The sequence below is a fragment of the Sorangium aterium genome (assembly GCF_028368935.1).
GTDB lineage: Bacteria > Myxococcota_A > Polyangia > Polyangiales > Polyangiaceae > Sorangium > Sorangium atrum.
The window spans coordinates 519044-749729 of the sequence record NZ_JAQNDK010000002.1 but is presented as its reverse complement, the minus strand read 5'-3'; the positions used below and the strand labels follow the sequence as shown (position 1 = coordinate 749729).

Here is a 230686-nt window from a genome sequence, read left to right as displayed (position 1 = left end):
AGCGCCGACGCCCCGAGCAAGTGCCCGGCCGCCTGCGGCACGAGCCGCGCCTGGAATGGGCAGTGGAGCACGACCGTCTCGGGCCAGATGTCTGTCTGCGGCTGCGCTTGCACGCCCTGACGTCACGACGACCCGCTCGTGAGCGCGCCACCGCGCTCACCTCCGGGACACGCGGGCCTCCAGGTCGCGCACCCGCGCCTCGAGCTCGCGGACCCGCGCCTCGGCGGCGGCGCGGGCGCGCTGCTCGGCGACGCGGGCGCGCTGCTCCAGGGCGCGCGCCTCGCCCTCGGCCCGGAGGGCCTCCTCCTCGGCTGGCACGAGATCCGTCGCGCGGGAGCTCCGCGCGACGCGCAACGTCGGGTGCGGGCCGTCTTTCAACACGACGAGGTGCGCGTCGAGCGCCTCGATCCAGACGGGATCGCCGCTTCCGTGGACCCGCAGGTAGGTGCCATCCGCGTCTCGCCGGTACAGCTGGAGAGGCACCCGCTCCTCCGCGAGCGGCGCGCGGGCGGCAGCCGCCTCGGGATCGAAGAGCAGGAGCTCGGGACAGCCGAGCTGCCAGTACTTCGCCGGCGCATCCTCGTAGATACGGCGCCAGTCGCCCGAGACCACCTCCAGCGCGAACCGCGGCGGACGATGGCCGGGCAGCCAGGTCTGCCACTGCCGCGGGACGGGCGGCAACGGGCGGTGATCGAGGACGTAGAGGTCCGGCAGGACGCGCACCAGCGGCTCGCCCCGCACCCACGCGAAGAGTTGCCCGGTGCCAGCATACAAGTCGGCCCAGCCACGCTCGCGCGCAAGCTGGGCGACCACCGACAGCAACAGGCGGACGATCTCGGACCGCTCGACCTTGTCAGGACGCTCCGCGTCATCGGGCAGATACCAGCCGGACCAGTCGATCGCGGCGCCGGCCTCTTCCGGCGACAGATCGCGGAGCACGAGCGCGCGGGGAGAACGCCGAGGGGTAAGGGGGAACCCGATGCGATTCGGCGATGCCACGCGAGGAAATTAGCACCCCGACAGGCCCCGCGGGGCGCCGAATTTCAACGAGCACTGCCCGGCCTTCGCGCCCGACGACAGGCGGATCGCATTCAACAGGACGCCTGGTCCGGGGGAGATGTACCATCATCCCGACTCCGGGTTTCACGTCATCCCCGCGGCCGGCGGCGCGCCGACGCGGCTCGCGGCCAACGACCCGCCCGCTTGCCTCGGGTCACGAGCCCTGGAATCCACGACAGCTGCCCTCGAGGGTCGCCCGAGGCCACCACCGTCGACGGCAAGACCTGTTGCTGGGTCATCTTCTCGTCGTCGCGCGACGGCTACGCTCCGATCTCGCGCTGACGGAAACCAACCGTCATACCATCCGTTTGGCACACGTGTGCCAGGCGGCCTGCGGCCAGTGCTTGCATGTCGTGCTCTCCGCAGCGCGGCAGGAGCGGCGCGCGGGCGAAGCGCGGTGAACGAAGCGAGCGGGCGGCTGGCGCGGGCCTTGCGAACGCAGCAGGCACCATGCGAACCCACCGCACCCATTCCTCCCTTTGGCTACTCCTGACAACAGGCCTCCTCGCCGCCGGATGCGAGACGGCGTCCGCGCCTGTCGACCAGGTCGGCTCTCAGCGCGCGGCGCTCCACCGGGCTCAGTCCTGCAACGACCTCGAAGCGCTGCTGAAGCAGGACGCGCTCGCCAAGATGAACGCCCAGATCGACGCCACGATCGAGAGCTACTCGGCGTACGGCTACCCCCGCGGCGGCGTCGTCGGCGGCGTCGACAACGGCAGCGTCGGCGTCCCCGGAGGGGCCCAGGATCCCACGGACACGCCCGCCCCGGTGCCGCCCACAGCAGACGACGGGGAAACCGGCCAGGAGACCTCGGCAGATGGCAGCGGCAGCGGCGCCGACCCTGCCCACTCCGAGACGAACACCCAGGTCGCCGGCGTCGATGAGGCGGATATCATCAAGACCGACGGCAACAACATCTACGTGCTCCACGGCCAGAGCTTCTACACCCTGACGGCGCGGCCGGCGTCGTCGCTCGCCGTGGGCAGCTCGCTCGCGATCGAGGGGTCACCCCACGAGATGTTCGTGGCAGACGACAAGGTCGTCGTCTATTCGTCGGTCAACGGGGCCGCGATCTACGAGCAGGCGGGCGTCACGCCGCGGCCGGGGTATTACGACTACCTGCTCGTCGACACCATGGTCGGCGGCGGTGGCGTCATGCCGACGCCTGGAGCCCCCAGCGCGCCGAGCAGCAACCCGGGGACCCCCGCCGACGGCGGAGACGCGAAGCCGCTGCCGCCGGACGATGCCGAGCCACCGCCCGACGGCGGCACGCCTTCGTCCGACGGCGGCACGCCTTCGTCCGACGACGCCCCCCCCGACGCCGAGGCGCCGTCCGGCGGCGACGCGCCGGCGCCCCCGCCGCCGGACGGCGGGGCCGCTGAGCCGCCGCCCGACGTCAGCGACCCCGGCTCGGGCGGCGTCTGGGCCCCCCTCACGAAGGTGACCGTCCTGAGCCTCGCCGGCGGCGCCCCCAGCGTGGTCAAGGAGCTCTACTTCGAGGGCGGCTACACCTCGGCGCGGCGCACCGGCCCGAACGTGCGCACGGTGCTGACCGGCGGCGCCCACGGCCCCGCGCTCCCCTACTGGCCCTCAGGCCTGACCGAGTATCCCGAGACCGCCGAGGCGTGGACCGCGGCGTTCGAGCAGCTCCGCGCCGAGAACGCGGCGATCATCGAGGACGCCCCGCTCTCGACGTGGCTGCCGTACCGCTTCGAGAAGCAGGGAGAGGCCGTGGAGCTGCTCGACGCGAGCTGCTCGGACTTCTACGTTCCGGAGGCCGGCACGACGTCGTACGGCCTGACGCAGATCGAGTCGATCGACCTCGCCGACCTCGCCGCAACGCCGGAGTCGACGTCGATCGTCGGCGCGACCGACACCGTGTACGCGAGCCACGACGCCCTCTACGTCGCCGCGCGGTCCTGGGATCATCAGGCGGCGCCCGGCGAGGTGTTCGTCGGCACGAACGTCACCCATCTGCACAAGTTCGATCTGATCGCCGACCCGAGCCAGCCCGGGTACGTCGCGTCAGGCTCGGTGTCCGGCCACATCATCAACCAGTTCTCGCTCGATGAGCACGACGGCAAGCTCCGCGTCTCGACGACCTCGCAGGTGTCGGCGGAGCCCAGGTGGACGACCAGCAACAACGTGTTCGTCCTCGAGGCGCAAGGGACCGATCTCGCGCAGATCGGCGCCGTCACCGACCTGGCCCCCGGCGAGACCATCCAGTCCACCCGGTTCGTCGGCGATCGCGGCTATGTCGTGACGTTCCGCCGGGTCGATCCGCTGTTCGTGATCGATCTCGCGAACCCGGCGTCCCCCTCCGTCGCGGGTGAGCTCAAGATCCCCGGCTTCAGCGAGTACATGCACCCGCTCGACGACGGACACCTCCTGACGATCGGCAGGGATGGCGAGGAGGACGGCACGGTGACCGGCCTCGCTCTCCAGATCTTCGACGTCACGAACGCGTCGGCGCCCGCGCTGCTGCACAAGGAGGCGCTCGACGGGGCGAAGTACATGCACTCCGAGGCCGAGTACAACCACAAGGCGTTCACGTACTATGGCGAGCTCGGCGTGCTCGCCTTCCCGCTCGTGAGCTTCGACGGGGAGACCGGCGCGATGTCGAGCACGCTCGAGCTGTTCAACGTCGATATCGAGGACGGGTTCAGCCGGCTCGGCGCGGTCGACCACAGCGGCTTCTTCAGCAGCGTGCCGTCGGGGTGCTACTACGGCGGGGCCGCCGTGCAGCGCGGCCTGTTCATCGAGGACTACGTGTACTCGTACTCCCAGGGCGGCGTGCTCGTGAACGCGCTCGACGACCTCGAGACGCCGGTGGCGTCGCTGCCCCTGCCCACCCCGGACTCGGTCGGATACGCGTGCGTCGGTGGCGGCGTCACGGAGCCCGCGCCGGCGCCCGAGCCGGCTCCCACCCCCGAGGAGTAGCGCCGAACAGGCAGCGCTCGGCCGCAGCGCCGCCGCCCCGTCCGGGCCGGCGGCGCTGCGCCGCTCAGGCGCCCGGCCGCGGCGCCTCCCACGGGTGATCCGGGTAGAACTCCTTCATGAGCCGCGCGGTGTACGCGGTGAGGTTCGCGAAGCCCTCGGCCCTCCGCCGCAGCGGCGAGTCGAAGAACGGCGTGAGGAGGCCCGCCAGCGCCGCGAAGGCCGTCGCGTCGACGCCCGCCGGGCGCGCTCCGAAGAGGTACGGCTTGTCCCCGAGCAGCGCGGAGAGCGCCGCCAGCGAGCGCGCGCCGAGCTCGACGACCTCGTCGTTCGCGTGGCGCGCGACGCCGACCGCGCGGAGCGTCTCGCGGACGCGCGCGACGAGCTCCTCGCGCAGCTTCGGGCGCGCCTCCTCCGGCGCGCCGTTGACGAAATTCGCCGGGCCCTTCGCGAAGTTCTCCGGGATGAGCCAGCGGGAGTACACCATGGTCGGCGTGAGGCTGTTCTCGATCATGCGCTCGATGGCCCACGCCTCGGCGCGCTGCCGGGCGTCGAGGCCGGCGTCGAGATCCTTGCCGTACTTCTTCTGCAGATGCTCGCGGATGAAGTGCGAGTCGGCGATACGCGCGCCATCCTCGTCGATGAAGGGGAGCTGCCCCTTCGGCGACTGATCGGGCCGCGCGCGCTCCTTCGTGTAGGGGAGGCCCAGCAGCTTGAGCTGGACCTCGGTCTTGGTCACGTAGGGGCTGGCTTCCGGCAAGCCGAACATGGGGCCGAAGCTGTGGAGGGTGATCATGTGCAATCTCCGAGCTGTTGTGGGTCCGCCGTGGACTGCGCTTGATGTAGCCCTGCCCTGCTGACAACCTGGTGTCAGCATCCCCGTGCGACGCGCCGATCGCCTGTTCCAGATCCTGCAGATCCTGCGCCGGCAGCGGGCGCCGATCACGGCGGCAGCGCTCGCCGAGGAGCTCGAGACGTCGAAGCGCACCGTCTACCGCGACATCGCGGACCTCCTGGCCCAGCGCGTCCCGATCCGCGGGGAGGCCGGCACGGGGTACGTGCTCGATCGCGGCTTCGACATGCCGCCGCTGATGCTGACGCCCGACGAGATCGAGGTCGCGGTCCTCGGCGCGCAGTGGGTCGCCCAGCGCGGGGACGTCGCCCTGCAGCGGGCGGCGCAGGACCTCATCGCGAAGATCGCCGCGGCGGTCCCCGAGCGGCTGCGGCCCTTCGTGTTCGAGCCGGCGACGGGCGCGCCGGTCGGGGGGGTCCAGGCGCCCGACGCGCTCGACCTGGCCCAGGTTCGCGCGTCGATCCGCGCCGGCACGAAGATCGCGCTTCGCTACCGCGACGAGACGGGGCACGAGAGCGAGCGCGTCGTGTGGCCCGTGATCGTGGGTTATCTCGAGTCGACGCGGCTCCTCGCGGCGTGGTGCGAGCTCCGCCAGGACTTCCGCCACTTCCGCTCGGACCGCGTGACAAGCGCCAGGTTCCTCGACGAGCGCTACGCCGAGAAGCCGAGCGCCCTCCGCGCGCGGTGGCGCGCGCACATGCGCGCGCGTAGGGAGCTGCGAGAGCGCGCCGGCGCGACGTCGACCAGGGATCGCTAGCTACGCGTGTCAGACGAGGCCGCCGGGCGGCCTCGCCGGCGGTCACCGCCGCTGGCGCCGGGCGCCCGACGCGGCCGCGCGCGGCTGCGACACCGAATCGTTCGCCGGCGATGCCGGCTCGTCCCCGCCTCCGGGCCGCGACGCGGCAGGGAGGGGATCCCCGATGTCGTCGAGCTCGCGGTCGAGCGCTCCCTTCTCGGTGCGGAACGCGTCGCGCTGATCGGCGGGGAGCTCCTGCAGGCGCATCGCGAGCAGCGTCTCCGCGTCGAAGTAGACGCCGTTGCGGCTCGCGCTGAAGTGCAGGTGCGGCCCCGTCGAGCGCCCGGTCGACCCCACGTAGCCGACGAGCTGATGGGTCGCCACGTGGTCCCCGCGCTTCAGGCCCGCCGCGAACCTCGAGAGGTGCGCGTAGCCTGTCTCGACGCCGTTGTCGTGCTGGATCGCGACCCAGTTGCCGTGACCACCATGCGGCCCCACCCAGGAGACGCTGCCCTCGAGCGCGGCATAGACCGGGGTTCCCGACGGCGCGCCGTAGTCCGTGCCCTCGTGCGGCCTCACGCGGTGCAAGATGGGGTGCATCCGCTTGGGGTTGAACGGCGACGTCCGACGCAGCGTGGCGAGCGGTGCCTGCCACGGGTTCGGCACGAGCTCGCGTCCGTCTTCGTCGACCAGCCGCCCCGTGGCGTTGTCGTCGAACCGGTAGAAGCGGGCTTCCGGCTGCCCGGCCGCCCGCACGTCGAGCGCCAGAACACGAGGCTCCTTCGGCGCCCTGGCGGCCTCGGCCACGGCGCGGATCACCGCCCCGCGACGGAGCCCGTGAGGGAGGCGCCGCGCGAGCAGCTCCTCGGCTGCCTGCCGCACGCTCGCCAGCGGCTCCGCCGGCTGGTCCGGGGCTCCCACGGTCCAGGCCAGCGCGAGGTGCGGTTCAGCGCCCGCGTCGGGAGCCGGCGCGGGCGGCGGCGGCGCGTCCGGAGGCCCGGCGCTCGCGAGCTGCCGGCTCGCGGCGTCGAGCGATCTGTCGATCTCGATGGCGCGCACCGCGAACCACGCGACCCCGACGCCGAGCAGCCCGAGCCCGAGCCACACCGAGGCCTCGGTGCGGGGCGACCAGCCGTCGGAAGGGGGCTCGGGTCGCTTGAGGCTTCCACCGGGCATCAGAGGTCACCCTGCGCCATGGCACCGGCGAGCCTGGGCGGCAGTGACAGGGGCACGAGACACGCGGACGCTATGCGCGAGCGTCGTTCCCGTCAACCCCGGCCGCCCGGCGGGCCCCCTTCGAGGACGCATCGCTGGCGCGACAGGTCTCCTCGGGCACGCAAGCATCGAGCGCGCTCAGCTCTCCTACCGCGCAGCTGGATCAGCGCGCCCCTCATCATCCGCTGTCAGCCCCGCACAGCGCCGCGAGGCGGCGCTCGTCCTCGGGTCCGCCCGCCGCGCGCGCCGTGTAGTAGACGAGCTGCTGGCGGCTCGACGTCGTCGAGGCGAGCGTGTGCCACTCGAGCACGAGCGGCCCGGCGCCGTCGGCGTCGCGGCCCCCCGCGCCCTGGGCCTCGACGCGGAAGGCCTTCGCGCCGCTCACCTTGGCGCGGACCTCGTGGCGCGCCCAGATCGCCCGGAACGCCTCGCTCGTCTCGAGCAGCTCGGCAACGAGCGCGTCGAACTCCGGATCTCCCACGTACGAGCTCGCGCTGAAGCGGAAGGCGGCCACGACCTCTCGCTCGATCACGCCGATCTCCGCGTAGCGCGCGCGGTAGGCCGCATGGTGGAAGGTCATCCAGAGCAGGTTGCGCCTTCGCGGGGCGACGTCGCCGAGGTCCACGAGCAGGCGGCGCGCCGCGCCGTTCCACGCGAGCACGTCGAAACGGGGGCTGAAGACGAGCGCCGGGACGCGCATCGCCTCGAGCGCGCGCGCCATCGCCGGCTCGGCCCTCTCCTGGCGCGCCGCGGCCCGCGCGGGCTCGGGCCGCGCCAGGTAGAACAGGTGACCTCGCTCGTCGTCGTCGAGCTTCAGCACGCGCGCGATCGCCTCGAGCGTCTCGCGCGACGGGTTCACGTCACGCCCTTGCTCGAGCCGCGTGTACCAGTCGACGCTGAGCCCGGCGAGCTGCGCGATCTCCTCGCGCCTGAGGCCCGGCGTGCGCCGCCGCTTCCCCGCGAACGCGCCGCCCGCGATCGGCGCCGCGCGCATCCGCCTCCCTCGGAGGAAATCCGCCAGCTCGCTCCGCCTGTCGCTCACGATCACGCGCGCCCCGGGCACGCACCGAAAGATGCCCTGTTCGCGCTCCTCTATCCAGGGATTGCGAATCCTAGGTTCGCGGCACGTCTGCCTAGCCTCGACGCGGAGCTCCAGATTGCGGGCACCCCCGACCGGGGACCCAACCAGGAGCTCGCACCATGTCTCAGTCTCAGCATCTTCCTCTCGCAGGTCGCATCGCCGTCGTCACCGGGGCCTCCAGCGGCATCGGTGAGGCCACCGCGCGCAAGCTCGCAGCGCAGGGCGCCGCCGTCGCGCTCCTCGCGCGTCGCAAAGACCGCCTCGATTCGCTGGCCGAGGGCATCCGCGCCGCGGGCGGGCGCGCGCTCGCGCTCGCCTTCGACGCCAAGGACAGGGCCGCCGTCGCCGACGCCGCGCGGTCGATCGCGGCCGAGCTCGGACCCGTCGACCTCGTGATCAACAACGCCGGCGTCATGTTGCCCTCCGGCGTCGAGGAGCATCGGATCGCCGATTTCGAGCAGATGATCGAGGTCAACCTCACCGGCGCGATGCGGGTCGTCGACGCGTTCGTCGATCCGCTGGTCGCGGCAGCGAAGCGGGGCGGCCCGTCGGACCTCATCAACATCTCGTCGATCGGCGCGCACGGCGTCTTTCCGACGTTCGCCGTGTATTGCGCCACCAAGGCCGCTGTCACCCACCTCTCGCGCAACCTGCGCGCCGAGCTCGGACCGAAGCACGTCCGCGTCTCGGTCATCGAGCCTGGGTTCGTCAACACGGAGCTCCAGAGCCACATGACCGACGAGGCCGCAAAAGCGTGGATCGCCGAGGCGAGGCAGCAGATCACGTGGCTCACGGCGGACGACCTGGCGAGCACCATCGCCTTCACGGCCGGCCTCCCGCGGCACGTCAACCTGGCGCACGTCACCATCATGCCGACCCAGCAGGTGTGACCGGCGCCTCCTCGCGACCGGAACCGCTCGCGGCGCCGTGACGCGCGCTGCGCGCTACCCGTGCTCCAGCTGCTCCAGCTCGCGCACGCGCGCCTCCAGCTCGCGCACGCGCGCCTCGGCCGCCTCCCGCGCGCGGGCCTCGATCGCCGCGGCTTCCTCCTGGGTGGGCACGAGCTCGCCCTTGCCGCCGGGGCGCGTGAGGCGGAGCCGGGCCTCGGCCCCGGCGCCGATCACGCAGAGCCAGCTGTCGAGCGCGGGGCTCCACACGCGCCCGGCGCCGGCATACACGCGGACATATGCGCCGTCGGGGTCGCGCCGGTAGGCCTGGAGCGCCACGCGCCCCGCCGGCGGCCGGTGCGTGGCGGCCAGCGGATCGAAGATCGCGAGCTCTGGGCAGCCGAGCTGGCAGTACTTGAGCGGGACGTCCTCGTAGGCCTTCTGCCAGTCGCTCGCCACGATCTCCAGGGCGAAGCGCGGCGGCCGGTGGCCGGGCAGCCAGGTCTGCCACTGCTTGGGCAGCGGCGGCGCGGGCCGGTGATCGAGGAGGTAGACGTCCGGCGAGACGCGCACGAGCGGCTCCTCGCGCACCCAGGCGAAGAACCGATCGGCGCCGGCGTGGTGGTCGGTCCAGCCGCGCTCGCGCGCGAGCTGCGCGATCGAGGAGAGGAGCAGGCGGGAGATCTCGTCGTGCTCGCCCCACGCGCCGATGCCGTCCGCGTCGTCCAGGTACCAGTCCGACCAGTCGATGGTCGCGCGGAGCTCCTCGGGATCCGGGTCGCGGACGACGAGCGCTCGCGGCAGGCGCGTCGCAGGGGGAGCGGCTCCGGAACGGGCAGGCAGCACGAGCCCGCACGGTAGCACCCCGAGCGGAGCGGCGGGAGCCACAGGCGGGCGCGATCGCCCGCGGCGGGCGGCCGTGGCGCGCCGCCGGACGGAGCCGGAGGAGGCGCGATACGGCGCCGCGCGCGGCTGTCGCCGGCGCGCTCCAGCGCGCTGTGCGCGGCGTCGTCGAGGCGCCGCGGGGCTCCCGATCCGGCGCGCCGGCGCCATGTCAGCGGCATGCGTCCTCTCGGGGGAGTCCTCTTCGACGTCGATGGGGTGGTTGTCGACTCGCCGCATGAGCGCGCCTGGCAGGAGGCGCTGGAGGCGCTGATGGCGACCGAGTGGCGCGCCATCGCGCCCGAGACGCGCTACGCGCCGGAGCGGTTCACGACGGCCGTCTACCAGAGCGAGGTCGCCGGCAAGGCGCGCGAGAGCGGCGCGCGCGCGGCGCTCGACTACTTCGGCGTGCCCGACGCGGCGGAGCGCGCCGGGGTCTACGCCGAGCGCAAGCAGGAGGTGCTGCTCCGGAAGATCGCGGCGGGTAAGTTCGTCGTGTTCTCTGACGCGACGCGGCTGATCCTGGAGCTCAAGGCGCGCGGCGTGCTCCTCGCGGCTGCGTCGTCGTCCAGGAATGCCAGCGAGCTCCTCCGCAGGATCCGCGTCGACGCCTTCGTCGAGCACCAGAACCCCCGCCGCGCGCCGGTCGCGCTGGGCGCGACGCTGCTCGACCTGTTCGACGCCGACCTCTGCGGCGCCGCGGTGGCGCGCGGAAAGCCGGCGCCGGACCTGTTCCTGGCCGCCGCGCGCGCGCTCGGCGTCCCGCCGCCGCGCTGCCTCGTCATCGAGGACGCCCCCTCCGGGGTGCAGGCCGCGAAGGCGGCCGGGATGACCTCGATCGGCGTGGCGCGGCTCGCCGACGAGGCGCTGCTGGCCGCGGCGGGGGCGGATCGCGTCGTGACGACGCTCGACCAGCTCGATCCGGACGCGCTGGTAGAGGGGCAGATCGCGGCGCGCGCGGCGTGAGCCGCGGCGCCCCCTCAGCCGCCCTGCTTGCGGACGATCGCCAGGCTCCAGATCTCCCCGGCGCTCGTCCCGACCCACAGGGTCGGCGACCCCTTGCCGGCGACCGCCAGCACGGCCGGCTCGCCGCGGGCGCCGAGCGTGACGATCGCCGTCGGCGCGATGGGCGCGCCGACGGCGGCCTCGATGGCGGCGCCGTCGAACAGCGCGACGCGGCCGTCCGCGAAGGCCACGAAGAGGCTCGACTCGAGGACGGCGACGTCGGCGACGGGATCGGCGAACGCGAGCATCTTGGCCGCGAGCTTGCCCGACGACCTCACGACCGCGCAGGCCGCGCTCGCGCCGCGCTTGTACACAGCCGTCAGCTTCGGGCCGCCGCGGACGCGATCGAGGTTCTGGGCCGCGCGCGGCAGCGAGGCGCGGAGCGTCGGACCCGGCTCGGGCGTCGCGCCGGGGTGGACGCGGAGCTCGCCTCCCTCCCCCGCGCCGTCCATCACCACATGCGCCTCGGTCTCGGTCAGATCGAACGCCCGCGCGGAGCCGCGCACCGCGAACGTGCGGCCGTTCACCTCGGTCTTGTCGAGCTTGAGCTCCGTCGCGCTGCCGTCCCAGCCGAGCGCGAGCGCCGTCTCGCCCGACGGCCGCGTGGCGAGCTGCCGCGCGTCCCGGCCGACCTGATCGAGCTTCGGGCCGTGCGTGATGCCGAGCAGCGCCCACACCGCGTCGTCGCCGCTCCGCACCACGGCGACGTCCTTCGACAGGAGCGCCACGTCGTGCGCCGAGGGCAACGACAGGTTCGTCGTCTTCGCGCCGGAGCCGCCGATCGGGCAGACGCCGAGGCGCACCGGATCGGTCGAGATCATCGCGACGAGCCCGGGGCTCGCGAGGACCGCGGCGCCCCGGATCTCCGCGTCCAGGCCGTGCACCTTGCGGGGGGAGCTCAGATTGCTGAAGGGCATGGCCCGCTAGGATACCGGTTCTCGCGCGGCGCGGTCAGCCCTTGATGAGCGAGCGGACGTCGATGTCGAGGTTCTCGGACTCCGCGACCGCATCCATCGCCTTGCGGAGCTGGGTAACGGTCACCCCGGCGGGGACGTCGACGCGGGCCTCCATCCGGAAGAGCTGCGAGCCGGTGACGGGCGCCTCGTAAGCCGAGGTCTCGAGCGAGACGATGTTGACGCCGACGCCGTGGAGCGCGCGCGACACCGCGCGCACGATGCCCTCGTGATCGAGCGCGTCGACGGAGATGACGCAAGGGATGGTCGCCGCGCGCCGGTGCGACTCGGGGCTCTTGGTCCTGCGGCTCTGCACCGTGAGCCCCGTCGCCCGGGTGAGCGACTCCGTGTCGCGCTCGACCGCCTCGATCGCGCCGGGGGGCCCGGACGCGAGCAGGAGGATGCCGAACTCGCCGCCGAGCACCGCCATCCGGCTGTCCTCCACGTTGGCGCCGCGCTCCGTCAGGTAGTGGGTCACCTCCGCGACGATGCCCGTCCGGTCAGGGCCGAGGCAGGAGAGGACCAGGAAGACTTCAGGCTCGGGCGTCGTCGTCATGCGGCGCATCTTAGTCCGATCCGCGCAGCCAGCGCACCTCGCCGCGGGCTGCGCGGATCGGACTAAGATGCGCCCGGGCAACGCCGTCCGTGCCCTCCGGCCGAGCTCCCGCCGAGGGCGGCCGGATCGAGCGCTGCGCGCGCCTCCTGCCGGCAACGAGGCGCTTGTCTCCGGCGAGCCAGTGGGCGAGAGACGGCCATCCCCATGCTGTACGAACGCGACAACATCCATCGCCTCACGCCCTACACGCCCGGCGAGCAGCCGCAGCGGGCCGACGTGGTCAAGCTCAACACGAACGAGAACCCGTACCCGCCGCCGGCCGCCGTGCTCGAGGCGATCCGGGACGTCTCGGCCGATCAGCTCCGCCGGTACCCGCCGCCCCGGGCGCAGCAGTTCCGCGAGACCGCGGCGCGGCTCCACGGCCTGTCGCCCGAGCAGGTGATCGCCACGAACGGCGGCGACGAGCTGCTCCGCATGGCCGTGACGGTGTTCTGCGAGCCCGGCGGCCGCGGCATCGGGGAGACGTACCCGACCTACTCGCTCTACGACGTGCTCGCGGAGATCCACGGCACGACGATCACCCAGGTCCCCCTCGCGGAGGACTGGTCGGTCCCGGAGGACTTCGCGCAGCGCCTGAACGAGCAGGGCTGCCGGCTCGCGCTCCTCGTCAACCCGCACGCGCCGTCGGGGCGGCAGGAGCCGCTCGACAAGCTCGAGCGCGTCGCGCGGGCGTTCCGCGGCGTGCTCCTCATCGACGAGGCGTACGTCGACTTCGCGGAGTTCGACGCGACGCCGCTGCTCGACCCGGCGCGGGGGCTCGACAACGTGCTTCTGCTGCGGACCCTGAGCAAGGGCTACTCCCTCGCGGGGCTCAGGTTCGGGTACGGGCTCGGTCACCCGCGGCTCATCGAGACGCTCGACAAGGCCCGCGACAGCTACAACACGGATATCCTCTCGCAGGCCGCGGCCACCGCGGCGCTGTCCGCGCGGGACGAGGCGAGGAAGAGCTGGGAGAAGGTGATCGCCGAGCGCGCCCGGCTCACGGGGGCGCTCCGGCAGAAGGGGTTCACTGTGGCGCCGAGCCAGAGCAACTTCGTCCTGGCGGCGCCGCCGGCAGGAGGGCTGTCGGCGCAGGCGATGTACCGGGCGCTCTACGACCGCGCGATCTTCGTGCGCTACTGGGACGCGCCGCGCATCCAGGACAAGCTGCGGATCACGGTAGGCACGCCGGAGCAGAGCGACGCGCTCCTCGGGGCGATCGACGAGCTGTCGCGCGCCGCCGGGGCCGCGGGCGCATCATGAGCTGAGCCGCTCGATTCAAAGACGAAAAAGAAGAGCTCTTTTGCGTCACCAGAGCAGCCCGCGCGACGGTCTGTCGTCACCCGCTCCCTCGGGATTGCCATGGGATCCGCGGGCTGCTAGCTTCGGGTGCACCTCGCCAGCCCAGACCCGGCTGGCGTTTCTGTTTCCAGAGCGGTGATCGACCGCGCCTGCATAAGAAAACCGCCAAGACACCAGGGACGCCAGGAGAAACCTGAATTTCTCTCCTTGGCGCATTGGCGGTCGTACTCTCGTCGTCGTCGTTGTTGGGGGCTCCAGATCGCTCGGCGGCGTGTACCTCATCGGCCGCCCGCGCGGGCCGTGCGCTTGCGTCCCAGGGTCCCTGCGCGGTGCGCTGTCATCGAGCGGCGCTGGTCGACACCACAGCAGAGGAGAAGCACAGATGAGCCAAGAATCCGAGCGAGCCCAGATGATGAAGAAGACGGCGGTCCTCGAGATCCCCGGAATGGATGCCGTCATCCTCCGCAGGGATATCGAGTACCAGGCGACCGATGCAGGCGCCTTGACCTTCGACCTCTACGCTCCACCAACATCGGCAGCCGTGGCACGGGCGCCTGCCGTCGTCTTCGTGTCCGGATATCCGGATCCGGGGTTCGAGTCGGTGTTCGGCTGCAAACGCAAGGAGATAGGGCAGTCCACGTCGTGGGGACGGCTGGTGGCCGCTTCCGGGCTCGTGGGCATCAATTACACGAACCGGGAGCCGTCCGATCTCCATGCGCTGCTCGAGCACCTGCGGCAAAACGCCGCCTCGCTCGGGATCGACGAGCGCCGGATCGGCCTGTGGGCCTGCTCCGGCAACGTCCCCATGGCCCTGTCGGCGCTGATGCGGGGAGCGAGCGGCTCGCTCCGGTGCGCCGCCCTCTGCTACGGCTTCATGCTCGATCTCGGCGCGTCCACCCGCGTCGCGGAGGCGGCGGCGCAGTTCCGGTTCGTCAACCCGTGCGCCGGGAAGTCGATCGACGACCTCCCTCCGGAACTGCCCCTGTTCATCGCCAGGGCAGGGCAGGACAGGATGCCTCACCTGAACGAGACGATCGATGACTTCGTCGCCGGAGCGCTGGCCCGCAACCTGCCAGTGACGCTCGTGAACCACGCCGCCGCGCCGCACGCGTTCGATCTGCTCGACGACAGCGAGGCTTCGCGAGAGACGATCAGGAGCATCCTGGGGTTCCTGCGGCTCCATCTCCTGGGGTAGGGCGATCGGGCCTGCGCGCTGGGAGGTCGTCGTGGCGAGCTACCCGACAGGCAAAGCGAAATCCCACATGATGAGCTTCGGTTGGGTCATCCGGCCGCCCGCGCGTTTGGAGAACGCGCCCGGTGTGAGCCCGACGAGCTGACGGAAATCGGCGATGAGGTGGGCCTGGTCATAATAGCCCGCGTCTGCGGCGATACGCGCCCAGTCGCACGAGGTCGCTGCCATTCGCACCGCGCGTTGCAGGCGGACGGTCCGCGCGAACTCCTTCGGGCCGATGCCGACGTTCTCGATGAAAGCGCGGCGGAGATGCCGCGCCGTGACGCCGAGCCGATCGGCGACACGCTCCACCCGGACCTCGCCCCCTTCGAGCAAGCGAACCGCACGACGGGCGAGCTGCCCCGATGCCGTTTCGAAGGGTCGGCCGGCGCGGAGGGCGAGCGCCCGGGCGACGCGGTCCATCAGGTCCGCGCGGCTCCTCGCGGCGAGCAGCTCACCGCAGAGCTCGCACGCCGCGCGGCCCCACACGTCCTCCAGCGGAACGATCTGGTCCGTGAGCTCGCTCGCTGCCACGCCGAGCAGCGGAACCGACCAGCCAGGCTTGAACCGAAGGGTGACCGTCCGCGCGATGCCGGTCTTGCTCTTGAATACCGCGCGCGTCCGGGGGCCCGCGACCCACACGTCCCCCTCGCGCCCCCCCTCGAGCGCTCGAAAAAAGAGGCCCGTTCTGCCGTCGGGAAGCCACTCGACGTCGAACACCTGACCGGGGGGTGCCGCGACCTCACGGACGTCCTCGACGAAGCGCGGGAGCGTGAGGGTGGGGAGATCCATCGCTGCGGCCACGTTCATCACTCTTACGCCTCTCGTGCGGCCGTTCAAGCCGACGCGGGTGGCCGCATCGATCGGCTACCGCTCGCTGTCGAGAACCTTCATGTGCTGGGCGGGGTAGCGCGTGCCGCCGATCGCGCCCGCTGGCACGATGCTCTCGAGCGCCGCGACGTCGCCCGCCGACAGCGGCTTGTCGAGGGCCACGAGGGCGTCGTCGAGCTGGGCTCGCGTGCGGGCCCCGACGATCGGCACCAGCGTGGGCTGCTTCGCCAGCACCCACGCGAGCGCGACCTGAGCCGGCGTCATCCCTCGCTCGCCGGCGAAGGCGTGGAGCTTCTCGACGACGCTCGCGTTCTTTGCGCCCTGTTCGCCTGCGAAGCGTGGCATGTGCTGCCGGAAGTCCCCCTTTCCCGAGGGCTTGCTGCCGGTGAGCAGCCCCCGCGAAAAGACCCCGTAGAGCGTCGCGCTCATCCCGAGCTCCGCGAGGACAGGAAAGATGGACGCCTCGGGCCCGCGCGTCGCGATCGCGTACTCGATCTGCAGGTCCACGATCGGGTGCACCTCGCTCGCGCGCCGGATCGTCTCGACCCCCACCTCGGACAGCCCGATATGCCGGACGAAGCCGGCCTTGATGAGGTCGGCGATGGCCCCGACGGTGTCCTCGATGGGCACCTGCGGGTCGAGACGCGCGGGGCGGTACACATCGATGACCTCCACGCCCAGCCGATGCAGGCTGTACGACGCGAAGTTCTTCACGGCCGCCGGGCGGGTGTCGATGCCCAGCGCGGCGCCGTCCGGGCCGCGCATCGCGCCGAACTTCACCGACAGCTGGACCTTGTCGCGCACCCCCTCGATCGCGCGCCGGATGAGGAGCTCGTTGTGCCCGTTGCCGTAGAAGTCTCCGGTGTCGATCAGGGTGATCCCTCGCTCGATGGCGTGGCGGATCGTCGCCACGCTCTCGGCGTCCTCGGCCGGGCCGTAGGCGCCGGACATCGCCATGCAGCCGAGGCCGACGGGAAAGACGCTGGGCCCGGTCTTGCCCAGCGGAGTCGATCGGAGCGGGGAGCGGCTCATCGTGGCGTCGAGGTGGGTCATGGGGTGTTCATGCCACGCGCCCGCGGCCTCCGATTGGAAGAACCGGACATTTCGACGATCCGGCAGACGACAACCATGTCGTGCACCGGCTCGTGCACGGCGAGTTGCTCCTACGGCGCGGGACGACCGTTCAAAATGTCCGCTCCTTCCAATCGGAGGGCAGCGGCAAGCGGTACGAAGGCGGTGGACGTACGCTGTATCCAGCCAACCATCGTCAGGAGCGAGAAGATGCAAGACAAGCGCGTCGCCTTGATCACGGGGGCCAATCAGGGGATCGGCCTGCAGATCGCAAAGGAGCTCGCCGCGAAGAACTTCACCGTCCTTGTCGGCTCGCGCGACCTCGCGCGCGGAGTGGAGTCGGCCAAGACGATCGACGGAGACGCCCGCGCGCTCCAGCTCGACGTGACGGATCGGGCCTCGATCGCCGCTGCGGCGAAGCGCATCCGCGAGGAGCTTGGCCGCCTCGACGTGCTCGTCAACAACGCGGCCATCTCGCACTCGGGACGGCGGCCGGGCACGACCGTCGAGGAGTACGCCAGGTCGACCCTCGCGAGCAACGTGTCCCTCGATGAGCTGCGCGCGGTGTTCGAGACCAACGTGTTCGGCGTCGTCGCTGTCTTCCAGGCCATGCTGCCGCTCCTGCGCGAAGCGCCGGCAGCCCGCATCGTCAACGTGTCGAGCGGAGCTGGCTCGCTGACGATGAACGCGGACCCGAGCTTCCCCTGGCGCTCGATCTTCGGTCCCCTCTACCCCGCGTCCAAGACGGCTCTCAACGCGATGACGCTCGCCATGGCGATCGAGCTGGAGTCGACCGGGATCAAGGTCAACGCCGCCTCTCCGGGCTTCACCAAGACGAACCTCAACAACTATACGGGCACGGAGACCGTCGAGGAGGGCGCCCGCGAGGCGGTCCGCCTTGCGCTGCTCGGCCCGGACGGCCCGACGGGTACGTTCTCGCACGCAACCCTCGGACGGCTCCCGTGGTGACGGAGTCTCTCGGGCGCGCGCATCCAGGTTAGGGGTCGTCCGTGGCTGACAGCCCTCTCGGTCATGGAGTGGCCCCGAGCAACGGCGTCATGTCCGGATCCGCCTTCTGCATCGCGCGCCGATACGCGGGGCGCGCGCCGATCCGCTGCAGATAAGCCAGGATGTTCGGCCACGGCGAGAGATCGTACGGCTTGAACAGCCGCATGGTGGTCAGCGAGAACACCGTCATGATGTCCGCTGCCGTCAGCTCCGGACCGGCGAGATAAGGCGCCTCACCCAGGCGCTTCTCCACCGTGGAGAAGATCAGGTTGAACCGATCCTTCGCCGCCTGCAGCGCCGGATTCTTCTCGGACGCATCGACGCGCTCCAGGTACCACACCCGCAAGACGGCCGGCTGCAAGGTCCCGTTGGCGAAGTGGAACCAGTAGAGATAGTCGGCGAATCCAGGCTGGCCGCGCTGCACGGCGAGCCGTCCCTCCCCATGGGTCGCGATCAGATAGTCGGCGATCGCCCCGGATTCGCCGAGCACCAGTTGCCCGTCGGTGATGATCGGCGCCGTCCCCATCGGGTGCAGCGCCTTGTATTCAGGCGGGGCCAGCCTGTTGTCCTTCCGGCGCTCGTACCGTTTCAGCTCATAGTCGAGCCCGAGCTCCTCGCAAAGCCAGACAATCCGCTCCGACTGGGAGCGCCCGAGGTGATGCACGGTCAGCATGTTGTTCGCCATGAGCCCAATGTACGACCGCACGTCGCGAGACGCTTGCCGGTAGCTCTCTGCTTCTTGCTCGATCCTCTCGCCGGAGACACAAACGCGTGACGGTGCTACGCTCGCCGCATGAACCTCGCGGCTCTCGCCGAGCTCGCCGCGCGCCAGCTCCCTCGCCCGAACGGCCGCGCTAGCCAGTACGTGCGACCGCTGAAGAACCTCGGTATCCTCCGGCACCACCAGCCGACCTCGTTCGAAGCCGCGGTCTACGAGCCGGTCATGGGCCTTGTCCTCCAGGGGCGAAAAGAAACGGTGCTGGGAGCCGATTCGTTTCCGATGGGCGTCGGCGAGTGTCTGCTCATCAGCCACGACCTTCCGGTGATCGCGCGCGTCACGAAGGCCCCGTACCTCGTGCTGCTCTTCGATGTCGAGCTGGATACGCTGCGCGACCTGTACGAGGCAATGGCCGACTCGCTCCCCTCCGCCGCACAGCCTCGCTCGCTCGCGGTCCACACCTGCGATGCCAAGCTCGTCGACGCGCTCCATCGCTATCTCGCGCTCGCGGGCGCGCGGACGGATGCAGCGGTGCTTGGTCCGCTCGTCTCGCGCGAGATCCACTACCGGCTCGCGACGGCGTCGTTTGGCGGCATGTTGCGCGACCTCATCCGCCATGACAGCCACGCCAGCGCGATCGCGCGCGCGATCGCACAGCTGCGGCGTGACTTTCGCTCGCCCGTCGAGATCCCCAGGCTCGCGCGCAGCGTCGGGATGAGCGCGTCTTCGTTTCACAAGCACTTCAAGGCGATCACGGCGTTGTCACCGCTCCAGTATCGAAAGGGCCTCCAGCTCCTCGAGGCCCGCCGTCTGTTGCGCGCAGGCACGATCTCGGTCTCCGCGGCGGCGTTCGACGTCGGCTACGAGAGCGCTGCACAGTTCAGCCGCGATTACGCGCGCAAGTTCGGCGTATCGCCGAAGCACGACCTCCCGGCAGGATTGCTGCCCCGGGGTGCTAGCCGGTGAGAGACGCGCCCTCGGGCGCCACCTCCGGCGCGGCGACGTGCTCGAGCTCGGTCGCTGTGTCGCTGGGCGACGCGCGAGCACGATGCCACCCTCGCCAGGCGACGGCGGAGCTCCGGTGCTGCGCGCGCTCGTGTCCGTGGGGATCTTTCAGCGTCTGCCGGACGGTCGCTTCGCGAACAACCGCCTCTCGCGCGCCCTGAAGGGAGGGCGGCTCGATCGGATGCGCGAGTGGGTCACCTACGCTGGTGGAGATACTCGCCCCCCGTCACGACAATGACAACGTGGCTGCGTTCGTCGACGTGCACATGATGATGGTCCGTTCGAACGGTCGAGAGCGCTCCGTCGAGGAGCTGCATGCTCTGTTGCGCGCTACCGGGTTCGCACCAGCGCGACTGTTCCCCCACCCCACCACCAACGTGATCGAAGGCGTGGCGGTCGAGTAGCCGAGGCCAAGACGCCTGGAAACCTTCGTTTGCATGCGTGCGTTCTTTGACGAATCGCGTTCCGCGGTTCGAGGGGTTCGTGTCGTGCAAACCCAGGCTCCGGCTGGACGCGAGCGGCTGCCGACGCACAGCGACTGGGCCGCGGCGCACCGCGAAGCAGGGACGGGGTGAAAGGATCAAGCGTGACCCGCTAGCGGCGGCCCCGCGCGGTAGCCGTGCGCCCTGCCCCGCTCCGGGGGTGCGCTCTGGCGCACGCCCGCATAGGATGATCCGATCATGGCCACGACGACCGTGACGTCGCCCGCCGCCCGGCTCCACGATCGCTCGCCCGAGCCGCGGGGCCCGGCGCTCTTCGTCGGGCGCGCCCGCGAGCTCGAGACGATCCATCGGTCCTTCGAGGAAGGAGCGCGGCTCATCAGCGTGCTCGGGCCCGGTGGGATGGGAAAGACCTGCCTTGCCCGGCAGTTCGCCAGGTCGACCTGCGTCCTTCCCTCCGGGCTCCTCGACCTGTCGAGCGCTGCCTCGCTCGACGAGCTCCTGGCCTGCGTCGCGGATGGGCTCGGGATCGAGCTCCCGCGGAACGCCGGCGAGGGCGAGGTGTGCCGACGCCTCGCGGCGGCGCTGCGTGCGCTCGGCCCCTGCCTCGTGATCCTCGACAACTTCGAGCGGCTCGTGCGGTTCGCCGCGGACACGGTCGAGCGCTGGCTCGCCGAGGCGCCGGAGGTGAGCTTCCTGGTCACGTCGCGCGAGCCGCTCGGGCTCGGCGAGGAGGTCCGCCTCCTCCTCGGTCCGTGGAGCGTGGAGGAGGGCGTCGCGTTCTTCGCCGCGCGCGCGCGTGCGCTGCTCGCGGGAGGAGAGCTCGCCGACAGCGACCGCGCGATCGTCGCGCAGCTCGTCGAGCGGGTCGACGGCATTCCCCTGGCCCTGGAGCTCGCCGCGGCCCGCCTCCCGGTCCTGAGCCCGGCGGAGATCCTGGACCGCGTACGCCGCCGCTTCGAGCTCCTGCGCTGCGGGCGGCGGGACGTGCCCCGGCGGCACGCGACGCTCCACGCGGCGCTCGACTGGTCGTGGGACCTGCTCGACGAGGGCCAGCGGCTCGCCTTCCTCCAGTGCTCGGTCTTCTCCTCGCGCTTCTCGCTCGAGGCAGCGGAGGCCGTCCTCGACCTCGGCGACGGGCAGGCCCCGCTCGACGTCCTCCAGTCGCTGGTCGAGAAGTCGCTCGTGGTGCGGGCGAGCGCTCCGGGCGAGCCAGCCCGCTTCACCCTGTTCGAGACCATGCGCGAGTACGCGGCCGCGAAGCTCGCCGACTCGCCGGCGCGCGCGCGCGCCCTGGCCCGCCACGCCGGCTACTTCGCGGGGTTCGCCGACGCCTGCGCCGCGGATGCGTGGGGCGAGCGGGCCCGCGCGAGCGTCGAGGCGCTCGCCGGCGAGCTCCCGAACCTGCTCGACGTGGTCCGCCGCGCCGAAGGCCACCCGGACGAGGCCGCGCGCATCGCCGTTGCGCTCGAGCCGCTGCTCTACACGCGAGGCCCCTTCGGGCGATCGTTGGGGCTCCTGGACACCGTCGTCCACGCGCTCGACCGCGTGAAGGACCCCGCCCTCGCGGCGCAAACGCTCGTGGTGAGGGCCGCCATCCGCCGGGTGTCGGGCCGCGTCGCCGACGCCGAGGAGGACCTCGGGCGCGCCGCGGCCCTGCTCGGCGCGCGCGGCACGCCCGCGCTGGAAGCGCGCATCTTCCACCTGCGCGGGAACCTCGCGCGCGACCAGCTGAGGGTCGGAGACGCGCTCGAGCTGTTCACCGCCGCGATCGCCCGGGCGCGCGAGGCGCGCGACGCCCGCACCCTCGCGCACGCGCTCACCGACCGGGCCACCGTCCGGTACGACACCCTCGTCGAGGACCCGGGCGCGGCCGAGGCGCTGGCCATCGCCGTCGCCGCAAAGGACCTCCGCATGACCGCGACGGTCTCGGTCAATCGCGCGCTCATGCCTTGGGTATTCGGCGCCGTCGCCGAGGCGTGCGCCCACGTCGAGCGCGCGCTGCCGACGCTGCGGGAGGTCGCCGACCGCGAGCTCGAGGGCGTGGCGCGGATCGTCCTCGGCAGCGGCCTCGCGTGCGCCGGCGACCTTCCGCGCGCCGAGGCCGAGCTCAGGGAGGCCGGGCGCATCGCGCACACGCTCGGGCGCCACTTCTTCCTCCCGATGGCGCTCTCGTTCCTGGGGCTCATCCTGCTCTGGGGCCCGGGGCGGCGGGGCGAGGCGCGCGCCGCCCTCGCGGAGGCGCTGTCGCTCGGCCCCGCGGGCGGGCCGGCGATCATCGCGCGGGTGGGGCTCGGCACCCTCGCCGCGGACGACGACGATCTCGCGCAGGCCGAGGCCGAGCTCGAGCTCGGGCGCCGCGAGCTCGGGACGTACCCGGAGCCGAATGTGGCCTTCTGCGTCGAGGTCCTGGAAGGGCTCATCGCGCTCGCGCGGGCGCGGCAGCGCGCGTCGGCCGGTGATGTGACGTCCGCGGGCGAGCTCCGTCGCGTGGTGTCCCGCCGGGTCGAAGCCTGGCTGGAGCCCTGGGCGGGCCCCGGCCGCCCCGCGAGGCTCCGTGGCGATCCGCGCCTCGGCGCCCTCGGCGCGCTCCTCACCGGGCCGATCGTGCTCCGCGCGCTCGCCGAGGCCGACGCGGGGCACCCGCGGGCGCGCGGGGACGTGGATCCTCCGGCGCCGCCGGCCGGGCCCGCGCCGCCGGAGACGCCGCTGCCCGCCGCGGACCTGACGGTCGGACCGGGAGGGCGGTGGTTCCGGGCGGGGGCGGCGGAGGAAGTCGACCTGTCCACGCGGCAGGTGTTCCGCCGCCTGCTGGGCGCGCTGCTCGAGCACCATCGCGCGGGGCACGAGGACGCGCTGACCGTCGAGACGCTCATCGCGGCCGCCTGGCCGGGGGAGCGGATCTCCGGGAGCGCGGCGAGGAACCGGCTGCACAACGCCGTCGCCACGCTCCGGAGCCTCGGACTCAGGGCCCTCGTGGTCACCGATCAAGGTGGGTATCGGCTGCGGCGCGGGGCGAACGTCGTCTGCGCGCCCGACCCGGATCCACACGACGGCGCGCGCCAGGATCGCTCCCCGGTCGCGGCGAGCGGCGGCGCCGGGGCGCCGCGTGCTCCCGTCACCAGGCGCCGGTGACGGGTGTGTACCCGGCGCCCCCGTACCAGACCGTCCGCTCGACGCCGCCGCTGCCGTTGACGTCGAGGTACCAGGCCCCGGCGCGGAACACGCCGACGTGGGTGCGCCCGGTGCCCGTCCAGTCGCCCACGACCGGGATGTCGCCGCGCGCCCCGAGCGGGAACATGCGGTCGGCCGCGTCGAGGCCGTTGCCGTTCATGTCCAGGTACCAGAACAGCATGTCGTTCGACTCCACGCGCGCGACGCCGAGGTACGACCGCCCGCTCCCGTCCCAGCTCCCGACGACCGGCATGTCCCCGGGCGCGCCCCACCACGTCACCTTGTCCGAGGCGTCGTACCCGTTGCCGTTGGTGTCGAGGACCCACATGCCGCGGCGGAACACGCCCACGCGCGACTGCCCGCTGCCGGTCCAGTCGCCCACGACCGGGATGTCCCCGCGCAGCCCGAACTGGAGTGTGCGGTCGGCCCCGTCGGGCCCGTTGCCGTTCACGTCGAGGTGCCAGTACATCATGCCGTTCGACTCGACGCGCGCGACGCCGAGGTGCGCTTGCCCCGATCCCTCCCAGCTCCCGACGACGGGGATGTCCCCCGGCGCGCCCCACCAGACCTGCCGGTCCGAGGTCTCGTATCCCTCACCGTTCACGTCGAGCAACCAGACGCCGTCGCGGAACACCCCCACCCGCGCCGGAGCCGGCGGGCGCGACGAGCACACGGCGGCCTGCGCGTAATAGCCGTCGATCCAGTCCTGGTCCGACGTGCAGCCGCCGCTCGGGACGCCGCACGCGGTGCGCTCGGCCATGCTCGCGTAATTGCACGCGTTGTTGACGGCCGTGTGGCACGGGCAGCGCTGCGGGACCGGCGTGCACAGGTCGTTGGTGCCGGACGGCATCACCTGGCAGCCGCCCGGGCACGGCGCCGAGCTCGCGATGGCGCCGCCGGAGCATTGGTAGAGCGTGTTCGGGTCTCCGTTCACGCGGTCGTTGCCGCAGTAATACCCGTTCTGAAGCGTCGCGCAGCTCGCCCCGCCGCCACCGCCACCGCCACCGCCACCGCCACCGGTGTTCTTGTCGGCGTGGATGAAGCAACGCGCTTTGCTGATCGAATAGGTGTTCGTCCCGTCGACAGAGGAGTTTTGCTCCACCACGTCCACCGTCCCACCGCTGACCGTGTTGACGACGGCGACATGCCCGTAAGCGCCGCCGTCCAGAACGATGAGGTCCCCATGGACCGGCGTATAACCGTCGCCCTTCCAGTGCACGCGCGTGCCCGCGACGGCGTGGTCGCACATCTCACGGGCCGCCCCCACGGGCCATTTGTCTGCTGTCTCGAATTTCTTGGCGAAATAACGCTGCGCGAGCTCGACGCACTGCCAGTGATCGCCGTAGGTGTCGCCTTTCACGCCGTCGCAAGGGGTCCCGCAACATTGCTGGTTGCCGTTGGATTTGGCGGGCTGGTCGTCGATCCACGCCATGATCGTCCCGCACGCCTGGGCGCCCGGGCAGGGCTGGCAGTCCTCGAGAGCGCCCACGGCGGCGCCCGTGCGCTCCTCGTCCGGCGCATCGGCCTCCGCGGGGCGGTCTCCGGCGCTCGAACAACCGACGCTCTGCAGGGCGATCGCCAGCCCGGGAATCATGATGGCCGCGAGATACAGCGATGTCGTCTTCATGGTTCGTTCTCCGTAGGAAAGTGCCCAGACCTCTCGCCAAGAGCCGACGTGAGGCGGGCCTCCTGGGACAAGGTCACGTCCCCTCATCGAGCGGACGTTCGCCCTGCCACGGTCTTTCGTTCAGCAGGCAAAGGAGCGCCTCCCGGGATCTCCAGCCACCAACCAGGGCGCGGCGAGAGGCGACGGCGTTGCGCGGGCGGTAACGTGCTTCAGCACGCCACCGCCCGCGCGCCCTCATGCTCGCGTGACGCTGGCCGGCCCGGCCCGTTCTCGTTCGGCGCTCCGACCGGTGACAAACAAGTAGTCGACGCCACGTGCCCCGGCAACCCAGAGGGCTCCACGCTTTCCTGATTTAAGCAGCGCCGCGCGTGTTTAAGAGGGAATGCCGAGGTTTAAGTGGCGCGCGGCGCGGGCGCGCCGCAGGCTCGTAGGTTCGCCGGGCACGAGCGCGGGCGCGCTGCACCGCCGGCGGTCCCCGCTGGTGACGCGGCGCCGTGCGCCTCGGTGGTTGAACGGCTCGAACGACGGCTCGCAGCAGGCCTCGGCGAGGTCACACGCCGGACCGACGCCCTCGCAGGTGGCCACCTCCATCCCGTCGACGCGGATCCTGGAGCGAGCGGCGGCGACGAGCGGCTCCCGCCACCTGGGCCCCAGTGAACGCCCTCGGCTACCTACGCGTCATGTTCACGGTGGAGGACATCGACGATACGCTCGCGCGGCTCCAAAGGCGCGGCGCGCTTGATGGGTGGGCCGTCGATCAGAAGGGTATCTGGTTGGGGTAGATCAGCTTGATCCGGGCCTCTCTTGCGTTGGTCTCTGCGGCGATCGCGTCGCGGATCGCGATCACCTGGTCTTCCGCGACATCCAGCTTGGCCGCCATTCTGAGCACTGTCTTCCACTCGCCGTCCGTAAGCTCGCCGTCGGCCAGGCAAGCGCACAGGGCGTCGTGCACCAGGCACAGGCGATTACTGTTCAGCGCGGGGTGGCTCGTCACGAGCGCAACGATGTCCTCGTTGGCAGGATAGTGCTTGAGCTCCTCGACCAGGCTCGCATCATAGCCCTTGGCGGCGCTGTACCCCAACACCCAGTCGCGCTCTGCTTCGGACAGCGTGCCGTCGCCGTTTGCACAGCAGAGCAGCGCACGTCCATGCGCCGCTTGCCCGTCGGGCGGGGGTATGGTCCTGAACCCATAGTACCTCTTGTAGAACCACCTCGCTGCAAGTTGCCCAGAGTCCATGGAAATCGCCTTTCCCTTCAGGAGTCCTCACGCAGGATTACCGGGCGTGACGTTAATCCATGGTGCGCGCGAAGGAAAGCATGGATGCAGGGCCTCGGGGGTGAGCCCCCGACGTTCTCGGGTGTCGAAGCACGCCAACGTGGAGGCGCTGTACGGGGCCATCGACGACGGCACCATCGCCGTCCGGATACCCAAGCACGCGAAGAAGGAGCTCGAAGCCTACCTCGACTGCGGGCTGCTCCGGCGTGCTGACCCGCATCTTCGTCGAGAGCGCGCCGCGCGCCGAGGCGCGTGTGGCGCGGTCAAGAGCGGCGCGATGACGGTCGTGCAATGCACGTCCGGCGATATGCGGCTCAATCCGCATCTACATGTGGTCTTCCTCGACGGCGCTCATCACGAAGACGCAGGACGGCCTGGTGCCGCTCTCGCTCGAGCACGCCTTCGCGGTCGACAAACCGCGCCGAGCTCTTGCGCCGCACATGTGCGATCGAGATCTACTGGCCATGGTGCACCCCAAGTGACGGGCCTGTTAACTCCTGCTGTTGAGCCCGGCCGCATCCATCGCGACGGGCCAGCAGCAACGGTGGCACTTTAGCACCGCCTGACGTCAGAACGGCGCGCTCCTCGTGCAAGAGCACGCCGTCCCGCCGTCGCCGCGGCTCGCTGGGTCAGGCAGCCTGCGGCCGCCGCGGCCAGCGCTTGCGCGATGGCCTGCGCCGCGCTGCCAGCCGCTCGAGTTCCTCGTCGTCGGCCCAGATGATCCATGCCCCTACCGGACGAGGAATCGGCACCCAGCGTGCCCGAATCCAGCCGCGCTTGCGCCAGCAGTGCAGGGTCACGCGCGGCATGTGAAGCCGAGCGGCGAGCGCTTGCATCGTCCACTCGTTCGTCTTCAGCTTGACCCTCTCCATGATCGATCGCTGGGGAGGCGTCGTGCCGTGCGACGGGAGCAGGCCCCTGACCATGCTCCTGCTGAAGGTCTCGCACTGCTTCGCGGGGCGCCACCCCTCCGCGTTGAGCGAGTCGGCGATCTGCTGTAGCGACTCCCCATCGCGCTGCAACTGCGCTGCACGTCGCGTCAGGTCGTCATGATAGCTCAGCTGCGACAACTTGGCGACGGGTCGCGTCAGCGTCGTTGTGGTCTCATGGCCACCCGCCCAGCGCAAGGTCAGCTCGACTCGCTCACTTTCGCCTTCGACGGTCACACGCGCCTCGTCCAGGAGCTGGCGGACCACGTCCTTGCGTTGCTCGTTGGTCGTCGTGGGGCTGTTCCAGAGCTTCGGCAGCTCCGTCGCCAGTGCGCGGATCGCCGAGCGCTCCGCGTCGGTCAGCGTGACGGGGCGCGTCGCGCAGACGCGATGGTACTGTTCCCTCAGCTTCTGCTCGGCGCCGAGTCGCTCCTCGAGCGCTCGTTCGAGCGTGCGCGCGACGAGGCGGTTCTCGGGCTCGACTGCGTCGTACTGGCGGCGCGCGCGTTCGACGTCGTAGTGAGCGCGCTCTAGCCGCTGCTGCCACAGCTTCTCTTCGCGGGCGCGCTCCTGCTCCAGATCCGACGCCACCGCCAAGCTCAGCTCCAGCGCCGAGGGCGCGAGGGCGCGGAGCACCAGCGCCTCGACGACCTCATCGACTGGACGCGCTGCGAGCGACTGGCACAGGGGCGTTGCAAAGTGCCTTGCGTCATACACGCAGGCGTACCGCGCGTAGCCGCCATTGTAGGACACCTGCATGCGGTGACCACAGCGACCGCAGAGCACGAGACCAGCCAGAAGCGTCGCCCCCTCGCGCGGGACGCCGCGCGTGGCGTTGTCGTTGAGCTCCAGCTGGCGCTGGTTCTGCTCGTATTGCTCCCACGAGATATAGGCCGGGATCTTGTCGCGCAGACATACGGCCCACGCCTGTGCGTCCCTGCGCCGGGTTGCGGGGTGACCCGGCAGCTTGGCGCGCGGCTCCTTCGAGCGCCGCCCATAGACGTAGGCACCCGCATAAGCCGGGTTGATGAACACCTGCTGCAACGTGCTGCGGCTAGGACGAGACCAGCGGAGCTCTCCTTTGTCCGGACCCGACATGATCCGGACTGGCAGCTTCAGGTCGTGCTCGAGCAGGTAGCAGAGCACGCCTTGGATGGTGCCGCGGCGCTGGAATTGCTCGAAGAGCAGCTCGATGACGTGGCGTGCCTGCTCGTCGGGATCCTTGACGACCTCGCCTGAAGCGCGGGTGACGTAGCCGATCGGCCGGAGCATCCCGAGCTCACCGCGCTGAGCCTTGGCGAGCTTGGCAGAATGCATTCGCTGCTTGATGAGGTAGAGTTCGGCCTCGCTGATCGTGCCCTTGAGCCCGAGTAGGAGCCGGTCGTTGTAGATGGCCGGGTCGTAGATGCCGTCGAAGTCGCCCAGCAGCGTCCCGAAGAGCGCGCAGGCATCGATCAGCTGGTACCAATCGCTGCAACTGCGCGCCAGGCGCGACATCTGGAAGCCGACGATGATACCGACGTGACCCAGACCGACTTCGGCGACCAGGCGCTGAAAGCCGAGACGCCCCTCGGAGGTCGTCGCCGTATGCGCCTGGTCCTCGTCGATGACGAGCACGCGCTCGCGCGACCAGCCAAGACCCACCGCGTGCTCGGTGAGGCTGTATTGCACGCGCGTCGACTCCGGGTTCTTGATGAGCTGGATGGCGTGCGACTGCCGGACGTACACAATCGCGAGCCGATCGAGATGGCGCGGTGTGATCTTGGACGAGGTAACGGGGCCCCCGTCGCGCCGCTCAGCGCTGCCGGCGTTCATCCTTCACCTCCGCGGCGTGCGGGGGCGCGCGCAGCGCTTGGACCACCATCGCGTCGAGAAGCGCGAGGAGCCTGCTTCGACGGGTCGGCGAGAGGCTGTCCCAGCTCGGCGGAGGGGGCAGCGGCGGGTTCGGACGGGTTGTTCCCATCCCGCAGTCTCAACCCGCGCGTCAGTTCCAACAGGCGAGCCACCGCGACGATGGGCGCGGCGAGCGTCGACGGACAAGGAGGAGACTCGGGAGGACGAGGATGGGTAACAGGCGGCGGCGGTACCGGCTGGTTACGGACGTGGGATCGATGTCCTCAAGTGCCCAGCTTGCAAGGGGCGGGTGAAGCTCGTCGCCCTGGTGACCGAGCCAAGGAACATCACCCGCTTTCTCTCCGCGCTCGGCGAGCCGACCGATGTTCCAGCACGCTCTCCCAGCGCCGACGCGGCAACCGCCGTACTGGAAGAGCACCGTTCTGCGCCGCAAGGCGCCCGGTGACGCCGCATAGCGTCTCGCGACGCGCCTCCCGGGCCAGACCAACGCCCGGGCGGACTCGTGTGCCCACGGCACGCCGATGCGCCCCGTAGCGCGCTCGGCGCCGCCCGGACCACGCTCTTTCGACCCAGGACCGAGCCATCACGACGCTCGCGGTCCCACCCTTTCAATTTGCTGCGCTACACTTCTTCGCGCTGCGATCCGGCTTCTTTTACCTACGCGCTCGCGCTGCGATCCGGCTTCTTTTACCTACGCGCCTTCGCGCGCGCGCCTCGTGGGGTGGATGGTCCGGTCGACCACCGGCCTCGCCCGTCTCCGGGCGGGCCTGCCGAAAGACTGGGTCGTCGGCGACAAGACCGGGACGGGCGAGAACGGCGCCGCGAACGACGTCGCCGTCGCATGGCCTCCGTCGCGCGCGCCGATCGTCATCGCGAGCTTCATCAAGGCGCCGTCGGCGAGCGCCGACGCGCGGAACGCCGCGCACGCCGAGGTCGGCCGGATCGTCACCGAGGCCTTCGGCTGAGGGCCGGCGGGGGGGCCGGCGCGGCGTGAAGGACCTCGACCTGGAGCGCCACGAGCTCCTCGTTCGCGACGTCAAGGGCGGGAAGGATCCACACCGTGAAGTACGCGGGGGTCCATTTCACTTCTTGTTAGCGTCCCATTTCGAATCCATGTCTTCCCGCGTGTTGATCTCGAACTGAACGCCGCCCGGCGTCCGTCCGAAGAAACGCGAGCCGCGTCCCACTCGGTTGAACACTTCGGTTTCGAGCTTCACGCCAACGCGCTTCAATTCCTCGTGGAGAGCGTCGACTTCGCGCTTGGTCTCGAGCTCGAACCCGAAGTGGAAGTCCCTGTGCCAAGGGACCGCGTCCTTCATGGCTTCCAGTACGATGTCGGTCCCCCCGTGCTTCAGGAGAGCGTTTCCGGTGGCGGTGTCGACGAACTCGATCGTCGCGCCGAAATGCTCCTCGAAGAACTTCGCCTCCGTCGTGACGTCCACGGTGGGGAAGCTCATGTGGTTAAATTTCATCCTGAACTGGAGATTCATCGTGTCCTCCGCAGGCGCGAAACGTCTTCGGCCTGAAGTCGAGCCTTTCGCGTCACAAGATCAGAGTGCGACTGATTCGTCATGTTGCATCGAACGAGGTCGTCGATCATCACGTTCGTCATGAGCCCTCACGCGAAGTAGTGAGGCCGGTCGAGATCCGCGATCAGGCCCGGCAGCGTCGGTCGCCACTGCAGCTGTTCCTGCGTCTGCTTGCTCGATGCCGTCACGTTCATCGCGACGAAATGCGCGAAGAACGAGGTGAAGTGAGCGGCGGCCTCGTCCTGGCTCCTGGAGACGACGGGCACCTTCAAGCGTCGGCCGATAACCTCCGCGATCTGTCGGAACGGCACGCCCTCCTCCGCGACCGCGTGGTAGTAGACCCCCCGCGTCGCCCGCTCGGCCGCGAGGCGGTAGACCTTCGCCGCGTCGAACCGATGCACGGCCGGCCATCGATTGAGCCCCTCGCCGATGTAGGCTGAGGCCCCTTGGTCGCGGGCGATCTTGATCAACATCGGAACGAAGCCGTGGTCACCTTCGCCGTGCGTCGACGGCGGGAGGCGGACGACGGAGACGTTCACCCCACGGTCGATCAGCGCGCGCACCGCCTCTTCGGTCGCTGCGCGCGGATTGGGGCTCGGCGAGAGTGGCATGGTCTGTTCAGTGACGACGCTTCCAGGGGGAAGCACGCCGATCGCCGACGTGACGATCAGCGGTCGCTCCGAGCGAGCGAGCGCCGACCCGAGCGCATCGATCACCTTCCGATCGGCCTCGCAGCTCGCCTTGAACTTCGAGAAGTCATGATTGAATCCGGTGTGGATGATGGCGTCGGCCTCGGAGGCGCCGCGCTCCAGGCTCTCAACCCTCTCGAGGTCCCCGCGGTACACGACGGCGCCGGTGTCGGCGATGACCTTCGCCGCGGAGTCCGAACGAGCAAGCCCCACGACGTCGTGGCCAGCCGAAATGAACTCGCGAACGACCGCGGACCCGACGAATCCAGAGGCTCCTGTAATGAAGACGCGCATGATTCCTTCTCCTTGTTTGTGCTTCAGTTTCCCGGTTCATCCGAGTTCGACGGCATCCCACGCGTCCACGCCGGGCGCGGGCTTCGCGACGCGAATTGCAGTTGGTGCCACGTCGGGTACGGCGGCGGCATCGCGCTCGATGTAGTCGGCGCGAAGACGCCGGAGCGCAGCATCGATCGCAGGGGCGCGAGCGGGGTGGTCATGTAGGTCTCCGATTGGGGTCAGCGCGTCCTTGCGCCTGAGTAGAAATACGACTAATCAGTCAGGTTCGCGATTCGCATTGGGTCCGCCCGCCATGCCCGACCGACGAAGCCCCCAAATTTCCTCGAGAAAACAGCCCAAGCAGGCTCGCTCGACCGGACTCGTCGCCGCGGTTCTGGAGGCCGCAGTTCAGGTTCTGGCGAAGGAAGGGGCGCAGCGCTTCACCATGGCGCGGGTGGCCGAGAAGGCTGGCGTCAGCGTCGGGTCGCTCTATCAGTACTTCCCGAACAAGGCGGCGCTCCTGTTCCGGCTCCAGAGCGACGAATGGCGGGACACGACCGAGCTGCTGCGCGTCATCCTCGAGGACGTCGAGAGACCTCCGCTTGAACGACTGCGCACCCTGGTCCACGCCTTCATCCGCTCCGAATGTGAGGAGGCCGAGGCGCGCGTGGCCCTCAATGACGCCGCCCCGCTCTATCGCGATGCGCCCGAGGCACAGGAGGCGAGGGCGTCGGGAGACCGCACGATCCAGGTCTTCATGCAGGAGGCGCTACCCAACGTATCCGAAGCGACGCGTGCTTTGGCCGGCGACCTGATCACATCGACGCTGAGCGCGGTGGGGAAGCACTTCTCGGAAAGTCCTCGAACCCCCGCAGAGATCGAGGCCTACGCCAACGCCATGGCCGACATGTTTTGCGCCTACCTGAGAGGCATCGAGACTGGCTGAGGTCGCCGCCCTCGTCGGCTGGAGGAGCTCCGGGACGGAGCGCTCACTCACGTCGTCGTCCAGACCTTGGCACGCTCGAGGCGGAGAGGTGGGGCGAAGCGAGCGCGCTCGGCCGCAGCTGCGCCCGACGCCCACCTCGGCGCATCGCGATCCTGCCGTGACCACCGCCTCGCACCTCGCCCGGGCCGACCGGGACCTCGCGGCCGGCGAAGCGGCGGCGGCTTCGAGGTAAGCTTCCGCGGTCGGCAGCGTATTCATGAAGCAGACGCGTTCTTCCTCGCTGAACCTCATGAACACCACGCCTTCTTCTTCTCTTCGGCGCCTCCGCGCCAGGCTCTTCTCTGCCGCCGCCGTGGCGGCGCTCCTCGCGGCTGCGCCCGAAGCCCGCGCGCAGCTCTGCTGGGGCACCAACTGCCCTCCACCCAGGCCCGCGCAGGGCAGCGCCGGGGGCAACGCGGGTGGCAACGCCGGCGCCGGCGCGCAGGGCCAGGCCAGCGGCCACGCCCAGGGCCAGATCCCGCCACCGCCGCCGCCGCAGCCGCCGCCGTCGCCTCCCCTCCAGCCCGCGCCGACCCCGGCCCCGACCGCCGAGGCGCTTTCCCACGTCGCCGCCTACCTCGAGAGCACCGAACAGGTTGAAATTTGCCTGAATTCAATGAGTTGCGAAGCCCGGCCGTTCTGCCGGAAAACAAGCTCCAAGGGCAAGGAATGCGGGAAAGAGAAAAACCGCAAGGGCGCGAGGGGCTCAAGGGACCAGAGGCGAGATAGCCTTTGTCTTCCCCTTGCGCCCCTCGCGCCCTTGCGGTTTCTCTTCCCTTCTGTTGATTTCTTCGGGACTCCAACGTGATCGGTGCTCTCGTGGCGGCGGCATCATCAGGCGCTGGCGTGCCGCTGTCACTACCCGCGCCGTGGCGCTCGTCCGCCGTAAGTACAACTGTAGTACTAAAGCCCCGTTGTCCCAGCCCCGCCTCGGCGCCAGCGCAGGCGGGCCCACGCTGTGCTGCCCACGAACGTCGCGGCCCCCTCATGGACGCCATGCTCGGCGCACGGTAGGCTCGGCGGCGTGTCAGGACCGCGTTGGGCTCGCCGCGCGAGGAGGGCTGCGCAGGCCGTCGTCGCGGCGACGGGGCTCGTGCTGCTCGCGCTGCGCTACGTGATCCCTGCCCTGATGATGGAGGCGCATCCCCCCGGGTCGACGGCGTCGCCCTACGGATATGTCGAGTACGTGCCGCCGGACCCGGGGCCGCGCCCGCGCCCGCTCCTGCTCGTGCTGCACGGCGGGAGCAGCCGCGGTGACGGCAGTCACCCGCGCTCCATCATCCACCGCCTGCCGCCGCTGCGTTATGTGGCGCGTGCGCGCCTGCTCGGCTCGTCGTCTCCGCTCGTCGACGCGGGCGTGCTGATCGCGGCGCCGCAATCGCCCGGCGAATGGGACGCGGCCAAGATCGACGCCCTCCTCGACTACCTGCTCGCTACACACGACATCGATCGCGACCGCGTCTATCTCACCGGTCCGAGCATGGGTGGCTGCGGAACCTGGCGCTACGCCGCCGTCCATCCGGAGCGGCTGGCGGCGGCGCATAGCTATCCCAATTGCTACTGTTTCCGGCGACCGCTCGTCATCCACCGGTTTCTCTGGCGGGACGATTCCGCGGGGGCGAACCGTCGCGATCCGTCGGATGCCCCGGGATTTTGGGAGGGCGTGATGACGGATCGCAGCCCCTAGATGGGATGAGGCAGCCCACGGGGCGCCTGGACCCATGATGCCAACTGCACCGACCCGAGCCTCTGCACGACGCGTTCGCGCGGCGGGGCCTGCGAAGACAGCCCGCAGTACCGTGGAGGTCGGCCCATCGGCAGCAGCAAAGCGTGCTGGAGTGCTCGGAGGCGTCAAGGGTTCGCGAGCGGAGCTCGCCGGCTCCGCCGCCCTTGACTCCCCCTGCGCGCTCCAGCCGGACAAAGCTGCGGGCGATGGGCGGACGGAGGCCTCCGGCGGGGGCTCCAGGCTCCGGAGAGGAGCGCGCAAGAAAGAGCCGCTCGGAGCAGCGAGCAATGTGGCTGACCTCTCGCCTGCAGGGTTGCCTGCGGGCACCCCCACGCGTTCGAAGACGCAGACGACGGGGGTCCAGGAGAGGTCAGCCATGCGAAGTGTAGCGCTGGATCTGGGGGTCCATGAGATCTCCTTCTGCGAGGTGGCGGGCGGGGCCGTGGTGTTGCGACGCACGGTCCGCTCGCTCGATTCGCTCGAGGATCTCCTCGGCCCGTCGTCCTCGCCGGCCCGGGTGGCGATCGAGGCCTGCCGCGAGGCCTGGGCGGTGCACGACACGCTGCGCAACTGGGGTCACGACGTGCTGGTCGTCGACACCACGCGAGCTCGTCAGCTCGGCATCGGCCAGCACGGCCGCAAGAATGACCGCCTTGATGCCGAGGCGTTAGCGCACGCCGTCGAGCGCGGGGGTATTCCACTCGCTCACGTGCTGTCGCCTCACCGGCGGGCCATTCGCCACCAGCTGGCTGTCCGGCGCGCGTTGGTCGAGACGCGGGCCCAGTACGTCACCACCGTGCGCGGCATCCTGCGCGCTTGCGGACACAAGCTCGCGAGGTGCACCACCGAGGGATTCCTCACGGTGCTGAGCGCGGCAGCCTTGCCGGCCGAGACTCGCCAGCTCGTTGGACCCCTGGTGACAGCGCTGGAGATGCTCACCCCTCAGATCGCGCTGGCCGATGCCGCGCTCGAGCAGCTGTGCACCCACGAGCCGGTGATCGTGCGGCTGACCACGGCACCCGGCGTGGGGCTGGTCATCGCCGCCGCATTCGTCTCGGTGGTGGACGAAGCCAAGCGCTTTCACCACGCCCACCAGCTCGCCTCCTACCTGGGCTTGGTCCCCTCGGAGGACACCTCCGGGGGACGCAACAAGCAGCGGCTGGGCGCGATCACCAAGCAAGGCAACGCCTATCTGCGCGTGCTGCTGACGCAGGCTGCGCACACGATCCTGCGGCACAAGAGCGGCGACGACCCGCTGCGCCAATGGGCAAACGCCATCGACGAGCGCCGGGGTCGCCACGTCGCGGTCGTGGCGCTGGCGCGGCGGTTGTCGGGTGTGCTGTGGGCCATGTGGCGCGACGGCACGGTCTACGATGCGCAGAGCGCAGCAGTCGCTTCGGCCAAGGGCCTGCGGCAGCAAGCACAGTCAATCGAGCAGCAGGCGCAAAGCATGAAGGAGGCCTCGGTCAAGGCGCGCCGCCGGCAGCGCTCGATCGACAAGGGACTCGGCGCCACTCGGGCAACGGCTCGCTCGAGGCCGGTCTCGACCTCAAGGAGGGCCTCGATGCACTGACTTTCCCCCGACGGGAACGTGCGCCACGAGCGCGTCACGCTGGGAGCGCGAAAGAGGGCCACGTGGATGAGCGCGGACGCCTTCCGGGTGATCGGCCTGTGGGTCGAACATGCCGTCCCCTAGAATGCGCCTCCACGGTCCCGTTTCGGACCCCCGTGTGCATCCAGGCCACCAGGGCGACCGCCGGCCTGTGAATGCGGATCGTCGATCGAGCCACAGCTCGCTCCTGCGGACGCGACGAGGCGCTCAAGCATAAGCGGAACGACGCCCGACCAGGGCGAAGGGAGACATCCATGCCGAAGCGACCTGCACTGACGACGCTGAGCGCCGCCGCTGCCGAGCCGAAGCCCGCCAGCCGCGCAAAGAGAGCGCTCAAGCCCTTGACCTCAGGGCTGCCTCATCGTCGGAAGGCGTGGGCCCAACCCGGGCCCAAGCGTCAAGCCTCCGGCCTGGGGAGCTCGCCGTGACCGGGCCGTCGCCTCGGGAAGCCGTGGTCGCCTCGCTCGCCAGCGCCCTGAGCCGCGCCGTCGCCCTCGGGGATGAGATGGCGGCCCGGGTCGTTCACGAGGCGATCGGTCGGCTGCTCGAGCTGCCGGTGGCGCCGGAGGGGTGAGCAAGCATGGGCCGAACGTCGAGCCCGCCGCTCGGGTCGACTCGTTGCCGGAGCTTTGCCGCTCGCCAGCGCCCGCGGGCTCTCCTGAGATCGCCCGTGCGCAGTGGTTGCGTGCCGAACCGCCCCGGCGGCCTCCGGCAAAGTGTTGTCGGCAACCAGCAGGCCTGTGCCGGGGAGGCAAGCGCGAGGGCGTGCGCCGGCGCTCCCCGTGGCCACGCCGAGCATGTTGTTCAGCCTTGCGAGCCCCGTCGACGTCAGGAACCAACGCTGCGTGCGGCCTGGTCCCTTCACGCAATCGACGTGCGGAGAGCTCTTCCGCAACGTATCGGAACACTTCCGCGGCGCCGCCGTCGGAAGGCGGGTAGCTAGCTCCGCGCCAACGCGGCTCGTTGGGACGGCAGTCGCCGCGCCCACCACGCCAAATTGGACACGCTGACCCCGTAGCGCCGCGCGATCTCGGCCTGCGTCGCGCCGCCCTCTACCTCCGCCACCAACTGCTCCCAGAATTGCTGCTCTCGGTGCTGACCCATGCTCGCCTCCGGCCAGCCAGGGTTCCCGGGATCACGCCGACGCCCAAGGCGTCGCCAACTGGACGGTTACGCGTCGGCGGGCGTTGAGGAGCCCGGCAGGGGAGCTGTAGCCGCAGTAGAGCGCTCCCTCGCGCGTCCCTCTGGAGCGAGCGCCCGGCTCTCCCTTTTCGAGCGCCAGCCGGAAGAGCCGCGCGGCGTCGAGTCGATGGACGGCGGCGAGCCGACCGATGTTTCAGCACGCTGTCCCAACCGGGGGCCACCGTACTGGAAAAGCACCGTTCTGCGCCGCAAGGCGCTCGGTGACGCCGCATAGCGTCTCGCGACGCGCCTCCCGGGCCAGACCAACGCCCGCACGGACACGTGTGCCCACGGCACGCCGATGCGCCCCGTAGCGCGCTCGGCGCCGCCCGGACCACGCTCTTTCGACCCAGGACCGAGCCATCACGACGCTCGCGGTCCCACCCTTTCGGTTTGCTGCGCTACACTTCCTCGCGCTGCGATCCGGCTTGATTTGCCTACGCGCCGAACCACACGTACTGCCGGTTGTTTGCTTGGTGCCATGCCTCTCTCATCTCTGGAATCGCCGCAACCCGCGCCCGATAGTGCGCATCGATGGCCGCCTTCCCTTCCGGTGTGACGCGACGGCGCGCTGGTCGCACGCGGCGAAGCCGGTGATACGAGCAGAGGCCTCGTCGGCGCGGCCCAACCGCGGCGCTGCGATCTCAGTATCGGACCTTGAACGTGATGCTCAGCGGGAAGCTCGAGCCGCCGACGTCGGCGCCCCACCCACCCGAGACCGTCAGGCCCGTGAAGGGAACGGCCGCGGTTTTGCCGGCGTCGATCGCGAGGACGGCAGTGTTGCCGAACCGATCCGTGTGCCGAAGATTGAGGTTGTAACCGCTGGTGTTCTCCACCCACGCGACCGCCGCCTCCGTGCCGTTGAGCGCCGGATTGGGGACGTTGTTGTTCTCGTAGCGAAACGGCGTCTGCGGATTCGCTGGCGCCAGCGACACGTAGACGGTGTTGCTCGACGAGTACGGGTACTGCTCGCAGGTGTTGCTCGCGCCGCAGAAGAGCGTGCTGTGGTTGCATCCGCCGTTGCAGCACTGCTCGTTGTAGTCGCCGCAGGGCGGCGGAGGCGGCGGAGGCGGCGTAGTGTAGCACACGTCGGCCCAGAAGTCGTAGTACGACATCGCCTCGTCGCACTGCCTGCGGCAAGCGTGCTGGTTGTTCCCACCGCAGCTGGTGTCGTAGTCCGCGACGCGCACGTCGCGCCAGGCGGTCATACCCGGCCTGAAGAGGATGAGCCCGTAGACGGTGCCCTGGCCGTAGTTGGCATAGTGGAAGGTCGGGAACGCGGCGCCGTAGCCGTTGCGGACCGCGTAGTCGTTCGCGCCGCGGAACATCTGCCCGTAGTCGTTCACGTTGGGATAGCCGAGCTCGCAGGCGGGCAGGTCACGGAACTCGACGGCTCCCGCCTGGAAGAACACGATGCCCTTGACGGGCACGCCGTTGTACGTGGCGTAGTGGAACGTCGGCATGCCCGCGGCGTAGCCGTGCGAGATGGCATAGCTGTGCGCCGCGCGCATCATCGAGGGGATGTCGTTGACGCTCGGATTGCCGAGCGCGGAGCTCGGGACGTCCTCCCAGCCGGCGTATGCCGCTTCCGTGATGAGGAAGGTGCCGCGGACGGGCCCCTGATCGTAGGTCGCCTGGTGGTAGTTCCAGAAGCCCATCGGGTAACCCTCCCGCAGCGCATAGTCGTGCGCCTGGCTGTGGGCCGTCGACGGGGTGCTGGCCCAGGGCGTGGGCGAAGCAGGGTTGGAGTAGGTCTGGCTGCACGCCGGGGGCGGCGGCGGGGGCGGCGGCGGACCATCATCGGGGGGCGGCGGCGGCTCGCAGGTCTCGCACTGGGCAAACTGCTGGGCCTCCGAGACCCGTCCGTCGTCGTCCACGGAGTCGGCCGGAGCGCAGGCGGTGAAGGCCAAGCTGCTAAGAACCGTGAGTGAAACAAAAGAAATGAAGTTCCTCGACATGACTTCTCCAGTTGCCCGCAACGATCCGGCAGGCAGTTCCGGCTTGGCAACCATCATGCCGTGTCGAAAAAAGCACGTACTCTTCGGTTCAGTCCCTCAGCGCGCGTCGCAATCGGGTAGGTATCGCGCGACTTGAGCAAGAGTTGCACAAGCCGAGAAACTGAGGGGGGCCGGGACCCAGCTCAACGCGAGCTCTTCATGTCGCGGTACAGCTTCGTGCGGCTCACGCCGGTTTGCTGCGCTACACTTCCTCGCGCTGCGCTCCGGCTTGATTTGCCTACGCGCTGGGCGCATCGCTTGCCGAGTGGCCTGTTGACCGGCACTGCGTGGGAGAACGGCGCGGTCGCGCTGTACCACACGGCGCGCTCCGATTCAGGAAGGAGGCGTGGAGCCGAGCCGATCGCGGGCGAGCGCGAGGGTGCGAGCGTTCTCGGGGACGCGCTCGCGGAAGCTCCGGCGCAAGCGGGGATCGCGGATGCGGGCGGCGCGCGCGAGCAGGAAGCGAGCGGCGACGTCCAGCGCCGCGCGCGCTTCCTCCGCCTCGCCGGCAGCGTCGAGGGCGAGGACCAGCACGAGGCGCAGCCGCGATTCCCGCTCGCCCATGCCGCCGCCCTCCGCGTCGAGCAGGCGCGCGCCCTCGCGGGCCGCAGCGACCGCCTCGGCCGCCCTCCCGGCGCGGAGCAGCACGTCGGCCTGGGCGCCGAGAGCCTCCATCCGCAGCGCTCGGAAGTCGCCGAGCAGGCCGAGCGCCGTGCTCAGCTCGGCGAGGGCACGTTCGAGATCGCCGGCCGCAGCGAGGGTCTCGGCGAGCAACTGACGCAGGGGCCCCTCGATCCCAGGCCCGTCCCGGCCTACCATCTCGGCCAGCGCGCGCTCGGCGAGCGCCCGGGCCTCGGCGAGATCGCCGCGCTGGCAAAGGACGCGCCCCAAGTACCGGCGCACGTAAGCCCCGATCAGATCCATCCCCATCCGCGCCGCGCGCGAGAGGGCGTCGCGGAGCAGCAGCTCGGCCTCGGCGTCCTCGCCGAGCTCGATCAGCGCGAGCGCCGCGTTCGCGCGGTTGTTGAGGGCGCTGCGCCAGTCGCCGATCGCCTCGTAGTGCCCAGCCGCACCGGAGAAGGCTTCGTAGGCCTCGGCCAGGTCGCCGTCGTACATGCGCCGCATGCCGCGCGCGTACTCGAGGTGCGCGGCGAGCTGGGGCGCGCCGCCGGCGAGCGGCACGATGTGCAGGTGCGCGTGATCGAGCGCGGAGTCGACCACGTCCGGGCGGCCCGCCTTGAGCATCTGGGTGGCGCCGCGGAGGAGCGCGCGCGCCAGCGCCTCGGCCGCCTCGCGGTCCACGGGCGCGCGGCGCCCGAGCCGATCGAGCCAGGCGATCAGGTCGCTGAAGCGGCCAGCGAGGCTGCGGACCTGGATCAGCACCCCGGCGGCGTGCAGCCAGAGCACCGTCCCCTCGGCGAGGAGCTCGACGGCCTCGAGCGCGCGCACCTCGGCGGCGGCGAGCTCGTCCCGCACCTCGTGGACCTCGGCCTGCACGCAGCGCAGCGCCCCGAGATCCTCGCCGGCAGCGCCGCACGCGACGCCCCGCTCGGCGCGCAGGAGGGCCGTGGCGTGGTCGCCCGCGCGGAAGGCCTGCTCGGCCGCGAGGCGATAACAGCGAGCCGCCTCGGCGAGGAGCTCGCCCCGCTCGTAGTGCTCCGCCAGGACAAGGGCGTCGCGCTCCCCGGCCGAGAGCAGCCAGGCGGTGGCCGAGCGCGCGATCTGCGGGCGTGAGCGAGGCGTAGGCGGCCTCGCGGAAGAGCGCGTGGCCGAAGGCGAAGTGGGCCTCGCCCTGGCCGTGGCCCAGGCGAAGGACGACCTCGCGCTCGCAGAGCTCGTCGAGGCGGGCGGCGACGTCCTCGACGCGCGCGCCGAGCAGCGCGGCCACCGCCGGGATCCGGAACTCCAGGCCGAAGACGCTCGCGGCGCGCAGGGCGCGGCGGGCCTCGTCGCCGAAGGCCGAGAGCCGCGCCTGCACCATGGCGAGCACCGTCTCCGGCAGGACGTCGCCCCGGCCGCTCAGCTCGGCCCGGACGAGCTCCTCCAGGTAGAGCACGTTGCCCGCCGCCCGCACCACGATACGGGCGACGGCCTCGTCCGAGATCCCGCCGCCGGCCACCGCGCGCACCAGCCGCTCGCCGGCCCGCCGCGGCAGCTCCCCGAGGCGCACCTCCACGAGGGCCCGCTCGGACCACAGGCGCGGGTACCGCTCGGCGATCTCGGGCCGGGCGAGCGCGAGGACCACGAGCGGGCGATCGGAAAGGCCGCGGAGGATGGCGTCGACGAGCTTCACGCTCGGCAGGTCGCCCCAGTGCAGGTCCTCGAGGACGAGCAGCACCAGCGCCGCCTCGGTCTCGGCCGCGAGCAGATCCCGGAAGGCGCGCGTCACCTGGTCGTTCATGAGCTGCGGATCGCCGCGCGCCGCGGCGAGCTCCACGCTCGGCGGGAAGGGCACGTCCGTCACCTCGCCGAGGAACTCCGCGACGCGGCGCGCGTCCCCGGGCGCGATCCTCCGGGACACGCGGGCGAGGAGCCGGCGCCGGCGCGCCTCGAGCGGCTCCTCGCGCGAGAGCTCCGCAACGTTCCGGATGGCGTCGGCGAGCATCGCCAAGGGCGCGCCGGCGCGCATGGGATCGCCGCGGCCGAGCCAGATCTCGTGCGGTTCGCCGCGGGCGTGGAGCCGCCGCGAGAGCTCGCGGCGGAGGCGCGACTTGCCCGCCCCAGGGGGGGGGCCGTCACGAGCACGGCGCGCACCGTCTCCTCGGAACGCGCCTCGGCGACGATGGCCTCGAGCATTGCGAGCTCCCGCTCGCGGCCGACGAAGGGGGTGGCCCGGCCGAGCACCGTGCGCGCGGTGTCGACCGGCGCGCGCTCGTCATGGAGCTCGATCGCGAGCGGACCGGGGCGGGTATCGAAATGGCCGGCGAGGAGCGCCGCCGTGGGATCGTCGAGGAGCACCGGGAGGAGCGCGCCGGCCTCCCCCGTCCGGGCGCGGGTGAGGAGGCGCGCGGCCCGATCGATGACCTCCCCGGTCGGGCTCCGGTCGCCGACCGCGCACTGGCCGGTGCACAGGACGATGCGCGACAGAGGCAGCGCTGCCCGCAGCGAGAGGGCGAAGCGGGCGGCGCGGGCGGCTTGATCCGTGGCCGCGCTGCTCCGCGCGAGGGTGCTGACCAGCGCGCCGCCCGCGACCGGGTGGAGCCGCACCCCGTGCGCTTCGGCCAGGGCCGCGAGGGGCGCGGCCTCCCGGGGCTCGCTCGACATGGGGACCGTCGGCGCGCTCACGTCGGCGGTGGGCGCCGTTCGCGGCTCGACGAGCAGCACGCAGACCACCCGCTGCTCCCCGTGGGTGAGGGCCGCGCCCGGCGCCGTCCGCGCCGGCGCGGCCTCGACATCGGCGAGCGCGGCGAGCGCCTCGGCCACCTCCCGTCCGTCGCGCGGGCGCTCGGCGGCGTCCTTGGCGAGCATGCGCGCCACGAGATCATCGAGCGCCGGCGGGATCCCCGGGGCGATGGCCGCCACGCGGGGCGCCTGCTCGACCAGGATGCGGGCCAGGATCGAGAGGCCGAGATCGCCGGGGAACGGCGGGCGCCCGGTGAGGCACTCGAAGAGGACGCAGCCGAGCGCGAAGACGTCGACCCGCGGGCAGAGGGCGCGCTCGCCACGCACCTGCTCGGGCGCCATGTACCCGAGCGTGCCCAGCGCGACGCCGGTGCGAGTCATCCGCTGCGGGTCCGTGGTGACGAGCGCGATGCCGAAGTCGATGACCTTCACCTCCTCGGAGCGACCGCTGACCAGGAAGAGGTTGCCCGGCTTGACGTCCCTGTGCACGACGCCGCGGGCGTGCGCGATGCCCAGCGCCCCGGCGGCGCGGCACGCGAGGCGCACGCTCCCCGCCACGCCGAGCGCCGGCCCGCGCCTGAGCCGGGAGGCGAGGTCCTCGCCGTCGAGCCACTCCATAACCAAATACGGCTCCCCGGCGGCCGTCTCGCCGTGGTCGACGTAGCGGACGATGCGCGGGTCGAGCAGCTCGGCCAAGAGCGCGGCCTCGCGCCGGAAGCGCGGCGCGTCGACATGATCGGCGTTGAGCACCTTCTCCGCCACCGGCTTGCCCGTGTGCCGATCGAGGGCGCGGTAGACCCGTGCCATCCCGCCCTGTGCCGCGGCGTGTTCGCTGAAGTACCGCTGCGCCAACAGGTCGCCGGCGATGCGGATAGGAAACGATAGAGCTCTCGCCCGTGTCAAGCCCCGCGGGAACGGCGCCGGGCGAGCCGTCTATCGCGCATCAAACACCCGCTCGCCCCGTCGCAGGGCCCGCGCGCCGTGCATTGGGTGCAGCTCTGGCTCGACGACCGCGACGTGCGTTCGCCATGACGGGCTCGGGCCGGGTGCCCACCTACGCCGCGTCGAACCCGAACGCCATCGGTTCCCACGTTGATTGGTGTTAGGCGTTCAGTACGCCCGCCAAAAGGTGCATACGTTCGGCGTCGCTACGCCATATGACGGACTGGGCCTGGACTAAGACTCCGCTGGCGCTCCGAATGTTTAATTTGCTCCCGCCCAAAGCCTCCACATCCTGGTTTACCATGAGGCCACGCCACTCGGGAATGTTCGATTCCTGGATGGTATAAGTGAGTGCCCCGTTATCGATCGACCAGACGCCATGGTTTACAAAAACCTGATCTTTCCGTCCTTCTCATGAGTCCCATGGGCCCTAAACGTCCCGTCGCCAAGAAGCTCCGAGATATGTTTAAATGTTTCACTGGGTCTCCCATCGACGGCGCTCCAATTTCCAATCATGCCCTTGATGAGGTCCGTGTCGCTCTGCTTTGCTTTGATCGACATACGTTCCCTTTCTTGTTCGGATGCGACCACTGCACTAGGACGTCTCCGGACGACCTCAGTAGACTCTATGCCGACGCATTCCGTTTGCAAATACTATTTACCGTCAATTCCGCCATTGATTGTGAGAATGTCCCAGACGCAAGTGCGGACGTCGATTGCTAAGGGGGGGTATCCCGTTCGCTGTTGAAGCTGAGCGGAATCTTGAGTTCAATCGGGCAATCTTCCGTGTGGCGTCAACTCCGCTGCTCAGCTCGGCGTCCTCAGCTCGGCGTCGTGCCCGCAGGCTGTAGAGTGAACGCGGCCCCCTAGATGGAATGAGGCAGCCCTCGGGGCGCCTGGACCCATGATGCCGACCGCACCGACCCGAGCCTCTGCTCGACGCGTTCGCGCGGCGGGGCCTGCGAAGACAGCCCGCAGCACCGTGGAGGTCGGCCCATCGGCAGCCGAGGGTGCTGGAGTGCTCGGAGTAACCACCCGGCCATCGCCATGTGCACGGCCCCTTGCGGCTCTCGCCGGGGTCGACGATGCTGGGCGCGGGGCGGTGTCGGCCTACGACTCGGCACGGGCACAGGCGGTCCTGAAGGGGGATCGGCGAGGCGGCCTCCGCCTGCGCCGCCGACCGACGCTCGCGTTGTTCAGATCGCGTCGGCGTCGCCGGTGCTCGGAGCGGCGCGCGACGAGTGCGCCCAGGCGTCGGGCAACAGCTCGTCCAACCGGTCGCGCGGCCAGCCCGCCTGCAACTTGCCGATGACGTCTGTCGCCCAGGCGAGCGGGTTGACTCCGTGCATCCGACACGAGCCGAAGATCGTGTAGCCGATGGCCAAGCGCTGAGCGCCCTTGTCGGAGCCCGGCGGATAGGAAACGATAGAGCTCTCGCCTGTGTCAAGCCCCGCGGGAACGGCGCCGGGCGAGCCGTCTATCGCGCATCAAACACCCGCTCGCCCCGTCGCAGGGCCCGCGCGCCGTGCATTGGGTGCAGCTCTGGCTCGACGACCGCGACGTGCGTTCGCCATGACGGGCTCGGGCCGGGTGCCCACCTACGCCGCGTCGAACCCGAACGCCATCGGTTCCCACGTTGGATCGCGCGCGGGTGCTGCCGTTCGGGGCTGCGAGGGCAAGTTCAGATGATCGAGGATGCGGCGCACCACCGCTGAGTCGGTGATCGTGGAAAGCACGCGCATCCTCCGTTCGCATCTCGGGCAGCGGAGCGCATCGAAACCGAACGAACGCTTCATGAGCACGGCCCACTCGACGTAGCGCGACGTTGCGAACAACTCCCCTTCGAGCAGCCGCCCCCAGTGCAAGACCGAGATCAGGGTCGGCTCAACTCGCACCGTGGGCTCGGCATGCGCGAGCGACCTCGCTGAGAGCGCCGGCGGAGGGCACGGCGACGCGGGCGCGGGCGATGCGGGCGCGGGCGCGGCGGGCAGAGGCGCGTGCCCCGCGCACGGCTCAGACTTCGCGGCGCGGGCCGGAGGTTTGGGTGTCACGAGAGAGCGCCACGACGAGCGAGGCGCGAACACGCCATGGTATCTCACAAGCGGGATCTTCGGCGGAGGAATCAAAGCCGCGAGCCGGGCCATGAACTCCATTGGACTCATGACGCGGTGAGTGCGTCCCCGCCGAGGTGTCTTCAGCAAGTACGCTATACGCCCATCGGGCAGGAGCTCGATTCGATCGAGTGCGAAGGTCGGGCGGGAGCAGTACCGCACGAGCCTCTCGCGCCCCTGATCGTCATCCGCTGCGATGCGCACCGCGCAATGCACGTCGAACCCGTCGCACGCCGCGGAGAAGCGTCGCTCTCGGCGCTCGAAAGCCGCGTCGGGACTGTCCTTGTGCTCGAAAGGCCGCGCAAGATACGCTCCACCTGCGAGTGCGAGCTGGGTACACGCATCGAGCGCGGAGGGCTCGATGGTCTCGTTGCTGCGCTCCTCGGCCGCGCGCTCGTCAAGGTAGCCGCGGCGCCGTAGCCAAAGAAGCGCACGCTCGCGCACCCGTCGCGCCACCTCGCTGACATCGTCCTTTGAAGGCGGCGGCGCATCGCGGAAGCGCACGCCCATGGCGGTCTTCTCGAAAACGCCGTCGATTGCCAGCGTGTGAAAATGGACGTGAACGTTCAAGCTCGAGCCGAATCTCTGAGGGAACCCGACCGAGCCCGTCCGTGCGCCGGCGATGCTCGCGAGCCGCGTGGTCACGCGGGCGATCTCCTCCGCGAAGATGCGCTCCATCGCCGCGAGGACGTCGGACCTTTTGGCCGCAAGCGCACGCAGCTCAAACGGAAGCGACATGACCCACTGCCTGACGGGCACGTTGGGCAAGATACGATCGACGAGCGTCGCCGCCTCATTGCACATCCGGCGCGAGGCGCAGCTGGGGCAGGGGCCGCGGAGCTTGCATGAGAAGGCGACGAGCACATCGTGACCGCAGCCATCGCAGTGACATCGGATGAAACCTCGCGCGAGATCGCCACAGGCGAGGTAGCCATCGAAGGCGGCGACAACGTACTTCGGGAGCGGGGCCGCGTACGTGGGCGCTGCGTGCGCGACGTAGGTCGCGAGGTGCTCCTGAACAAGGCCATACAACACGGTCTGATGCGGTTCGCGAGGCGCGTAGGCGTGCGGCGCTGGCCGCGAGGTCCTTGGACGCGCCGACAGCGGCCGAGACTCCGCTTGGGTGAGCATCCCGGCGGCTGCGAGCGAAACACGGGCCGCTCGTGCTCCGCGGGGAATTCTGCGGGACGAAAGCCGGCGGGACCTGGCGGCGCCATGGCGGAGAGGTACGGCGCGACCACGACCGCTGCTGCGGCGAGCGGCGGCTCTCAGCCCGGCAAGAGGCGGCTCTGGGATGTCTGATCCCATGATGCGCGACCAGGCACCGCCCAACACAGAATTGGACCTGACGGCGCTTCGCGCCGCAGGTCAATTCAACGTTGGGCTGGCAGAGTGCGGGCACGCAGGCACGATCCCGAAACAGGCGGCAGCGCATCGAGGGGCCCGACAACAGGGCGGCGAGCGAAGGAGAATCCCGCGGCGCTGCGCCGCCAGGCCAGGCGCCGACCCCGATCGGTGATGCCGCGGGCCCTTCACCGCGGGCGACGCGACGGCGGAGGGCGCCCCGTTGGGCCACACCAGAGCCGCCCTCGGCGGCGAAACAGGCGGAAGCCACGAGAATCGCTACTGTTTCCAGCGACCGCTCGTCATCGACCGGTTTTTCTGGCGGGATTTCTGACCCGCAGGGTTGGTCGCTGAGCGGCGCGCCCCCGGGCGCCGCCTCCGGTGCGGCCGGCGCGGCCGCGCCGGGCGGCGCGGCGACGTCCTCGGGCTCGGTCGCGGTGTCGCTGGGCGGCGCGCCGCGGTCGCCGCGGTCCTTGTAGACCGACGGTGCAATCGTGTCGGCGTCTTTCTCGTTCCAGCGCAGGTAGGCCACGGCGCGGCGGGTCTGGTCGTGGGCGTGCACGAGCAGCGCGAACTACGATGCACGCGTCCCATCAGCTTCCGAGATCGACCTCACGACCTGATTGGCTCAGCTCAGTTGCAGACGACAGTGCCGGTCGCCTCGATCAGAAAAGGGCCGTCCAGGTAGCCCTGCAAGATCGCCGCAGAGCTTGTCCCCGTGATGGTCCCGTCCTCGAGCGAGAAGTCATCGCTGACCGGGACGGTGCACGAGAACGACATCGAAGGGATCGAGATGTCCAGCGCGGGGTCCTGGGTCGGGTCCATCGAGCCGAGAATGACGCCGGAGGTGATGTCGTTGAAGTACGTCTCCACGGGATCGTAATAGACGACCTGCTCCGTATAGTAGCCACCCAGGACGCTGTCTGTCGCCGGCTCCCACACGAAGCTGATCGGCCCGTAGGCGTAGACATCTTCGCTCGCGGAAGAAGTGTTGTAGTAAATCGAACCCGAGGCGTAGAACACGCACGACTGTGCGGCGCTCGCGCTCCGCGCGCACAGCAGCGTCGCGACCACCGCTGCGAAAGTAGACAACGTTGATACCATCATGAGCCCCTCTCCTCTCGTGGTGTTGGCCATGTTGTCCCGAGCATCGTGTGTCCAAGAAAGCACGCGCAGATCGTTCGTCTGGATGTCACGCCCTCCATGGCTCGCTCATCCTGCCGGGGGTGTGCGCGGTGAGGCGGCGCCCCATGACCAGCTCAGGAGCGAGGTTGGCGAACGGGACGTCCTTGAAGCGCTTGTCCGGACGGGACGCTGAGCGGGACCGAAGTCATCCATCGGATTTGCATCCCAGGATCCTCTCTTTACTCTCTGTTCGTTCGAAGGACACGCCCACGCGGCGCGTGACGCACCAAAATCGGCAGGTCAGGGTTCACCAGGAACGTAGCCGTCGCCTGCGCCGGGCCCAGCGCACGAGGCTCCGCTGCTCGGAGGACCGCCGCTGACACAAGATCATGGAACAATTGGTGAGTGGACGTTTGCCTGTCCGAGAACGCGACGCCCACCTCGGCAGGCTGGCGCCTGACGCCCGAGTCGAGGAGCTGCTCCAGCTGCGGCGCACCACCAGGATGGGAATTCGAGCACTTGGCTCGCTATTGCCAAGGCAGCGGTAGGGCGAGCCGGCCTGCGCGCTGGGCTCAAGCAGCGCCGCCGGCGAGCGACGCCTCCAGCCGGTTGCCGGCCGCGCGGTGGGCGAGCACCGCCACGGCCTTCTCGACGATCACGCCCCCGGCCTCCGCGGCGGGCAGCCCGCCAGCGTGGATGTTCGAGATCACCGTGTACTCGAAGCCGATCACGGGATTGCCGCTGAAGGCGGCGGCCGCCTCCTGGTCCGCGCCGGGCGGGAGGCGGTAGGCGAGGTAGGCCGAGAGGCTGCTCGACGCCAGCTCGCCGCTCCCCGGGCGCTCGCCGAGCAGCACGACGACCAGCCGCGCCGCGAGCCGCTCGGCGACGGCCTCCGCGAGCTTCACCCGGCCATAACGCGCGAGCAGCGGCTGGCCGACGGTCACGCCGCGCGCCCCCAGGCCGTCCAGCAGGACCGGGAGCAGGTCAGGGAGGTTGCGGTGGACGGCCTCGGCGCTCAGGCCGTCCGACACAACGATCTGCACCTCGGCCTCCTCCGGCGCGAGCCGGGCGGCGCTCTCCGCGGAGAGGCGCGCCCCCGCGTCCGCGGAGCCGAGGTGCTCTCCCTTGCTGGCCGCCGTCGTGGAGATGAGGCGGAACGCGGCGACGCGGGCCAGCTCGCCCTCGCGCAGCTCGGTGGCGAGCGCCGACCGCGCGATGGCCTCGTCGCGGCGACCGCGGCGGCTCACCGCGTTGGCCGGGCGCGGACCGGCGGTGGCGAAGCCGTGGGCGGCGGGCGTGGCCGCGAGCAGCTCGGCGAGCTCGGCCTCGTCCGGGCAGAACTGCCGCACGTCGCCGAAGCGCGGCCCGCGGGTGATCGCGCCCGCCTCGCCCTGCCCCTCCCCCGCGCGCGCCAGGATGCCCCGCGCGAGGGCCCACTCCAGGAACTCGCCGCCGGGCGCGCGGCCGTGGAGCTCCCGCAAGGTCTGCACATCGTGCCCGCTCGTGTCGAAATAGGCGAGCATGCGATCGGTGTTGAGACAGACATCCATGTAGTAATTGGCGCCCGCCGCGGTGAGGAGCTGCGTCGCCATCTGCTGGCCCTCCAGCGTGACGTGGGCGTGGAGGGTGTAACAAGGGGCCATGCCCATGGGCACGCCGAGGAGCTTGCCCATGAAATGGTCCTGGAGGTTCGCGAGGATCATCTCGCGGTCGTCGAGGTGCGTCTCCGGGCCGATGAACCCGGTGACGTTGTTGAGCATGAACGGGTCCCAGCGGCGGGCGAGGCCATAACAGAGCGCCTCGGCCGTGGCCATGTCGATGCCCTCGTGCTTGCCGTACGTGAGCTCGCTGCCCTGGCCGGTCTCGAAATACATGAACTGCTCGGCCTGGCCTGCGAGCGGGCCGCGCGCGGCCATGCGGCGATAGCCCTCGTCGATGAGATCCACGGTGACGTCGAACTCGGTGACACAGCACGACTCGGTGCCTGCCAGGCTCTGAAAGAGGATCTCCACGGGCGCGCCCTGGTCGAGCGCGGCGAGCTGCACCTTGAGGTGCGACAGGCAGCAGATCTGCGTGGGGACGCCGGCCGCGCGGCGGATGCGGTCGAGGTGGCGGAGGATCGCGGCGGTGGTCTCCACCGTGCCGGCCGCGGGGTTGACGCCGAGCAGCGCGTCGCCGGCGCCGATGGAAAGGCCCCAGTAGATCAGCAGGGTCATGCCCCGGAGATCGTCGGTGGGGTGGTTCGGCTGGAGGCGCGAGGCGAGCGTGCCGGGGGCGCCGAGGAGCGTGCGGGCGCGGGTCGGACGGCTGATCTTGCGGGCAAGGTACACGAGCTCGTGCACGTCGCAGAGCTTGGCGAGCGCAGCGGCCATGACGCCGGTGAGGGCGCGGCCGAGGCGCGCCACCTCCAGGCCGGTCGCGCGGAGCAGGTGGTCCTTGAGCTCGCCGAGGCGCAGCGAGGCGATCGGGGCGAAGGCGTCGCGGTCGATGTCGTAATTGACGCGCATCACCGCGTCGATCTCGCCCCGCGCGTCGGTGAGCGGGTGATCGTGGAGGTGCTCCAGGGTCAGCTCGCCGAGCAGCTCCCGCGCGGCTTCCCGTTCCGCGTCGTCGCTCGCCGCGAGGCCTGCGTGTCGATCGCCGGCCTTGCTGCAGTCGGCGGCGCCGAGGAGCCGCTTCAGGCCGCGGAACGAGCCGCCGGGGCCGGGCAGGCGGGCCGCATAGACGACGTCGGTCCGGGGGCGAGGGACCTCGATCCGATCGAGCGGGGTCGGTTCCTTCACGTCGCGCTCCTCCCTTCACGGAAGGTTCGCCGAGCGACGTCATGGCGTCATCCCGTAGAACGAGACCGGCAGGATCTGATCGCACAGGCGGCCGACCTGGACGAACCGGGCGCCGTGCGCCTGCACCTCGTCGATGACGAGGAGGTCGATCGGCAGCGCGCCCCAGCCGGTCACGTAGCCCCCGAGCGTCTTGCCCGCGTTCTTCGCTGTGAGCAGCACGAGGGGGTGCTCCGGGATCGGTCCGGCCCGGCGCAGCGCTCCGGCGATGCGCGCGCCGAGGCGCTTGAGGGTGGCCGCCGAGACGTCGTCGAGGGCGATCTCCAGAGAGCCGCCGCAGGTGCTCCGGCGGAAGAGGTCCACGGCGTGATCGAGCTCGGCGTCGGAAGAGACCGGCGAGAGGCGCGCCAGGATGGGCAGGTCGCGCAGGGGCAAGCGCCCGGGGCGCGGGAGGAACAGCGTCGCGCCGGAGAGCTGGGTGGCGTGGCGCAGCAGGCCATACGCCGTCGCCCGGCCCATGCTGGCCGGCGTCGCCACCCGCGCGCTCAGCCGAGGTGAAGCGAGGATCGCGCGAGCGAGATCCACGCCGAGATCGCCGTGGTGAGCCGGCTCGGGCAGGGGGCGCCCGGCCAGACCGGCGTAGATCAGCTCGCCAACGCCCCCGGAGAACGTGAGGGTGGGCGCCGCGATCCCCTCTGGCAGCGCGAAGGGCACCTGCACGTGGCGCGCTGCCGCGGGCGCGTCGAAGGCGCCGGCGCGCCCCGTGATCGCCGCCTCGAGCAGATCCACATAGAAGGCGACGACGGCCTCGGCCTCGGCCTGCGAGAGCACCTCGCCCGGGCCGCGGCGGAGCCCGAGGTGGTCGAAGGCGGCGCGGGCCTCGGGCGAGAGCGCGCGGAGGCGGCGCGAGCGCGGGTCGAGCGCGACGTGCCGCGCGCCCACGAGAAGACAGCCGGTGCGCTGGACCTCGCCGGCCAGGCCGAGCGCGATGTTCGTGGTGCCGCCGCCGATGTCCAGGTTGACGAGGGGCTCGCCGGGGCGCGCGCGCGACAGGGGAGCGGCGCTGCCCATGAAAGCCACCCAGGACTCGAGGCAAGGGTCCTCGGCGACGGCGAGCAGCGCCTCGCCGACGCGCGCGCGGATCAGCGCCGCGAGCGCGTCGGCGTTGCTCCGGCGCGCGGCGAGGCCGGTGATGATCGCCCCGCCGCCGAAGAGGGCCCCGGGCGCCACGCCCGCCTCGGCGAGCCAGCGATCGAGGAGCGCCGCCGCGGCGTCGAGATCGAGCGCGTCGCCGGCGAAGGGCGTGAGCGCCATCTCCGATCGGTACCGCTCCTCCAGCGCACCGAGCTCCACCCGGCCGCTGCCCGCGGCGCGCGTGAGCGTCGCCGAGGCGGCCACGGCGCAGCTCGTCGTGGAGCCGAAATCCAGGCCGAGCAGGGTGACCTGGGCGCCCATCACCGGACGGTCCTGATCTTCATGGCCAGGCCACCGTCCTACCGCACCGGCGCTCGGGCGTCGCTCCACGCCGGGGACGTCAGAGCACCCGCTCGGGCGCTGCTCGACGTCAGGGACGTCAGGGCACCCGCTCGGGCGCCGCTCGACGTCAGGGACGTCAGGGCACCCGCTCGAACGCGCCCTGCAGCGCGGCCCGACCGCCGCGCTCGACGACGTCGCCGTGCGCCACCACGATGCGCTCCGGCTCCCACGCGAGCATCCGCTCCACCGACGCGCGCACCGCCGCGCGATCGCGCATCATCGAGCGCGCGATGCGCGACGGGCCGAACCTCCCGTAGGCGCCGTTGAGGCGCATGAAGAGGCGCGTCGGGAGGTGATCGCTCTGCGCGATGTGAAAGCAGAGATCCCAGACGAAGAGGGTCCTGCTCGGCCGGTGGAAGAAGACCACCTCCTCGAGCTTCGGCATCCCGCCGACCGCCGCCTGGTCGAGTTCCGCGGACCAGAGCGGGTCCGGCGCGCCGTCGAGCACGCCGGTGAACGTCACGTCAGGGCGCTTCTCGCGGAGCCCCCGTGCACCGTACAGCCGCGCCCCCGGGAACAGCCGCGCCGCCGGCGAAAGGCCGAGGTGGTGCAGCAGGTTCGGCGCCACGATCGCCCGCACCTCGCCGAGCGCGCGGATCTCGTCCGCCTCCCGCTCCACGCTCGGGAGCGGCGAGAAGAGCAGCAGCCCGCCGTCCTCGAGACGCACGACCGGAGATCGCACGGGAAAACGGAGAAACCCCACCTTCAACGTGTCTTCCGCAGCCCAGAGGGATTGATCGAGCCGTCGCAGCATGCTCCAATTGGTAAACCTTCTTGACCATTTAGTCAAGCAGCTTGACCATTATGAACCAACACGACCTCGATCCCTGCGACGTCGCCGAGCTCGCGCGGCGCAAGCGCGCGAGCCTCGGGCAGCTCCTGCTCCGCTCGGCGCGGCTGCTCGACGAGCGGGCGGTGGCGCGCGTCGCCCGGCGCGGCGCACCCGGGGTGCGCCGGGCGCACACGGCGCTCATGCCTTACATCGATCTCGAGGGCACGCGGCTGACGGATCTCGCGGAGCGCGCCGGCGTGACGAAGCAGGCGGTGGGTCAGGTCGTGGAGGAGCTCGAGGCGGCGGGCGTCGTGGAGCGGACGCCCGATCCGGACGACCGGCGGGCGAAGCGGGTGCGGTTCACGCCGCACGGCCTGAAGACGCTGCTCCACGGGCTCGGGGTGCTGCACGAGCTGGAGGAGGAGCTCACGCGAGCCATGGGCCAGAAGCAGATGGCCTCGCTGAAGAAGGGGCTCACCGCGCTGCTCGCGGCGCTGGAAGCGCCGGAGGCCCCGGAGACGCCGCCTGAGGGCCGGTGAGCGCCGGCGCGGCGGGGCTCCGTCGACGAGCACGGCGCGTCAGGAGAGCACGTCGGAAGCGTCCTTTGCTTCGAGGGCGTTATCGACCCACCGATCGAGGGTCGCAGGGTCCTTGCACGCCTGGATGCGCTCGCGGTGGTCGGCGGTGAGGGCGATCCCCGCGCGCGCTGCCAGCCGGAGCAAGGCGTCGCGCTTGGCCTCGAGCATGCCCTCGAGCTTGCCCTCGATGCGGCCACGCTCGATGAGTTGCTCGGCGAACGGGGGGAAAGTTGCCTTGCCTTCGGTCTGCCGTTCCATGATCAGCGCCTCCAGGGCTCTCCGCATGGGTTCACGCAACGCATTGTAGACGATCTGGAAGTACGCCGCCGCGTGCTCGTGATCGAACCGCCCGAGCGCGGCCAGCGCGATCTGGACCACGGCCAGGCCGTTCGGTCCGTTGCCGTGTGCCACGGCCGAGAGAATGGCGAGCTCGGTCTCCTTTTCCGCCTCGGCCTGATCCGTCACCTCCGGCACGCTCGCCGGCCCCAGCACCAGCGGCTGGAGCGTCCCCAGCCCCAGCCCGAGATCGATCCTCTGCGCGGCCCAGGCGGCCACCTCCGCATCGGGCGCGACAACGAGGACGACAGCCGAACACTCCTTCCGGGCCCGCACGACCGCAACGTAGACAGGCCACGAGTAACCCTTGCGTCGATCGATGTCGCGCTGGACCTCGAGGACGATGGAGAGCACCAGATCTCCAGCCCCGTCGCGGAGCTCGAGCACCAGGTCAGCGCAGAACTCGACAGGGATGAGCTGGTCCAGCGAGGCCTCAACGACCGCGACCGTGGCATAAGGCGGGAGATCCAGATGAAAGAGGATCTCGAGAAAATGAGGCGCGAGCGCCGGATTCTCGCGGAACATGTCGACGAAACCGTTGTGCTCGAGCGTCGGCATGGACGGCACGCTACTGCCAGCCACATGAGGTGGGCAAGCTGCGCGCACGCGTCCTGCCGTGTCTCCCGTGAGCGTAGATGAGCGAAACGGACCACGGTTCAACCACGTAAGTCGCCGCGTCGCTCCACGCGCAGCCGCTCAACCGAGCTCGCGACGAGGGCTTCCCCTGGCGGCGCCGTCGCGATAGGACTGCAGCGTGACACGCACCATCGCACGGTGGATACCCCTCCTCGCAGCGCTCTCCGCCGGGTGCGCCCCGGCGCCGCCCCCCGCAGCCCCGACGGCCGAAGAGGTCACCGCGAAAAAGGCCGCCAGCATGGCGCTCACCGCGCTGCTGAACCGCAAGTTCGACGTCCAGGGCTGCGACGCCTCCGACGCGCGCGTTGTCCAGGAGGCCGAGGCGCGCGCGGGCACGCCGCAGGGCGAGCGCTGCACCCTCCTCGTTGCGCGCAGGAGCGACCGGACATGGCTCGTCGCCGTCCGCTCCTCGCTCTCGTCAGGCTCCGTCGGGGCGCAGGCGCTCGTGACCGTGCTCCCCGAGGCCGAAGGCGTCGGCGCCATCGAGTACACGCGCTGATCCGCGCGGCGGCCGCGCTCACCGCGCCGTGGCGACGAGGAACAACCTCCGGAACGGAAACGGCGTCTTCCCGTCCGCCGCCTTCGGATACGCCGCCGCCACCCGTCCGCCGTACTCCTCCAGGAACTCGGCCCGCTCCTGCGCATCGAGCGCCGCGAGCAGCGGCCGCAGCGCCGTCCCCTTGGTCCACTCGACGACCGGATTCGCGCCCTCGAGGACGTGCAGATACTCCGTCTCCCAGATGTCGAGCCGCGCCGCGTGCGGCGCCAGCATCCCGTAATACCCCGCCGGCGCCGCGACAGGGCTCTCCCTCACCACCGCCGCCAGCTTGTCGCGGAAGCGAGGCAGCCGGCTCGCCTCCACCATCGCCGTGTGCGACGGCGCGCCGTGGTTCCTCGGCATCTGCACCGCCAGCACCCCGCCGGCCGTGAGCCGCCCGAGCAGCGCCGGAAACAGCGCCTGGTGGTCGTCCAGCCAGTGCAGCGCGGCGTTGCTGAAGATCAGCGCAGGCGGCGCGGACGGCGCGAAGCGCGCGATGTCGCCCTCGACGAACCGCGCCCCGGGCAGCGCGGCGCGCGCCTGCGCCAGCATGTCCGGAGAGCTGTCGACCCCGAGGATCCCCCGGCCCGGAAAGCGCTGCGCCACGAGGCGGGTGATGTTCCCGGCCCCGCACCCGAGATCGACGATCTCGCCCGGCGCGGTGAGGTCGACCCGGCCGAGCAGGTCAATCGCAGGGCGCGCCCTCTGGTCCTCGAACTTCAGGTACTGCGCAGGATCCCAGTCCGCCATCGCGCCCTCCACCGATCCAGCGCGGCGGAGCGTGAGCTCCCGCGCCGCCCTTTCCTTTCCCTAGTTCCAGCAGATCCGGGCGCGCCTGTCGACGCAGAAACCGAGGGCGACCCCGGCGGCGATCGCGCCCGCGGCAGCGCCCGAGCCGCCGAGCGCCGCGCTGGACATCTCGGCGCGGCGCCGGCACCCTCGCGCCGGTGGATGCTCCGGAGATCTCCGATCTCCTCGTCGACTACGATCCAGACACCCTCGCGCGCCTGCCCGTGCGCCGGAGCGCGGTGGTCGAGCGCCTCCGCGCCGCGGGCCGCCCCGGCGCAGCCCGGCTCGCCGCGCGGCTCCCGGCGCGGGACGATCTCCTCGACGAGGCCGCCGTCGACGCGCTCCTGCTCCGCGTCCACGCCGAGCTGCAGCGCCTGTCCGAGGAGTTCGACCAGGGAGAGCGCGTCCGCTTCGTGCTCGCGCCGCTGCTCGACGCGCTGCGCGCCGCCGGCGCGCCCCGCCCCCTGCGCGTCGTCGATGTGGGCTGCGGGCTCGGCTACGTCGTCCGCTGGCTCGCCGCCCGTGGGGCGCTGGGCGCCGACGTCGAGCTCGTGGGCTGCGATTACAACCGCGCGCTGATCGAGGCCGCGCGCGCCGCGGCCAGCGACGAGGGCCTCCCGTGCCGCTTCCACGTGGCCAACGCGTTCACGCTGCGCGAGCCCGCCACCGTCTTCCTGTCCACCGGCGTCGTCCACCATTTCCGCGGCGACGCCCTCGTGTCGTTCTTCCGCGAGCAGGCCAGGGCCGGCGCCCTCGCGTTCATCCACTTCGACATCAAGCCGAGCCACCTGTCGCCCCTCGGCGCCTGGATATTCCACCAGGCCCGCATGCGCGAGCCGCTCTCCCGCCACGACGGCGTGCTCTCCGCCCTCCGCGCCCACGCCGGCGACGCGCTCCTCGCGGCGGCGCGCGCTGGCGCCGAGGGCCTCTCCTCCGCGCTGTTCGACGGCCACGTCGGGCCCTTTCCCGTCCTGCGCATCATGCACGCGGTGATCGGCCTCCGCCCGGACCTGCGCGCGCGCTTCGTCGACCAGCTCGAGCGGCTCGGCCCGCGCGGCGGCCGCCGGCTCGGGGCGTTCTCGTGATCCCCGCGCTGCTCACGCTGCTCGCCCTGGTCGACGCCGCGTTCTGCGGCTTTCGCGACGCCGCCGGCCGCAACCCGCGCATCGAGAAGCGCGCCTATTTCCTCCGCGCCGTCCGCCGCGGCGCCCTGGCAGGGCTCATCGCCGTCGCCGCGCTCGCGGCCCTCACCTTCGCCGTGCTCGGGCTCGCGCCCGACCCCGCGGGCCTCTGGCTCGATCTTCTCGCGGCCGGACGGCGCCTGCTCCTCGTCTACGGCGCCTACGCCGCCCTCGTCTGCACGGCCCTGCTCGCCTACGCGCTGCCCGTCCACGAGGCGCGCGTGCTCGCCAGCGTGACGATCCTGGGCCCGTTCACCATGGTGCGCCCCTGGGTCCTCGCCGCGGGCGCGCTCCTCGCCGCGCTGGCCGCCGCGCGCGCGGAGACGGCCGCCCTGACGCTCGCCTCCGCGCTGACGATCGGGCTCATCGAGCGGCTGCTCGGGCGCGGCTGGCGCCGCGGCCGGCCCGTCCCCTTCCGGCCTTCGTAAACGCTCCTCCTCAAGCGGCCCCGGCCGCTACCGCTCGCCGCGCGCGATGTGCGCGAGCAGCACGTCGGGAGCGATCGGCTTGACCAGGTGGGCGTCGCACCCGGCCTCCCTCGATCTGCGCAGATCGTCCTGCTGGCCGTAACCGGTGAACGCGATGATCTTCAGCTCCGTCGCGCCCGGCCAGCGCCTCATCCTCCGGGCGACCTCGTAGCCGTCCATCTCCGGAAGGCCGATGTCGAGCAGGACCACGTCGGGCGCGAAGCTGCGCGCCATCTCCAGCGCCGAGGCCCCGTCGTGCGCCAGCCCGATCGCGTGGCCAGCCTGCTCCAGGAGCAGCGCCAGGGCGAACGCGTGGTCGCGGTTGTCGTCGACGACGAGGACCCGCCGCGGGCGCGCGCTCGAAGCGGGCTCGACGGCCTCCCCGGGCTCGGCCGCCGCCTCGACGGCCGGCAGGCGGACCGTGAACTCGCTGCCGCGGCCCTCGCCCTCGCTCGCGGCCGACACCGAGCCCCGGTGCATCTCGACGAGCCGCTTCACGAGCGTGAGCCCGAGCCCGAGCCCGCCGCGCGCGCGGTCGAGCGTCGGGTGCGCCTGCTCGAACAGGCCGAAGATCCGCGGCAGCATCTCCGCCGGGATCCCGACCCCGGTGTCCTTCACCCGGACCACGATCTCCGCCTCCTCCTGGCCCGCGGAGAGCCAGAGGCGCCCGCCCTCGGGGGTGTACTTCGCGGCGTTCGTGAGGAGGTTGACGATCACCTGCTCCAGGCGCGCGGTGTCTCCGAACACCGGGAGCGGCCGCGCACCGACGTCGAGCGAGAGCTCGTGCTTCGAGGCGTCGATCAGCGGCGCGGCCGCCGCCACCGCCTGGCGGACGACGTCGCGGAGATCGAGCGGCGCCTGCTGCAGCGTGATCTTGCCGCGCGTGATCCGCGAGACGTCGAGCAGATCGTCGACCATGCGGCCGAGCTGGCACAGCTGCCGCTGCATGACCGACCGCGCCCACGCCCGCCGCGGCTCGGGGACCGAGGGCATCTGCGAGACGCTGAGCGAGAACTGGATGGCCGAGAGCGGGTTCCGGAGCTCGTGCGCCAGCATCGCGAGGAACTCGTCCTTGCGGCGATCGGCCTCGAGGAGCGCCTGCTCGGCCTGCTTGCGCGCGGTGATGTCATGGCAGGAGACGGCCACGCCGTCGCCGACCTTCACGGCCATGTTGCGCACCCACACGCGGCGCCCGCCGGCTGTGAGCTCGACCTCCGTGTCGTGCGGCTCGCCGGTCTCGACGGCGCGCGCGTAGCGCGGGAACATCTCCGCCCGAAGGTCGGGCATCACGTCGAGGAGCCTCCGGCCGACGAGCGCCTCCAGGGGCACGCAATGGAGCCGCCCGGCCGCTGGGTTCGCGAACTCGATCAGGAAATCGACGATCTCGCCCCCGGCGTCGCGCACCGCCCGGAGCACGACGAACGCGTCGAGCGAGAGCTCCTGGGCCGCGCGGAAGCGCTCCTCGGTCTGGCGCCGGTCGGTGATGTCGATGTTCATCCCGATCCACTCGCGCACGCGCCCCTCCGCATCGAGCAGCGGCACCGCCCGGGCCTGCGTGCGCCGGTAGCTGCCGTCGGCGGCCCGGATCCGGTACTCGATCTCGTAGCGCGCCTTCGCCTCGACGGCGCGCGTCCAGCTCTGCATCACCTGCTCCCGATCGTCCGGGTGAACGACGGCCAGCCACCCGCGGCCGAGCATCTCCTCGGGCCTCTGGCCGGTGACGGAGCACCAGTGCGGCGAGTGCTGCTGCGTGAGCCCCTCCGGCGTCGTCGCCCAGACGACCTCCTCGGTGGCCTCGACGAGGCCGCGGTAACGGTCCTCGCTCCAGCGCCGCGTCTCCTCGGCCTGCTTGTGCTCGGTGATGTCCTTGACCACGCCGATCGTCCGCACCGGCTTGCCGCGCTCGTCCCTGATCACCGCGCCGCGCACCACCGCCCAGCGGACGCGGCCGTCCTTGCGGACGTAGCGCTTCTCGCTGCGCCACTCGAGGTGCCCGCCGTTCAGGGCCTGCACCCAGGTGGCGGTCTCCCGCGGGCGATCGTCAGGGTGCGTGAGGTCGGCGAAGGGGCGATCGAGGAGCTCCGCCTCGGAGTAGCCCGTCAGCTCGCAGAACGCCCGGTTGCACCCCACGATCCGCGCCGTCACCGGATCTCCCATGACGAGGGGCACGCCGGCGAGCTCGAGCGCCTGGAGCAGGTCGCGCACGCTCACGAGGTCCGCGCAGATCCCGCTCGCGCCCAGGCGCGTCCCCCCCGGCCTGGGGCTCCTCCCCTCGGAGAGCGCTGCGCTCGCCGCGCCCTCCAGCTCTTCTTGAGTCGATGTCACCCGCCCCCCGCGACGCCCCCCCGAGATCGCCGGCCTGCGTACCGGCCGCCAGGCACGCGGCGTCGCGGGCATCGTAGTGCAACGGCGCGCCCCCCGGCAGCTCGCGGATCGAGCCGGCTCGGCCCTTCACAGCGGCTCCGGCGCGGCGCGCGGCGGCGCCACATCGAAAGGAATCGCCCCTCGCACCCCCTCGGAACAGGGCCTGTCGCCACGGCGCCTGTCGCCGGGCGGCGCGGGGCCGAGGGCCCCTTCACCTACGAACTCCTCGACCCGCCGCGCGAGCGCGGAGTAGCATCGCGCGCCGCAACCCACCGATCACCGAGGAGCGCCGCGCGATCCGTCGCCGGCCGCACGCAAGACCCTATGAAGCTCGCTGTCATCTCAGGCAGTCACCGCAACGGCTCCGAATCGGGGAAGATCGCCCGCCACGTGCAGCAACAGCTGGCGTCGTCGGCCGACGTCTCCTCCACATACACGCTCGATCTCGCCGACAACCCGCTTCCGCTCTGGGACCCGGAGGTGTGGCAGCCGTCCGAGAAATGGGAGCGCGTCTGGTCCCCCATCTCCGCCGAGCTCAGAGCGTCCGACGCCTTCGTGATCATCGCGCCGGAGTGGGGCGGAATGGTCCCCGCCGGACTGAAGAACTTCTTCCTCCTCTGCTCCCGGGGCGAGCTCGCGCACAAGCCCGCGCTCATCGTCGGGGTCTCCGCGAGCCTGGGCGGCTCCTACCCGATCGCGGAGCTGCGCATGAGCAGCTACAAGAACACGTACCTCTGCTACATCCCGGACCACGTGATCGTGCGCAACGTCCGCAGCCTGCTCAACGACCCGGAGGCGCCGCAGTCCCCCGACGACGAGCGCATCCGCGAGCGGCTCCGCTACGCGCTGGGCATCCTCCTCCAGTACGGCAAAGCCCTGCAGCACGTCCGCGCCAGCGGCCTGGTCGATCTGGCCAAATACCCCTACGGGATGTGACGAGCGCCGGCGGCGAACACGCTAGTCTCGCCGGGTGCCGAAGATCCTCGTCATCGACGACCAGCCCGCCGTCTGCGTCGCGCTGACGACGCTGTTCGAGCTGCACGGGCACGAGGTCCGCGTCGCCGCCACGCCCGACGAGGCGATGGCGGCGGTGCTCGGCGACGAGCTCGGCGCCGTGGTCCAGGACATGAACTTCCGGCAGAGCGCCACCTCGGGCGAAGAGGGGATGGAGCTGCTCCGCCGGATCAAGGCCGTCGACCCCGAGCTGCCCGTCGTGGCCATGACGGCGTTCACGTCGATCGCGGGCGCTGTCGAGCTGATCAAGGCCGGGGCGAGCGACTACGTGCCCAAGCCGTGGGACGACCAGAAGCTCGTCGCCACCGTGGGCAACCTCGCGCGGCTACGGGCGCTCGAGCAGGAGAACGCTCGCCTCCTCGCCCAGCGCGGGCGCGCGCGGCACAGGCTCGCCGAGCGCCACGACCTGGCCGGGCTCGTGTACGCGAGCGACGCGATGCACGAGGTCGTGAGCCTCGCCGTCAAGGTCGCGCCCGCCGACGTGCCCGTCCTCATCACCGGGCCGAACGGGACCGGGAAGGAGCTCCTCGCCACCATCGTCCAGGCCAACTCGCGGCGGCGGGACCGGCCGTTCGTCAAGGTGAACGCCGGGGCGCTCCCCGACGAGCTCGTCGAGGCGGAGCTGTTCGGCGCCGAGCCAGGGGCGTTCACCGGCGCGACCCGCCTCCGCGCCGGCCGCTTCGAGGAGGCCGACGGCGGCACCCTCTTCCTCGACGAGATCGGCACGCTGTCGCTGAACGGCCAGAAGAAGCTGCTGCGCGTCCTCCAGACCGGCGAGTACCAGCGGCTCGGGAGCAGCGTCACCCGCAAGGCCGACGTGCGCGTGCTGAGCGCGACCAACCGCGATCTCCCGCGGGCCATCGCCGAGGGATCCTTCCGCGAGGACCTGTACTTCAGGCTCAACGTCATCGAATTGACCATCCCTGCGCTGCGCGATCGCCCCGAGGACATCGTGTCGATCGCGAGCCACCTGCTCGATCGCCTCGCCGCGCGCGCGGCGGGCGGCGAGCGGGTGACGCTCGGCCCGCGCGCGCGCCACGCGCTCGTCGAGCACGACTGGCCTGGCAACGTCCGCGAGCTCGAGAACCGGCTCACGCGCGCGGCGCTGGTGCGCAAGGGCGAGACGATCGAGCCGCACGATCTGGGGCTCGACGCGGCCGCGCGCGCCTCGCATGCCCCTGGGGCCGCGCCCGCTGCGCATGGCGCGCACGCCGCGTCCTCCGCGCCTTCCGCGCCCTCCGCCGAGCGCCTCGAGATCGAGCGCGCGCTCGTCGAGGCGCGCGGCGTCGTCGCCAAGGCCGCGGCGTCGCTCGGCCTGAGCCGGCAGGGGCTCTACCGGCGCATGGACCGGCTCGGGATCCATATCGAGCGGAAGCTCAAGTAGCGCGCTCGTCCGGCGGCGGCGGCAGGCGGCACTCCGCCTCCGCCCCGCCCCCCTCGCGGCGCCGCAGCGCGAGCGCGCCGCCGTGCGCGGTCGCGATCTCGCGGCAGAGCGCGAGGCCGAGCCCGCGGCCCTGCTGCTTCGTCGAGTAGAAGGGCAGGAGCGCCTTGCCCGGGGCGCCGTCGGGGAGCCCGTGGCCGCGGTCGGCCACCGTGAGCGCGAGCTCGCCGGTCGAGAGCCGCCGCACCGAGACCTCGATCCGGTCGGGCGGGCTCCCGGCCTCGACGGCGTTCTTGAGCAGGTTCAGGAGGAGCTGCTGGATCTGCGCTGGGTCGAAGAAGCCGGGCTCGTCCGGCGCGCCGCCGAGCGTGAAGGGCGCGAGCCCGCGCAGCCGCTCGAGGAAGGGGCGCCACGGGACCCGCTCGGGGGCAGGCGGCGGGAGGCGCGCGAGCTCGGCGTATGCGGCGAGGAAGCGGGCGAGGTGCGCGCTCCGCTCCTCGATGGTGTCGAAGACCACGCCGAGGCGCTCCCGCTGCTCCGGGCGATCGAGCAGGAGGCGGCCCGAGTGGAGGAGCGAGGAGATCGGCGCGAGGGAGTTGTTGAGCTCGTGGCTGATCAACCGGATCGCGTTCCTGTGGAGCTCCGCCTCCCGGCGCGAGATCTCGCGCGTGAGCGACCGGACCGAGACGAGGACGTGCGCCTGGGTGTTCAGGCGGAAGGCGCGGCGGGCGACGTACAGCGTCTCGATCTCGCCCCGGCGCTCGACGGAGACGAGGGCGTCCCGCCCGGCGATCATCGCGGCGCGGAGCTCCTCGGGCTCGCCGGCGAGCAGCGCGGAGAGCGTCCTCTGGCCGATGCGCTCGCCCGCGGCGAAGAGGGCGCACGCGGCGCCGTTGCCGTACACGATCCGGCCCGCCTCGTCGTGGAGCACCATCGCGACGGGCGTGGCGTCGAGCGCCGTCTCGAGCAGGAGCTCCTTCTGGTAGAGGTCGTCGCGCTGCGCCCGCAGGGCGTCGCCGAGGCGGTTGTGGCGCTCGACGAGGTCCCCGAGCTCGTCCCGGCGGTGGTGCCGGACGCGCTGCGTGTAGTCGCCTTCGGCGAAGCTCGCGAGGCCGTCCATCACCGCGCGGAGCACGCCGAGCGCGCGCCCGAGCAAGAGGCGGGAGGCGAGCGCGCCGGCGACCAGCGCGAGCCCGAGCCCCGCGAGGGCGCACCCGGGCAAGGACACCTGCGCCTGCGCAGCGACCAGGCTCCCGGCGCAGGCGGCGGCGGAGCTCAGGAACACCACCGCGGCGTGGCGTACCCGGAGCGGCGCGCGGATCGGCCTCATGATCGCGACGCCTCGGCGGGCGAGACGGCGCTCGCGCGGAGCGCGGGCAGGAGCGCCGCCGCCATGCCGGCGAGCCACACGGCCACGGCGACCAGGGCGGCCGCGCGTGGATCCAGCGGCAGATCGAGCTCGGGGGCGACCGCGCGCGCCGCGGCCCGGAGCCCGGCGAGGGCGGCGGCGCCCACGGCGAGGCCGGCGGTCGTGAGCAGCGCGTTCTCAACGAGGATGAGGCGCGCCACGTCGGCGCGGGTCGCGCCCAGGGCGCGGCGGATGCCGAGGGCCTGGCGGCGCTCTGCCACGAGCAGCGACGCCATCCCGATGCGCCCCAGGAAGACGACGACGAGCATCATCCCGATCAGCGTGAGGGCGAGGGCGCCGGCGCCGCGGTTCGTGTGGGTGTCGAGCTCGGCGCCCTCGTCGAGCGCGCGCACGAGCACGACGCGCCGCGGGTCGGCGCGCTCGAGCGCCTCGCGCACCCGTGCGCCGACGCGGTCGTCGCCGTCACGGTCCTCACCGTCGTCGCCGTCGTCGCCGTCCGGTTCGATCCGGATCAGGTAGGAGAGCGTGCGGCCGAGCGGCGGCCCCTCGGCCGCGAAGAGCACGCTGTCGGCGTCGGGCCCCAGGGCGGCGCGGAACGGCGGCACGACGCCGACGATGGCGAGCGGCTTCTGCCGGGCGCTCCGGCGCACGATCTGCCCGATGGCGCGGCCGTCCGGGAAGAGGCGCGCCGCGAGCGCCTGCGTGACCACGGCGGGCGTCGACGCCGCGTCCGCGGCGTCCCCGGGGGTGAGCAGGCGCCCTTCGAGCGGGGCCAGGCCGAGGACGGCCGCGACGCCGCCGCGGTCGTCCAGCATCCACGCGAGCGCGCTCGGACCGCCCGGGGAGGTCGCCTCGACGAGCTCCCGGTGGGTGATGTTGAACGGCGCCGAGCTCGCCTCCGCGGCGCCGCGGACGCCGACGACGCGCGCGAGGGCCTCGGTGTCGCGGCGGACCGCGGCCTCGCGCTCGCCTCGGGACGCGAAGCTCGGGCCGTCGCGCTCCGTCATGGCGAGGAGCAGCGACCGCGTGTCGATGCCGCGCGGCGCGGCGGCCGCGCGGGCGTAGTGGAGGGCGAGCCCCGAGGCGTGGACGGCGACGGCGAAGCCGAAGGCGGTCTCGAGCACCATCAGGAGCGCGGGGATCTTCTGGCGGGCGAGCGCCCTGACGATGGGGCCGATCACGAGCGCCGGAGCCCTTTGGCCGGGGGTTGCCTCGCCGCGCGCCACGCCGGGTACCCGCCGGCGAGGAGGCCCAGGACGAGCGCGGCAGCGACCGTCGCGGCCGAGCTCCGCGCGTCCAGGTGGTAGTCGATCGGCCGGAGGTGGATGACGCGGTTGACGAGGGCGAGCGCGGCCACGGCGACGCCGAGGGCGAGCGCGGCGCTGCCGGCGGCCACGAGCATCGCCTCGAGCAGGAGCTCGAGGAAGACGGCGCGGGAGCTCGCCCCGAACGCGCGGTAGATGGCGATCTCGGCGCGCTTCGCGCGGAATTTCCCCTCGAGGAGCCGCGCGGCGTTGAGGGTGCAGGCCCCGAGGAGCACGTCGGCGAGCAGGGCGAAGAGCGTCGTGCCCGGGTCGTCCACGCGGAGCGCGTGCACGCGCTCGCGCGGCACGAGCTCGGCCCCGAGGACGCGCCTGCCCCGCGCGCGCTCGCGGGCCACATGGGCGTCGAGCTCGGCCTGGAACGCGGCCCGACGGGCCTCGTCGGGGAGCTCGACCAGGAGCTCCAGCCAGCCGTTGTCGGAGGCCGCGAGCGCGTCGAAGCTGCCGCTCGGGTCCTCGCGCTCGTGGATCAGCGGCGGCCGGACGCCGAGCGCGATGCCCACGGCGCTCGGCGCGAAGACGATCGGATGAAGCGAGGCGCGCGTGCCGGGAGGGGCCGGGATGGCGACGACGCCGGCGACCCGGAAAGACGCTCCGAACAGGCGCAGCGTGCGCCCGAGGCCGCTCGCTCCGCCGAACAGCGTGCGCTCGGCCGCCTCGGTGAGCACGACCGGGCGATCCTCCCCGGCGCCCTCCGCCGGCGACCAGAGCGCCCCGCTCCGGACCGGAATCCCGAACATCCCGAACAGATCGTGGGCACAGAAGGCCACCACGACCGGAACGAGCGGACCGCCGTCGGCGCTGCCGGCGGCCATGGCGGCGAAGAGGTCGGTCTTGCGCGAGGGATGGGGGCTCCCGAGGAGGATGCGATCGCGCAGGCTCGGGGGATGGATCGCGCCCGGCGCCACGGGCGCGCCGCCCTCGTGCGGGACGGAGACGAGGTAGACCCCGCGCGCGGACGCCAGCGGGTCGGACGTGCTCTCGTGGAGGACCGCGCGCGCCGCCGTCCACACCGCGAGGCCGAGCGTGAACGCCAGCAGCACGATCGCTGTATGGCCCGGCTGCCGCCCGAGGCTCCTCCGGGCCAGCCAGAGCGCGTGGCCGAGCATCATCCGCGGCTCGCCGCCGTCGCCGGCGCCTCCGCGCGCGCGTCGGGGTCCGAGGGCGCCCACGGATCGATGAGCTTGCCGTCGAGCACGTGGACCCTGCGGCGCGCCCGCGCCGCGAGCTCGGGGTCGTGCGTGGTCATCACGATCGTCGTGCCGCCGGCGTGGATGCGCTCGAGCAGATCGAGGATCTGCCGCGCCGAGCGGGAGTCGAGGTTGCCGGTGGGCTCGTCGGCCAGGAGGAGCGAGGGCTCGCCGACCAGCGCGCGCGCGATCGCGACGCGCTGCTGCTGGCCGCCCGAGAGCTCACTGGGCCGGTGGTGGAGCCGCGCGCTCAGGCCGACGTCCTCCAGCGCGCGCAAGGCGCGCTCGCGCCGCGCACGCGCGCCCATGCCGCGGACCCGCAGGGGCACGTCGACGTTGTCGAGCACGTCGAGGTCGGCGATGAGCTGGAAGCTCTGGAACACGAAGCCGATCTTCCGGTTCCGGATCGCGCTCGCGCGCACGTCCGAGAGCCCCTGCATCGGCTCGCCGTCGAGGAGGTACTCACCGCCGTCGAAGGGATCGAGCAACCCGGCGACGTTGAGGAACGTCGTCTTTCCGGAGCCGGAGGGGCCCATCACGGCCAGGAACTCGCCGCGCGCGACGTGCAGCGTGAGCCCGGCGAGCGCGTGGGTCTCGAACAGGCCGCGCCGGTAGACCTTGGTGACGTTCGTCATCCGTATCATGTCGGCCCCTTTGGCAGGAAATGCAGGTACTTTATCTTCACGGCCACGGGCCAGATAGCTACCGTCGTCGCGTGAAGCGGCTCCCTGCATCGAAATCCGCTCCCTGGGCCACGCCGCGCGCGCATCGCCATGGACCGACGCGCAGGGTCGTGGCCGTGGCCTACGACGGCGCGAGCGCCATCGACGTGGTGGGGCCCACCGACGTATTCGCGTTGGCCTCGGACATCGCCAGCAGGAAGGTGCCCGGCGCTCCACCCGCCTATGCGGTCGAGATCGCCGCCGTGAACGGCGGCGTGATCCGGACGGTGTCGGGGGCGCAGATCGTCGCCCACAAGGCGCTCGCGGATCTGGCGCCCGGCATCGATACGGTGCTGGTCGCCGGGGGTGAGACCCGTGAAGCGACGCGGGACGCCCGGCTGCTCGCCTGGCTCCGCGCGACGACGCCCGAGGTGCGGCGCATGGGCTCCGTCTGCACGGGCGCCTTCCTCCTCGCCGCCGCGGGGCTGCTCACGGGGCGCCGCGCGGCCACCCACTGGCATTCAGCGGCCGCGCTCGCGCGCGAGTTTCCCGGCGTCGAGGTCGACTCCGACGCGATCTTCGTGCGGTCCGGGAAGATCTACACGTCGGCGGGCATGACAGCGGGCATCGACCTCGCGCTCTCGATGGTGGAAGAGGATCTCGGATACGACATGGCGCTCCAGGTGGCGCGGGGGCTCGTGGTGTTCCTCAAGCGCCCGGGTGGACAGTCCCAGTTCAGCCGCCCGCTCCTCGCGCAGACGGTCGCCACGGGCCCGCTGCAGGGCGTGATCGACTGGATCCTCCGGCACCTCGACGCCGATCTGCGCGTCGAGGTGCTGGCGGAGAGGGCCGGGATGAGCCCGCGCAACTTCGCGCGGACGTTCACCCAGGCCATGCGGATGACCCCCGCGAAGTTCGTCGAGGCGGCGCGCTTGGAGCAGGCGCGCTCCTGCCTCGAGGGGGGTCGAGCGTCGATGAAGCAGCTCGCGCGCGACTGCGGCTTCGGCACGGACGAGCGGATGCGGCGCGCGTTCCAGCGCACCCTGCAGGTCACGCCGGAGGACTACCGGAGGCGCTTCGGTCGAACGTGAGCGGACGCGCGGACGCTGGACGCTCGGCCGGGCGCCGTCGACGCTCGCCGGATGCGTCGGGCGCGGCCGCGCGCGACGAGGCGCGCCGGGGCCCCGCGCCTGCGTGTCCTGAAAGCAGGGGACGATGTCCTTTCGGCCCACGCCGGCGTGGCGCACAGTCAGGTCCACGAAGCGCGTTCCGCCGCGCTCGTGAGAGCCAGGCGCGGGGCCGCGTCGAGGCGGAGCTCCGCCATCGAGGCGACCATCGGCAGACGAAGAGACGAAAGGGTTCAGGGACGAGAGATGACGGACGCTTACGATATCAAGCTGCCAGATCCTCAGCCGCCGCTCCAGGTCGGCATGGTGCTTTATCCAGGGCTCACGGCGCTGGATCTGATCGGTCCTCAAAGCGTGCTGACCGCTCACGCGACGACCTACCTGCTCTGGAAGACGCGCGACCTTGTCATGTCTGACTCGGGGGTTCCCATCCAGCCGACGGCGACCTTCAGCGACTGTCCGGACGACCTGGATATCCTGTTCGTGCCAGGCGGCATGGGCACGCCCGACGCCATGGTGGATCAGGAGATCCTTCGGTTCTTGAGGGATCGAGGCGCCCGCGCCAGGTACGTGACCTCCGTGTGCACGGGATCGCTCGTCCTTGCCGCAGCAGGTTTGATGCAAGGATACAAGGCCACGACGCACTGGTCCACGCGCCACATCCTGGAGGCGCTCGGCGTGGAGTGTGTCCGGGCGCGCGTCGTGGTCGATCGCAACCGGATCTCGGGCGGCGGGGTGACAGCAGGCATCGATTTCGGGCTGACGCTGCTGGCGCTGCTCCGCGGAGACGACGCCGCGAAGCTGACGCAGCTCATGCTGGAATATGACCCCGCCCCGCCCTTCAACGCGGGGGCGCCGGAAGCCGCGGGCCCCGAGCTGACGGAGCGCATCTTGAGCGTCCTCGATCCGTACGATCGGCAGATGCGGAGGATCGTTGCGGAGAGGAGCAGCGGAGCGAGCTGAAGCAGACCGCGCGCGCAGCCGCGATGCCGTGTCGATGCGCCTCAGAGAGCGCATGAATCTGGACAGGCCAGGACTCTCTGAAATTGAGAGGCTGTTGCATTCGGGTTGCCCCGACGCGCTCGCCTGCTCGCGAAGCGGCTTGTCCGCCTCGAGGTCGCGCCGCGCCGACGGCGCCGATCGCTCCGGTGCGCTATAGGGTGTCGTCGCGGATGAAGCAGCAGCAGGAGCAGCTGTGGCTCGACGACTTCATCGGAGGGCTCCCCCTCCCCGTCCTCGTGCTGAGCCCGGCTGGGGTCGCGACCCACGAGAACCCGGCGTATCGAGCGAGGTTCGGCCCGAGCGCCGACGAGCGCAGCGAGATCGCGTCCGCGCTGCGGGGTGGGCACTCCTCTGCGCTTCGCGCGGCGCTCGACGGCGTCTCGCGCGCCGTGCCGCTCGGCTCGATCAGCGGCGCGCCGTTCACCGGGCACTATTTCCCGATCCGCGACGCTTCAGGCGCCGTGGCGTTCGTCGGGATCCTGTTCGTCGAGGAGCGCGCCGCTCCGGTGCCGGCCGCTCCAGCGCTGACCTCCGAGGCCCACGACATCCCGGAGGTCGAGCGGAGCCTTCGCCGCATCCTCGACATGATGCCGCAGCTCGTCTGGTCGGCGCGGCCCGACGGTTATCACGATTTCTACAACCGCCGCTGGTACGACTATACCGGCGAGACGCCCGACGCCACGCACGGCGCCGGCTGGAACGACCAGCTGCACCCGGACGATCAGCAGCGCGCCTGGGAGCGGTGGAAGCGCTCCGTCGAGACGGGGGAAGACTACCAGATCGAGTACCGCTTCCGGCGCGCCGACGGCGCATACCGCTGGTTCCTGGGCCGCGCGCTGCCGACGCGCGACGAGGCAGGGCGCATCCTCCGCTGGTTCGGCACCTGCACGGACGTCGACGATCAGAAGCGCCTCGAGCAGCAGCGGGCCGAGGTCCTGGCGCAGGCCGAGGAGACCAGCCGGCTGAAGGACGAGTTCCTCGCGATCGTCTCGCACGAGCTCCGCACGCCCCTGACCGCCATCCTCGGGTGGGCGCGCATGCAGCGCTCGCGGCCGGAGCTCGCGCCCAAGGCGATGGAGGTCATCGAGCGCAACGCCGAGGCGCAGGCCAGGCTCATCGAGGAGATCCTCGAGAGCTCACGCATCGTGACCGGGAAGATCCGCCTCTACCCCAGGAACGCGAGCGTGAACGAGCTCGTCCGCACCGCGGTCGACGCCATCCGGCCGGCCGCCGACGCGAAGGCCATCGGCCTCCAGGTCCGGCTCGATCCCGGTGTCGGGGACATCGTCTGCGATCCCGATCGCCTCCAGCAGGTGGTCACGAATCTGCTGGTCAACGCCGTGAAGTTCACGCCGGGCGGCGGGCACGTCGGACTCCAGACGGCGCTCCGCCCAGGCGCCGTCGAGGTGACGGTGACGGATACCGGAAAAGGCATTTCGGCCACCTTTCTTCCGTACGTGTTCGAGCGGTTCCGTCAGGCAGAGGCGGCCACCACGCGTCAGCACGGCGGACTCGGTCTCGGGCTGGCGATCGTCAAATACCTCGTCGAGATCCACGGCGGCACCGTCCGCGCGCGGAGCGACGGCGAGGGGAAAGGGGCGTCCTTCTGCGTGAGTTTGCCGGTGCGGGCCGTGGCCCTGGCGGCGAGAGAGCGCTCCGAGGTCCCGTCCGGGATCGAGCGTCCCTCGGTCGGGACGATCACCCGGCTCGACGGGCTGCGCGTGCTCGTCGTCGACGACGAGCCGGACGCGCGGGAGCTCGTCACCATGGTGCTGCGCGAGGCAGGCGCCCAGGCGGACGAGACCGGCTCGGCCTCGGCCGCGCTGGAGATGATGAGTCGCGCTCGGCCCGATGTGCTCGTCAGCGACATCGCCATGCCGAAGCAGGATGGCTACGCCCTCCTTCGCGAGCTCCGATCCCGCGCTCCGGACCTCGGTGGCTGCGTGCCGGCGCTGGCGCTCACCGCGTTCGCCCGGCCCGAGGACATCGTTCAGGCCCGCGACGCCGGGTTCCAGCTCCACCTCGCCAAGCCGGTCCAGCCGGGTGAGCTCGTGGCGGCGGTCCATCGGCTCGCGCGCAAAGGCGCCTGATACGAACCAGGCACAGAAGCAGGGACAATTCACAGGGAGGCGGGGAGACGGGAGTAACTCTTCAAATATTCGTTACTTCCCCGCCTTCTTGTTAATTTCCCTGCTGGAAAGGCCTGCAATGCAGGGATTCCTCGGAGGTCAGGCGGGAGGGTTCCAGTCGGCATAGTAGCGTTGCCGCATGCGCTCACAGTAGGAAACGAGGTTGGGCTGGGCCTCGGCGTGGCGCTTCAGCGGGGAATCGACGGGGAAGCGGAGCACGCTGGCGAGGAGGGCGTACACGGTCGCGTCCACCGAGCTCGGCTCGGTCCCGAGCATGAAGGGCAGGTCGCCGAGCAGGGTGGCGATGGCGTCGAGGTCCGCCTTGCCCTGGGCATAGATCTCCTCGCGGCTGTGGCGCCCCGTGCCCTGCGCGCGGAGCATGCCGGTCATCCTTTTGCGCAAGAGCTCGACGATCACGCCGCCGACGACCCGCGGCATGAGCGGAAGGAAGACGGGGCGGTAGGCGGCCCACCCCTCGGGCTCGCTCCAGCGGACGAACACCACCATCCAGTAGAACGCCTCTTCGAGCATGCGCCTGATCACATGGCCTCGAGCGCGCGCCTCCGCGGTGAGGTGGGCATCGAGCTTGTTGCCGTGGGCGCGCTCCAGCTGCTCGATGATGAGCTGCGAGTCGCCCATGGTACAGCCGTCGATGTCGGCATAGGGGATCTTGCCCTTTGGCGCGCGGCGCGGGTCGGCGGAGCGCACCTCGTAGGGGAGGCCGACCATGCGCAGCCAGGTCTCGAGCTTGAGGCAGAAGGGGCTGATGTTCGGGACGCCCCACGCGGCGGGGGCCTGGTAGAGGGTGATCATGTCAGCGCTCCTCGAAACCGCATGAGTTCGGACAGATCGACCGCTGGCTCCCCGAGCTGTGGAGAGCGCGAGCCGAGTTCGCTTCATGCCAGGGTCCGCACTTCGATGCGGACGATCGCCGCCGCGGCTCTCCGCGGCTTCCCTGGTGCGATCGTCGACCCCCCGGCAGCTCTGGCACGAGGATATCACGAGCTCACCCGACGAGCGGCGCGATCGAGGTCCGTTTGACGGAAAAGAGCGCGTCGACCCATCAGGACCTCCCGCGTGGAGACGCGCCAGATTGAAGTTCAATTCAGCCGGCGGCTCCAGGCCGTCCCGGGTTGAATTTCGGCCGCGACCTCGCCCGGGATGGACGATGCCACGGGACACAGAACTCAGCCTCCATAGCCTGCGGGAGCTCGCCTAAAGATTCTGGCTCATCTCATCCGGCGCAGGCGCTCCCGCTCTTCGGCGCCCTTGCGGGTGAGCTTCAGCCTCATGAGACCGGAGGCGAGATAGGAGGCGCTGACAAGAAGCAAAGCCACATCGGCGGCGGCGAGGGCTTCCTCCATGGCCGCCCGCGCATCAGCGCCCGGAGGGATGTCGCCGTCGGTCCAGATGTCGACACTGCGAGAGCGCTCTAAGGCGCGGAGGTGCGCGAGGAGCTGCGAGGTGAGCACGGTGTCCTCGGGGCTGGAGCTGATCACGACCCGGAGCCGGCGAGCTCGTCCCATGCATCGAAATATCGCCGAGGGTGGGCATGATCGGCAAGGAGCTCACCGCAACCGAGGCTTCACCGGCTCTGAAGTACGAGATCCCTCTCTCGTCAGCCGCAAGAAATCGGCGCCGAACAGCGAGCGCACGACACCTGTCCGCCTCCGCCGCGGACACCTGTCCGGACGCGGACACGCGCCCTCGCGCGCCGACCGCCGATTGCGGCCAATCCCTTTCGGGCACGCCCGCTGCTTGGGCGCCCCGCATGCGTCTTCTCATCCACTTCGTTTTGCCCTCCGCCACGGCGCTCCTCCTCGGCTGTTCCCCCGAGGCGTCGCCGGGCGCGAGCACCCCGACATTCCACAGGGACATCGAGCCGCTGCTCCAGAAGAGCTGCCTCGGCTGCCACGCGCAGGGCGGCACCGCGCCGGTGAGCCTGGCCTCGTACGAGAGCGCGAAGGCGCTCGCGCCGGTCATCGCCGACGAGACCGAGGCGCGGCGGATGCCGCCGTGGGGCGCCCTGCCGACCGACGAGTGCGCGCCCCCTCGCCCGTTCCGGGGGGACCTGCACCTCTCCCTCGACGAGATCGCCCTGCTCCGCGCCTGGAGCGACGCCGGCGCGCCCGAGGGGGATCCCGCGGACGCCCCGGCCCCCACTACCCCCGTCGCGGCAGGCCTGTCGCGAACGGACCTCGAGCTCTCGCCCAAAGCCCCCTTCGCCGCTGCGGAGGGATCCGACAGCTTCCGCTGCTTCGTCCTCGATCCGGGGCTCACGGAGCAGGCGTGGGTCCAGGGCTACGACGTGCTGCCGGGGAGCCGCGCCGTCGTGCACCACGCGCTGCTCTTCATCGACGTGAACCGCGAGAGCGAGGCGCTCGGCGGCGAGAGCGGCAGCTACGAGTGCTTCGGCGACGCGCGCCTCTCCGAGCCGTCGCTGCTCGGCGCCTGGGCGCCCGGCACGCAGGCGTTCGAGCTGCCGCCGGACATCGGCATCTCGGTGCCGGCGAACGCGCTGCTCGTGATGCAGGTCCACTACCACTCGAAGCCCGGCGAGAAGCCCTCGCCCGACGCGACCCGGGTCGCGCTCCGCCTCATGGACGAGAAGCCGAGCCGCGCGCTCTCGCACCTGATGCTCGGCAACGCCGAGGCGCCGTTCCGGGACGGCACCGGGCTCCTGCCCGGGCCGGGCGACCGCGGGAGCGTCGAGTTCCGGATCCCGGCCGGCGCCCGGGGGCACGTGGAGCGGATGCGGTACACCATCGACTTCCCGATCCCCGAGATCTCGATCTACGGCGCCGGCGTCCACATGCACCGGGCCGGCGTCGACCTCAAGGTCGACCAGATCCGCGCCGATCCGCGGGGCGATGAGGCCGACCGCGAGTGCCTCGTCCAGACGCCCGCGTGGGACTACAACTGGCAGCGGCTCTACAGCTACGACGCGCCCATCGACGAGCTGCCAACGCTGCGGTCGGGCGACACGATCGAGCTCCGCTGCACGTACGACAACTCCACGGAGAACCCGGCGCTCGCGGCGCAGCTCATCGAGGAGCGCCTGCCCGCGCCGCAGGACATCGTCCTCGGCGAGTCGACGCTCGACGAGATGTGCGTGGCGTTCCTGCCTGTCGTCCACCCGAACCCCTGAGGAGACGCCGATGCCTTCGAACCATTGTCACGCACTGTTCGGTCTCGGCGCGCTCCTGCTCGCCGCGTGCTCTTCACCGCCGAGCGCCGCGCCGCCCGGGCGCACGGAGCCGCACGAAGACCTCTGCCCGGAGGGCTTCGCCGATTGCGACGGCGTCAGCGACAACGGCTGCGAGGCCGCCCTGCTGACGAGCGTCGAGAGCTGCGGCGCGTGCGGCGCGCGCTGCGCGGGCGGCGACGGGGCGACGGCGCTCTGCTCCGCGGGCGCCTGCACCCTCGCGTGCGACGCCGGGCGGGCCGACTGCGACGGCGACGGCAGCAACGGCTGCGAGGTCCTCGTCGCGGAGGATCCGCGCCATTGCGGGGCCTGCGTCGTGACCTGCGCCGACGCTTGCTGGAACGGCACCTGCGACGCCGCCGTGCTCGCCGGTGAGCTCCGGCTGCCCACGTTCCTCAGGATGGATGCGACCGGGCTCTACTGGACGAACCAGGGCTCGGGCGACCCGCCGGACGGCAGCGTCATGCGGCTCGATCCGGGCGGCGGGACGCCGGCGGCGCTGGCGGCTGAGCAGGAGCTCCCGGGCCCGCTCGCGCTCGACGAGGCCACTGTGTACTTCGCGCACGCGCGCGGCCTCGCGGCCGTCCCGAAGGCCGGCGGCGAGGTGACCGAGCTCGCGCCCGACGCCCGCGGCGTCACGGCGCTCGCGGTCGACCAGGGCGCGCTCTACTGGGTCGAGGCGGGGACGCCGCCGGCGTTCGAGGACGGCGGGCTGTTCATGCTGCCGCTCGGCCCCGAGCCAGGCGCGGCGAAGGTGATGCTCGCGGCCATCCCGGGCGTCGCGAGCGGGGTGGCGCTCGACGCCGGCCACGTGTACGTGGCCGCGCAGCGCGCCGACGCGGCCGGCGGCGCGATCTTCCGGGTGGCGCGCGACGCGGCGCCGCCGAGCGCGCCGGAGCGGCTGCACGAGGCGCTGGTCGCCCCGCGCGGGCTCGAGGCGCGCGGCGGCGCCCTCTGGCTCATCGAGGGGCGCGGCATCGCCACGTTCTCGCCCGGGGGCCCGCTGCGCAGGGTCGTCCAGGATCTGCCGCAGATCCCCGCGCAGCTCGCGTTCGACGACGCGCGCGTCTTCTGGACGACCGCGCGGGAGGCCGACGGCCAGGTGCAGAGCGCGCGGCTCGACGGGAGCGATCTCGCGACGCACGCGCGCAACCTGAGCTACCCGTGGGGCATCGCCGTCGACGGGACGAACGTCTACTTCAGCCTCGCGTGGAACGGCGGGCCCGCGACGGGGGCGCTGGTGCGCAGGCCGAAGGGCCCGTGACCGCGCTCTCCGCCGGGGGAGCCCGGCCTCAACGCCGGCCGACCTTCGCGCTCGCCGCGGCGTGACCGCGCTGGATCGCGCGGGCCCAGAGATCGGAGCGCTCCGGCCCGTGGTCGCCGGCGCGGGCGATCTCGGCGCAGATCGCGGCCGTGAACGCGTCGCCCGCGCCCGCCGCGCGGGCCTGGGCCACGACGGGCGGGGCGAGCGCGATCTCGCCGAAGGGGCCGGCGGCGCGGGCTGCGCCTGCGCCCTGGGTGAGCACCAGGGTCGCGCTCGGCCGCATGGCGGCGCGCACCTGGGCGTCGTCGAGCCCCAGCCCGACGAGGTCCGCCGCGCTGCACCGCACCACGTCGGCCTCGCGCAGCAGGGCGTGGAGCACGCGCGGATCGCGCCCGGCCCAGAGGCGCCATCGCGCGTTGAGGTCGACGACGACGACGGTGCCCGTGCGGCGCGCGGCCCGCGCGGCGCGGCAGAGCGCGGCGATGGGCGCGAGCGCCGGAGAGATCCCCGAGAGCAGCAGCACCGGCGCCGCCCACCCCTCGGGCACCGAGAGGGGCAGATCGTCCTCTGCGCGGTGGGCGACCATGTGCCGCGCCCCGCCGGTGTCCTCCAGCACGATGAGCCCCTGGCGGGCCGGGATCAGCGCCACACCCGCGACGTCGACGCCGACCGCCGCGACCCGCGCCAGGAGCGCCCGGCCCGGGGCGTTGTCGCCGAGCGCCGCCGCGAGCCCGACGCGGAGCCCGCTCCGCGCGAGCGCGACCGCTGCGTTCACCGCCCCGCCGCTTGGCCGGAACCGCAGCGAGGCCCCGCCCGGAGGCGCGAGGTCCCAGAGGGCCTCACCGGCGCAGATGACGTCCAGGGTCACCACCCGCGACGGCGCGACCCGCGCCGCCGTGGACCGCCCAGCGCTCGCAAGATTGGATGCCATAGGGTTCCCCATCTTACACCACGGGGACCGCGGCAGCGCGCGGGCTGCGCCGCTGGCCGTCGGCCCCCTCATGGGAGGGAGGGGCGCCTCGCCTTGCGACTCCTTCCGCACCGTCGATGTGTCGAGCTGCAGGGCTTTCGCCCTCCGGTCCTCCGGACTTCACGGTTCTTCACGCACCGGCGCGGTCGCCCTGACTACGCTGACCCGCATGGCATCCGGAAAAGGTCGCTTGCTCGGGCTCCTCGGCGGGCTGGTGCTGACCGAGGCGAAGGTGCAGGCCGTGGACGCGCCCCACCCGCTCTACCGGCACGTGGTGCTCGAGGGCGAGGGGCTGCGCACGGGCAGCTGGCAGCCCGGCGACAAGATCCAGGTGCTCCTCCCCTCGAACGACGTGCGGACGTACACCCCGATCGACTGGTCGGACGGTCGGACCACGCTGCTCCTCCACGCGCACGGGAGCGCGCCGGGCGCGCGGTGGACGGAGGCCGTCCGCCCCGGCGACGTCGTGCGGTTCGTCGGCCCGCAACGCTCCCTCCGTCTGGGAGGCGTGGGCCTCCTGACCGGCGACGAGACCTCGCTCGGGGTGGCGGCCTCGGCGCGCCGCCTCGGCGCCCACGCCGTGCTCCGGGTGGCGAACGTCCCCGCGGCGGAGGCGGCGGCGCGATCGCTCGACGTCTCCGTGGACCTTGCGGGGTCCGACGAGGAGGCCGCCGCATTGCTCCGCGAGCGCGCGGCGGGCGTCGCCACGGCGGTGGCCTGCGGCGGCGGCGCGTGGGTCCAGCGGGCCCGGGAGGTGCTCCGGGCGGCCGGGGTGCGGGAGGTGCGCGCCAAGGCCTACTGGATCGCGGGGAAGACCGGGATCGACTGACCCCATCTGGACGACCCCGAGCGCCGCTTTTGGCGGGAAGCCCGCGGAGACCCCTCACGGATCGGATCGATCGCGCCCCCTCGCGCCCGAGGGCGGCGAGGAGGACAGCGCGTCGACCTCGCCGCGCGTCACGCGCTTGTCGCCATCGCGATCGAGCGCCTTCATCATCTCGCCGACGACCACCTCGGACGGCGTCTCGGAGGTCGTCCTCGAGACGGCGGCCCTCAGCTCCTCGGCCGAGACGCGACCGTCCCCGTCGGCGTCGATCGTCTCGAAGGCCCCGAGCTGGCGGACGAGGTCCGCGGCGAACGACTCGACGAGCACGAGCTTTGGCTCGCGCCCGCTGTCCGCCGGCGGCACCTTCTCCGGGTGCTCCTGGGCGAAGTGGACCAGCGGCGCGATGTCATCCATGCCGCCGAGGAGCCCGCGCGGGAGGGCGATCCGGTACGCGCGATCGTCGACCAGCGGGAGGCCGTCGATCGCGCTCAGGACGCCGCGGGCGTCCGTCGCCATCCGGTCGTCGATCTGGAGGTAACCGGCGTGCTGGGCGGGGGCGCGCGACCGCGACGCGGCGACGGCCTCGCGGACGACGCGGCCAGGCAGGAGGGTCACCACCACCTCGTTGCTGAAGGGCACCTCGGCCTTGAGATCCCCGTAGGTGAAGCGCTCCCGGTACACGCGACCGCCGCGGATGCCCCCGCCGTTGAAGAGGCACCCCTCCGCCCCGAGGGCGTCCCGGATCCGCGAGCAGAGCAGCGCTCCGAGCGAGGTCTGCTGCACCCGCGTCCCGACGGACGAGAGCTCGCTCCCCGGCGGGAGCCGGAGGAGCGTGGCCGCGTCGAGATCGCGAACGATCTGCATGTGGCGGTCGACGCGCGCGCGCATCGCCGGATCCTCGGGGTAGGCGCCGACCTCCTCGATCCGGACGGTGACCACGGGCAGGTCGGGCACCCCTGCAGGCGGCGCCATGGCCGGCCACACGAGGTCGATGATCGCAGCGCTCTCCGCGTCGGTGCCGGCCTTCACGACCCAGCAGCCGTCCACGTCGTCGAGCATCACCTCGTGCTCGTGCCCGCCGAGGATCACGGGAAAGCGCGGATCGCGCTGCGCCCGCGCGAGCGCGAGGTCCTGGTCGCGGCTCTGGTGCGTGATCGGGATCACGCACGCGCACCCCTCGTCGCGGAGGAGCCGGCGGGTCCAGCGCAGGGCCGCCTCGTTCGCCGGCTCGATGGTGATCCCCCCGAACGCATCCCGCCGATAAAGGCCCTGCACGTGCACGAGCAGGCCGAGCAGGCCGATCCGGACAGCGCGCCCGCCGGGGCTCGAGACGTCGAGGATCTCGTGCGTCGGCAGCGCCGGAGAGAACGAGGGCATGTTGGTGTTGAGCCACGTGCCCCGGAACTCCTGCACCCGCGCCCTGAGCTCCGGCAGCTCGACGTCGGCCTCGTGGTTGCCGAAGATGGTGTGGGTGATCGGCAGCGCGTTCATGCAGTCGACCATGCCCCTGCCGTGATCGAGGCTCGACAGCAGGCTCGGCGCGAGGAAATCGCCGGCCATCACGGTGATGAAGCGATCCACGGGCGCGGCGGCGTGGCGCCGCACCAGGGTCGCGAGGCGCGGGAGGTTGTCGAGCAAGTACACGTCGTTCACGCAGACGATCCGCAGAGCGGGGCCTCTGGGCAGGGCGTGTGCGGCGGCGGTCATCGCCATCGAAGATAGCCCAGCCCGCGGGCGCGCGACGCCGTCAGCGCCGAGCGCCCCTCGCCTTCGGCGGGCGCCACGCGCGCAGGCTCTCCGCGAGCGGCTCGAGCACCGCGCGCACCCGCGGAATGGCGCGGGCGCTGCGCGGGCAGAGCAGGACGAGCGGGCGTCGCGCGGGCGGCAGGTCCACCTTCAGCTCCACGAGCGGCGGGTGCCTCCGGAAGCGCGGGTGCTCGCGCGCGAGCATCATCGCGCCGAGCCCCAGCTCGCACGCGCGGATCTGAACGAGGTAGTCGTCGGACGCGAACGACGGGCGCCACCCCGGGATCAGGCGGGCGAGCGCGCTGTTCGGCGAGAGGTCATCGAGCGGCGGCGCCCAGCCGATCCAGGCGAGCTCCGCGGGATCGGTCTTGCCCGCCACCCGCGCTGCGTACGGCTCCGACGCGAAGGCGCGCAGCTCGATGTCGACCGAGGCGACGCTCTCCTCGTCGGCGGGGACGCCCAGCCGCAGCGCCAGATCGGCTTCCCGCCTCGTCAGGTCGAGCGGGCGCACCGTGGACACGACGTGCAGCTCGATCGCCGGCGCGCGCCGCGAGAAGGCCGCCGCGAACGGGACGAGGAAGCCGTGCGCGACGCCGGGGGGCGCCGTCACCCGGACCACGCCCGTGGGCGCGTGCCGCCGCTCCGCCGCGCGGGTCAGCTCGGCGGCCCAGTCGGCCATCCGCTGCGCGGGCTCGACGAGGCCGGCCCCGTACGCCGTCAGCGCCGTGCCGGCCACGCCGCGGTCGAAGAGGGGCTCGCCGAGGCACGCCTCCAGCTCCGCGAGCCGCCGGCTCACCGTGGGCTGGGTCATCTGCAGCTTGCGCGCGGCGGCGCTCAGGCTGCCTGCCTCCGCCACCGCGAGGAACAGCCGCGCGTCGTCCCACGAGATATCCATCTACGTATGGCTACATGCAACTTTCGCCAATTACCCATTCATTTTTCGGAGAACACAATGGCGGCATGTCCAGACACACCTTCCGCTTCGTATCCCGCGCTCTCCTCGCCTCCGCGCTCCTGCTCGGCGCGTGCGCCGAGCCGCTCCCCGCGCCCGAGGACCCGCCGGCGTCGACGCACGGCGCGGTGAGGGCCACGCTCGGCAAGCCGATCCGGCTGCAGGCGATGGAGGCGCTCCTCGATCAGGCGGGTCCCATCACCGTCGAGACCGTCGTCAGCGCGCGGTGGGAGACCAGCCGCGCCGGGCTCATCAACCTGGCCCACGAGCGCGCCGCCGGCCTGACCGACGGCGCCGAGCCGGTCGACATCACCTTTCACGCGCTCGCGCACCCGTCCCGGGGCTTGTACCTCATCGACACGGGCGCGTCGCAGGCGCTCGCGGCGAGCGACCATCCCCTCCGCACCGGCCCCGTGGGACAGGCGCTCAACTTCGGCGCCTTGCGGGTGGAGGCCGGCCTCGGCGCCTGGCGCGGCGAGAGGGCGCTGGCCGGCGTGCTCCTCACGCACCTGCACATCGACCACGTGCTCGGCCTGCCCGACGTGGCGCGCGACGTCCCGATCTTCGTCGGACCCGGCGAGTCCACGTTCGAGAGCCCGTTCCATGCCCTCACCCAGTCCACCGTGGACCAGCTCCTCGAGGGCCGCGCGCCCCTCGAGGAGTGGGCCTTCGGCGGCGAGCGCGTGATCGACGTGCTCGGCGACGCCTCGCTCTTCGCGCTCTCGGCGCCGGGGCACACGCCGGGCTCGGTCGCCTACGTCGCGCGGACGCCCGACGGCCCGGTGCTCTTCACCGGCGACGTGTGCCACACGGCCTGGGGCTGGCGGAACGACGTCGAGCCCGGGTATTTCTCGTCCGACCCTGCCGGGAGCGCCGAGAGCCTGGCCTTCCTCCGCGCCCTCGCCGCCCGCCACACGTCGATGCAGGTGCGCCTCGGGCACCAGTCGCTGTGAGCGCTGCCCCTCCCCGACAGGCGCTCATCCGTCGAAGGTGAGCTCCTTCTGGAGGTGCCGCTCTATCCGCTCCAGCACCTGGCGCGCCACGCGCCGGAGCCGCCGGGGGTAGACGACGACGAGGGGCGGGCTCGGCAGCGCGAGCCTGGGCAAGAGGCGGATCAAGCGCCCTTCCTGGACCCGACGCGCGACCAGCCAGCGCGGGAGCACGCTCACGCCGAGCCCTGCTTCCACGGCCCTGAGGTTCGTCTCGATGTCGTCGGTCGTGAGCCTGACGGAGAGCCCCAGCTTCTCGAGATCGCGCACCCCGCCGCTCGCCACGACCCGCACCGCCGCGAGCTCCGACATGGATGTCGGCGCCGGCTTGCCCGCGAACAGGCCGGCGCTCCCGACGAGCCACTGGGGCGAGGTCCCCAGCGTTCGCTCGATGAACGACGGCTCGCTGCGGACGCCGACGCGAAGCGCGAAATCGAACGCGCCTGCCACGAGGTCGACCCGCTGATCGGTGAGCGCGGCGTCCACGACGAGCCCCGGCGACTCGTGCATGATCCGCACGAGCTCCGGCAAGAGGAGGCGGCGGCCGAGCGCCCCAGGCGCCGAGAGCTTCACGCGGCCCGCGAGGTCCCCGAAGCCGGAGGCGGCGCGGAGCTCCGCGTCCTCCAGCGCGCGCACGTGCTCCTCGATCTGCTCGTAGTACGCGCGCCCCTCCAGGGTGAGCGCGACGCGCCGGGTGGTGCGCTCGAACAGCCGCAGCCCCAGCCGCGACTCGAGATCGGCGATCCCGCGGCTCGCGGCCGATTGCGTCATGGAGAGCTCGCGCGCCGCCCGCGAGAAGCTGCCGCTGTCCGCCACCTTGCAGAACACGCGCAGCGCGAGGAATCGATCCATGGCTCAATTTATTCTGAATTGAAATAACTGTAAGCCGCATTCTATCGCTACCGGCATGAGCGGGCGCTGACCATCCTGCGTGCATGCTCGTTCGCCACACGTTCGATGGGCCGAGGCGGGGCCGTCTGCTCCGCCTCCTCGCGTTCTTGAGCGCGCTGCTGCCACCCTTGGGCCTCCACGCGACCGAGGCCACGGGGGCATCCCCGCCGCAGGAGGTCGCGCCCCGAGGCGTCGATTCCGGGGATCCGGGGCCCGCGGAGGCTCGCCTCGTCCTTGGATCACGCCTCGTGGGGAAGGACACGGGCGGCGGCCTGGAGCTCGACGGCCGCGTGCGCCTCGCGGGTGGGGCGCAGCTCGGCGCCGCTGCCTCCTTCTGGGCCCTCGAGCGAGCGTACATGGGGGGGCAAACGGTGAAAGGCGCGAGCGGCGCCTCGGGCGCTGCGGTCTTCCTGATGCCGCTCGTGACGCACGGCCCGCTCGAGCTCGATCTGCGCCTCAAGACGGGGTTCCTGGCGCTCCAGGATATCGGAGGGGACGGCGGGCGAGGCGGCGACGCGCCCGCGTCGGCGCTCCGGCACATCGACGAGCTGTCGATGATGGCTCACGTCGCGCTCGGCGAGGCGTGGCTGCTCCGCGCCGGGGCCACCGTCGGCTTCGAGCTGGAGCTCGATCCGACGACGGAGCTGGCCGACCTGGCGCAGGTCCTGACGGCGGGCGCCGGCTACGCCGTGTCCGAGCACGTTCTCCTCACCCTCGACGCCGGCGCGGGAGGCAGCTTTGGATTCAACGGCGACAACGGCAAGTTCATGCTCGAGGGCTCCTTCGGAGCGCGCTTCGCTTTCGGACAAGGAGGCTCGCGTGTCGCTCACTGACCGCCGTGGCCACGGCCTTCACCTCATGACGCTCGCGTCGAGCTCGTTCCTCGCGCTCCTGCTCGGGGCCACGCGGGCCGACGCGCAGGCTCCGGACGCCGGGTCCGGGGACGTCGAGCGCGCCTTCGATGCCGGGCCGCCCGGGACCGCGGACGCGCGCAGCGCGCGCCGGCCCGCGCTGGACGTCCCGGTAGGCGGCTTCGTCGACCTCGAATGGCGCGTGATGGGCCTGGGAGGACACGTGTCGCACGGGCCGGCGTTCGCCGCCGGCGTGACCTTCGCCGACGGTCTGGTGCGCCTCGGCCTGGGTGGGCTCGCGCGGCCGGGGCCCATGAATCCGGCCACCTTCGAGGTCGCTCTGCCCGGAGGGCAGACCTACAAGGGGCAACGCACGCTCGAGCTCAAGTCCGACGGATCCATGCTGGGCGCGCACGTCGGGCTCTCGTTCCGGCTGCCCTTCGCGGAAGCGCTGGCGGTCCAGATCCCGATCACGGTCGGCTACGGCGGGTTCGGCTTCTACTTGCAAGGGGACGATCGCAAGACGCCCGACGGACGCCGCGTGAGCGCGTGGGAGGACGAGCTCTTCGCGGGCAAGGACTCGTTCCTCGGCGTGGTCGTCGATGCGGGGCTGCGCCTCGGGTACCAGCCGGACGACGCGCCGTGGTTCAGGCCCTACGTGGGCGCGAGCTTCACGGCGGTCCCCGGCTTCGACACGGTGGTGCGGGACGACTACCTCGGGTTCAGCGGAGTCCTCGGCGTGGAGCTCGGCCACGGCATCTGAGCGGGCGCCTTCGCCGGTGTCGTGGGCCGGTCCACGCGGCCCCTACGCGCGAGCGCGCTCGTTCAACGCGCTTCTCGGATGTTCCGTTGGAACCGCCCCGACTCCCATCTTCTGTGCGACAGACCGGCTCGCCATGCTCTTTCGGGAGCTCAGGAGCTCCGTACCGGCTCCGCGAGCCAGCGAATCAGCGCCTCGCTCTCGAGATCGAGCAAGGCATCCTCGACCTCGCCCGGACCGATCGCGCGGGCTCGCTCGAGGATCGAGCGCTCTTCTTCCACCGTCGGCCGTCGGCCGATCCGACGCGCGAAGAGGCGACCGAGCAGCTCCGCGATCGCCTTCTCCTCCCCACGCTGCTCACCCCTTAGCTCGCCTCGTTGCTCTCCTCGCTGCTCCCCACGTTGCTCCCCTCGTCGCTCAGCCTCGAGGATCAGCTCCCCGATGATCGGTGTGCGCCGGAGCAGCCCCTCTTCCTTGTCCTCCACCATGTCGACGAGCTCCTTCATCAGATTATGCCCCCAGGGATCGATGGCCGCCATCACCAGCAGCGCCGTATACAGCTCGGCCCGCTCCGCGGCCGTCGCCGCCCCCGCGTGGATCTCCGCGACGACGTCCCACAGCGCCGCCGCGGTCGCGTCCCGCGCCAGCGGGGCGAACACCAGCCAGAGCACGCTGCCGCGCGCACGGAGCTCGCCGATCGTGTGCTGGTAGACGGCATCGATCCTGAAGTGCGCGCCGCTGAACGGCCGCCCCGGCCAGGCGGTAGAGCGCTGGCCCGTCGCACGCAAGCGCCGCTTCCTGCCCGAGAGGACCACGACGACGCTCTCGATCGGCGGCACAGGCTCACCGGGGGCTTCGAGGCGGAGCGCGGTGAAGAGGAAGCCGAGGTATTCGAAGACGCGATCCGGCACGTCCTCACGGAGCGCGTAGCAGAACTCGATGTGCAGCACCCGCGGCTCGCCGTCGACCCGCAGGCGCAGCGCCTTGTCGACGCGGCGCTCGATGTTCGTGACCTGGCTGTCCACCCAGCCGACGACCTCGGTGCGATGGCCCTCGGGGACGAAGGCGCGCACCAGGTCCCCGGGGCGCCTCCGGGCGAGATGGCGCAAGGCGATATCGGCGTCTCCCATGCGTGGCGTCCCCGGCAGATCGCATGCCAGGGAGGAGGAGGCCGAAATCACGGGCTCCCAGCATGAGGTATGCGCGCTGGGCGGGTGGCGGCGCCATGGCGGGCTGCGCTCAGGGGTCGAACCTGTAGGTGGTCTCGCCGGCGGACGCCCGCGCCGCGAACTCTCGACAGAAGCCGTTCAGCGCGGGATAGGGATCGGTCGGCAGGACGCGCCGGAACTCCAGATGCGTGACGAGGCAGAACAGCGCGACCTCCAGATAGCTCAGATCCCGGTCCGGCGGGAGCGCGGCGAGCGCGTGACCCGCGTTGTCCTCCAGCCATGACATGGTGTTCATGAGGCTCTTTCGCTGCTTGGCATGGTGCGCGCTTCCGTCGCCGGCCCCGGCGGCGCCCGCCATGATCAGCCCGACCTCCGTCGCCATCGCATGAACGACGAGCTCCTGGGCGTTCGCGAGCAGGGGTTGGTCGAGGTCCTCCGGCCATACCGTGCGTACCGCGCGCTTCGACTGCCGCGACAGCTCACGGCAGATATTGAGCGCGCCGAACCACACGCCGCGGGATGTCCGGAGAGCCGGCATCTTGAGCGCGGGGTTGCCCCCGTAGTCCGCCGCGTTGGACGACATGAGGTCCCGCACGACCTCGAGCGAATGGTCGACCCCCATCTCCGAGGCGAAGATCCGCGTCACACGCGTGAAGTGCGAGCTGGAGCGGCCGACGATGACGGGCTTGACGAGCTCTCCTAGAGCATCTGACATGCTTGCTTCTCCGATCCGAGAACCGTTCCGTGTCGATGCGGGTCCGGCGCGTGGAGCGCCTTGAGCTCCAACCCAGCCCCGTCGCGCCGCTCCCACGCCTGGTGGATAAATAGCGTATCCGACGCCTGACCCGCGCTGTCAAGCGTCCCAGTTGGCCACTCGAGTCCCGGATTCACGATGCCCACGCGCCCATCTGATCTATGGAATGCGCATCCTCGCAGCGCCCTCGCCGGCCTCCGGCCCATCCGGAGGCGGCAGCGCGACCGTCTGCGCCTCGATCCGGGGGAGCTCGCGCCGCAAACGCGCGCGCTGGAAATCCGCGTCGAACGGAGCCTTGAACCACAGCACCAGCACGTAAATCCCTCCGAACGACTCGGCGAGGTACGAGTCCTCGGGAGGAGCGGCGGGGCGAGCCACGCGGAGCCGGCCGCCCCGCCGCAAGGGTGGACCCGACCGAGCGGCCATCTCCCGCTCGGCAAAGCGCGCGGCGAGCGGGAGCACCGTGGGCGCGACCGGCCAGGCACACCAGATGTTGTTCGATTCATCGATCACGGCCGCGGCGGCGGCGCCGGCGCGGGCCACCAGATCGCTCATGGTGTCGCGCAGCGCCTTCCACTCGGGGATGTCGTCGCTGAGGGGCATGCATCCAGTGTAGACCCTTCGCGAAAGCAGGCAGGCTCATCCTCCGGAGCTCCAGCCCGGCCCGGCCAGGCCAGGCGAGCGACGACCCCGCGGCGATGCCCCTGTCACACTCTCGCCCGCTGGGCCGATGGTCCAGGCATGAGAGCCGCCGCTCCGACCGCCCTCGCCCTCCTCGCCCTCGCCTGCGCCCCCTCCCCGCGCGACCCGGCCCCGGCGCCGCCGCCCAGCCCCCCTGTCGCGGCCAAGGCGCCGCCGCCGCCCACCTGCGCCCGGCGCGCGGCGGGCCCGGCGCCCGCGCCCCTCGACTCGACCCACGCCGGCTCCGGCGTCGCCCTCGCGGACCTCGGCGGACGCACCCTCGCCTTCGTCGCCGACGAGGACGACGCCGCCCTCCACACCGTCGACATCGACGCCCGCGCCGCCCTCGCGCGCACGCCGCTCGCGGGCCGGCCCGCGCAGGTGATCGTGCTGGGTGACGGCCGCGTCGTGGCCTCGCTGCGCGACCGCGCCCTGCTCGAGGTGCTGGAGCCGGTGGGCCCTGCCGCCCCGCTCGAGCGAAGGTGCCTGGTGCCCGTGGCGAGCGAGCCGGTGGGCCTCGCGATGACGCCGGACCGCGCCACGCTGCTCGTCGCGAGCCGGTGGGGCCACGCGCTGACCAGCCTCGCGACCGCCGACCTCCGGCGCACCGGCGAGCTCCCGCTCGCCCGGGATCCCAGCGCGGTCGTCGCGTCGAGCGACGGCCGGCGCGCGTTCGTCTCCCACGCGGTCGGCGGCCGCATCAGCGTCGTGACGCTCGACGAAGGCGGCGCGCCGACGGGCGCGCGGGAGCTGTCGACCGACGGGGTGGAGCGGCGCGCCCGGATATCGACGTCGAAGCCCGCGGCGCCGTTCCCCCGCAGCTCGAGCGGGCCCTCGCGGAAAGTGCCCTTCGATCTGGAAGACGGGGCGCCGTTCCAGATGCGCCGCCCGACGGTGAACGTGGATCGCCGCGGATCCCAGGGCTTCGCGCTGGCGCGCTCGGCGAGCGGCGCGGTCTTCGCGCCCATCGCGCTCGTCGATCCGGGGCCCACGACGGGCGCCGGAGGTTATGGCAGCGCGCTCGTCCAGACCGCGATCGAGCACATCGCTGTCGTCGACGCGATGGGCGAACACGCGGACGTCCCGCCGGTCTCGGCCCACCTCGGGCTCCGCGGCTGCCGGCTCCCGCGCGCGGCAGCGTTCGAGCCCGGGGATGAGGTCCTGCTCGTCACCTGCCTCGGCCACGACCAGGTGATCGCCTACGACGCCCGCGCCGAGATCCCCGGCAAGCCACCGCGGACCGGATCGGTGCGGGATCGCGAGCTCTTCCGCGCCCGCGTGGGCGCCGGGCCCACCGCCGTCGCCGTCGACAGCGCGCGCCGGCGCGCCGTGGTCTTCTCCCGGTTCGACGGCGCGCTGACGATCCTGCCCGCCGCGCGCGCGCCGGGGCAGGCCTCGATCAGCGCCACCGGCAAGGAGCTCACCGGCGAGCTGCCGGTCATCGCCCTGCCCCGCGCGTCGCGCCTCGACGAGCAGCGCGCGGAGGGCCAGCGGCTCTTCCACGCGGCCGGCGGCCGTCGCATCGCGTTCGACGGCCGCGCCTGCGCCAGCTGCCACCCCGACGGCCGCGACGACGCGCTCACCTGGTCGACGCCGGAGGGCCCGCGCCAGACACCGATGCTCATGGGGCGGCTCGATGGCACCGCCCCGTACGGCTGGGAAGGCGGCAAGAAGGACCTGGAGAGCCACTTCGCCCGCACCATGTCCCGCCTCGCGGGCACCGGCTTGAGCGCGAAGGAGCGCGACGCCATCTTCGCGTACCTCCGCGGCATGGAGCCGCCCGCCGAGGCGGCGGTCCTCACGGCCGAGGAGCGCGCCGCGCTCGTGGCGGCGCCGGCCGGCGCCGCAGAAGCGGCGGCCGCAGAGACTGCAGCCGCGGCGGCCGGCGCCCGCTCGGCGCTCGCAGCGCGCGGCGAGGAGCTCTTCCAGGCCCGTGAGGCGGGCTGCTCGAGCTGCCATGTCGGCGACGAGCTGACCACCGACGGCGCGCGGCACGACGTGCGGAGCGCGACGCGGTTCGAGACGGAGCGCTCCTTCGAGACGCCCTCGCTGCGCTTCGTGGGCCGGTCCGCGCCGTACTACCACGACGGCCGTTACCCGACGCTGCTCGCGCTGATCGAGGGGGTGGACGGGTCCATGGGCCACACGGCCCACCTGTCAGCGGGGGATCGGCGCGCCCTGGTCGCTTACCTGGAGTCGCTCTGAGGGCGGCGCGACCGGCCTGAACCCTGTCGCCCCGGGCGGGGCGCCGCGCGACGGCCACGTGCCCGGTCTCCGCTCCTCATGCGAGAGCTCACGAGCGGCGAATCGGCTCCGCGAGCCAGCGAACCAGCGCCTCGCCCTCGAGATCGAGCAAGGCATCCGTGACCTCACCCGGGCCGTTCGCGCGGGCTCGCTCGAGGATCGAGCGCTCTTCTTCCGCCGTCGGCCGTCGCCCGATCCGCCGCGCGAAGAGGCGGCCAAGCAGCTCTGCAATCGCCTCCTGCGCTCGTTCTTCACCACGAAGCTCGCCTCGCAGCTCGCCTCGCAACTCACCTCGTCGCTCGGCCTCGATGATCATCTCTCCGATGATCGGCGTGCGCCGGAGCAGCCCCTCTTCCTTGTCCTCCACCATGTCGATGAGCTCCTTCCGCAGATTATGCCCCCAGGGATCGATCGCGGCCATCACCAGCAGCGCCGTGTACAGCTCGGCCCGCTCCGCCGCGGCCTTCGCCCCCGCGTGGATCTCTGCGACGACCTCCCGCAGCGCCGCCGCGGTCGCGTCCCGCGCCAGCGGGGCGAACACCAGCCAGAGCACGCTGCCGCGCGCACGGAGCTCCGCGACCGTGCGCTGGTAGACGGCGTCCACGCGGAAGTGCGTCCCGCTGAACGGCCGACCTGGCCACGCGGTGCAGCGCTGGCCCGTCGCGCGCAAGCGCCGCTTTCTGCCCGAGAGGACAACAACGACGCTCTCGATCGGCGGCACAGGCTCACCGGGGGCTTCGAGGCGGAGCGCGGCGAAGAGGAAGCCGAGGTATTCGAGGACGCGATCCGGCACGTCGTCACGGAGCGCGAAGCAGAACTCGACATGCAGCACCCGCGGCTCGCCGTCGACCTGCAGGCGCAGCGCCTTGTCGAGGCGGCGCTCGATGTTCGTGACCTGGCTGTCCACCCAGCCGACGACCTCGGTGTGATGGCCCTCCGGGACGAAGGCGCGCGCCAGGTCCCCGGGGCGCCTCCGGGCGAGGTGGCGCAAGGTGATGTCCGCGTCTCCCATGCATCGCACGCACGGCAGATCGCGTGCCAGCGAGGAGAAGACCGAGATTACGGGATACCCGCGTGCGTCATGCACATCGAGCGGGTGGCGGCGCCATGGCGGGCCGCGCGGCCCCCTCAGGCCGTGAACCCGCCGTCGATGGTGATCGTCGCTCCGGTGATGAAGCGCCCGCCTTCGCCGGCAAGGTGAGCGACCGTGGCGGCGATGTCGTCGGTGCTGCCGTAGTGACCGAGCGCGAGCATGCTCCGCTGCATATCCGCCCCAGCGCCGTTGGCCGGGTTCATGTCCGTGTCGATCGGGCCGGGCTGGATGAGGTTGGCGGTGATGCCGCGCGGCCCGAGATCGCGGGCGAGGCCCTTCGTGAGGCCGATCAGCGCGGACTTGCTCATGGAGTACAGCGCGATTCCCGGCCCCGGCACCCGGTCGGCGAGGCAGCTGCCCATGCTGATGATGCGCCCGCCGGCGCCCATGTGCCGCGCCGCGGCCTGCGAGGCGAGGAAGACGCCCCGAACATGGATCCCCAGCGTCTTGTCCAGGTCCGCGAGCGTCACGGCCTCGATCGGCGCCATGATGGCGACGCCGGCGTTGTTGACGAGGATGTCCAGCCTGCCGAACTCGGCCACCGTCCGCTCGACCGCGCCGACGATCGCCGCCGGATCCGCGGTATCCGCCGCGATCGCCATCCCCCGCCGACCGGCCGCCTCGACGTCGGCGATCACCGAGCGCCCCTTGTCCGCGGCGCTCACGTACGTCAGCGCCACATCCGCCCCGCCCCGCGCCAGCCGCTTGACGATCGCCGCGCCAATCCCGCGGCTGCCCCCGGTCACCAGCGCCACCTTGCCTGCAAACTCCGCCATGGTTGCCTCTTTTCTGTACAGATCGATACAGAATGTATAGTCTGTCCCGTGACCGGTGGTCAATCCTTTTTTTATCGATTGTCACAGAACTACAGAAAGGTCTCGATGATGGTCGGACGAGGTCGCCCTCGCAGCTTCGATCGGAGCGCCGCCTTGCGGCGGGCGATGGAGGTGTTCTGGGAGCGGGGCTACGAGGGCACCTCGCTCAGCGATCTCACGGCCGCGATGGGCATCAACTCGCCGAGCCTCTACGCCGCGTTTGGCTGCAAGGAGGCGCTGTTTCGCGAGGCCGTTGAGCTCTACACCGAGGTCGAGGGCGCGACGACGAACCGGGCCCTGCGCGACGAGCCGACGGCGCGCAGGGCGGTCGAGGCGATGCTGCGCGGCAACGTCGAGGGGTACGTGACGCCGGGCAAGCCGAGCGGCTGCATGGTCGTGCTCGCCGCGACGCTCGGCACGCCGGAGAACGAGCGCGTGCGCGCCTACCTGGCCGCGTGCCGGCGGGCGGCGCTCGACGCGCTCCGGCGCCGGCTGGATCGCGGCGTCGTCGAGGGCGACGTGCCGGCGGGCACCGACACGGCGGCGCTCGCCGCCTTCTACACCACCGTGCTCCAGGGCCTCTCCCTCCAGGCCCGCGACGGCGCCTCGCGCGAGGCGCTCCGGGCGATCGTCGACTGCGCGATGGCAGCATGGGAGACGCTGGCGAGGCCGCGCGCCGCGGTCTGAGCGCGCCCGGCGGCGCGCGGGGCGAGCCCACGCTCTACGTGGCTTCGTTCATCGGCCGCATGACGATCTGCACGATGCGCGAGCGGTCCCGCGGCAGCGCGGCGAGCACCACGGCTTCGGCCACGTCCTCCGGCGTGGAGAAGCCCTGCATGCGCTCCGAGCCGGCGGTGCGCCCGTCGCCGAGGGCGAAGTGGGTCTCGACGCCGCCCGGACAGACGGCGCTCACCTTGATGTTCTCCTGCCAGAACTCGCGATCGAGCGCCTGGGTCAGGCCCATCTGCGCGAACTTGGAGGCGCAGTAGATGGCCTCGCTCGGATAGCCCTGAAGGCCGGCGACGCTCGCGACGTTGATGATGTGGCCGCCGCCCTGGCGGCGCATGTGGGGGATGACCTCGCGGCAGAACAGCCATGTCCCCTTCACGTTCGTCGCCATGATGCGGTCGTAGTCGTCCTCCGACCACTCGAGGAAGGGCCGGTATCCGCCGATGCCCGCGTTGTTGACGAGGATGTCGACCCTCCCGAGCTCGCCAACGGCCCTCTCCACGCACGCGGCGACGGAGGCGGCGCGGGTGACGTCGGCCTCGATCATCAGCCCGCGGCCGCCCGCCGCGCGGATCTCCCCCTCGAGCGCCGACAGATCGGCCGCGGTGCGCGCCACGCCGACCACGACGGCCCCCTCCCGGCTCAGCGCGAGCGCGCTGGCCTTCCCGATTCCCCTGCTCGCCCCGGTGATGAGCGCGATCTTGTCCTTCAGCCGCACGGTGTCCCCCTCTCTCTCCGCCGCGCGCAGAGGAACGGAGCGCCGCCCCCCCCCCGCGCCGGCGGGACGCACGCTATCACGGGCGCGGCTCACCGGCGTGAAGCCGGTAGCCGGCCTCGGGCGGAGCGCCGGCCTCGAGCCAGGCTGGTCTCGGCGGCGGCGGTCGCGGTCCTCGCGCTCCGCGGCGCGCCGCCGGGGAGCACGGCCGGGCTGAAGGGGTGATATAGGACGTGCCATGACCACGCCCGCGCTCCCATCGAAGCTGCCGTCGACCGGCGTCAGCATCTTCACGGTGATGACGCGGCTCGCGAACGAGCACGGCGCCATCAACCTGTCGCAGGGCTTCCCGGATTTCGACTGCGCGCCGGAGCTGGTGGAGGCCGTCGCCCGCCACATGCGCGCCGGCCACAACCAGTATGCCCCCATGCAGGGCGTGCTGGCCCTGCGCGAGGCGCTGGCGATGAAGATCGAGCGGCTCTATGGCCGCCGCTACGATCCGGCGACCGAGATCACGATCACCTCGGGCGCCACCGAGGGCATCTTCAGCACGATCACCGCGTTCGTCCGGCCCGGGGACGAGGTCATCCTGTTCCAGCCCTGCTATGACTCGTACGCGCCGGCCGTGCAGCTGAACGGCGGAACGCCCGTGTTCGTCACGCTCCGCTTTCCGGACTACCGCGTCGACTGGGACGAGGTGCGGCGCGCGCTCACGCCGCGCACGCGGCTCCTGCTCATCAACTCTCCGCACAACCCGACCGGAACGATGCTGTCGGCCGGCGACATGCGCGAGCTCGCCCGCGTCGTGGACGGGCGGGACGTCCTCGTCGTCGGCGACGAGGTCTACGAGCACATCCTCTTCGACGGGCGCCGGCACGAGAGCCTCGCGCGGTATCCGGAGCTCTCGGAGCGCTCCGTCGTCATCAGCTCCTTCGGCAAGACGTACCACACGACCGGCTGGAAGGTGGGCTATTGCGCGGCGCCGCAGGCGCTCTCGGCCGAGATCCAGCGGGTGCACCAGTTCGTGACGTTCGCGGTGAACGGCGCCATCCAGCACGCGTATGCCGAGCTCGTGATGCGCGACCCGCTCGCCGCCGATCTCGCGCCCTTCTACCAGGCGAAGCGGGATCTCTTCCTAAGGCTCATCGAGGGCTCGCGGTTCCGCCCGCTGCCGTGCGAGGGCACGTATTTCCAGCTGCTCGACACCTCCGCGATCACGGCCGAGCGAGACGCCGACTTCGCGCTGCGCCTCCTCCGCGAGCACGGCGTCGCCTCGATCCCGATCTCCCCGTTCCTCTCCGGCGTGGAGCCCGGCCCCGTCCTGCGGTTCTGCTTCGCCAAGCGGGACGAGACGCTGGAGCGCGCGGCGGAGAGGCTGCGCCGGGTCTGAGGGTCCGCGGGGGAAAACACCCCCGGGGCAAGACCTCCTGTACCATCCGGCTTCGCCGACGACCAGGCGAGCTCAATGCCCGGCAGCCACAGAGGAACGACCTCATGAATGCAGAGAAGAACGACGCAAGTCAGGCCGGCGAGCTCCTCGCCGAGGCCGAACGGATCTCGGCGCTCCTCGCCGAGCACGCGGCCCGGCACGACCGGGATGCCACCTTCCCGATCGAGGGGCTGACCGCCATGATCCGCTCACCGATCAACACAGCGCTGCTCGGCGGGGCCGCCGGCGACGACGCCGCCCGCGCGCCCTGCTCGTGGCTCACCTTCGGCCGCATCGTGGCCATCCTCGCGCGGGGCGACGCGTCGTTCGCCACGGCGTGGCTCATGCACCAGGGCGCCCTGTCGGTCTACCGCGCCCTTGTCGACCCCGGCGAGCGGTCCCGCTTCGAGCAGGCGATCCGCCGCGGCGCGTGGGTCGGCAACGCGCTCTCCGAGCCCACCAGCGGCAACATGTTCCTCGTGCCACGCCAGGTGGCCCAGAAGGCCGAGGGTGGCTATCGCCTGACCGGCGAGAAGCGCTTCGTCACCGGGTGCGAGCGCGCGGACTGGTTCCTCACGGCCGCGGTCTGCGACGGCCAGCCGGCGTTCTTCCTCATCGAGAGGGACGACTCGATCGCCATCGAGCCCGTCTGGGACACCCTCGGAATGCGAGGCACGCGCAGCCAGATCGTCCGCTTCCAGGGCACGCCCCTGCCCGAGTCGCGGCGGCTCGCGCTCGATCCCCTGGCGCCGAACCCCATTCCCAACGGCCTCGGCTGGCTCTCCGTGGGCATCGCCGAGGCCGCCATGGCCGCGGCCGTGGCCTACGCCAAGGAGCGGGTCCTGCCGCCGGGCGATCGGCCCATCGCCGAGCTGCAATGGGTGCAGTTCGCCGTGGCCGACATGAGCCTGCGCCTCGAGGCCGCGCGCGCCCTCGCCATGCGTACCGCCACGGCCCTGGACGCGGGCGACCCGAGCTACGGCCTCCTGCAGCTGCAATCCAAGGTGGTGGCCAACGAGGCCGCGGTGGCCATCGCCACCTCGGCCCTGGAGATCGCCGGCGGCGCCGGGTACATGCGCACCCGCCCCATCGAGCGCCACCTGCGCGACGCGATGAGCGGCCCCATCATGGCCCTGTCCGGCCCCGCGATCCGCGACATCGTGGGCAAGGCCCTGCTCGGCATCGCCTGACGCCGGGCGCGCGCGGCCATCTCGCGCCGCGCGGGCCCGCGCGGCGTCGGCGCGCGCGGCGTCGGCGCGCGTCAGCCGAGCAGCTGCCGGATCCGATCGAGCAGCTCCGGAAAGCCGATCCCCTTCGCGAGCACCGCGTCCGGCGAGGGCGCGTCGCCGAGGCCCTCATCGCCGCTGCCGCTGATCAGCACCGCCTTCGCGCGCGGCAGGCGCGCCCGCAGCACCGCCACGAGATCGGTGCCATGGCCGTCGCCGAGGTTCTGATCGAGCAGCGCGAGGTCGTACCGCGCGCCCTCCGCCGCGATCTTCTGCCCGGCCTCGGCGAACGAGCCGGCTTCCTCCACCTGGAAGCCCTCGTCCTCCAGGAGCGTCGCGAGCACGAACCGGGACGACGCGTCGTCGTCGACGAGGAGCACGGTCACGCTCACGCCGCCCTCCTCCGCCCCCACGGCCGGGCATGGCGCAGCGCCCGCCGCCGCCCGGCGCCATGTCCAGCGGTCCTCAGCACGTCCCCGGGTCGCTCCGGGCGCGCGCGATCGTGTGCATCAGCTCGCGCACCTCGAACGGTTTGTGGAGGCAGGCGTACCCGCCCTGGCTCGTGAACGCGTGGATCATCTCCGGCGTCGCGTGGCCCGTCATCGCGATCACCGTGATCCCGCGGCTCAGCCGCCGGATCTGCTCGTGGGTCCTCACGCCGTCCAGGGAGGGCATCCGGAGGTCGAGCACGCATACGTCGACCGCCGCGTCCCGCGCGCGCTGGATGGCCGTGTGCCCGTCGTACGCGGCCTCCGCGCGCAGCCCGGCCGCCTTGAGCCCCGCCACGATCGACTCCGCGACCGCGGGGAGGTCATCGACCACGAGCACGCCGCGCGACGAGAGGGCCCGCGCGATGATCCGCATGAGGTGCTCCATCGAGAAGGGCTTGTAGATGACCGCGTAGACCCCCTCGCCGATGCCCTGCTCGATGAGCTGCTCGCGCGCGAAGCCCGTCATCAGCACCACCGTGAGCTCCGGCTGGAGCCGCTTGATCTCCCGGAACGTCGCGACGCCGTCGAGGCCCGGCATCCTCACGTCGCTCAGCACGAGCGCGAAGCGCCGTCGCTTCACGAGCTCGAGGGCGTGCGCGCCGTCCCGCGCCTCGACGACCTCGTACCCCTCGAGCTCGAGGTTCGCGGCGAGCGTGGCGCGCATCCCCTCCTCGTCGTCCACCACGAGCACTGGTCCGGTCCCTTGCATCGACGGACGTCTCCCTCCGCTGTCACGCTGTCACGCGAGTTGAACGGAGTGTACCTCCGGCGCCGCGGCGCGCGGTAACCGGATGGTGAACGTCGTCCCCGCGCCGGGTGCGCTCTCCACCGCGATCGTGCCGCCGTGCAGGCGGACGATTCCGGCGGTGATGGCGAGCCCGAGGCCCGTCCCCTTCAGCTTCGTGCTGAAGAGCGGCTCGAAGATCTTCGCGAGGTGCTCCTCCTCGATCCCATCCCCGTTGTCGGCCACCTCGAGGCTCACGGCCTCGTCACACACACGCCCAACCACACGCACCCACCCTTCGCGTTCGACAGGGATCGCCTCGGCCGCGTTCTGGATCAGGTTCACGAGCACCTGCCGGAACTGGTCCTTGTCGAGGCTCGGCACCGGCAGCGCCGCCGGCACGAGGTTCTCGAGGCGCACGTGCGCGGGCGGCTCGACGACCGACATGGCGTCGTCCACCAGGGGCGCGAGCGGGCAGGCGGTGCGGCGGAGCCTGCGCTCACGCGCGAAGTCCAGGAGATCGCCGATGATCCGGTTGCACGAGAGGAGCTCCTTCTCCATCAGGGCGAGGAACTGGGCGACGCGCGGCTCCGCGCCGACCTCGGTCCCGGCGAGGCGCTTCTTGAGGTAGTGCGTCGCGTTCCGGATGGCGCCGAGCGGGTTGCGGAGCTCGTGCCCGACGCTCGCCGCGAGCTGCCCTATCGCCGCGAGCCGCTCGACGCGCACGCTCGACGCCTGGGCCTCGCGCAGGCTCTCGGCCATGTGGCGGAGCGCCGCGCCGATGCGCCCGAACTCGTGCCTTCCCAGGTCGGGCACGCGGTGATCGAGGTCGCCTCCGGCGATGCGCCGCGAGCACTCCGCGAGCGCGCCGAACCCGCGCGCCATCGAGCGCAGGAGGCCGCCGAGGAGGACGACGAGGATCACGAGCGCCGCCGTCATCAGGGCGATGCTCGCGATCCTGATCCTGGCGCCCGCGCGGCCCGCCTCCTCCGCGTTCCGCGCGACATCGCGCCGCGCGTCGGCGATGGCCGCGTCGATCTGGGGCACGAACCCCTCCTCGTACTCGGCCTCGGGGCGCTCCACGAACCTCCGGTAGGCCGCCAGATCCCCGGCGCTCGCCATGCGGGACACGTGGTCGACGCCCCCGGCGATCGCCGCGAAGCTCGCGCGCATCCGGCGCAGGCGCTCGTCGCCCTCCTGCGCCTCGCGCAGCGCCTCGGGGGCGCGCTCGCCCTCGATCAGCGTCCGCTCGAGCGGCTCCCACGCCCGCTCGAGCGGCTCCCGCGCCCGCTCGAGCGGCTCCCGCGCCCGCTCGATCGCCTCCGCCGCGGCCAGGTCCCGCGCGACGAGCCCGGCCAGGTAGTGGAGCTCCTCGGAGTCGCCGCCGCCGAGGGAGATCTCCGCGGCTTCCCGCATGTAGCGGCCGGCGTGGTTGGCGAGCGTGACGTGGCGGGTGAGGTCCTCGTACGACAGCTCGGCGCGCCGCTGGAGCCGCGTCATGCTGGCGGAGGTGACGTAGAGCGCGCCGGTCGCGAGCAGCACGACGGCCGCGGCCACGGCGAAGATCAGCGACAGGGCGGCCCGGATGCTCACCGCGGCGCCTCGGCCGCGCGCGCCGTCACGGCCGCTCCTCGGCGCCCGCGCCGGGCGGCTCGGGCGCTGCTGCGAGGGGCAGCTCGATGCACGCCAGCGTGCCGGAGGGCGCGCCGTGGCCGAGGGTGAGCGTCCCGAAATAGCGGCGCGCCACGCGCCCGGCGATGTTGAGCCCGAGGCCGAGGCGGCCCGGCTTGGTTGTGTAGAACGGGCGCGTGATCGCCTCCCGCTCCGCCTCGGGCACGCCCGTCCCCGTGTCGCCGACCTCGATGCGGTAGCGGGCGCCGACCACGCTCCCGCGGAGCGTGACCACCCCGCCCCCGGTCATCGACTCCGCCGCGTTCTCCACGAGGCACCGGACCGCCAGGGCGAGCTCCGCCGGATCGAGCTCGACCACGCCCTCCGCCGCGTCGACGTCGACGCGGATCCCGGGCTCGGCGATGCGCGCGCAGGCCGCCGCCGTGAGGGCGCACTCGCGGGCGCTCGCGCTCACCGGACGCCGCCTGAGGCTCGCGTTCGCGTCGATGACGCCGTCGACCAGCGCGCTCGCCGCGATCGCCTCCTCGTCGATGACGTCCAGGAACTGCCCCACCCGCGGGTCGTCCCGAAAGGCCTGCTCCCGGGCGACCTTGCGCCGGATGAAGAACGCCGCATTGCGGATCGTCCCGAAGCAATTGCGCAGATCGTGGCGCAGCGTCGCCACGATCTCCTCGGCCGTCGCGGTCTGCTCCACCGCGCCGAGCGGATCTCGGCTCGTCATCGTCGGGGATCGCCTCCTCGGGTGCCGCGCTCGCCGCTGCGGGCGATCACTTGAGGGTCCGGGCCGGGAGCCCAGCGTCTCCGACCCGCACCGTGTCCAGGTAGCTCGACGCCGCGCGGGAGGACGGGGGCGGGTACGAGCTCACCCGCTCGCGCTGCGAGGACACCGGCGCGTCCTGGCTCTCCCGCGGCCTGAGCGACGGCGCGGCCCTCCTCGTCTTCGAGGCGGGCGCGGCGGCCTCGCCGCGCGCCGAGGAGGCGTCCGCGGACCGCCTCGCGTGGGCGAGGCGCGCGAGCTCCAGGACGATCCGGGTGACCCGGGCGGGCTCGAACGGCTTGAGGATGACGTAGTGGCGGCCCGCCTCGCCGGAGCGGATGTACTCCTCGTCGCCGGTGATCAGCAGGCAGCTCGTGTAGAACGGCAGGCCGGCGACCCGCTTGAGGAGCTCGTCTCCGTTCATCCCGGGCATCTTGTAGTCGGAGCAGACCACATGGAACTGGCCTGTCTGCAGCAGATCGAGCGCCCGGTGGGCGGACGTGCAGGTCTCGACGTCGATGTCGTCGTCGAGGATGGCCGCGATGCTGTCCAGCATCCTCCGCTCGTCGTCGACGACGAGCACGCGCAGCCGCTCCTGGGCATACAGGCTCACGATTCTCCTCTTGTGTGCTCGTGCAGTGTTCTGGACGCAGCCCGGGCGAGCGGCGGCAGGACGCCTCGCGTCATGTCGCGCGCGCTCCGCTCGCGCGCTCCAGGCTGTGCGGTGGCGCCGCATCGACACCCATGCTCTCGTGTCGATGCGTGCCAGCCCGGAGCAGCGGCGTAGCAGATTAGGAATCTACACTACTCACCCTACCCCGGCAAAGAGATTCCTGAACGATTCCTGCGCGGTTCTCCCGCTCGCCGTCGCGGGGCGTCATCGAGCTTCCCGCGTGCTTCCCCCGTGCTTCCTCGTGCTTCCAAGTCACCGTCTTGAAACATTCGATTCACACGGACGATAAGCGCATCGGCAGTCCGCCGCGCGCGACGCGCATGGATTGCACATCTGCAAGGAGCGGGGAGTTCTCGACGCGAAAAGGAGCCATGAACTGCGGCTCTGTGCGAGAGGCATCCATTACAGAGTTGCAATCAGCGCATGTGTGCGCTCGGCGCTGCTCGCCGGCAGGCGCGCGGTCTTCCCGGAGGAGCCGGGCCGCCTCCCGTCTCCTCGTCCGACAGCGACGGCGACGGGCGGGCGCCGCGCGGCGCTGAGGACGGCTGCGCCCCTCGGGTCTCGAGCGGCGGCGCCGGACGACCGTGGAGTGACCGCCGCGATCCCGTCTGGTAAGATGTGCGTGTCCATGCCACCGGCCATCGACAAGCGCGCATTGCTCGCGGCCCTGAGGGACCAGCTCGCCCGTGAGCTCGAGCGCTCCACCGAGCGGGCGCGCGACGCCGCCAGCGCCGCGACGCACGAGGAGAACCGCGCCGAGGGCGACAAGGACATGCGCGCCACCGAGGCGTCTTACGTGGCGCGAGGTCACAGCGAGCGCGTGCTCCAGCTCGAGCAGGCGCTCGCCAGGCTGGGCGCCCTCACGGTGCGCGACTTCGGCCCCGGCGCAGGCATCGAGAGCTCGGCGCTCGTGGAGCTGGAGAGCGGAAAGCGGCGCGCGCTCTACTTCCTCCTGCCGGCCGCGGGCGGCGAGCGCATCCAGTTCCAGGGGGTCGAGCTGCAGACCCTCGCCACGACGAGCCCCCTCGGCCAGTCCCTGCTGGGCCTGTCGGAGGGCGACGAGGCCGAGGTCGCCACACCGCAGGGCACGCGCACCCACCTGATCGCCAGCGTGCGGTAAGGCCGAGCCCACGCCGGCCTCTCCCGGCTTCCTGCGGAGCTTGCTGGCGGAGCCTGCCTCCAGAAAAAGTCGCTCGTCCTCGTAGGGCTCCCCTCCCCGCCGGCGTCACAGGGATGAACGACCCGCTCGGCACGACGCGGGCGACCCAGGAGAAGAGTCGATGACGCAGTCTCGTTGGTGGAGGCTTGGTTCGGTATTGCCGCTCGTCGGCGCGCTCGTCGGCGCGGCCGGTTGCACGGCGGAGACGGGGCAGGGCAACACGTCCCCGAGCGACGAGGCCGCCGAGGCGGCGCTCGCCCAGGGCCCGCCCGGGGCGGGCGGTCCCCGGGAGGGCTTCGGCGGCCATCGCGGCGGCCCGCGCGGCCCCGAGCACCTCCTGCGCGCGGCGCTCCACGAGCTCGACCTCTCGGACGCGCAGAAAGCAACGATCGAGGGCGCCCTCGAGGGGCTGCGCGACGGCGCGAAGGAGGGCCCGAAGGGCGGGGCCGTCTTCTCGGCGCTCGCCGAGGGCGTGCGCGCGGGCAAGATCGATCGGGCGGCGATCGAGGCGAAGCTCCCCGACGCCGGCCGCGCGGGCGAGGAGCACCGCGCGCGCGTCGCCGGGGCGCTGAGCACCCTGCACGCCACGCTCACGAAGGAGCAGCGCCGGCAGCTCGTCGACGTGATCGCCGCGAAGATGGACGAGCGAGGAGAGCGCGGCCCGCGCGGCGGCAAGCAGGGCGGCGAGCACCACCGCGGCCCGCGCGGCGATCGCGGCGGCATGGGCGGCCCCGGCATGCGCGGCGGTCCGCTGGGCCATCTCCTCGCCGGCCTCGACCTGCGCGACGAGCAGCGCGCGCAGATCGACAAGGCCCTCGAGGGCGCGCGCCCGAGCGACGCCGACCGGGACGGGCGGAAGGAAGATCACGCGGCGAGGCGCGCCGAGATGCGGGCGCGGCTCGAGACGTTTGCCGCGGATCGCTTCGACGCGAACGCGTTCCTGCCGCAGCCGCCGGCGGGCGAGAAGATGGGCCCGCGGGCGCACCTGGACCGCATGGTCGGCGCGCTGGCCGCGATCGTCCCGATCCTCGACGAGGCGCAGCGCAACGCCCTCGCCGAACGCATCGAGAAGGGGCCGTTTGCGGGCAGGCCCGAGCACGGCCCCGGGCACGGCATGCGCGGCCCCGGGCACGGCCCCGGGCACGGCATGCGCGGCCCCGGGCCGGGCGGGCCCGGCATGCGCGGCCCCGAGCGCCGCTGAGCGCCCGTCCCTGTAGCGCGCGCGGTGCCATGGGCGCAGAATCGCGGGGGAACGTGATCGTCGACCTCAGGCTCGTCGCAGCGCGCGTCGCCAGGGGCGATGATGCGGCCTTCCGGCAGATCGTCGAGCACACGCGCGCGCCGATGTACCGCCTGGCCGCGCGCCTGGTCGGCGACCTCGCGGAGGCCGAGGACGCGCTGCAGGAGGCGTTCGTCGACGCCTACCGCGCCCTGCGCGAGGGGCGCTACGACGGGAGATCGAAGGTGGAGACCTGGCTGTACCGCATCGTGACGAACGCCTGCCTCGACGCCCTCCGGCGCCGCCGCGACACCCCGCGCGAGGCGCCCGCCGAGCCGCGCTTCGACGGCCTCGTCTCCGCCGAGGCGCGCGTCGCGCTGCGCGAGCTCGACGCCCTGCTCGCCGCGCTCCCGCCCCAGGAGCGCGCCGCGCTCGTCCTCGTCGCCGTCGAGGGCCTGCCCGCGAAGGAGGCCGCGGCGGCGCTCGGCTGCTCCGAGGGCGCCGTCGAACAACGCCTGGTGCGCGCCCGCGCCGCGCTCCGCGCCCGGCAGATCGAGGAGGAGGCGCCGCATGTCTGACCGCGACGACGACCGGACCGGACCCGATCGGGACCTCGCGCGCCTCGCGGCCGCGACCGCTCGCATCGACGCCGACGACCGCTTCACGGCGGCCGTGCTGCGCGCAGCGACGGCCAGCGCGGCCAGCGATCCGCTCGCGCGCATCGCGGCCGCGACCGACGGCCTCGAGCCGGACGCCGGCTTCACCGAGGCCATGGTCCGCGCGGCGACGGCCGCTCCTCCCCTCCTCCCCGCGCGGCCCGCGATCGCCGACGGCATCGTCCGCTCGGGTCGCCCTGCCCTCGTGGTGACCGCCCTCGCTGCGGCCGCGAGCGTCCTCTTCTTTCTGCAGACGCAGCGCGACGTCGACAGTGCGATCGTGGCCTCCGTGGAGGCCGTCGAGGCGAGCGAATGACCCAGCGCCCCGCGTCCCCGCCCGCCCTCGCCCGCTGGAAGCCGCTGGCCGTGCTGGCCGCGGTCTTCCTCTTCGGCGGCGTCGCCGGCGCGGCCATCGGCCGCGTCACGGCGTTGCGCGACCTCGAGGCGACCTTCCGGGGTCCTCCGACCGAGGCGCGCGCCCAGTTCCGCCTCAAGGCGATGCGCCGCCACCTCGACCTCACCGACCGCCAGGTGCGCGAGCTCAGGGCGACCATCGCCGAGGCCGAGGCCGAGCGGGAGCGGCTCCTCTCCGAGTGCCGCCCCGCGCTCGACGCCCTCCGCGATCGCACCGACGCGCGCGTGAAGGGCGTGCTCACGCCCGAGCAGCTCACCCGCTACGAGGAGCTCGAGGCCGAGCGGCGGCGGCACCCGGGCCCGCCGCCTTTCGGGCCGGGGCCTGGCCGCGGGCGCGGGCCGGGCGGTCGGGGCGACTGAGCGCCTGCCTGGGCAGGGCCGACGAGGGCGCGCTGCCCCCTACGCGAGCTCCTCTTCTTGCAGCGCGCAGTTGATCCCGAACGCCGCGGCGGCCCCCTCGGCGGCGGCCACGATGGCGAGCAGCACCTCCTTCGAGGCGTCCCCGGCGACGAACACCCCTTCGCGGGTCGTCTCCTCGTGCTCGGCGACCGTCTCGACGCCCCGCTCCTCCGTGACCGTGCAGCGGAGCCGCTCGGCCAGATCCGACCGCTGCTCCTGCTTCGCCTTGAGGAAGAGCGAGCGGCGCTCCACCGCGCTGCCGTCCTCGAGCACCACGCGCTCCAGCATCCCGTCGCTGCCCTCGAGCCGGGCGATCCGCTCCTCGCGCACGCCGATCCGGTGGCGCGCGAGCCGATCCGCGTCCGATCCCGACAGGGATGCTGGCCCGTCCGTGAACAGGACCACATCATCGCTCCACGTCTTCATGTTCACGGCGAGCGAGACCCCGGTGCTGCCCTGTCCGTAGACGCCGATCGCCTGATCCCGCGCCTCCCATCCATCGCAGTAGGGACAGTGGTGCACGCTCTTGCCGTACATCGCGGGGAGCCCCGGGAGCTCCGGCAGCCGGTCGACGAGCCCGGTGGCGAGCAGCAGCTTGCGGCAGCGCAGGCGCTCGCCTCCTTCCAGCGTCACATCGAAGCGCCTCGCTGCGCGGCGGACGTCGGTGACGGCCGCCTCGCGGATCTCGACGCCGTAGGGCTCCAGCTGCTCGCGCGCTATCCGCCGGAGCTCGGACGGCGCGATCCCGTCGCGCGACAGGAAGCCGTGCATCTTGCGCGCCGCGTGGTTGCGGTACTTCCCCGAGTCGCACACGAGGACGCGCCTCCGGCAGCGCCCCAGGATGAGCGCCGCGCTGAGGCCGGCCGGCCCTCCGCCGACGATGATCGCGTCGTACCCCGGGGTGTCCTCTTCGCGTGTCGACATGGTGGGTGCCCGCCTCGCAACGGGCGGGCCCGCGGCCGGCGCGCACGGCGTGTCCGCGTCCCCGCCCGGGGTGGGCTCGCGAACGTCCCCTGGAACCGCTACGGTCACCGCATGCGTTCCTGCATGAGCCTGTCTGCCGTGCTGCTCTCGGCTGTGGCGCTGATGAGCTCCTGCGCCAGAGAGGACCGTTCCAAGTCGGCCCCGCCTGAGCCGGCCGCGGCGGTCGATCGGCGAGAGCAGGGGCCATCGTCAGCGGCGGCGCCGCTCACCGGGCGCGCGATGCGGATCACCGTCGAGACCGCGATCCTGGTGGACGCCTTCGAGCCGGCGATGCAGCGGCTGCGAACCGCGGTCGAGGAGCACGGCGGCTACGTGAGCGAGGCCCGGGTGCACGGCGGCCCGCACCGGAGCGCGTCGCTCGAGGCGCGGGTCCCCTCGGCGAAGGTCGGCGCGTTCCGGGCCGCGGTGGCGTCGGTCGGCGAGGTGGTCGACGACGCGGAGAAGGCCGAGGACGTGACCGAGCAGCGCGCGGACATCGGCGCGCGGCTGCGGAACGCCCGCGCCCAGGAGAAGCGGCTGCTCGACCTGCTCTCCGACAGGACGGGGAGCCTCGCGGACGTGGTAGCCGTCGAGAAGCAGCTCGGGAGCGTGCGTGAGACGATCGAGCAGATCGAGGCGCAGGAGCGATTGCTGGAGGGGCAGATCGCCTATGCGACCGTGAAGATGTCGATCACGGCGCGCGGCGAGGAGCAGACCCTGGGCGCCGGCGGCAAGATCGCCCGCGCGGCCGGCGAGGGAATCGAGAACGCCGGGGTCGTCGCCGTGAAAACAGCGGTCCTCGCCGCGTCGATCGCCCCCACCTTGCTGCTCCTGGCGGCGTTCTTCGGGGCGCTCTACTACGCCCTCCGCGCCATCGTCCGGCGGCAGCGGCGCACGGCAGCCAGCTTCCGTCCGCCCTTCCAGGCGGGCCCCATGCACGCTTACCCGAGCGGCGCGCCGCCGGCGCAGGGTGCGCAGCCTTACCCGAGCGCCGCGCCGCCGGCCCAGGGCGCGCAGCTTTCGCCGGAATCGACCTCGCCTCCTCCGGCGCAGGGCCCGCGCGGCGACGGCGAGATCGGCCCCGGGTGAGAAGGATCGCAGTCCCGAGCAGCTCGAACACGACCTGCTCGGCCCCGCGGCACGCGCTCCCCTGACATCGCCGGCCGGAGCGCGCGGCGACGCGCTCGTCATCGACGTGCCCCACGCGATTGTCCCCGCCCCCGCGCACGCACCTATCGCGACACTGCGCATTGCAACGACACCCGGGCCGCTCACCGCCGTTCTGTCGGGCCTTCATGCAGTGTGAGATTTCGATCATCCATCGCGCCTTGCTGGGCCTCAGACAGAGCGCGATGAAGGCGACACGCTGCCTCGCTCACCTTCCACACCGTGGACAGAGCAGATCCCGGCTTTCAACGATTTACGAATTCTACACAAATCACCGGTTGAGTACTGGACATGATGCCTATTCATCGGTACACCCAATTCGACCTTCGACGAGGGCACGAAGGGACGAACCCGGGGGGGGGGGACGACGATGTACCGGATCAGCATCGCTGGTTTCGTGGCGCTTTCGCTCGCGCTTTTGGTGGGATGCATCTCAGTTCAGGAAGAAGAGGAGGGCTCCGTAGGAGTTGCCCCTAGCGCTCTCGAGTTCGTCAACGCCCTCAACCCCAACGCCCTCAACCCCAACGCCCTCAACCCCAACGCCCTCAACCCCAACGCCCTCAACCCCAACGCCCTCAACCCCAGCGCATTGAGCCCGGCGGCCCTGACCGCGATCCGGGATCCGAGCGCGGCCGGCGACCTCTCGCGCCAGCTCCTCAACTACACGGTCGGCTGTGCGTTCCTCCCGTCGCAGTCGTTCAGCTTCTCGTGGACCGATGGCTCGGGCACGGTGCACAACGAGGAGTACAGGGGAATCATCGGCCTCGTGCCGGACTGGAGCACCAAGCCGCTCGGCCATAACGACCAGCAGTGGGTCTCGGCGTGCCTCGCGTCGAGGACGAACTGGTACGGCGTCTCCGTGACGATCTCCTCGCGGGGCAACTCCGCGGTCATCGACAAGACCGGAACCCTCGAGCTCACGACCTACACGCACCTGGAAGGCGCCTTCTGGGGCAATCTGTTTGCCCCCTCTCCTTACCTGAACGCCTGCTACGACGAGGCCAATCGCGGCTATTCACGGTCGCTCATGCGAGAGTGCGCCGCCGGTCACCTCGACAGCGGCGGGGCCGTCCAGCAATGCGGGATGCTCAGCATCCGCGGGTCGTGCACCGCCTACTGCCAGCAGCTCAACACGAACGGCATGTACTACCCGAGCTGCGTCAACAACCTCACCGGCAGCCCGGACTCGACCACCCGGGTGTTCACCGTCTTTCTTCCCTAGCGAGGGAGACGGCGAGCCCCGGCCACGGGGCCTGCCCCTGGTCGATAGAACATCCTCCGGGAACAGGAGCCGCACGAAGAGGCGTCCGTCCGGATCGGAGGCGTCTTTCGCGCTGTTGATTGCGCCTCCGAGATACTCCGATGTACGAGGCGGCGAGCACGACGGGCAGGTCCAGGTCGGTGGTGCGCGGGGCTGCGATGAGGGCGAGTCGGTCGTGCGTGGGAGTACCGCTGTCGAGGCGCCAGCCCGAGAGGGCGGGCCAGCCCCGGCCAATCCAGGCTTCACGGCGCCGGCCTGATGGTACACCATTTCAGCGCAGAAGAACTCCCGGACAGCCGCGAGCGGAGAGCGGCGGGCAGGGCTCCGGGGGGCCGAGCGCGCCGGGTGCGAGCAGCCGCGCGCGAGGTTGCAGATCAGGCAGGGCTCAGGGGGAACGATGGAGATCGACCGGCAGAGCGACGAGCGAATCAAGGCAGAGAACGCGCGGCTCCGGGCTCGCGTGGAGGAGCTGGAGCGAAGGCTCAGCGCAGGCGCGGCGCCGCGGGAAGCGCAGCGCGAGCTCGCGGACAGCGTGCCTTACCGCGCGCTCTTCGATGCCGTGACCGTACCGCTGGTGATCCATCGCGCGGACGGGCTCCTCGTGGCGATCAACCGGGCCGACTGCGCGCGGTGGCGCATCAATCCCGAGCAGATCATCGGCAAGTACAACGCTCTGGAGGATCCGCAGGCGGTGAAGACGGGCCACGCCGAGGCCATCCGCCGGGCGCTCGCCGGGGAGGTGGTCACGCTGCCCCCGGTCCCCTACGACATCGAGCCGGGTGAGCTCTACAAGGATCGGCGTCGGCTCTGGACCGAGCCGAGCTACGTTGCGTTCGAGGACGCGAGCGGGAACCGCTTCGTGGCGGTGGTGAGCATCGACGTCACCGCGCGCGTGGAGTCCGAGGCGCAGAGGCGCCGGGGCGCCGCGCTGCTGGAGGCCTTCATTCAGAACGCGCCGATGCTCATGTTCGCGCGGGACAGCGAGGGCCGCCACACGCTGCTGAACCCGCCGGTCGAAGAGCTCCTCGGCAAGCCCCGCGAGGAGCTGATGGGGAAGACCCAGCACGACCTGTTCCCCGCGGAGATCGCCGACCGGTCCGCGGCGCAGGACCGGGCGGCGATGGCGTCGTCCGAGCCCATCACCTCCGAGGACGAGATGGATCTGGCCGACGGTAGGCACGTGTTCATGAGCACCAGGTTCGCGCTCCGCGACGAGGAGGGCAGGGTCTCCGGATGCGGGGCGATCGCGGTGGACATCACCGAGCGGGTGCAGGCCGAGGCGAGGACCCGGCAGCTGCAGGAGAAGATGCTGATCGTGCAGCAGGAGACGATACGGGCCATCTCCACGCCGCTGTTGCCCATCGCGGACGGGGTGCTGGTGGCGCCGCTGGTCGGCGAGCTGACCCGCGAGCGGGGCGCGCAGTTCACCGAGACGCTGCTGGACGGGATCTCCCGCCAGCACGCCCGGATCACCATCCTCGACGTCACGGGGGTGCCGCAGGCGGGGCCGGAGGTGACAGACGCGCTGATCCGGGCGGCGCGGAGCGCGCGGCTGCTCGGGGCCGAGGTGGTGCTCACCGGGATCAGGCCGAGCGTGGCGCAGGCGTTCGTGGCGCTGGGGGCCGATCTGGGGGGGATCGTGACGCGGGGGACGCTGGAGCGCGGGGTGACCTATGCGCTCTCCGCCCACGAGGGTGCGCGGGCGCCGGCGCGAACCCGGAACGGGCGCGGCGCGCATTAGCTCACATCCCGGGGCCGTCGTCGCTCTTCGCCAGCGTCGCGGCGTTGCCCTTCACCTGCTCGGGGGTCAACGGCTTGCCGTACAGCGCGGCATACTGGATCGAGCCGCGAAAAGAGCGCCCGGCCTTCCGCGAGTTTCCGAGCACGAAATACCACGTCGGCTCCGCCCACGTGAAGGCAAAGTCGGCGGGCGGCCGATCCGGGATCGCATTCGTTCGCACATCGCCGTTCACGTAGAGATCGACGACGCCCTCGGCGGCGTTCAGCACGAGGTGCAGGACGCACGGCCGCTCTAGCTCCTCGAGGGGAATGAACCACTGCCCCACGAACAGCGTCTGGGAGTTGGCGTAGATGTGGAACAGCAGCTCTCGGTTCCCCATCCCGTCGGGGTCGCCGACGCTCAGCGAGTACTTCCCGAACTCTCCTGTATCGGTCCCGAGGTACAGAATGCGAGAGGGCACGCCCTCGACCGCGGCGGCCGTCACGCTCACCACGGTCTCGAGCGTGAGCGCCGCCTTCGAGACGAGGAGCTTGCTCGGGGGCGTGGCGGTGGACGGAAACGCCGCCTCCACGCGCGCGTTCCCTCCGAGGTTCATCCAGCGGATGCCCACGCGCCCCGCCTCGCCTTCTAAGTTGAGCCTCTCTCCGTCCGACACCACGTCGAGCGAGAGCCCCGGCTCCGGTCCCGAATCGACGAGCTTGCCATCCGTGCCGAGCGCGTCGAGGAAGTACCGCGCGAGCAAGCCATCATCGACAAGGCAAGTCGAGATATGGCTCCCCGGCCCATCGCAGCCCTCCGGGGGCGCCCCGCCGCAGCCGCCGCCCCCCTGCCCGCAAGGCTCCGCGGTGCCACCGGCGCCGCCGCTCGTTGCGCCCGTTCCGCCTGCTCCGCCCGCGCTGGCGACGACATCCTCGTAGCTGAAGAAGACGCAGCTACCTCCGCTGAGCGCGACCAGCGGGACGATCGGCGAGAGCGCCCAGCCCATCCACCTCCACGATACGATGCGCATCATCGGGAAGATCCCTCTCTTCGGAAACCTCACCAGCGCTTGCTGATCACGAGCCCGCCCGGCATGGGGCTCACCGACAGGCCGGTCGCCGTCGCGTCCCGCGCGTCGGGCCGCCCCGTCAGGAGGACGTACGCCGCCGTGCCGAGCCCCGCCGCGCCCGCGGCCAGGAAGCTCCAGACCGCCGCGTTCGCGAGGTCTGCCTTGGCGTGTCCCAGGTCGTTGTACGCGCGCAGGTCGAGCCCAGGGCAGCGCGCAGGGTCCGTGCAGGAGGCCGGCTCCAGGAGGCGCTGCTGCGAGCTCGCCTTCCCGTTCGAGAGGACCACGAACGCGACGCCGAGCCCCGTCCCCGCGGCGGTCGCGGCGAGCCCCGTGAACACGACCGCGGAGCTGCGTGGGCTCGGGCGTCCATCCGCCGCGTCGCCGCCCTCCTGGGCGCTGCCGTCGGCCGCACCCTGCCCAGGGCCGAGCGGCTCGCCGCCCTCCTGGGCGCCGCCGTCGGCAGCACCCTGCCCGGGGCCGAGCGGCTGCGGCTCGCCGCCCGCGCCGCGCCCGGCCCTGTCGCTCTCGATCCGCACCTTTCCGGCCGCGAGATCGACCTCGACCCTGGCCCTCATGCCCTCCTTGAGGACGATCTCCTTCGTCAGCCCGCGCCGTCCAGGCGCCCCCACAGCCAGCGTGTGGCTGCCCGGATCGCGCGCGACGGGCGTCGCCTGTGGCACGTCCAGCCCGCCGAGCGCCACCTGCGCGCCCCCCGAGCCCGCGCCCGTCACGGTGATCTCCACGGTGGGGATGCGCGACGAGAGGGCCTCGAGCTCCGTCCTCGCCTCGGCCTGGGCCTCCCGGAACGCCTGCGACGCGTCGGCCGGGAGCTGCTCGTCGACGATGACCTGGTAGACCGAGCGCGCCTCGGTCAGGCGGCCGAGCTTGTGGCAGGAGCGCGCGACCATGATCAGGAAGGTCGGCGCATGCACCGTGGCCTCGGCTCGGCGGAAGGCCTGGAGCGCTTCCCGGTACCGGCGCGCTCGGTAGGCCGTCCACCCCTGGTTGGCGTACGTGACGGCCGCCTGTCGCGCCTTCGCCGACGGGGGAGGCGCCTGCGCCGACGCCTCCGCGCCGGCGAGCGTGACCAGGAGCAGCACACCCATCACCGCCGCTCGGAAGCGCATTCTTGCCCTCTGGGGACGCGGAGCCACCCGGCTAGAGCCCCCAGTCCGGCCTGCTTCCGCCGGACTTCTTGCGAGGCCCCGTTACTGTCTTGCGCGGCGCCGGTGCCGCCGCGGTCCGAGCGGTGGTCGGGGACGTGGGGCGCGCCGGCGCGGCGCTCCGCGCCGCCGCGCCAGAGGGGCCGGAGGGGACGGGCGATGCCTGTGCCGGCGCCGGGGAGGCGGCGTTCGGCGCGCCCGCGCCCGCGACAGGGTCGAGCGGCAGCGGGGCCGGCACCACCGCAGGAGTCGCCGCGGCGCGCGCCTCGGGAGCGCTCGCGACGGCGGGGACCGCGGCGAGCCCGGCCGGCGCGCCGAGCGCGGGCGCGGATGCGGCCGCGGACGCCTGGGTCGTGGCCCGGTCCCTGTCGGTCGATGCGCCCTTGAGCGTGGCGACGAACAGGCCGATCCCCACGACGGCGATCGTCGTCCCGAGGGCGACCCGCCCCGCGACCCGCGCGATGGCGGCGCGCGCCGTGTGCGGCGCCGTCAGGTTGATCGCGCCGGTCAAGGTGCCCGGCAACGATTGCGGGTTCGGCGTCGAGGCGCGGACCTCGTTCGGATCCGACCGCCGCTGGATGGGCATCGTCGTCAGCTGCGCCACCGCCGGCGTGCCGGGGTCGGCGAGCCCGGGCTCCCCGCCGGAGCCACGCCATGTCCACCCCGCGCCCAGCGAGGTGTCCCCCATGACCGAAAAGAACGGCGGCGCGCCCGCGACGCGCGCGAGCTCGTTGATCATCTCGCGCACGTTCTGGAACCGCTCGTCCCGATCGCGCGCCAGCGCCCGCGCGAAGAACGCGTCGATGCCGCTGGGCAGATCGGGGGCGAGCTCGCGCGCCGACGGCACCGTGCCGAGGATCACCTTCGTGACCACGCGCCCGATCGCGTCGCCCGGGAACGGCAGCTGCCCCGTGAGCATCTTGAACAGGATGACCCCGAGCGACCAGAGATCGCTGCGCGCGTCCACGTCCCGTTCGCCATAGAACTGCTCCGGGCTCATGTAATTCGGCGAGCCCATCACCTCGCCCGTCGCCGAGATGTCGGCCGCGAGCACCGCCGAGACGTCCTTCGCGATCCCGAAGTCGAGCAGCTTCACGATCTCGCCATCCTCGCCGTCGACGCGCGCCAGGAAGAAGTTGGCGGGCTTGAGGTCGCGGTGCACGAACCCCGCTTCATGGACGCTGCGGAGCGCCTTCCCGGCCTGGACGATGATGTGCAGCGTCTCCGGGAGCGAGAGGCGCCCGCACCGCTGGAGGCGCTTGCTGAGATCCTCGCCTTGCAGGAGCTCCATGACGAGGTAGGGCACCTCGTCCTCCTCCTCGAAGCCGAAGTCGTGGACCTGCACGATATGGGGACTCTTGAGCTGCGCGGCGGCGCGCGCCTCCCGCTCGAAGCGCGCCCGGAGCACCGGCAGCCGCGAAAACGAGTCGCGCATGAACTTGATCGCGACGAGCGTGCCGAGCTGTACGTGCTGCGCCACCCAGATCGAGCCCATCCCGCCGTGGGATAGCTCTCGCTCCAGGCGGAATTTGCCGGCCAGAAGGACGTCTTTCTCGAACTTCATACGCCCGGTCACCTCCCGAGGGGGGAGCCGAGAGGATACCGAATCCCGGGCAGGACGCGAAGCTTCGTGTGGTCGATCCGGCGCGGGGAGCAGCAGCTCGTACGACCGTCGCGGGGGGCGGTATGCAAACAGGCGACACCGCACCAGAGCGGGGCAACGGGCCCGGACGACGCGAGCTGCGCCCCGCCAGCCCGGGGGAGGCGCACCGCGCTATCCCGCCGGGCCGCCGCAGGTCGGCACCAGCGCCAGCACCCGGGCCGGCGCGCCGCTGCCGCCCGCGAGCGGCAGCGGCGCGACCACCACGACGGCCCCGGCCTCCGGGAGCTGCTCCAGATTGGCCAGGTTCTCGATGTGATAGCCGCCCGCGCCAAGGAATGCCCTGTGCTGTTCGAATGTCTCGCTCTGCCCCGGGTCGGTCGACAGCGTATCGATACCGATGCAGCGCACGCCGCGCCCGCGCAGGTAGCGGCTCGCCTCCACGGACACCCCGGGAAAGTGCATGACGCCCTGGGCGTCCTGGTTCCGGTACTTCACCGGATCGGACCAGCGAGCCCCCCAGCCCGTCCGGATCAGCACGATATGCCTCGCGCCGAGCGCGCCGTGCCGCGCCTCCCAGCTCCGGAGATCATCCACCGTGACCCGGTGGTCCGGGCTCGCCGCAACAGCCGCCGTCACGTCCACGACCGCCGCCGCCCCCACGAGCTGCTCGGGGGCGATCTGCTCGACGGTCGCCGCCCCGGCCGTGAAGTGCGCCGGCGCGTCCACGTGCGTGCCCGCGTGCTCGGCCATCGAGAACCGATTGGAGCAATACGCGTCCTCCTCGATGGTGCTCAGCGTCTCCGAGGCATAGGGCTCGTCGCCGGGAAACAGCGGCATCTCCGGGGTGATCGGGCGCGTCAGATCGACCACCCGCGCCGCGGAGAGATCGATCACGCCAGCTCCGCGCGCCTCCTGCATGGCGCACAGCTCACCACAAGCCCGCTGCCCGCACAAGGCACCCGGGCGGGCGCTCGCGCCGCGCCGCGAGCGGCGCGAGCGGCGCGAGCGCCCGACGCGACGACCGAGGCGGGTATCGCTGCGCGCGGGCCCGTGCCCGCGCGCGCGGCTCACACCTTGTACGCGCGAGAGGTCGAGGATACGCTTGTTCCTCGGCGCACTGGGCGTGTGGGGCGGGTGATCAGCCCTCTCGTGTCCGTGGCGCAGTGATCCGGCGGAGCGCGCCCTCTTCACCTGCCGTTGCGATCTCCAGATCGGACAGGAGCTCGGGTGAGGCGAAGACGCCCTCTCCGGCTTGGTCTGGCACCCACCCCGCGACCTCCAGCAGCTTGCCGGCTGCGGGCGAGCCCTTGCCGGTATCCGTGAGCTCTCCCGCGTGGAGGCACAGGCGCACATCGACCCTGGGATCGCGCCCGGAGCGGGCCTCGAGCCGCTGGTAGATCGCGAGCGCCGTGCGCACCACCTGGCGGCGCGCCTCCCTGTCCCCGGCCGGGTCGTCGGGACGATCCACCGTGAAAAGCATGCTGCTGCCGGTCTGCACCATGGTCGTGAGACCGGCGCTGACGAGCTCGGCGGCGATGAAGGGGAGGATGACCTCGAGATCGGCGAGCAATCCATCCTCCGGCTCCTCGAGGGCGCTCGGCTCGACGTGCACTTCGGCGTAGAGCGCGAGCGCCTGCCGCTCGCGCGCGGCAGCAGAAGACAGCGCGCCTGTCCCGCCGCTCGCCTCCACCGTGGCCCTCAGCTCGCCCAGAAAGGCCGTGATCGTCGGGGGGCGCTCCCTGCGATCCTTGCTCATCGCACGGAGGATCACCTCATCCAAGGCGGGATGGACGCGCGCCCGGGTGCTCGGGCGCGGCGGGTCCACGTAGAGGTGCAGCTGGCGCAGCATCGGATAGGAGCGCTCGACGAAGGGCGGCTCGCCGACGAGCATCCGGTACGTCAGCACCCCGAGCGCGTAGACGTCAGCGCGGGAGTCGATCGACTCGCCGAGGATCTGCTCCGGGCTGATGCACGTCGGGGTCCCGACGATGTGCCGCGACGACGTGAGCGCAGGCCCCGGCGCATCGAGCAGCTTGGCCACGCCGAAGTCGAGCAGCACCACCCTCCGCCGCCCGCCCTGCTCGGCGAGAAAGACGTTCGATGCCTTGATATCCCGGTGCACGATCCCCCAGCGGTGCGCCGCGTCGAGCGCGCTGCAAAGCGGCTCCAGGAGCGCGAGCACGTCCGTGGCGGACAGGCGTCCGCGGGCGCGGAGGTGCTCGTCGAGACTACAGCCATCGAGCAGCTCCATGACATAGTAGGGGGCACCACGGCTGCCGAGCCGCCCGTGATCGAGGATCGCGACCACGTTCGGATGATTCAGGCGCTGTATCGCCTCGATCTCCCGCGCGAAGCGGACGACCGCATCGAGATCCGAGGCGAGCTCGGCGTGAAGGACCTTGAGCGCCGCGGCGGTGCCGCGCTCGGCGTGCGTGGCGCGATAGACGAAGCTGAAGCCACCCCGGGCGAGGGGGCGATCGAGGATGTAGTCGCCGACGCGAGCCCCCCGCGGCAGAGTGCGGGGCAGCGGATTGGGCGACGGGTCCTCCTGCGTGCGCGTGGCCTCGGCCTCCTGTATCCGAAGTGTGGCGTCGTCGAGGGCGCTCGGCTGATGAGCCACGGCCGCCATCGCCAGCGCGGAAGGGGTATGTGAGCTGGGGAGCGTGTCATCTTCCGTGGTTCGTGCCATGCGCCGGACAACAACGATATCATGAGCGCCGCTCGCGGCCCCCGTCCGCGCCCGTCGCGAAGGGAAAACCGATTTGCATCGCTGTCCATCGTGCCACAGGCGGATCGCAGAGGCGGCCTCGTGCCCCCGGCACGGCGGGCCGCCGCCTGGGCCTGCGCGCGCACAGGCCCGCGGCTCAGCGCCGCGCGTCGAAGGCTTCCGTCTGACCGAGCTCCTCGGTCTGGGCGGCTTCGCTGCCGTCTGGGCAGGCTGGCGCGAGCGCGACGAGGTGCCGATCGCCGTCAAGGTCGGCCTGATCGACGCGGAGCAGAGCGAGCCGCGCTTCCAGCGCGAGGCCGGCGCTCTCGAGCGGATCGGCCCCCCGCACGTGCCGCGCCTGTATGGGCAGGGGAGGCTCGACGATGGCCGGCCATGGATCGCCATGGAGCGGCTGCGAGGGCGCACGCTCGCGGCCGACCTCGCGGCGTTGCCCGGGCCGCCGGACCCGGGCTGGGCGCTCGGGCGAGCCGATGCGCTGCTCGTCGCGCTCGAGGCGGCGCATGCCCGGGAGGTGATCCACCGCGACGTGAAGCCGGAGAACGTCTTCCTCGTGCCAGCGAGCGGCAGCGGAGCGCGCGCCGGCGCCGCGGGGCGAGGCCTTCCCGGCGCGGAGGAGCGCGTGGTCCTGCTCGATTTCGGCCTCGCCAAGCGGGGCGCCGGCGCCGAGGCGACCGGCGCCGAGCTCACGCGCGCCGGGACCGTCGTTGGGACGCCCGTCTACATGTCGCCCGAGCAAGCGCGTGGGGACCTCGCGATCGACGCGCGCGCCGACATCTACGCGTTCGGCGTGATCCTGTTCGAGCTCCTGACGCTGCGACCGCCGTTCGTCGGCGACGCGGGCGCCATCGAGCACGGCCACCTCGCGCTGCGTCCGCCGCGCCCGACCGAGCTGGCCGCCGTCCCGGCCGCGATCGAGGACGTCGTGCTCGCATGCCTCGCCAAGGATCCAGACCGCCGGCCCGCGAGCGTGTCGCTGCTCCGGCGCGCCCTCGCCGCGGCGGGCGCTGGCCGCGCCAGCGGCGCTGTCGTGGGGGCTCGCCTCGCCGGCGGCGCTGTCGCCGTGGAGGCGGCCCCGCCCGCGGCCCCGGCCGAGCCGCCCGAGAGCGCGGGGAGCGCCCGGCTCATCGCGGACGGGCGCGAGCCGGTCGTGGTGCTTGTCGCGGACGTCAGCGGCGCCGTGCCGTCGGCCGTCGCCGCGCTGGCGAGCCGCAAGGGGCTCGTCGTCCGCCAGCGCGGACGCCGCCTCGTGGCGCTGTTCTCGGGCCGCGACATCGAGCATCCGGCGCAAGCGGCGCTCGCCGCCGCACGGGAGCTCGCCGGCCGGTGCGACGCGCGCGCGGGGCTCCACCTCGCGGGCGTCAGCGTGCGCCGGAAGGGCAGGTGCGCGCCCGTCGCCTACGGCACGGCGGTCGATCGCCCGGAAGGCTGGCTGCCGCCCGAACCCTGGTCCGGGGTCGTGCTCAGCGCGGAGATCGAGCGCGTGCTGGTGGAGACCGAACCCACGCCACCCTCGACAGGCGCCGCGGCCGCGATGGGCGCGTCGACCGCGACGGGCGCGGTCGACGGCGAGGTGCCCATGCTCGGGCAGAGCGAGGTCGTCGAGGCGCTGGCGACGAGCGCCGCCGCGGCCTTTGACGGCACGTGTCCCGGCCTGATGACGCTGCTCGGCGACGCCGGCCTCGGCAAGACGCGCCTCGCGAACGAGGCGGCTGCCGTGGCGAGATCGCTCCATCCGGAGGCGCTGGTGCTCTCGATGCGCGCGGCGCAGCCGCTCTCGTGCGAGGTCGCGCGAGAGGTGGAGGAGATCCTGCGCGCCGCGCTGGGCGCGCAGGAGAGACCGCCGGCCGACGTCGAGGCGTTCTGCGTGGAGCGGCTCGGCCAGGAGATCGGGCGCGCGGCGTGGCCGTCCGTGGCGGCGGCGCTCGGGTGGGGCGCCCCGTCCGGCAGCGCGTCGCGCGACCACGAGCTCCTGCGGGCGATCGCGGAAGGGCTCCGCCGGCGCGCGCGCCGCGGGCCGGTGGCCGTGATCCTCGACGACGCGCACTGGGCGGACGACGCGCTGCTCGATGCGCTCGAGGTCGCGACGCTCGACGGCGCCGGCGTGGCGCTCTGGGTCGTGGTCGCCGCGCATCCGCGGTTTGAGCAGCTCCGCCCCGGGTGGGGTACCCGCACGCAACGCTTCGAAAAGAGGGCGCTTTTGCCGCTCGACGAGGGCGCCGGGATGCGGCTCGCGGCGGAGCTTCTCCTGCCGGCGGAGTACCCGCCGGCGGACACGCTGAGGCGGCTCGCCGCGTGGGCCGGCGGCAATCCGGCGTGCCTTGTGGCGATCGTCCGGGAGCTGAAGCGGGCCGGGATCGTGCGCCAGCGGTCGAACACAGGCAGCTACTACGCGGCGACCGTGGCGCCCGAAGGCCTGGCGCCCTCGCCTGGGTGGCAGTGGCTGGCCCTGCGGAGGCTCGAAGCGCTGCCGCCGGAGCTCGCGGCGTGCGCGCGGCTCTGCGCGGTGCTCGGGGCCTCGTTCACCAGGGCGGAGCTGGAGTGGGTCCAGGACGCCGCCGATCGGGCCGGTGGGGCCGGGTCGCCGGTGGACGCGGGCTTCGGCCTGAGCGCGTTGGTCGAGCGGGGCATCCTGGAGCGCGCGCCGCGCGCGTCGCGCACGCTAGGCGAGCGGTACGCATTCCAGAGCGGCGTCTTCCGGGACTCGGTGGTCGAGCCGCTCCATCCGGAGCACCGCAGGGACACCCACCGGTACGCGCTGGCCTTCTGGCGAGCGCGGGTCTCCGCCGGGGATGCGACCCCGGAGACCCTTGCCTCGCTGGCGCGGCACGCGAGCGCGTGCGGAGCGAGCGAGGAGGCGGCGGAAGCCTACGTGAAGCTCGGGGACATCGCGCTCTCGGCTCACCGACACGTCGAGGCCGACCAGCACTACAGTGCGGCCCTCGAGCACATCTCTGCGGCGGACCTGCGCCGGCGCGCGCTCGCGCTCGCGGGCCGGGGCAGGATACGCTACCGAGCGCACCGGACGCGGGAAGCCATCGAGGATCTGACCGCGGCGCGCGAGCTCGGCGAGCGCCTCGCCGACGAGGTGCTCGTCGGCGAGATCCTCCTGGAAGAGGCCATCCTGCTCGACTGGACCGGGGATTACGAGGGGTCGGCGCGGCGCGTGGAGCAGGCGCGCCCCCTCGTCGCGCGGTCGGGCTCACCGCGGCTCGCGGTCCGGCTCGTGGTGGCCGATGGACGCAGGTGCGTGCGGACGGCGCAGGTGGCGCAGGCGATCGCGCTCCTGCAGAAGGGCGCCGTCGAGGCGGAGGCGCTCGGCGATCACGACAGCCGGATCGTCGCGCTGCTGCTCCTGCCGGTCGAGCTGGCGCACGCGGGCTCGTTCAGCGAGGCAGAGGAGCGCGCGCGCGAGGCGATCGACCTCTGTGCACGGGTCCACGATCTGCCGCACCTGTGCGTCGCGTACATGAACCGCGTCGTGCTCTGGACGCTGAAGAAGTCGCCGTCCCGGGCCACGGAGGATCTCCAGCGCGTCATCTCGCTCGCGCGCGAGATCGGCAACCCCTGGCTGGAGCGCGTGGCGACCTACAACGTCGCCGAGCTGCTCTACTGGAGCGACCGGCGCGAGGACGCGCTCGTGCTCGCCCGCCGGGCCCATGTCCTGGAGCGGCGGTTCATCGAGCGCCCGGTGCCCGAGTGCTCCCTGCTGCTCGCGCGGCTCCTGGCCACGGCGGGGCAGCACGACGAGGCGCGCGAGCTCATCGCCTGGGTAGCGGGCGCCTGCCCGCCAGAGCCCGGGGCGCACGCTGCGTTTGCGTGCTTCCGGATGCTCCAGGCGCTGCTGATCGACGAGGTGGAGGGCGCCGTCGGTCCCCAGGAGGGGATGGCCATGAGATGGCCCATGAGACGGTGGATGAAGCGATGGGCGCAGCCAGCAGCGCGGGGAACGTGCTGTTCGCCGATGAGCTCCTGGAGATCCTGTACTGGCGGGCTCGCCTCGCCCTGCGGGACCGGCGAGACGCCGACGCTTCTGCGGTCGTGCACAAGGCGCAGGCCATGCTGGGGGAGCACCCGGCGTGGCGGGCTCGCTTCGACGGCCTCGCGCGCGCCCTCGAGAAGGTGCTGGGTGGGCCATGCGGCACCTGAGGGCTTCAACATGCAGGCACCGCCGGATCTCGGCCGCATGGGTGCTGTACGACTCACGTGCTTCGCGCGGCGGCGCGGCCATTTCTCATGCAGGGCCTGCTCCTGCCGGGGCGGGCCGCTGAAGCAGAGGGCCGGCCTGCGCCTTGCACAGCTTGCTCGCCGAGCACATGCGGTCGGCGCCGCGCGCGCCTCGGGGGGGATCATGTCCATTTCACGAGCGTTCAGCGCTGTCATAACGGGGTTTTCTCTCTTCATCGCCGGATGTGGAGCAGAGCGGCACAGCGGCATGAGCTCGCGCACCGAGGAGCAGGACGCGATCATCGTCATGAACGGAGACGATCCTGCGTTCTTCTGGCGATCCGCGACGCAGCAAGCCTTGCGCGCCCTGGCCGAGGTGCCGCTCGAGGGATCGAGCGGCGAGCTCACCGACACCCCGCTGCTCGCGAGCGCAGAGGGGCGGCGGCTCCTCTCCTACATAGCCCTCTGCGCGCTCCCTGAAGGCGAGGCGCTGCGCGGTGGGGCCGCGGGGGTCTCCTTCGAGGGCGCGGTCGGCCTCGCGCCACGGTGGAGTTCGTCGCCTCTCGACGACGTCGAGACACAGCGGTGGATGACAGCGTGCCTGCTTCAGACGCTCAACGGCCTCAGCATGGAAGTGGAGGTCCGGATGACGGGGAGCCACCAGGCGCTTGCCGGGCGCCCGGGGGCCGCGCCGTCCGAGTTCACCACCCCGGATGCCACGATGTTCGGCAACCTCTTCCATCCGGACAGCCCGGCTGCGTTCGCCTGCATCGACAACACGGAGGTGGCGGCGTGCGGCGTCGACTGGAGCGGACATTCGGTCCAGCGGATCTGCGGCGTCTCGCCCACGTGCGGCGTCACCCTCCTTGGCCCGTGCTCCCTCGCCTGCGCTCGCGACGCGGATGGCCAGTCCACGTGTGACACGCCGGGAGGCGACCGCTACGTGGAGGCCATCACCACGAGCCTGCATAGCAGCATCTCTCTCGACTCGTTCGCGCCCTGCAGCCCGTAACGCGACGGGCAGGCTAGGCGCTTGCCTGCCTCGGCGTACGACGACGCGCTCCGGGAGCGCGGGTCGGTCGCTCGTGTGGTAGCTTGAGATCGATGGCCTCGGAGCGACCCCCCTGCCAGGATGTCGGCGCGACGGCGGTGCTGGAGGCGCGCCCCCGCGAGGTGGCGTTCAGCCGGTTCCACGTCCAGGTGCAGCTCGGCCCTGATCAGGGCGCCTCGCAGGTGGCAGATGCGCCGGAGCTCGTGATCGGCTCCGCCCGCGGCAACCAGCTTGTCCTGACCGACCAGGCCGTGTCGCGGCACCACTGCGTCATCACCGTCACGCCACAGGGGTTCCTGCTCCGGGACCTCGGCAGCACCAACGGCACGAGGGTCTCGGGGATCCGCGTCGAGGCCGCGTACCTCGATCCGGGGGCGCTGATTGGCGTGGGCCAGTCCACGCTCCGCTTCGACGTCCTTCCGGGCGAGATCCGCGAGCCGCTCGGCGACGAGGACCTCTCCGGGCGCGTCCTCGGGCAGAGCACCGCGATGCGGCGAATCTTTGCCATGCTGCCGCGGGTCGCGGCATCCGACTCGACGGTGCTCCTCGAAGGGGAGACCGGCACCGGCAAGGGGCTCTTCGCCGAGCTCATCCATCAGCAGAGCCGCCGCGCCTCGGGGCCGTTCGTCGTGATCGACTGCGGCGCCATCCCACCCACGCTCATCGAGTCCGAGCTGTTCGGGCACGCCAAGGGGGCCTTCACGGGCGCGCAGCAGGCGCGGGCGGGCGCCTTCGAGGCGGCGCGCGGGGGGACGGTGCTGCTCGACGAGCTCGGCGAGCTCCGGCTCGACCTGCAGCCCAAGCTGCTTCGCGCCCTGGAGGAGCGGACGATACGGCGGGTCGGCAGCCTCGACCCGATCCGCCTGGACGTGCGGGTGATCGCCGCCACGAACCGCGATCTGCGCCAGGAGGTGAACCGGGGCAACTTCCGCTCCGATCTCTTCTATCGGCTGAACGTGGTCCGGATACGCGTCCCGTCGCTGCGGGAGCGCCGCGAGGACATCCCGCTGCTCGTCGCGCACTTCTACCGGCAGTTCGCCGACGGGGCCAAACCGCCCCTGGGGCTCGTGGAGGCGATGGCGCGCCACGACTGGCCGGGCAACGTCCGCGAGCTGCGCGGCGCGGTCGAGCGGGCCGTGCTGCTAGGAGATCCGGTCCTCTGGCGGGAGGGCGCGGCGACCGAGGGCGAGGCGGCGCAGGGGGAAGCTCGCGAGAACGTCTTCAGGGACGACGATCTATCGCTGTCGTTTCGTGAGGCGAAAGAGCGAGTCATCTCGCTCTGGGAACGCGCTTATGTCCACGCGTTGATCCGCACCAACGGCAGCAATGTCTCGCGCGCGGCGCGGGCGGCGCGGATGGATCGCAATTACCTGCGGGAGCTGCTTCGCCGGCATGGCGTCCTGGCGACCGACGTCTGAGCGTCCGTGGATCATCCCTGGCACCGACGTGCCGGGCGGCCCGGCAAGGGGTCATGACACCGCATCCAACCGGGAGGAGGGCGTGGAGGAGTTCCCCGGTTCGCCCTCCCATGTTCACGGTCGAACCCGGCCGCGGCGACCTCGGATCACATCGGCGTGTGGAACATGGTCTGCGCGGAGCAGAGGACCTGGGTCACCGCCCCGGCCTGCGCGTCGCTGACGGCCGCCGCGGTGAGCGTCGGCGCGAGCGCCTCGATCCCCGCCGCGAACTTCGCGTAGGCCTCGACGATGCCGTCCAGCTCGGCGTCGAGGCTGGCCGACGCGCTCGCGTCGGCGTGCGCCTCGGCGTCGAGGTAGGCCGAGAGCGCGGCCTTCAGGTCGGCGTCGAGCTGCACGTTGAGGTCGACCGTGGCATCGAGGACCGCCCGCAGCGCCGCCTTAGCGTCGGCGGTGGTGCCCACCAGGAGGCCGAGCGCACCGTCGGCCTCAGGCTGCGCCTCGCCAGAGAGGCTCGTGACGAAGTCGGTGCGCGCCGTCATGATCGCGTCCATGCTGGCTGCTGCGGCCACGTCCGCCTGCAGCTTGGCGCCTGCGTCCGCGATCGCGTCGACGGTGGCCTGCGCGGCGCCGCTCATCTTGGCGATCTCCGTGGTCGCCTGCGCGGTCGCGCGCGCCTCCAGCTGTGCGGCGGCGTGGGCACAGGCGAAGAGGACCCCCTCCACGTCCGCGGACGCGTCGAGCGCAGCGCTGAGGTCGGCGCGGAAGGTCATGCTGGCCGCGGCCTGCGCCTGGGCGCGCACATCGGCGGCGGCTCCTGCGGCGTCCAGCGCGGCGTCGACCTCCGCGAGGAACTGAGCGGTCGCCTCGCCGGCGGGGACCTCGCTATCCAGCGCCGCGTTCAGGGTCTGGGCGGCCTCCAGCTCCGCGCTGGCGAGCGCGCCCGCGTCGATGTTCGCGCCCGCGGCTGCGAGCGCGCGCAGCTCCGCGTGGTGCGCTCCCAGGGTCGCCCCCGCGATCGCCTTCACGACCGCCTTGGTCTCAGCGCCGGCCGACGCCGCGGCCGCGACCGCGGCGGCGAGCTCCGCGTCGACGAACGCGCGCACGTCCGTCGCCACGGTGGCGTCCACCGCGACGCTGGCGGCGAGATCGATGAGCACGAGCGCCTCGACCGAGCTCTCGGTCGAGATCGGCGCCGCGACGGTGATCTCGCCCGCGGCGCTCCCTGCCGCATCCAGGAACGCGGAGCCGATCACCTGGCCCGAGCCGTCGAGGGCCTGCACGATGAGCGGCTTTGCGTCCACCGGGACCTCCGCGGAGAAGGCCCCCTCCGCGTCGATCGTGGTCTCTGCCAGCGACTCGAGTGCTCCGCTCTCGAGCAGATGAGAGACGCGGACCGTCTTCGTGCTCGCGACGGTGCTCTCGCCGGCGAGGCTGTGGTCGTGAGACCCAGAGCCCTCGTCGGTCACGTGTCCGTTGACGATCGCGAGCGCGCCGTCTCCGGTCTGCGGCTCGCCCTCCGAGGATGAGCCACCGGACCCGGAAGAACATCCCAAGGCCATCGAGACGCCGATCACCAAGGCCAAGACGCTGCACTTCGAAGAGATCGTTCTCATGCTCACTCCTGTGGTTGCGGTGTACATTCCGCGCCGCTGGGCCTGTCGTTCGGAGGAGCCGACGAACCCCCTGCGACGCGATCACGACGTGATCACGAGGCGATTTGCGGAGGTGGTCGCCGGCCGGTGCCGACAGGAATCAGGTCCCGCGCTGCGCGCCTCGTCCTGACCTACAAGCAGGCTGCGTGCCGTCGGCGCCGCGCGCCTGGCCGGCGGGGAAGGCCCCGCAGGCCCGCGCGTCTTCTGCATGGAATCAACGGATCGGAAGGTGCGAATCGACCGGGTGTCGCGAGCGCGACGGGGTGTCGGTTGCTGGGGACAGCCAGCAGTGCTGCAGGCTGTCGCAAGCAGCGGCCGTCAACTTCCGTTGCGGATTGGACGGCCATGTAAGTGCGTTGATGTCGGCCTGCGCATGCTCGGATGAACTCGGCCGCGTCCTCCGCGCTGACGCGACGCGGTGCTGGTGCCGTGCTATCTCGCCGGCTCGCCGGAGGCCGGCACCAGCGCCAGCACCCGGGCGGGCGCGCCGCTGCCGCGCACGAGCGGGAGCGGCGCGACCACCACGACCGCCCCGGCCTCGGGGAGCTGCTCTAGGTTGGCCAGGTTCTCGATGTGGTAGCCGCCCACGCCGAGGAACGCCTTGTGCTGATCGAACGTCTGGCTCGGCCCCGGATCGGTCGACAGCGTGTCGATACCGATGCAGCGCACGCCGCGCTCGCTCAGGTAGCGGCTCGCCTCCACGGAGACCCCGGGAAAGTGCATCACGCCCTTCGCGTCCTGGTTCAGGAACTTCGCCGGCTCGGACCAGCGGGCCCCCCACCCCGTCCGGATCAGCACGATGTGCCTCGCGCCGAGCGCCCCATGCCGCGCCTCCCAGCCCCGGAGATCGTCCACGGTGACCTGGTGGTCGGGGCTCGCCGCGACCTTCGCCGTCACGTCCACGACCGCCGCCGGCCCCGCGAGGTGCTCCGGCGCGATCTGCTCGACCGTCGGCGTCCCGGCCTTGAAGTGTGCCGGCGCGTCCACGTGCGTGCCCGCGTGCTCGTCCATCGAGAACCGGTTGAGGTAGTACGAGTCCTTCTCGACGGTGCGGACCGTCTCCGATGCATACGGCTTGCTGCCAGGATACAGCGGCATCTCCGGCGTGATCGGGTGCGTCAGATCGACCACCCGCGCCGCGGCGATGTCGAGGACCGCGGGCGCGGCCTGCGGCGCCGCGACGGGCGGCGACGCCGCAGCGGGCGCGCACGCCGAGAGGGCGAGCGCCGCCGGGCACAGCGCGTACGCCGCGGCCCCCCTGACGCCCGCATGAAGGAAGCTGACCACGTCGGTTCCCTGCGCCTTTTGCATGGCGCACATGTCGCCACAAGCGCGCTGCCGCCGCAAGGTGGATGGCCGGGCCCTCGCGCCGGGCCGGCTCACACCTCGTGCAGCTTCACCCGGCGTCGCAGGTAGTTGATCAGGTCGATGCGGGTGACCAGCCCGACGAACTCGTCACCATCGGTCACGATCGGCACGAGCCCCGCGTCGAACATCGGGAGGAGATCCCGGATCGGCGTCCTCACGTCGACCGTCCGGAGCCGCGTCGTCATCGCAGACTCGACCGACTGGCGGAAGCGCGTCACGTCGTCGACGGCCGCGAGGAGGAGGTCGGACTCGTCGAGAATGCCGATGATCTTGCCGTCCTCCAGGACGGGCAGCTGCGACACGTCGTAGAGCTTCATCCTCGCATAGGCCACGAGGAGCGCGTCCGATCGCTGCACCGTGACCACCGCCCTGTCGGCGTGGCGGCGGGTGATCACGTCGCGCAGATCCCCTGTCGGCGCGCGATCGGTGAAGCCCTGATCGGCCATCCAGAAATCGTTGTACATCTTCGACAGGTACTTGTTGCCGCTGTCGCAGACGAGGGTGCAGACGCGCTTCGGCGACGACTGCTCGCGGCAGTAGCGCAGGGCCGCCGCGAGCAGCGTCCCGGACGACGAGCCGGCGAGGATGCCCGTCCTGGAGAGGAGCAGCCGCGCCGTCTCCAGGCTCTCCCTGTCGGAGATCGTGTAAGCGTGCTTGACATGGGTGAGGTCGAGGATCGGGGGGAGGAAGTCCTCCCCGATACCCTCCACGAGCCACGAGCCCGCCTTGCCGAGCTTGCCGGTCTTGACGTAGCCCGCCAGCACCGAGCCCTCCGGATCGGCGAGCACCATCTCACAGCGCGGCTGCGCCCTGGCGAAGTAGCGCGAGAGCCCGGTCATGGTGCCGCCGGAGCCGACGCCGCACACCATCGCGTCGATCCTTCGATCGAGCTGCGCGTCGATCTCGGGGCCGGTCCCTGTCTCGTGGGCGAGCGCGTTCGCCGGGTTCTCGAACTGGTTCACGTAGAACGCGCCCTCCTCGCGCGCGATGCGGGCCGCCAGGTCCTGGTAATAGCTCGGGTGGCCCTTCTCGACGTCAGAGCGTGTCATCACCACCTGCGCGCCGAGCGCCTTCAGGTGGAACACCTTCTCCTGGCTCATCTTGTCCGGGATCACGAGCGTGAGCCGGTAGCCCTTCTGCGCCGCGACGAGCGCCAGCCCGAGCCCTGTGTTGCCCGCCGTCGCCTCGACCACATGGCGCCGCTCGCCCCCGAGCTGGCCAGCGCGCTCGGCCGCCTCGATCATCGACAGGCCGATGCGATCCTTGATGCTGCCGCCCGGGTTCTGGCTCTCCATCTTGAGGAAGAGCTCGCACGGGCCGGCGTCGAGCTGAGTCACATGGATCATCGGGGTATGCCCGATGAGAGCGACGATGTTCTCTGCAGGCGCAGGGGTCGGCATGGGCATTGGCATGACAGCTCAACGGTCACACGACGCGCACCGCCTGTCGAGGTGCTGTCGGCCATGACGCGCGCGTCACGCGCGGCGCGCAGGGTTGCCGCGGACGGCCGACCGCTGAACGGAGGCGGCTCGTGCGGTGTCTGCAGCGTCCGGGCCGCACGCTGCCACGCTCAGGGCGCGCTCAGGTGGGCCGGACCGCCTTCTGGAACGCCGCCAGGCCGCGCGCGTTCAGCACCTCGTCCCGGCGGAGGCCGCCTCGCCGCGCGGTCCCCACGCCGAACCGCAGGTTGTGGAGCGCGGTCGTCGAGTGTGCGTCCGTCGAGATCACGAAGCGGATACCGCGCTTGCGTGCCTCCTTGATCCACCGGGGCTCCATGTCGAGGCGGTACGGGTCCCCGTTCACCTCGACGGCGGCCCTCGACTCGGCCACGGCGTCGAGCACCTCCTCGACGCGGCACGCGAACGGCTCGCGCCGCTGGATGAGCCGGCCGAGCGCGTGTCCCCAGATCTTGAAGACCGGCAGCCGCATGGCGCTGACGAGCCTGCGCGTCATCTGGTCGGCGTCCATCTTCATGCGCGAGTGGATGCTCGCGATGATCACGTCGAGCTGCTCCAGGATCGCGTCCGGATAATCGAGCTTCCCCGATTCGAGGATATCCGACTCGGTGCCTCGGAGGAGCTTGACGCTCACGCGCTCCTGGACGCGGGCGATCTCGTCCCACTGCTTCTTCAGCCGGTCGAGGCCGACGCCGTTCGCGTAATGGGCGGCGGGCGAGTGATCGGTGATGGTGAGGTATTTCATCCCCATCGCCTCGGCCTCCAGGGCCATCTCCTCGACCGTGTTCTTGCCGTCCGAGTACACCGTGTGGCAGTGCACCATCCCCTGGATATCGCCCTCCTCGACGAGCTCCCCCTCGCGGCCCGCCCGCGCGGCGCGCTCCACGGCAGCGATGATGTCCTCCGCGCTCTCGCGGAGCTCGGGCGCGATGTACGGGATGCCGATGTGCTCGTAGAGGTCCTCTTCCGTCTTCACGGAGAGGCGTTTCTTGCCCCGCGAGAGCCCTCTCTCGTCGAGCGTGAGCCCCAGCTCGCGCGCGAGCGAGCCGAGCGCCGAGAGGTAGTCGGGCGCCCCCGTCCGGTGGTGAAGCGCAGCGGCGTAGTCCCGGGGCGGCACGCAGAGGAGCTCGCCGCGCAGGCCTCCCGAGAGCCTTACCCTGCAACGCGCGTCGCCGCGCTCCTCGACCTCGGCGACCTGCGGGGACCGGACGAAACAATCGATCACCTGCGCGGCGTCGTCGGCCGCCGCCACGAGGTCGATGGCAGCCACCGTCTCTTCCCAGCGCCGGATCGAGCCCGCGAGATCGGCCCGCTCGGTCGCGTCGCACCCGCGCACGTGGGCGAGCAGCGGCTCGGCCGCCTCGAGCGCGTCGACGAGGAGGACGCGCTCGTCGCGCGCCTCATAGCGGGCGATGCCCTCGAGCAGGCTCGCCTCGGTCTTCGCCCCGAAGCCCTTCACGGCCCGGACCTTCCCGGCGAGACAGGCCCTCTTCAGCTCCTCCACGCTGCCGATGCCGAGCGCCTCGTGCAACGCCTTCATCCGCTTGAGGCTCATGCCCGGCACCTGGGCGAGCTCCAGCACGCCGCTGGGCAGCTCGGCGCGGAGCTCCTCGAGCTGCCCGGAGCGCCCCGTCTGGTAGAGCTCGGCGATCTGGGCTGCGAGCGCCGGGCCGATGCCCTTGATGCCGGTGAGCTTCTTGCTCCTGACGAGCGCGCCGAGGTCGTCCGTGAGCTGCTCCAGCGCCTCGGCCCCCGTCTCGTAAGCGCGCGCTCTGAACGGGTTCTCCCCCTTGATCTGGAGGAGCGTGCCCGTCTCGCGGAGGGCGCGGGCGATGTCGAGCTTGTCGAGCATGGATGACGGCAACTCTAGCACTCGCGGGCCGCCGGAGTTCATGCCGCGAGGCCCCGTGCAGCGGGGCAGTTTGCCACAGCGTAACCGGCGGAGACCCCGGCTGTCGCGCCCGGCCGGGAGCACCGGCGGGCAGAAGGCGAGCCGCTGCCCCGACGGGACGGGCGCGTTCATCGCGCCCGCGCCGGCGACCCCGGGCGCGGCCAACGGCTGCCCCTGAGGGCGGATCGCGGCGCCGGCGCTGCTCAGGGCTGTCCCCGCATTTCCTCTCCTGTTTATTTCGCTGGTTTCTTGGCGCGTATGGCGTCATTGCGGCTCGCCTTGGCGGCTGTTTTCTCTGGTTCAACGCGCTCTGGCCGCCACCTTTGCCGGCGTCACGCCGAGGACGCGGCGCATGCACCTCGCCATGTGGCTCTGGTGCGCGAACCCCGCCTCGATCGCCACCTGGCTGGCGGGCAGGTCGCCGCGCAGGAGCAGCGCCTTCGCGCGCTCCACCCGGCGCTGGATCACGTACTCGTGCACCGGCACGCCGGTCGACCGCTTGAACAGCGTCTTGAGGTGAGACGCGCTGACCCCGGCGACGCCGGCCAGCCGATCGAGCGACAGGTCGTGATCGAGGTGCTCCTCGATGTACGCCGTCACGCGCCGTAGCTGCGGCGCAGACAGCCCTCGCCGCAGGCGGCCCGGCGCCTTGTAACGGCCGAGGAGGTGCGCGGCGAGCGCGACGCCGAGGCTCTCCCTGTAGAGAAGCCCGGTCGGATCGCCGGCCCTGCGCTCGGCGTCGAGCGCCCAGGCGATGTGCTCGATCTGCGGGTCCCTGATCTGGTGGCGCGGCTCCAGGCCGGCTTTGTCGGGATCGAGCCCCATGTCCGCTGCGACCCGGCGCAGCAGCGAAGGGGACAGCGCCAGGATGAGCGAGGTGCCCGCGTCGTCCTCCTGCCAGACGTCCGAGGCTCCGGCGGGGATCAGGTCCACGTCGCCGCGCGTGTAGACGAACCGATCGGCGCGGCAGGCCCCGCGTACCGGCGCGCCCGCATGGATCTTCACCCGATGATCCTGCGAGGCCTCGAGCGCGATCACGCCTGGCTGGGTCGAGTGAACGCCGACATGTACCCCGACGTACGGGCGCGGCGCGCCCACGGACGGCTCCAGTCGGATGGGAGCTCGGGTCGGTCCGATGACCTGCATCCCGGCCAGTATCCACCGGCGCCGAGCGGCGCGCCACAGGGCGGCTCCGCGCTCGCCGCCGTCCGAACGTGCTCGCCGGGCGTCCGATCGTGCGCGACGGCCCGGGTCGCAGGCCCCCACCTTGGCGGCCACGAAGGCGCGCCCGTCATCGGCAGACGGGCCGCAAACGAAGGAGCTCACATGCGTGAAGTCACTGTCATCGGTCTGGGTCTCATGGGCACCGCGCTCGCTCGGGAATTGCTCCGCAGCGGCTCTCGCGTCACCGTCTGGAACCGCTCGATCGCGAAGGCCGCGCCGCTCGTCGCGGAGGGAGCGGTGCTGGCCCCGAGCGCGGCCGCAGCGGCGCAGGCGAGCGGGATCGTGATCACCTGCATCACCGACTACCGCGCGACGTACGGCGTGCTGGAGGGGCGCGACGTGATCTCCTCCCTCGCCGGCAAGGCGCTCGTCCAGCTCAGCACGGGCAGCCCCGAGGACGCGCGTACCCTCGAAGCGTGGGCGCAGCAGCGCGGCATCGACTACCTCGACGGCGCCATCCTGGCCACCCCGAGCCAGATGGGGAAGCCGGAGAGCAGCATCCTCGTCTCGGGCTCGGGCTCGGCGTACGAGAAGAGCAAGCCGCTGCTCGAGAGCACGGCCGGGACCGTGAGCTACCTCGGGGAGAAGGTCGGCTGGGCGGCGGCCATGGACCTGGCGTTCCTGTCGCACCTGTTCGCGGGGCTCCTCGGCTTCTACCACGGCGCCCGCATCTGCGAGGCCGAAGGGATCCGCGTGGCCGACTTCGGGGCCATGGCCGCCGTCGTCGCTCCGGCCATCGGTGGGATGGTCAAGCACGACGCGGACTCCATCCAGTCCGGAGCGTACGAGGCCTCGGAGGCCACGCTGGAGATCTGCGCGCAGGCCGTCGAGCTCATCCAGCGGCACGCGCGGGAAGCGAGGATCAACGCCGAGCTCCCGGCGTTCGCCGCGGCGCTCTTCAGGAAGGGAGTCGCCGCGGGCCACGGGGCGGAGTCGCCAGCCGCGCTCATCAAGGTGTTTCGCGAGAGCGCTTGAGGGCTCACGGCCCTGGCAGGTCGCGCGCGCACATCGCCGATACATAGTAGTGGCGTCCGTTGGTCTCGTAGGGTGCCCGGTAGGTCGTCGTCTGCCGGTATCCGGCGGCGACGAAGCTCCCGCCGTGCGTGACGCGCAGGGCAGCGTGGTTGTCCAGGCGGGAGCAATCGGCGCACGGCACGAGCGGGCGGTCGTCGTCGGCGGCGTCGCGCGTGACCTTGTAGGCCTCGCCGGCGAGATCGAGCTGGCCCCAGCGCCCCGCTCCCCTGGGAAAGGAGCCGACGGGCGCGAGATCGTCCGTGGTGCAGTGGATGAGGCTCCACGGGGGAAACGCGTCCTCGCAGGGCAGCGACGTCGAGCCTTCGCCCTGGCAGCAGTAGGCTGCGTCTTCGGAGGTGATGGGAGAAGAGCCCCACGGATACAGCCGTTGCTCGTCGCCGCCTGCGGCCGCGTAGTTCATCTCGGCCTGGGTCGGCAGGCGCCCGCCGTCCCACGCGCAGAACGCGAACAGCTCGAGCCATGTCGCGCACACGATGGGTTTGTCCTCGTTCGCGGCCGGAGCGTCGGTCCACGTCGGCCAGCCGTAAGGATCGCAGACGAGCGCCCGCTTCATCGCGGCCGTGGTCGCCGGGAGCATCGTGTTCCAGGCCGGATCCCACCCGCTGTCCGGGATCTTCGGGTGCGCTCCTGCGCCGGCCGGCGGCGGGCTCGCCTGCGTCGGGCCGCCGGTCTCTTCCAGGTAGCGGCGAAACCGCCCGACGGTGACCATGTACTTGTCGAGGTGGAAGCTGCTCACGCTCGCCGGATACCGCGGGTCGTTGAGCCGGTTGAACGTCCCGCCGGGCACGAGCGGGCTGGCGCAGCAGTCGTCGTCATGGCCGAGGCCGCAGCGGTCGTCGGCGCCGGGCGTGCCGCCCGCGCAGCTCGGCGGAGACGCCGGCGCGCGGGCGCGCCCAGCCCCGGTCTGAACGGAAGCCCCCGCGTCCTGCCCCGCTGCGCCGCCGCTGTACGCGTGGCTGGATCCCAGGATCACCGCGAGGGTGCAGAGGCCGAGGAGGACCGAAGTCGGCTGTCGAGGTGCTCGTGTCGCCATTGGAGCGGTTAGGTGCGAGCGCCGCCGCTTCGGTTGTGCGACATGGCGTCGCGGCGCGGGCGGTTCCCTCTCCTCGCTCCGAGGATTGCAGAGCTCGGACAGCACGGAATTTCCGCTCACCCCCTGCCCACGGCCGGCGGCATCCAGGTCTCCCCCGTCTCGCAGTCCACGTGCCGGAGCGCCACGCGCTTGCGATCGATCTCGACCACGCCGAAGACGATCGGCAGCATGAATCGGCGCGGCCCGATGGATCCCGGGTTGAACGCCGTCAGGCCACGATCGCGACCCATGAAGGGAACATGGGAGTGCCCGCACAGGACCAGCGACGCGCCCACCTCGGCTGCCAAGCGGATCACTTCGGCTCGGAGCTTGCCGCCGTAGAGGGCGATGTGGAGGAGCAGGGCTGTGAGCACCGTCTCGTCCCCGTCGCGGATGTCGAGCGCGATGGAGTCGGGGATGTCAGGCGCATGGACATCGATGTTGCCGCGCACCGCGGAGAGCGGCGCGATGCTCCGGAGCCCATCGAGGACCGTGAGCGCGCCGATGTCGCCGGCATGCACGATGTGATCGGGCGTGAGCGCGGCGATCCGCCGGGCGCTGTCGGCGTGCGGGTGGCTGTGGGTGTCGGCCACCGCGACGAGGCGCAGGGACCCATCGCGGAGCTGGATTGCCTCTCGGCGGTGCACGCGCTTGGCCATGCGCGGGTTTGTAGTCGTGAAGGCCGCGCCCGACCATCCCGTCACGCAGCACCGGGGGAGCGCTCCCGTCAGCCCGCGTACTCCGGCAGGGAGATGGCCTGGGCCGCGTCGCGGACCGGCCGCAGCATCTGCCGGATGATGCTCTGCCGCCACGGCACGTGGGGCAGCGCGCGCATGAGCAGGATCTGCAGCCAGATCAAGGCCCGGTGGCCCTGCGTCATGTGCTTGGCGGCGCTGCGGCCGAGCTTCTGGTTCCGCTCCACGTAGCCGCGCATCTGCGCGCCTCGTAGCGGGCGAAAGCGACGCCGTGATCGCCGCCGCTCGCGGCCAGCTCGCCGGCGAGCACGTAGGCGCCGACCAGCGCCAGGCTCGTGCCCTGCCCCGAGGCCGGCGAGGGGCAGTAGCCGGCGTCGCCGAGGAGCACCACGCGCCCTGCCGACCAGCGGTCCATGTCGATCTGGATCATGCGATCGAAATAGAAGTCGGGCGCGTCGGCCATCGCCCCGAGCAGCTCCCTCGGGTCGTCGAAGGCCCAGATGGCGCAGCGAACGCTCGCCACCGAAGGCCGGGCGCTCGCGGCCACCGTCGAGGAGGACGCGCACGAGGCGCGCTGGCTGCTCCGCACACCGCGCCGCCCGCGCGGCGTCGGCCGCTACGTCCACGAGCTCGCGCTCGCGCACGCCCTTCATCACGTCCGCGCCGGTGCGGCTGACCTCGCGCCCGCGCGGGTGTGGTTCACCCATGCTCGCCCGCCGGATCTGGCGGTCCTGCGCGCGTTCTTCGGGACGGGCGCGATCGCCTTCGGGGCGAAGGCCTGCCCCTCGAGCAAACGACGGGACGCCCCCATCTCCCGCTGGGCACCCCTCCAACAAAACACCGGTCGCACCCGTCTCCCGCTGGCCCCTCTCCAACAAAAAAACGGGTCGCACCCGTCTCCCGCTGGACGTGCCTCCACAAAAAGATGAGTCGCACCCGTCTCCCGCTGGACGTGCCTCCACAAAAAGATGAGTCGCACCCGTCTCCCGCTGGACGTGCCTCCACAAAAAGATGAGTCGCACTCGTCTCCCGCTGGGCGTGTCGGGAACGACCGAGATCGATCTCTCGGACGCCACCGGCCAGTTCTTGACCGCCGAGTGGCGCGGCGACCTCGACGGCTGGTGCACCGGCGCCACGATCAAGGACGTTCGCGTCGGCAACGCCGACGGGCAGTTCGGCTCGGATATCGTGTGCAACGAAACCAACGGCACGCTGAACGTGGCGAAGGTGCGGATGGAGTGATCGCTCGATCCCCTGTCCGGCCAGTCACTGCGCCTCGCCGCCAGGGTTGAAGTCAGCGCATGACGGGCACTTGGACGCCGCGCAAGCCAGCTCGGGGCACGACGTCGGGCAGCTCGGGTCGTCCGGGTCGCATTTGATGAGCTGCCAAGTCAAGGAGCTCATATCCTTTGGATCTGCTGGGCACACGTCGACGTCGAACGCATGCGACGCCACCATGGTGAGCGTGTGGCAGCCCGCCGTCACGGAGGACGAGCCCAAGAACCAGCGCCTCACGAAGGGGCGCTGCCCTTCAGCCATCGTGCCCGCCTCGATGGCCTCGAACGGGTATTCTCGGTCCCAGTAGGGCCGCCCGGCTGAATTGCGCGTGCCGTAATCGAGGTAGAGCGCGATCTCGACATCCACACTGTTGTCCTCGGAGAGCACGGCAGCGCCGAAGTCCAGGAAGACGTCTTCCTTATGAATGTAGACGACCTGCAGCTGGCTGGGAGATGCCGCAGACGCGATCAGGTACGGCGCCGTCTGCGGAGGCGTCTCGTGATCGGGCTGCGAGAGGAGGAGGCAGCCCGACGCGAGCAGCGCGAGAGCCGTCAGCGCGGCCGAGGAGAGGGCGCGCGCCACCGACGCCGCAGCGCCCATGGGTGGACCGAAGGATGGGACAGACATGGTAAGATGATCAACAGGTTACCAGGACCATTCTACAAGGGGGGCGGGCCGCCTCGGTACGCGGAACCTTGCGGCATCACCTCCCAGCGAGCGCGGCCACGGAGGAACTTGGCCGACGCGGAACCAGCTAGTTGCACCCCAGCCGGCACACCATGGCCGCCGTGTAGGAGCACCCGTGGTCGCCCCACAGCGACGAGCTCGGCCCCGTGCACCGGAACGCGCACCCCCGCCCGTCCGCGGTCGCCTCGGCCGTCAGCCGGTATCCCTCGGCGTTGCAGCTCCCCGTCGAGGACAGGCAGCTCGCCAGCTGCGGCTCGCACTGCTCGACCACGTAGCCGGCCGGGCACGTCCAGTCCGCGCTCGCCCGCGCGTAGTCCGGCGATCGCCCCGTCTCGGTCGCGATCGGCTCATGCTTCGAGAAGGTCGGCATCCCCGTCGTGACCTGGAGCGGCACCACGACGGCCCGCTCGCGCGGCACCACCGGGGCGGACGCGTCCTTCGGCTGCACGACGAACGTGTCCCGCCGCGTCTGCCGCTCGCAGCCGGCCGTCGCGCCCTCCGGCGTCCACGAGAACGTGAGCTCCGCGCTCCCATGCGCGGGCACCTCGACCGTGCGCTCGCCGTGGGTCACCCGGACATCGACCTGCGCCCTGTTCGTGATGAGCGCCTGCGCCGTCCCCGCGGCGCCGTACGGCACCACGCCCAGGTCGACCGGCAGCGGCGCGATCTCCGGCTCGGCGAGCGAGAAGCGGCACACGTCCGCCACCGGATAGATCGCGTACGCGAGCGGCACCGCCTTCTTGACCTCCATCCGCAGCGCGCCGAACGCCTGCCCGCCTCCCTTCGCGCCCGCGACCGGCGCGCCCTCGACGCCCTCGATGGCCAGCTCCCCGACCGAGGTCATCGTCACCCGGCGGTCCCCCGCCTCGATCCGGGCCTTGAACAGGCCGAGCGCCGTGCCGTGCGCCTCGCCGGCCGTCACGTCCGTCTCGTAGGCGACCATCGCGCCGCGCTTCACGGCCCCGATGAAGTGCGTCGCGCGACCGCAGGCGCAGCCGCCGCCCGCCGCCGGCACCACGCTCTCGGTCGGCTCGAAGAACTGCGGATCCTCGTCCGCGACAAGCGCCATCGCGACCAGCCGCAGCCGGCGCCGGTCGAGCGTCCCTCCGGCGCTGAAGTACGCCGGCAGATCGACGTCAGCGCCGACGAGGACCGAGTCGACGGCGATGCCCACGTAGCGGAAGTCGATTGCGCGCTCGCCCGGCGCGGGCGCGGGTGCCCCCGGCGCCGACGCGGCCGCGGGCGCCGCCGTGATCGCGGCCACCGTCTGCGCCGCGGGCGCTGCCGTCGCCGCGGGCGCTCCCGCCACCGCGGGCGCTGCCGGCTCCGCCTTGGGACGGGCGCAAGCAAGGCCGACCGGCGAGAACGCGCCCGCCGCGCTCCGCGACAGCCCGCGGCCCGGCACCATCGCGCTCGACGTGTCGAGGAGGTAGTCGTGCCGCACGTCGCTGAACGCCCGCGCGGCCGCGAGCAGCGCCCCGGCCTGAGAGCAGCCGCTCTCCTTGCAGGCCGGCAACGCCGCCGCGCCGGCCGGCTTGCGCGGCGGCGGGACCGGCACCTCCGGCGGCCCAGGGCAGCCGAGCGCGGAGGCCAGCGCCCCGAGGAGGAGCCCGCCCGCACGCAGCGGCGCGGCGCGGCGCCGACGAGCGCGATCTGCTCCGCTCACGGCCATGCGATCGTCATCCACCGGACGCGCCCCGAGCCGCTCACCGCGTCGTCCGCAAAGAACAGCGAGGCGCCGGACCGCCCCGCGAACGCCGGCGACACGTCCTGCGACGCGCCGCCGGTCAGCCACGCCAGCGGCTTGAGCGAGGGCGCCGACACGTCGCCGGGCGCCAGCGTGAAAGCGTTCAGCTCCACCGAGTCTCCCGGGGCCGACGCGAGCACGCCGCGGCAGACCTTGTCGCACGCGAGCGCGAGCGACGACACCGCCGCGCCGTCCGGGCCGCTCACCACGACGGGCGGGCCCTGCACCGCTCCGCTGCCGTCGATCCGCACGAACCGCGCGCGCCCGCCGGCCGCCGCGCCCCCGCCGGACTCGTCGGCCGGCTCGTCGATCCAGCCGACGAAGAGCCCGCCTTCGAGCGGCGCGAGCACCGGGCTGCGCGAGTGCTCCGAGGACGCATGGAGGCGCGACTCGTCGCCGATCCGCTGCAGCGTCTTCGTGTCGAGCCGCGCGAGGAAGATGTCGCCGCCGGGCTCGTCGCCCTGGCCAGCCGCGCCGCCCGCAGCCGCGCCGCCGCCCGCAGCCGCGCCGCCGCCCGCAGCCGCGCTGCCGCCCGCAGCCGCGCCGGCCCTGCCGCTCGCAGCCACGCCGCCCTGGCCAGCCGCGCTGCCGCCCACGGCCGCGCCGCCTCCCGCCGGGGCGCCGCCCGGGGCCGCTCCGCCGGCCGGGCGCGCGTCCGACCACACGAGCCACGCCTCCTGGCCGCGCACCGCGATCTGCACCTCGGCCGCGTCGAGCGGCGCGTTCGTGATGCGCCGGTCCGGCGCCGTCCGGTTCAGCGCGCGGTCCACCCGCGCCGCATACACCTCGGCGTTGCCGTCGCGCGTGTCGATCCACGCGACGATGAAGCCCCCCGCGCCGTCGTAGGCGATCGCCACGTCGGACGCCTCGCTCGCGGCGCCGCCCTGCTTCTTCCGCGGCGCCGTGGTGAGCTTCTTCTGCGCGACCTTCGCGCCCGTCGCGTCGACCTTGGTCAGGTAGACCTGCGTCTCGCCCCGCTCACGCGCGACCCACGCGATCACGCTCTCGCCCTGCGCCGCGCCCTTGCCCTTCGCGTCGGCCGGGAGCGGCGGCGCCGCCGCGATCGCGACGCCGCCGAGCGACGACGCCTTCTGCGAGAGGACGTTCAGCTTGCCGAGGCCGCCCGGAGACGCGGCGCGCACCGCGAGCGTCGCGGAGACATCCTGCCCGCGGGGCGCGGCGTCCGACGCGCCCTCGACGAAGTACGTGACCCACGCCGAGAGCGCCGCGCCGCCGTCGAGCTCGACCGCCGCGACCTTGGCGATGGGGTCGCCCTCGGCGAGGGCGCGCACCGCGGTCGCGCGCGGCGGCGGGTCCTTGTCCTCCCGGAACGCGGGCGCGCGCCACGCGCTCTCGCGCGCCGGGAGCGATACCAGCGCGAGCGCCGCCCGCGCGCCCGCCGCGCCGCCAGGCTGCGGGCCGGGCGCGGCGCTCGCCAGCGTCGCGCACGCGCCCGCGTGGCACGTCAGCCCGCGCACGAGGTACGGCACGCCGTCCGTCGCCGCGAACGGCGCGGCGCGCACCGGCTCTGCCGCCCGCACCGAGAGATCCGGGCCGAAGCGCACGAACATCGGCCAGACCGGCGGCGCGACCGCCCCGTCGCGCGCCATCTTGAGCGTGGCGGGCGCGAGCGTCACCGCGGCGAAGCCGTCGCCGTCGGCCGCGAGGTCGGGCGGCCCGCTCGCGCTGAAGACGAGCGCCGCCCGCTCCGCGCCGAGCGTCCCGTCCGGGCCGACCGACGCGAGGTGGATGAGGCGCCCCGGCCCGCGCGCCCCTGCGCCCCCGACGTCGCCGCCGCGGGCGCGCAGCAGGTCCTCCCACGCGAGCAGCGCCCGTCCGCCTCCGCTCTGGGAGGGAGCGACGAGCGACACCAGCGCCTGCTCGCCGGACGGCGGCGTCGCCTGCCGCGGCGCCACCGCCACCTTGCCGCCCGGCTCGACCGCCGCGAGGTAGACGGCGCTGTCGATGTCCCGCTCGTCGGTCCAGGTGAGCAGGTAACGCCCACCGACGAAGGCGATCTCGACATCGATCTGCGCGGTCGGCTCGGGGCTGACGACCACCGGCGGCGACACCTTCCCGGCCGCATCGATCTCCACGAGCGCGACGGGTCCGAGCTTCGCGTCCTCTGCGGCGTCCTCCGCCGCCGCCTTGCGCGCGGGCTTGCCCTCGCCCCGGCCGCGCGGCGCGGCCGGCGGGAGCACGAGGGCCACCGCCGCGCCCCGCTCGGTGGCGACCGCGTGCCACCCGAGCACCTCGCGCGCGACCGACGCGGGCGCCGTCGGCTTGATCGCGGCGCCCTTGCCCTGCGCCACGACCGTCATGACCACATCGACGCGGTCGACATCGGAGTGGGCGACATCGGCGCGGGCCGCATCGCCCTGGGCCTCGCGCGGCATCTCCCACAGCACGAGCGCGCCCTGCGCGTTCGGGAGCACGTCGAGCCACGAGATCTCCTCGGCCGTCTGCGCGACGAGGCTCGCCGGGGCGCTCGGCTTGCCGGCGGGGTCGAGCGCGAGCACGCGCACCGCGCGGCTCCCGTCGATCTGCTCGATCCAGGCGGCGAGGTAGCCCTGCGGCGTGGCGCGCAGCGCGGCGACGGGCACGTCGGCGGCGACCGGCCCCGCGTCGACGGCATCCCCGCGCGGCGCGCCGTCCGCGCCGAGGGCGCGCGTCCTCCAGCGCCCGCCCGCGGCGTAGAGCAGCAGCGCCTCGTCGCCGCGCCGGGCGAAGTAGGACGTCGTGTCCTCGTCGTCGAGCTCCGCGATCACCCGGGCCGGCAGGAGCGGCGGCCCTTCCGGCGCCTTCGGCTGCGCGGGCGGCGTCTTCACGACCCGCGGCGCGCGCGCGACGGGGGCCGGCGCCGCGCCGGAGCACCCGAGCGAGAGGGCGAGGGCGGCGCCGAGCAGCGCCGGCGCGCGGCGCCCGAGCGCGGGGCCGGTCGGGCGGCGCGCGTCGCGCCGCGAGCCGCGTTGAACCCAGGGGAGAGCGCTGCGGACGAGCATGGCGGCGACCATGCCAGAAGCGAAGAGCCCCCGCTACAGGGCGCCGCGCAAGCGGAGCGCTCGCCCCGGTCGTCCCTCGCGAGGGCCAGCCTGGCCGGACTCCCGACCCGGACTCCTGGCGGGCGGAACTAGAACGCGAGCAGGCGCCCGAGCAGCGTTCTGTACCTGCGCAGGGCGAGCCGGAGCTCCTCTGTCGACGCCTCCGCTCGCCCAGGCTCGCCGTCGACGAGGCGCTGCAGCGCGGCGCGCTCCTCCCGGAAGCTCTGCGCGACCCGCTGGATCGCCTCGTTCACGAGCGCGTCGGCCTGCTCGACCGAGAGGCGTGGCGCCTCGATGAAGCCCGCCTGGATCGCGCTCCAGCGCTCGGACAGCTCGCGCGCCTCTTCCGGCGTGAGCACGGGCGCGCGCTCCGGCCAGGGCTCTCCTGTGGGTCCGCCGCGCGCCGTGTAGACGGCCGGCTGGCGGCCCGACTCGGGCGGGATGTCTTCTTCGGCGAACCGCGCCTCGGGCTGGCTGCTCTCGCGCGCCGTCACCATCCGTTCTCTGTGCAATGGGCTCACGATGGCCACCTCTCCGCTCGTTGGCGCTGTGCGCCCAGCGGGCATAGCAAGCCGCATGCGCGTCCCGATGTGCATCCGCGCCCGCTGCGGCGCGCGCAGCGCGACAAGGCCAGAGGCCCGGAAGAGCGCGAGAAAATCCAGAGAGCCCTCGGGCACGCCGGGCTGCCCGGCGCCGATCACGCGGAGCGGCGATCCTTCATGAGCCGATGAGGCGGAAGAGTACGGAATACGCCCGGCGCCGGCGGAGCCGCCGCTCGCGCACGCCCGCGCGCCACAGAGCCGCCGAGCGCGCCAGGGCCGCCGCTCGGCCGCGGGCGCGCAGATTCACCTCAGCGACGGGCGCAGCTTCGTCACGACGGCGCGGATCTCCCGCGCCACCTGGAGGAGCGCCTCGTCCGCATCGGACCACTTGGTCACGGGCTTCTTGTCCCGCGGCACCGCCTGGAGCTCGGCGAAGCGCGTCGTCTCCCAGTCGCAGGGCCGGAGCAGGATCGGCACGACCACGGTCTGCCCCGCGGCGCGCCTTTCCATCGCGCGCGCCACCTGCGCATCGCCTTGCTCGGACGCGAGGTAGCTCGCGCTCACCAGGAGGAGGACGAGGTCGGCCGCCTCGAGCTGCTCGCCGATCGCGCGCTCCGTGTCCTCGCCCGCGTCGATCTTCCCGCTGTGCCACGGCGCGATCAGCCCCTCCCGCCTGAGCGGGGTCATGTGCGCCTCGAGGCGCGCGAGGAGATCCCCATCGGCCGAGGCGTAGGAGAAGAAGACGCGCGCCGGCCGCGGCGCCGCCGTTGCGCTCGGTGTCGACGTCGGCGGCGCCGCGATCGCCTTCACGAGCGACGACGGCAACGTGGGCGACGACTGCTGCTGGGCCCGCGCACCGGCGGGCGGCGGCGCAGCGGCGGGCGGCGGCGCAGCGGCGGGCGGCGGCGCAGCGGCGGGCGGCGGCGCCGCCGCGCCCGGCTCCAGGCCGAGGAGGACCTGCGCGACCTCCGCATGATCGCCCGCCTGGTTCTCGTAGACGATGAGCCGGACGCCCGACTCCTCGAGCAGCCGGCGGCGGAACGGCGGCACCCCCTTCGGGAGCAGCGCGAAGTGCATGGGCGGCTGCCCGCCAGAGAGCGCGCGCACGCGGGCGAGCGTCTGGTCGATGTTGTCGTCGGCGAGGCCGAAGCCCACGAACAGGATGGAGTGCGTGCGGTAGAGGGCGCCGAACGCGTCCTGAAGCAGGGGCGAGCCGAAGATCGCCCGGTCGTACTGGTCGCGCGAGAACACCCAGGTGTCCCACGCCCGCAGCGTGCCGTGCAGCTTCAGGATGAAGCACCTGTCCATGGCGATGTCGCCCGCCGGCCGATCGACCATGCGCCACTCGCCCTGGAACGCGCGCTCCAGGAAGCGGTCGATGTTCGTGGTCAGCACGGCCTTGAGCTTCGGCTTGAGCGCGGCGATCGCCCGCGCCAGCTCCGGCACGTCGCGGCCGGTGTCGTCGAGCTCCTTGTCGACCGTCCAGTTGAAGTCCTGCGGCCCGAGCGCCAGCCTCGCGGCGGAGAGCGCGTTGATGAGCTGGTTCGAGGAGATGTACTGCTGGATCTCGTCGATGACCGCCGGGTCCGCGCTCCGCCGCCGCGCGCGGTCGCGCAGCTTCTCGGCGAGCTGCTTCCAGGTGGGCATGCCCGCGGCCGCCGAGACGCCGGCGCCTGCGAAGACGATCAGGTTCCCTGACGTGTAGCGCTCACGCAGCTGCTCGAGGATCTCTTCATCCATCAGCGATCACGATACCGCGGATCTGCGCCAGCGGGCGGCGCCCCGCCGCATCCTCACCGCGTCTCACCCTCACCGCAGCGGCGCGGAGCGCCGCACCCCGCAGCGGCGCGGAGCGCCGCACCCTCACCGCAGCGGCGCGGAGCGCCGCTCCGTGGCGAGCGAGAGGCCGATCCCCAGCCAGGCCCCCTCGACGGCGCCCGCCTGGCCACGGGCGTCCTCGTAGGGCGCCGGCCGCAGCACGATCCCCGGGTCCAGCGTGAGCCCGAGCCACACCGGACCGCCCAGCCGGGTCTCCACGCCGAGCCCGAGGCCGGCGCGGGCGGACCACGTATCGCGCTCGCCGGCGATGCCATCGACGGAGACGGCGGCGGGCAGCCTGAGCGACGCGACGGAGGCGGTGGCGCCGATCGAGAGGCGCCACGAGGCGGCCAGCCAGAAGCGGTAGTCGCCCGAGAAGCCCGCCTCGAGCCAGCGCAGCGGCTCGCCGCCGGACGGCGCGGCCAGCAGGCGGGCGAACAGCGACTCCGTGAGCCGCAGGCGCCGCAGGCCGAGCGCGAGGCCCGCCCCGCCGAGCACCCGCGGGCCGCCCGAGACGACCGCCGCGTAGGGACCGGCCGAGACGGACAGGGTGTCGAGATCGCGCGAGGCGAGCTCGACCTCGTCCTGGGTGGGGCGCCGCGGCGAAGGCGGCCGCCGTGGGGCGCGCGCGCGGCGCATCTCGGCGACGATCATCTCGGAGGCGGCGATCGCGACGAGCCGCGCGGCGACGTCCGATGTGAGGCCGGAGACGGCGATCTGCCGGCGCACGACCGCGCGGCCGTCGAGGCGCACCTGGATCTCGAGGCGGGCCGCGGTGGGCCGATCGACCCACACCGTCGCGACGCGGTCGCCGAGCGGGCCGACCGGCTCGGCGGCCAGCGCCGCGCCGTCCGGGAGCTCGATCTCGAGCAGGCGCCGCACGCGGACGCTGGAGACCTCCTCCGCCGCGCCGCGCGACAGGGCGACGCGCACCTCGATGGGCGCCGCCGCGTCGGGCAGCCGCGGCGCTGCCGGCGCAGATGCGCGGCTGGTGCTCGCCACGACGGCGCGCGGCTCGGCAGCCGCCGCGGGGGAGGCGAAGCTCAGCGGGACGACGAGCGCGGAGACCAGGAGGGCGACCGCGGGGACGGCGAGCACAGGCAGCCCGCGGCGCGGGGCGCCCGCCGGGGGCCGGCGGCCAAGGCCCGTCCTCTGCGGGGGCGTCCGCGCCGGAGATGATCCGCTAGGCATCCTCGCACGGGCCATCGGGGTACTTGGCCACATACCCTGTTGCCATCTGAATTGCCTCTTTCTTGTGGTTCGAGACCACCTCACCGAGGCTGCTCTGGCCGGACGAATCCGCCGCGGCGCGCTCTCGAACGAGAGCGGCCGCGCGTTCGCGGATTATTTCGCTGCCAGCGCTCACCACACAGGGGAGCGCGACTGCCTGCCCCGGCTCACGCCTCCTGGCGGAACGCGGCCACGAGCCAGTTGACGTGACGACCTGTGTCGTCGTCGTTCGAATGGCGCTTGAACAGCGGCATCCTCAGGATGCGCACGTGATCCTGGAGGTTCGTCTTGAAGGGCGAGCCCTGGATGGGCGTCCCGTCGGGCCGCACCTGCCGCCCCTCGATCTTCATCTTCTTCAGCACCTCGAGGGACGCGAGCCGCAGGAGCTCATAGGCCCTTTCCGGGTCCTTGCAGCTCACGGAGACGATGAGCTTGCCGAACGTGGGGTCCTTGTTCACGAGGACGTCCCCCGCCTCGAAGCCGCAGTCGAAGCGGACCTTCAGGTCGGTGAGGCCCTTCTCCTCGAGCGCCTCGCGGATCGCGTCGGTGTCGGGGAGCGCGATGCGATCGAAGATACCCGCGTTGGGCAAGAACAGCCCTTTGCCGCCGTCCCGCGAGTCCCTGAGATCGGGATTCCAGCTCTCCGCGTTGATGCGGAACTCGCGGCTACAGTGGGTCTGCACCACGTGGTCCTGCTCGAAATCGATGGGTTGCCCGTCCGCGATGCGCATCTGCCACGCGACGAGGTTCACGGGGACGCGGCTGCGCTTCCGCTTGATGGCGTACGTCTCCTCGCTGACGGGGTGCTCCACCTGGATCCGCGTGTTCATCTCGAGGAAGTAGAACTTCCCTTCCTTGAACATCAGCTCCACCGTGCCCGCGCCCACGTAGCCCACGCGGTCCGCGATCTGCACCGCGAGCCCGCAGATGCGCTCTTCCAGGCCCGGATACCGCCGGAGCAGGGCCGGCGGCGCCTCTTCCTGGATCTTCTGGCTCGCGCGCTGCTCGCTGCAGTCGCGCATGCCGAAGTGCCGCGTGTTGCCGTAGCGATCCCGCAGCACCTGCACCTCCAGGTGGATCGTCTCCGGGATGTTCTGCTCGAACATCACCCCCGGCTGCCAGTTGTACGCCTTGATCTCGCCAAGGACCTTCTGGATGGCCTGCGGCACCTGCTCCACCGTCGGGATGACGGCCTGCCCGCGGCCACCGCCGCCGTTGGCGGCCTTCAGGCGCCCCGGGAACGTGAAGCGCCCAGCCGCGTGCGCCTCCAGGACGGTCCGCTGGATCTCGCCCGGATCGTCGCTGTCGATGACGATGCCCGGCGTCACAGCGGTCGGGTCGAAATCCTGAGCCATCAGGCGGAATTTGCGCTTGTCGCCGGCGCTCTCCACCACGTCCTGCATCGGGCCGACGAAGACGATGTTCTTCTGGCGGAAGTGCCGGATGGCCGCGGCGTTCTCCGCGAGCGGGCCGTACCCGGGATAGAGCCCCGCGCGCGACAGCTCGTCCTGCCAGCCGTCGCCGAAGCGCCGCTCGAACTCGGCCCTCACCTTGTCCGCGATCTGGGTGAAGTTCGCGTAGCTCTCGCGGAAGCTCCCCTCGAGCCCGACCCCGAACCCGCCGCCCTCCCGCGCGATCCGCAGCTGCAGCGCGTTCGCGTCGTCCTGCAGGCTGTAGAGGACCACGGGGATCTTGCCGAGCGCGATCGCCTCCCGCGTGGCCCGCACGCCCATCTCCCCCTTGTCCGCCACGAGGATGTACTTGAGCTGGCCCGCGCTCACCGTCGTGGCGGGGTAGCTGTCCAGGCGATGAACGGCGGCGTACAGGAGATCCAGCACCTGCGCGTCCTCCCGCAGGAGATCGCCGGCCCGGGAGCGCAGGTGCTCCGCCGCCTGGTCGCGGAGCGAGGGCTCGTCCTGCTCCAGGATCAGGAACTTGAGGAAGCGCTCGTCGTCGAAATCACGGCGCTTCAGCGCCCGGAGCAGCCCGCCCTCCAGGTAGCGAGCGAACCCGTCCCGGTCCGCGGCCGTGATCGCCGCGCGCGTGTCCCTGATCCGCGCGAGCAAGCCCTCCGCCGCCGCGAGGAGCTCCTGCACCCGCTCCTCGTCGAGCAGCGCCCTGCGCAGCGCCGCTTCCAGGGGGCGCTGCCAGCCGAAGTGCGTCCTCCACACCTCGCCGTTCGCGATGAGGTACCGCAGCCCGAGGAGGCGGTGCGCGTCCTTGCCGCCGGCCAGCGTGCCCAGATCGAGCAGCACGAAGCCAGGGACACCCATCGCCGTGGTGAACGCCTCCATCGAGGACACATAGCCGCCTCGGGGCAACACCAACTTCCACGACGGGAGCGATTGAGCGTCGTTGCGAGCGGGTAGAGAGCTGGTGCGGACGGCGGTGGTCATCCTGGGCGGTTCTCCGGCGCGGCGAGCGACCAAGCAAGCGCAGAACCGCCAGAGGTGTCAAGCATGTCCACCGCGCCCGGCGGAGCGCGATCGACGTGGACGGGCGCCCCCCGCTCTACGGCGTCGGGCTCGCGTCCGGGGCCGGCGGAGGCTGGGGCGGCGGGGCCGCGTGCTCCTCTTCCTCGGCCGCCTCCTCGCCGGACTCGCCGGAGACGATCCGCTGGACGTCCTCGCACCGGCCGTCCGGGTACTTGGCCACATACTCCTTGGCCATCTGAGAGGCCTCTTCCTTGTGGCCGGCGACCACCTCGGAGCGGATGCGCTTGCAGAACGAGTCCTCCGCGAGGTTGCCCTCGGGCGACAGCGAGCGCGCCTGCTCGTAGTACTTCGCCGCCAGCGCCTGCTCGCCCATGCTCGCGTACATGTCGCCGAGCTTGTAGGCCGCGATCGGCGCGTTCGCGTCGCTCGGGAAGCCCTCGACCACGCGCGCGAACGCGCGCATCGCCGCGGCGCGATCGCCGCCCTTCCCGCGCAGCAGATCGCTGAGGTCCATCAGCTCCCTCGCCGTCTTCGCGGAAGCGATGGCGCCGTCGATGCCGCCGCTCTGCTGCTGCAGGCTCTGCAGCGCCTCGGCGACGTTGCCCGCGTTGTACCGCGCGCGCCAGTCCGGCGCGGCGGCGACCTGCGCGGCGGCAGGCGGCGGCTCGATCGGCGCCACCTCCGCGCTCGAGCGCGGGAGCGACGAGGCGCGGGCGCGCCGGGGCTCCGGCGGCGCCACGACCGCGATCCGCTGCCGGATCGGCACGCCCTCCTCGGCGTCGCCGCGCCCGAGCTCCCGCGAGCCGGCCGGCGACGTGAGCTTGACCGAGCCATCCGCGACGTTGACGTCGATCGCGTCGACGTTGTGCTTCACGCGCAGCACGCTGCCCGCCGCCGCCGCGAGGCGGGCCTCGCCGGCGACGATCGCGAGCGCCGCCGTGCGCGTCCCGCTCACGGTGTCGAGCCACGCTTCGCCCTGCACGAGCCGCAGCGTCAGCGCGCCGCCGTCCGCCTGCTCGACCTCGACGGTCGTGCCCGCCGTCAGCGAGATCGTTCCGCCGCCCGGCAGCTGGAAGGTGCGCCCCTGCGAGCCCGCGGCGAACACGTCGACGAGCGACGGCGCGTCGTTGGCCGGCGCCACGGCGGTGGGCGCGGGCGCGGCGCGCTCGTCGCTCCAGATCGCCTTGCCGAGCCACAGGCCGCCGCCGAACGCCGCGAACGTCGCCGCCGCGAGCATCGCGGCCATGCTCGCGCGCCGCGGCGACGAGCGCTCGCGCGCCCCGAGGTCGTGCTCGATGCGGTCCCAGACGCGCGCGATCCGCTCCTCGGTCGCGTGGTCGCGGAGATCTGCCGGGGCGATTCGGGGTAGCCCTCGCCGGCTCATGATGAGGCCTCGCTGCTGGTTGAATCTACAAAGTGACCGTCGAGGAAGTGTTGCGCCCGCGAAATGCGCCGCTTGACGGTCGCGAGCGAGCAGTCCGTCATCTGCGCGACCGTCTCGAGATCGTGCCCCTCCACCGAGCGGAGGATCCACGCGATCCGGTCGTCGGCCGGCAGCGTCTGGAGCAGGGCGTAGATCTGCGCGATCTGCGCGCGCGCGTGGGGCGACGCGGCCGGGCTCGCCAGCGCGTCGAGATCGACCGGCTCGCTCGACTTGCCCATCCCGAGCACGCCGAGCAGCCGCGCGCGCCGCATCCGCGAGCGGACCTTGTGGACGATGATCGACCCGAGCCACGCGCGGAACGCGGCGGGATCCACGAGATCGTCGAGGCGCTCGTAGGCGCGGAGGAACGCGTCGTGAACGATGTCCTCCACGTCGCGCGCCGAGCCCTCGATGCGCGTCGCGAGGTGGATGGCGAAGGCGACGTGCCGCCGGTAGAGCTGCTCGAGCGCGCTCACGTCCCCGCGGGCGCCGAGCACCACGAGCTGCGCGTCCGGGAGCTCCGCGAGGCCTGCGCCGCGCTCGGCCGGGGCGGTCGCGGCGGAGGACCGTCTGTCCTGCGCGCGCGCCCCCCCGAACCGGCCATCGCCGCGGCCCCGCTCCTCCGGAGCGAACGCGGGCCCGGCGTCGCCCATGTCCTGCTGGGCCTCCGCGGCCGGGGCAGCCGGGACGACCGGTTCGACAAGGCGCAAGCGCCCTCGCTGAGGTCTCAGAGCCATGCGTTCGTACCAGGGGACATGACTGGAAATGTACAGCAGAAGGTGATCGCGATGCCCTCGTGGGAGGCGGGTCGCCGGTCCGGACGGAGCGCCGAGCCCTCGGCTCCTGTCCAGAGCGGCATCAGGAGCAGCCCGAACTTCCCACACTTTTCTAGACGCCTGGTCGGGCCCGGGCGGCTCATCGAAAAAACTGTGAGCCGTTCTGGCTCCCCGCGGCGTCTGGGTGGTGGCCGCCGGATTTGCGTGCGGTTCACACGCCTGTTGGTTGTGAGGGTGGCCTGACCGCCCTCTTTTTCGGAGGATTCCATGAAGAAGCTCGTTCTTGCGCTCGTCGCCGTGTCGTCCCTCGTCGTCGCCTGCGGCGGCAGCGCCCCGGCCCCGACCGACCCGGGCGCGGCTCCGGCGGCTGACCCGGCGGCGGCCCCCGCGGCCGACCCGGCGGCGGCCCCCGCGGCTGACCCGGCGGCGGCCCCCGCGGCCGACCCGGCGGCGGCTCCCGCGGCGGACGCCCCCAAGCAGTGAGCTCTCTGCGCGGCACGTCGCTTCCTTGGTGAAGCGCGCACCGCGGAGCGCTTTGGGCGACGCCTCTCCGGAGGCGCCGCCCTCTTTCATTTTGTGCCGCTTGTGCCGCGCGCTCCCGCCACCCCACCCGCCGCGGCTCCAGCGCCGGCGCGCCTGTGCTTTGGCGCCATCCGAGGGCCGTCTCCATGTATGTTCCGTCCGCGCGCCTTCCCGTGGACGGCTCGGCGCGGCGCCGCTGCAGCCCGCGAGCCGGTCCCGCTCCCTCCGACTACCAGACCTCTCGTTGTCCCCGGGGCTGATCGTATGGGTACCACAAGCCGGCTGAGCTCCCTGCTGCGGTCCGGGCGGCATCGCCCTGGCTTCCTCTCCTCGCGCGCCTTCGCCTGGTCCGCGCTCGTCGCCCTCGCGGGGGCCTCGCTCGGGGCGGGCTGCGGCCGCACCGAGACGTGGGAGTACGACAGCTCGTCGGGCGCCGAGCCCCCGGCGGCGTGCGGCGACGGCGCCTGCAACGGCGCGGAGGACTGCCAGAGCTGCGCCGCCGACTGCGGCCCCTGCCAGGGGTGCGGCGACGGCGCTTGCAACGGCGCAGAGGACTGCCGGAGCTGCGCCGCCGACTGCGGCCCCTGCCAAGGGTGCGGCGACGGCGCCTGCAACGGCGCAGAGGACTGCCAGAGCTGCGCCGCCGACTGCGGCCCGTGTCCGCGCTGCGGCGACGCCGCCTGCGATCCGGCGAGCGAGACGTGCTCGACGTGCCCGGACGACTGCGGCGTATGTCCGAACTGCGGCGACGGCGTGTGCAGCGGCGCCGAGACGTGCGCGACGTGCGCGGGCGACTGCGGCGTCTGCCAGGGCTGCGGCGACGGCGTCTGCTCGCCGCGGGAGGACTGCCGCTCGTGCGCCCCCGACTGCGGCGTCTGCGAGGCCTGCGGTAACGGCGTGTGCAACACCGGGCTGGAGAGCTGCCTCTCTTGCCCGGACGACTGCGGCGCCTGCGCCACGTGCGGCGACGGCATCTGCTCGGGGACGGAGACGTGCGCGTCCTGCCGGCGCGACTGCGGCGTGTGCGCGGTGTGCTCGAACGGCGTCTGCGAGAGCTTCGAGAGCTGCGGCCTCTGTCCCCAGGACTGCGGTGCGTGCGAGCCCATGGACTGCCAGGAGGTGGTCACCTGCGCCGCCCGGTGCATCGACAGGGAGCGGATGCCGCCGGAGTTCAGCGTCGCGTGCGTCTCCAGCTGCGTCTCGCGGGGCTGCCCCAACGCTCAGTTTTTCGCCGATCAGGTCCTCGGGTGCGCCTTCAGGTCGCTCGCCGTCTGCAACGGCGACTTCGGCTGCATCCAGAGGCAGTGCGGCGTCGAGCTCTCGGCCTGCGTCAGATCCACCTGCTGATCTCTTCCCCGGGGCCGGCGCGGGCGTCCGCCCCTTTCGCCCTCGGACGCCCTCGCCTCACGCGTCGTCGAGCAGCTCCCTGGCCGTCAGCTCGCTGGCCGCCCGCCCGTGCTCGTACTCGAGCAGGCCGAGCGAGGCGTAGCGCGGCCGCATCCGCGCGGACAAGAGGCCGATCCGCTTCAGGTTCGGCACGATCCGCCGGAACATCGTCCGGCGGAAGAACCCCATCAGGTCGCTCTGGAGCATGAGCTCGTCCCACGCGCAGCGCGTCATGCGGTGGGCGTAGAACTCGTCATAGAACTCGTGCGCCAGGAAGCGGTTGCGCAAGAGCACCGACAGATCGAACGCCCAGTCCTCACGCTCCCTCCGCGCCCGCTCGTCGATGCCCTCGCGGTAGAACCTGCTCAGCGCGAGCACCCCGTAGTGGACGTGGCGCGCCTCGTCGGTGATCACCGACCGGAGGACGTCCTTGAGGAGCGGCTCGCTCGTCACCTGTCGAATCGAGCCGAACGCGCCGAGCGCCAGGCCCTCGATCATGATCTGCATGCCGAGGAACTTCATGTCCCACCGGCCGTCGCTCATGATCGCGTCGATGACGACATAGAGGTTGTCGTTGATCTCGTAGAGCTTCTCCAGCTTCTGCGTCAGGTACGCGTGGAACACCTCGACGTGGCGCCCCTCGTCGGCGACCTGCGTGCTCCCATAGAGCTTCGCGTCGAGCGACGGCACGCACTCCGTGATCTGCGACGCCGCGAACAAGGCGCCCTGCTCGCCGTGCAGGAACTGGCTCAGCATCCAGGAGAGCAGCCCGTGGCGCTGCGTCGCCCGCTCCCGCTCGGAGAGCCTGCCCCAGGCGGGCAGCTTGGACGGCGGCATCCAGCTGTCGGGCAAGAGCGGCATTGCCGGGTCGAGCCAGTCGACGCTCCGCGACCAGTCGAGGTCTGTCGCAGCGTTCCACTGGGACGTCTTGGCGAGGTGGTAGAGCCGCGCCATGTCGGGGTCGTCCCGCCCGTAACTCCAGTTAAAGCTGGCCTCGTATCCAACCGAGATATCGGTCGAGACCACGCCCTTGCCCCGCCGCTGGACGAAGCCGCGAAAGGCGGGCCCGAGCAGCGAGGCGAGCACACGGACGTTACCGCTGCTCGACGCGTCACGAAGGAGAGGGGCGGAATCGAGGAGGGTCTGGAGTGCTTGCTGGAGGCGCATGGACATGAGAGCTTTCTGGAGCGGCGAGGCGCGGACGCGAGGTCGAGCGACCCGCGGGCGGCCCTTATAATGGCACCTATCTTCGAGCGGCAATCGCCTCTCGCTCGTTTTTGCGTCGTCATATCGGCTCCGGGAGCTCCCGAGTCGGCCAGGGGGTCCACGCCGAGCGCGCGCCCGTCGCCCGCCTGACATCGCACGTCGCAGGGGCGCGGCCCGCGCGTCGCGCGCGTCGCTGAAGGCCCAACGCTGGCCGCGCGCCCTCCGCGTCAGAGCGCGCGGCACCGCAGCGTGGGCGCCGGCGAGGAGCAGTGCCCGGAGAGCTCGCCGATCAGCAGGAGCCCGGGCGGCCCCGCGGAGAGATCGAGTCCGCCGATCCCGCGGACCGCCGCCTCCGTCGCGCAGAGCCCTTGCACCGAGTCGACGGGCGCCCACGCCCCGACCCGGGCCAGGTCGCCGCCGATGATCTCCGGGAGGTTCGCCGAGCGCACAACGACCTGCCCGGCGTGCAGGCACAGGTTCGTGTGCACGCGCGTGTCCGGGCCGCTCCTCAGCGCGATCTCCTCGTGGAGCGAGGCGGCGATCTCGATCACGGCCGCGCGCTCGAGCAGCGACTCCCGCAGCTCGCTGGAGAGGAGGCGCACGGCGAGGATCTCGCTGCCGGTCACGGAGACGAGCGTGAGCCCGGCGTCCCGGAGGCGCTCCTCCGCGAGGTCGAGCACGAGGCCGAGCTCCTCGGCGAGCGCGTCGTCGAGATCGTCGGCGTCGGTGCGCACCCGGAGATCGAGGTAGATCGCGATCGCGTCGGTCTGGAGCTCCGGCACGCTGCTCCGCCCCGACGTCGGCTCGCCGACCGCCTCGCGGAGCGTGTAGAGGAAGCTCTTCACCGAAGGGTAGCGGTGCTCCGGCTGCTTCTCCATGCAGCGCAGCACCACCGCGTCGAGCGCGGGCGGCAGCGGGGTCCGCCGGCTCGGGCGCGGCGCGGGCTCCTCCAGGTGCTGCCGGAGCAGCTCGGTCGCGTCCGGCGAGTAGAACGGGAGCTTGCCCGTGAGGAGCCTGTGCAGCAGGACGCCGAGCGCATACACGTCCACGCGCGCGTCGAGGACGCCGCCGAGGATCTGCTCGGGCGCCATGATCGTGAGGGTGCCGGGCGCCCTCCCCGCCGTGGTGAAGCCGCTCGCCCCCTCGTCCGGCTCCATCAGCTTGGCGATCCCGAAATCGAGGAGCTTGACCGCCCGCGGGGCGCCCCGCGAGACGAAGATGTTGCTGCCCTTCACGTCGCGATGGATGATCCCGGCCGCGTGCGCCGCGTCGAGCGCCGAGCAGACCGGCTCGAGCAGCTCGAGCGCCTGCTCCGGCGACAGCCGCCCCTCCTGCCGGAGGAGCACGTCGAGCGTCACCCCGTCGAGGTGCTCCATCACATAAAAGGGCCGGCCGTCCGCGAGCTCGCCGGCGTCATGAATCTCGACGATCCCGGGGTGGTTGAGCAGCCTCACCACCTCGACCTCGCGCAGGAAGCGCTTCACCATCTTCGGCGACGCGGCGAGCGTCCCGTGGAGCACCTTCATCGCCACCCGCGCGCCGGTCCGGAGGTGAATCGCCTCGTACACGGCCCCACATCCGCCCCGGGCGATGGGCGACACAATGCCGTACTCACCCGCCCGCGAGCCGCACGGCAGCTCGCCTCGGGAAAAGGACCTCTCCTCCAGTGAAAATGCCCGCGTCTCGTTATCTCGTGTCGCCAAAGCATCCATCGTCATAACCCCCCCGATGCGACTAAGGGCTCACCCGAGCGATGATTTTCTCCGCGCCAGACGGCCGGGTTGGCGCTACACGTCGCTTCGCCAAGTGGTACAGTAAATCCATCGTTATCCTTACGGTAGCCTATTCCATCTGCTAGCAGAACGGGCGGGGAGGGGGACAGATGAAGAGGCGAATCCGAGCGCTGTGCGCGCACACATTTCTGTTGGCTTCAGTGCCGTGCTGCGGTGGCAGCGACGGATTTCCCGCGGAGTGGGGGTCGGTCGACGAGGTCTCAAGTGCGCTCCTGAATCACAACGCGCTGAATCCGAACGCCCTCAACCCGAACGCCCTCAACCCGAACGCCCTCAACCCGATTGCGCTCGCCCCGAACAGACTCGCCTTGAGCGCCCTCTCGGCGGCGGTCCGCGCCGCCATCACCCGCCCAGGAGAGCTCGGCACGATGTCCCGGCAGCTCCTTCAATACATCGTCGGCTGCGCGCTGACCCCGTCGCAATCGTTCAGGTTCTCGTGGCGCGACGAGCTCGGCGAGCTGCGCGAGGAGGTCTACCCGGGGTACCTCGGGCTCGCTGCGAGCTGGGCCATCGCGCCGCTGAGCGAGTCCCGGGAGCAGTGGGTCTCGGCCTGCGTGGCGTCGCGCGCCAACCGGACCGGCGTCTCCGTGATGATCTCGTCGCGCGCGGCGCACCTCGCCCTCAGGCACCCGGACGCGAGCGAGGTCGAGTCGTATCCGATGGAGGAAGGCGCGTTCTGGGGCAATCTGTTCGCGACACCCCCCCGCCTCTATGCCTGCTACAACGAATCGAACGCGGAGAGCTCTCGGGCCCTCAGCAGGGACTGCGCCGCGGGGCTCCCCGAGCCCGAAGGGGGCGTCCGGGAATGCCCGAACATTCACATCGTGGGCTCATGCGATCTCGCGTGTGACGCGCTCAGCGCAGCCGACGGCTATCGCCCGAGCTGCACCGACGATCGAGGCGAGTCGTGGCCCGCGGTGATTACGACGTTCCTGCCATGAGGCCCCCATGTTGCCCGATGCTCGTCGAGGCGGAAGCGCGGCTCGCTCCGGGGCGCCCACCGCGCGGTGCAAGGAGTGCGGCAGGCGCGTCGCGCACGCGGATCCGGGGTGTCCGGAGCACGGCCCCGTGGCGCGGCAGGGCAGCCAAGAGCCCGTAGCGCCCGGCGGCGCGGACGAGCCCAGCGGCAGCTGGCTCGGCGCGACCGCTCTGCCCAGCATCGAAGGCTACCGGGGCGTCCGGCTCGCCGGCGCAGGCGGGTTCGGGGCCGTGTTCGCGGCCGAGCCCGAGGAGGGCGGCCCGACCGTGGCGATCAAGGTCGCGCGCGCCGACCGGGCGGACGCGAGCGCCCGCCTCGTCAAGGAGATGCGGGCCCTCTACGACGTCGGGCCGCCCCACGTGCCCGCCGTCTACGGGTGTGGCCAGCTCGCCTCGGGCGCGCCGTACTTCGTCATGGAGTACCTCGACGGCCCCACGCTCGCCGACCGCCTCGTGGCGCGCGGGGTCGCCGGGCCGATGCCGGCGCGCGAGGCGTGCGCCCTCGCGCGCGCCGCGCTCCGGGCCCTCGAGGCGATCCACGCGCGCGGCTACGTGCACCGCGACGTCAAGCCGGAGAACATCTTCGTCTCCGGCGCGCCGCTCGTCGCGCGCGCCGGGGACGGCGGGCACCGCGCCACCATCATCGATCTCGGCCTCGCCGCGGGGCACCACGAGCCGTCGCACCGCATCACCGCCGAGAGCGACGCGCCCGGCACCGCCGAGTACATGGCCCCCGAGCAGTGCGACGGCCGCGGCGACGTCGACGCGCGCGCGGACGTGTACGCCCTCGGCGTCGTGCTGTTCGAGCTGCTCACCGGCAAGCCGCCGTTCTGGGGACCTCCCGCCCTGGTGCGGCAGGACCACATGAGCCGCCGCCCCCCGCGGCCCTCCCAGATCGCGCCGATCTCGCGCTCGCTCGAGGAGATCGTGCTCCGGTGCCTCGCGAAGGACAGAGGCCAGCGCTTCGCGAGCGCCGCGGCGCTCGGCGCCGCCCTGGAGAGCTTCGAGCGCGGCCAGGAGCGCCGCCCCTCGCGCCTCCGGCGTCCCACCACGGAGCCGCCGCCGCCGAGCGCCCGCAGCGTCGAGCGGCGCGCCGTCGCGCTCCTCTTCTTCGAGGCCGAGCTCGACGTCGTGGCCCTCCAGCGCAGGCTCAGCGCCCTGGGCGGGGAGCTCGCCCACGCCGCGGGCGGCCGCTTCGTCGCCGTCTTCGATCACGCGGACGGCGCGAGCCCGCTGCGCCGCGCGGCGCACGCCGGCCGCGAGCTCGAGCAGCAGCGCGTCCTCTCCCGCGGGCTGCTCGACCTCGCGACCGTGTCCGTCCAGCCGCGGCCCGACGGCACGCGGCGGTTCCTGAGCCCGCTCTTCCACCGGGAGGACCGGTTCGCGGCGGGCGGCCCTGCAGGCCTCACCCTGTCGCCGGCGGCCGCGGCGGCGCTCGGCGACGACGCCTCGCAGGCCCAGGGCGATGGCCTCCCCCCGCAAGGACCGGCCTCCGTCCGGCCCGGGCTGGCGGCCGCCCAGCCCGACGCCGACACCGCGTTCGACTCGAGCTCCCAGCCGCTCTTCGGCCGGAGCGATGTCCTCGACGCGCTGGTCGCGGGCGCGCGCGACGCCGTGGCGACCGCGACGCCCACCATCGCCAGCGTCATCGGGGTGGCCGGCCACGGCAAGAGCCGCCTCGCCGGCGCGCTCGCGCAGCGGCTGCGCGCGATCGAGGGGCGCGCCGAGGTGATCGAGCTCCGGACCGGCGAGCCGGTCGCCGGCGGGGCCGATCGCGTCGTCCGGGAGATCCTTCAGCGGGCGCTCGCGCTGCCGTCGTCCCCTCCGGCGGACGGCGGCAGCGCGCTCCTGCGGCGCCGCCTCGCGGGCGCGCAGCAGGGGCAGCTCGGGGCCGCGGTGGCGCTCGCGCTCGGCTGGATCAGCGACGACGCGCTCGCCGAGGAGCGCTACCCGGAGCTCCGCGCGCTCTCCGCGGCGCCCGGCGCGCTCCGCGCCGCGCTCTCCGTGGCCGCCGGCGAGGCCCTCCGCCGGCGATCGCGCCGGACGCCGCTCTTCGTGGTGCTCGACGACGCGCACGTGGCCGACGACGCGGCGCTCGCCGCGCTCGAGTACGCGGCGCTCGCCGAGGCGCAGGCGCCGCTCTTCATCTGCGCGTTCGGGCGGCCGAGCTTCGAGAGCGCGCGCCCCTCCTTCGGCGAGCGCGCCGCGCGCCGCGAGACCTACCGCCTCGAGGCGCTCGATCGCGAGAGCGCGATCGCCCTGTGCCGGCGGCTGCTCCTGCCCGCGGAGGACGTGCCCGAGCCCGCGGTCGCGCACCTCGTCGAGCGCGCGCAGGGCGTCCCGCTCCTGCTCATCGAGCTCGTGCGCGGCCTCAAGCGCGGGGGCATCGTGCGCCGGCACCCGCGCGGCGACGCGTGGTACCTCGCCACCGACGAGCTCGATCGGCTCCCCGACATGCCGCTCCTCGACTGGCTGGCCCTCGGCGAGATCGACGCGCTCCCGCCCGCGCTCCAGGCGCACGCGCGGCTCATCGCGCTGCTCGGCCCCGACGTCGCGGTCGCGGAGGTGGCCGGCGTGCTCCACCGGCTCGACGAGCACGGCGAGGCCGACGATCTCCCGCTCGACGCCGCGGTCGCCGTGAAGCGGCTGATCGCCGCGGACCTCCTCGTCCAGGACCGGCGCGGCCGCATCGGCTTCCGACACGCGCTGGTCCGCGAGGCGGTGGCCCGCGGCGCGCCCGAGCCGCTCCGCCGGCGCGTCCACCTCGCGGCGTTCAAGCTGCACCGCGACGCCGCGGGCGACGAGGCCGGCGAGCGCGACGCGCCGCACCTCAAGAACGAGCGCCTCATCCCGTTCGCGTACCACGCTGCCCAGGCGGGCCTCGGCGAGATCGCCGAGATCGCCTACCTCACCCTGGCGGAGCGCGCGCGCGCCCGGCACGCCTACCTCGACGCGGAGACGCTCTACAGCCGCGCCCTGGAGCAGCCGATCGAGCCGACGGCCCCCGGCGGAGGCCCGCCCAGCCGCCGCGCGCCGGGCGGGGTGCGCCCCGATCGCGCGGCCGCGCACCGGGGCCGCGGCCTCATGCGCTACCGCCTCGGCCGCTACCACGACGCGCTCGCCGACTTCGCCAGCGCGCGGGCCATCGCGCGGGCGCGCGGCGACGTCCCGGCGCAGATCGACATCCTGCTCGACGAGGCCACGGCGCTCGACTGGATGGACGAGTTCAAGAGCTCCGAGGAGCGCGTCGAGGAGGCGGGCGTGCTCGCCGAAGAGATCACGCTGTCGCCGGCGCTCACCGCGCGCCTCGCGCTCGGCGCCGGGCGCACGCTCCACCGCTTCAGCCAGGAGGAAGAGGCGGCCGCCGCGCTCGAGCGCGCCGCGGCGTCGGCCGCCTCGCTCGGCGACGAAGGGTACGAGACGCTCGTCATCTCGCTGCTCATGCTCGGCTTCGTCCTCCAGGGGCTCGGCCGGCTCGACGACGCCGAGGACGCGCTCGGCCGGGCGATCGCGCTCTGCGAGGCGCACCACGACACGCTCCACCTCTGCTCCGTGACGAACAACCGCGCGCTCCTCTGGGCGTGCCGCGGCGACAAGGCCCGGATGATCGCCGATCTCGAGCGGGTGCTCGCGCTCGCGCGCGACCTCGGCCAGAGCGGGCTGGAGCGGATCGGCGAGTACAACCTCGGCGAGTACCTCTACCTGATGGACGACCTCGCGGCGGCGAGGCCGCACATCGATCGCGCGCTCGACATCGAGCGGCACCGGTTCTGCGGGACGTGCCGGCCGGTCGCGCTGCTCCTCAAGACCCGGTTCCTCTTCTATTGCGGCGAGCAGGCCGAGGCGCGCGCGCTGTTCCAGCAGATGCGCGAGATGCAGGAGCGAGCCCGCGAGGACGGCCAGGCCGACGCGCTGATGGTCCCCTCGGAGGAGGTGCTCTGCGCCATGATCGATCTGGCCACGCAGGACAGGGGCGCCGCGGACGACGCCGCGTGGGACGCCCTCGTGGACCGCTCGGCGCAGAGCTCCGTGGGCCAGGAGCACATCGAGGTCCTCGAGATCCGCGCGGTGACCGCGCTGCGGCGCGGCCGGCTCGCCGCCGCGCGCGGCGCGCTCTCGGCCGCGCTCGAGGCCGCGGAGCGCATCCCGAACGTGATGGGCGACCGGCTGCGCCGCCACGCCGCCGCCCTCGCCGAGCGCGAAGCGGCGGAGGCCGCCCTGGATCAGCCGACGCAGCCGGCGTAGGCAAGCCGCCCCGGCGCCGCCGCCCCGTGACGTGTCACCCGGCGGCAGCGAGCGCGAGGGTCCTCGCGTTGTCGGGCACGCACGTCAAGAACCGCTCCCGAAAGGCCGCGTCGCTGATCTTCGCCGCGCGCTCGAGCAGGTGCTGGCGCGCGACGGCGAGCGCCTCGGCCGCCTCGCTCGCGGCGCCCGCGGCCGCGAGCGCCTCGGCGTAGGCGAGCCGCACCAGCGACTCGCCCTCCTCGAGCGAGCCCGCCTCCTCGAGCTGCACGAACGCCTCGCGCGCTGCCGGCAGCGCCTCCTCCGGGCGGCCCTGCGCGAGCAGCGCGCGCGAGAGCACCGCCACGGCGGCGGCGCGGAGCGGCGGCGCCACCGCCAGCGCCTCGACCGCGGCGCGCGCCTCGCGCTCGGCGGCCACGGGATCGCCCGACAGGAGCATGATCTTCGCCATGTACGTCAGCGTCACGCCCTCCATGCGCCGGTCGCCCTGCTGCTGGAACGCCGCGGCGGCGCGCTGCTCGAGGAGCTTCGCCTCCTCGAGCTGCCCCAGGTGGGCGATGACGTAGCCGAGGTTCTGGCTCGCGGCCGTCTCCAGATCGTCGAGGCCCATGCGCTGCGCCGCGGCGAGCGCCGTCCGGAGCGCCGACTCGGCCACCTCGAAGTCGCCGAGCTCGCCGTACAAGAAACCCAGGTTCGAGCGTATCGTGCAGGCGTTCCGGCGGTCGCCGGCCTGCTCGAACGCCGCGAGCGCCGCCGTGAACCCGCTCAGCGCGGCCCCGATGTCGCCCCTCGTGTTCGCCCGGACCGCGCGCGCCTGCTGGTAGAGCCCCGCCGCCTGCGGCTCGAGCCCGGCGGGCTCGCTCGCGACCACCTCGAGCATCTGGATCAGCGCGTCGGCCGCCGCGTAGCGGCCGCCGAAGCTCAGGAACGTCGCGGCGTCGCACAGGCACATGATCCGCGCGCTGATCGCGCCCGCCGCCTCGGCCGCCCGCGTCGCCCACGCCTCGACGCGATCGAAGTGACCGAGCTTCCCCTCGGCGATGATCACCTGCCCGATGGCGCGGAACCACGGCGAGCTGCCGGTCCGGACGAGGCTCGCCGCCTCGGTGCCGCGCTGCACGGCGAGCACGGCCTCTCCCTGCCACAGCCCGATCTCGGCCTCCACGAGCCGCAGCCGCCCGAGCTCCTCGTCGGCCGCCCCGCACTGGACGCCCATCTCGGCGCGCGCGAGCGCGCTCGCCAGATCGTTCGCCTCGAGCGCCTGCTCCGCGGCCCTCCGGTACCACCGCACCGCGCGCCCCGGCTCGCCGCCGCGCCGGAAGTGCTCCGCGAGCGCCATCGCGTCGGTGTGCCCGCTGCGCTCGAGCCACTCGCCGGCCAGCTTGTGGCCGAGGGCGCGGTCCGGCTCCGTGAGCATCGCGTACGCGGCCTCGCGCACGATCGCGTGGCGGAACACGTAGTCCGTCGGGATGAGCCACCCCGGCGTCGAGACCGGGGCGATGAGCTCCCGCGCCGCGAGCGCGTCGAGCCACGTCTCGGTCTCCTTCACCCGCGTCGCGCCGCCGAGCAGCGCCGCCACCGCGAGCTTCGAGAAGCGGTCGCCGAAGATGCTCGCCGCCCGCAGCACGCGCTTCGCCTCGTGGCCCTCGGCGTCGAGCCGCGCCTCGACCGTGCCCAGCACCGAGTCGGGCAGCACGTCCCCCTTGCCCGTCGCGACCGCGCGGATGAGCTCCTCCAGGTAGAACGGGTTGCCGTCGGCCCGGTCCACGACCCGGGCCACCGTCTCGGCGGGCGTCTCCTCGCCGAGCGCGCTCCGCACCATGCGCTCGCTCGCCTTGGCGGGCAGCGGCCCGAGCTTGATCGTCTGCACCTCCCGGTCGGTCCACAGCCCGGGGAACTGCTTGCTCACCTCGGGCCGGGCGAGAGCGAGCAGCATGAGCGGCAGGTCCCGGAGGTTCCGGAGCGTCTGATCGATGAGGCGCACGGTCGCCGGATCGCCGAAGTGCAGATCCTCGAGCACGAGCAGCACCGGCTGCGCCGCGCACTCGGCCGCGAGCCAGTCCTCCCACGCCGCGCGCGTCGCGTCGGCCATGAGCATCGCGTTGTCGCGCGCCGCGCGCAGCCCGCTCGTCTCGCCGTCGGGGAACGGCGTCCGCGAGAGCTCGCCAAGGAAGGCCGAGATCCGGCTCAGCGCCTCGCCGCTCAGGTGGCGCCCCAGCCGGCGCGTCAGCTTGCGCCGCCGGGCCTCCACCGGCTCGCCCTCGCGCATCCCCGCCGCCTTCTGGATCGCGTCGGCGATGAGGCCGAACGGAGACCCCGCGGCCATCGACTCGGCCCGCCCGGAGAGGATCTCCACCGACCCGAACTGGCGCCGCACCCGGGTGAGGAACTCCAGGCGGAGCCGCGACTTCCCGGACCCCGCCGCGCCGATGACGAGCACCGCGCTCGCCAGCGACTCGCTCACGCACCCGGAGAACACGCCCTCCAGCATGGACAGCTCGCGGATGCGGCCGACCCAGACGCTCGGCTTGCCGAGCAGGACGGGGACGCTCTCGTCGGCCGCCGTCTCGGTCGCGAGGAACGGCCCGTTCTCGTCGCTCTCCACCTTGAGGCGGCCGCCGACGACGCTGGCGGTCACGTCGTCGAGCCGGACCGCCCCGGCGTGCGCGGCCCGCAGGGCGCGCACCCCCCGGTCGATGACGTCGCCCTCGATGAGCTTCGCCGACGACACCCCGCGCCCCGTGGCGACGGCGAGCGGGATGCCTGGGAACCGCGCGCGCAGCGCGAGCGCGCACCGCGCCGCCCGCTCGGCCCGGTCCACGGCGCTCCCGGCGCCGGCGAGGATCGCGATGAGCGAACCTCGCGAGATCTCCGTGATGTGCGCGCCGTAGGGCTCCACCGCGGCCCGCACCTCCGAGCGCGGCACCGCGGAGCCCGGGCCCTCGCTCGAGAGCTCCTGCAGCACGCTCGAGACGTCCAAGGCGCTCGGCACGCCGCCGGCCGCCGCGACGCTCATCTGCACGTCGTCCGGCTCGCCGGCGAGCACGAGGGACACGAGCCGCTGCTCGCTGCGCGTGAGGAACCCGTCGACCCGCGCCGAGCGCATGGTCGCGTCGCGCGGCGAGGCGAGCGTGGCGGGCCGCGGCGTCGCCCAAGCGTCGAGCGCCTCAGCGATCTGCGCGAGCTCGACCCCGACGTCGCCGCAGTCGCGCGGCCGGTCCTCGGGGTTCTTCGCCATCATCCGGTCCATGAGGCGCTCCAGCGGCTCCGGGACGTCCGCGCGGACGTCGCGCAGCCGGGGCGTCTGCTGGAACAGGAGCTTGGCGAGCGCCGCCATGACGTGCGCCCCCTCGAAGGCCGGGCGTCCCGCGACGCACTCGTAGAAGACGCACGCGAGCGAGAACACGTCCGCCCGCGCGTCGAGGGCGCCCCCGCCCTCGATCTGCTCGGGCGCGATGTACCCCGGGGTTCCGAGGATCCCGCCCGTGTAGGTGAGCCGCCGCGACTCCCCGTCGGGGCGCGCGATCCCGAAGTCGACGAGCCTGAGCTGGCCGACATCGCCGGCGACGAGGAAAATGTTGCTCGGCTTGACGTCGCGGTGGATGATCCCGCGCGAGTGCGCGAAGGCGAGCGCGTCCGCCGTCCTGCGCAGCACCGCGAGGCTCTCTCCGAGCGCGAGCTGCCGGCGCGCGAGGCACGCCGCCAGGTCCTCCCCCTCCAGCCACTCCATGGCGAGGTAGTGGTCCCCGGCGGTGGTTCGCCCGTGCGCGACGTACCGCACGATCCCCGGGTGGCTCAGCTCGGCGAGGATCTGCGCCTCGCGCTCGAACCGCTCGACGTCGAACGCCTCGCGGCTGTGGAGGACCTTGAGGGCGACCGGGCGGGCGTCGAGGCGGTCGTGCGCGCGATAGACCGTCCCCATCCCCCCGGCCGCGACCTGCTGCTCGACGACGAAGCGGCTCGCGAGGACTGCGCCGGAATCCACGCGGCTCGATGCTACTCGAGGAAGACGGACACTGAAGCCTTGTAGCGATCGGTGCCGCGCGGAAAGACGTGGTCGCCGCACGGCAGCTTGAGCGGCTCGCGGTCGTGGCAGTCCGAGAAGCTGCCGTCCTGCTTCGGCCCATCGCACACGTCCTCACATTCGCCCACGACATCGATCGGGCAGTTGTCGAGCGAGGGCCCGCAGACGCGCGGGATCGACCTCTTGCCCGGCGCGAGGCAGGCGAAGAGGCTCTGCGGCTTGTGGAAGACGTTGCCGAAGTAGGTCGCCTCCGGCGTGTCGTACCTCGCCCGCTCCCACTTCGTGGACGAGAGCGCCGGGTTCTTTCCGCGGAGCGAGATCATGACGTGCTCGCCCCGGTAGTTCACGCGCGCCAGCAGGCACGCGGAGACCCACTCCTGGCAGTTTTCATCACACGAGCCGCGCTTCTTGCCCCACTCGGGCGCGAGCCCGAGATCCCCGTCAAAGCTGTAGGACACCCCATCGACCTTGACCTCGATGCTGTCCTCCTCGGGGAGAGCGCAGCTCACAATGAAGCTGAGGAGCTCCCTCGACACGGGATCACGGAGCGCGCCTCTCGTCAGCGAGTTGGCGGTCAGCGCGTTGGCCGTCAGCGCGTTGGCCGTCAGCGCGTTGGCGGTCAACGCATTGGCGGTCAGCGCGTTGGCCGTCAACGCGTTGGCCGTCAGCGCGTTGTGAATCGTGACCTCCTGCTCGGCCTCCGCCACCGCCTCGTCATCCCCTTCGAGCTCGGCAGACGCCACGCAGGCAGCCTGCGAGAACGACACAGCCACGCAAGCGAGGAGAGCGAACTGGCGTGCAGATTCCATAGTACCAATCAGATCTACACCACTCCATCTATCAAGTTCAAATATTTTATGGAGATTTTGCTGGACATCTTTCTGCACACCGCCTCCACACCGCCACGACACACGTCACGTAGTCAGGTGCCGGGAGTGGGATAACGCAGAGCGCAGCACTCGGGCGCACCCCGCGTCGGGGGGGAAGCGAAACAGCGCGTGGGTGGGAGATTTACGCCAGCTTCCTGGCCAGCAGCGTATTGACCAGGTCCGGGTTCGCCTTGCCGCCGGAGGCCTTCATGACCTGACCGACGAAGAACCCGATCAGCTTCGAATTCCCCGCGCGGAAGCGGGAAACCTCGCCTGGATGACCGGCGATGATCTGGTCGACGATCCGCTCCAGGGCGCCTTCGTCGGCGACCTGCCGGAGCCCTCTCTGCGCGACGATCGCCTTCGGGCTACCGCCGTGCTGCATTATCTCAGCGAGGACATCTTTTGCGATCTTCCCGGAAATCGTCCCGTCATCGATCAGCGCCAGGAGCTCGCCGAGCTGCGCCCCCGAGACGGGGAGGTCGCCTGTCTTCCTGTCCTTCAGCTCGCGGGCCAGCGAGTGGATGACCCAGTTGGCGGCGCCCCGGGGGTTGTCGTGCGCGGCGACCGTCTCCTCGAAGAGCCGGAGGAGGCCGTCGTCGTCGGCCAGGACCACCGCGTCGTCGCCCGGTATCCCACGTGTTTCGATGAGGTGTCTGGCCTTCTCGGCCCGCGCCGGGTCGAGCCGCGCGAGGCGCTCCTCGAAGGGCGCGCGCTCGCGCCGAGGCTCCGGCGGCGGCGCCTTGGCGGCGGGGCCCGCGGGCGCGGGCTCGGCGGCCCGAGCGGGCCTCTCGGCCGAGAGCCTCGACCATGAGTCCTTGAGCGCCACCGTGCGGTTGAAGACGGGCGCGCCGGGCGCGGAATCGACGGGATCCACGAAGAAGAACCCCTGGCGCTCGAACTGGACATGGCTCCCCTTCTCGACCGTGGACAGGCTCGGTTCCACCTGACACCCGCTCAGGACAACCAGCGAACCAGGATTCAAGTTCTCCAGAAAATCCTTTCCCTCCTCGACCGCGTCGGGCCGCTCGACCGTGAAGAGCCGGTCGTAGAGCCGGACCTCGGCGGGGAGCGCGTGGGCGGCCGAGACCCAGTGCAAGGTTCCCTTCGGCTTGCGCCCGTCGGGCGCCTCACCGCTCTTCGTGGGGCGATCGTACGTGCACCGGAGCTCGACGACCTCTCCTGTAGCCTCGTTTCTCACCACCTCGCGGCAGGTGATGAACCCGGCGTAGCGGAGCCGCACCTGCTGCCCGGGCGCGAGCCGGAACCACTTCTTGGGGGGGTCCTCGAGGAAGTCGTCGCGCTCGATGTAGAGCACCCGGGACAGGGGGACCTTCCGGGAGCCTTCCCTCGGCACGTCCTCGGGCCAGTAGGGCGCGTCGATCTCCTCGACCTGCCCCTCGGGGTAGTTCTCGAGGACGACCCGGAGGGGGCGCAGCACCGCCATGACGCGCGGGGCGCGGAGGTTCAGGTCGTCTCGGACGCACGACTCGAACTTGGCGATGTCCACCATGCTGTTCGTCTTGGCGACGCCGATCTCCTCGCAGAACGAGCGGATGGCCTCGGGCGTCACCCCGCGGCGCCGGAGGCCGGCGATGGTGGGCATGCGCGGGTCGTCCCAGCCCGTCACGAGCCCGCCCTTCACGAGCGCGAGCAGCTTTCGCTTGCTCATCACCGTGTAGCTCAGGTTGAGCCGAGCGAACTCGTACTGGCGAGGGCGGGACGGGACGTCGAGGTGCTCGACGATCCAGTCGTACAGCTCCCGGTTGTTCTCGAACTCCAGCGTGCAGATCGAGTGGGTGATCCCCTCGATCGCGTCGGAGAGGCTGTGAGCGAAGTCGTAGAGCGGGTAGACGCACCACGCGTCGCCCGTCCGGTAGTGGCGCGCGCGCTTGATGCGGTAGATCGGCGGATCGCGCATCTTCATGTTGGGAGCGGCCATGTCGATCTTGGCCCTGAGCACGTGCGCGCCCTCCGGGAACTCCCCTGCTCTCATCCGGGCGAAGAGATCCAGGCTCTCCGCGACGGACCTGTTCCTGTAGGGGCTCTCCCGACCGGGCTCCGTGACGGTGCCGCGGAGCTCGCGGGTCTCTGCCTCGCTCAGGCTGCACACGTAGGCTCTGCCCTTCTGGATGAGCTCCACCGCGAAGGCGTAAAGCCGCTCGAAGTAGTCCGACGCGAAGAAGAGCTTGTCGCCCCAGTCGCCGCCGAGCCAGCGCACGTCCCGCAGGATCGACTCCACGTACTCCATGTCCTCGGCGGCCGGGTTCGTGTCGTCGAAGCGCATGTGGCATGCGCCCCCGAAGTCCGCCGCCAGCCCGAAATTCAGCAGGATCGACTTCGCATGTCCGATGTGCAGGTAGCCGTTCGGCTCGGGCGGGAACCGGGTCACGACCCGCGTGTGCCTGCCGGCGGCGAGGTCCTCGGCGATGATGTTGCGGATGAAGTTGGACGCGGCGACGCTGCTGTCAGCGTCGCTCGCTCTGGGGCTCTGCGTTGTCACAGCTCTTTTCACCTCGGCTCGGGCGGCGCCGCCCGCGCCGAGCCTACTCAAACGGCACCCGCCGGGCCACCGCGGAGACGGCGCCCGCCCGGCGCGCCCGGCGCCGCGCTCCCGCGAGGACGGGCGCCTCGCGAAGCGCGGGGGAAGACGCGGCGGAGGGGGGGACGGCGGAGGCATCCCCTTGAATTTTGCAGGAAATTCACAGGGAGACGGGGAGATACGCCGCGCGGGCGAGGACGGCGGGGGGCGCCGCGGCGGACAGACGCGGGCGTGCGCGACGGACGGCGCACGCCCGCGCGGGCGCTCAGAACTGGGCGGCCTCGGTGGACTCGTGGAGGGCCAGCGTGGACGCAGCGCCGCCCGAGATCACCTGGGCGACCTCGTCGAAGTAGCCCGTCCCGACCTCGCGCTGGTGGCGGGTCGCGCTGTAGCCGAACTGCTCGCCGGCGAACTCGGCCTGCTGCAGCTCGGAGTACGCCGCCATCCCGCGGCGCTGGTACTGGCGGGCGAGCTCGAACATGCTGTGATTCAGCGAGTGGAACCCGGCGAGGGTCACGAACTGGAACTTGTACCCCATCGCCCCGAGCTCGCGCTGGAACCGCGCGATCGTCGCGTCGTCGAGGTGCTTCTTCCAGTTGAACGAAGGCGAGCAGTTGTAGGCGAGCAGCTTGCCCGGGAACTGCTTGTGGATCCCCTCCGCGAAGCGCTTCGCCTGATCGAGGTCCGGCGTCGAGGTCTCGCACCAGACGAGGTCCGCGTAGGGCGCATACGCGAGCCCGCGCGCGATGGCCGCCTCGAGGCCGCCCTTCAGCACGAAGAAGCCCTCGGGCGTGCGCTCCCCCGTGACGAACGGCTTGTCGCGCGGGTCGACGTCGGACGTGATCAGCTTGGCGCTGTCGGCGTCCGTGCGGGCCACGAGGACGGTCGGCACGCCCATGACGTCGCTGGCGAGCCGGGCCGCGATCAGGGTGCGGATGAACTGGCTGGTCGGGACGAGGACCTTGCCGCCCATGTGCCCGCACTTCTTCTCGGAGGCGAGCTGGTCCTCGAAGTGAACGCCCGAGGCGCCCGCCTCGATCATCGCCTTCATCAGCTCGAACGCGTTGAGCGGCCCGCCGAAGCCCGCCTCCGCGTCGGCCATGATGGGCGCGAGCCAGTAGCGCCCCGCCTTGCCCTCGGCGTTCTCGATCTGGTCGGCGCGGAGGAGCGCCTGGTTGATGCGGCGCACGAGCGTCGGGACGCTGTTCGCCGGGTACAGGCTCTGGTCGGGGTACATGGTCCCGGCCTCGTTGTTGTCGGCCGCCACCTGCCACCCGCTCAGGTAGATGGCCTTGAGCCCGGCCCGGACCTGCTGCATCGCCTGGTTGCCGGTGAGGGCGCCGAGCGCCGCAACGTAGGGCTCGGAGTGCATCAGGTTCCAGAGCCGCTTGGCGCCGAGGGTCGCGAGCGTGTAGTCGATACGGACGGTGCCGCGGAGGCGCGCGACGTCCGCCTCGGAGTACGGGCGGACGATGCCGCTCCACCTGCCCGGGACGGTGTCGCTCGGCGGCGCGTGCAGCGAGTCGGCGGAGATCGGCGTGTTCAGCGGGAAAGCAGCGGACATGACTGGGCTCCTAATGCGTTGGGGTTGGGGGCGGCAGCGGCCGCTGTGTCGACGTCAAACGAAGCGCGCCGGGCGTCACGAGCGCTGCTCTCCGGCGCTGGAGATCAAGAGCTCGTAAGCAGGCAGCGTCAGGAACTCCTCGAAGGTCTCTCCGATCGACAGCCGCTCGAAGAGCGCGCGCGCCTCGGCGAAGCGGCCGCCGTCGAAGCGCGCCGGGCCGAGCGCGCCGCGGAGGGCGGCCATCTCGCTGTCGACCGCCGCGCGGAAGCGCTCCACGGTGAGCGGCTGGCCATCGTCGAGCGTCGCCCTGTGGCGGATCCATTGCCAGACCTGGGTGCGGGAGATCTCCGCGGTGGCCGCGTCCTCCATCAGGTTGTAGAGCGGGACGCAGCCGAGGCCGCTGATCCACGCCTCGAGGTACTGGACGCCGACCCGGATGTTATGGCGCAGGCCCGCCTCGGTGCGCGCGCCCGCCGGGACGCGCAGCAGGTCGGCCGCCGAGACGCGGACGTCCTCGCGCTTCCGCTCGATCTGGTTCGCAGCGGGCATGTGCGCGTCGAACACCTCGCGCGCGAGCGGCACGAGCCCCGGGTGCGCGACCCAGGTGCCGTCGTGTCCGTCCTTCACCTCGCGCAGCTTGTCGGCGCGCACCTTGTCGAGCGCCGCGCGGTTCGCCTCCGGGTCGCTCTTGATCGGGATCTGCGCCGCCATGCCGCCCATCGCGTGCACGCCCCGGCGGTGGCAGGTCTTCACGAGCAGCTGCGTGTACGAGCGCAGGAAGTGCTGCTCCATCGTCACCTGCGAGCGATCCGGCATCACGCAGGCCGGGTCGTTCCGGAGCTTCTTGATGAAGCTGAAGATGTAGTCCCAGCGACCGCAGTTGAGGCCGGCCGAGTGCTGCCGGAGCTCGTGGAGGATCTCGTCCATCTCGAACGCCGCGGGCAGCGTCTCGATGAGGACCGTGGCCTTGATCGTGCCGACGGGCAGGCCCAGCGCCTCTTGCGCGAACACGAAGACGTCGTTCCAGAGGCGCGCCTCCAGGTGACTCTCCATCTTCGGCAGATAGAAGTAAGGCCCGGTCCCGCGGCGGACGAGCTCACGCGCATTGTGAAAGAAATAGAGTCCGAAATCGAAGAGCCCGCCTGGCAGCGGCTTGCCGTCGAGCTCCACGTGCTTCTCGGGGAGGTGCCAGCCGCGCGGGCGCACGAGCAGGGTCGCCAGCCTGTCTCCGAGGGCGTAACGCTTCCCGGTCGCCGGGTCCTCGTGGCGGAGCTCGCGCCGCACAGCGAGCCTCAACGCCGCTTGCCCCTCGATGAGGTTCTTCCACGTGGGCGACGTGGCGTCCTCGAAATCGGCCATGAACACGCTCGCGCCCGAGTTCAGCGCGTTGATGATCATCTTGGGATCGACCGGACCCGTGATCTCCACGCGCCGGTCGAGGAGGTCCTCGGGCAGCGGCGCAACGGTCCAGTCGCCGTCGCGCACATCCCGCGTCTCGGGGAGAAAATCGAATCGCTCGCCCGCGTCCAGCCGCTCTTGCACGGCGCGCCGCCGGGCGAGCAGGGCCGGTACCCGGTCAGCGAACTTGCGCCCAAGACCGGAAAGGAAACGGAGGGCCTCTGGCGTGAGGACGGACTCGTCGCCCCCGACCCGAGGAGCGAGCAAGCGGACGCTTGCGGTCTCATGATTCTGGCTCATCCACATCTCCTGCAACGCTGCGCGTCGTTACAAGCAACCTATGTTTGTCGACGAGGTTTCAGCGTCAACTTCGCTCTGAAATGCAGGCGGATAACGATGTAGACGAAAGGGCTTTACAGCGTGTTAACGTGTAAACTATTGTAAATTTCCACCAGGGCGAGCTGCGCCTACATCTCATCCAGGTTGTCCCAGTTACGTCGGGAGGGTCCCCATGGCCGATGCACCTCTTCTCGGAGCCAAGGTCCGCGCGCTCCGGCGTCGCGAGCACATGACGCAGGTCGATCTGGCGGAGCGCCTCGGTGTCTCGGCGAGCTATCTGAACTTGATAGAGAACAACCGGCGTCCGCTGACTGCGCCGCTGCTCATCCGGCTTGCCCAGATATTCCAGCTCGACCTCCAGAACTTCGCGTCGGAAGAGGACGTCCGGCTCACGGCCGATCTCCACGAGGTGTTCGGCGATCCCATCTTCGAGAGCCACGGGCTGACGAACGCGGATCTGCGCGAGCTCGTCGCGGCGTCGCCGAACGTCGCGCGCGCGGTGCTCACGCTCTACCGGACCTACGCGACGACGCGTGAATCGCTGGATACGCTGGGAGAGCGGCTGGCGGGGGACGGGTTCGTCGGGGTCGACAACTCGCGGCTACCGTCCGAGGAGGTCAGCGATCTCATCCAGCGCCGGATGAACCATTTCGCGGAGCTCGAGGAGGGCGCCGAGGCGCTCTGGCGCGAGGCGGAGCTCGACGCGGACGACGTCTACCGCGGCCTCGTCCGGTACCTCCGCGCGACGCGCGGCATCGAGGTGCGCATCGTCCGGGTCGCGGACGAGCGCCAGGCGATGCGGCGATACGACCCCGACAGGCGCGTGCTGAGCATCTCCGAGGTGCTGCCACCCCGCAGCCGCAGGTTCCAGCTCGCGCACCAGCTCGGCCTCTTGACGCAATCGACGGCCATCGACCGCATCCTGCGCGACGAGAACCTCACGACCCCGGAGTCCCGCGCGCTCGCCCGCGTCGCGCTGGCGAACTACTTCGCGGCCGCGATCCTCATGCCGTACCAGCCGTTCCTGGAGGCGGCGCGCGCCGAGCGCTACGACATCGAGCTCCTCGCGCACCGGTTCGGCACGAGCTTCGAGCAGGTGTGCCATCGGCTGACGACGCTCCGCCGCCCGGGCTCCGAGGGGGTGCCCATGCACATGGTCCGCATCGACATCGCGGGCAACATCTCGAAGCGCTTCAGCGGCTCCGGCATCCGGTTCGCGCGGTTCAGCGGCGCGTGTCCCCGCTGGAACGTCCACGCCGCCCTGATGACGCCCGGCATGATCCGGATCCAGCTCTCGCAGATGCCCGACGGCGCGGTCTACTTCTGCATCGCGCGCACCGTGCGCAGCGACCGCGGCGGCTACCACGTCCCCCACACGGTGCAGTCGATCGGCATGGGCTGCGACGTCCGCTACGCCCGCGAGCTCGTCTATGCCGACGGGATCGACCTGGACAACATCGGCGCGGCCGTGCCCGTCGGCGTCACGTGCCGGACCTGCGAGCGCCTCGACTGCGCCCAGCGCGCGCTGCCGGCATTGCAGCACCCGCTCCGCCTCGACGAGAACCGGCGGGGCGTCTCGTTCTACGCGTCGGTCGACAAGTGAGGCGAGCCAGCGACCGGCGTGCTCCGCGCGCCCGGGCGGCCAGCGCGCGGCGCGGGCTCGCGGGCGGCCCGCTCAGCTGGGTCGCCCGAGCAGCTCGTTGAGCGTGGCCACGAGCCGGGCCACGTCGATGGGCTTGACCATGTGCGCATGAGCGCCGGCCGTCCGGCTCTTCTCGCGATCGTCATCCCCGCCGAATCCGCTCACCACGATCACCGCCCGCGGCCTGTCCGCGAGCGACGCGACCAGCTCGACGCCGCTGCCATCGGGTAGCGACACGTCCGTCACCAGGGCATCGACCGCGCTCGCGGTGAGCAGCGAGCGCCCTTCCTCGCACGAGCGCGCCACGAGCACGCGGAAGCCGCGGCGGCGGAGCGCCATGCCGAGCAGCGCCGCCGTGTCGTCGTCGTCGTCGATCACCAGCACCTGCGGAAGCTCCGCGCTCATCAGGCCCCCGCCTTGCGATCGGCCACGTTCAGCGGCCACTCCAGGGTGATCCTCGTCTCCGCGCCCACGCGGTCGGCCCGCGCCTCGCCGCCGTGCGCCTTGAGCACGCCGTCGATCACCCGGACGGGCAGCGCGCCGTCGGCGAGGGGATCCGCGTCCGGCGAGAGCGCGGCCTCGAAGAGCTTCTCCACCGAGGCCGCGCTCGAGTCGGTCGTCAGCACCACCCGCGCGCGATCGGCATGGGCCGCGAGCGCCACGACGACCCGCGCGCGGGCGACGTTCAGGGCGAGCATGAGCGCGTCCGAGAGCGCCGCGGTCAGCGAGACGGCGTGCGCGAAGCCGCGCACGGGGGCGAGATCGAGCGCCACGGTGACGTCGCGCCGCCCGTAGACGAACGACGCCTCCGCGACGGCCTTCTGGACGAGCGCCTCGAGGTCGAGCGGCTGCGTCGGGGCGTCGAGCTGCCGCGGCAGCTCGGACGCGGCGGTGTAGCGGTCGGCGAGGCGCAGCAGGCGGCGCACGCCCCGCCGCGCCATGGTGAAGTACGCCGCGTTCTGGGCGGTGGCCTCCCCGCCGAGGGCGCTCTCCAGCTCGTTGAGCGCCGTGGCCACCACCCCGGCGGGCCCGCGGACGTCGTGCCCCGCGCGCGCGAACAGCTTGTAAATCGACTCGGACAGCGCCTTTTCGCTCATGATTCGTTACGCCTCGCCTCGCGTCCCGTCTCAGCTCAACGAGGAGCTCGCCGAGCCCGGCGAAGAGGCCGCCTTGTCCTTGTCTGGGCCCTCGTCCCCGCCCGAGCCGTCCTGCTCCCCGTAGCGCTCCAGCTTGCGGTAGAGCGTCCGCCGGTCGAACCCGAGCATCTGGGCGGCGCGCGACTTGTTGCCGCCGACGAGCGCGAGCACGCGCTTGATGTAGCGCTTCTCGAGCTCGTCCATCGTCATGATCTCCGCCGGCTCGTCGACGGCGACGACGAAGCGGTCGGGCCGGTAGGCCTGGACCTTCTCCGGCAGGTCCTCGACCGTGATCTGCTCGAAGCGAGCCAGCGCCACCGCGCGCTCGATGCTGTTCTCGAGCTCGCGCACGTTGCCCGGCCAGTTGTACGCCGTGAGCTTCTCCGCGGCCGCGGTCGAGAGCGAGAGCACGCCCTTGCTGCTGCGGGACGAGAACTTCTCGAGGAAGTGCATCGCGAGGTGGAGGACGTCGGTGCCGCGCTCGCGCAGGGGCGGCAGGTCGATCTTCACGACGTTGACCCGGTAGTAGAGGTCCTCGCGGAACCGCTTCTCGTACACCTCGGTCTCGAGGTCGCGGTTCGTCGCCGTCACGATGCGCGCGTCGAAGGGGATCTCGGCGTTCGAGCCCACCGGCCGCACCTTGCGCTCCTGCAGCGCGCGGAGCAGCTTCGGCTGGACCTCGAGCGGCATCTCGCCGATCTCGTCGAGGAAGATGGTGCCGCCGCTGGCCTCGAGGAACAGGCCGGTGCGCTGGGTCTTGGCGTCGGTGAAGGCGCCGCGCGCGTGGCCGAAGAGCTCGCTCTCGAGGAGCGCCTGGGGCACCGCGGCGCAGTTGACCGCCACGAAGGGGCCGGACCGGCCGCTCGCCTCGTGGATCGCCCGCGCGATGAGCTCCTTGCCGGTGCCCGTCTCGCCGTGCACGAGCACCGAGGCGTCGCTCCGCGCGACGCGCCCGATCAGATCGTAGACGCGCTTCATCGCAGGGCTGCGCCCGACGAGGCCCTTGGTCTGCTGGACGTCGTGGGCCGCCTCGCGCAGGCGCTTCACCTCCGAGCGGAGGCGCCGATGCTGGACGGCGCGCGAGACCGTCAGGCCGAGGAGGTTCGCGTCGAGCGGCTTCGTGACGAAGTCGAACGCCCCGGCGCGCATGGAGGAGATGGCGGTCTCCATGCTCCCGAGCGCCGTCATGACGATGACGAGCATGTCGGGCCTCGCGCCGAGGATGCGCTCGCAGAGCTCCAGGCCGCTCATCTCGCTCATGCCGACGTCGGTCAACACGACGTCGAAATCGTCCTCGCTCACCAGCTCGAGCGCGCTCTTGGCCGAGGTGCGCGCCGCGACGGAGAACTCCTGCCTCTTAAGGAGGGCTTCGACCAGATCACACGTCGCTTCGTCGTCGTCGACGACGAGTATCCTGCCGCTCATCGCGTGTCCTTCCCCGGCAGCTCTTCTAAAGGTCGACCGCTGCCTGCAGTTGCAGGGAACGTGCCACGGAGAGTCCGCGCCATCAAGCCCAGTCCGCTCCTCGCCGACATCCTTCCGACGTGACGTTTCGCCACAGGTGCGCGTTCTTGCCTCATCCTGGATGGCACCGGACGCGCGCGGCGGCCGAGCGCTCCGCCGCCGACGGGGCCAACGACCGCCGCTGCGCCCGAGGCGCCGTCGCCCGTAGGGGACTTACCGACCCCGCCGTTCCTCCACGGATCGGCGCGGGCCGGCAGCGCGCCGCTTCGCGGTGCATGTGGCGCCCCTCCGGCGGGCCACACGCGCCAGGCGCCGCCACGGAGGCGCCGTCGCGGTCTCACGCGGGCGCCGTGCGCCTCTCTCGATGAGACGGCTGCGCCTCCCGGGAACAGCAGAGTCCGCCCGAGCCCCGGGGGTCATGGCAAGAGGCGAAATTCCACATCGATATTCCCTGTCCAGCATCCAGCGTCTCTTCGCATCCGGAATAAACCTAATCGGCACGGTGATTGCTTGAGTGCGCCTCATGCAGAGGGGGGCGGGTGGGGCTCGCGCGCTCGCGGACCTCGCCGCCGACGCTGCGCGCGCTGCGCGACGGCGCGATGTCACCTGGCTGAAGGCTCGGCGCGCCGCCTCGAGCCCTCGGCCGAGGCCGTTGCGTGATCTGGTCGCGAGCGAGCGAGGGCGACCAGCACTCTTTCCATCTCGATGAACGACGACCCATCCCACTCGATGAACAACGACCTGACGTCCGGTCCTTGAGAGGAGAATGCATGAAGGCGACACAGCTCTTGAAGGGGCAACACCGCGAAGCCGAGAGGCTCTTCGATCTGGCCCTCTCGACCACAGGCGATGTCCGGCGAGCGACGGACGAGCTGACCAAGCACCTCCTCGCCCACATGCTCGCCGAGCAGGTGGTGCTCTTTCCGGAGCTGCTCGCCGTCGAGCCGGACCTCATCAGCGGGGCCTGCGAGGAGCACACGGTCACGCGGTTCGAGATCCGGCGCGTCGTCGGCACGGCGCCGGAGGACCCGAGCTTCAAGACCAGGCTCGCCACCCTGAGGGACCTCGTCGCGCACCACGCCGAGGAGGAGGAGCGGGACCTCTTGCCGAGGATCGAAGCGGAGCTGACCGAGGACACGAACGAGCGCCTCGGCCGGCAGATGCTGGAGCTCTTCGAGGCGCTCATCGCCCACTCCCGCCGCCCCCACGCCTCGAGCCACGCCCCGCTCCGCACAGCGAGGGCGGCCTGACGGCCGGCGCCCTGCCTCCGGCGGGCCGTGCCAACTTTGCCCGGAAAAGATCACAGAGAGGCGGGGAGACAGGGAGATTACTGAGTTTTTTCTCCCTGCCTCCCCGCCTCCCTGTTCCACTTTGACCAGCACCCTCCGGCGTCCCGTCGTTCGCCCGCCCTCTCCAGCGGCCACCACAGGCGCTCTGCGAGAGCACCCGCGGCGCCCTGCGCGAAGCGCGGGGCGAGCTCGGCGGATCAGGGGCCGGTCGCGGGCGCGTCGCCGGGGCCGGTCGGGCCGCCGTGCGCGGGTCCGTATCCGTGGGACTCGCCGTAGCCGAGATCCTCGGGGACCATGGTGTCCGCCGGGCTCGACGGAGCGGGCGAGGCGGCGCTCCGCGCGTCGTTCGCGACGAGCTCGTAAACGCCGCGCTCGAGCTCCACCTCGTCGAGGGCCGAGCCGCAGGCCCGGCAGGGCGTGGCCGCCGTCGACACGAAGACGTACCGGCGGCCACAGGCTTTGCATCGGAGCTCGCGGATCATCGCTGCTCACCCCGTTCAGTTGGGTTGACCTCGCCGGGCCGCCTCCTCGGCTTCGCGCAGCTCGTCGCCCTCGGGGCCGTCGAGCGCGCGGGCCGCCTCCTCGGCGTTCTCCTTGATCTTGCCGGCCTTCACCGACTGCTCCACCCCCTCTCGGTAACGCCGATCGGCCGTGTGGTTGCCCTCTCCCTCGATGTCCGCCGACGGGGTGTGCTGGGTCGCCTTCTGATTCGCCATCCTATCCTCCTCGTGTCGAGCTTTGCTGGGCCCGGGCCAACGGGCTTGCATCAGACGCGCCGCTTCGCCGCCTGGATCGCGCGATCCAGCTCGTCCACCCGCTGGTAGACGCCTTGTTTCACCTGGTCGAGGGTCTCGCTGGTCGCCGCGTCGAGGTCGCGCAGGCTCCTGCGGACCGCCTCCGACTTGTCCTCCACATCCTTCATCAACCTGCCGACCTCGTCCTTGGGCAGCTTCTTCTCGGCCTTTTCGCGGAGCTCGACGGCATCCTTCTCGAGGTCCTCGATCCTGCGCGACGTGGACGCGCGCACGTCCTCGCGCGCCTTCGCCAGCTCCGCCTGGGCCTCTGCCGTCTTCTCCTGGGCCTTGACGGCGGCGTTGTTGAGCTTCTCCGCGGCCTCCCGGAGCGCGTCGTCGGTCGCCCGCTCGGCCCGCCGGTCGATCTCGGCGACCTTCTTGTCGAGCTCGGTGGCGACCTCCGCCGCCTTCTGCTGCGCCTCGCGCTGCGCGCGCTCGGCCTTGGTTTGCGCGTCCGCCGTGGGAGACTCGCAGCCCACGACGGCGCTCATGACGATGGCGATAGGCAGGAATGTTCGGACGGTCAACATGATGATCTCCTCTGGTCTTCGGTCGACGCGCGACCTTGCGTCCGGGCGAGAGCCCAGCGCGACACGGACGCCCCATCGACGCCGCCCGGGATGGGCCTCATGGCGCGATAGATGGGTCGACCCGCGGTATTGCGTATTGCGACAGACGTGCCATGCGGAATCATGGATACCGCCCGGCCTGGCGAGGCATGTCGCCCCGATCGTGGCCTCCGGGCACGTGCGGTGCGCATGGCGTCAGGTCGGGGCGCGTCGGCCGAGCGCGAGGGAGACGACCGCCAGGACGAGGAAGATGACGAAGAGCAGCTTCGCCACCGAGGCGGCGCTCGCCGCGAGGCCGCCGAAGCCGAGGATCGCAGCGAGGATCGCCACGATGAAGAACGCGACACTCCAACTGAGCATGATAACCTCCTCATTGGGTGAATCACTGGGTGAATCGGTGTTCCAGCGCTTCGATGCTGCGTTGTTGCAGCGATTGCAGCGGTTACGTCGTTACGCCGCTACGTCGTTGCAGCCGACGTGCCGCGACATCGCGAGTTCGCCGGAGCCGCGGAGCGTCCGGGCGCCCCGGCGGCTCGCTGTAGTGCCGCCGCACGACACGGGCGGGCGGGGTAGCTGCGGCAAATTGCCTCACTCGTGACGTCGCGCACCGAGCATCACGTTGTTCATCGGCTGGCCTGTCTCGGCACAACGCTTGCTCGCGCCTGGGCTTGTGCGAGTGAGGTGGAAATCAGGCGCAGCTCAAGGCCGGTGTCGAGATCGATGTCGACGGAGAGCCGGCCGCGGCTATCTCAGGAGAGCGGCGGTCGGCCGTCCGAGGCCGCGCTGTCAGCGCGCCTTGTGGCGGCCGGTCAGCTCTCCGAAGATACCGTGCTCGCCGATGCCACCCGCGCCGCTGATCGCCCACCGCCGCTCGCCGCTCGCCGCGCAGGCGCCCTGACGGCGACGTCTGCCGAGGTCGGGCTCCCGCCGCGAACGATCCGATCATGACGATCCCGCTCCCCACGCTCATCAGGACCCGCCGCGAGGCCATCATCGAACGGTTCGTGGGCGAGCTGCGCAAGCGAAGCGCGGTCGTGCGCAACATGCCGAAGCCGCTCATCATCAACTCGCTGCCGACCTTCCTCGACGAGGTGGCCGCCAGCCTGGAGCAGCGCGCATCGACGGCCGGCAGCAACGAAGCCGCGCGCGAGCACGGCGAGATGCGCTGGGAGCACGGGCTCGACCTGAACGTGATGGTCCGCGAGTACGGCGTCCTCCGGCAATCCATCCTTCGCGAGCTGGAGGAGGCCGGGATCACGCCGGATGTGCGGCAGATCGAGGCGCTCTCCGAGCGCGTGGACGCGGGCATCGCCCAGGCGGTAAGCGAGCACACCCGACTCCAGCTGGAGGCGATCGAGACCGAGCGCCGGCGCACGGAGATGGAGCGGAGCAGGAGCGGCTCGCTGCTCGCTCAGGCGCCCGCGCCGATCTGCTTCCTCAAGGGCGCATCGCTCGTGTTCGAGCTCGCGAACCCGCTCTTCTGCCGCATGGTCGGCCGCGACGATCTCCTCGGCAAGCCGCTCGTCGAGGCGGTCCCGGAGCTCCGCGGGCAGCCGCTGCACGCGCAGCTCGAGGCCGTCCTGGCGAGCGGCGAGCCGAGCGTGGCGAGCGAGATCCCGGTGCGGATCACGCGCTGGACCGGCGAGACGGTCGAGCGGCTGTACAACGTCCTGTGCAAGCCGGTGCACGACGTGAGCGGCGCCGTGGAGGGCGTCATGGCGACGGCGTTCGACGTGACCGAGCAGATCGGCGCGCGCCGGAAGGCGGAGCGGCTCGCGCTCGAGCTCCAGCAGAGCGTGGCCCAGCGCCTGCGCGCGGAGCAGGCGCTCCGCGTGAACGAGGAGCGCTTCCGCAAGGCGCTCCGGGGATCGCCGGTCATGGTGTTCACCCAGGACCGGGACCTGCGCTACACGTGGATGCACAACTCGTTCGGCAAGTCCGAGCGCGAGGTGCTCGGGAAGACCGACGGGGAGGTGCTGGAGGACCCGGAGGCCGCGAGGTCGCTCGATCGGACGAAGTGCGACGTGCTCGCCAGCGGCGTCGGCCAGCGGCGCGAGATCGCGGTGCGCGCCGGCGGCCGCACCCAGCACATCGACGTCTCGATCGAGCCGCTGAGCGATGACACGGGCGAGATCATCGGCATCACCTGCACCGCGACCGACATCACGGAGCGGAAGTCGATCGAGCAGGCGCTGCGGGCGAGCGAGGCGAGGTTCCGCACCGTGCAAGAGGCGTCGCCCGACGGGTTCATGATGCTGCGCAGCGTGCGCGACGCGTCCGGGGCGATCTCCGACTTCGAGTGGGTCTACGTGAACCCGGCCACGGGGCCGATCGTCGGGGGTCGCGGCAAGGATCTGGAGGGCAAGCGGCTCTCGGTCGAGGTCCCTGGCAGCGCGCTCGCGAGCGCGTTCGACGCGTACGCGCGCGTCGTGGAGACCGGGGAGCCCGCGAGGGTCGAGCTCTTCTGCGCGCACGAGGGCGCTCCGCGGACGTTCCGCGCCATCGCGGTGGCGCTGGGCGACGGCGTCGGCATCTCGTTCCACGACATCACGGAGCAGAAGCGCACCGACGCCGAGCGCGCCCAGCTCCTCGATCAGGAGCAGCGCGCGCGCCAGCACGCCGAGCAGCTGAACCGGCTCAAGGACGAGTTCCTCGCGACGGTGTCGCACGAGCTCAGGACGCCGCTCCAGTCGATCCTGGGCTGGGCGCGGATCCTCCGCACGGGCGAGGTGGACGCCGAGTCGCTCGAGCGGGGGCTCGCCACGATCGAGCGCAACGCGAAGGCGCAGTCGCAGCTCATCGAGGACGTCCTCGACGCCTCGACGATCATCGCGGGGAAGCTGCAGCTCCGGACCGATCCGGTCGACGTGGGGCAGGTGCTCGCCGCGGCGCTCGACCTCGTGCGCCCGGCGGCGCTGGCGAAGGGCGTCGCGGTCGACATCTCCGTCGCCGACGACGTGGGCGTCTTCCTCGGCGACGCGGAGAGGCTCCAGCAGGTCGTGTGGAACCTGCTCACGAACGCGGTGAAGTTCACGCCGTCCGGGGGCCACGTGCGGGCCCTCGCCCGGCGCGTCGAGGCGACGCTCGAGGTCGAGGTGGAGGACAACGGCGAGGGCATCCCGAAGAGCTTCCTCCCGTTCCTTTTCGAGCGGTTCCGGCAGGCGGACGGGGGGATGACCCGGGCCCACGGCGGGCTCGGGCTCGGCCTTGCCATCGTGCGGCACCTGGCGGAGGCGCAGGGCGGCAGCGTGCACGCCGAGAGCGACGGAGAGGGCAAGGGCGCGCGCTTCCGGGTGCGGCTGCCGATCCGCGCGGAGGCGCTCGCGGCGACGCCGTCCCCGCAGCGCCGGGGCGGCGAGGCGCAGGGGGGCGCGGCGCGGCGCGTCCTCGAGGGCATCCGGGTCCTCGTGGTCGACGACGAGACCGACGCCCGCGAGCTGCTCGGCATCATCTTCGTGCGCGCCGGCGCGACGGTGAGCGAGGCGGCCTCAGCCGGAGCGGCGCTCGAGGCCCTTCACATGGGCGAGTTCGACGTGCTCGTGAGCGACATCGGCATGCCGGGCGAGGACGGTTACGCGATGATGCGGCGGCTGCGCGCGCTGGGGGCCGACGTCCCCGCGAGCGGCATACCGGCGCTGGCGCTCACCGCCTACACGCGCATGGAGGACCGCCGCCAGGCGATCGCCGCCGGCTTCCAGATGCACCTGGCCAAGCCCATCGAGCCGAACAGCCTGGTGACCGCGGTGGCGCACCTCGTGGGCCGCGCGGGCAAGCGTGGTAGCTGGCCGTAGCGCCGTAGCCCCTGCGCGCGGGCTGCGTATGATGCTATCAACGGGCCGGCGCTTGCCCCCTCCATGAGGACGAGGATGGACGGTAAAATCCTGAATATTATCCTGGTCGAGGACGACACCGTCGATGTGATGAACGTCCGGAGGGCGTTCGAGAGGGGCAAGATCACGAACCCGCTCTGGGTGGCGGGCGACGGCGTGGAGGGGCTCGATCTGCTGCGCGGCAACCAGGTGCCCAGGGATCGGCGCCTCGTCCTGCTCGACCTGAACATGCCCAGGATGAACGGCATCGAGTTCCTCCGCGAGCTCCGGGCCGACGTCTCGCTGCGGGCGACGCCCGTCGTCGTGCTGACGACCTCGAACGACGATCGGGACAAGGTGGACGCGTACGATCTGAACGTCGCGGGCTACCTGCTCAAGCCGGTGACGTTCCTGAGCTTCGTCGAGCTCATGACGGCGCTGAACCGGTACTGGACGCTCGTGGAGATGCCTTGAGCCCGAGGTCGGTTCGCCTCCTCGTCGTCGACGACGACACGGTCGATCGGATCGCGATCTTGCGCGCGCTGCGGAGCGGCCGCGTCGACGCCGAGATCAGGGAGGCCGATTCCGTCGATTCGGCGCTCGCGGTGCTGTACGAGCAGCAGATCGACTGCGTGCTGCTCGACTATTACCTCCCCGGGGGCGACGGGCTCGCGGTGATCGAGGCGGCGCGCAACGCGAAGCTCACGGCGCCGTTCATCATGCTGACCGGGCAGGGCGACGAGTCGCTCGCGGTCGATCTGATGAAGCGGGGCGCGGCGGACTACGTGCCGAAGAACCTGCTGACGCCCGAGCGGCTGGTGCAGAGCCTGCGCCACGTCCTGCGGCTGAGCGAGGCGGAGCGCCGCGAGGAGGAGGCGCGCAGGGCGCTCGCCCGCCACGCGAACCAGCTCGCGCAGCTCACCGAGGCGACGCTGCGCATCCACCGGTCGCTCTCGCTGAACGAGCTGATCCAGCGCACCACCGACGAGGCGCGCGCGCTGCTCGACGCCGGCGTCGCGGCCTCGCGGCTGGCGGCGCGGGGCGTGGAGCAGCGGCCCTTGACGGGCGTCTCGCTGTCGGAGGAGTACGCCGCGCGGGAGGACCGCGACGGCATCCGCGAGGTCGCGTTCGGCCTGATCGAGCGGAGGAGCACCAGCGTCCGGCTGACGGGCGACGAGATCGCGAGCGATCCGACGTGCGCCGACGTGCTCTCGCGCTCGCCGGCGGAGCTCCACCCGCGCTCGCTCCTCGCGGCGCCGCTGCGCGGCCGGGACGGCCAGTGCATCGGGAGCATCCAGCTGCTCGATCGGCGCGACGGCCCCTTCGTGGAGAGCGACGAGGTGCTGCTCACCCAGCTCGCGCAGTCGGCCTCCGTCGCCCTAGAGAACGCGCGGCTCTACAACGAGGCGCAGGCCGCGACGCGCGCCCGGGACGACCTCCTGGCGATCGTGTCGCACGATCTCCGGAACCCGCTCAACACGATCGCGATCACGGCGTCGCTGCTGCGGAGCGATCTGCTCCTGCGGAAGGACGGCGACGACGACGACGCCGTCCAGCTCGTCGACCGCATGGACCGCGGCATCCAGAGCATGACGCGGCTCATCGAGGATCTGCTCGACGCGTCGCGCATCGAGGCGGGGCGGCTCGTGGTGTCGCCGAGGGTGGAGCGGGGCGGGACGCTCGTCCGCGAGGCGCTCGACGCCGCCGCGTCGCTCGCGGAGGCGAAGGGCTGCCGGGTGACGCAGGGGCCGCTCGACGCGGGCCTGGAGGTCCTCGCCGACCGGGATCGCGTGCTCCAGGTCTTCTCGAACCTGCTCGGCAACGCGCTGAAGTTCACGCCGAGGGGCGGCGTCGTGAGCGTGTCGCTCCGCCGGGTCGCCGACAGCGCGCGCTTCTCGGTGGCCGATACGGGCCCGGGCATCCCGCCCGAGCACCAGCCGCACCTCTTCGATCGCTACTGGAAGGCCTCGCAGGAGTCGCGCACGGGGGCGGGGCTCGGCCTCTACATCGCGCGGGGCATCGTCGAGGCGCACCACGGGACCATGGCGGTCGAGAGCGCCCCGGGCCAGGGGACGACGATCCACTTCTCGCTGCCCCTGGCGAGCTGAGGGGCGTCAGGGCGACGGCGGCGAGCCCCCTCGGCCGATCCCGGGCAGGAAGCGGCCGACCTTCGCGCAGTAGGCCGCGTACGCGCCGCCGTGGGCGCGCAGGAGGTACGGCTCCTCGACCAGGCGGACCTGCAGCTCGATCGCGATGACCAGCGCGACGAGCGAGGCGAGCGCGGCCGCGTTCGGGAGGATCAGCAGCAGCCCGAGCGCGGCCAGCATCATGAAGCTGAAGACGGGGTTCCGCACCACCGCGAACGGGCCTCCGGTCACGAGGCCCGTTCGCTCCGCCTCGCTCACGCCGATGCGCCAGGACGCGCCCATCGCGCCCTGTGACCAGAGCGTGCCGAGCGTCCCCGAGATCGTCATGGCCGCGCCGAGGCCGACGAGCGGCAGGCCAGGATCGGCGAGGGGAGCGATCCAGGCCGCGAGCTCCGCGACGGGGGCCAGCGCTCCCAGGACGAGCGCGATCACGAAGAGCACGCCGCCGAGCCACGGCAGCGACCCGGGTGGCCCCGAGATGCCGCGGAAGCCCGCCGATCCTGTCGCGCTGCGCTGCCTGAGCGAGCGCCATCCGAACGCGAGCGCAAGGTAGATCCCGTAGAGAACGAGGGCGAGCCAGGGTCGATTCATGCCGTGCTTTCCTGTCGATGGGTCAGCCGGTGGAGGACCGGCAGGACGACGCACTCTGGAACATGCGGAGTGGACCCTCCACGAACGGCATGGATCCTCGTTCGAAGCCTTTGCCGCGGGCACCTGGCGCGCACAACCGATGGATCGATTGGCGTCGACTCCAGTGCGATAGGGACATGGCCCATCGTCCGTATCGAGCGAGTCTGCGAGGATCGCCTGGGCCGGACAGCCAGCGAGAAGCCTCGGGGCAGCCGCCGAAACGACGCGTCGGCCCAACCGTTCGGAGGAGCCCTGAGGCCTCTCCAGCGCGCTCTCATGTGCATCCCCCGCGCGAACTCGCGTGACATCCGCCCCGAACAGGCGGTCTGTCGCGCGCCTCCCCCGGAGCGCCACGCTCCACGCGGCATGTGCTGCCCGCATGCATCATGTGCTGCCCGCATGCATCGCCCTGCGTCCAGCTGGCGCAGACGAGCGCTCAGCGGTGCCAGGGCGAGCCGTCGAGGTTCAGACGCGAGCTCCGAAACCGGGCGGCCCCGTCAAGACACAGGGGCGGCGCCACCGGTACCGCACACGCGCTGAGGGAAAACACTCAGCCAGGTGTGCACAAGGATTGGAGAACGATGCGTCGAGAGAGAGACAGGGAGTGCGAAGGGGGGGACTTGAACCCCCACGGTGTTACCCGCTAGCACCTCAAGCTAGTGCGTCTGCCAATTCCGCCACCTTCGCGAGTGCGGTTGCGGGACGGAACCTACCCAGCTGGCCGGGGAAGTCAAGCTAATCCTCACAACCTCGTCACAGTCGTCACACGGCGCAGCGCCCGCGCTGCTCAGCCGTGGCGGCCTCGCGGCCTTGGCCGATCGCCCGCTGCCCTGGCTGCGGCCGTGTGACCGGGGCGCGCACCAGAGGAGCACGCCCGCACACACCGCACCGAGCGCTGCGCGCACCGTCCCGCGGGCCCTTCAGCGGACGAGCGCCTCGACGATCTCGCGGATCTCGAACGGCTTGCGCACCCAGGACACGCCGGAGTTCGCGGGGAGAGGATCGGCGCCGGCGCTGCCGGACATGACCACGAGCCGCACGTCCGGGTTGGCCCTGCGCACGGCGGAGACGGTGCCGAGGACGTCCTGCTGGATCGGCGAGATGTCGAGCAGCGCAGCCTGGAACGGCCCGGAGGCGAGGGCCCCCGGGAGCTCGAGCGCGCTCTGCACGCTGACGATGCTCGCGCCACGCGCGGTGAGCGCCGTGTCGAGCAGATCCACCACCGCGTCGTCGTCCTCGACCACCAGGATCCTGACGCCATCCAGGACCGTCCCCGGCTGCGACGGCGACGCCATGCTCCGCGGCACGGGCGGCCCTTCCTCGGCGCCTGCTTCGCGGGGCGGGGCGTCGGCAGGGGGAGTGTCCTCGACGGGCCAGCGCAGCTCGAAGCGAGCGCCTTCATCCGAAGGCACGAGCGCGAGCCCGCCGCCGGCAGCGCTCGCCAGCGCTGCGGAGTGGCGGAGACCGATGCCCGCTCCGCCAGGCCGCGTCGAGACGCCCGAGCTCAGCAGCGTCGCGCGGCGCGACGGCGGGACGCCTGGCCCCTGGTCCGCGACGCCGATGACGACCGCGGCGCCCTCGAGCCTGGCATCGACACGGACGGACGAGCCGCGGGGCGACAGCGCCACCGCGTTGAGCAGCAGGTTCGTCAAGATCTGCACGACCGCAGCGCCGTTGCTCACGCCGGTCCGCGCGATCGCGGGCTCGATCACCGCGCGGAGCGCGATCGCGGAGCGCCGCGCCTCGGGCTCGAGCCCCGTCACGGCGTCGTCGATGACGTCGGCGATCAGGCGCGCCGGCTCCCCCAGCGGCCTCGACGCGACCTCGCCGTCGCCCGCCGGACGCCCCTCGCCCTCGGCGCCGATGGCTCGCCGGATCAGGCGGCGAGCGTCGCGCGCGCGGGAGGCAGCGACGCCGAGCGCACGGCCCAGCTCGGGGCCTTGCTCGCCCTGCGCGCGCTCGATGCAACCCACGATGACGGTGAGCGCGTTGGAGACCTCGTGCAGCGCGATCGCGAGCTCCTGCGCAGACGGAAGCGAGGTCCCGGTCGCGCGCTCCTCGTCGGCGCGCTGGCCCAGGTCGCCGCGTAGAGGAGGCGCGAGGGTCAGGCCATCCTCGGTTGAAGGCTCCGATGTCCCACCGCGCGTCGGCTGCGCCACGGGCGTTAGCCTATCTCGCTCCGCGCTGAGCTGGTACCGCCCTTTTTCGCTCCGACTTCACCGGGACATCGATGGGGGGAGCGGCAGCACATAGGAGCCATCGGCCGCCGACCGGGTCTCGCCGATCTGGATGCCCCTCGCGGCCGTATCCCGCGCGGTCGTGCTCTGGACGGGCAGCCAGGCGACGACCGCGGCGTCGCCGAGACGGGCGCCCGACGCGTCGCGGACGACGCCCTGGAGCACGGCCGGGTACGACATGGCGAGCTCGAGGTCGGTGACCGCGGCATCCATCGCGGAGACCGCAAGGCGCGGCCGGACGAGCCAGGGGTAGGCGGAGCCGGGCATCGGGCGGACCGAGAAGTCGAACTCCCCTGGGTCGACGTCGATCGAGAACGCGCCGTCACGGAGGACCCCGGACGTCTGCCGGGGCAGCAGCGGCTCGGGCGTCAGCACCTGGCCGATGTACGCCGTGACCTGGCCACGGGAAGGGACCGCGAACACGCTGGCGCCATCCATCAGCTCGCCCATGGGCCCCTGGACGCGGCCGGTCAGCGTCCCGGCCTCGGGGATGATGACCGACTGACCGCAGTAGCAGTCGTCGCTGGCGGCGAACTTGAGCGTCTGCTTGGCGGCCGCCTTGGTGGTGTCGTTGATCGGCTGCGCGAAGAGGACGTATTCGCCTGGCGGGAGGTCGGCACGGAAGAGGCCGTTCGCGTCCGTCTCGGTGTCCAGCTTGTAGGCGGCGGTGGGCGCCCTGTCGATGACCGCGCTCTGGATGCGGACGGCGGAGAGCACCGGGTTGCCCGCCGCATCGAGCGTCTGACCTTCCACGCGGCGCGCCGCCGCGTCGAGCTGGAGGAGCGACAGGTTCAGGTTCCCCGTGGAGCCCTGGAGCGCGAGCGCAGCGAGGTCCCAGTAGACCGTGGGCCTCGGCTCCCCGTCCTTCGGACGCAGCCGGATGAGCGGGCTCCTGTCCTTGTCGGCGTCGGCCCAGTAGAACTTCACGCTGAACTTGACCTGCGTCGCGGTCGCCTGCGGGTCGGGCTCGGCGTGTTCGAGGAGGCCTACCTGGGAGAGGACGCTGCCGGTCACCGGGTCGACGAGATCGAGCTTCCACCCGTCGACGCGCACGCCCTCGGGCACCTGCAAGCTGCCCTGGAGCACGGCGGGCGCCTCGGCGTTGATGCCGAGCGTCCACTGCTCGGGGACCACCTGGTTCGGCAGGAAGATCGGCGGGGGGATGTCGTCGCGGCAATCGGAGCGCGCCTGCGGCGTCAGCGAGATGTGGTAGTCGCCTGCGGGGATCTCGAGCTGGAACCTCTGGCCGTCGTCGCCGTTCGGCTCCGAGAGCGTCGAGTAGGTCTGGGTGGGCAGGCCCAGGATGGGCGCGATGCGCCGGAACTCGACCTTCAAAGGGAACTTCCCGCCGGTCGCGGGGAGCTGCCCGCCGGCGAGGCCCTCGCAGTAGGAGCCGCCGAGGCGCACCGTGGCCTCCACGCGCGCGGGCATGGGGATCGTGAGATCGACGGAATGCACCTGCCCGCCAGGGTCGTGAGGAGGGAAGCCGCTCGCTGCATCGATGGCGAGGAGATGGGAGACCTCCGCGCCCAGCTCGGGCGTGGCGCGCGGCCGGATCTCGAGGATGAGCCCGTCGAGGTTCGCGCTGGTCGAGACGCACGCGCGTTGCCCGCTGACATCGGCGCAGGTCGCCCCCGGGCCGCACTCGACCGACCTGTCGCAGGCGTTCACGGGGGCGGAGTCCGCCATCTCGAGGGGAATGCCGCAGGCCACCGAGGTCGGTAGGCAAGCGAGCAGCGCGGCGCACACGACGGATCGCGAGCTCACCGTGCCCTCCTCGCCGAGGACGCGGCGCGCGCAGCGCGGAGCAGGAGCCGCCCCAGGCGCGATGCGGCGGGACAGCACCGCGGGTCCGCAGAGACGCTGGCGACCGATGGCCGCCGAGCTGATGAGAGTGACGCGCGGAGCCCGAACGGGTCCGCACCCGAGCAGGCGCAGGGGAAAATCACACCCGCGCGAGAAGGCGATGTTCGTGCCAACCGACAGACGGCGTTCCGGGCAGCGTGGGGCGTGCATCCGCTCGACAGGGCGCCGCGCAACCAGCGGCGGCGCTGTGACAGCGCTGTCGCGTCGAGACGGATGCGCCGATGCGGCCACCCCGCACTCATCGCACCCGGGCGAAGTACGGACATGCACACGGGGAAGCTCGGTTGGGATGGGATACGACCGGGCTCCGGTCGGCTCTGCGGGGGCGCGAGGTCTGCAAGGAACATGACGCCACCGACGTCCGCGCGGTGGGTGCCGCGACGCCTACGTACCTGCACGGAAGCGCGAGCTTCCCGTGTCGACCCGCCGGAGTGAAGGCACCGTACCTGGCTGCCATCGCGCTTCGGCGTACTCCATCCGCGTCGCGAGGCGAACGAGATCGGCGATCTCGGGGACCGACGCGCAGGCCGCGGCGAGCCCTTCGGGGTCGGAGAGCGGGACCGCCAGCTCCAGGCCGCGCTCCTTGATGGTCGCGCGCACGGCCGTGGCGACGTTGCCCGCGGCGAAGAGGCCAGCGCGGCGCATCGCGGTGCGGGTCGTCTTGACGGCCCCCTCGTAGGTGATCTTGTCGGCGCTGTCGCAGATCTCGCGGAGTCGACGCTCGGCGCGCGGGGGGATGAGCTGCCAGAGGTTCTGCTCGAGCCGCACCACCGCCGGGTTGCCGCGGGCGCTGTGCGCGGTGGCCTCCAGAGGACCGAACGCGGCGACGATGGCAGAGAGCAGCGTGCGGAGCTCATCCTCCGAGCTGGTGTTCACCAGGACATGGTCGGGCATGGCGCCAGCGAGCTGAGCGCCGAGCAGGTAACGCAGCTCGGGGGTGTCCTCGCGGACCTCGCCCCGCAGCAGCACGGCCGGCGGGTTGACCCGGATGACCTGCCCCTCCGGCGACGACGGAGCAGGCAAGGGAGCGCGCTGGTGGAAGAGCGCGGTGCGCAAGAGGCCGAGGTGAGCGGCCATGACGCCGTAGATCTCCCCGAGGAGGGTGGGCGATGTCGGCTGGATCCGCTCGGAGGGGACGAGCCCGGACTGGCCTGCGTCGCGGCGATAGAGGCCCGTCTCCCAGACGATCGCGAGCGCTTCGTTGACCGGCGACTCCAGATCGCGGAAGAGCAGCGCGCTCACGAGCTCCGGCGCGTCGCGCTGCGCGGCGAGGGGCGGCGGCGTGACGACGCCCTCGCCGGGCCGATCGGACGGCTCGTCACCGTCGAAGGCGCGCAGCACGTGCTCGATGGCGCGGGCGTAGGTCATGTTCTTGTCGGCGATCGCGGCCGCCTGGAGGCGCTCCAGGGTGCTCCGGTCGCCGAGGCGCAGGTGGGCCTGCATCCGTCGGACCGCCAGCGCCTCCCGAGAGCGATCGTCGCGCGGAGCGAAGCTCTTGATGAGCCGCTCGCCAGCGTCGAACGAGCCCGCGGCGAGCTCGCGGAAGAGCGCGGCTTCCTCGAAGCTCTCGGCGGCGGACGGCGACCACGCGGCCACGAGCCGCGTCGCGGAGGAGGGCGGCTGGATCGACGCCGGGGCGGAGACCGGGGGCCCGGCCTGCTGCGCGCCGACGCTGGAGCGGCCCGACGCGGCGCCGCCGCGCGCGGCGTTGCTCTCCGCGGGACCTGGCGCAGCGCTCGGTGACGGCGCCGGCGAGGCCGCGGTGCTCGCCGTCCCATCGAGCAGATCGTCGTCCGAAAGCTCGGCAGAGGTGGATTGAGACGGGTCGTCGGCGATCAACCCCTCGTCGAGCGGGTCGTTGAGCTCGACGAGATCGATGTGCGGGTTGCTCGAGGCCGGCGCGCCGCTCGACGGCGCGCGGCTGCTCGCAGGCCCGACGCCGCTCGACGGCGCCCGGCTGCTCGCAGGCCCAGCGCCGCTCGACGGCGCCCGGCTGCTCGCGGGCCCGACGCCGCTCGACGGCGCCCGGCTGCTCGCGGGCCCGACGCCGCTCGACGGCGCCCGGCTGCTCGCAGGCCCAGCGCCGCTCGACTGCGCCCGGCTGCTCGCAGGCCCGACGCCGCTCGCGGCCGACGCAACGCTGGGCGGCGCCTCTGGTGCCGCCTGGGCCGGCTCCGCGGCGCCTGCGCGGAGCGTCGCTGCCTGGGGCACTTCCTCGGGAGGCAGGGTCGCCCGCTCGCTGGCCAGCTCGGCGTTCAGCTCGGCGATCTTCAGCCCCAGCGAGCGATCCGTGCCCGCGAGCACCGTGGCCTGCGAGAGGATCTTCGCCGCGCGATCCGGGTCGCTCGACGCGTGCAGACGCGCGAGCTGCATCAGCGCGCGCGCGCGATCGATCCCCGAGCTCTGCGCGGCAAGCTCCTCGAGCGCCTTCCGGGCGGCCTCGGGCTCGCCCCGCGCAGCCGTGAGCTCCAGCTGGCGGCGCAGCGCGAGCGTGCGCGTCTCCGGCTCCGCCGCGGCCTCCTCGAGCAGGCGCGCGGCCGCCTCGAGATCGCCGGCGTTCTGAGCGTTCTCGGCGGCGGCGAGCGCGACCCGACCGCGCGCGCGCATGCCCTGGAGATCGCCGCCGAGCGCGCGATCGAACAGCGGGAGGGCGGCAGAGAAGTTCCGCTTCAGGGCCAGGCGCTCCGCCATGCCGAGCGCCACCAGCGTGCTCGGGCCGACCTCGGCGTGGCGCCGGGTCAGCTCCCGCATGCCGGCGCCGTGGCCCTGGATGACGTCGAGCGTCTCGGCGAGCAGGAACGCGTGCAGGTCGACGTGCGCCGGGCGCAGGCGCGGCGCGATGCGGCCGAGCTCCTCCACCGCGGCCTGCGCGTCGCGCGGCGTCCCGGTCCCGCGCAGGCGATACTCGATGCGGCGCGCCTCGAGGACGGCGTCGGGCGACTCCGGGGCGAGCTTCACGGCGCGGCGAGCGCGCTCGAGCGCCGTCGCGTCGTCCCCGAGCGTCGAGGTGGCGCGCGCCGCCTCGACCAGCAGCTGCGCGCGCCGCTCCGGGGCGTCGCGCGACGCGCTGGCGAGCTGATCGAGCGCCGCGGCGAGCGCGTGGCCGTCCCCCTCCCGGCGGGCGATCTCGACGCGGAGCTCGATCACGGCCTCGCGCGGCGCGATGCGAGCGACGCTCTCCAGCGTGTCCTTCGCCGACTCGACATCCCCGCCGCCGAGGTAGCTGCTGCACGCGCGGAGGCTGTACTCGGCCCGCTCGTCGGTGGTCGTCGCGAGATCGCCCAGCCTGCACCAGAGCGGGGCGGCGCGGAGCGGCGTCCCGAGCCGCTCGTGGATGTCCGCGAGGAACCTCAGCGCGCTCACGTCGTCGGGCGACGCCGCGAGCAGGGCCTCCAGCTCGGCGCACGCCTCGTCGAGCAGGCCGAGGCGCTGCTCGAGCAGGGCGGCCCGCCGGAGCCGCAGCGCGCGCCGCGTGTCCGGCAGCGGAGCCACCTCGATGCGCCGCGCGAGGAGGGCTGCGACCGCGGCGTGATCGCCGCGGTCGCTCGCGTCCTGCTCGACGATCTCGACGGCGTGCATGTCGGTGAGATCCAGCCGGGCGATCGCCTCGTAGAGCGCCACCGCGGCGCCGCGATCGCCGAGCTCCTGGGCCAGCGGCGCGAGCTCGCGGAGCACGAGCAGCCGCTCCTCGTCGCCGGTCAGGATGCCCTGGAGGCGCGTGAGCACGTCGAAGAGCCGCTGGCGATCGTCGGTGCTCCGCGCGAGCTGGATGAGCTCGTCGATGTGCGCCTCGTCGAACGGCGTCTTCTGCGCGGCTTCGAGGAGGAGCTCCACCGCGCCATGGAGATCGCCGCCGTCGGCGAGGATGCCGGCGAGCTCGCGCGTCAACCCGAGGCGGACGTCATCCGGCAGGTCGATGCGCGCGAGCTCGGACTGGACGAGCGCCTCGAGATCGGCGCCGCGACGTTCGGCCGCGTACAGCCGGCGCAGCCGGGTGACAACCTCGGTGCGCACCTCGCCCAGGAGCTGGCCGCCGGCGAGCGCCCGCTCCAGGGCGACCGTGGCCTCGGCGCGCTGGCCCTCGCGCTCGTGCTTGTCGGCGAGGTGCAGCAGCGCCTCGAGGCGCCGCGCGACCGGCAACGCATCGTCCAGCGAGCGCTTCAGCGCCTCGTCCCCGCTGGCCTCGACGGCCGCCTCCGCCTCGTACGCGAGCGCGTCGTCCTCCGGCGCGCGCCGGGCCGCCTCCACGAGCAGCGCCGCCGCGACCGGCGGCACGTTCAAGGCGCCCGCGAGCTTGCTCGCCCACCTGAGCAGGCTGGGACCGACGCTCGAGTGCGGCCTCATCGCTGCGGCGTACACCGCCGCGACCAGGTGCGACGCCGGCTCGGTCTGCTGCGCGAGCTCGCCGACGATGTCGAGGAGCGTCTGGAACTCGTCGACGTCGCCGTCGGCGAGCATCGCGCGCTCGATCGCGGCGAGCGCGAGCGCGGGCGAGTCGAGGACGGCGACGGCGATGCGCGCCATGGCGAGCCCCGCGCGGGCTCCCTCGGGGCCGTCGAGCTTCGCGATGCTCGCCTTGACCGCGCGGTCGAAGCGGATGGTCTCGACCTCCGGCTGCCCCGTGCACGCGACGAGATCGCGGATGGCCGCGCCGACGTCCTCGACGAGCGCCGGATCCGGGCGCACGACCATCGCGCGGAGCAGGATGTCGAGGCGCAGCCGGAGGCCCTCCTCCGTGCGGCCGGTGAGGGCCGCGGCGCGCTTCAACCACGCATTGCGCGACGCCGGATCGGCCGTCGCCGCCACCCGCTCGAGCGCGCGCACGGCGTCCGACGGCTCGCCGACGTGCTCGGCGAGCCGAGCGAGCAGCACGTACGAGGTGCCCTCGGTGGGGACCGCCTCGAAGCTGGCCACGGCGTGCGCGAGGGCGAGCTCGAACGCGCCGCGCCGCTCCAGCTGCCGCGCCGCGCGGTAATGGGCGGCGCGGCGTCCATAGCAGCCGAGGGCCGCGTCGGCGAGCAGCCGGTAGGTCTTGTCGAGGACGACGATGCCGCCGTCGGCGTCCGCCGATTTCTCGACCAGCGCGACGGCGTCGGCGCGGAGGGGATCGAGCTCGATCGCGCTCGCCGCCGTGGAGAGCGCGCGCTCGGGCAGGCCGTGCTCGTGCGCGAGGTTGGCGGCCTCGATCAGCAGGTTGGCGCGCCTGCGTCGCTCGGGCCCGACGTCGCCCGACCACCCGTCCCCGTCCGCGGCGGGCTGCGCTCCCCTTTCGCCCCGGGCCTCCGCGGCGCGCGCCACGAGCGCGTCGATCGCCGCCTCGACGCCCGCGAACTCGCACATGTCCCGCGCGTAACGCTCGGTCCCGCCGCTCGGCGCGAGCTCGCTCGCGCGGAAGAACGCCTCCTCGGCGCCCCGGTGATCCTCCGCCAGGTCCCAGCGCAGGCTGCCGAGCTCACGCCACGCTGCCGCGGCCTCTCCCGCCGTGTCGGCGCCCCGCGCGGTGAACGCCCGGGCCTTCGCCTCGACCAGCGCGATGGCGCCGTCGGAGCTGAGCCCCTTCGCGTCGAGCAGCGACGACTCGAGGCGCTGGACCCGCGTGAGGACCTCGTGAGGATCCGCCTGCACGGCCGCTGCGCGCGCGAGCTCCTGCGCCGCTCCGTCCGGATCGCCGCCGTCGAGCCGGCAATCGGCGAGCATGAACATCAGCTCGGGGGCGTGCGACGCCGTCATCTCGACGGCCAGCCACCGCTCGAGCACGGTCACGGCGAGGTGAGGGTCGCCCGCCCGGCGCGCGAGCTCCAGCAGCCGCTCGCGCAAGAGCGGGTTCTGCGGTCCGAAGACGTCGAGCGAGCGCCTCGCGAGCGCCGTGCCGCGCTCGGGATCGAGGTCGTAGAGGGCGTGCAGCGCGCTCGCCAGCGCGGCCGCCATCTCGCCGAGCGGCTTGGGCTGCGCCAGGATCCACGCGAGCGCGTCCGAGAGCCGCGCCGCGTCGCCGGCGGCCGCGGCGCGGCGGATGAGCTCCGCGGTCGCCTGGGGGCACCCTGGCCGCAGCGCGAGCCAGCGCTGGGTCCACGCGAGCGCGAGCGGCAGCTCGCCCAGCGCCTCCAGCGCCCTCGCGAGGCCGTCGCATAGCGCGCCGCGCGGGAACACCGTGGTGATGGAGCGCTCGATCGCGGCCGCCACCGCCCGGTCGACCTCGAACGGAGGCGCCTCGCCGGCCCCCGCGGCGGCGGCGAGATCTGCCGTGAGGATGGAGGCGAGCGTGGCCACGGCGCGCCCGGACGACGGATCGGCCTCGCAGGCGAGCAGCGCGACCTCGCGCGAGAGCGCCCGCTGCGTCCGCTGGTAGAGCGCCGCCGCGCTCGAGAGCAGCACCGCGCGCAGCGCCGGCCAGACCGGCGCGGCGAGCTGCACGAGCGCGTCGGCGCGCTCCCGCAGGCGCCCGGTCCGCGTGGCCAGCACGAGCGCAGCGCTCGCCGCGCCGCGGTGCCCCGGGGCCTCGCCGAGCAGCGGCAACACCTCGTCGAGGGCGCGGGCGTCCTGGCCTTGCCGCCGCGCGATCGCCGACAGGAGGAGCCTGGCACGCACCAGCTCGACCCGCGTCAGCAAGGACGCGCGGATCGCCTCGGACCTCGCGGAGCGCGCGCCCTCGGCCTCGGAGGGCGCCCGCATCGCCTCGGCCAGCCGCGCGCGGAGCAGGGCGTCGAGCGCGGCGCCGCCCCCGGTCCGCCGGCTCAGCCGATCGAGCGCCAGCAGGCAGCCGCGGTCGGCCGGCAGCGCCCGCGAGAGCCCCACGAGCGCCTCCTCGTAGGCCGCGCGCTCCTTCGGGCGGCCGCGGTAGATCACGACGAGCCGGCGGAGCGCGTCGATCCGCCCCTCGGCGGTGTCCGCGCCGCGGAGCGCGCGCTGCGCCGCCGAGAGCGCCTCGTCCTGCCCCTTGAGCCGATCGGCGATCCGCTGGAGCCCTGCCTCGGCGTGCTTCGGGTCGCCGCCGACGTCTCTCAGCGTCTCGAGCGCCCAGCGCGCGAGGCCGGGGTCGCCGATCTTCTCTTCCGCGAGTCGCGCGAGCTCCGAGAGCGCGTCGATCCGCCCCGCCGCGTCCTCCGTCGCCCTCGCGTCCGAGCCCTCGCCGATGCGGATGAGCGCCTCGACGAGGGGCGCCATGTCGTGCAGGGTCGCCGCGTGGTCGCGCAGCGCGGAGCGCGCGGCGGTGCTGCCGGAGTCGCTCGCCGCGGCCTCGATCCAGGCCTCCACGGCGCGATCGGGGCTCGCGAGCGGGCCAGCGTGGAGCCGCGCGAGCGCCACGTACGCCTCGGACCTCGACGCCCCGACCCGCTGCTCCGCCCTGAGCTCGATCCGCGCGGCCACGAGCTCGTAGAGCCCCGCCTGCTCGAGCACCTCGTCGATCGCGCGGGCGGCGTCGCCGTCGATCGCCCCGTCGAGGCCCGCGTCGAGCACGCACCCGACCGCGCGCGCCCAGTCGCCCTCGTTCGTCGCGCCCTGGAGCCGGTGGCCGTGCACCTCCATCGCGCGTCGCAGGGCGGCGGGGCCAGAGGCCTCGCCGCGAGCCGCCCGCGCCGCGAGCGCGTCGGCGTGCGTCCGGAGCACCTCGTCGGCCGCGCCCTGCCGGCTGCGCAAGAACAGCGCGGCCGCCATGGCTTTGGCCGCCATGTCATCGTGAGGCGCGATCTCGAAGGCGCGCAGGCGATCCTCGAACGCCGCCTCCCGCTCCCGCGCGGCTTCGCGCCGCTTGGCCGCCTCCAGATACGCCTTCGCCGCGGCCGCGGGGAACACCTCGTCCGACGCCCAGGCCGCGATCGTGCCGAGCAGCTCGCTCGCCATCGCGTCGTCCGGGGCGAGCTCGCTCGCCTCTTCGAGCGCGTCGACAGCGCCCGCGACGTCGCTGGCGCGCGCGAGGAGCACGGCGATCTTCACCAGCATCCGCGCCGTCGCGCCGGGCGGCTGCGCGTCGTCGCGGAGGCCGCGCAGCGCCGCCGCGGCGAGGGCTGGCTCGCCCAGCCCGGCCAGCCAGCCGGCGAGCTCGCTCCTCATCGCCGGATCGTCGCCCAGCGAGAGCGCCCGGCGGGCGAGCACCGCCGCCTGGTCCAGCTCGACGCCGCGCGCGGCGAGGGTCCTCGCGAGGGCGAGGGCTGCCTCGCGCTCCCCTTGCACGTCGCCGGCCGCGCGGCGCTCGTCCACCCGCGCGCGCCAGTAGGCCTCTTCAGCCCGCGGGCCGCGGTGGCGCGACACCGGCGCGATCGCGCGGGCCCCTGCGAGGACCAGCTGCCCCGCAGAGGCGGGCCCGGCAGGCTCCATCAGCTCCGGCGAATGCAGCGACCTCCTCGCGCCCGACGCTGATGCTGCCCGATCCGGAGGTGAAGAGCTCATTTCGGCGACCCGCTTCGGGTGTGCTGAACCCGCTCAGCCTACCAGAACGACCGAGGTACAAGGCCAATCTTCAGGTGCAATCTCGCGCTTTACCGGAGCGTCACCGCGAACGGCAACACCGTGAGCGCCCTCTCTCCGGCCAGGAGAGGCGCCATGGAGGCGGCGAATGTCCCCACCTCCGGCGCGACGCCGAGCCACTCCGGCAGGAGGACGGAAGCCATCGCCTCCCGCGCGCGCTCCCTGAGCGCTGCGCGGTCGGGAGCCCGCGCGCTGCCCTCGCTGGCTTCGTCGCCGGTCGCCAGGAGCTCCAGCAGCCCGCCCTCGTCCTGCTCGATCTCGACCGGCGCATCCGCCGGCAGCTCCGCCAGCTCGCGCGCGAGCGCGATCGCTCGCTCCAGGCCGCCGAGCTCATCGACGAGCGAGCGCCCTGCGGCCTCGACCCCGCCGAAGATGCGCCCCTCCGCCGACGGCGAGATCGTCTCCAGCGGGAGGTTCCGTCCGGCCGTGATGCGCTTCAGGAACAGATCGTAAACCGCCTCCATGGAGGCGAGCACGCGGGCGCGTGTGGGCTCGTCCCAGGGTGTGAGCGCCGACATGTACGCGGCGCGCGCTGCCCGCTGAGGATCCGGGTTGGCCGCGACCGTCTCTGCGTTGATCCCGATGTCCGCAAGCGCCTTCCCGACGGCGAACTTGCCGCCCACGACGCCTATCGAGCCGATGATGCTCGTCCGCTCGGCGACGATCTTGGTGCCAGCGCAGGCGAGGTAGTAGCCGCCGCTCGCGGCCATCCCGCCGATCGAGACGACCAGCGGCTTCTTCTGCCGCAGCCGCATCAGCTTCTGCCAGAGCAGATCCGAGGCCAGCGCCGATCCGCCGGGCGAGTCGATCCGGAGCACGACCGCCTTCGCGCTCGGATCCTCGGTGAGGCGCGTGATCGTTTGCCCGAGCTCGCGCTCGCCGATCCCGTCCGACGAGCCGATGGGCATCCCCTTGGCGCTCATGGTGATGCCGCCGATCGCCGGGACGACCGTCACGTGCGGCGTCCCCAGCGAGCTCGCCCCGGAGACCGAGCGGAACACGTCCACGAGGCTCCGGGAGAGGCTCGCATCGCGCGGGGCGCCGCCGAACCGCGGCACGGAGCGCTCGGTGCCGGCGAGCTTCTTCGCGTCCTCGGTCGCGGACTCGAAATCGCCGATCTCGTCCACGAGCGCCCTCGCCTTCGCCTCCTCAGGAGCGAACGGGCCGTCCTCGAGGGCCTCCCGGAGCTCCTCCTTGCCGCGCCCCTCCACGATGGCCGAGAGCCACGCCTCACGGACCCCGCCGAGCGCGGACTCGAGCGATCGGCGCGCCTCGGGGCTCGCCCCTTCCCGCGTGAACGGCTCGCTCGCGCCCTTGAACTTCCCCACCTGGAGGAAGTCGACGTCCACGTTGAGCTTGTCGAGGAGCCCCTTCGCGAACACCAGCTGCGCCGCGATCCCCACCGTGTCGACCTGCCCCGCAGGGCTGAGCCAGAGCTTGCTGCACGCGATGGACGCCAGCAGCATGGTCGCGTTGTTGTACTCGTCCGCGTGGCACACGACCGGTCGCCCCGACGCGCGGACATCGCCGAGGATCCGGCCGATCTCGTGGGCCCGCGCGAACGCGAGGCGCGCGCTCCCGAGCCGCACGAGGAACCCCTTCGCGCTCGGGGACCCGGAGAGCGCTCGCAACGACTGCACGAGCTGCACGTGGGTCCTGCCGCTCGGCGGGCCGAACAGCGACGCTGACGCGCTCTCGGGGAGCCCGCGCGAGAGATCGATCTCGATGACCGCCGGCTCGTCGAGGCCCGCCGCGGGCGGCGCCGGCAGCGCCGCTCGCTCTCTCCCGCTGCACCCTGCCATCGACGCCGCCACGGCGAGGGCGCCGACGCCGGTCCATCGCACCCCTCGAGCTCGGCGCTTACTCATGCTTCATTCCAGGCAGATCCGAGGTGTCGACCGGCGGCGTCGTCGCCCCGGGCGTGGCGGTCGGCGGCGGATGCACGCCGGGGAGATCGCTCGTATCGATGGCGCCGCCCGGGGCGACGTAGTCGTCGGGCACGCGGCCGTCGTCCGGCTCCGGCTCCGGCTCGCGCCGAGCGCGCCCCGGCGGGCTCGCGGGAGGAGCGCTCGCCGCGGTCGATGGGCTCGGCGGAGGAGAGCCCGCGCGCGGGCTCTCCACGCGCGCGCTCGACGCCGGCTCGGCGACGCTGCCTGGCTCCCCCTGCGCCTTCTCGAGCCGGTCGATGAAGGCCCGGAGCGGGCGCGCGAGCAGGTGCGGCCGGCTCGTCGCCAGCAGGCGCTCGTTCTCGGCGCGCGCGGCCGCGAGATCGCCGGACCTCGCGAGCGCATAGACGAGCAGCGCCCGCGCTCGCCCGGGGCTCTGCTCGATGCTCGCCGCCGTCCGGAGCCGCTCGACGACGGCGGCCCAGCTCGGATGAGCCTCCGCGAGATCGAGCGCGGCCAGCGTCAGCGCGCTCTCCGGCTGCGCGCTCTCGGCCGAGATCGCGCCGACGAGCTTCCGTGCGGAGGCGAGATCGCCCTGCATGCGGAGCAGATCGATCGCCGCGCGGGTCACCTCGGCGTTCGCCGGCGCGACGCGCCGCGCGTGCTCGACCTCCTTGCGGGCGCGCTCGATCGCGATGTCGAGATCGTGCCGCACCGTGTCCAGATCCGCGTCCCCTGCGGCGAGCAGCTGCAGCCGCAGCCACCGCACGTCCGCGTTCACCGTCTCGACCCGGGCCAGCGCCGCCGCGACGCGCGGGTCGTCCTCGGCGAGCGCGCTCGCCTTGACGAGCTTGTCCCTCGCCGTCTCCGGATCCCCCTCGGCCAGGCTCCGCTCACCCTCGGCGAGCAGCGCCGAGACGCGATCGTCGCTCGGCGCAGGCCGGGTCTGGACGGCCGGCTTGAGGTACTTCGGCCCGAGGGTCGCCGCGCTCACCACCATGAGGCCGACGACGATGAGGCCGACGACCCACCGCGCGATCCCCGTCCTCCTCGAGGGCAGCGACGTGATCCCGGCATCGCCGTCCCCCTCGTCGACGTAGGAGGGACGCCCCTCGGGCTCCACGGCTGCGGTCGGCGACCCCGACGTCGCTGCCCTCCGCGCCGCGTGGTCCTCGCTCGCCGCGCGCGGCGACCCGCGCCGCGCCACGGGGGCTTCTTCTCCCGGGCTGTCGGCGGACGCGACGGCGCGCTCGAGGCGTGCCGGGGAAACGCTGTTCGGGATCCGCAGCGGCACGGCCCCGGCGGCGCGCACCTGCCCTTCGCCGCCGGCGTCCGCGGGCCCGGGCCTGACGCTGCCGTGGCGCACCTCGGCGACCCCCGCGCCGCGGAGGGTCCGCGGCTCCTGCCGGCGCGCAGGGTGCCCGTCCGGCAGCGGCGGCGCCTCTTCCGGCGGCACCACGACCCCGGGCAGCGCGCTCGGCTTCGTCATCACCCGCGCGGGGGCGCTGGCCTCGGAATCGTAGGCCGCGGTCTGCGCCCCGCGGCGCGGCGACGGGCGCTCCTTGCCCGACTGGACCTCCCGCACGTCCCGAACGATCGTCTCTGCGTCGTGGATGGACTCGGGGGCGGCGTCCGCGTCGCTCTCCGCCCGCGGGAGCGGGATCGCGACCGAGCCCTCGGTCTGCGCCGGCGCCGGACCGCCGAGCCCTGGAGGCGTCAGCGACCTCGAGCGGCCAGGGAACGGCGAGGGCCCGCCGATGCCCAGCGCGGTCCCGGCCATCACGATGCCGCCCGGCCCCTTGAAGAACGGCTCCAGCTCCGCGATCGACCCGAGCCGCCGCGGCCTCGCGTTGCCGCGCGAGATCACATCGTCGCGGGTGATCTGGCCCTGGGTGATCGCCGCCTGGAGCTCCCGGAGCATCTTGAACTCGAGCTCCCGGCCGCCGAGCGTGCGCACCACCCACGTCTCGGGGAGCCCGCCGTCGGTGCGGCGGACCTTGAACTGGAAGCCGCAGTTCGTGCACTTGACCGTCGTGCCGCGCTCCGACACGAGCGCGTCGTCGAACTCGTACTCGGTGCTGCAACGCTCGCAGGTGACATCCATCTGCTCGACCGGTCCCCGTGTCCTCGCGAACGGCTGGCCCCCCAGGCGCGAGCCTGCCGGGGTTCCTCGTTCGGAGGTAGCCGCCCGGAACTCGGCGGAACGGTAGCACGGGTTCCCCTGTGCGCCCCAAAGGGTCGCGCTGCGCCGCGCCATCCTCCGCTTTCCCCCGCGGTTCAGGGTTCACGGTCGTCTGCGGACCCCCTGTCCCCCCGACGCAGCGGCCGCCGCGGCGTGCCCCTCCGCGAGGCGTGGCACCTCCGGGCCGGGCCGCGCCCGCCTCGCCTCGCCTCGCCTCGCCTCGCCGCGCGCGGAGGCCACATGCCGACGTGAACGCGGCTTCACGGCGAGCGCGCGATCGGCCGAAATACGCGCCGAAATACGCCGCGACTCGCCAGGCTTGTGTGGGGCATGTCGCTTGCTACGCTCGTCCGGTCGCGACCGTCACGCGCGAGGGCGCGGCTCCTCGACGCCGGGCGGCCGAATGCTTTCGGGAGACGGTGAATGAAGCGACTTACTCTGCTGGGTCTCGCGAGCGTGCTGGCGCCCCTCCTCGCGGGTTGCCCCATCTACGACGACAACGCGGACAGCCACTTCTGTGATGCAGAGGACTGCGGGCCCAGCATCCCGAGCGGCTGTAACGAGCCAGCCGACTGCGGGATCAACGAGACCTGTGGCGAGGACAACGAATGCCACATCGGCGACTGCACGACCTGGGGGTGTAGCCGGGGCTTCGAGTGCGTCATCGCCGACGACCACACCGCCGCCTGCGTCGCGAGCGGCACCTCCGGGGAGGGGGGCAGCGGCGGGGCCCCGGGCGACGTCGTGTACTGCGGCAACCCGGACGACTGCGCCGATGGCGAGACCTGCGCGCCGGATGGCACGTGTCAGCCCGGCAGCTGCGATCAGGTCCTTCCGAGCGGCGAGCCGCTCGGGTGCATCCACGGCTATGTCTGCGAGGGCGACGACGCCGATGCGACCTGCGTGCCGGCGACCCCGGCCGCGTGCGGCGCCGACGCCGACTGCGCCCGCCTCGGCCCTGACTACCTCTGCGTCAGCGGCATCTGCACCGCGCCCCAGGACCAGTGCTTCGATCAGACGCAGTGTCCGGTCAACGACAAGTGCGTCGAGGGCAAATGCACGCCGGCCTGCAGCGAGGATGCGGACTGCCCCAGCAGCTACCGTTGCGACGCGACGCTCGGCATCTGCTCCCACCCTGCGCAGCCCTGCGTCATCACGGACGACTGCGGCGGCCCCTCTGCCGTCTGCGTCGACGGCGCCTGTGTTCCGAGGAGCGACGGAGCCAGCTGCCCCGAGGGCGACGTCTGGGTCGAGAACGGCTGCATCCCGAATCAGTCGAGCAACTTCGTGTGCGGCGAGGATGGAGCGCAGGACGTCTGCGCGGCGGGATCGATCTGTCTGCACCACAGCTGCTACATCTCGTGCGACCAGCCGAACCCGAACGCCTGCGACAACCAGTCGCCCTCGCTGAGCGAGTGCAGGACCGTGGCGACGTTCTCCGGCGAGCACCAGGTCTGCGGGTCGAGCGACAACCTCGGCGGCGACTGCGATCCCGAGACGCCCTGCAGCGAAGGCAAGATCTGCATCGACGGCTTCTGCCGGTAACGCTGCGGCGCTCCTCCGCCGCGATCGCACCTCGGGCAGGGCAGCCCCCCTGCCCTGCCCCCTCCGTGCGCAATATGCCCTTGGCATGCGCGCTGCCTCACGTCCCGCCGGTCACTGTTCCAGCCACGTGAATCCACGCTGAGGGCTACACGTTACGCGCCCCCACGCGATGCGAACCGACGGAGCCACAATGAAGGCAGACGATCTCGTCAATTACATGGCCGATATGTTCCCCTACAGGAGAAGGAGCTCACTCGACTGGATCGTTCCGGTGTCGGTCGGGCTCGGCCTCGGCGTCGCCCTCGGCGTCGGGGTCGGCGTCCTGGTCGCGCCGACGTCGGGTGACGAGGCTCGCCGCCGGCTGCGCGACAGCACGAGCCGGCTGCGCGAGCGCGCGGAGAGGGCCAAGGATCGCGCCCTGGGCGCTGCGCAGCGGACCCAGCACGAGATCCAGGAGAAGGTCCAGGAGAGCGCCGGCTCGTACTCCAACGAGCTCGGCGCCCGCTGAGCGAGCTCCAGGGGGCGCGAAGGCGCCGCACCGCCACGCGCGGAGCGGCGCCTTCCATCATTTCCCGGGATGTGCCCCAGCAGCCGAGCGACATCTGCGCAGCCGGAGCGGCACAAGCGATGCTTTTCCGAGAGCAGATGGATTGAACGAGACACCTCGCGAACCGCGGCACAGGGGCACTCGTCGAATGATGTATTACCGGACGCTCACTGCATTCTTCCCAGGTCGCACGGAAGCCGCGGGCGCACTTGGCCGCCTCCTCGCCCTGGGCGTCGCGGCCGAAGACATCAGCATGGTGCCAAGGCAGCACTCCCGTCTGGACGAGATCGAGCTCACGATCCACAGCAAGGCGTCCGAAGGAGCCGCCCTGGGCGCTGTGATTGGAGGGCTCGTCGGGGGTACGCTCGCCGCGATCACGGCTGGAGGCGCGCTGATCATTCCGCGGCTCGACGCGTTCCTGGCGGGGCCCATCGTCGCGTGCCTCGCAGGCGCGGGCGCCGCTGGCGCGGCCGGCACCCTGCTCGGCGCCGTCCTCGGTGCGCGCCTGCCCGAGTACGAGGCGCGCCGGCTCGACGACGGCAGCGGCGCCGGCGGCGGCGCGTTGCTCTCCGTGCGGTGCTTGCCCGATGTTTCCCGCTGCGTCGAAGAGGTGCTGAGCGAGAGCGGCGGTCGCCGCATCCGCAAGACCTACAGCCGCAGGACCTGAAGGACGCGCGCCCGGCGTGGCGTGGCCGGCGACCTCGCGAACTCGCAACAGGCGAGCCGCGCCCCATGGAGAGCGCGTGCGCCACGTGCGAACGCGGCCGGGACGCGCCCGTGATGGAACCGCCAAGCCGCCGAGGACGCCAAGAGAACCTCAAAAATCTTGGCGTGTTTGGCGTCCTTGGCGGTTCAAACGACCCACCTTCAGCCAGAGTCCAGCGCTGCAGGTGGCTGCTGGATCAGGGCGACGAGCCGAGATGGCTCTGGGATCGCGTCTGCTCATCGAAGACGAGCTCGACCGCCTGAGCCAAGGCGCTCTTGGCGTAGCTGCGCGTCGCGAGCGACCCGAGCCTGCTGAGCATGCGCGGCGTCAGGCCCCCGCCGAGCAGGAACCCCAGCCCAGCCGCCGCCGCGAGCGCCACGTGCGGGTTGTCGCGCGCGAACGCCGAGACCGCCCGCGTGACCTCCGCCGCGTCGAGTCGGCTGAGCGCGTCGTTCACCACCTCCCGAGCGTCGCGCTCCCGTTCGGCCTCGACATCGCGTGCTGTCATGATGACCTCCTCAACTCAGCCGTGTAACGACCCGTCCGATCAGGTAGCCCACGGCCGCCACCGCGAGGAGCGTGGCCACAGGGCGCTCTTGCACGAGCGAGACGAGCCGCTCGTCCGCGCGGCGGACCTCGCCGAAGAGGCGAGGGACGGCGGCGGGAACGTTCGCGCGCCGCTCCCGGCGTCCGGACTCTTGTTCGATGTCTGCATCGTTGGCGATCATCGTGAACCGGTCTCCAGCAATGCCCGAACCACCGCGCAACGTGCATCGGCTGCACGATCCGGAGACCGACCCAGCGGCGCGGGGCAGCGGGGCGAGGAGAGCCAGGAGAGAAGCGCGCTCGACGAGCGCGGGGCGGAGCGCCTTCCGGGACGTTCGTGCTCACGGACGGAAGGGTGAGTGGGCGACGCGCGTGTGAACCTCGCGACCTCGCGCGCCAGGGCCGCGCTTGCGGGCCGCGCTCGCCAGGGTGACGGCCCGTGGAGATCGCGCTGGCCGCACCACGGCGCGCGGCGCAGCGCACACGCTAGAAGCGGACGCCGAACGCCCGGAGCGCGCCGCGCAGCGCCTCCGCGCCGTCGCACACCGCCACGCGCTCGGCCTGGGACACCTCCGCAGCCCTCGTCGGGTCCCCCTTGAACCAGACGGCCCGCATCCCTGCCGCGAGAGCGCCGCCGACGTCGGCGGCGAAGGAATCGCCGACATGGACCACCGCGGCGAGCGGCGCGCCGAGGCGCTCGGCCGTCCACGCGAAGATCTCCCTGCCCGGCTTCTCGAACCCGAGCCGCCCCGAGTCCGCCACCGCCACGAAGTGCGCCGACCAGCCGAGCTCTTCGATCAGCTCCTCGAGCCGGCCCTCCGAGTTCGACAGCACCGCGACCGGCACGCCGGCCCGCCGGAGCTCGATCACGACGTCGATCATCCCCGCGATCGGCCGGCGCCAGAGGTTCTTCCGGGGCTGCTCCGTCCAGAGCCAGTCGACCGCCGCGTCGAGCGCGCTGGCCTCGACGCCGCCCGCCTCGAGCAGGCGGCGCATCATGATCTTCCATGGGTGACCGCCGAGCCCACGCTGGATCGCCTCGTTGTAGGCGCGCCAGCCCTCGTCCACCGCCCCGTCCAGCCGCTCCCGAGGCGCGCCGATGCCCCGCTCGGCGAGGCGGGCGGAGAGCAGCCCGGTGTCGAGCTCCACCAGGGTCTGGCCGAAGTCGAAAGAGACGGCTGTAGCAGGCTCGTTGCGCATGATTACTCGGCGTACATCGCCTCGATCTCGCGCGCAAAATTCTGGCTCACATTGCGCCGCTTGATCTTGAGCGTCGGCGTCAGCTCGCCGTCCTCGATGGTGAAGCCGCGCGGCAGGATCGAGAACTTCTTGATCGTCTCGACCTGCCCGAGCTCGCCGTTCACCTCGTCGACGGCCCGCTGCACGGCTTCCCTGATCTCGGGCGACGCGCGCGAGAGATCGGGGCCGAGCCCGCGCTCCGCCGAGAAGCGCTTCACCGCGTCGGGGGCCAGCACGAGCAGGGCCGTGAGGAACTTGCGCCCATCGCCGACGACCACCGCCTCGGCGATGAGGTCGTGGCGCTTGAGCGCCTCCTCGATGTTCTTGGGCGAGATGTTCTTCCCGCCGGCCGTGATGAGGATCTCCTTCTTCCGCCCGGTGATGTGGAGGAACCCCTCCTCGTCGAATCGGCCGAGATCCCCCGAGTGGAGCCAGCCGTCGACCAGGGCCTGCGCGGTCGCCTCTGGCTCCTTGTAGTAGCCGAGGAACACGGTCGGCCCCTTCACAAGGATCTCGCCGTCGTCCGCGATCTTCACGTCCATGCCTGGCACCGACGGCCCCACGGAGCCGAGCTTCGTCCTGCCCGGCACGTTGTAGCTCGTCGCGCCGGTCACCTCGGACTGGCCGTAGACCTCGGTGATCAGGATGTCGAGCGACGCGAAGAACTCGAGGACCTCCTTCGCGATGGGGGCCGCGCCGCTGCTGAACGCGTGCGTCCGGCCGAGCCCCACGGCCTCCTTCACCTTCGCGTAGACCAGCTTGTCGAAGGCGCGGTGCTGGAGCGCGAGCAGCGGCCCCGGCTGCTCGCCTCGGGCGCGGAGCTCGCTGTGCTGGAGCCCGACGCGCCTCGCCTGCTCGAGCGTGATCTTCTGCAACCCCTTCGCGCCGGAGAGCTTCGCGTCGATCCCGGCCCTCAGCTTCTCCCAGACGCGCGGGACCCCGAAGAAGACGGTAGGCCGCACCTCCTTGAGGTTGTCGGCGAGCGCCGCCATCGACTCGGCGAAGTACACGGCCGCGCCGATCGAGGCCGGGATGTGGATCGTGAACATCTGCTCGGCGACGTGCGAAAGAGGCAGGTAGGACAGCCCGATGTCCCGGGACGAGAACGGGACGATGCGCGCCGCCATGTCCGCCGAGCGCGTGAGGTTCTCATGGCTCAGCATGACCCCCTTCGGCGGCCCCACCGTCCCGGAGGTATAGAGCAGCGTCGCGAGGCCCCTCGGCTCCAGCGCGTCGAGCCGCTGCTCGAGCAGCTCGTCCGGGACGCGGTCGCCCCGCGCGAGGAGCTCCTCCCAGGCCAGGATCCGCGGATCACCCGCGGGCTCCGCGCCCCGCATCAGCACCACCCACGAGAGCCGCGGCAGCCGATCCCACTGGCTCAGCACCTTCTCCAGCTGGGCGCTGTCCTCGACCAGCACCACCGGCGACCCCGCATGGTGCACGACGTGGCGCACCTCCTCGGGCGAGCACGTCGTGTAGATGCCCGCGGGAGCGCCCCCGATCGCCATGCAGGCCACGTGGAGCACCGCCCACTCGGGCCGGTTGAAGCCGAGGAGGCCGACCGTGGCGCCGGGCTCGAGGCCGAGCGCGAGCAGCGCCTTGCCGGCGCGCCGCACCTCGCCCGCGTACTCCCGGAAGCTGGTCATCCTCCAGAAGCCCCCCTCCTTGACGTAGTGAGCAGGAGCCTCGGGGCGCACCTTCGCCTGGCCTAGCAGGCGCCGCGGAATCGAGTCACAGGGCATCGAGCTACCTCGTTCACGGGCAAGAATGCGCAATCACAGGCGAATTTTCCTGCACCCTCCCGAGGTCCGGGACCGCCTGGGGGAGTGACGCCCCGCACAGTAGCAGCAGACGCCGCGGCGTTCTGAGCGTGAAACGTTCCCGCCGGGCGCTTCTGTCCGGCGGCGCTCCGAGCGCACGTTCGGCGGATCGCGCGCACGATCGCGCGCTGGTGCAGGCCGAGCGCGCGACGGTCCTCGCTGCGGTTACGGGCGGGACGCCGGCTCGCCGTCATGGGCGAGCCGCTCGTCATCCGCCCGCTGCCGCGCAAACGCTGGCCTGCGCTGTCGTCAGCTTGACTGCACGTCTTCGGATCAGGACCATTCGGCGGTGGGCGAGCGCAAAGGGACGATCGAGGAGGCTGACTGGGCGGCGGACTCCGCCCGCAGCAACGAGCTCGCCGCCTCGGGCCCGCCGGAGCGCGTGCGGGCAGCGCTCGACGGCGGGACCCTGGTCTCCAGGCAGGGGCTCGTCCCCGCGCCCGAGCCCCCGCCCACCGTCCAGGTGCGGCGCCCGGACCGCGACGCGCCGACCACGGTCGGCCGGGATGCGCCGCCGGACGCGCCGCCGTCGCCCTCGGATCGGCACGCTCGGAGCTTCGGAAAATACAGGTTCATCGCGACGCTCGGTCACGGGGGCATGGCGGACGTGCACCTGGCGGTCGCGGTGGGGCCGGCGGGCTTCAGCAAGCTGCAGGTCATCAAGCGCCTCCGGCCCAACATCGCCGACGAGCCCGAGTTCCGGGACATGCTGCTCGACGAGGCCCGCCTCGCCGCTCGCCTGAACCACCGCAACGTGGTGCAGACCAACGAGGTCGGCCTCGCGGACGGCGAGTACTTCATCGCGATGGAGTACCTCGACGGGCAGCCGCTGAGCCGGGTGATCTCCCGCGCGCGAGAGCAAGCGCGGACGATCCCGTTCGCCGTCCAGTTCTGGATCCTCAGCGAGGTGCTGGCCGGCCTCCACTACGCCCACGAGCTCGTCGACTACGACGGGACGCCGCTCAACGTCGTTCACCGCGACATCAGCCCCCACAACATCTTCGTCACCTACGACGGGCAGGTGAAGATCGTCGATTTCGGGATCGCGCTCGCCGCGCACCGCCTCGTCGAGACGCAGACCGGCACGATGAAGGGCAAGGTCGCGTACATGGCGCCGGAGCAAGCGTTCTCGCACTCTTCCCAGATCGATCGGCGCGCGGATGTCTTCTCGGCCGGCGTCATCCTCTGGGAGATGCTCGCCGGCCGCCGCCTCTGGCGCGGGCTGTCGGATCCGCAGATCATCTCGCGCCTGATGCGGGACATCCCGGACCTGCGGTCCGCGCGCCCCGAGGTGCCCGTCGAGCTCGCGCGCATCTGCGCCAAGGCGCTCGCGCATTCACCCGGCGAGCGCTATTCGACGGCCGCCGCCTTCCGCGCGGAGCTCGATCGCTACGCGGAACGCCTGGAAGGGCAGGTGACGGCCGAGCAGCTCGGCGCGCTCATGCGCGAGCTGTTCGCCAGCGAGCGGTCCGAGATCCGGGCGATCATCGATCGCCAGCTCAAGCAGCTGCAGGAGCACGGCGCGGACGCGGGGAGCGCGGGGCTCACCGGCCGCGCGCCGAGGCTGCCGTCGCTGCCAGGGCGCGATCCGCTCGACTCGGATCCTCCTGCGCAGGAGGAGGGGGCGACCACGGGCTCTTCGCCGTCGGCGCCCACACGTCCCCTCCACCGCTCGAGCGCTCCGCAGGCGACGCTCCACGCCGTCGTGCGGACCGAGCCGGCAACGGCGGTTCAGCCCGCGCCGACGCCGCGGCGCTCCCGGTTGCCGCTCGTCGCGTTCGCAGCGGTCATCGCGCTGGTCGGCGCCGCGACGCTGTACCTGAAGCTGCGCGATCCCGTCCAGCAGAGCCTCCACGCGACCGCGCCGCCGGTCCAGAGCGCGCCGCCCGCGCCGGAGCCCTCCCCGCCCCGCGCCGAGGCCTCGCCGCCGTCCGCCGCGAGCAGCGCTCCACGCGAGGAGACCGACGCGTCGCTCCTCCGCGCCTCGATCAAGGCGAGCCCTGCCAGCGCGAAGATCTTCGTCGACGGGGTGGAGCTCCCCTCGAACCCGTTCGACGGCAAGCTCATCAAGGACGGCGCGGCGCACCGGATCGAGGTCTCCGCGCCGGGCCACGCCGCGCAGCGACGGATGCTCGTGTTTGATCGGGACATCGAGCTCGAGGTGACGCTCTCGCACGCGCAGAGAGGACCGGCCCCCGCGACCACGGCGACCTCGAAGGTCGTCAAGCCCCCCGTCGAGGTGGATCCGACCGTCCCGCCGCCGAAGCCCGATCCCTACTGACGCGTCGGGCCCGCGGGCGAACGTTACAGGTCTCGGTAACCGATCGGCGGCTCGACGAGCTTCGCCGCCTTGGCGACGCCGCGGAACACGTAGTCGGAGTAGCTGTAAGGCCCGTCCGACCACACGAGGAAGTCGTCCGCGAGCACGCCGCTGGGCGCTCCCTCGCAGAGCTCCGGCGCCGCCATGACGGGACCTTCGTTGTAGATCGGGGCCGACGCGTTGACCGCCTCCTCGGCCTCTTCCATGGCCGCCAGCGCGCCGGCGTGCCGGTCGGCGTCGAGCTCGTCGACGGGGTACAGCTCCCAGTCGAGCAGCACGAGCTCCGGGTGCGGGGGCTCGTTCGGGGCCGACGCGAAGGGGGCGTGCGCGGCCTCGGGGAGGCCCGTCCGCGCGAGCGCCTCGAGCAGGCGGCTGCGGTAGCGCAGCGCCGCGTCATCCGGGGTCCAGAACGCCGTGATGGCCGCGATCACGTCCTCGGTCTTCGCCTCTCGCCACAGCGAAGGGTCGCGCGAGCCGAGCTCGAGCGCGCGCTCCTTCTGGAGGCGCGCCTGGAAGGCCGCCGCGTGCGGCGCGAACTCCGGCAGCTCGGCCAGGGCGTGATCGACGGACCAGTGGAGCCGATGATCGACCTCGCGCACGTACCGGTGCTTGCCGAGGGCGCGGAGGAGTCGGGCGATTTCGTCGGGTGTGCGCGCTGCGAACGACCAGGCAAGCATCATGGGGCAAGGCTCATCGATCCGTGCAGGGGACGGCACGCCGAGCTGGCTCGCCGATGCCGATCGGGCGGCAGGCACCTCGGCACGGGGTGAATTCCCATCGCTCGGCCGCGGTGTCGATCACTTCTTGCCGGGGAGGTGCCACACGCCGGCGAACCACACCAGGGATCCGTCTGAGCGGCGCACGGTGGTGGCAGGCGCGAAGTACGCGCCCGGCGGGACGGCCTCCCATCGTCCCTGCTGCCACGCCCATCGGCGGCTCCGCCACTGCCACTCGCCGTCGATCCACACATCGCCCGGCCGCTCGGACGGCGAGATGATCTCGACCCGCGCAGGCGGCGGAGGGTACGGCACGACCACCGTCGTCTCGCTCGGCAGGTGGGGGCCGGTCGGAGGCAGCGGGAGCGAGCTGCCGCAGCCCGCGAGCACCAGGAGCGACGCGAGCGGGATCCGGAGCGCGCGGCGCAGAGCGGCGTTCATCCTGCGTCGATCCAGGAGAGGTACGCGTCCAGGACGTCGCGGCCGACGAGCAGGCACTCCAGCGTCGCGAGCGCGAGGAACGGGCCGAACGCGATGCGGGCCTGGCCGAACCCTTCGCGAGGCTCCTCCGCGAGCGGATCTTGCGCCAGCTCTTCCTCGGCGGCGGCCCGCTCCTCGGGGGACATGGCCGCGAGCTCCGCGCGGATCTGCTCCCGCTCGAGGCGCACCGCCTCGGGCTCCTCGATGCTCCCGCGCAGGAGCAGCATGGCGATGGCCATGATCGAGCCCTGGATGGCGCCGGCGCCGAGCACGAACAGGGCGCCCCCCCAGCCGAACCACGCGCCCGCCAGCATGAGGAGCTTGGCGTCGCCGAGGCCCATGCCGACGCGACCGCCGCGGATCCGCGGGTAGATCACGACGAACGGGAGCCAGACGATGCCGAAGCCGACCGCCGCGCCGACGAGGGCGTCGACGAAGCCCATCGACCGCAGCGACGCGGTCGCGACGCCGAGCACCGCGCCGCCGAGGGTGATCGAGTCGGGGATGAACATGTGCTCGAGGTCGATGAACGTCGCCGCGAGCAGCCCGAGCGCGAGCGCCAGGTCGGCGGTGTACGTGGCGAGCGCGTGGAGGGCCGGCGTCGTCCCGGGGAGCCGGAGGACGATGATCTCGATGATCGCGAGCGAGAGCACACCGCCCGCCGCCTCCACCAGGGGATAGCGCGGCGACACAGGCGCACCGCAGCAGCGCGCGCGGCCGCGCAGCAGCAGGTAGCTGAGGACGGGGATGTTGTCGTAAGCGCGGATCGGCGTGCCGCACGCCGGGCAGCACGAGCCCGGACGGACGACGCTGAGCTCGCGCGGGACGCGATGGATGACGACGTTGAGGAAGCTCCCCCACAGCAGGCCGAAGCAGAGCCCGAAGGCGCGCAGGAACCACGGAGGGAAATCGGCGAGCATCACCTGGGGCTCACGTCCTCGGGCTCGACGCGGCGAGCCGGAGCATCATCGTGAGCGCCTGCTCCAGCTCCGCGATCGTGGGTTGCACGGGGTTCTCGGCGAGCGCCGCCTTGAGGTCGACGAGGCGGCCACCGAGCTCCTGGTAGTGACGGCGCACGCCCTCGGTCGGCGCCTCGGCGACCCACCGCCTCACGATCTCGCGCAGCTCGTCGAGATCGCTGCCAGCGAGGAGCTGCGCCATCTGCGAGGCCATCGGATCCGGTGCGCCGCTCACGCCCTGCCCCATCCCGGCCAGCATAGCGCGGGCACTTTGACGGGCGAGGGGTCCTGCGACATAAGGCGAGGCGCTTTCGAGGAACCGTGCCGACGAGGACGCCTGCCGTTGCCCTGATCCTGCTCGCCGCCGGCATCGCCGGAGGGGCCGGCTGCAGCCGCGCCGAGCAGCGAGAGCCCGGGGAGAATCATCGCGCGGACGGAGGCGCCCCGCAGGCGCCCGCGCCGCAAGGGAAGGTGCTCGAGGCGGCCGAGAACGAGTCGCCCGCTGCGAGCGCGACGCCGCGGGCTGGCGCCGCGGCGGCCGGGCCCGCGCGGATCGAGATCCCCGCCGGAAAGCTCGTCGCGGGCAGCACGCCCGGCGACAAGGGGCGCGATCCGACGCTCGAGCCGGCGTTGCTCGACGTCGAGCTGGGCGGCTTCACCGTCGATCGCACCCCGTACCCGAACGATCCTGCGCAGGCTCCGCTCACCGGGGTGACGCGGGCGCGCGCCTCGGAGCTCTGCCAGCAAGCCGGCGGGAGGCTGTGCACCGAGCTCGAGTGGGAGCGCGCGTGCAAGGGCCCCGAGGGGACGCCCTACGCGGGCGGCGCGGCGTGGGACCCGGCGTGCGCCAAGGCGCCCGCGTCGTGCGCATCCGGGTTCGGCGTCGTCGGCATGGGCGCCGCGCTGCGCGAGTGGACCGCGAGCGACATCGCGCCGATCGAGAACCTCCAGCCCAAGGCCGCCGCCGTGCGCGGGGCCACGGCGAGCGCGAGCGCCGTGGATCACCGGTGCGCGCGCCGCGCGGCGGTCGATCCGGCGGTGTCGGGCGACGACATCGGCTTCCGGTGCTGCCACGGCGCGCCGAACGCGGCGTCGATCCCGTCGCCGCAATGGCAGCAGACGTTCCGGCGCGCGGAGATCGGGCCGCAGCAGGTCGCAGAGCTGCTCGCGTCGGTGCCGCAGCTGCGCGACCTCGGCGGGAAGATCTCCTTCTTCAAGGAGCCCGACGACGCGAACGCCGTGCTCAGCCGGGGCCGGACGCGGCTCTCGCCGAGCGGCGCTGCGGCGAGCCAGCCCGAGGCCGGCCTGCCCCCGAACACAACGCTCACGACGTCTCCGCTGCTCTGGAACCCGGTCCCGGGCGAGGAGGTGCTCGTCGTGACGGGAAAGGCCGACGACGACGCGTTCATCGTCGCGTTCCTGAAGCTCCCTGGAGACCGCTACCGCATCGCGTCGTCGCTGCTGCTCAAGGACGACCCGGGGCCGCTCGCGCTCGGGTTCAACGGCTACGTGCGGCGACGGCTCACGTGGGCGACCTGCTGGGACTGCCGCGGCGAGTCGGGCAACATCACCTACCGGGACGACAACCGCGTGGTGATCACGCAGAAGTGACCCCGCGGCGGCGCGGACCGGACACCGACACGCCCCGGCGCCTCAGGTGTCGGCGCCGAGCAGCGTGTGCCGGTAGGTCGTACCGTATTCGATGATCCGCTCGACCGCGTCGACGAACTCCGAGCGATCGAGCGACTCGGTGGGCAGCTCGGCGCACAGCAGGATCTCGTTCCGATCATCGAGGGCGAACTTGGCGACGCGCATGTCGCGGTTGGCCTCGAGCAGGTGACGGAGCAACCCGCGCACCTGGCCGGTGTCCTCGGCCAGGGTGGGCACCACAGCGCCGTCGTGCTGCGTGTCGAACAGATCGAGCACGCCGAACATCGAGAGCACGACCCAGTTCTCGGTGCACTGGACGTAGAACGGAGGGAGCTCGAGGACCCCTTCCTCGTGCGGACGGATGCGCAGGGTCGACGGCTTCGTCAGCTCGGCGCTGTAGCCGATCTCCTCCGTCCAGCGCTGCAGGGTCGCGACGTCGATCACGGGGTGACGTAATCGCCCTGCCGCCGCCGGAGATCAAGATGCGGCGCGCGGGAAGCCCTCTCGCAGGGACGAGCGCTGGAGGCGGGGAGCGCTAGAGGCTGAGCACGGCGTCCTCTCCCCGGTCGGCGAGCTTCGCCGCGATCAGGCTGAGCAGCGCTTGCCTCCGCTCCTCGAGCTCGACGAGCGCGCGCGGCGGCACCAGCTCCTCCTCGATGCCGCCGGGGCGCAGCGCCGCGGCGGCCTCCTCGGGGCCGAAGCGCGCGAGCGCATCGCGAAGGGCCCGGGGGAACCGCACCGCCTCCACGAGGCGCTCGAGCTGCCGGTCGAGCTCGTGCGCCTTCACGTGCAGCGGGAAGGCGCTCGCGTTGGCCTCCAGGCTGAGCGCTCCCGCGTGCACGTCGATGACGATCTCCTTTCGAAGCCCGTTGCCCGCCAGGTAATCGAGCACCAGCACCTCCAGGTAGTCGCGGAGGATGGCCGCGCGCTCGCCGCGCACGGGCGACGGCGACCGAGCCCAGCGCGCCCACACATCGAGCTCGGGCGCGTCGTCGAAGCGCACGGACCGCCGGCGAGACGAGACCCAGCGCGGGCCGGGCGGACCGGGAGCGGGCGCGAGGACCAGCGCGTCGACCGTCCCGTCGTTCATGACGGCGAAGCGACGCAGCAGCTTGCGAGCGTTCGGCTCCCGGCCGAGGAGGGCCGCGAGCTCACCGATGCCGATGCGCCGCGCCGCTGCCGCGGGCACGACATGCGCGCCGAGCGCCTTCGCCATGCGGTAGAACGCGAGCGGGCGCCGGAACGCGAGCGGGGCCTTCTTCTGCGCCGGCGCGAGCTTCACCTTCACCTCGCGCGGGGCCGCTCCTTCCACGGGTGCGCTTAGCGCGAGCGTCGCCTCGAACCGGCCGTCCGCCACCTTGCCCGTGAGCCGCAGCGCGCGCAGGGGCGAACGCTGGAGGGCGCGCGCGACGCGCACGTCCCCCGCGGCCCAGGCGCTCGACGCGGGAGGCGAGCGCGGCTCGGCCGGCGGGCGCGGCTCGACCGGCGCGCGCGGCTCGACCGGCGGGCGCGGCTCGGCTGGCTGGCGTGTCGGAGGCGCGCCGATCGCGGGCGCGCTCTCCTCGTCGACGAGCGGAGCGATCGCGCCGACGGACCCGTCGCTGCGCTCGGACGATGGTCGCGCGCACGAGACCGCGAGCAGCGCCGCTGCGACGAGCATGCGCTGCGCCCCCACGCCGCCGAGGCGACGCAGAAGTCCGCGCGCCGATCCGGGGGCGCGCAGGTCGCGCGCGCACCGGCTCATCCGTCCTTCGAGAGCCCGCGCGGAGGGTCCGGCGAGGACCCCCCCTCGGCGAGGCGCTGCGACGACGCCTCCTCGGTCGGCGACCGCGAGCGCCCGTCTTCGGTCGGAGCCTGAAAGCCTGACGCCCGCGCGCTCGCCCCGAGCGATGCGCCGCCGATGACGCGCTCGAGGAGGAACTGCTCCACGCGCTCGATGACCATCTTCTTGCGCTCCAGCGGGACGACGTGCGTTCCGCCGCTCACCATCATCAGCTCTCCGCGCGGCAGCGCCGCCGCCATCTCCTCTGCGAGCCGAGGCGGGGTGAACGTGTCGCGATCGCCCGCGATCACGAGCGCGGGCACGTCGATCTGCGGGAGCAGATCGAGCGTCGAGTGCTCGCCAGCGCTGCGCAGCATGTGGAGGAACATCGAAAAATCGATGTCGACCATGTGCCGCATGTACGGCAGCAGATCCGCCGGGGTGACCGCGCTCGCGTCGACCTCCCGCGTGAGCAGCGCGATCCGCAGCGCCATCGGCGCCGGCACGCGGCTCCAGATCGCGCGAGCGATGTGCGGGTACGCGTCGACCTGCTCGATCAGGCGCGGCAAGAGCTGCGCGAGCACGTCCGTGCCCTTGAAGTGGTGCGTGATCCTGCCGGACGAGCCGCAGATCAGCACGAGCCCGCGCACCCCTTCGCGGTGGGTCCGCAGGTGCTCCAGGACGACCTGGCAACCCATCGAGTGCCCGAAGAGCACCACCGGGCCGTCGCCGATCGACGCGCGCACTGCAGCGAGATCGCTGGCGTGATCGCTCAGCTCGACCGCCTGCGGATCACCAGGCAAGCTGCTCCGACCGTGGCCGCGATAGTTCCAGTGGGCGACGTTGACCGTACGGGCCAGGTCGTCCCACAGGTACTTCCAGATGAAGCCGTCGCACGCGATGCCGTCGCAGAGCACCGCGGTGAGGCGTCCCGAGCCCGCCCCGACCCCGCTGGCAAAGCTTCCGCTGCCGCCGGGACCTTCTCGGTAGCGGACGTAAATCCGCGTACCGTCCTTCCCGGCGGCGAAAAGCTCTCGACCCATCGATCCCCGAGCGACGCGGCTTACGCGAGGCTCGCGGCGATGTTAGTCGCCGCTGTCCTCGTCGTCAGCCACGTCATTGACACTCGGAAGCTTTTTGATGTCTATCCGCGCCAGCTTCCACGCGCGCTGCACAACCCAAGAAAGCGAGCGATCGAGCCGCGCCGCTTCCTCCTTGATTTCCTGCAGCATCGACTCCGGAAAGTAGAGGCTCTGCTTCCGCTTGTCCGTCTTCGAGGCTTCGTTGTTTTTCGCCAGCGTGTCCTTGTCGGTCATACGCTCTTGGGGCTCCTCCCGATCCGCCACAGAAGAGCACCTTAGCGTACGGTGCACTTCCGTGGAAAGCATTCGTTTTTCCATGATGCCGATTGCGGCCACTATGTGTGTATTACCGCGATAGGCGCTCTGCGTCATGATTCCGGGAATGCGATCTTCCCCGCAATCGCGCTCGCCGCGACGATGAGGGGACTGGCCAGGTAGACCTGGCCGGGTCCGCTTCGTCCCGGGAAGTTCCGGTTGATGGCCGAGACCGTGACCTGTTCCTTGCGGTCGGATACACCGGGGCCGGCCTTGATGCACGCGCCGCAGGAGGGGTCGACGAGCTCGGCGCCGGCTTTCTCGAAGATCTCGAGGTAGCCCTTGGCCTCGGCGTAGCGGCGGATGTCCTGCGAGCCGAACTGGATGTAGAGGTGCACGCCGTCAGCGACGCGCTTGCCCCGCTCGACCGCCTGGCGCAGCACGGACGCGTACATGTCCATGTCGGCCTTCTTGCCGCCCGTGCACGAGCCTCCGTACGCGATGTCGATCTTCACCGGCGCCGGCGATCTCGTCGAGCGACCGCAGCGGCACGCCGTTCCGCGGATCGCCCGGCGTCGCGACCATCGGCTCGACCGACGCGAGATCGACGTCGAACGTCGCCATGTACTCCGCGCCTGGATCGGCGCGCACGATGCGCGCGCGCACGTCCTCCGCGGCGAGCCCGCGCTGCTCGACGAGGTAGCGCACGATCTCCTCGTCGGCCTCGATGATCCCCGTGAAGCCGCCCGCCTCGACCGCCATGTTGGTGAGCGTCGCCCGCTCGTCGAGGCCCATCGCGCGGACGCCATCGCCGGCGAACTCGAGCACCTTGCCGATGCCCTGGCCCGTCTTCCAGAACGGCTGCGAGAGCAGGAACAGCATCACGTCCTTCGCCGTGACCCCCGGCTTGAGCCGCCCGGTCAGGTTGAAGCGTACCGACTGCGGCACCGCGACGCGGACGTCGCGCGTGAGCCACGCGTTCGCCATGTCCGTCGAGCCGACGCCGAACGCGAAGCACCCGAGCGCCCCCGCCATGCAGGTGTGCGAGTCGGTCCCGGCGACGATCTGCCCTGGCAGCGCGAGCTCCTCGATCACCTTGTTGTGGCAGATGGCCTCCGAGCCCACGGTCCTGCCGTCGCGCTCGACCTCGCCGTACAGCTTGATCCCGTGCCGCTCGGTGAACGCCTGCTGCACCGTCGCGAGCGAGGCCGCCTGCTCCCGCAGGCCGAGCCTGAGGTGAGCCTCCGGCATCACGCGTTCGAGGAACGTCAGGTGATCCCGGAACGCGAAGACGCTCTCCGGCTCGGTCACGACCGCGTCCGGCCCGACGCCCGCCCGGAAGAGCGACTCGGCCATCGGCGTGACGTACTCGTGCGAGAAGCGCACGTCGATGCGGGCGAAGAGCGCGTCTCCAGGCTTCACCGCGGGGACGCCGATCTTCCCTGCCCGGGCGTCCACGATCGCGTGCGCCGCGATGATCTTCTCGCACAGCGTCATCGGCCGCGGCGGCGTGGCCAGGGTGGGCGGCGAGACCTCGCCGGCCATCCGGGCCTTGTTGTAGGTGAAGAGGCCACCGTACTCGACGACGTCGGCGCTGATCGGGTCGAGCCCGCGGGTGAACTCGCCGATCGGGATCTCGTCGCCCCGCGCGATCCGGTCGAGGAGCGAGAAATCGGTCGTCGTGAGCAGCCCGATGTTCTGGCAGTTCTGGCCGTAGATCTTCTCGATGCTGCGCGCGACGACGATCTGGATCCCCGCCTCACGCTCCGAGTACGGCGCCGTCTCGCGCGAGCTGCCGCACCCCTTCGAGCGCCCGCTGACGATGACGCCGAAGCCGCCGTTCTTGATGGCGTCGCGCTCGATGTGCCCGCCGCGCAGCCCGACCAGGCAGTAACGGGCGAGCGTCTCGTCGTAGTAGTAACAGACCCAGCCCGGCGTGAGCTCGTCGGTCGAGATGTTGTCGATCAGCGCGTGCTGCTCGGGATCGAAGCGAAGCTCGCCGCCCGCCAGCTGCTGTTTCAGGAGCGCCGGGTCCTCGGTCAGGTAGAGGGTCCTCCCGGTGACTTGAACGGACTTCCGGCGGGGGATCGGCATCTGCACCTCGGACGCCCTGGGACGCGCGGCGCGCGCTGGGACCTCTCCACACCTAGTCGCTCTGGGCGGAGGCGCCAACGGCGGTCTTTGCGCGGCATGCGTGGAGCTCCGCGCGCCTTACGTCGAAGGCGGGAAATCCAGCATGCGCCGAGGAGCGCCGGGACGGCAGCGTGCCTTGACGACGCACCGGGGAGATGGTGTCTTCGCGGCCGCGGCCGGGCCGCGAGCGATGACCCGACCCACGATCTCCAGCGTTCCCGTCGCGATCCTCGGCGCCGGCCTGACGGGCATGGCAGCGGCGTACCACCTGGGGCGGGCCGGCGTGCCGCACCGGGTGTTCGAGCGCCTGCCGCGCCCGGGCGGCCACGCGATCACGCTCGAGGACGCCGGCTTCCGCTTCGATCGGACAGGGCATCTCCTCCACCTGCGCGACCCCGCGACCCGTGAGCTCGCGCTGGGGTGGCTGGGCCCCGACCCGCTCGAGATCGAGCGGCGTTCGATGATCTGGTCGAACGGCACGTACACCCGCTATCCGTTCCAGGCGAACACCTTCGGCCTGCCGCCCGCGGTGGCCTACGACTGCCTCCGCGGTTTCGTCGAGGCGCACTTCGCCAAGGACAGACCTCAGCCAAGGAACTTCGAGGAGTTCTGTCTGGCGCACTTCGGCGAGGGGATCAGCCGCCACTTCATGATCCCCTACAACAGCCGCCTCTGGGGGGTGCACCCGAGCGAGATCACCGCCGACTGGTGCTCCCGCTTCGTCCCGATACCCAAGCTGGAGGACGTGCTCGCCGGATCGGTCGGGCTGAACGATCGGGAGCTCGGCTACAACGCGAGGTTCCTCTACCCGCGGCTCGGCATCGGACAGCTGACGCACGGGCTCGCGCGGGCGCTCGCCGAGCAGCGGCCGCGGGACGCGGGGACGCCGGCGATCGAGCTCAGCCGCGCTCCCAGGTCGATCGACTGGCGCGCGCGCGAGCTCGTGTTCGACGACGAGGTCGTCCGGTACGACGTGCTCGTCTCGTCCGCGCCGCTGCCCGCGCTCGTCAGGCTCCTCTCGGACGCGCCTCGCGCCGTCGGCGAGGCGGCTTCCCGGCTGCGCTGCACGCACCTCTACTACCTCGATGTGGCGCTCGACACACCGTGCGGGCAGCCGCTGCACTGGGTGTACGTCCCGGAGGCGAAGTACCCGTTCTACCGCGTGGGCTGCTACTCCCACTTCTCCGCCGCCATGGCCCCGCCGGGCAAGGCCGGCCTCTACGTCGAGCTCGCCGATCGCGCCGAGCCCGATCTCGCGGCGCTGCTCCCCCGCGTCGCCGAAGGCCTCGTCGAGATGGGCCTCATCCCCGCCCCGAGCGCCATCCGCTTCGCCCGCCTGCGCCGCATCGACCACGCGTACGTCGTGTTCGATCACAGCTATTTCGGCTCGCTGGAGGCGGTGCGGCCGTTCCTCGAGGGCCAGCGCATCCTCTCGTGCGGGCGCTACGGCGGCTGGAACTACTCCTCGATGGAGGACGCGCTCCACTTCGGGCGCGACGCGGCGCACCGCGCGCAGGCGCTCCTCGGAGGCGCGCCGTGAGCACAGCCGAGCCTGATCGCGCGGATGCGGGCGGATCGCCGGAGATCTCCATCGTCATCCCCGTTTACAACGAGGAGGCGATCCTCCACGCCGCCGTCGTTGATTTGCGCGAGCGGCTCTCGCCGCTCGGCTGGCGCTGGGAGCTCGTGCTCGCCGAGAACGGCTCGTACGACGGGACCCTCGGCATCGCCGGCGAGCTCGAGCGCAAGTACCCGGAGGTGAGGCACTTCTCGATCGGCGAGCCGAACTACGGGGCCGCGCTCCGCGCGGGCATCGAGCGGGCGCGCGGGCGCTTCGTGCTCTGCGACGAGATCGACCTCTGCGACGTCGATTTCCACCGCCGCGCCATCGCGATGCTGCGGGCAGGCGGCGTCGACATGGTGATCGGGTCCAAGCTCATCCAGGGGGCGCGCGACGATCGTCCGTGGGCACGGCACGCGGCGAGCCAGATGTACAACGGGCTCCTCCGCGCCACGCTCGGCTTCCGTGGGACGGACACGCACGGGCTCAAGGCGTTCCTGCGCGAGCCGCTCCTCGCGGTCGCGCGCGACTGCGTCGTGGACAAGGACGTCTTCGCCAGCGAGCTCGTCATCCGCGCCTACCGCGCTGGCCTGCGGATCGAGGAGATCCCGGTCCGCGTGCTGGAGAAGCGGCGCCCCTCGATCAACCTGACCCGCCGCGTCCCGAACGTGCTGCGCAGCCTCGCGAAGCTGACCTGGGCCATCCGGGTCCGCGGCTGACGGCCGGCTCCTCCAGCATTCGCATCGCCGCGCGCGAGGCCGGGCCCGCTCGTGGAAAAATTCTGGCATGCTATACGCCGCAGGTGACGATCCTCCTTTCGAGCGCCGCAAGACCGGCTCGCCGAGCGGACACCGACGTGGACGTCGTGGTCATCGGCGGCGGCGTGAACGGCGTGGGGGTCGCGCGTGACGCTTCGCAGCGGGGCCTGAGGGTCGCGCTGTTCGAGCGCAACGATCTCGCGTTCGGCGCGAGCGGCAACTCGAGCGGCATGATCCACGGCGGGCTCAGGTACCTGACCAGCGATCCGCAGGTGACCGAGAAATCGTGCCGCGACTCGGGCCACATCCAGGCGATCGCGCCGCACCTGCTCTTCCGGATCCCCTTCCTCGTCCCGTTCGAGAACGCGCGGCACGGGCGCCTCCTCTACCCGCTCGCGGACGCCTTCTTCGAGGCGTACGACAACTACCAGCCGCTCAAGCGCGGCAAGCCGCACGCGCGCCTGTCGCCCGACGAGCTCCGCCGGCTCGAGCCGGGGCTGCACGGCGACCTGGTGGGCGGCTTCAGCTTCGACGAGTGGGGGATCGACGGCGCGCGGCTCTGCGTCGCCAACGCGGTCGACGCGATCGAGCGCGGGGCCAAGGTGTACGTGGGGCACACGGTCGAGCGGATCGAGCGCCGCGAGGACACCGGCGAGGTCGTCGCCGTCCGCTACCGGGACCGCACGACGGGGGAAGGCGGGCGGCTCCGCACGAGCACGGTCGTGAACGCGACGGGCGCGTGGTCGCCGATCACCGCGTCCCTCGCCGGCCTCCCCGCCGCGAGCTCGCGCGTGCGGCCCGGCAAGGGCGTGCACGTCGTGTTCGACCGGCGCCTCACCAATTACGCGATCATGGCGAGGACGATCGACGGCCGTCAGATCTTCCTCGAGCCGTGGGAGAACATGAGCGTCATCGGCACGACCGACGACGACTTCTACGGCGATCTCGATCAGGTCCGCGCGACGAGCGAGGAGGTCAGGTACCTGGTCCAGGGCATCGCCCGCGTGTTCCCGCAGATCCACGAGGCGCGCGCGATCGGCACGTTCGCGGGCGTGCGGCCCACGCTCTACGCGTTCGGGCCCACCGAGGACGCCCTCTCGCGCGAGCACCAGATCGTCGATCACGCGGCGCACGGCGCGCCGGGCATCTACTCGATGATCGGCGGCAAGCTGGCCAGCTTCCGGCTCTTCGCCGAGGAGATGACCGACGTCCTCTCGCGGCGCTTCGACCTCGGCGCCCGCTGCGTCACGCACACGACCGCGCTGCCCGGCGGCGATCGCGCGGTGGACGCGCTCGCGCTCTCGCGGCGGATGGAGATCGACGCGGTGGCCGCCCGGCGCCTCGTGTACCGGCACGGCTCGCGCGCGCTCCGGATCGAGGAGCGCGTGCGAGAGCGGCCGCGCGAGGCCGCGACGGTGTGCCCCTGCGAGCCCGTGATCGAGGCCGAGGTGCGCTATGTCCTCCGGCACGAGCTCGCCCGGAGCGTCGCCGACGTCGCGCGCCGCACGCGCCTCGGCCTGGGCGCGTGCGGGGGCATGCGCTGCGCGGCGCGGTGCGGGCAGATCGTGGCGCAGGAGCTCTCGCTCCCGCCGCGCGACGGGATGCGGCAGGCGGTGGCGTTCCTCTCGCGGCAGGCGGTGACCCGCGCCGTCGCGCTCGGCCCGGAGCAGGCGCGGCAGGAGGCCCTCGCGATCGCCAGCGTCCGGTCGGAGCTCGGCGCGCCCGCGGACGACGAGGCGACGGCGGCGTGCGAGGACGCCGATCGTCGCGCGCAGCGCGCCGCGCGGGAGCCGGAGGAGAGGGCGTGGCGCGATCGATCCTCGTGATCGGCGCCGGCGTCGCCGGGCTCGCCGCCGCGTGGAGCGCGCGGCGGCGCGGGGCCCGGGTCGCGGTGATCTCCGCGGGCGTCGGCGAGACGGCGCTCGCGGGCGGCGCGGTGGACGACGTGCCGTGGGAGCAGATCGAGCGGGCGTCACGGTTGCTCGGCGGCGACCTGCCCGCGAGCGATCTCGCGCCGGCGGTGAGGCAGTTCGCGGCGGAGCTCGGCCTGTGGGAGCTGCCGCAGGCGGCGGGCGTGCGCCTCGCGACCGTCGCGGGGCGGATCCGCCCCGCCCGCGGCAGGGATCGCGCGCTGCTCGATCTCGGCCCGCTCCGCCGCACGCGCGTCCTCGTCCCGCGCGCGGCGCGCGCCGGGTGGGACGCGGACGCGCTCGCGGAGGCGCTCACGGACGAGCCGTTCGCCCGGGCGCGGGGGCTCCGCTTCCTGCCCGTCGACGCGCCGGTCCTTCGCTTCGATGACGAGCGGCACATCGCCGACGGCGATCTCGCGGCCCGGCACGACGACCCGGCGCGGCTCTCCTGGCTCCTCGATCGGCTCCGCCAGGCGCTCGCGGGCGCGGGCGGCGCGGGGGCGATCCTGCTCGGCCCGTGGCTCGGCGCGAGCGCTCCGCGGGCCGAGGCGCTCGCGGCCCGCCTCGGCGTCGCGGTGGGCGAGGCGCTGATGGGCGCCGGCTCGCCGGCGGGGCTCCGCTTCGAGGCGGCGCGCGACGCGCTGCTCGCCGCGATCGCGGCGCCTCAGCGCCACGGCCGCGTGCGCGCGGTGGGCAGCGGACCCCTGGAGCCAGGGGCGCCGGACGAAGGCGTGACGATCCACGTCGAGGGGGAGGACGCGCCGCTCGCGGCGGACGGGGTGGTCCTCGCGATCGGCGGCCTCGCCGGCGGCGGGATCGCGTACACGCCGCCCGAGAGCGGCGCCGGCGCCGATTTCCCGGCGCGCGGCGCCGCGCCGTTCGCGCTCTCGATCGCCGCGCCCGTCACGATGGGCGACGATCGCGGCGCGTTCGGCGTGGTGAGCTCCATGCAGGGCCCGGAGCTCGACCTCGTCGCGTGGCCCCGCGGCGAGCGCCTTGGCGCGCTGGAGGCGGTGGGGGTGCGGTGCGAGGGCGTCCGCGCCGCACCCGGGATCCTGGCGGCCGGGGCGACCATCGCGGGGAGGGCGCGCACCGTGCTCGACGCGGTGACGACCGGGCTCCGCGCCGGCGCCGAGGCCTGACGCGCGTCGCGCGGCGTCCGGCGCTGGTCGCTCGGCGCGCGATCCTCAGCGCTGGCGGACCGCCGGGATGGCGCGGAGGAGCTGCTGGTACCCGACGGCGAGCGCGAAGTCGCTCCCGCGGGTGGGATCGGAGGGCATGTCGCCCTCGGGGCCGATCGCCGCGGCCGTCTCGGCGCGCTTCTCCACGAGCACGGCCCTCGGCGAGCGGTCGCCGATCGCCCCCTCGGCGGGGAGGTGTCCCTCGAGATCCTGCTCGCGGAGGATGGCGGCCGGGACCTGCTGCGCCGCGCTCTCGATGACGACGTCCGGCCGGATGCCCTGGGCCTGGATCGAGCGCCCGTTCGGCGTGTAGTAGCGCATCGTCGTGAGCCTCACCCCGGCGCCGCCGGGCAGCTCGTAGATGGTCTGCACCGACCCTTTGCCGAAGGTCGTCGCGCCGACGAGCACGGCGCGCCCGCTGTCCTGCAGGGCGCCCGCGACGAGCTCGGCGGCGCTCGCGGAGTACTCGTTCACGAGCGCGACGACGGGCAGCGAGGCGAACGCGCCGCCGTCGTGCGCCTTCGCCTCGTCGACGACCTTGTTGCGCTGTCGCGTCGAGTAGATCGTCCCCGAGGAGAGGAACTCGTCGGCCACGGCCTCGGCCTCGTTGACGAGGCCTCCGGGGTTGTTGCGCAGGTCCAGGATCACGCCGGCCAGCGGCGCCTTCGATGCGGCGCGCAGCTTCGCCGCGGCGCGGAGCATCTCTTCGTGGGTGCCGTCCTGGAACTGCTTCACGCGGACGTACGCGACGTCCCGGTCGAGGCGCTTCGCCGCGATGCTCGTGACGTGGATCTGCTCCCGCGTGAGGTCGAACGAGAGGGGCTCGGGCACGCCCTGCCGGCGGATCGTGAGCTTCACCCGGGAGCCGGGCGCCCCGCGCATGATCTTCACGAGCTTGTCGAGGCGCTCGCCGCGCACGGGGCGTCCGTCGATCGCGATGATCTGATCGCCGGAGCGGATGCCGGCCCGCGCCGCCGGCGAGCCCTCGATCGGCGCGATGACGGTGATGTTGTCGTCCTTGGCGTCGACCTCGATCCCGACGCCGCCGAACGTCCCCCCCGTCTCTTCCTGGAACTGGGCGAACTCCGAGGAGTTCATGTACGCCGAGTGCGGGTCGAGCTCCGCGACCATCCCCTTGATCGCGCCGTCGAGGATCTTGCTGCGCTGCGCCGGCTCGACGTAGTTGTTCTCCACGAGCACGAGCACGCGCGCGAGCTGCTCGAGCGGAGCGTAGGGGCTCTGCGCCTGTGTGCTCGCGCCCGCGAGGTGGGAAGTCGCCGCCCCTCCCGCGAAGGCCGCGGCGATGAGCCCCAGGGTGCGCATCCAGCTCGAGTAGCGTTGCATCCGCCGACCATAGCAGCGGCGCGGGCGGCGGCGCTGTTCGCCGGCGACGGCCGCGCTCGTTCACACGCCTGCGCGGCGCGCGGTGAGCCGGGCGCCGCGGCGGCTGTCGGTGTGCCAGCGCGGGCGTATCGCCCGCCGGTCGACGAGGGCACCATGGCGCCCAAGCTCCGGGCGCATGGTTTGTCCTAAGAGGAGTGTTCGGCTATCTTCGCGCGCCTGAACGTGAAACTTGCCTCCTCATCGCCCGGCTTCGCCTTCGCGAAGCGGGGCTCGCCGCGAGGAGCTTCTCTCGCCGAGACGGTCGGGGGCCGTCGCGAGGAGGTGTCCGCGGCTGCGCTGTCGTCCGTGCGCGGGAGACAACTCGCACCCCGAGGCGGCTAGGATGGCCAAACCCACCGATCGTGAGCTCGTCGATCAAGCCCGGAGCGGAGATGCCCAGGCGTTCGGGGTGCTGGTTCGTCGATATCAGAAGCGCATCTTCCGGCTGGCGTTCCACCTTGTCCGCTCGGGCGCGGAGGCAGAGGACGTGACGCAAGAGACCTTCGTCCGGGCCTACCAGGCGCTCGACCGGTTCGATGGCCGGAGCGAGCCCTTCACCTGGCTCTACCGGATCGCCGTGAACCTCTCGCTCAACATGATCCGGGCCCGCAAGCCGAGCAAGAACTCGACCCCCGCGGACGATCCGCGGATCGAGGCGCTGCTGCTCGAGACGCGCCCGAGCCACGGCGTCGATCCGGCCGCGTCGACCCAGCGACGCGAGCTCGCGGCCGCGCTCTGCGACGGCATCGATACGCTCTCGGACACGCTTCGAACGACGCTCATCCTCGTGTGCATCGACGGCGTGCCCCACGAGGACGCCTCCAGGATCCTGGGTTGTCCGGAAGGAACAGTCGCCTGGCGCGTCCACGAGGCGCGTCGCAAGCTCCGTGCTTACCTCGCGGAGCGCGGTTTCGGAGGGGACGCCGAATGAACGTCACCGACAAGCTCGACCTCGACGGGATGCTCAACGATTGGCCTGCCCCCGCCCTCGACGAGGAGGCATGGGAGACGCGGGCCGCTCACATCGTCGAGGTCGCCATCTCCAGGCGGTCGGAGGACACCGCGGCGGCAGCCGACCTCCTCGGCCCCCCCGACCTCACCGCGGCGCCCGGCGAGGAGCAGACGGAGGACCCTTCGCGCGAAGCTCGCGCATCAGGAGAACGCAGCACCATGGGGGACGGATCACAAGCAGCCAGGGCCTCGAGGCCTGAAGCGAGCCTGTCGGGCGGCACCTTGTCGCGGCCGCCCGAGAAGAGGCGCCAGTCGCTGAAGGAGATCGCCGAGCGGGTCAGCCAGGCGCCGGGTCGCGCGAGCGGTATGCCCGCGATGAGCGGCTCTGCGCTCTCGACGCCGCTGCCGGCTTCGGGACGCAGCTCGGCGCCGCCAGGGCGTGTGTCCCCGCTGCCGGGGCGCGGCTCGCTCTCCGGCGGCGCCCGCGCGTCGTCGCCGTCCATGCGGCCGGTGGAGGGGATGCCCGAGGACTCCGGTGTCATCGATCTGAACCGGCTCAACGCGTCGGCGCCCTCGGAGGTGGATGCCTCCGAGAAGGCGCAGCCCGGCGCGGCGGCTCGGTTCGAGGACGCGAAGGCGGCAGCGGTGGTGCCCGTGGCGGCGCGCCGCGCCCCGTCGGCGCCCGTGGCCGCGGCTCCAGCGAGGAAGCGATCCGGCGGGATGCTCGCCGGCGCCGCCGTCGCCGCCCTGGGGCTCGCCGCGGCGGTCACGGTCCTGGTGAAGACGACGGCTCCGCCGCAGCAGGAGATCGCGGCCACCGCGTCGCCCGCGACAACCACCGTCGCGGCGCCGGCCGAGCCGCGCGGCGACACGCGGGTGGAGCCGGCCCCTCCGATCGCCAAGGCGCCGGAGGAGCCCGCCGTTGTCGAGCAGCCCGTGCAAGCGGAGGAGAAGCTCGCCGCGGCGCCGAAGGCGCAGGCCACCCCCGTCGGCGGCGGCGCTCCTGCGTCGCCGGCCGTCGAGGCGCCGGCCACGCCAGCCGCGTCGCCGAAGCCCGAGCACGGAAAGACGGCGGCCGCGCCGGCGGCGGCTGGCAAGCCGGGGGACCTCCCCTCGGCCATGCAGGCGGCCGTGGGCGACAACGGGGAGCGACAGCCGTCGGTCGTCTCGGAGGCGCCGGTGCCGGCGTCGGGTCCGCTCCGGCAGCAGGACATCCCCGAGCAGCCGTCGCAGGGCTCGGTCCAGGCCGCGCTCGGCTCGGTCATGGGCAGCGCCAAGGCGTGCGTCGCGGGCGCGGACGACGTGTCCCGCGCGCAGATCACGTTCTCGTCGACAGGCCAGGTGAGCAAGGTCAGCGTCAGCGGGTGGGCGGCGTCGAACGGCCAGTCGAGCTGCGTGCAGTCCGCGCTCAAGGGCGCCAACGTGGGCCCTTTCTCCAAGCCGTCCTTCTCGGTCAGCGCGACGATCCGACCCTAGCCCTGAGCTCGCGCCCTCGCGCCCTCGCGGAGGGCAGCAAACCTCCCGGTTGACACAGGGCCCCCCGTAGGTAGAATGCGCGCCCCCATGGTTTCCGCGACTCAGCAAACCCAGCGCATCCGCCGGCGCAAGGCGCGCACGGCGGGCACCCGCCGCAAGCGCTTCGAGCGCGCACACGGCACCCCCGCGTTCCCGATCCATCCGGCGGGTTACGACCAGAACGCGCCGGACGCCCTGCGCGCTGCCACGCCCGCCGAGGCGCAGGCGAAGAAGTAGGAGAGCTTTTCTCATGGCCAATCACGCATCCGCCGACAAGCGCAACCGCCAGCGCATCACGAGGACCGCGCGCAATCGCGCCATCAAGTCGGAGCTCCGCACGACCGTCAAGAAGGCGCGCACCGCGCTGAAGGGCGTTCCGCAAGAGTCCGCTACGCCGGTGGCCGCCGCGGTGAGCGCGCTCGATCGCGCCGCGTCGAAGGGGACGATCCCCGCCAAGCGCGCGTCGCGCGTGAAGAGCCGCCTCGCCCTCGCCCTTCACAAGGCGAGCGCTGCCGCCAAGACCGCCGCGAGCTGAGAACACCCTTTCCGCACGTACGCCCCGCTCACCGCAAGGTGCAGCGGGCGTCGTCGTTTTGTCCCCCCGCAACACCCCAGGCCCCCGTGTCGTTCCGCCGCCGCCGTCACAGCCACGGAGAGCGTGGCTCTTCCGCTCCGCCCCTCTCCAACCGATGACGCCAGCGGCGGGCACCCGCACAGGAGACGGGTCCAGATCGGCGTTTTCGGCGCGGAAGCGCACTCCGGTGCGCTGAGCACCGAAAACGCCGAGATGGGCCCGTATCCGAAGCGGGTGCCCGCCCCTTCAATGGGCGTCGGCCCAGGTGGGTCCGTGACCGACGTCGACGACGAGAGGGACGTCGAGCGGGAAGACCGACTCCATGGCCTCTCGCACCTTCGCCTTGGCCTCGTCCACGGCCTCGGCCGGCACCTCGAACGCGAGCTCGTCGTGCACCGTGAGCACCATGCGCGCGCCGGGGACGACGGGGCGCGGGATGCGCACCATCGCGAGCTTCAGGAGATCCGCCGCCGTCCCCTGGATGGGGGTGTTCTGCGCGATGCGCTCCGCCTGAGCGCGGCGCATGCGGTCGCTGCTGCGCAGATCCGGGAGCAAGCGGCGCCGGCCGAGCAGCGTGCGCACCGACTCGGAGCGCTTCGCCTCGGCCATCGTCCCCTCCATGAACTCGTGCACGCCCCGGTAACGCGCGAAGTAGGCGTCGATGAAGCGCGCCGCCTCCGCCCGCGAGATGTCGAGCCGCTTGGCGAGCGCAGACTCGCCCATGCCGTAGATCACGCCGAAGTTGATCGTCTTGCTCCGGCGGCGCATCTCGGCGGTGACCCCTGCCTGGTCCACGCCGAAGATCTCCATGGCCGTGCGCACGTGCACGTCCTGCCCGGTACGGAAGGCGTCGACGAGCACCGGGTCCTTCGAGAGGTGCGCGAGGACGCGCAGCTCGATCTGGGAGTAGTCCGCGCTCACGATCACGCTCCCGGGCGGCGCGACGAACGCGCGCCGGATCATCCGGCCGAGCTCCGTGCGGATCGGGATGTTTTGCAGGTTCGGGTCCTGCGACGAGAGCCGCCCGGTCGCGGCCACGGCCTGGCCCCAGCGCGTGTGGAGCCGGCCCGTGCCCGGGTGCACGAGGCGCGGGAGCGCGTCGACGTACGTGCCCTTGAGCTTGGCGATGGCGCGGTGCTCGAGGACCACCCCGGGGAACGGGTGCTCCTCCGAGAGCGCCTCGAGCACGTCGGCGTCGGTCGAGCGGCCGGTCTTCGTCTTGCGCTGGGAGCGCAGCTTGAGCTCGTCGAACAGGACCGCCTCGAGCTGCTTCGGCGACGCCAGGTTGATGTCGTGCCCCACGAGCTCGCGCGCCTTCTGCTCCAGCGCGGCGAGCTCGGTCGTCATCTGCGCGCCGAGCTGCGCGAGCGCCTTCGGGTCGACGAGGACGCCCGTGAGCTCCATCTCCGCGAGCACGGCGGAGAGGGGCAGCTCGATCTGCACGAGCAGGTCCTCGAGCTTCTCGGCGCGGAGCCGCGGGCGCAGCCGATCGGTGAGCGTGAGCGCGACGTCGGCGAACGCGGCCCCGTAGCTCGACGCCTCGCCGAGCTCGATCTCGTCGAGGCCGCGCTGCGCCTGCCCGCGGCGCTTCGGGGCCACCTCGTCGAGGGTCTGCATCTTGGCGCCGAGCTCGCGCTCGGCGAGCTCGTGGAGCTGGTTCTTCCCCTCGGGATCGAGCAGATAGCTCGCCAGCATCGTGTCGAAGGAGACGCCCACGAGCCCGATGCGGTGCCGCAGGAGGATCACCTCGCAGAACTTCACGTCGTGGCCGACCTTCGGGAGCTCGGGGTCGGCGAACAGCGGGCCCATCACCGCGTCGATGTCGCTCATCGAGAGCTGGGCCGGCGCGCCGAGGTAGCGGTGGCCCAGCGGGACGTACACGGCTTGCCCCGGCTCGCAGGCGAGCGCGACGCCGCAGACGTGGGCGCTCATCGGCTCGCGGCTCGTCGCGAGCACGTCGAGGGCGAGGCGGCCGGCCGCGCGCGCCGATCTGGCGAAGCCCTCGAGCTCCTCGCGCGTCGTCAGCACGCGGTAGGTCGCCGCGCGCGCGGTCGGCTCGGGCGCGCGGACCGCCTTGAGGAAGCGCGAGAAGCCGAGCTCGGTGAAGAGCTCGCGGAGCCTGCCGGTGTCCGCGCCGCCGTAGCGCAACGTCTCGAGGTCGAGCGATACGGGCGCGCCGCCGTCGAGCGTCACGAGCTTCTGCGAGAGGCGCGCGTCGGCCTCGTTCTGCTGGAGCGACTCCCGGATGCGAGGCTTCTTGACCTCGCCGATGCGCTCGTAGATGGCCGAGAGCGAGCCGAACTGCGCGAGCAGCTCGGCGGCCGTCTTCAGGCCCACGCCGGGGACGCCAGGGACGTTGTCCGAGGTGTCGCCGACGAGCGCGAGCAGGTCGCGCACCTGCTCCGGGGGCACCCCGAACTTCGCGACGACCTCGGGGTGCCCGTAGACCTTGTCGCGCATCGCGTCCCAGAGCATCACCTGCTCGCCGTCGACGAGCTGCATCAGATCCTTGTCGCTCGACGCGATGACGACGCGCAGCCCCCGCTCCTTGGCCCGCGCGACGGCGACGGCGACGAGATCGTCCGCCTCGAGCCCCTCCTGGATGAAGATCGGGATGCGGTACGCCTCGACGATCTCGCGGCACCGGCTCATCTGCACCCCGAGATCGGGCGGCGGCGGGGGCCGGTGCGCCTTGTAGCGGGGGTCGAGCTCGTCGCGGAACGTCTTGCCCGGCGAGTCCATCGCCACGCCCAGGTACGCGGGCTTCCGCTCCTCCACGAGCTTCGTGAGCATCGCGACGGTGCCGTACGTCGCGTGGGTCGGCTCGCCGCTCGGGCTCGAGAGCGGGCTGATCGCGTGGTAGGCGCGGAAGACGTAGCCCGACAGGTCGACGAGGTAGAGGACGTCCGGAGCTCCGGCCGGGGGAAGCGCGGTAGGGCGCGTGGACATGGACCGACCCTTAGCACCTCGGCGCGCGGCCGTTCACCGAACCACGACGTCGCGCCGTATCGTCACGTCGAGGGTGCGCCCTTCCCTCTCCACGCCGACGGCGACGACCGTCCCCGCCGGGCCGCGGAGGCGCTGGATGCAGTCGGCGAGCTCTAGCTCCGTCGTGGGCCGGCCGTCGATGCGGGCGATGACGTCGCCAGCCATGAGCCCGGCGGACGCCGCAGGCCCCCCGTCGACGACGCCAGCGATGATCACGCGGCCCGAGGAGAGCGAGAGCATCGCGCCGATGCCCGTGAGCTCCTCGCGCGCCCCGCCGTCGTCCAGCTGGCGGAGCTCGACGTCGACCCGCGTCGACTGCGCGCCGCGCGCGTCGAGGCCGGACACGATCTTGGCCATGTACTGCTGGTGGCGCACGCGCACCGAGAACGGGCCGCTGGCCGGCACGCCTTCGAGCTCGTAGTCGCCGTTCCCGTCGGTGAGCGCGAGCGAGATCGCGTTCGCGCCCGACGAGGTCGCGGAGTCGAGCTCGACCTGGGCCTCGACGACCGGCGCGCGCGACGCGGCGTCGACGACCCTGCCCCTCAGCGTCGCGCCCTGCGGCAGCACGATCCGCACGCGTTGGGCAGCGCGGCCTGCCTCGACGTCGACAGGCCGGCTCCGCGCAGGCGGGCGTCCGGCCGAGCTCGCCGTCAGCACGTAGCGGCCCGGGGCGAGCGCGTCCCACCGGAACGCGCCGCCCGGATCCGACACCTTGCGCGCGCGGCCGTTCACGTTCGAGTTCGCGCCGGACCCGGCCGGCGTGAACGACTCGATCGCCAGGAGGTACGCCTCGACGGGCCTGCCCGATGGATCCACGACCTCGCCCACGATCGAGCCCGCGGCGAGCAGGCGAAGGACGTTGTCGCGGCCCGCGGCGACGCGCGTGGGCTCGGCGTCGCCGTACGGAGGCTGCGCGGCGGTGGCGGTGCAGCCGTCGGCCTCGGCCGGCAGCTCGAAGCGCCCCTCGCCGTCGGCGCTGGCCGATGCGCCCGGCGGTTCGCGGCAGCTGACCATGGCGCCGGCGCTGGGGTGGCCCTCCGGATCCAGCACCACGCCGCGGACCGGCCCCACGCTCGCGGCCGTGACCTCGCGCGGCGGCGCTGGGGGTGGTGGCGGCGCCGGTGGCGCCTCGACCTCGCGCGGCGCCGTGAGCTCCGGCTGCGGTGGAGGGAGCAGCGCAGCGGCCGGCTCGCGCCGGGCCGGCATCACGGGGCCAGGCCGCGGCAGGAGCAGCCAGACGAGGACCGGCATGACCAGCAGGGCGACGGAGAGCAGCGCAGCGGAGAGCCAGGCCCTCCGCTGCGCGCCTGCCGTCCCGCTGTCCGCCATGCCATCCTCCGCCGCCGGTTTACCGGCCGGCGTCGGCCTCGTCCGCCGAGCCTTCGCGCGCGCCTTGAGGGGCGGCGTTCGAGTCGGCCGGCCCTTCCGGCGATGCCTCGTCCGTGGGGCCGAGCGCGGGGCCCCGTGGCTCGGCGGGCCACGGCGTCTCGCTGGAGGAGCCGCCGCACGCCCCGAGGAGCAGGATGAAAGGTACGAGCAAGGTGCCGGACCGCATCGCCGGCATCCTAGCTCGTTTTTGCAGGGTGGTCATGACGGCCGGGCACACCGCTCGGTGGTCATGAGGGCCGGTCGGCACCGCCCGTGGTCATGATGGCCGGGCGCACCGGCCCTGAAGCGAGCGCGGCAGGCGCCGGCTCAGCGCGTGGACAGGTTCGTCCGGGCGATCCAGAGGCAGGCGGCGGCGTTGACCGCGCACCACACGACGAGGGCCATCCGGCCGAGGGGACCGGCGACCTCGCCGAGCAGGACGACCGATGTGAGGTAGGCTGCCGTGCCGACGGCGAAGCCCGCGATCACCGGCCGGAGCCTCTTCACGCCGAAGAAGAGCGCCGTGAGGCCGAGCGGGACGAGCGCGTTGGCGAGCGGCAGCCAGCGGTGGACCGACGCGCCGAGCAGCATGTCGAGGTCGGCGATCGGCCGGGCCAGCACGTCGACCGCGAGATCCACGCGCGGCAGGAGCCACGGCGCGAAGAAGAACAGCCCCGGCCCTGCGGCGAGCGCCGGGATGAGGAAGCTCGCCCGCCATGGGCTCGTGGCGGTCGCGTCCTTCTTGCGGGCGCGGCGCGCGACCCACGTCGCGAGCGCCAGCAGCGCGAGCAGCCGCACGACGATGTGGCTCTGCGTCACGCGCACGACGGAGCTCGCGGCGTCGAGGATGCCGGCCCCGTAGAGGAGCTTGCCGCCGTCGGAGTCGTCGACGACGCGCGCGCCTGCGCGGAGCGCGTCCTCGACCGCGCGCGGGTCCGTCACGCCGAGGCTCACGACCAGCGCCGCCGCGCCGGCCACGTGGGGCGCGGCCATCGAGGTGCCGCTGTACGCGTAGTAGTTCTGGCACTTGTCGCGCCCGCGGTTGCAGATGGTCTGCTGGGTGACGTTCACCCCGGGCGCGGCGACGTCGACGCCCTGGCCGCGCGAGGAGAACCTCGCGATCTTGTCGTTCGCGTCGGTGGCGCTCACGCCGATGACGCCATCGGAGGCGCCGGGGAACTGCACGCGCCCGCCGGTGTTGCCGGCCGCCGCGACGACGACCGCGCCATGCGCGATCGCGTCGTCGATCGCGCTCTGGAGCACCTTGGAGTTGCGCGGGCCGCCGAGGCTCAGGTTGATGACCTGGGCGCCGTGCTCGGCTGCCCACCGGATCCCGTCGGCCACGTCGGCGGTCGTGCCCCAGCCGCTCTCGTTCAGCACCTTGACCGGCATGAGCCGCGCGTGGAACGCGAGCCCCGCGGCGCCGAGGCCGTTGTTGGTCGACTGCGCGATCGTTCCGGCGACGTGCGTGCCGTGCCCCTGGTCGTCGTTCGCGTGGATCGTCTTGGTGACGAAGTTCCATCCCTCCACGCACTCGGTCGAGGCCAGGTCGGTCCCCTTGGTGAAGGGCCCGTGGTCCTCGCACGCGATGCCGGTGTCGACCACGGCGACGGTGACGCCGCGACCGGTGGCGAAGTCCCACGCGCGCTCGGCGCCCACGCGCGCCATGTGCCACTGGTCCTTCAGCAGCGGGTCGTTCGCGACGAACGAGGCGCGCACCCACGCGAGCGGCTCCGCCGCCTCCACGCGCGGATCGCGCGCGAGCCGCTCCAGCGTCGCGCCGACCGGCCCGTCCACCGTGGCGATCTGGATCCTGGTCTGTGACGTGAGCGCCGTCGGCATCACGCGCAGCGAGAAGTCGCGCACGAGGTCCGCGAGCGACGCGTCGTCGAGGTCGTCGCGCGCGTCGACGACGATCTGCCCGGGGATGTCGTAGCTGGTCTC

Annotated in this window: 181 protein-coding genes, 1 tRNA gene and 5 pseudogenes (2 of these 187 cut by a window edge); 73 read left to right on the top strand and 114 right to left on the bottom strand. The window is 72.3% G+C overall.

What is annotated here, in order from left to right:
* On the top strand, positions 1–120 hold the final stretch of the coding sequence (locus tag POL72_RS17775) for a mannan-binding lectin (protein ID WP_272096595.1). 522 nt of this gene lie to the left of the window's left edge; the window shows 120 of its 642 coding nt (coding positions 523–642); its start codon lies off the left edge, out of view; the stop codon is at positions 118–120.
* Between the two features lie 36 nt (positions 121–156).
* Here POL72_RS17775 and POL72_RS17770 read toward each other — a convergent pair whose 3' ends face one another.
* Positions 157–999 carry a Uma2 family endonuclease gene (locus tag POL72_RS17770; RefSeq protein WP_272096594.1) on the bottom strand — a complete coding sequence of 281 codons (843 nt, stop codon included), beginning with the start codon at positions 997–999 and terminating at the stop codon, positions 157–159.
* 510 nt (positions 1000–1509) lie between these two features.
* Between POL72_RS17770 and POL72_RS17765 the strand changes: the two genes are divergently transcribed.
* The gene (locus tag POL72_RS17765) at positions 1510–3999 is read left to right on the top strand and encodes a beta-propeller domain-containing protein (RefSeq protein WP_272096593.1); all 2490 of its coding nucleotides are present in this window, start codon (positions 1510–1512) and stop codon (positions 3997–3999) included.
* Between the two features lie 64 nt (positions 4000–4063).
* Here POL72_RS17765 and POL72_RS17760 read toward each other — a convergent pair whose 3' ends face one another.
* Positions 4064–4792, bottom strand: a complete 729-nt coding sequence (locus POL72_RS17760; protein ID WP_272096592.1) for a glutathione S-transferase family protein — start codon at positions 4790–4792, stop codon at positions 4064–4066.
* 85 nt (positions 4793–4877) lie between these two features.
* Between POL72_RS17760 and POL72_RS17755 the strand changes: the two genes are divergently transcribed.
* Positions 4878–5606, top strand: a complete 729-nt coding sequence (locus tag POL72_RS17755; protein ID WP_272096590.1) for a helix-turn-helix transcriptional regulator — start codon at positions 4878–4880, stop codon at positions 5604–5606.
* A gap of 42 nt (positions 5607–5648) precedes the next feature.
* Here POL72_RS17755 and POL72_RS17750 read toward each other — a convergent pair whose 3' ends face one another.
* Both POL72_RS17750 and POL72_RS17745 read right to left on the bottom strand, forming a co-directional pair.
* Entirely contained in the window at positions 5649–6761 is a 1113-nt protein-coding gene (locus POL72_RS17750; RefSeq protein ID WP_272096589.1) for a M23 family metallopeptidase, read from the bottom strand.
* A gap of 217 nt (positions 6762–6978) precedes the next feature.
* Positions 6979–7842: a helix-turn-helix transcriptional regulator gene (locus POL72_RS17745; protein ID WP_272096588.1), complete on the bottom strand. Its 864-nt coding sequence runs from the start codon at positions 7840–7842 to the stop codon at positions 6979–6981.
* Positions 7843–8000: 158 nt separating this feature from the next.
* On the opposite strand from POL72_RS17745, the gene POL72_RS17740 reads away from it, so the two are divergent.
* Entirely contained in the window at positions 8001–8771 is a 771-nt protein-coding gene (locus tag POL72_RS17740) for an SDR family oxidoreductase (protein WP_272096587.1), read from the top strand.
* Positions 8772–8825: 54 nt separating this feature from the next.
* Here the strand turns inward: POL72_RS17740 and POL72_RS17735 are convergent, their stop codons facing one another.
* A complete protein-coding gene (locus POL72_RS17735; RefSeq protein WP_272096586.1) occupies positions 8826–9614 on the bottom strand; it encodes a Uma2 family endonuclease in 789 nt (262 codons plus the stop codon).
* A gap of 216 nt (positions 9615–9830) precedes the next feature.
* On the opposite strand from POL72_RS17735, the gene POL72_RS17730 reads away from it, so the two are divergent.
* The gene (locus POL72_RS17730) at positions 9831–10616 is read left to right on the top strand and encodes an HAD family hydrolase (RefSeq protein ID WP_272096585.1); all 786 of its coding nucleotides are present in this window, start codon (positions 9831–9833) and stop codon (positions 10614–10616) included.
* Between the two features lie 14 nt (positions 10617–10630).
* Here POL72_RS17730 and POL72_RS17725 read toward each other — a convergent pair whose 3' ends face one another.
* A complete protein-coding gene (locus POL72_RS17725) occupies positions 10631–11572 on the bottom strand; it encodes a hypothetical protein (RefSeq protein ID WP_272096584.1) in 942 nt (313 codons plus the stop codon).
* Positions 11573–11606: 34 nt separating this feature from the next.
* Complete coding sequence (locus tag POL72_RS17720; RefSeq protein ID WP_272096583.1) at positions 11607–12164, bottom strand: glycine cleavage system transcriptional repressor; 558 nt, start codon at positions 12162–12164, stop codon at positions 11607–11609.
* Positions 12165–12368: 204 nt separating this feature from the next.
* Here POL72_RS17720 and hisC point away from each other — a divergent pair, with 204 nt between their 5' ends.
* Together hisC and POL72_RS17710 are read left to right on the top strand one after the other, a co-directional pair.
* Positions 12369–13466 carry a histidinol-phosphate transaminase gene (hisC, locus tag POL72_RS17715; RefSeq protein ID WP_272096582.1) on the top strand — a complete coding sequence of 366 codons (1098 nt, stop codon included), beginning with the start codon at positions 12369–12371 and terminating at the stop codon, positions 13464–13466.
* A gap of 421 nt (positions 13467–13887) precedes the next feature.
* Complete coding sequence (locus POL72_RS17710; RefSeq protein ID WP_272096581.1) at positions 13888–14700, top strand: alpha/beta hydrolase; 813 nt, start codon at positions 13888–13890, stop codon at positions 14698–14700.
* 39 nt (positions 14701–14739) lie between these two features.
* Here POL72_RS17710 and POL72_RS17705 read toward each other — a convergent pair whose 3' ends face one another.
* Both POL72_RS17705 and POL72_RS17700 read right to left on the bottom strand, forming a co-directional pair.
* A complete protein-coding gene (locus POL72_RS17705; RefSeq protein WP_272096580.1) occupies positions 14740–15546 on the bottom strand; it encodes a helix-turn-helix domain-containing protein in 807 nt (268 codons plus the stop codon).
* Positions 15547–15603: 57 nt separating this feature from the next.
* A complete protein-coding gene (locus tag POL72_RS17700; RefSeq protein WP_272096579.1) occupies positions 15604–16620 on the bottom strand; it encodes an aldo/keto reductase in 1017 nt (338 codons plus the stop codon).
* 228 nt (positions 16621–16848) lie between these two features.
* Here POL72_RS17700 and POL72_RS17695 point away from each other — a divergent pair, with 228 nt between their 5' ends.
* Positions 16849–17607, top strand: a complete 759-nt coding sequence (locus POL72_RS17695; protein WP_272096578.1) for an SDR family oxidoreductase — start codon at positions 16849–16851, stop codon at positions 17605–17607.
* A 61-nt stretch (positions 17608–17668) separates the two neighbouring features.
* Here the strand turns inward: POL72_RS17695 and POL72_RS17690 are convergent, their stop codons facing one another.
* A complete protein-coding gene (locus POL72_RS17690; RefSeq protein ID WP_272096577.1) occupies positions 17669–18331 on the bottom strand; it encodes a glutathione S-transferase family protein in 663 nt (220 codons plus the stop codon).
* A 108-nt stretch (positions 18332–18439) separates the two neighbouring features.
* Between POL72_RS17690 and POL72_RS17685 the strand changes: the two genes are divergently transcribed.
* From POL72_RS17685 to POL72_RS17675, 3 genes are all read left to right on the top strand, one after another.
* Entirely contained in the window at positions 18440–19330 is an 891-nt protein-coding gene (locus POL72_RS17685; protein WP_272096576.1) for an AraC family transcriptional regulator, read from the top strand.
* 281 nt (positions 19331–19611) lie between these two features.
* Positions 19612–19773 carry a hypothetical protein gene (locus tag POL72_RS17680; protein ID WP_272096575.1) on the top strand — a complete coding sequence of 54 codons (162 nt, stop codon included), beginning with the start codon at positions 19612–19614 and terminating at the stop codon, positions 19771–19773.
* Positions 19774–20049: 276 nt separating this feature from the next.
* On the top strand, positions 20050–22944 hold the full coding sequence (locus tag POL72_RS17675) for a winged helix-turn-helix domain-containing protein (protein WP_272096574.1): 2895 nt from the start codon (positions 20050–20052) through the stop codon (positions 22942–22944).
* Here the strand turns inward: POL72_RS17675 and POL72_RS17670 are convergent.
* Positions 22928–24610 (bottom strand): CHAP domain-containing protein, encoded by a 1683-nt coding sequence (locus POL72_RS17670; protein ID WP_272096573.1) that lies wholly within the window; start codon positions 24608–24610, stop codon positions 22928–22930. The two genes, POL72_RS17675 and POL72_RS17670, sit on opposite strands and share 17 nt — an antisense overlap.
* Positions 24611–25367: 757 nt before the next feature.
* A complete protein-coding gene (locus POL72_RS17665) occupies positions 25368–25847 on the bottom strand; it encodes a tellurite resistance TerB family protein (RefSeq protein WP_272096571.1) in 480 nt (159 codons plus the stop codon).
* Positions 25848–26215: 368 nt separating this feature from the next.
* Between POL72_RS17665 and POL72_RS17660 the strand changes: the two genes are divergently transcribed.
* Positions 26216–26368: a hypothetical protein gene (locus tag POL72_RS17660; protein WP_272096568.1), complete on the top strand. Its 153-nt coding sequence runs from the start codon at positions 26216–26218 to the stop codon at positions 26366–26368.
* A gap of 147 nt (positions 26369–26515) precedes the next feature.
* On the opposite strand, the gene POL72_RS17655 is transcribed toward POL72_RS17660, so the two are convergent.
* Both POL72_RS17655 and POL72_RS17650 read right to left on the bottom strand, forming a co-directional pair.
* Entirely contained in the window at positions 26516–28630 is a 2115-nt protein-coding gene (locus POL72_RS17655) for a recombinase family protein (protein ID WP_272096567.1), read from the bottom strand.
* Positions 28611–28778 (bottom strand): hypothetical protein, encoded by a 168-nt coding sequence (locus POL72_RS17650; protein ID WP_272096566.1) that lies wholly within the window; start codon positions 28776–28778, stop codon positions 28611–28613. Before POL72_RS17650 ends, POL72_RS17655 begins: the two co-directional genes overlap by 20 nt.
* Positions 28779–28958: 180 nt before the next feature.
* Here POL72_RS17650 and POL72_RS17645 point away from each other — a divergent pair, with 180 nt between their 5' ends.
* Positions 28959–29114, top strand: coding sequence for a hypothetical protein (locus POL72_RS17645; protein WP_272096565.1), 156 nt, complete (start codon positions 28959–28961; stop codon positions 29112–29114).
* A 76-nt stretch (positions 29115–29190) separates the two neighbouring features.
* A complete protein-coding gene (locus POL72_RS50960; RefSeq protein ID WP_307730598.1) occupies positions 29191–29634 on the top strand; it encodes a serine hydrolase in 444 nt (147 codons plus the stop codon).
* Between the two features lie 117 nt (positions 29635–29751).
* Here POL72_RS50960 and POL72_RS17635 read toward each other — a convergent pair whose 3' ends face one another.
* Together POL72_RS17635 and POL72_RS17630 are read right to left on the bottom strand one after the other, a co-directional pair.
* Positions 29752–30159, bottom strand: coding sequence for a VOC family protein (locus tag POL72_RS17635; protein ID WP_272096563.1), 408 nt, complete (start codon positions 30157–30159; stop codon positions 29752–29754).
* Between the two features lie 128 nt (positions 30160–30287).
* Positions 30288–31181, bottom strand: coding sequence for an SDR family oxidoreductase (locus POL72_RS17630; protein ID WP_272096562.1), 894 nt, complete (start codon positions 31179–31181; stop codon positions 30288–30290).
* A 295-nt stretch (positions 31182–31476) separates the two neighbouring features.
* On the opposite strand from POL72_RS17630, the gene POL72_RS17625 reads away from it, so the two are divergent.
* The 4 genes from POL72_RS17625 to POL72_RS17610 all read left to right on the top strand — a co-directional run bounded on the left by POL72_RS17625 (position 31477) and on the right by POL72_RS17610 (position 36060).
* Positions 31477–32109, top strand: a complete 633-nt coding sequence (locus POL72_RS17625; protein WP_272096561.1) for a TetR/AcrR family transcriptional regulator — start codon at positions 31477–31479, stop codon at positions 32107–32109.
* Positions 32110–33241: 1132 nt separating this feature from the next.
* Complete coding sequence (locus tag POL72_RS17620; RefSeq protein ID WP_272096560.1) at positions 33242–33835, top strand: hypothetical protein; 594 nt, start codon at positions 33242–33244, stop codon at positions 33833–33835.
* 415 nt (positions 33836–34250) lie between these two features.
* On the top strand, positions 34251–35447 hold the full coding sequence (locus POL72_RS17615; RefSeq protein WP_272096559.1) for an IS110 family RNA-guided transposase: 1197 nt from the start codon (positions 34251–34253) through the stop codon (positions 35445–35447).
* Positions 35448–35910: 463 nt separating this feature from the next.
* On the top strand, positions 35911–36060 hold the full coding sequence (locus tag POL72_RS17610) for a hypothetical protein (RefSeq protein WP_272096558.1): 150 nt from the start codon (positions 35911–35913) through the stop codon (positions 36058–36060).
* 1252 nt (positions 36061–37312) lie between these two features.
* On the opposite strand, the gene POL72_RS17605 is transcribed toward POL72_RS17610, so the two are convergent.
* Positions 37313–38578 carry a hypothetical protein gene (locus POL72_RS17605; RefSeq protein ID WP_272096557.1) on the bottom strand — a complete coding sequence of 422 codons (1266 nt, stop codon included), beginning with the start codon at positions 38576–38578 and terminating at the stop codon, positions 37313–37315.
* 420 nt (positions 38579–38998) lie between these two features.
* Complete coding sequence (locus POL72_RS17600) at positions 38999–40162, bottom strand: hypothetical protein (RefSeq protein WP_272096556.1); 1164 nt, start codon at positions 40160–40162, stop codon at positions 38999–39001.
* Here POL72_RS17600 and POL72_RS17595 point away from each other — a divergent pair.
* Positions 40145–40399 carry a hypothetical protein gene (locus POL72_RS17595; protein WP_272096555.1) on the top strand — a complete coding sequence of 85 codons (255 nt, stop codon included), beginning with the start codon at positions 40145–40147 and terminating at the stop codon, positions 40397–40399. The genes POL72_RS17600 and POL72_RS17595 overlap by 18 nt on opposite strands.
* Before the next feature lie 565 nt (positions 40400–40964).
* On the opposite strand, the pseudogene POL72_RS51750 reads toward POL72_RS17595, so the two are convergent.
* The 9 genes and pseudogenes from POL72_RS51750 to POL72_RS17560 form a co-directional block, all read right to left on the bottom strand.
* Positions 40965–41333, bottom strand: a pseudogene (locus POL72_RS51750) (hypothetical protein); the annotation flags it as partial.
* Between the two features lie 779 nt (positions 41334–42112).
* Positions 42113–42814, bottom strand: a pseudogene (locus POL72_RS51745) (serine/threonine-protein kinase); the annotation flags it as partial.
* Positions 42815–44145: 1331 nt separating this feature from the next.
* A pseudogene (locus POL72_RS17585) lies at positions 44146–44358 on the bottom strand (transposase domain-containing protein); the annotation flags it as partial.
* Between the two features lie 189 nt (positions 44359–44547).
* Positions 44548–45798: a transposase gene (locus POL72_RS17580; RefSeq protein WP_272096552.1), complete on the bottom strand. Its 1251-nt coding sequence runs from the start codon at positions 45796–45798 to the stop codon at positions 44548–44550.
* Between the two features lie 3 nt (positions 45799–45801).
* Positions 45802–46191 (bottom strand): annotated as a pseudogene (locus POL72_RS51740) (transposase zinc-binding domain-containing protein); the annotation flags it as partial.
* A gap of 846 nt (positions 46192–47037) precedes the next feature.
* Positions 47038–47511 carry a hypothetical protein gene (locus POL72_RS17575; RefSeq protein ID WP_272096551.1) on the bottom strand — a complete coding sequence of 158 codons (474 nt, stop codon included), beginning with the start codon at positions 47509–47511 and terminating at the stop codon, positions 47038–47040.
* A 590-nt stretch (positions 47512–48101) separates the two neighbouring features.
* Entirely contained in the window at positions 48102–50312 is a 2211-nt protein-coding gene (gene eutB, locus POL72_RS17570; protein WP_272096550.1) for an ethanolamine ammonia-lyase subunit EutB, read from the bottom strand.
* A 39-nt stretch (positions 50313–50351) separates the two neighbouring features.
* A complete protein-coding gene (locus POL72_RS17565; protein ID WP_272096549.1) occupies positions 50352–51764 on the bottom strand; it encodes an ethanolamine ammonia-lyase reactivating factor EutA in 1413 nt (470 codons plus the stop codon).
* A 157-nt stretch (positions 51765–51921) separates the two neighbouring features.
* A complete protein-coding gene (locus POL72_RS17560) occupies positions 51922–52599 on the bottom strand; it encodes a DUF4336 domain-containing protein (RefSeq protein WP_272096548.1) in 678 nt (225 codons plus the stop codon).
* Between the two features lie 50 nt (positions 52600–52649).
* Between POL72_RS17560 and POL72_RS17555 the strand changes: the two genes are divergently transcribed.
* The gene (locus tag POL72_RS17555; protein ID WP_272096547.1) at positions 52650–53156 is read left to right on the top strand and encodes a MarR family winged helix-turn-helix transcriptional regulator; all 507 of its coding nucleotides are present in this window, start codon (positions 52650–52652) and stop codon (positions 53154–53156) included.
* Positions 53157–53195: 39 nt separating this feature from the next.
* Here POL72_RS17555 and POL72_RS17550 read toward each other — a convergent pair whose 3' ends face one another.
* The gene (locus tag POL72_RS17550; RefSeq protein ID WP_272096546.1) at positions 53196–54089 is read right to left on the bottom strand and encodes an RpnC/YadD family protein; all 894 of its coding nucleotides are present in this window, start codon (positions 54087–54089) and stop codon (positions 53196–53198) included.
* A gap of 196 nt (positions 54090–54285) precedes the next feature.
* On the opposite strand from POL72_RS17550, the gene POL72_RS17545 reads away from it, so the two are divergent.
* Positions 54286–54666 (top strand): hypothetical protein, encoded by a 381-nt coding sequence (locus tag POL72_RS17545; RefSeq protein ID WP_272096545.1) that lies wholly within the window; start codon positions 54286–54288, stop codon positions 54664–54666.
* Between the two features lie 18 nt (positions 54667–54684).
* Here POL72_RS17545 and tam read toward each other — a convergent pair whose 3' ends face one another.
* The gene (gene tam, locus POL72_RS17540) at positions 54685–55455 is read right to left on the bottom strand and encodes a trans-aconitate 2-methyltransferase (RefSeq protein WP_272096544.1); all 771 of its coding nucleotides are present in this window, start codon (positions 55453–55455) and stop codon (positions 54685–54687) included.
* 197 nt (positions 55456–55652) lie between these two features.
* Between tam and POL72_RS17535 the strand changes: the two genes are divergently transcribed.
* Both POL72_RS17535 and POL72_RS17530 read left to right on the top strand, forming a co-directional pair.
* Complete coding sequence (locus POL72_RS17535; protein ID WP_272096542.1) at positions 55653–56579, top strand: class I SAM-dependent methyltransferase; 927 nt, start codon at positions 55653–55655, stop codon at positions 56577–56579.
* Positions 56576–57103: a hypothetical protein gene (locus POL72_RS17530; protein ID WP_272096541.1), complete on the top strand. Its 528-nt coding sequence runs from the start codon at positions 56576–56578 to the stop codon at positions 57101–57103. Before POL72_RS17535 ends, POL72_RS17530 begins: the two co-directional genes overlap by 4 nt.
* A 27-nt stretch (positions 57104–57130) precedes the next feature.
* Here POL72_RS17530 and POL72_RS17525 read toward each other — a convergent pair whose 3' ends face one another.
* Entirely contained in the window at positions 57131–59467 is a 2337-nt protein-coding gene (locus POL72_RS17525; protein WP_272096540.1) for a PAS domain S-box protein, read from the bottom strand.
* A 363-nt stretch (positions 59468–59830) separates the two neighbouring features.
* Here POL72_RS17525 and POL72_RS17520 point away from each other — a divergent pair, with 363 nt between their 5' ends.
* Positions 59831–60442, top strand: coding sequence for an NADPH-dependent FMN reductase (locus tag POL72_RS17520; protein ID WP_272096539.1), 612 nt, complete (start codon positions 59831–59833; stop codon positions 60440–60442).
* Positions 60443–60476: 34 nt separating this feature from the next.
* Positions 60477–61904, top strand: coding sequence for a sigma-54-dependent transcriptional regulator (locus POL72_RS51200; RefSeq protein WP_272096538.1), 1428 nt, complete (start codon positions 60477–60479; stop codon positions 61902–61904).
* Here the strand turns inward: POL72_RS51200 and POL72_RS17510 are convergent.
* Genes POL72_RS17510 through POL72_RS17495 form a run of 4 tightly spaced genes read right to left on the bottom strand, consistent with a single transcriptional unit; the run spans position 61897 to position 66417 of the window.
* Entirely contained in the window at positions 61897–63231 is a 1335-nt protein-coding gene (locus tag POL72_RS17510) for a sensor histidine kinase (protein ID WP_272096537.1), read from the bottom strand. The two genes, POL72_RS51200 and POL72_RS17510, sit on opposite strands and share 8 nt — an antisense overlap.
* Complete coding sequence (locus POL72_RS17505) at positions 63228–64451, bottom strand: FtsX-like permease family protein (protein WP_272096536.1); 1224 nt, start codon at positions 64449–64451, stop codon at positions 63228–63230. Before POL72_RS17505 ends, POL72_RS17510 begins: the two co-directional genes overlap by 4 nt.
* Positions 64448–65704 carry an ABC transporter permease gene (locus POL72_RS17500; protein WP_272096535.1) on the bottom strand — a complete coding sequence of 419 codons (1257 nt, stop codon included), beginning with the start codon at positions 65702–65704 and terminating at the stop codon, positions 64448–64450. The genes POL72_RS17505 and POL72_RS17500 overlap by 4 nt, the downstream gene beginning before the upstream one ends.
* Positions 65701–66417, bottom strand: coding sequence for an ABC transporter ATP-binding protein (locus POL72_RS17495; RefSeq protein ID WP_272096534.1), 717 nt, complete (start codon positions 66415–66417; stop codon positions 65701–65703). Before POL72_RS17495 ends, POL72_RS17500 begins: the two co-directional genes overlap by 4 nt.
* Positions 66418–66575: 158 nt before the next feature.
* Between POL72_RS17495 and POL72_RS17490 the strand changes: the two genes are divergently transcribed.
* From POL72_RS17490 to POL72_RS17480, 3 genes are all read left to right on the top strand, one after another.
* Positions 66576–67535 (top strand): GlxA family transcriptional regulator, encoded by a 960-nt coding sequence (locus POL72_RS17490; RefSeq protein WP_272096533.1) that lies wholly within the window; start codon positions 66576–66578, stop codon positions 67533–67535.
* Between the two features lie 282 nt (positions 67536–67817).
* Positions 67818–68534 (top strand): DJ-1/PfpI family protein, encoded by a 717-nt coding sequence (locus POL72_RS17485; protein ID WP_272096532.1) that lies wholly within the window; start codon positions 67818–67820, stop codon positions 68532–68534.
* A gap of 209 nt (positions 68535–68743) precedes the next feature.
* A complete protein-coding gene (locus tag POL72_RS17480; RefSeq protein WP_272096531.1) occupies positions 68744–70663 on the top strand; it encodes a hybrid sensor histidine kinase/response regulator in 1920 nt (639 codons plus the stop codon).
* A gap of 138 nt (positions 70664–70801) precedes the next feature.
* Here the strand turns inward: POL72_RS17480 and POL72_RS17475 are convergent, their stop codons facing one another.
* On the bottom strand, positions 70802–71515 hold the full coding sequence (locus POL72_RS17475) for a glutathione S-transferase family protein (protein WP_272096530.1): 714 nt from the start codon (positions 71513–71515) through the stop codon (positions 70802–70804).
* Between the two features lie 416 nt (positions 71516–71931).
* Positions 71932–72228 (bottom strand): TIR domain-containing protein, encoded by a 297-nt coding sequence (locus POL72_RS17470; protein WP_272096529.1) that lies wholly within the window; start codon positions 72226–72228, stop codon positions 71932–71934.
* Between the two features lie 245 nt (positions 72229–72473).
* On the opposite strand from POL72_RS17470, the gene POL72_RS17465 reads away from it, so the two are divergent.
* The gene (locus POL72_RS17465) at positions 72474–73850 is read left to right on the top strand and encodes a monooxygenase (protein ID WP_272096528.1); all 1377 of its coding nucleotides are present in this window, start codon (positions 72474–72476) and stop codon (positions 73848–73850) included.
* A gap of 10 nt (positions 73851–73860) precedes the next feature.
* Entirely contained in the window at positions 73861–75171 is a 1311-nt protein-coding gene (locus POL72_RS17460) for a hypothetical protein (RefSeq protein WP_272096527.1), read from the top strand.
* Positions 75172–75199: 28 nt separating this feature from the next.
* On the opposite strand, the gene POL72_RS17455 is transcribed toward POL72_RS17460, so the two are convergent.
* A complete protein-coding gene (locus tag POL72_RS17455; RefSeq protein WP_272096526.1) occupies positions 75200–76102 on the bottom strand; it encodes a PfkB family carbohydrate kinase in 903 nt (300 codons plus the stop codon).
* A 208-nt stretch (positions 76103–76310) separates the two neighbouring features.
* Here POL72_RS17455 and POL72_RS17450 point away from each other — a divergent pair, with 208 nt between their 5' ends.
* The gene (locus POL72_RS17450) at positions 76311–76970 is read left to right on the top strand and encodes a siderophore-interacting protein (protein WP_272096525.1); all 660 of its coding nucleotides are present in this window, start codon (positions 76311–76313) and stop codon (positions 76968–76970) included.
* Between the two features lie 54 nt (positions 76971–77024).
* Here the strand turns inward: POL72_RS17450 and POL72_RS17445 are convergent, their stop codons facing one another.
* Both POL72_RS17445 and POL72_RS17440 read right to left on the bottom strand, forming a co-directional pair.
* Complete coding sequence (locus tag POL72_RS17445; protein WP_272096524.1) at positions 77025–78674, bottom strand: 5'-nucleotidase C-terminal domain-containing protein; 1650 nt, start codon at positions 78672–78674, stop codon at positions 77025–77027.
* A gap of 40 nt (positions 78675–78714) precedes the next feature.
* Complete coding sequence (locus tag POL72_RS17440; protein WP_272096523.1) at positions 78715–79608, bottom strand: LysR family transcriptional regulator; 894 nt, start codon at positions 79606–79608, stop codon at positions 78715–78717.
* A gap of 65 nt (positions 79609–79673) precedes the next feature.
* Here POL72_RS17440 and POL72_RS17435 point away from each other — a divergent pair, with 65 nt between their 5' ends.
* A complete protein-coding gene (locus tag POL72_RS17435; protein ID WP_272096522.1) occupies positions 79674–80618 on the top strand; it encodes an MBL fold metallo-hydrolase in 945 nt (314 codons plus the stop codon).
* 24 nt (positions 80619–80642) lie between these two features.
* Here POL72_RS17435 and POL72_RS17430 read toward each other — a convergent pair whose 3' ends face one another.
* Entirely contained in the window at positions 80643–81506 is an 864-nt protein-coding gene (locus POL72_RS17430; protein WP_272096521.1) for a LysR family transcriptional regulator, read from the bottom strand.
* Positions 81507–81589: 83 nt separating this feature from the next.
* Between POL72_RS17430 and POL72_RS17425 the strand changes: the two genes are divergently transcribed.
* Positions 81590–82378, top strand: a complete 789-nt coding sequence (locus POL72_RS17425; RefSeq protein ID WP_272096520.1) for a hypothetical protein — start codon at positions 81590–81592, stop codon at positions 82376–82378.
* Positions 82365–83159: a hypothetical protein gene (locus tag POL72_RS17420; RefSeq protein WP_272096519.1), complete on the top strand. Its 795-nt coding sequence runs from the start codon at positions 82365–82367 to the stop codon at positions 83157–83159. The genes POL72_RS17425 and POL72_RS17420 overlap by 14 nt, the downstream gene beginning before the upstream one ends.
* 149 nt (positions 83160–83308) lie before the next feature.
* Here POL72_RS17420 and POL72_RS17415 read toward each other — a convergent pair whose 3' ends face one another.
* The 3 genes from POL72_RS17415 to POL72_RS17405 form a co-directional block, all read right to left on the bottom strand.
* Entirely contained in the window at positions 83309–84286 is a 978-nt protein-coding gene (locus POL72_RS17415) for an RpnC/YadD family protein (RefSeq protein ID WP_272096518.1), read from the bottom strand.
* Positions 84287–84395: 109 nt separating this feature from the next.
* Positions 84396–85040: a glutathione S-transferase N-terminal domain-containing protein gene (locus POL72_RS17410; RefSeq protein WP_272096517.1), complete on the bottom strand. Its 645-nt coding sequence runs from the start codon at positions 85038–85040 to the stop codon at positions 84396–84398.
* A gap of 198 nt (positions 85041–85238) precedes the next feature.
* The gene (locus tag POL72_RS17405; protein WP_272096516.1) at positions 85239–85682 is read right to left on the bottom strand and encodes a hypothetical protein; all 444 of its coding nucleotides are present in this window, start codon (positions 85680–85682) and stop codon (positions 85239–85241) included.
* Between the two features lie 138 nt (positions 85683–85820).
* Here POL72_RS17405 and POL72_RS17400 point away from each other — a divergent pair, with 138 nt between their 5' ends.
* The gene (locus POL72_RS17400) at positions 85821–87965 is read left to right on the top strand and encodes a cytochrome C peroxidase (protein ID WP_272096515.1); all 2145 of its coding nucleotides are present in this window, start codon (positions 85821–85823) and stop codon (positions 87963–87965) included.
* 88 nt (positions 87966–88053) lie between these two features.
* Here POL72_RS17400 and POL72_RS17395 read toward each other — a convergent pair whose 3' ends face one another.
* Positions 88054–89016 (bottom strand): hypothetical protein, encoded by a 963-nt coding sequence (locus POL72_RS17395; protein ID WP_272096514.1) that lies wholly within the window; start codon positions 89014–89016, stop codon positions 88054–88056.
* Positions 89017–89132: 116 nt separating this feature from the next.
* Entirely contained in the window at positions 89133–89873 is a 741-nt protein-coding gene (locus POL72_RS17390; RefSeq protein ID WP_272096513.1) for an SDR family NAD(P)-dependent oxidoreductase, read from the bottom strand.
* Between the two features lie 105 nt (positions 89874–89978).
* On the opposite strand from POL72_RS17390, the gene POL72_RS17385 reads away from it, so the two are divergent.
* Positions 89979–90599 (top strand): TetR/AcrR family transcriptional regulator, encoded by a 621-nt coding sequence (locus tag POL72_RS17385; RefSeq protein ID WP_272096512.1) that lies wholly within the window; start codon positions 89979–89981, stop codon positions 90597–90599.
* A 34-nt stretch (positions 90600–90633) separates the two neighbouring features.
* Here the strand turns inward: POL72_RS17385 and POL72_RS17380 are convergent, their stop codons facing one another.
* Positions 90634–91359 (bottom strand): SDR family oxidoreductase, encoded by a 726-nt coding sequence (locus POL72_RS17380; protein ID WP_272096511.1) that lies wholly within the window; start codon positions 91357–91359, stop codon positions 90634–90636.
* 235 nt (positions 91360–91594) lie between these two features.
* Here POL72_RS17380 and POL72_RS17375 point away from each other — a divergent pair, with 235 nt between their 5' ends.
* Together POL72_RS17375 and POL72_RS17370 are read left to right on the top strand one after the other, a co-directional pair.
* Positions 91595–92746 carry a methionine aminotransferase gene (locus tag POL72_RS17375; RefSeq protein ID WP_272096510.1) on the top strand — a complete coding sequence of 384 codons (1152 nt, stop codon included), beginning with the start codon at positions 91595–91597 and terminating at the stop codon, positions 92744–92746.
* A 104-nt stretch (positions 92747–92850) separates the two neighbouring features.
* Positions 92851–93975: an acyl-CoA dehydrogenase family protein gene (locus POL72_RS17370; RefSeq protein WP_272096509.1), complete on the top strand. Its 1125-nt coding sequence runs from the start codon at positions 92851–92853 to the stop codon at positions 93973–93975.
* Positions 93976–94046: 71 nt separating this feature from the next.
* On the opposite strand, the gene POL72_RS17365 is transcribed toward POL72_RS17370, so the two are convergent.
* The 5 genes from POL72_RS17365 to POL72_RS17345 form a co-directional block, all read right to left on the bottom strand.
* On the bottom strand, positions 94047–94403 hold the full coding sequence (locus POL72_RS17365) for a response regulator (protein ID WP_272096507.1): 357 nt from the start codon (positions 94401–94403) through the stop codon (positions 94047–94049).
* Between the two features lie 73 nt (positions 94404–94476).
* On the bottom strand, positions 94477–95211 hold the full coding sequence (locus POL72_RS17360) for a response regulator (RefSeq protein WP_272096506.1): 735 nt from the start codon (positions 95209–95211) through the stop codon (positions 94477–94479).
* Positions 95212–95241: 30 nt separating this feature from the next.
* The gene (locus POL72_RS17355; protein ID WP_272096505.1) at positions 95242–96819 is read right to left on the bottom strand and encodes a sensor histidine kinase; all 1578 of its coding nucleotides are present in this window, start codon (positions 96817–96819) and stop codon (positions 95242–95244) included.
* A gap of 25 nt (positions 96820–96844) precedes the next feature.
* Positions 96845–97579, bottom strand: coding sequence for a sensor histidine kinase (locus POL72_RS17350; protein WP_272096504.1), 735 nt, complete (start codon positions 97577–97579; stop codon positions 96845–96847).
* Between the two features lie 46 nt (positions 97580–97625).
* Positions 97626–98228, bottom strand: a complete 603-nt coding sequence (locus POL72_RS17345; RefSeq protein WP_272096503.1) for a response regulator transcription factor — start codon at positions 98226–98228, stop codon at positions 97626–97628.
* Positions 98229–98916: 688 nt separating this feature from the next.
* Here POL72_RS17345 and POL72_RS17340 point away from each other — a divergent pair.
* The 5 genes from POL72_RS17340 to POL72_RS17320 all read left to right on the top strand — a co-directional run bounded on the left by POL72_RS17340 (position 98917) and on the right by POL72_RS17320 (position 102096).
* Complete coding sequence (locus POL72_RS17340; RefSeq protein WP_272096501.1) at positions 98917–99408, top strand: GreA/GreB family elongation factor; 492 nt, start codon at positions 98917–98919, stop codon at positions 99406–99408.
* A 160-nt stretch (positions 99409–99568) separates the two neighbouring features.
* Complete coding sequence (locus POL72_RS17335) at positions 99569–100648, top strand: Spy/CpxP family protein refolding chaperone (protein WP_272096500.1); 1080 nt, start codon at positions 99569–99571, stop codon at positions 100646–100648.
* A gap of 29 nt (positions 100649–100677) precedes the next feature.
* Complete coding sequence (locus POL72_RS17330) at positions 100678–101244, top strand: RNA polymerase sigma factor (protein WP_272096499.1); 567 nt, start codon at positions 100678–100680, stop codon at positions 101242–101244.
* On the top strand, positions 101237–101638 hold the full coding sequence (locus tag POL72_RS17325; RefSeq protein ID WP_272096497.1) for a hypothetical protein: 402 nt from the start codon (positions 101237–101239) through the stop codon (positions 101636–101638). Before POL72_RS17330 ends, POL72_RS17325 begins: the two co-directional genes overlap by 8 nt.
* Positions 101635–102096, top strand: coding sequence for a hypothetical protein (locus POL72_RS17320; RefSeq protein WP_272096496.1), 462 nt, complete (start codon positions 101635–101637; stop codon positions 102094–102096). Before POL72_RS17325 ends, POL72_RS17320 begins: the two co-directional genes overlap by 4 nt.
* A gap of 39 nt (positions 102097–102135) precedes the next feature.
* Here the strand turns inward: POL72_RS17320 and POL72_RS17315 are convergent, their stop codons facing one another.
* Positions 102136–103059 (bottom strand): NAD(P)/FAD-dependent oxidoreductase, encoded by a 924-nt coding sequence (locus POL72_RS17315; RefSeq protein ID WP_272096495.1) that lies wholly within the window; start codon positions 103057–103059, stop codon positions 102136–102138.
* 123 nt (positions 103060–103182) lie between these two features.
* On the opposite strand from POL72_RS17315, the gene POL72_RS17310 reads away from it, so the two are divergent.
* From POL72_RS17310 to POL72_RS17300, 3 genes are all read left to right on the top strand, one after another.
* Positions 103183–104187: a DUF4349 domain-containing protein gene (locus POL72_RS17310; protein WP_272096494.1), complete on the top strand. Its 1005-nt coding sequence runs from the start codon at positions 103183–103185 to the stop codon at positions 104185–104187.
* A gap of 499 nt (positions 104188–104686) precedes the next feature.
* On the top strand, positions 104687–105487 hold the full coding sequence (locus POL72_RS17305) for a hypothetical protein (RefSeq protein WP_272096493.1): 801 nt from the start codon (positions 104687–104689) through the stop codon (positions 105485–105487).
* Between the two features lie 406 nt (positions 105488–105893).
* Complete coding sequence (locus POL72_RS17300; RefSeq protein WP_272096492.1) at positions 105894–107267, top strand: PAS domain-containing protein; 1374 nt, start codon at positions 105894–105896, stop codon at positions 107265–107267.
* A gap of 1 nt (position 107268) precedes the next feature.
* On the opposite strand, the gene POL72_RS17295 is transcribed toward POL72_RS17300, so the two are convergent.
* From POL72_RS17295 to POL72_RS17275, 5 genes are all read right to left on the bottom strand, one after another.
* Positions 107269–108279: a LamG-like jellyroll fold domain-containing protein gene (locus POL72_RS17295; RefSeq protein WP_272096491.1), complete on the bottom strand. Its 1011-nt coding sequence runs from the start codon at positions 108277–108279 to the stop codon at positions 107269–107271.
* A gap of 26 nt (positions 108280–108305) precedes the next feature.
* Positions 108306–109442 (bottom strand): tetratricopeptide repeat protein, encoded by a 1137-nt coding sequence (locus tag POL72_RS17290; protein ID WP_272096490.1) that lies wholly within the window; start codon positions 109440–109442, stop codon positions 108306–108308.
* Between the two features lie 31 nt (positions 109443–109473).
* Positions 109474–111042 carry a serine/threonine-protein kinase gene (locus tag POL72_RS17285; RefSeq protein WP_272096489.1) on the bottom strand — a complete coding sequence of 523 codons (1569 nt, stop codon included), beginning with the start codon at positions 111040–111042 and terminating at the stop codon, positions 109474–109476.
* A gap of 210 nt (positions 111043–111252) precedes the next feature.
* Positions 111253–111999, bottom strand: a complete 747-nt coding sequence (locus POL72_RS17280) for a cyclase family protein (protein WP_272096487.1) — start codon at positions 111997–111999, stop codon at positions 111253–111255.
* 220 nt (positions 112000–112219) lie between these two features.
* Positions 112220–113701, bottom strand: a complete 1482-nt coding sequence (locus tag POL72_RS17275) for a serine/threonine-protein kinase (protein ID WP_272096485.1) — start codon at positions 113699–113701, stop codon at positions 112220–112222.
* Between the two features lie 142 nt (positions 113702–113843).
* Here POL72_RS17275 and POL72_RS17270 point away from each other — a divergent pair, with 142 nt between their 5' ends.
* Together POL72_RS17270 and POL72_RS17265 are read left to right on the top strand one after the other, a co-directional pair.
* The gene (locus POL72_RS17270; RefSeq protein WP_272096484.1) at positions 113844–118985 is read left to right on the top strand and encodes a serine/threonine-protein kinase; all 5142 of its coding nucleotides are present in this window, start codon (positions 113844–113846) and stop codon (positions 118983–118985) included.
* Positions 118986–119077: 92 nt separating this feature from the next.
* Entirely contained in the window at positions 119078–120442 is a 1365-nt protein-coding gene (locus POL72_RS17265) for a sigma 54-interacting transcriptional regulator (protein ID WP_272096483.1), read from the top strand.
* Between the two features lie 146 nt (positions 120443–120588).
* Here POL72_RS17265 and POL72_RS17260 read toward each other — a convergent pair whose 3' ends face one another.
* The 5 genes from POL72_RS17260 to POL72_RS17240 all read right to left on the bottom strand — a co-directional run bounded on the left by POL72_RS17260 (position 120589) and on the right by POL72_RS17240 (position 127815).
* Positions 120589–122055, bottom strand: a complete 1467-nt coding sequence (locus POL72_RS17260; protein ID WP_272096482.1) for a hypothetical protein — start codon at positions 122053–122055, stop codon at positions 120589–120591.
* Between the two features lie 471 nt (positions 122056–122526).
* Positions 122527–123405: a cyclase family protein gene (locus POL72_RS17255; RefSeq protein ID WP_272096481.1), complete on the bottom strand. Its 879-nt coding sequence runs from the start codon at positions 123403–123405 to the stop codon at positions 122527–122529.
* A gap of 68 nt (positions 123406–123473) precedes the next feature.
* On the bottom strand, positions 123474–124862 hold the full coding sequence (locus tag POL72_RS17250; RefSeq protein WP_272097934.1) for a pyridoxal-phosphate dependent enzyme: 1389 nt from the start codon (positions 124860–124862) through the stop codon (positions 123474–123476).
* 181 nt (positions 124863–125043) lie between these two features.
* Positions 125044–126771 (bottom strand): DNA polymerase/3'-5' exonuclease PolX, encoded by a 1728-nt coding sequence (polX, locus tag POL72_RS17245; RefSeq protein ID WP_272096480.1) that lies wholly within the window; start codon positions 126769–126771, stop codon positions 125044–125046.
* 339 nt (positions 126772–127110) lie between these two features.
* Positions 127111–127815, bottom strand: coding sequence for a helix-turn-helix domain-containing protein (locus tag POL72_RS17240; protein ID WP_272096478.1), 705 nt, complete (start codon positions 127813–127815; stop codon positions 127111–127113).
* A gap of 321 nt (positions 127816–128136) precedes the next feature.
* Here POL72_RS17240 and POL72_RS17235 point away from each other — a divergent pair, with 321 nt between their 5' ends.
* Positions 128137–129009, top strand: coding sequence for an NAD(P)-dependent oxidoreductase (locus tag POL72_RS17235; RefSeq protein WP_272096476.1), 873 nt, complete (start codon positions 128137–128139; stop codon positions 129007–129009).
* Between the two features lie 4 nt (positions 129010–129013).
* Here the strand turns inward: POL72_RS17235 and POL72_RS17230 are convergent, their stop codons facing one another.
* The 4 genes from POL72_RS17230 to POL72_RS17215 all read right to left on the bottom strand — a co-directional run bounded on the left by POL72_RS17230 (position 129014) and on the right by POL72_RS17215 (position 131359).
* Positions 129014–130102 (bottom strand): formylglycine-generating enzyme family protein, encoded by a 1089-nt coding sequence (locus tag POL72_RS17230; protein WP_272096475.1) that lies wholly within the window; start codon positions 130100–130102, stop codon positions 129014–129016.
* Between the two features lie 116 nt (positions 130103–130218).
* Positions 130219–130800 (bottom strand): metallophosphoesterase family protein, encoded by a 582-nt coding sequence (locus POL72_RS17225; RefSeq protein ID WP_272096473.1) that lies wholly within the window; start codon positions 130798–130800, stop codon positions 130219–130221.
* Positions 130801–130868: 68 nt separating this feature from the next.
* A complete protein-coding gene (locus POL72_RS17220) occupies positions 130869–131075 on the bottom strand; it encodes a hypothetical protein (RefSeq protein WP_272096472.1) in 207 nt (68 codons plus the stop codon).
* On the bottom strand, positions 131018–131359 hold the full coding sequence (locus POL72_RS17215; RefSeq protein ID WP_272096471.1) for an FAD-dependent monooxygenase: 342 nt from the start codon (positions 131357–131359) through the stop codon (positions 131018–131020). Before POL72_RS17215 ends, POL72_RS17220 begins: the two co-directional genes overlap by 58 nt.
* Here POL72_RS17215 and POL72_RS51735 point away from each other — a divergent pair.
* Positions 131337–131765, top strand: a complete 429-nt coding sequence (locus tag POL72_RS51735; RefSeq protein ID WP_373372209.1) for an AraC family transcriptional regulator ligand-binding domain-containing protein — start codon at positions 131337–131339, stop codon at positions 131763–131765. The two genes, POL72_RS17215 and POL72_RS51735, sit on opposite strands and share 23 nt — an antisense overlap.
* A gap of 82 nt (positions 131766–131847) precedes the next feature.
* Positions 131848–132078 (top strand): hypothetical protein, encoded by a 231-nt coding sequence (locus POL72_RS17210; RefSeq protein WP_272096469.1) that lies wholly within the window; start codon positions 131848–131850, stop codon positions 132076–132078.
* Positions 132079–132102: 24 nt separating this feature from the next.
* Here POL72_RS17210 and POL72_RS17205 read toward each other — a convergent pair whose 3' ends face one another.
* From POL72_RS17205 to POL72_RS17165, 9 genes are all read right to left on the bottom strand, one after another.
* Positions 132103–132741: a hypothetical protein gene (locus tag POL72_RS17205; protein ID WP_272096468.1), complete on the bottom strand. Its 639-nt coding sequence runs from the start codon at positions 132739–132741 to the stop codon at positions 132103–132105.
* A 127-nt stretch (positions 132742–132868) separates the two neighbouring features.
* A complete protein-coding gene (locus tag POL72_RS17200; protein ID WP_272096466.1) occupies positions 132869–134467 on the bottom strand; it encodes a hypothetical protein in 1599 nt (532 codons plus the stop codon).
* A complete protein-coding gene (locus POL72_RS17195; protein ID WP_272096465.1) occupies positions 134464–137562 on the bottom strand; it encodes a hypothetical protein in 3099 nt (1032 codons plus the stop codon). The genes POL72_RS17200 and POL72_RS17195 overlap by 4 nt, the downstream gene beginning before the upstream one ends.
* A 116-nt stretch (positions 137563–137678) precedes the next feature.
* Complete coding sequence (locus POL72_RS17190; RefSeq protein ID WP_272096464.1) at positions 137679–138110, bottom strand: hypothetical protein; 432 nt, start codon at positions 138108–138110, stop codon at positions 137679–137681.
* Positions 138111–138434: 324 nt separating this feature from the next.
* Positions 138435–139871, bottom strand: coding sequence for an SIR2 family protein (locus tag POL72_RS17185; RefSeq protein ID WP_272096463.1), 1437 nt, complete (start codon positions 139869–139871; stop codon positions 138435–138437).
* A 123-nt stretch (positions 139872–139994) separates the two neighbouring features.
* Positions 139995–141140 (bottom strand): hypothetical protein, encoded by a 1146-nt coding sequence (locus POL72_RS17180; protein ID WP_272096462.1) that lies wholly within the window; start codon positions 141138–141140, stop codon positions 139995–139997.
* 206 nt (positions 141141–141346) lie between these two features.
* Entirely contained in the window at positions 141347–143473 is a 2127-nt protein-coding gene (locus tag POL72_RS17175; protein WP_272096461.1) for an ATP-binding protein, read from the bottom strand.
* 217 nt (positions 143474–143690) lie between these two features.
* Positions 143691–144998 (bottom strand): FecR domain-containing protein, encoded by a 1308-nt coding sequence (locus tag POL72_RS17170; RefSeq protein ID WP_272096460.1) that lies wholly within the window; start codon positions 144996–144998, stop codon positions 143691–143693.
* The gene (locus tag POL72_RS17165) at positions 144995–145747 is read right to left on the bottom strand and encodes an RNA polymerase sigma factor (RefSeq protein WP_272096459.1); all 753 of its coding nucleotides are present in this window, start codon (positions 145745–145747) and stop codon (positions 144995–144997) included. The genes POL72_RS17170 and POL72_RS17165 overlap by 4 nt, the downstream gene beginning before the upstream one ends.
* Before the next feature lie 333 nt (positions 145748–146080).
* Between POL72_RS17165 and POL72_RS17160 the strand changes: the two genes are divergently transcribed.
* Together POL72_RS17160 and POL72_RS17155 are read left to right on the top strand one after the other, a co-directional pair.
* Positions 146081–146296 (top strand): hypothetical protein, encoded by a 216-nt coding sequence (locus POL72_RS17160; RefSeq protein ID WP_272096458.1) that lies wholly within the window; start codon positions 146081–146083, stop codon positions 146294–146296.
* Positions 146297–146599: 303 nt separating this feature from the next.
* On the top strand, positions 146600–147682 hold the full coding sequence (locus POL72_RS17155) for a hypothetical protein (RefSeq protein WP_272096456.1): 1083 nt from the start codon (positions 146600–146602) through the stop codon (positions 147680–147682).
* Positions 147683–147739: 57 nt separating this feature from the next.
* Here the strand turns inward: POL72_RS17155 and POL72_RS17150 are convergent, their stop codons facing one another.
* Complete coding sequence (locus POL72_RS17150) at positions 147740–148894, bottom strand: ferritin-like domain-containing protein (RefSeq protein ID WP_272096455.1); 1155 nt, start codon at positions 148892–148894, stop codon at positions 147740–147742.
* Between the two features lie 260 nt (positions 148895–149154).
* Positions 149155–150639, bottom strand: coding sequence for a serine/threonine-protein kinase (locus POL72_RS17145; RefSeq protein ID WP_272096454.1), 1485 nt, complete (start codon positions 150637–150639; stop codon positions 149155–149157).
* 170 nt (positions 150640–150809) lie between these two features.
* On the opposite strand from POL72_RS17145, the gene POL72_RS17140 reads away from it, so the two are divergent.
* Complete coding sequence (locus POL72_RS17140; protein ID WP_272096453.1) at positions 150810–151661, top strand: hypothetical protein; 852 nt, start codon at positions 150810–150812, stop codon at positions 151659–151661.
* 7 nt (positions 151662–151668) lie between these two features.
* On the top strand, positions 151669–155943 hold the full coding sequence (locus POL72_RS17135; protein WP_272096452.1) for a serine/threonine-protein kinase: 4275 nt from the start codon (positions 151669–151671) through the stop codon (positions 155941–155943).
* A gap of 34 nt (positions 155944–155977) precedes the next feature.
* On the opposite strand, the gene POL72_RS17130 is transcribed toward POL72_RS17135, so the two are convergent.
* The 5 genes from POL72_RS17130 to aceB form a co-directional block, all read right to left on the bottom strand.
* On the bottom strand, positions 155978–159925 hold the full coding sequence (locus tag POL72_RS17130) for a serine/threonine-protein kinase (protein WP_373372208.1): 3948 nt from the start codon (positions 159923–159925) through the stop codon (positions 155978–155980).
* Positions 159926–159936: 11 nt separating this feature from the next.
* Positions 159937–160707 carry a hypothetical protein gene (locus POL72_RS17125; protein ID WP_272096450.1) on the bottom strand — a complete coding sequence of 257 codons (771 nt, stop codon included), beginning with the start codon at positions 160705–160707 and terminating at the stop codon, positions 159937–159939.
* 268 nt (positions 160708–160975) lie between these two features.
* On the bottom strand, positions 160976–163336 hold the full coding sequence (locus tag POL72_RS17120; RefSeq protein WP_272096449.1) for a glutamine--tRNA ligase/YqeY domain fusion protein: 2361 nt from the start codon (positions 163334–163336) through the stop codon (positions 160976–160978).
* A 304-nt stretch (positions 163337–163640) separates the two neighbouring features.
* Complete coding sequence (gene aceA / locus POL72_RS17115; RefSeq protein ID WP_272096448.1) at positions 163641–164939, bottom strand: isocitrate lyase; 1299 nt, start codon at positions 164937–164939, stop codon at positions 163641–163643.
* Positions 164940–165014: 75 nt separating this feature from the next.
* Complete coding sequence (aceB, locus tag POL72_RS17110; protein WP_272096446.1) at positions 165015–166637, bottom strand: malate synthase A; 1623 nt, start codon at positions 166635–166637, stop codon at positions 165015–165017.
* 211 nt (positions 166638–166848) lie between these two features.
* Here aceB and POL72_RS17105 point away from each other — a divergent pair, with 211 nt between their 5' ends.
* Positions 166849–168279 (top strand): helix-turn-helix domain-containing protein, encoded by a 1431-nt coding sequence (locus POL72_RS17105; protein WP_272096445.1) that lies wholly within the window; start codon positions 166849–166851, stop codon positions 168277–168279.
* A gap of 72 nt (positions 168280–168351) precedes the next feature.
* Here POL72_RS17105 and POL72_RS17100 read toward each other — a convergent pair whose 3' ends face one another.
* From POL72_RS17100 to POL72_RS17090, 3 genes are read right to left on the bottom strand one after another with little or no spacing between them, the layout of a single operon-like run.
* Positions 168352–168723, bottom strand: a complete 372-nt coding sequence (locus tag POL72_RS17100; RefSeq protein WP_272096443.1) for a response regulator transcription factor — start codon at positions 168721–168723, stop codon at positions 168352–168354.
* Complete coding sequence (locus POL72_RS17095; RefSeq protein WP_272096442.1) at positions 168723–169415, bottom strand: ATP-binding protein; 693 nt, start codon at positions 169413–169415, stop codon at positions 168723–168725. Before POL72_RS17095 ends, POL72_RS17100 begins: the two co-directional genes overlap by 1 nt.
* Positions 169416–169445: 30 nt before the next feature.
* The gene (locus POL72_RS17090; protein ID WP_272096441.1) at positions 169446–170879 is read right to left on the bottom strand and encodes a sigma-54-dependent transcriptional regulator; all 1434 of its coding nucleotides are present in this window, start codon (positions 170877–170879) and stop codon (positions 169446–169448) included.
* A gap of 809 nt (positions 170880–171688) precedes the next feature.
* Between POL72_RS17090 and POL72_RS17085 the strand changes: the two genes are divergently transcribed.
* Positions 171689–172168: a hemerythrin domain-containing protein gene (locus POL72_RS17085; RefSeq protein WP_272096440.1), complete on the top strand. Its 480-nt coding sequence runs from the start codon at positions 171689–171691 to the stop codon at positions 172166–172168.
* Between the two features lie 236 nt (positions 172169–172404).
* Here POL72_RS17085 and POL72_RS17080 read toward each other — a convergent pair whose 3' ends face one another.
* From POL72_RS17080 to POL72_RS17065, 4 genes are all read right to left on the bottom strand, one after another.
* On the bottom strand, positions 172405–172689 hold the full coding sequence (locus POL72_RS17080) for a hypothetical protein (protein ID WP_272096439.1): 285 nt from the start codon (positions 172687–172689) through the stop codon (positions 172405–172407).
* 15 nt (positions 172690–172704) lie between these two features.
* On the bottom strand, positions 172705–172923 hold the full coding sequence (locus tag POL72_RS17075) for a hypothetical protein (protein ID WP_272096438.1): 219 nt from the start codon (positions 172921–172923) through the stop codon (positions 172705–172707).
* Between the two features lie 50 nt (positions 172924–172973).
* Positions 172974–173531: a hypothetical protein gene (locus POL72_RS17070; RefSeq protein WP_272096437.1), complete on the bottom strand. Its 558-nt coding sequence runs from the start codon at positions 173529–173531 to the stop codon at positions 172974–172976.
* Positions 173532–173765: 234 nt separating this feature from the next.
* On the bottom strand, positions 173766–173930 hold the full coding sequence (locus POL72_RS17065) for a DUF1328 domain-containing protein (RefSeq protein ID WP_272096436.1): 165 nt from the start codon (positions 173928–173930) through the stop codon (positions 173766–173768).
* 584 nt (positions 173931–174514) lie between these two features.
* On the opposite strand from POL72_RS17065, the gene POL72_RS17060 reads away from it, so the two are divergent.
* The 3 genes from POL72_RS17060 to POL72_RS17050 all read left to right on the top strand — a co-directional run bounded on the left by POL72_RS17060 (position 174515) and on the right by POL72_RS17050 (position 179487).
* Positions 174515–177361 (top strand): hybrid sensor histidine kinase/response regulator, encoded by a 2847-nt coding sequence (locus tag POL72_RS17060; RefSeq protein WP_272096435.1) that lies wholly within the window; start codon positions 174515–174517, stop codon positions 177359–177361.
* 75 nt (positions 177362–177436) lie between these two features.
* Positions 177437–177853 (top strand): response regulator, encoded by a 417-nt coding sequence (locus POL72_RS17055; RefSeq protein WP_272096434.1) that lies wholly within the window; start codon positions 177437–177439, stop codon positions 177851–177853.
* Positions 177850–179487, top strand: coding sequence for a sensor histidine kinase (locus tag POL72_RS17050; protein ID WP_272096432.1), 1638 nt, complete (start codon positions 177850–177852; stop codon positions 179485–179487). Before POL72_RS17055 ends, POL72_RS17050 begins: the two co-directional genes overlap by 4 nt.
* A 6-nt stretch (positions 179488–179493) precedes the next feature.
* On the opposite strand, the gene POL72_RS17045 is transcribed toward POL72_RS17050, so the two are convergent.
* From POL72_RS17045 to POL72_RS17015, 7 genes are all read right to left on the bottom strand, one after another.
* Entirely contained in the window at positions 179494–180117 is a 624-nt protein-coding gene (locus tag POL72_RS17045; protein WP_272096431.1) for a methyltransferase family protein, read from the bottom strand.
* Positions 180118–180761: 644 nt separating this feature from the next.
* Positions 180762–180843, bottom strand: a tRNA-Leu gene (locus tag POL72_RS17040).
* A 233-nt stretch (positions 180844–181076) separates the two neighbouring features.
* Positions 181077–182315, bottom strand: coding sequence for an ATP-binding protein (locus tag POL72_RS17035; RefSeq protein WP_272096430.1), 1239 nt, complete (start codon positions 182313–182315; stop codon positions 181077–181079).
* A 57-nt stretch (positions 182316–182372) separates the two neighbouring features.
* The gene (locus POL72_RS17030) at positions 182373–184160 is read right to left on the bottom strand and encodes a carboxypeptidase regulatory-like domain-containing protein (protein ID WP_272096428.1); all 1788 of its coding nucleotides are present in this window, start codon (positions 184158–184160) and stop codon (positions 182373–182375) included.
* A gap of 483 nt (positions 184161–184643) precedes the next feature.
* Positions 184644–192575 (bottom strand): hypothetical protein, encoded by a 7932-nt coding sequence (locus POL72_RS17025; RefSeq protein ID WP_272096427.1) that lies wholly within the window; start codon positions 192573–192575, stop codon positions 184644–184646.
* Positions 192576–192736: 161 nt separating this feature from the next.
* Positions 192737–194593: a S49 family peptidase gene (locus POL72_RS17020; protein ID WP_272096426.1), complete on the bottom strand. Its 1857-nt coding sequence runs from the start codon at positions 194591–194593 to the stop codon at positions 192737–192739.
* Positions 194586–196715 (bottom strand): zinc-ribbon domain-containing protein, encoded by a 2130-nt coding sequence (locus POL72_RS17015; protein WP_272096425.1) that lies wholly within the window; start codon positions 196713–196715, stop codon positions 194586–194588. Before POL72_RS17015 ends, POL72_RS17020 begins: the two co-directional genes overlap by 8 nt.
* Before the next feature lie 501 nt (positions 196716–197216).
* Here POL72_RS17015 and POL72_RS17010 point away from each other — a divergent pair.
* The 3 genes from POL72_RS17010 to POL72_RS17000 all read left to right on the top strand — a co-directional run bounded on the left by POL72_RS17010 (position 197217) and on the right by POL72_RS17000 (position 199552).
* Positions 197217–198338 (top strand): hypothetical protein, encoded by a 1122-nt coding sequence (locus POL72_RS17010; protein WP_272096424.1) that lies wholly within the window; start codon positions 197217–197219, stop codon positions 198336–198338.
* A gap of 190 nt (positions 198339–198528) precedes the next feature.
* The gene (locus tag POL72_RS17005; protein WP_272096423.1) at positions 198529–198846 is read left to right on the top strand and encodes a YtxH domain-containing protein; all 318 of its coding nucleotides are present in this window, start codon (positions 198529–198531) and stop codon (positions 198844–198846) included.
* A gap of 292 nt (positions 198847–199138) precedes the next feature.
* Positions 199139–199552: a hypothetical protein gene (locus POL72_RS17000; RefSeq protein ID WP_272096422.1), complete on the top strand. Its 414-nt coding sequence runs from the start codon at positions 199139–199141 to the stop codon at positions 199550–199552.
* A gap of 235 nt (positions 199553–199787) precedes the next feature.
* Here the strand turns inward: POL72_RS17000 and POL72_RS16995 are convergent, their stop codons facing one another.
* From POL72_RS16995 to POL72_RS16980, 4 genes are all read right to left on the bottom strand, one after another.
* Positions 199788–200099, bottom strand: coding sequence for a hypothetical protein (locus tag POL72_RS16995; RefSeq protein ID WP_272096421.1), 312 nt, complete (start codon positions 200097–200099; stop codon positions 199788–199790).
* 10 nt (positions 200100–200109) lie between these two features.
* On the bottom strand, positions 200110–200319 hold the full coding sequence (locus tag POL72_RS16990; protein ID WP_012241308.1) for a hypothetical protein: 210 nt from the start codon (positions 200317–200319) through the stop codon (positions 200110–200112).
* 304 nt (positions 200320–200623) lie between these two features.
* Complete coding sequence (locus POL72_RS16985) at positions 200624–201337, bottom strand: HAD family hydrolase (RefSeq protein WP_272096420.1); 714 nt, start codon at positions 201335–201337, stop codon at positions 200624–200626.
* Positions 201338–201339: 2 nt separating this feature from the next.
* The gene (locus tag POL72_RS16980) at positions 201340–203118 is read right to left on the bottom strand and encodes an AMP-dependent synthetase/ligase (protein WP_272096419.1); all 1779 of its coding nucleotides are present in this window, start codon (positions 203116–203118) and stop codon (positions 201340–201342) included.
* Between the two features lie 367 nt (positions 203119–203485).
* Between POL72_RS16980 and POL72_RS16975 the strand changes: the two genes are divergently transcribed.
* Positions 203486–205477, top strand: a complete 1992-nt coding sequence (locus POL72_RS16975; RefSeq protein ID WP_272096418.1) for a serine/threonine protein kinase — start codon at positions 203486–203488, stop codon at positions 205475–205477.
* 23 nt (positions 205478–205500) lie between these two features.
* On the opposite strand, the gene POL72_RS16970 is transcribed toward POL72_RS16975, so the two are convergent.
* The 4 genes from POL72_RS16970 to POL72_RS16955 all read right to left on the bottom strand — a co-directional run bounded on the left by POL72_RS16970 (position 205501) and on the right by POL72_RS16955 (position 207930).
* Positions 205501–206196 carry a hypothetical protein gene (locus tag POL72_RS16970; RefSeq protein ID WP_272096417.1) on the bottom strand — a complete coding sequence of 232 codons (696 nt, stop codon included), beginning with the start codon at positions 206194–206196 and terminating at the stop codon, positions 205501–205503.
* Between the two features lie 117 nt (positions 206197–206313).
* Positions 206314–206673 (bottom strand): YXWGXW repeat-containing protein, encoded by a 360-nt coding sequence (locus POL72_RS16965; RefSeq protein WP_272096415.1) that lies wholly within the window; start codon positions 206671–206673, stop codon positions 206314–206316.
* Positions 206670–207632, bottom strand: a complete 963-nt coding sequence (locus POL72_RS16960) for a prepilin peptidase (RefSeq protein ID WP_272097933.1) — start codon at positions 207630–207632, stop codon at positions 206670–206672. The genes POL72_RS16965 and POL72_RS16960 overlap by 4 nt, the downstream gene beginning before the upstream one ends.
* 10 nt (positions 207633–207642) lie before the next feature.
* A complete protein-coding gene (locus tag POL72_RS16955) occupies positions 207643–207930 on the bottom strand; it encodes a hypothetical protein (RefSeq protein ID WP_012241301.1) in 288 nt (95 codons plus the stop codon).
* Positions 207931–207992: 62 nt separating this feature from the next.
* On the opposite strand from POL72_RS16955, the gene POL72_RS16950 reads away from it, so the two are divergent.
* Positions 207993–209282, top strand: a complete 1290-nt coding sequence (locus tag POL72_RS16950; RefSeq protein ID WP_272096414.1) for a formylglycine-generating enzyme family protein — start codon at positions 207993–207995, stop codon at positions 209280–209282.
* A 42-nt stretch (positions 209283–209324) separates the two neighbouring features.
* Here the strand turns inward: POL72_RS16950 and POL72_RS16945 are convergent, their stop codons facing one another.
* From POL72_RS16945 to POL72_RS16925, 5 genes and pseudogenes are all read right to left on the bottom strand, one after another.
* Complete coding sequence (locus POL72_RS16945; protein ID WP_272096413.1) at positions 209325–209765, bottom strand: YbjN domain-containing protein; 441 nt, start codon at positions 209763–209765, stop codon at positions 209325–209327.
* 91 nt (positions 209766–209856) lie between these two features.
* On the bottom strand, positions 209857–211065 hold the full coding sequence (locus POL72_RS16940) for a hypothetical protein (protein ID WP_272096412.1): 1209 nt from the start codon (positions 211063–211065) through the stop codon (positions 209857–209859).
* Positions 211062–212126 carry an alpha/beta fold hydrolase gene (locus POL72_RS16935; protein WP_272096411.1) on the bottom strand — a complete coding sequence of 355 codons (1065 nt, stop codon included), beginning with the start codon at positions 212124–212126 and terminating at the stop codon, positions 211062–211064. The genes POL72_RS16940 and POL72_RS16935 overlap by 4 nt, the downstream gene beginning before the upstream one ends.
* Before the next feature lie 42 nt (positions 212127–212168).
* Positions 212169–212399, bottom strand: coding sequence for a TIGR04563 family protein (locus tag POL72_RS16930; RefSeq protein WP_012241296.1), 231 nt, complete (start codon positions 212397–212399; stop codon positions 212169–212171).
* A gap of 134 nt (positions 212400–212533) precedes the next feature.
* Positions 212534–214514: pseudogene (locus POL72_RS16925) on the bottom strand (aconitase family protein).
* A 229-nt stretch (positions 214515–214743) separates the two neighbouring features.
* On the opposite strand from POL72_RS16925, the gene POL72_RS16920 reads away from it, so the two are divergent.
* The 4 genes from POL72_RS16920 to POL72_RS16905 all read left to right on the top strand — a co-directional run bounded on the left by POL72_RS16920 (position 214744) and on the right by POL72_RS16905 (position 219924).
* Positions 214744–216093 carry a protoporphyrinogen/coproporphyrinogen oxidase gene (locus POL72_RS16920; protein ID WP_272096409.1) on the top strand — a complete coding sequence of 450 codons (1350 nt, stop codon included), beginning with the start codon at positions 214744–214746 and terminating at the stop codon, positions 216091–216093.
* On the top strand, positions 216090–216833 hold the full coding sequence (locus POL72_RS16915; protein WP_272096408.1) for a glycosyltransferase: 744 nt from the start codon (positions 216090–216092) through the stop codon (positions 216831–216833). Before POL72_RS16920 ends, POL72_RS16915 begins: the two co-directional genes overlap by 4 nt.
* A gap of 137 nt (positions 216834–216970) precedes the next feature.
* Positions 216971–218698 carry a glycerol-3-phosphate dehydrogenase/oxidase gene (locus POL72_RS16910; RefSeq protein WP_272096407.1) on the top strand — a complete coding sequence of 576 codons (1728 nt, stop codon included), beginning with the start codon at positions 216971–216973 and terminating at the stop codon, positions 218696–218698.
* Positions 218677–219924, top strand: coding sequence for an FAD-binding protein (locus POL72_RS16905; protein WP_272096406.1), 1248 nt, complete (start codon positions 218677–218679; stop codon positions 219922–219924). Before POL72_RS16910 ends, POL72_RS16905 begins: the two co-directional genes overlap by 22 nt.
* Positions 219925–219969: 45 nt before the next feature.
* On the opposite strand, the gene POL72_RS16900 is transcribed toward POL72_RS16905, so the two are convergent.
* Positions 219970–221307, bottom strand: a complete 1338-nt coding sequence (locus POL72_RS16900) for a S41 family peptidase (RefSeq protein WP_272096405.1) — start codon at positions 221305–221307, stop codon at positions 219970–219972.
* 382 nt (positions 221308–221689) lie between these two features.
* Here POL72_RS16900 and POL72_RS16895 point away from each other — a divergent pair, with 382 nt between their 5' ends.
* The 4 genes from POL72_RS16895 (at position 221690) to rpsT (ending at position 224347) form a co-directional block, all read left to right on the top strand.
* Entirely contained in the window at positions 221690–222277 is a 588-nt protein-coding gene (locus POL72_RS16895) for an RNA polymerase sigma factor (RefSeq protein WP_272096404.1), read from the top strand.
* Positions 222274–223773 carry a 2-oxoacid dehydrogenase subunit E2 family protein gene (locus tag POL72_RS16890; protein WP_272096403.1) on the top strand — a complete coding sequence of 500 codons (1500 nt, stop codon included), beginning with the start codon at positions 222274–222276 and terminating at the stop codon, positions 223771–223773. Before POL72_RS16895 ends, POL72_RS16890 begins: the two co-directional genes overlap by 4 nt.
* An 87-nt stretch (positions 223774–223860) precedes the next feature.
* Entirely contained in the window at positions 223861–224049 is a 189-nt protein-coding gene (locus POL72_RS16885) for a hypothetical protein (protein WP_044967265.1), read from the top strand.
* A 13-nt stretch (positions 224050–224062) separates the two neighbouring features.
* The gene (gene rpsT, locus POL72_RS16880; RefSeq protein WP_272096401.1) at positions 224063–224347 is read left to right on the top strand and encodes a 30S ribosomal protein S20; all 285 of its coding nucleotides are present in this window, start codon (positions 224063–224065) and stop codon (positions 224345–224347) included.
* A 285-nt stretch (positions 224348–224632) separates the two neighbouring features.
* Here the strand turns inward: rpsT and polA are convergent, their stop codons facing one another.
* The 4 genes from polA to POL72_RS16860 all read right to left on the bottom strand — a co-directional run.
* A complete protein-coding gene (polA, locus tag POL72_RS16875) occupies positions 224633–227335 on the bottom strand; it encodes a DNA polymerase I (protein WP_272096400.1) in 2703 nt (900 codons plus the stop codon).
* Between the two features lie 33 nt (positions 227336–227368).
* Complete coding sequence (locus POL72_RS16870; protein ID WP_272096399.1) at positions 227369–228703, bottom strand: carboxypeptidase regulatory-like domain-containing protein; 1335 nt, start codon at positions 228701–228703, stop codon at positions 227369–227371.
* 19 nt (positions 228704–228722) lie between these two features.
* Complete coding sequence (locus POL72_RS16865) at positions 228723–228929, bottom strand: hypothetical protein (protein WP_272096398.1); 207 nt, start codon at positions 228927–228929, stop codon at positions 228723–228725.
* Positions 228930–229069: 140 nt separating this feature from the next.
* Positions 229070–230686, bottom strand: partial view of a S8 family serine peptidase gene (locus tag POL72_RS16860; protein WP_272096397.1) — the 3' portion only. Its footprint extends 318 nt past the window's final position; 1617 of the gene's 1935 nt are visible here — the last part of the coding sequence; its start codon lies beyond the right edge, outside the window; it ends in the stop codon at positions 229070–229072.

Bases quoted from the DNA above. Each gene is read 5' to 3' on its own strand.
- POL72_RS17765 (WP_272096593.1), top strand. From the start codon at position 1,510: ATGCGAACCCACCGCACCCATTCCTCCCTTTGGCTACTCCTGACAACA.
- POL72_RS17760 (WP_272096592.1), bottom strand. From the start codon at position 4,792: ATGATCACCCTCCACAGCTTCGGCCCCATGTTCGGCTTGCCGGAAGCC.
- POL72_RS17750 (WP_272096589.1), bottom strand. From the start codon at position 6,761: ATGCCCGGTGGAAGCCTCAAGCGACCCGAGCCCCCTTCCGACGGCTGG.
- POL72_RS17740 (WP_272096587.1), top strand. From the start codon at position 8,001: ATGTCTCAGTCTCAGCATCTTCCTCTCGCAGGTCGCATCGCCGTCGTC.
- POL72_RS17730 (WP_272096585.1), top strand. From the start codon at position 9,831: ATGCGTCCTCTCGGGGGAGTCCTCTTCGACGTCGATGGGGTGGTTGTC.
- POL72_RS17725 (WP_272096584.1), bottom strand. From the start codon at position 11,572: ATGCCCTTCAGCAATCTGAGCTCCCCCCGCAAGGTGCACGGCCTGGAC.
- POL72_RS17720 (WP_272096583.1), bottom strand. From the start codon at position 12,164: ATGACGACGACGCCCGAGCCTGAAGTCTTCCTGGTCCTCTCCTGCCTC.
- hisC (WP_272096582.1), top strand. From the start codon at position 12,369: ATGCTGTACGAACGCGACAACATCCATCGCCTCACGCCCTACACGCCC.
- POL72_RS17710 (WP_272096581.1), top strand. From the start codon at position 13,888: ATGAGCCAAGAATCCGAGCGAGCCCAGATGATGAAGAAGACGGCGGTC.
- POL72_RS17705 (WP_272096580.1), bottom strand. From the start codon at position 15,546: ATGAACGTGGCCGCAGCGATGGATCTCCCCACCCTCACGCTCCCGCGC.
- POL72_RS17700 (WP_272096579.1), bottom strand. From the start codon at position 16,620: ATGACCCACCTCGACGCCACGATGAGCCGCTCCCCGCTCCGATCGACT.
- POL72_RS17695 (WP_272096578.1), top strand. From the start codon at position 16,849: ATGCAAGACAAGCGCGTCGCCTTGATCACGGGGGCCAATCAGGGGATC.
- POL72_RS17690 (WP_272096577.1), bottom strand. From the start codon at position 18,331: ATGGCGAACAACATGCTGACCGTGCATCACCTCGGGCGCTCCCAGTCG.
- POL72_RS17685 (WP_272096576.1), top strand. From the start codon at position 18,440: ATGAACCTCGCGGCTCTCGCCGAGCTCGCCGCGCGCCAGCTCCCTCGC.
- POL72_RS17675 (WP_272096574.1), top strand. From the start codon at position 20,050: ATGGCCACGACGACCGTGACGTCGCCCGCCGCCCGGCTCCACGATCGC.
- POL72_RS17670 (WP_272096573.1), bottom strand. From the start codon at position 24,610: ATGAAGACGACATCGCTGTATCTCGCGGCCATCATGATTCCCGGGCTG.
- POL72_RS17665 (WP_272096571.1), bottom strand. From the start codon at position 25,847: ATGGACTCTGGGCAACTTGCAGCGAGGTGGTTCTACAAGAGGTACTAT.
- POL72_RS17660 (WP_272096568.1), top strand. From the start codon at position 26,216: ATGTGGTCTTCCTCGACGGCGCTCATCACGAAGACGCAGGACGGCCTG.
- POL72_RS17655 (WP_272096567.1), bottom strand. From the start codon at position 28,630: ATGAACGCCGGCAGCGCTGAGCGGCGCGACGGGGGCCCCGTTACCTCG.
- POL72_RS17650 (WP_272096566.1), bottom strand. From the start codon at position 28,778: ATGGGAACAACCCGTCCGAACCCGCCGCTGCCCCCTCCGCCGAGCTGG.
- POL72_RS50960 (WP_307730598.1), top strand. From the start codon at position 29,191: ATGCGCCCCGTAGCGCGCTCGGCGCCGCCCGGACCACGCTCTTTCGAC.
- POL72_RS17635 (WP_272096563.1), bottom strand. From the start codon at position 30,159: ATGAATCTCCAGTTCAGGATGAAATTTAACCACATGAGCTTCCCCACC.
- POL72_RS17630 (WP_272096562.1), bottom strand. From the start codon at position 31,181: ATGCGCGTCTTCATTACAGGAGCCTCTGGATTCGTCGGGTCCGCGGTC.
- POL72_RS17625 (WP_272096561.1), top strand. From the start codon at position 31,477: ATGCCCGACCGACGAAGCCCCCAAATTTCCTCGAGAAAACAGCCCAAG.
- POL72_RS17615 (WP_272096559.1), top strand. From the start codon at position 34,251: ATGCGAAGTGTAGCGCTGGATCTGGGGGTCCATGAGATCTCCTTCTGC.
- POL72_RS17580 (WP_272096552.1), bottom strand. From the start codon at position 45,798: ATGTCGCTTCCGTTTGAGCTGCGTGCGCTTGCGGCCAAAAGGTCCGAC.
- POL72_RS17575 (WP_272096551.1), bottom strand. From the start codon at position 47,511: ATGATGGTATCAACGTTGTCTACTTTCGCAGCGGTGGTCGCGACGCTG.
- POL72_RS17565 (WP_272096549.1), bottom strand. From the start codon at position 51,764: ATGGGCGCCCAGGTCACCCTGCTCGGCCTGGATTTCGGCTCCACGACG.
- POL72_RS17560 (WP_272096548.1), bottom strand. From the start codon at position 52,599: ATGCTGCGACGGCTCGATCAATCCCTCTGGGCTGCGGAAGACACGTTG.
- POL72_RS17555 (WP_272096547.1), top strand. From the start codon at position 52,650: ATGAACCAACACGACCTCGATCCCTGCGACGTCGCCGAGCTCGCGCGG.
- POL72_RS17550 (WP_272096546.1), bottom strand. From the start codon at position 54,089: ATGCCGACGCTCGAGCACAACGGTTTCGTCGACATGTTCCGCGAGAAT.
- tam (WP_272096544.1), bottom strand. From the start codon at position 55,455: ATGGCGGACTGGGATCCTGCGCAGTACCTGAAGTTCGAGGACCAGAGG.
- POL72_RS17520 (WP_272096539.1), top strand. From the start codon at position 59,831: ATGAAGCTCGCTGTCATCTCAGGCAGTCACCGCAACGGCTCCGAATCG.
- POL72_RS17510 (WP_272096537.1), bottom strand. From the start codon at position 63,231: ATGAGGCCGATCCGCGCGCCGCTCCGGGTACGCCACGCCGCGGTGGTG.
- POL72_RS17500 (WP_272096535.1), bottom strand. From the start codon at position 65,704: ATGATGCTCGGCCACGCGCTCTGGCTGGCCCGGAGGAGCCTCGGGCGG.
- POL72_RS17495 (WP_272096534.1), bottom strand. From the start codon at position 66,417: ATGACGAACGTCACCAAGGTCTACCGGCGCGGCCTGTTCGAGACCCAC.
- POL72_RS17485 (WP_272096532.1), top strand. From the start codon at position 67,818: ATGACGGACGCTTACGATATCAAGCTGCCAGATCCTCAGCCGCCGCTC.
- POL72_RS17480 (WP_272096531.1), top strand. From the start codon at position 68,744: ATGAAGCAGCAGCAGGAGCAGCTGTGGCTCGACGACTTCATCGGAGGG.
- POL72_RS17475 (WP_272096530.1), bottom strand. From the start codon at position 71,515: ATGATCACCCTCTACCAGGCCCCCGCCGCGTGGGGCGTCCCGAACATC.
- POL72_RS17470 (WP_272096529.1), bottom strand. From the start codon at position 72,228: ATGGGACGAGCTCGCCGGCTCCGGGTCGTGATCAGCTCCAGCCCCGAG.
- POL72_RS17465 (WP_272096528.1), top strand. From the start codon at position 72,474: ATGCGTCTTCTCATCCACTTCGTTTTGCCCTCCGCCACGGCGCTCCTC.
- POL72_RS17460 (WP_272096527.1), top strand. From the start codon at position 73,861: ATGCCTTCGAACCATTGTCACGCACTGTTCGGTCTCGGCGCGCTCCTG.
- POL72_RS17455 (WP_272096526.1), bottom strand. From the start codon at position 76,102: ATGGCATCCAATCTTGCGAGCGCTGGGCGGTCCACGGCGGCGCGGGTC.
- POL72_RS17450 (WP_272096525.1), top strand. From the start codon at position 76,311: ATGGCATCCGGAAAAGGTCGCTTGCTCGGGCTCCTCGGCGGGCTGGTG.
- POL72_RS17445 (WP_272096524.1), bottom strand. From the start codon at position 78,674: ATGACCGCCGCCGCACACGCCCTGCCCAGAGGCCCCGCTCTGCGGATC.
- POL72_RS17440 (WP_272096523.1), bottom strand. From the start codon at position 79,608: ATGGATATCTCGTGGGACGACGCGCGGCTGTTCCTCGCGGTGGCGGAG.
- POL72_RS17435 (WP_272096522.1), top strand. From the start codon at position 79,674: ATGTCCAGACACACCTTCCGCTTCGTATCCCGCGCTCTCCTCGCCTCC.
- POL72_RS17430 (WP_272096521.1), bottom strand. From the start codon at position 81,506: ATGGATCGATTCCTCGCGCTGCGCGTGTTCTGCAAGGTGGCGGACAGC.
- POL72_RS17425 (WP_272096520.1), top strand. From the start codon at position 81,590: ATGCTCGTTCGCCACACGTTCGATGGGCCGAGGCGGGGCCGTCTGCTC.
- POL72_RS17415 (WP_272096518.1), bottom strand. From the start codon at position 84,286: ATGGGAGACGCCGATATCGCCTTGCGCCATCTCGCCCGGAGGCGCCCC.
- POL72_RS17410 (WP_272096517.1), bottom strand. From the start codon at position 85,040: ATGTCAGATGCTCTAGGAGAGCTCGTCAAGCCCGTCATCGTCGGCCGC.
- POL72_RS17405 (WP_272096516.1), bottom strand. From the start codon at position 85,682: ATGCCCCTCAGCGACGACATCCCCGAGTGGAAGGCGCTGCGCGACACC.
- POL72_RS17400 (WP_272096515.1), top strand. From the start codon at position 85,821: ATGAGAGCCGCCGCTCCGACCGCCCTCGCCCTCCTCGCCCTCGCCTGC.
- POL72_RS17395 (WP_272096514.1), bottom strand. From the start codon at position 89,016: ATGGGAGACGCGGACATCACCTTGCGCCACCTCGCCCGGAGGCGCCCC.
- POL72_RS17390 (WP_272096513.1), bottom strand. From the start codon at position 89,873: ATGGCGGAGTTTGCAGGCAAGGTGGCGCTGGTGACCGGGGGCAGCCGC.
- POL72_RS17385 (WP_272096512.1), top strand. From the start codon at position 89,979: ATGATGGTCGGACGAGGTCGCCCTCGCAGCTTCGATCGGAGCGCCGCC.
- POL72_RS17375 (WP_272096510.1), top strand. From the start codon at position 91,595: ATGACCACGCCCGCGCTCCCATCGAAGCTGCCGTCGACCGGCGTCAGC.
- POL72_RS17370 (WP_272096509.1), top strand. From the start codon at position 92,851: ATGAATGCAGAGAAGAACGACGCAAGTCAGGCCGGCGAGCTCCTCGCC.
- POL72_RS17360 (WP_272096506.1), bottom strand. From the start codon at position 95,211: ATGCAAGGGACCGGACCAGTGCTCGTGGTGGACGACGAGGAGGGGATG.
- POL72_RS17350 (WP_272096504.1), bottom strand. From the start codon at position 97,579: ATGACGAGCCGAGATCCGCTCGGCGCGGTGGAGCAGACCGCGACGGCC.
- POL72_RS17340 (WP_272096501.1), top strand. From the start codon at position 98,917: ATGCCACCGGCCATCGACAAGCGCGCATTGCTCGCGGCCCTGAGGGAC.
- POL72_RS17335 (WP_272096500.1), top strand. From the start codon at position 99,569: ATGACGCAGTCTCGTTGGTGGAGGCTTGGTTCGGTATTGCCGCTCGTC.
- POL72_RS17330 (WP_272096499.1), top strand. From the start codon at position 100,678: ATGGGCGCAGAATCGCGGGGGAACGTGATCGTCGACCTCAGGCTCGTC.
- POL72_RS17325 (WP_272096497.1), top strand. From the start codon at position 101,237: ATGTCTGACCGCGACGACGACCGGACCGGACCCGATCGGGACCTCGCG.
- POL72_RS17320 (WP_272096496.1), top strand. From the start codon at position 101,635: ATGACCCAGCGCCCCGCGTCCCCGCCCGCCCTCGCCCGCTGGAAGCCG.
- POL72_RS17315 (WP_272096495.1), bottom strand. From the start codon at position 103,059: ATGTCGACACGCGAAGAGGACACCCCGGGGTACGACGCGATCATCGTC.
- POL72_RS17310 (WP_272096494.1), top strand. From the start codon at position 103,183: ATGAGCCTGTCTGCCGTGCTGCTCTCGGCTGTGGCGCTGATGAGCTCC.
- POL72_RS17295 (WP_272096491.1), bottom strand. From the start codon at position 108,279: ATGATGCGCATCGTATCGTGGAGGTGGATGGGCTGGGCGCTCTCGCCG.
- POL72_RS17290 (WP_272096490.1), bottom strand. From the start codon at position 109,442: ATGCGCTTCCGAGCGGCGGTGATGGGTGTGCTGCTCCTGGTCACGCTC.
- POL72_RS17285 (WP_272096489.1), bottom strand. From the start codon at position 111,042: ATGAAGTTCGAGAAAGACGTCCTTCTGGCCGGCAAATTCCGCCTGGAG.
- POL72_RS17280 (WP_272096487.1), bottom strand. From the start codon at position 111,999: ATGCAGGAGGCGCGCGGAGCTGGCGTGATCGATCTCTCCGCGGCGCGG.
- POL72_RS17265 (WP_272096483.1), top strand. From the start codon at position 119,078: ATGGCCTCGGAGCGACCCCCCTGCCAGGATGTCGGCGCGACGGCGGTG.
- POL72_RS17260 (WP_272096482.1), bottom strand. From the start codon at position 122,055: ATGAGAACGATCTCTTCGAAGTGCAGCGTCTTGGCCTTGGTGATCGGC.
- POL72_RS17255 (WP_272096481.1), bottom strand. From the start codon at position 123,405: ATGCAAAAGGCGCAGGGAACCGACGTGGTCAGCTTCCTTCATGCGGGC.
- POL72_RS17250 (WP_272097934.1), bottom strand. From the start codon at position 124,862: ATGCCGACCCCTGCGCCTGCAGAGAACATCGTCGCTCTCATCGGGCAT.
- polX (WP_272096480.1), bottom strand. From the start codon at position 126,771: ATGCTCGACAAGCTCGACATCGCCCGCGCCCTCCGCGAGACGGGCACG.
- POL72_RS17235 (WP_272096476.1), top strand. From the start codon at position 128,137: ATGCGTGAAGTCACTGTCATCGGTCTGGGTCTCATGGGCACCGCGCTC.
- POL72_RS17230 (WP_272096475.1), bottom strand. From the start codon at position 130,102: ATGGCGACACGAGCACCTCGACAGCCGACTTCGGTCCTCCTCGGCCTC.
- POL72_RS17225 (WP_272096473.1), bottom strand. From the start codon at position 130,800: ATGGCCAAGCGCGTGCACCGCCGAGAGGCAATCCAGCTCCGCGATGGG.
- POL72_RS17220 (WP_272096472.1), bottom strand. From the start codon at position 131,075: ATGCGCGGCTACGTGGAGCGGAACCAGAAGCTCGGCCGCAGCGCCGCC.
- POL72_RS51735 (WP_373372209.1), top strand. From the start codon at position 131,337: ATGGCGCAGCGAACGCTCGCCACCGAAGGCCGGGCGCTCGCGGCCACC.
- POL72_RS17210 (WP_272096469.1), top strand. From the start codon at position 131,848: ATGAGTCGCACTCGTCTCCCGCTGGGCGTGTCGGGAACGACCGAGATC.
- POL72_RS17205 (WP_272096468.1), bottom strand. From the start codon at position 132,741: ATGTCTGTCCCATCCTTCGGTCCACCCATGGGCGCTGCGGCGTCGGTG.
- POL72_RS17195 (WP_272096465.1), bottom strand. From the start codon at position 137,562: ATGGTCGCCGCCATGCTCGTCCGCAGCGCTCTCCCCTGGGTTCAACGC.
- POL72_RS17185 (WP_272096463.1), bottom strand. From the start codon at position 139,871: ATGGATGAAGAGATCCTCGAGCAGCTGCGTGAGCGCTACACGTCAGGG.
- POL72_RS17180 (WP_272096462.1), bottom strand. From the start codon at position 141,140: ATGCCTAGCGGATCATCTCCGGCGCGGACGCCCCCGCAGAGGACGGGC.
- POL72_RS17175 (WP_272096461.1), bottom strand. From the start codon at position 143,473: ATGGAGGCGTTCACCACGGCGATGGGTGTCCCTGGCTTCGTGCTGCTC.
- POL72_RS17170 (WP_272096460.1), bottom strand. From the start codon at position 144,998: ATGAGCCGGCGAGGGCTACCCCGAATCGCCCCGGCAGATCTCCGCGAC.
- POL72_RS17160 (WP_272096458.1), top strand. From the start codon at position 146,081: ATGAAGAAGCTCGTTCTTGCGCTCGTCGCCGTGTCGTCCCTCGTCGTC.
- POL72_RS17155 (WP_272096456.1), top strand. From the start codon at position 146,600: ATGGGTACCACAAGCCGGCTGAGCTCCCTGCTGCGGTCCGGGCGGCAT.
- POL72_RS17150 (WP_272096455.1), bottom strand. From the start codon at position 148,894: ATGTCCATGCGCCTCCAGCAAGCACTCCAGACCCTCCTCGATTCCGCC.
- POL72_RS17145 (WP_272096454.1), bottom strand. From the start codon at position 150,639: ATGGATGCTTTGGCGACACGAGATAACGAGACGCGGGCATTTTCACTG.
- POL72_RS17140 (WP_272096453.1), top strand. From the start codon at position 150,810: ATGAAGAGGCGAATCCGAGCGCTGTGCGCGCACACATTTCTGTTGGCT.
- POL72_RS17135 (WP_272096452.1), top strand. From the start codon at position 151,669: ATGTTGCCCGATGCTCGTCGAGGCGGAAGCGCGGCTCGCTCCGGGGCG.
- aceA (WP_272096448.1), bottom strand. From the start codon at position 164,939: ATGTCCGCTGCTTTCCCGCTGAACACGCCGATCTCCGCCGACTCGCTG.
- aceB (WP_272096446.1), bottom strand. From the start codon at position 166,637: ATGAGCCAGAATCATGAGACCGCAAGCGTCCGCTTGCTCGCTCCTCGG.
- POL72_RS17105 (WP_272096445.1), top strand. From the start codon at position 166,849: ATGGCCGATGCACCTCTTCTCGGAGCCAAGGTCCGCGCGCTCCGGCGT.
- POL72_RS17100 (WP_272096443.1), bottom strand. From the start codon at position 168,723: ATGAGCGCGGAGCTTCCGCAGGTGCTGGTGATCGACGACGACGACGAC.
- POL72_RS17095 (WP_272096442.1), bottom strand. From the start codon at position 169,415: ATGAGCGAAAAGGCGCTGTCCGAGTCGATTTACAAGCTGTTCGCGCGC.
- POL72_RS17090 (WP_272096441.1), bottom strand. From the start codon at position 170,879: ATGAGCGGCAGGATACTCGTCGTCGACGACGACGAAGCGACGTGTGAT.
- POL72_RS17085 (WP_272096440.1), top strand. From the start codon at position 171,689: ATGAAGGCGACACAGCTCTTGAAGGGGCAACACCGCGAAGCCGAGAGG.
- POL72_RS17080 (WP_272096439.1), bottom strand. From the start codon at position 172,689: ATGATCCGCGAGCTCCGATGCAAAGCCTGTGGCCGCCGGTACGTCTTC.
- POL72_RS17075 (WP_272096438.1), bottom strand. From the start codon at position 172,923: ATGGCGAATCAGAAGGCGACCCAGCACACCCCGTCGGCGGACATCGAG.
- POL72_RS17070 (WP_272096437.1), bottom strand. From the start codon at position 173,531: ATGTTGACCGTCCGAACATTCCTGCCTATCGCCATCGTCATGAGCGCC.
- POL72_RS17065 (WP_272096436.1), bottom strand. From the start codon at position 173,930: ATGCTCAGTTGGAGTGTCGCGTTCTTCATCGTGGCGATCCTCGCTGCG.
- POL72_RS17060 (WP_272096435.1), top strand. From the start codon at position 174,515: ATGACGATCCCGCTCCCCACGCTCATCAGGACCCGCCGCGAGGCCATC.
- POL72_RS17055 (WP_272096434.1), top strand. From the start codon at position 177,437: ATGGACGGTAAAATCCTGAATATTATCCTGGTCGAGGACGACACCGTC.
- POL72_RS17045 (WP_272096431.1), bottom strand. From the start codon at position 180,117: ATGAATCGACCCTGGCTCGCCCTCGTTCTCTACGGGATCTACCTTGCG.
- POL72_RS17025 (WP_272096427.1), bottom strand. From the start codon at position 192,575: ATGGAGCCTGCCGGGCCCGCCTCTGCGGGGCAGCTGGTCCTCGCAGGG.
- POL72_RS17020 (WP_272096426.1), bottom strand. From the start codon at position 194,593: ATGAGTAAGCGCCGAGCTCGAGGGGTGCGATGGACCGGCGTCGGCGCC.
- POL72_RS17015 (WP_272096425.1), bottom strand. From the start codon at position 196,715: ATGGATGTCACCTGCGAGCGTTGCAGCACCGAGTACGAGTTCGACGAC.
- POL72_RS17010 (WP_272096424.1), top strand. From the start codon at position 197,217: ATGAAGCGACTTACTCTGCTGGGTCTCGCGAGCGTGCTGGCGCCCCTC.
- POL72_RS17005 (WP_272096423.1), top strand. From the start codon at position 198,529: ATGAAGGCAGACGATCTCGTCAATTACATGGCCGATATGTTCCCCTAC.
- POL72_RS17000 (WP_272096422.1), top strand. From the start codon at position 199,139: ATGGTGCCAAGGCAGCACTCCCGTCTGGACGAGATCGAGCTCACGATC.
- POL72_RS16995 (WP_272096421.1), bottom strand. From the start codon at position 200,099: ATGACAGCACGCGATGTCGAGGCCGAACGGGAGCGCGACGCTCGGGAG.
- POL72_RS16990 (WP_012241308.1), bottom strand. From the start codon at position 200,319: ATGATCGCCAACGATGCAGACATCGAACAAGAGTCCGGACGCCGGGAG.
- POL72_RS16985 (WP_272096420.1), bottom strand. From the start codon at position 201,337: ATGCGCAACGAGCCTGCTACAGCCGTCTCTTTCGACTTCGGCCAGACC.
- POL72_RS16980 (WP_272096419.1), bottom strand. From the start codon at position 203,118: ATGCCCTGTGACTCGATTCCGCGGCGCCTGCTAGGCCAGGCGAAGGTG.
- POL72_RS16970 (WP_272096417.1), bottom strand. From the start codon at position 206,196: ATGATGCTTGCCTGGTCGTTCGCAGCGCGCACACCCGACGAAATCGCC.
- POL72_RS16965 (WP_272096415.1), bottom strand. From the start codon at position 206,673: ATGAACGCCGCTCTGCGCCGCGCGCTCCGGATCCCGCTCGCGTCGCTC.
- POL72_RS16960 (WP_272097933.1), bottom strand. From the start codon at position 207,632: ATGCTCGCCGATTTCCCTCCGTGGTTCCTGCGCGCCTTCGGGCTCTGC.
- POL72_RS16955 (WP_012241301.1), bottom strand. From the start codon at position 207,930: ATGCTGGCCGGGATGGGGCAGGGCGTGAGCGGCGCACCGGATCCGATG.
- POL72_RS16940 (WP_272096412.1), bottom strand. From the start codon at position 211,065: ATGAGCCGGTGCGCGCGCGACCTGCGCGCCCCCGGATCGGCGCGCGGA.
- POL72_RS16935 (WP_272096411.1), bottom strand. From the start codon at position 212,126: ATGGGTCGAGAGCTTTTCGCCGCCGGGAAGGACGGTACGCGGATTTAC.
- POL72_RS16930 (WP_012241296.1), bottom strand. From the start codon at position 212,399: ATGACCGACAAGGACACGCTGGCGAAAAACAACGAAGCCTCGAAGACG.
- POL72_RS16920 (WP_272096409.1), top strand. From the start codon at position 214,744: ATGACCCGACCCACGATCTCCAGCGTTCCCGTCGCGATCCTCGGCGCC.
- POL72_RS16900 (WP_272096405.1), bottom strand. From the start codon at position 221,307: ATGCAACGCTACTCGAGCTGGATGCGCACCCTGGGGCTCATCGCCGCG.
- POL72_RS16895 (WP_272096404.1), top strand. From the start codon at position 221,690: ATGGCCAAACCCACCGATCGTGAGCTCGTCGATCAAGCCCGGAGCGGA.
- POL72_RS16890 (WP_272096403.1), top strand. From the start codon at position 222,274: ATGAACGTCACCGACAAGCTCGACCTCGACGGGATGCTCAACGATTGG.
- POL72_RS16885 (WP_044967265.1), top strand. From the start codon at position 223,861: ATGGTTTCCGCGACTCAGCAAACCCAGCGCATCCGCCGGCGCAAGGCG.
- rpsT (WP_272096401.1), top strand. From the start codon at position 224,063: ATGGCCAATCACGCATCCGCCGACAAGCGCAACCGCCAGCGCATCACG.
- polA (WP_272096400.1), bottom strand. From the start codon at position 227,335: ATGTCCACGCGCCCTACCGCGCTTCCCCCGGCCGGAGCTCCGGACGTC.
- POL72_RS16870 (WP_272096399.1), bottom strand. From the start codon at position 228,703: ATGGCGGACAGCGGGACGGCAGGCGCGCAGCGGAGGGCCTGGCTCTCC.
- POL72_RS16865 (WP_272096398.1), bottom strand. From the start codon at position 228,929: ATGCGGTCCGGCACCTTGCTCGTACCTTTCATCCTGCTCCTCGGGGCG.